Source organism: Stenotrophomonas sp. 57 (assembly GCF_030291075.1).
GTDB lineage: Bacteria > Pseudomonadota > Gammaproteobacteria > Xanthomonadales > Xanthomonadaceae > Stenotrophomonas.
This window is the reverse complement of the sequence record NZ_CP127407.1, coordinates 2811680-3037253: the sequence shown is the minus strand read 5'-3', so window position 1 is coordinate 3037253 and position 225574 is coordinate 2811680. Positions and strand designations below refer to the sequence as shown.

Sequence of the window (225574 nt, the reverse complement as noted above, 5' to 3'; positions counted from 1 at the left end):
GCTACGGCTTCCTGCGCTTCAACCTGCCGATCGTACCGGACGCGTCGCAGGAATGGGCCTGGCTGGTGATCGCGCTGTCGCTGATCGCGGTGATCTACGTCGGCTTGGTCGCTCTGGTGCAGGACGACATGAAGAAGCTGATCGCCTATTCGTCGATCGCGCACATGGGCTTCGTCACCCTGGGCACCTTCATCGCCCTGTGGCTGGTGCGCGAAGCCGGCAACGCCGATGCTGCCCGCCTGGGCCTGCAGGGCGCCATGGTGCAGATGATCTCGCACGGCTTCGTGTCCGGTGCGATGTTCTCCTGCGTCGGCGTGCTGTACGACCGCATGCACAGCCGCCGCATCGCCGATTACGGCGGCGTGGTCAACGTGATGCCGTGGTTCGCCACCTTCGCCATGCTGTTCTTCATGGCCAATGCCGGCCTGCCGGGCACCAGCGGTTTCGTCGGTGAGTTCATGGTCATCCTGTCGGCCTTCCAGCGTAATCCGTGGATCGCACTGGGCGCGGCCACCACCCTGATCATCGGTGCCGCCTACACCCTGTGGCTGTACAAGCGCATCTTCTTCGGCGAAGTGGCCAACAGCCACGTGGCCGAACTGAAGGACATCAACGGCCGCGAATGGCTGGTGCTGGGCGTGTTCGCCATCGGCGTGCTGGCGCTGGGCATCTACCCCAAGCCGCTGACCGACCTGATGGAGCCCTCGATCGCGAAGCTGGCGATGCAGATCGCATCCAGCAAGCTGCTGTAATTCCAGGATTTGATGATGACCACCTCGCCGCTGCTGCCATTGACCGCCGCTGACCTGCCACCGCTCGCTCCCGAGCTGGTGCTGATCGGCAGCGCCTTCGCCCTGATGATCCTCGACCTGTTCGTCAGCAACCGGAACAAGATCGTCACCCACCTGTTCTCGCTCGCTGCGCTGGCCGTGGTGCTGTTCATGCTGGCCACCGGCGTGGGCGGGCAGGGCGAGGTCTTCCATGGCATGTTCGTACGCGATACCGCCGCGGACGTGATGAAGACCGGGATCGTGCTGCTCAGCGGCCTGACCCTGGTCTATGGCTGGCGTTACCTGCGTGACCGCAACCTGTTCCAGGGCGAGATCCCGGTACTGATCCTGTTCGGCACCGCCGGCATGATGATCCTGGTATCGGCCGGCAGCCTGCTGATGGTCTACCTGGGCCTGGAACTGCTGGCGCTGTGCTCCTACGCCCTGGTCGCCAGCAACCGCGAGAACGGCCTGGCCTCGGAAGCGGCGATGAAGTACATCGTGCTGGGTTCGCTGGCCTCGGGCCTGCTGCTGTACGGCATGTCGCTGATCTACGGCGCCACCGGCAGCCTGCACCTGGACGTCATCCGTGACGCCATCCCGCACTCGGAAGAGCGCGTGCTGCTGATCACCGGTGCGGTGTTCATGATCGCCGGTGTTGCCTTCAAGCTGGGTGCCGCGCCGTTCCACATGTGGCTGCCGGACGTGTACCAGGGTGCCCCGGCACCGATCGCGCTGTTCATCAGCTCGGCGCCGAAGCTGGCCGCTTTCGGCATGGCCTACCGCCTGCTGGAGATGGGCGTCGGTCCGCTGTCGACCGAACTGCAGCTGCTGATCGCCGGCCTGGCCGCGGTCTCGCTGGTCGTCGGCAACCTGATGGCCATCGCGCAGAGCAACCTCAAGCGCATGCTGGCGTTCTCCACCGTCTCGCACATCGGCTTCCTGCTGATGGGCATCGCCGGTGGTGGCGCGCAGGGCTATGCCGCAGCGCTTTTCTACGCACTGGCCTACGCCATCATGTCCACCGCCGCCTTCGGCGCGATCATCGCGCTGTCGCGTGCCGGCTTTGAAGCCGAGAACATCGAGGACTTCAAGGGCCTCAATGCCCGCAACCCGTGGATGGCCGGCCTGGTGCTCTGCATCATGGCGTCGCTGGCCGGCATCCCGCCGTTCCTGGGCTTCTGGACCAAGCTGGCGGTGCTGGGCGCGGCCGTCAATGGCGGCCTGCTGTGGCTGGCCATCCTCGGCGTGCTGTGCGCCGTGGTCGGCTGCTTCTACTACCTGCGCGTCATCAAGGTCATGTACTTCGATGAGCCGGTGGGCGAGGCCATGCCGCGCAGCAACGACCGCGTGCTGGGCCTGGTGCTGGGCGTGAACGCGCTGGCGCTGCTGGCGCTGGGCCTGGCCTGGAACCCGATCATGGTCTGGTGCCAGCAGGCATTTGCGCATCTTGCATAAAAGTTGACACAAAGCTGCGTGATTCGTGTAATATGCGCAGCCTGAGTTGTCACTGCAGCGGTTCAGCCAGAACATCGTTGCGGTAGCCCTCCTCGAAAGAGCAGGGCAGCAGTTCAAACACTTCCGGTGCGGGGTGGAGCAGTCTGGCAGCTCGTCGGGCTCATAACCCGAAGGTCGCAGGTTCAAATCCTGCCCCCGCTACCAACATCGAACCGGCGCCAACCGGTCTGATGAATGAGGGAAAGCTTGCATGTTTTGAAGTTATCGCTCATAATTCCGCTTCTGATGCGGGGTGGAGCAGTCTGGCAGCTCGTCGGGCTCATAACCCGAAGGTCGCAGGTTCAAATCCTGCCCCCGCTACCAAGTAAAGAGATCGCCTTCGAAGTCCTGCTTCGAGGGCGTTTTTCTTTGGGTTATGCGTCGTTTCCGTCCGATCGGGGTCAGACCCCTTTCCTGCGGAAAGGGGTTTGACCGCCGGCCCCGCACCTTGCACCAGCGCGGTGCAGCCGCTATCATCAGCGACCTAGCAGTACCCCTGAAGGCGGCCTCCCGGCGGGAGTCCGGACCCGGAAGGAGGGCCGCAACCGGCAGGCACTGCAGGTTGCAACCGGAATCCAGTCACCGGAGTCTTTCCGGAAAAGGGGCCCAGCGGGCCCTTTGTCGTTTCCGGGGCGTCATGTTTTCACGCCGGCCAAGGCCGGCACCCAACCAAGAGATCAAGGCAGGCTGTGAGCGACAAGGCAACCGACATCGCGAATCTGCTCGCCCCGACCGTTGTGTCGCTGGGCCTGGAGCTGCTGGGCGTTGAGTATCTGCCGGCCCCCGGCGGTGCGACCCTGCGCCTTTACATCGACGTGCCGCTGGCTGAACAGCCCGAGCGCATCATCAATGTCGACGACTGCGAGCGGGTCAGCCGCGAAGTGTCGGCGCAGCTGGACGTCGAGGACCCGATCAGCGGCAACTACACGCTGGAAGTGTCCTCGCCGGGCGTGGATCGCCCGCTTTTCAACCTGGAGCAGTTCGCCCGCCACCAGGGTGAATCGGCCAAGGTCACGCTGAAGCTGCCGCAGGACAACCGTCGTCGCCTGCAGGGCCGTATCGAGGCGACCGACGAGGCCGCTGGCACCATCACCTTCATCGTCGACAAGACCGAAGTGGTGGTGTCGGCCGACAACATCGACAAGGCACGCATCATGCCCGACTGGGTGGCGCTGGGGCTGGCCCCGAGCAAGCCGACCGGTCCGGCACCGAAGCGTCCGAAGCCGAAGACGAATTCTTCTTCCAACGAGCCGGCGGCAAAGAAGCCGCGCGCGGAGTGAGCCAATGAGCAAGGAACTGTTGCTGGTAGTCGACGCGGTCGCCAACGAGAAGGGCGTGCCGCGTGAAGTGATCTTCGATGCCATCGAGGCCGCCCTGGCCTCGGCAGCGAAGAAGCGCTATCCCGACGAGGAAGTGCTGACCCGCGTGGTCATCGACCACAAGGATGGCAGCTACGAAACCTACCGCCGCTGGGAAGTGGTGGCCGATGACGTGGTCATGGAGTCGCCGGATCGCCAGATCCGCCTGATGGACGCCGTCGATGAAGCCGAAGGCGTGGACGTCGGCGACTACATCGAAGAGCAGATCGAGAACCCGGACTTCGGCCGCATCGCTGCCCAGGCCGCCAAGCAGGTCATCGTCCAGCGCGTGCGCGAAGCCGAGCGCCAGCAGGTCGTGGATGCGTGGAAGGATCGCGTGGGTGAGCTGATCACCGGCGTGGTCAAGCGCGCAGAGCGCGGCAACATCTACGTCGACCTCGGTGGCAACGCCGAAGGTTTCATTCCGAAAGACAAGGGCATTCCGCGCGACGTGCTGCGCGCCGGTGACCGCGTGCGCGGCTACCTGGCCGAAGTGCGTTCGGAACCGCGTGGCCCGCAGCTGTTCATCAGCCGCGCCGCCCCGGAATTCATGATCGAGCTGTTCAAGCTGGAAGTGCCGGAAGTCGGCCAGGGCCTGGTGGAAATCAAGGCCTGTGCCCGCGATCCGGGCGACCGCGCCAAGATCGCCGTGCTCGCCCACGACCAGCGCACCGATCCGATCGGCGCCTGCATCGGCATGCGCGGTTCGCGCGTGCAGGCCGTGTCCAACGAGCTCAATGGCGAGCGCGTGGACATCGTGCTGTGGAACGACAACCCGGCCAACTTCGTCATCAACGCGATGGCGCCGGCCGAAGTGCAGTCGATCATCGTCGATGAAGACAAGCACTCGATGGACCTGGCTGTCGCTGAAGATCGCCTGGCCCAGGCGATCGGCAAGGGCGGCCAGAACGTGCGCCTGGCCAGCCGCCTGACCGGTTGGCAGCTCAACGTGATGACCCAGGACCAGGTCACCGCCAAGTCGGAAGCCGAGCAGGCGTCGGCCCGCCAGCTGTTCATGGACAAGCTGGAAGTGGACGAAGAGATCGCCGGCATCCTGGTCAGCGAAGGCTTCGGCACCGTCGAGGAAATCGCTTATGTCCCGGTCGGCGAACTGCTGGCCGTGGAAGGTTTCGACGAAGACATCGTCGAAGAGCTGCGCGCTCGTGCCCGCGATGCGCTGCTCAATGAGGCCCTGGCAGTCGAAGAAGGCCTTGAAGACGGCCAGCCGGCGCAGGACCTGCTGTCCCTGAAGGGCATGGACGAAGCCACCGCGTATGCGCTGGCCGGCCACGGCGTGCGTACCAGCGAGGACCTGTCCGACCTGGCCGCCGACGAGGTCATGGACTTCGGCATCGAAGGACTGGATCAGGCGCGCGCCGCTGCGCTGATCCTGGCCGCCCGTGCCGAAGAGATCGCCCGACTGGAACGCGGCGAATGAGCCGGCAATGAACAGGGCCCTGAGCCGCTCAGGGCGTAGAATCCGCGCCACCTCCAGATGCGGGGGGGCGCCCACAAGATCATAGGATCCGAATGTCGCAGCAAACCACCATCCGCAAGCTTGCCGAACTGGTCAACACGCCGGTCGAAAAACTGCTGGAACAGCTGGCCGGTGCCGGCATGAAGTTCAGCGGCCCCGACCAGGTCGTGACCAGCTCCGAGAAGGTGAAGCTCCTGGGCTTCCTTCGTCGTTCGCACGGCAAGCCCGAGCAGGCCCCGGAAGAGACCGATCAGTCTGCAAAGAAGATCACGCTCAACCGCCGGAAGCAGCAGGAAGTGACGGTCAATTCCGGTCGCAGCAAGACGACCGTGAATGTCGAGGTGCGCCAGAAGCGCACCTACGTCAAGGATGGTGCGCGCGCCATGACGCCGGACGAAGAGCGCGCCGACATCCTGCGCAAGCTGGAAGAGTCGCGCGCCCGCAACCTCGCCGAACAGCAGGCCCTGGCCGAGAAGGATCGTCTGCGCGACGAAGCCATCGTCCGTGCCCGTGAGGAAGAGATTGCGGCCAAGGAGCGCGCAGAGGCCGAGAAGAAGGCTGCCGAGGAAGCTGCGGCCGCCGCAAAGGCTGCCGAGGCACTGGCTGCCACCAAGCCCAAGCGCGCCCCGATCGATGAAACCGCGCCGCGTCCGCCGCGCACGCCGGCCGCTGCTCCGGCTGCGCCGCGCAGTGCGCCGCCGCCGCGCAACGACGACCGCAACAACCGCAGCGCGCCGCGCAACGAGCGTGGCCCGGGCGACCGTTTCGCCGGCCAGATGCACCTGTCGGCTGCCGACCGCGCGCGTCGTGGCAACAGCAACAACAGCAACACCCGGGGTCGTCCGGGTGGCCGCAACCAGGCCGGTGGCCGTCGCGACATGTCGCGCGGCGGCAACAATGCCGGTCCGCACGCCTTCGAGCGCCCGACCGCACCGGTCGTGCGTGAAGTGGCGATCGGCGACACGATCACCGTGGCCGACCTGGCGCAGAAGCTCGCGCTGAAGGGCGGCGAGGTGGTCAAGGCGCTGTTCAAGATGGGCGTGATGGCCACCATCACCCAGTCCATTGACCATGACACCGCCGCGCTGGTGACCGAGGAACTCGGCCACAAGGCGATCCGTGCCAATGACAACGATGCCGAAGACGCACTGCTGGCCTCGACCGGTGAAAACCAGGGCGAAGCCACCCAGCGTCCGCCGGTGGTCACCATCATGGGCCACGTCGACCACGGCAAGACCTCGCTGCTGGATTACATCCGCCGTACCAAGGTCGCCACTGGCGAAGCCGGCGGCATTACCCAGCACATCGGTGCCTACCACGTGGATACGCCGAAGGGCGTGATCAGCTTCCTGGATACCCCGGGCCATGCTGCCTTCACCTCGATGCGTGCCCGCGGTGCCAAGCTGACCGACATCGTGGTGCTGGTCGTGGCCGCCGATGACGGCGTCATGCCGCAGACCAAGGAAGCGATCCAGCACGCCCGTTCGGCGGGTGTGCCGCTGATCGTGGCGATCAACAAGATCGACAAGTCCGACGCCGACCCGATGCGGGTCAAGAACGAACTGCTGTCCGAGCAGGTCGTGGCCGAAGACTTCGGTGGTGACACCCAGATGGTGGAGATCTCGGCCAAGACCGGCCTGGGCATCGACGACCTGCTGGACGCCATCTCGATCCAGGCCGAACTGCTGGAACTGAAGGCCGTCGACGAAGGCCGCGCCTCGGGCGTGGTGATCGAATCGTCGCTGGACAAGGGCCGCGGCCCGGTCGCGACCGTGCTGGTGCAGCAGGGTCGTCTGAAGAAGGGCGACTACCTGGTGTGCGGCATCCAGTACGGCCGCGTGCGTGCGCTGTTCGACGAAACCGGCAAGCAGCCGGAGTTCGCCGGCCCGTCCATCCCGGTGCAGGTCCTGGGCCTGTCCGGCGTGCCGGAAGCCGGTGACGACTTCGTGGTCGTCGAGGACGAGCGCCTGGCCAAGGACGTTGCCCAGCAGCGTGAGACCAAGCGCCGTGAATCGCGCCTGGTGGCCACTGCGGGCAGCCGCATGGAAGACATCATGGCGACCTTGGGCAAGGGCGAGGGCCAGCAGGTCCTCAACCTGGTCATCAAGGCCGACGTGCAGGGTTCGGTGCAGGCCCTGAGCCAGGCACTGGTCGCGCTGTCCAACGACGACATCCGCATCAACGTGATCCACTCCGGCGTGGGCGGCATCACCGAATCGGACGCCAACTCGGCGGCCGCTTCGAAGGCCACCGTCATCGGCTTCAACGTGCGTGCGGATGCTTCGGCCCGTCGCATCATCGAATCCAATGGTGTGGACCTGCGTTACTTCTCGATCATCTATGACGTGATCGACCAGGTGAAGCAGGTGGCCTCCGGTCTGCTGGGCGTGGAGATCCGCGAAGAGATCATCGGTATCGCCGAGGTCCGCGACGTCTTCCGCAGCTCCAAGCTGGGTGCGGTTGCCGGCTCGATGGTCATCGAGGGCGTGGTCAAGCGCAACAAGCCGATCCGCGTGCTGCGCGACAGCGTGGTGATCTTCGAGGGCGAGCTGGAATCGCTGCGCCGCTTCAAGGAAAACGTCGAGGAAGTCCGCAACGGTACCGAATGCGGTATCGCGGTGAAGGCCTACAACGACGTCAAGCCGGGTGACCAGATCGAGTGCTTCGAGCGTATCGAAGTGCCGCGCACCCTGTAATGCTGCAAGGGGCCGGTCCTCGCGGACCGGTCCGCCACCCTGGTGGGGCCCGACCTTGGTCGGGCCGCCTTCCCTGGTAGGGCCCGACCTTGGTCGGGTCACATTCAAATCAAGAGCCTGACCGCGTGCCCAAGACTTTCCATCGAACCGACCGTGTCTCCGCCCAGCTGCGCCGTGAACTCGGCACCCTGGTGCACAACGCCGTGCGCGAGCACGGGTTGCCCTCGGTGAGCGTGTCCGACGTGGAAATCACCCGCGACATGGCCCATGCCAAGGTATTCGTCACCGCGCTGATGCCGGAGCGTTCGGCTGAAGCCGTGGCCGGCCTGAAGGAGCTGGGCTACCGCCTGCGCATGGACCTGGCCCGCGCGATGAAGCTGCGCCACGTGCCGGAGCTGCATTTCCACTACGACGACTCGGTCGACCGTGGTGAGCACATCGACAACATCCTGCGCGACCTGCCCGATACGCTGGCCGCGGAGAAGCGTCGCGAGAGCGACGAAGAATAAGCCAGCGCCGGGCCCATGCCCGGCGTCTTTTCATTCCGGCAACGCGATGCCTGTGCCGGCCGCGCTGCGGCAGCCGGGCATGGCTCGGCTCTACAACATCCTGTCATGACCCGAATTCAGTTCCGCCGCCTGGATGGCATCCTGCTGCTCGACAAGTCGACCGGCATGAGCTCCAACGCCGCCCTGCAGGTGGCCCGCCGCCTGTTCCGCGCCGAGAAGGGTGGCCACACCGGCAGCCTCGACCCGCTGGCCACCGGCCTGCTGCCGCTGTGCTTCGGCGAGGCGACCAAGATCGCCGGCCTGCTGCTCGGCTCGGCCAAGGCCTACGACGCCGAGATCGTGCTCGGCCAGACCACCGATACCGATGACGCCGAAGGCCAGGTGCTGCTGCAGCGCCCGGTGCCGGTGATCAGTGCCCAAGCGCTGCAGGCCGCGCTGGCGCCGCTGACCGGCAGCATCCGCCAGCGTGCCCCGATCTATTCGGCGCTGAAGCAGGGGGGGGAACCGCTGTATGTGAAGGCCCGCCGTGGCGATGTCATCGAGGCCCCGGAACGCGAGGTCCAGGTGCATGCCATCGAGGTGCTGGAGCAGCAGCCGGAACGCCTGCGCCTGCGCGTGACCTGCGGCTCCGGCACCTACATCCGCAGCCTGGCCCGCGACCTGGGTGAGGCGCTGGGCTGTGGCGCGCACATCAGCGCGCTGCGCCGGCTCTGGGTGGAACCGTTCCGCGAACCGGCCATGGTCACCCTGGACCAGTTGCGCGCCATGGTCGAGGCGGGCGACGAGGCGGGCATGGACGCGCTGCTGCTGCCGCTGGCGGCCGGGCTGGCGGAATACCCGCGGGTCGACCTCGATGCCGAACAGGCCCACCGCTTCTGCGTCGGCCAGCGCCAGCGCGACCCGTCCTGGCCGCCTGGCCTGGTCGCCGTGTTCGGTCCGGACGATGCTGTCCAGGGGCTCGGGCAGGTCGATGACAGCGGGCTGCTGGCCCCGCAGCGCCGCTTCAACCTCTGAACGGGGCAGGGTGGTTCAGCCCCGGACCTTGTTCCGAGGCCCCCCGACCGTTACAATTTCGCGGCCGTTTTCCGGCAGCCTGCTCCGCGCAGGTTTCATCCTCGTAGTCCACGGCGAGCCTGGCGGTGCGCGAAGCGCGTTCCTGCCGGCCACGCATCACAGAGAAAAAAGAAATGTCGATCGACACCCAGAAGGTCATTGAAGACAACAAGCGCAGCTCGGCTGACACCGGCTCCCCGGAAGTCCAGGTGGCCCTGCTGACCGCCCGCATCGAGCTGCTGACCGGCCACTTCAAGACCCACAAGAAGGACCACCACAGCCGCCGCGGCCTGCTGCAGATGGTCAACCGCCGTCGCAGCCTGCTCGACTACCTGAAGAAGAAGGACGTCGAGCGTTACAAGGCCCTGATCGAAAAGCTTGGCCTGCGTCGCTAAGCAACGAATCCCCCGCGGCGCAGTGATGCGCCGCGGTTTTGTTTTGTAGTACCGCAATCCCCGATTCAGGCCGGAACGATCCGGTCACCCGCTGGCGGCAAGGGTCGCCGACGGTCCAAATTCGCAGACAGCATCCCCAAGGACACCCTCCGTGGCAAAAATCACCAAAACCTTCCAGTACGGCAAGCACACCGTCACGCTTGAGACCGGCGAAGTCGCCCGTCAGGCCAGCGGTGCCGTCATCGTCAAGATGGACGACACCGTACTGCTGGTCACCGCCGTCGCCGCCAAGAGCGCGCGCGAAGGCCAGGACTTCTTCCCGCTGACCGTCGATTATCAGGAAAAGTTCTACGCCGGCGGCCGTATTCCGGGTGGTTTCTTCAAGCGTGAAGGCCGTGCGACCGAGAAGGAAACCCTGATCTCGCGTCTGATCGACCGTCCGATCCGCCCGCTGTTCCCGGAAGACTACAAGAACGAAGTGCAGATCATCGCCACGGTCATGTCGCTGAACCCGGACGTGGACGGTGACATCCCGGCCCTGATCGGCGCCTCGGCTGCCCTGGCCCTGGCCGGCACCCCGTTCATGGGGCCGATCGGCGCTGCCAAGGTCGGTTACAAGAACGGCGAGTACATCCTGAACCCGACCGTCAGCGAACTGGCTGACTCGCAGCTGGAACTGGTCGTCGCCGGTACCTCCAACGCCGTGCTGATGGTCGAATCCGAAGCCGCGCTGCTGTCCGAAGAAGTGATGCTGGGCGCCGTGACCTTTGGTCACCGCGAAATGCAGAAGGTCATCAACGCGATCAACGAGCTGACCGTCGAAGCCGGTACCAAGCCGTCGGCCTGGGAAGCCCCGGCCAAGAACGACGCGCTGATCTCCGCCCTGAAGGAAGCCATCGGCCCGCGCCTGGGCGAAGCCTTCCAGGTGCGCGACAAGCTGCAGCGCCGCGACGCCATCTCGGCAATCAAGAAGGACGTGTTCGAAGCCCTGGCAGGCCGCGTGGCCGCCGAAGGCTGGAACCCGGCCGAGCTGTCGAAGGAATTCGGCGAGCTGGAATACCGCACCATGCGTGACTCGGTGCTGGACACCAAGGTGCGCATCGACGGTCGTGCGCTGGACACCGTCCGCCCGATCACCGTGAAGACCGGCGTGCTGCCGCGTACTCACGGCTCCTCGCTGTTCACCCGCGGCGAAACCCAGGCCATCGTGACCATCACCCTGGGCACCGCCCGCGACGGCCAGGTCATCGACGCCGTTGCCGGTGAGTACAAGGAAAACTTCCTGTTCCACTACAACTTCCCTCCGTTCTCGGTGGGTGAGTGCGGCCGCATGATGGGCCCGAAGCGCCGCGAAATCGGCCACGGTCGCCTGGCCAAGCGCGGCGTGCTGGCTGTCATGCCGTCGCTGGAGTCGTTCCCGTACACCATCCGCGTCGTCTCGGAAATCACCGAGTCGAACGGTTCCTCGTCGATGGCCTCGGTCTGCGGCTCGTCGCTGGCCCTGATGGACGCCGGCGTGCCGGTGAAGGCGCCGGTTGCCGGCATCGCCATGGGCCTGGTCAAGGAAGGCGAGCGCTTCGTCGTCCTGTCCGACATCCTGGGTGACGAAGATCACCTGGGCGACATGGACTTCAAGGTGGCCGGTACCGCTGAGGGCATCTCCGCCCTGCAGATGGACATCAAGATCGAAGGCATCACCGAAGAGATCATGAAGCAGGCCCTGCAGCAGGCCAAGGCTGGCCGTCTGCACATCCTGGGCGAAATGGCCCACGGCCTGACCGCTCCGCGTGAAGAGCTGTCGGACTACGCGCCGCGCCTGCTGACCATCAAGATCCACCCGGACAAGATCCGCGAAGTGATCGGCAAGGGTGGTTCGACCATCCAGGCCATCACCAAGGAAACCGGCACCCAGATCGACATCCAGGACGACGGCACCATCGTCATCGCGTCGGTCAACGCCATCGCTGCCCAGGCCGCCAAGGCCCGCATCGAGCAGATCACCTCGGACGTCGAGCCGGGCCGCATCTACGAAGGCAAGGTCGCCAAGATCATGGACTTCGGTGCGTTCGTCACGATCCTGCCGGGCAAGGACGGTCTGGTCCACGTGTCGCAGATCTCCAGCGATCGCGTCGAGAAGGTCGGCGACGTGCTGAAGGAAGGCGATGTGGTCAAGGTCAAGGTGCTGGAAGTCGACAAGCAGGGCCGTATCCGCCTGTCGATGAAGGCCGTGGAAGAAGGCGACGCCGTCAGCGCCGAGTAATCGACTGCGCTGGTTCCCGGCAGGTGTCAACCTTGGTTGACACACTTCTGGAGTCGCCAGAATGAAAAAGCGGGCTTCGGCCCGCTTTTTCTTTGCCTGTCTCCCAGCGCAGCGGCAACGCTATGCTTCGCCCATGGACACCCTGCGCCTGCTCGACCTGGATATCGATCGCCCGGCGCAACGCGTCAGTCGCAACGGCGAGGTCTTGCCCGTCAGCGGCCTCAGCTGGACCCTGCTCGACGTACTCCTGCAGCACGGCAACGCCGTCGTGCATTTCGACACCCTGGCCGCCCAGGTCTGGGCACCGGCGGTGGTCGGTGAGGATGCGGTCAGCCAGCGGGTGAAGCTGCTGCGGCAGGCCTTGGGCGATGACAGCCGGCGCCCGCGCTACATCCGTTCGGTACGTGGTCGTGGCTACCAGCTGTGTGCGTCGCCGTTGCCGGCCAGCGTGCCGCCTGCGCCATCCTCGCGCGCCCGCAGGCTCGGCTGGGGCGTTGCGGCTGTCGCGGCGCTGGGCGTGGCCGCCACGCTGCTGCTGTGGCCCCGTTCGACGCCACAGGGGGCAGGGCAGTCGCTGCTGCAGCGCGCCGAGTACTACGCGGGGATCGGCCAGGCCAGCAACAACCGCGTGGCCATCACCCTGTACCGGCAGGCGCTGCAGGCTGATCCCGAATCCACGCCGGCGCGGCGCGGACTGTCCCGTGCGCTGGCGGCGCAGGGCTGCCTGTTCAACGGCACGCCCGAGCAGCTGCGCGAGGCGCTGGCATTGGCCGAGCAGGAGCTCCAGCGCACACCCGGCGATGCCGCCGCGCACGCTCTGTGGGGGTATGCGCAGGACTGCCTGGGCGACATGCGCCAGGCGATCACCGGCTACAGCCGCGCGATCGAACTCGAGCCGGGCGACGAGCGTAGCCGCGCATCGCTGGCCTACCTGCAGCAGGAACGCGGCCAGCTCGCCACGGCGCTGCAGGCCAACCTGTCCCTGAAGGCGCCCGAGCGCATCCGCTTCCGTGACGTGCAGGTCGCGCGCGAGCTCGAACTGCTCGGCTTCACCCAGGCGGCCGCGGATCGGCACGCGCGCAATTTCCAGCTGTACCCCGACAACGTGTTCTCCAACATCGCCTGGCCGCGCAGCCTGTACCTGGCCGGCGCGCCACAGCGAGCCCGGCAGGCGCTGGATGAAGCGCTCGCGCGTGGCACGCCGCATCCGCAGCTGCTGCGCCTGCAGGGCGAACTGGCGTTGCTGGCCGGCGACGCTGCAGGCGCCGCCGACGCGTTCGAGCGTGGCCGCCAGCTGCGGCCGCAGCAATCGCTGGGCCAGACCCTGGCGGCGTTGCATGGCGCGCAGGCTGCGGACGCCACCTGGATCGACCAGCGCCTGCAGCAGCTCGCTACCAGCGCGGGAGCGGGCGACGGCTGGCCCGATGCGGCGCTGGAGCGGGCGCTGCTGCTGCAGGCCCAGGGGCATGCAGGCGACGCGGTGACGGCACTGCAGCAGGCGGTCGATGACGGCTTCCGCGACGTGGCGTGGCTGCGTGCTACGCCGCTGTTCGTCGGCCTGCGCAGCGCGCCCGGCTGGCCGGCCCTGCTGCAGCGCCTGGACGCCGACATTGCCCGGCAACGTGCGCAGGTGCTGGCCGCCAGCTGGCGACCCGACGACCTTGCCGCGCTCAGCGCAGCGCCGGCAGCAGAAACTCGGTGAGGATGCGCCGCGACTGCGGATGGGCGAAGTTGCGGTTGAACGCCTGGCTGGTGACCACCGCCACCACGCGCTGCTCGGGCAGCACGAACACGTAGTTGCCACCATTGCCGGACATCGCCCACACCGTGCGCGGTGAACCCTGCACGTCCAGCTTCAGGCCCCACCACTGGTAGCCGTAGTCACTGCCGTCGGAGGTGCTCGTCTGTGGTCGCACCATCGCCTCGATGTAATCCTTCGGTACCAGTTGGCGGCCCTGCCAGCGGCCGCCATCGAGCACCAGCTGGCCGAAGCGGGCGAGGTCCTGCGTGCGGTAGCGGGTGCCGCCGCCGCCCATGCCGATGCCCTCCGGCGAGCGGTTCCACTGGCTGCGGGTGATGCCCATCGGCCGCTCCAGGACGCGCGCGGCGTAGTCGGCCAGCGGTTGGCCGCTGGCTTTCTCCAGTACCGCGCCCAGAACGAACGGATTGGCGGTGCAGTAGGCAAACGCGCGCCCATGCGGGCTGCCCTCGGGCCGCTGCATCCACGGCGCGAAACCCTTCACCGGCAGGCCCAGGGTGAAGTCCAGCCACTTCTCGGACACGTACATGCGTTCCTCGTGGCCGGCCGAGAACGGGTTTTCGTCATCGCACTCCCAGAGGCTGCTCATGGTCAGCAGGTCCTGCACGGTAGTGGCACGCAGGCGCGGGTCGACTGCGTGCTGGGCAGTGAACGTCGGGAAGTAGTCATACACCCCGGCCTGCACGCCGGGCAGGGTGCCTTCGCCAATGGCTGCACCGACCAGCAGCGCGGTCACGCCTTTGCTGGCCGATCGCACGTCGTGCAGGGTCTGCGCGTCGGCACCGTTGAAGTAGCCCTCGTAGACGACCTTGCCATCGACCTGCAGCAGCACGCTGCGGATCTGTTTCAGTTCATCGCTGGCGATGGCCTGCTGCAGGGCCTGCAGACGGGTCTGGTCCGGTGGGGTGGCGCAGGCAGCGAAGGGCTGGCTGCAGACGGCGCAGAGCAGGGTGAGGGCAGGCAGGATCGAGCGCATCGTCGGACTCCATCAAAGGGAGCCCGATTGAGCCTGCGCTGCGTCTGAAGTGCTGGAAACCGGCCTGAAGAATTCTGAAGGCCCTGTGCCACAAGGCTCGCAGGTATCAACCCTGGTTGACGCGCTCTTCCTCTTCTTCCTCGCCCAGCCACCACACCTGGCCCGGCTCGGGGTCACTCAACGGATGCTCGCGCTGTTCGATGGCCTCCAGCACGCGTCCTGGGGCCGCCGCGGTCCACGTCGCCAGCAGCTTCTCCACCGCAGCCCGGCCCTGCGCGGCAATGCCCAGATCGCGCTCGCGCGCCCAGGTGCCTTGCTCAGTGACTTCTGCCTCGTCGCCATGCTGGTGCGGGGTGCCATAGCTGCAGCGGCGGCACAGCCGGCGCACGGTCGCGGTCCAGTCCTCGACCATGCCGATGCCGGGCAGGTCCATGGCCCCCAGGGCAGCGATCTCATCGGCAGAATCGCACTGCACGAACACGGTGAAGGTGGCCATGTCCGATCGCTGCAGGCGCTGCATTGCGTTGAACACCGGTACCTCGTGTTCGCCGTACGTACGTCGGCCGGTCGACGCACCGTCATGCAGCACGATGTCGCCGAAGCGGAAGCCGCTTTCGGGCAGCGGTACGTTGTCGATGCGTGCACGCACCGGATCAATGCGGCTCATGTACACCACCTCGGCATCGGACCACGGCGCCAGGCGCATGCAGGCCACGCCGAAGTTGCCCTCGATCGGGCCTTCGCCCTCGGGCAGGGTGATGCCACAGCGGGTCCACTGGCGCCGTGCTTCGGCCCAGTCCGCCATGCCGGTGGCCGCGATTCCGGCATTCCAGGCGGTGGCGACATCGAATTCCCCGCGCAGCTGCTCCGATCGCAGGTTGTCCTGCAGCGACGCCGGCCAGTCGCGCAGGTACTTGTGCGCCAGCCCGCGCATGTAGTGCAGGTAGGGCACTTCGGGAGCGATGGCGATCACTTCGCCGAACAGCGCCACCGCGCGCGGCAGGTCGCCTTCTTGGAACGCGTCGTAGGCGCGGGCTTCCAGCATCTGGTGTTCGTCGAGGGCGTCGTCGTCCAGCAGGTCGCCGTCGGTGGGAGTGTCGTGATCGGTGCTCATGTCCATGTGCAGTTGAAGATCCGCGGCCACCTTAGCCGAAGTAGGGGACTGGGTGCGCTGCGTCGGCGCGTGTCCTGCTGCAATGCGTGATGGCCGTGGCATGACGGCCTCGTTGTCGCCCTCTGGCCGATCGTTGCTGTCCACTGGACGACATGCGGCGACATCGATCCCACGGCCTCATCGGTTTGCTAACGTGGCGGCGCCTTCGAACCGGGAGTTTCCATGTTCCGCCAGACCGTGGCCGTCCTTGCCGTGCTGATTGCCGGCGCCCTGCCCATTGCCGCGCGCGCCGCGCCTGCACAGCCGCCGATCTTCGGTGCCTACTATCCCGGTGGATCGGCCGAGCGCTACCCGGTGTCGAGCATTCCGGCCGAGCGCCTCACCCACCTGTTCTACGCGTTCTCGACCATTGAGGACGGGCGCTGCACGATCGGTGCGGAAGCACCGAAGAACTTCGCCGCCCTGGCCGAGCTGAAGAAGGCACACCCGCACCTGCGCACGCTGATCTCGATCGGTGGTTGGGGCGCGGGTGGGTTCTCCGATGCGGCGCTGAGCGAGGCCAGCCGCAAGCGGTTGGTCGATTCGTGCATGGCGCTGTTCTTTGATCGTCACGCCGGCAGCTTTGATGGCGTGGATATCGACTGGGAGTTCCCGGTCAGTGGTGGCCCGAAGGAGCTGGCGCACCGCCCGCAGGACCACGCCAACCTGACCCGGCTCGCGCAGGCGTTCCGCGTGGCACTCGATGCGCGCGGTCGCAAGATGGGACAGCCGCTGCTGCTGACCGCCGCGCTGGCCGCCGGTCGCCTGCAGACCGATGGCCCCTACGATCCGGCGGCGAGCTACGACCTGCCGGCGCTGGCCAAGGTGTTCGATTTCATCAACCTGATGAGCTACGACATGGGCACCGGCTTCTCGGCGGTGTCGACCTTCAACGCGCCGCTGCATGAGGTGGCGGCCGACCCGCTGGCGCCGGAACTGCGGCGCTGGAACAACGTGGCCGGTGCCGTGCAGTTCTACCGCGACCACGGCGTACCGGCCGACAGGCTGGTGCTGGGCGTGCCGTTCTACGGGCGCGGCTTCAAGGTCACCGGCGATGCCCCGGATGGGTTGTACCAGCCCTACAGCGCACCGGCCGATGCGGGCGACTGGCGGGTGATCAAGGCGCGCTATCTCGACCAGCCGGGCTGGACCAGGCACTGGCAGCCGCAGGCGCAGAGCCCGTGGCTGTACAACGCCGAACAGAAGGTCTTCATCAGCTATGAAGACCCGCGCTCGATCGGGCTGCGTGCGCAGTTCGCCCGCGAACAGGGCCTGGCCGGCGTGTTCATGTGGGAGCTGACCGGCGACGACGAGCAGGCCAGCCTGCTCAACGCCATGCTGGGCCCCTGGCAGAAAGCGCGCATCGGCGATTGAGCTGCATCAGGCGATGCCCGGCGCAATGCCGCAACGCCATCGGCCCAACCCCGCACGGCATGTCCATGCCCGCAGCGTTACGCTGCGGGCATGATCCGTCTCGAACGCCTGGACCATCTGGTCCTTACCGTCGCCGACATCGACCGCAGCTGTGATTTCTACCAGCGCGTGCTCGGCATGCAGGTCGTGCGCTTCGGCGCGGGCCGCACCGCACTGCAGTTCGGCCAGCAGAAGATCAACCTGCATCCGGCCAGCGCCCCGCTGCAGCCGCATGCGTTACGACCCACGCCGGGCAGTGCCGACCTGTGCCTGGTGACGCATACCGCCACGGCCGATGTACTGGCGCACCTGCAGGCGCAGGCGGTCGCGGTGGAGGAGGGGCCGGTGGCCCGCACCGGCGCACTGGGGCCGATCGAATCGGTGTACTTCCGCGACCCGGATGGCAACCTGATCGAAGTCAGCCATTACCTGGACGAAGCGCACCTGCTCCGGTAGCGCCGGGCCATGCCCGGCCACGCTTCAGTTCGCCCAGACGCTGTTCGGATCGCCGTTGCGGGCACGACGCTGGCTGGCCACCGCCAAGCGGGCGAAGCCAAAGGCCATGGCCAGCGCGATGGCATCGACCCAGAACAGCGGCCAGTGGCCACGCGCAGCCGCACGCCACAGCCAGTCACCATTGAGTGCGCCGTGCAGGATCGGCACCAGCGCGGTACTGATTGCCGCCGCCCACAGCAGCTCGCGTGCGGCCTGTGCCGGGCGGCGCAGCGCGGCCCACAGCGCACAGGCCGCCCAGCTGCCGAAGCAGGCCCAGCGGATGCCGTGGTCGACCGCCGCCGGCGCCAGCCGTTCCAGCACCAGCGCGGTGAGGAACGCGACCGAGATCGCCACGCACAGGCCGATGCACACGCCGACCGTGGCCCGTGCCATGTTTACTCCGGCGCGCGGCTGCTGCGGCTGGCGACGCTTGCGCCGCGATTCGATCCACAGCAGGTTGCCCGAGTAGAACAGGAACGCACCGCCCAGGCCGAGCAGGAAGTACAGCCAGACCACCACGCCGTTGCCGAACTCGCCGAAGTGCAGCGCATAGGCGGCGCTGAGCGTGGCGTGGTTGGCGTCGCGCTGGCCCGGCAGCTGGGTGGCCAGTACCTGGCCGGTGGCGACATCCAGCGCCACGGCGCCGAGCGGGCCGAGGGTGCCGGTGGATTCGCCGGTGATCTCGATGGTGGCGTTGGTGTCGCCCGCGTTGGCCAGCTTCAGGTAGGCCGGCTCAAAGCTGGTCACGCCCTGTGCGCGTGCCACCTCCAGCGCCCGCGCATGCAGCACGCGCAGGCTGCCCGGCGGCGAGGGGATGCCGGTCGCTTCACGCACCGGAGCGGTGTCCATCGCTGTTGGCACGGCCTGCAGGGCCTTGCCGTCGAAAATCAGCGGATTGAGCAGGGCCATCTGCACGAACACCAGGCAGAGCAGGGCTCCGGTCACCGCGAACATCAGGTGGAAGGGCAGGCTCAGCACGCCGATCACGTTGTGCGCGTCCTGCCACAGCTGTTTCAGGTTGCGGCCCGGGCGCAGCGCGAACAGGTCGCCGAGCAGCTTCGGCAGATGGATCACCAGCCCGCTCAGCAGCGCCATGCCGTACAGCAGGCTGACGATGCCCATCACGTAGATGCCGGCCACGGGCAGGCCGAGGCTGTAGTGCAGCTCGTTGACCAGTTCCGCCAGCCCGGTCTGCGGCGGCGTGGGGCTGCCGGCGATCTGACCCGGCCAGGCGTAGCGCCAGCTACCGTCATCGGCCTGCCAGTACGCCAGGGGCTGAGGGTGGTCGGCGCCGGGGAAGGTCATGCCGACATGGCGGCGGGCTTCCGGATGCGTGGCCAGTACGTCCTCCAGCAGGTACTGCGCATCGTCCAGCCCTGCCGGCAGCGCAGTGGCTGCGCCCGGCGTCTGCCACAGCGGCAGATCGTGGTGGAACAGGGTCAACGCACCGGCGTAGAAGGCCACGAACAGGCCGAAGCCGGCCACCAGGCCGACCCAGGTGTGCAGGGTGGTGAACGTGCGCAGGGTCTGCGAGCTGAACTTCATGGGGCGGGTCTCATTGCACCGCGCCGATCAGGCGCAGCAGCCCAAGCACGGCGAAGCCGGCGGCGGCGCTGCCACCCAGCACCAGCCAGGCACGCAGCGCGCTGCGGAAACTGAACGCCCACAGGGCGGCCAGCATCCACAGCGGGATGAAAGCGATCAGGGTCGGCACCAGCGCCCGCTGCCAGGGGCCGGGCGGCAGCCATGCCAGCAGGCCGGTCGCGGCGGCGGCTAGGAAGAAACCGGCGACGATGCCAGCGAAGGCGCGCGGCCACATCAGGGCGACTCCGCGCCGGGACGGTGCCAGGCGGCCAGGGCCGGCAACAGCATCGCCGCCAGCATCCAGGTGCACAGCATCGCCACCAGGCCGGCAGCGAAGCCGAGTTCTGCCATCCACAGCCACAGCGCAGCGGCGGCCGCGACCAGGCCGATCTGGCGGCCCAGGCGACCGGCGCGGCGCAGGCGCGGCCAGCGGCAGTGCGGCGAGGCGGCATAGAAGGCCAGCGCCGAGAACATCGCCGCCAGCATGCCCAGGCTGCAGAAGCCGAGCGTGGAAAGGCCGACGGTGATCATTGCGGACGGCCGCCGCGGCAGCGGGCCGGCGAACGCGGGGCACGGGCGGGGCCGGCGGGAGCCGGTCGGAGCGGGTGGCGCATCACGAGGTCCTGGGGGAAAGCGGGCAGGCTGGCACGGGGCGGGCTGCGTGCACATGGTAATCATTGCGTTTTCACGCCGCCAGCGGCGGCCATTCAGCGGACCGTACGGTAGCTCTTGGGCTTTCCGGTGCGCTGGTTTAAGATCATCACACTCCCTGACTGGAACAAGGTGGCCCGCGCCCAGCGCCGGCCGAGCGTGCGACATGAGCACTACCACCGCCCACTGTTGACCTGCCCCCGAAGGCCCTGTGTTCCAGGCGCCCTCGTGGCGCTTTTTTATTGCCCGGGCGCCGCCCCGGGACCGCTTTCCAGCCCGCCCCGCGGGCCCCGCACGAAGCCACTGCGATGATCAACATTACCCTTCCCGACGGCAGCCGCCGCGAGTTTGAAAACCCCGTCAGCGTCATGGACGTTGCCCAGTCGATCGGCGCCGGCCTGGCCAAGGCCACCATCGCCGGTGCCGTGGATGGCGTGCTGGTCGATGCCAGCGACGTCATCGACCACGATGCCAGCCTGCGCATCATCACCGCCAAGGACGAGGAGGGCGTGGAGATCATCCGCCACTCCTGCGCCCACCTGGTCGGCCACGCCGTCAAGCAGCTGTACCCGGACGTGAAGATGGTGATCGGCCCGGTGATCGCCGAAGGCTTCTACTACGACATCTACTCCGAGCGCCCGTTCACCCCGGAGGACATGGCCGCGATCGAGAAGCGCATGGGTGAGCTGATCGCCCAGGACTACGACGTCATCAAGAAGATGACGCCGCGCGCCGAAGTGATCGAGATCTTCAAGTCCCGTGGCGAGGACTACAAGCTGCGCCTGATCGAGGACATGTCCGAGGACATCCAGGCGATGGGCATGTACTACCACCAGGAATACGTGGACATGTGCCGCGGCCCGCACGTGCCGAACACTCGCTTCCTGAAGGCCTTCAAGCTGACCCGCATCTCCGGCGCCTACTGGCGCGGCGACGCGCAGAACGAACAGCTGCAGCGCATCTACGGCACCGCCTGGGCCGACAAGAAGCAGCTCGAGGCGTACATCAAGCGCATCGAGGAAGCCGAGATGCGCGACCACCGCCGCATCGGCAAGCAGCAGGACCTGTTCCACCTGCAGGAAGAAGCGCCGGGCCTGGTGTTCTGGCACCCGAAGGGCTGGGCGCTGTGGCAGGTGGTCGAGCAGTACATGCGCAAGGTCTACCGCAACAGCGGCTACGGCGAGGTGCGTTGCCCGCAGATCCTGGACGTGAGCCTGTGGAAGAAGTCCGGCCACTGGGACAACTACCAGGACAACATGTTCTTCACCGAATCGGAGAAGCGCACGTACGCGGTCAAGCCGATGAACTGCCCGGGCCACATCCAGGTGTTCAACCAGGGCCTGCACAGCTACCGCGACCTGCCGATCCGCTACGGTGAGTTCGGTTCCTGCCACCGCAACGAGCCGTCCGGCGCGCTGCACGGCATCCTGCGCGTGCGTGGCTTCACCCAGGACGACGGCCACGTGTTCTGCACGGAGAACCAGATCGAGTCGGAAGTGACGGCCTTCCACCAGCAGGCGCTGGCGGTCTACCAGCACTTCGGCTTCGACGACATCCAGATCAAGATCGCGCTGCGCCCGGAATCGCGCCTGGGTGACGACGCCACCTGGGACAAGGCCGAGGGCGCGCTGCGCTCGGCACTGACCGCCTGTGGCGTTGAATGGCAGGAGCTGCCGGGCGAGGGTGCCTTCTATGGCCCGAAGATCGAGTACCACCTGAAGGACGCCATCGGCCGTACCTGGCAGTTGGGCACCATGCAGGTCGACTTCATGATGCCGGGCCGCCTGGGCGCCGAGTACGTGGACGAGAACAGCCAGAAGAAGCACCCGGTCATGCTGCACCGTGCCATCGTCGGCTCGATGGAGCGCTTCCTGGGCATCCTGATCGAGCACCATGCCGGCCAGTTCCCGGCCTGGCTGGCCCCGACCCAGGTGGTGGTGGCCAATATCACCGACGCTCAGGCTGAATACGTCGCGGGCGTGACCAAAACCCTTGCGGAGCAAGGCTTCCGCGTCAGCTCGGATTTGCGTAACGAGAAGATCGGCTATAAAATCCGCGAGCATACGTTGCAGCGCGTGCCCTACCTGCTGGTCATCGGTGACCGCGAGAAGGAAAATGGGGCTGTGGCGGTGCGTACGCGTTCTGGCGAAGACCTGGGCAGCATGAGCCTGCAGGCCTTCATCGAGCGGCTCCACGCCGAGGGCGCGTAAGCAAAGGTCCGGTCCGGGCGCACAGGCACCCGGACCGGTTCGATACCCTTGGGAGAACGTAATATCAGCACCCCTGACAACAAACAGAACCGCAAGAATCAGGAAATCCGTGTGCCGCGCGTCCGCGTGATCGGCAGTGACGGAGAAATGATCGGCGTGTTGTCGCGCGACGAAGCGCTGTCCATGGCCGAAGATGAAGGCCTGGACCTGGTCGAAATCCAGCCGCAGGCCGATCCGCCGGTCTGCAAGATCATGGACTTCGGCAAGTTCAAGTTCGAAGCGCAGAAGAAGGCCAGCGAGGCCAAGAAGAAGACCAAGCAGGTCGAGATCAAGGAAGTGAAGTTCCGTCCGGTCACGGACGAGGGCGACTACCAGATCAAGCTGCGCAAGATGCGCGGGTTCCTCGAGGATGGTGACAAGATCAAGGTCAACATCCGTTTCCGTGGCCGTGAAATGAGCCACCAGGAACTGGGCCGCGAAATGGCCAACCGGATCGAGACCGATCTGGGCGAGGACATCGTCATTGAATCCCGTCCGCGCCTGGAAGGGCGTCAGATGGTCATGATGATCGCGCCGAAGAAGAAGACCTGAGGCCTGACGGGCCGCCCTCCGGGGCGCCTGGCTGAACGGTTCAGGGTGAAGGGGCGCCATCGGCGCCCCTTTGCTTTTGCGGCATGCCGGTGAATCGCCCTGAAAGGGTTGCAGGGGCTGGTGGCAGGACGGTTTTGCCTGTATCATGCCCGGCTCGACCCACCCAGGACGGGTCGTACGCCGATCATGGCAGGACGGAAAGAGCGGCCCAGGCCGCCGCCAGATCAGTCAGAAACCAGGGTCATATCCCATCAAGGACATTGCAATGCCCAAGATCAAGACCAACCGGGCAGCGGCCAAGCGTTTCCGCAAGACCGCCTCGGGCAAGTACAAGTGCGGCCACGCCAACCGTAGCCACATCCTCACGAAGAAAGCGACCAAGCGTAAGCGTAATCTGCGTCAGACGGGCCATGTCCGTGCAGAAGACGCAGGCCGTCTGGACCGCATGCTCCCTTACCTCTGAGGAACTGAAAAATGGCACGAGTTAAGCGTGGCGTACAGGCGCGTCGCCGCCACAAGAAGATTCTGGATCTCGCCAAGGGCTATTACAACGCCCGTCGCAAGGTCTTCCGCGTCGCCAAGCAGGCGGTCATCAAGGCACAGCAGTACGCCTACATCGGCCGTAAGCAGAAGAAGCGCAACTTCCGTTCGCTGTGGATCACCCGTATCAATGCGGCTGCCCGCATCAACGGCCTGAGCTACAGCCGCTTCATGAACGGTCTGCTGAAGGCTGGCATCACCCTGGATCGCAAGGTCCTGGCTGACATCGCCGTGCACGACGCTGCCGGTTTTGCTGCGCTGGCCGAAAAGGCCAAGGGCGCGCTGGCGGCATAAGTCCTTCCCGATGCCGTAACCGTTCACTCGGAACGGTGTCAGGTCAAGGCAATGCATGGGGAAGGGCGCAAGTCCTTCCCCATTCTTTTTTGGGTCCCGGCGAGGCCACGACGGCAGCGCGGGGACGGCGGTGGCGACAGGGGTCGGCCCTTCGCGCATCGCGATGGCAGATCGACTGGAGTTCCGGCCCCCCATGAGCGACATCCAATCCCTCACCACCCAGGCGCTGGCCGATGTGGCCGCCGCACAGAGCCCCGACGTGCTGGAACAGCTGCGCGTGGCCCTGCTTGGCAAGAGTGGCAGCATCACATCGCAGCTCAAGCAGCTCGGCGCCCTGCCGGCCGACCAGCGCAAGGCCGCCGGTGAAGCGATCAACCAGGCCCGTGATGCGCTGACCCGCGCGTTGGGTGAGCGCAAGGCGCTGCTTGAAGACGCGGCACTGGATGCACGCCTGGCCGCCGAAGCCATCGACATCACCCTGCCGGGTCGCAATGGCGACCGTGCCGGCCTGCACCCGATCACCCGCACCCTGGAGCGCATCACCGGCATCTTCGGCCGGCTGGGCTACGAGCTGTCGGAAGGGCCGGAGATCGAGGACGACTGGCACAACTTCGAGGCGCTGAACTTCCCGCCGCACCACCCGGCGCGCGCCATGCACGACACCTTCTACTTCGGCGACGGCCGCCTGCTGCGCACGCATACCTCCGGTGTGCAGGTGCGCTACATGGGCGACCACGCGCCGCCGCTGCGCATGATCGCCGCCGGCAAGGTGTACCGCAGCGACAGCGACCAGACCCACTCGCCGATGTTCCACCAGGTCGAAGGCCTGCTGGTGGACGAGCATTCGACCTTCGCCGACCTGAAGGGCACGCTGGCCGAGTTCGTGCGCGCGTTCTTCGAGCGCGACTTCGAGATGCGTTTCCGTCCCAGCTACTTCCCGTTCGTTGAACCGGGTGCGGAAGTGGACATCGCCTGGCAGCAGCCCGATGGCAGCACCCGCTGGCTGGAAGTGCTCGGCTGCGGCATGGTCCATCCGAACGTGCTGCGCAACGTGGGTATCGATCCGGAGCGTTACACCGGCTTTGCCTTCGGCATGGGCGTGGAGCGTTTCGCGATGCTGCGCTACGGGGTCAACGACCTGCGCGCGTTCTTCGAGAACGACGTGCGCTTCCTGAAGCAGTTCGCGTAAGCCGCAACCGTGTAGAGCCGAGCCATGCTCGGCTGCTTTTCTGGATGGACGCCTCCTTGCGCATGCGCTGGGCGACCACAAAAACCGCAACGGGAGGTACACCTCCCACCAGGGTGACACCATGAAATTCTCCGAAAACTGGCTGCGCAGCCACGTCCCGACCTCCGCCTCGCGCGATGAGCTCAGCGCGGTGCTGACCGCCATCGGCCTGGAAGTGGAAGAAGTGACCGCGCTCGGCGACGGCCTCGATCACGTGGTCGTGGCGCGCATCGTCGAAGCGGTGCGCCATCCCGAAGCCGATCGCCTGCAGGTGTGCAAGGTCGATGCCGGGCAGGGCGAGCTGCTGCAGATCGTGTGCGGCGCACCGAACGCGCGTCCGGGCCTGGTCGCGCCGCTGGCGATGGTCGGCGCGCAGATCGGCGAGCTGAAGATCAAGCCGGCCAAGCTGCGCGGCGTCGAGTCCAACGGCATGCTGTGCTCGGCCAAGGAGCTGGGCCTGGACAATGATGCCTCCGGCCTGCTGGAGCTGCCGGACGATGCACCCGTCGGCCGATCCCTGGTCGAGTACCTGGGGCTGCCGGACGCCAGCATCGAGATCAAGCTGACCCCGAACCGCGCCGACTGCTTCAGCCTGCGCGGCATCGCCTACGACGTCGCAGCGGCCACCCGCAGCGAAGTGCTGGATTTCGCCGCCGATGCCATTGCGCCGGTCGGCAGCCGTGAACTGTCGATCCAGCTCGACGCCGGCGCCGAAGCGCCGCGTTACCTGGGGCGCGTCATCGAAGGCGTCAACGCCGCGGCCAAGACCCCGCTGTGGATGGCCGAGCGCCTGCGCCGCAGTGGCGTGCGCCCGGTCTCGCTGCTGGTCGACATCACCCAGTACGTGATGCTGGAGCTGGGCCAGCCGATGCATGCCTACGACCTCGCCACCCTGCAGGGCAGCATCGCCGTGCGCCGTTCGCGCGCGGGCGAGAGCCTGAAGCTGCTGGACGGCCGCGATGCTGTGCTGGACGACAGCTTCCTGGTGGTCACCGACGCCGATCGTGCGGTCGGCCTGGCCGGCCTGATGGGTGGTTTCGACACCCGCGTCACTGATGCCACCACCGCGGTGTTCCTGGAGGCCGCGCATTTCGCGCCGGCCGCGATCATGGGCCGTGGCCGCAAGCTGGGCCTGCACACCGATGCCGGTCATCGCTTCGAGCGCGGCGTCGATCCGGCGCTGCCGCGCACCGCCATCGAATACGCCACCCGCCTGGTGCTGGACCTGGCCGGCGGTACCCCGGCGCCGGTCACCGAGGCCGTGCGCGCCGACGACCTGCCGCAGCCGGCGACGATCGTGCTGCGCCGCGCGCGCATCAGTCGCGTACTCGGCATCACCATCGACGACGCCGAAGTCGAGCGCATCCTGCGCGCGCTGGGCATGAACGTGGCCGCCACTGCCGAGGGCTGGCAGGTCGCTGCGCCGAGCCGCCGTTTCGACATCGCCATCGAAGAAGACCTGATCGAAGAGCTGGCCCGTATCCACGGTTACGAGCAGATCCCGACCACGCTGCCGGGCGGTGCTTCGCGCGTTGCGATGCCAAGCGAGACCCAGCTGGACGCGCTGAGTGTGCGCCGCCAGCTGATCGCCCGCGACCAGCAGGAAACCGTCAACTTCGCCTTCGTCGACGACGCGCTGCTGACCCAGTGGCAGCTGCGCGATGGCCTGGTGCCGCTGGCCAACCCGCTATCGGCCGAACTGGCGGTGATGCGCCCGTCGCTGCTGCCGGGCCTGGTCGCCACCCTCGGCCGCAATGCCGCCCGCCAGCTCGGTCGCGTGCGCCTGTTCGAACTCGGCCGCGTGTTTGCCCAGCAGGCCGGAGATGGCCAGCCGGCGCCGCTGGAAACCCCGCGCGTGGCCGCTGCGGTCTGTGGTGATGCGCAGGCCGTGCAGTGGGGCCTGCCAACCCGCAAGGTCGATTTCCATGACCTGAAGGGCGACCTGGAATCGCTGGCCGCTGCCAGTGGCGCGCAGCTGGAGTTCCGCCCGTCGGCCCGCGCCTACGGCCACCCGGCGCGTTCGGCTGAAGTATTCCGCGATGGCGTGGCCATTGGCTGGATCGGCCAGGTCCACCCGCGCCTGGCCAGGGCGATGGACATCGAAGCCGATGTCTACGCCTTCGAACTGGACCTGGAGCCGCTGACCGCCCGCCGCCTGCCGCGTGCCGGCGAGTTGTCGCGCTTCCCGGCGGTGCGCCGCGACCTGGCCTTCCTGGTGCCTGAACAGGTGGCCTGGGCCGATCTGGCGGCCACCGTCCGCCAGGCCGCCGGCCCGCTGCTGCGCGACCTGAACCTGTTCGACCGCTACGTCGGCCAGGGCGTCGAGCCGGGATTCAAGAGTCTCGCTATGGGCTTGATTTTGCAGGACAAGTCGCGCACTCTGACGGACCGCGACGTGGATGCGGTGGTGGCCGAGGCGGTCACTGCCATCGAGCGTGAACATCACGCCCGGATCCGCGGCTGAGCGGGCAGCACTCGGGGGTAGCAGGCAATGGCATTGACCAAGGCGGAGATGGCGGAAAAGCTGTTCGACGAAGTCGGTCTGAACAAGCGGGAAGCCAAGGAATTCGTCGACGCGTTTTTCGATGTGCTGCGTGAAGCATTGGAACAGGGACGTCAGGTGAAGCTGTCGGGCTTCGGTAATTTCGATCTGCGGCGCAAGAACCAGCGCCCGGGTCGCAACCCCAAGACCGGCGAGGAAATTCCGATTTCCGCCCGTACGGTGGTCACCTTCCGTCCGGGCCAGAAGCTCAAGGAGAGGGTGGAAGCTTATGCTGGATCCGGGCAGTAACCGCGAACTACCGCCGATCCCGGCCAAGCGCTACTTCACCATCGGTGAAGTCAGCGAGCTGTGCGACGTCAAGCCGCACGTCCTGCGGTACTGGGAAACCGAGTTTCCCAGCCTTGAGCCGGCCAAGCGCCGAGGCAACCGTCGCTACTACCAGCGCCATGACGTGCTGATGGTGCGGCAGATCCGCAGCCTGCTGTACGAACAGGGCTACACCATCGGTGGTGCACGCCTGCGTCTGGATGGTCCGGATGCGCGCGAGGAATCCGCGTTGAGCAACCAGATCATCAAGCAGGTGCGCATGGAGCTGGAAGAAGTGCTGCAGTTGCTGCGCCGCTGATCCCATTTCCATCATAATCCGCTATACTTCACGGCCCGCCGCACTGGCGGGCACATCGCAGCATCAGTCGGGGCGTAGCGCAGCCTGGTAGCGCATCTGCCTGGGGGGCAGAGGGTCGTCGGTTCGAATCCGGCCGTCCCGACCACTGTGATGAATCAAGAGGCCTGCGCAGCAATGCGTGGGCTTTTTTGTGCGTTCTGCAGTTGCTGATCAGTCTTCCGCCACCCTCAGCATTTCGATGAAGGCTGCGCCGAAGAAGTGGTGATGGATGACCAGGTAGCCGGCGGCCTTGCCGTTCTGCTTGGCGACCTGCACGCCGCCGCGTGCCCGCCGGTCGCCAATCTGCATGATTCGCCGTGGATCAGAGGCTGCCACGCTGTCGAGCGATCAAGGCATCATCGTCCCGCGGAATGCCGTCGCGCAGGTGCGGGGAAGAGGGCGCCGGGGTCATCGCGGGCGCAGCTGCAGTATCAGGCCGCCGCCCGACACAAAGCAGGCGAGCAGGACGGCGATCGACAGCGGCAGGTGGAATTCATTGCGACCGAGCAGGGCAAAGGCCCGATGGATCAGCGCCGTGCCAATGCCGAGCGCGCCACAAACCAGCGCATAGCCGCGCGCCGTCGATGTGCCCAGCAGGGTCTGGCGATAGCCCCGGAGCACGAGGCCGACCGCGAACAGGTTGAACAGCAGGAAGCCCTGAATGCCACCGGGCACATGGAACATTGCCCATTCCTGCCAGAATGCAGCGTCGATCTGATGCAGGATCAACGCCAGCAGCGTCGCCAGATACCATCGTTCCATGTCGCACTCCCTGCCATGCAGGCCATAGTCTATCGGCTCTGCCGCGCACGCACGCCCACACGCTGCAGCCAGCGCGTGGCCGGCATTCAATACACGCGGAACTCGGCCCTGCAGCCGTCGCTGACCCAGACGCCGCGGCGGTCCCAGCCCCAGTTGCGGTCCTCGATGCAGGCCGTCACCGATTTCTGCTTGACCATGCGCACCTCATGTCGCACGCGGATGCGGCATTCCTTGTCCTTCTTTTCGTAGGATTCGCAGACCAGGCGTTCGCCCTCGTCGTCGCGATCCCGGCCACGACCACGGCCACGTCCCGGCCAGCGGCCGTCCTCGTCGGCGACGAACTCGGCACGGCAGCCATCGGTCACCCACAGCATGCGACGGCTCTGGCCCCAGTTCTGGTTCTCCACGCAGCGGGTGACCGACAACTGCCTGGCCAGGCGCATCGGACCCTCGATCGGGCATTGCTCGGTCTTGTTGAACTGCGATTCGCAGCGAAGTGCGGGGATGTGCGCTGCGTCGTAATCCTGGGCGGCCACGGTGGTGGCAGCAAGCAGCATGGCGAAGGAGATGCCGCCAATGGGCGGCAGCAGGCGATGGGTCATGGAGGCCTCGTTGAGGGAGCGGGCGGCAAGAATGACCCAGCCCGGGACCATTGGAACGCTTCGTTCCCGACGTGGCTCAGTGGGGATTTAGTAGTGCGCGCGGGTCCATGCAGAGGCTTACATCCCGTATCATCGCTGCACATCCGATCGCATCGGGTTACACCTCCTTACATGTCTTCCACGCCTGTCGGCGCGGTCCGTGGCGGCCGTCACTGGCGCGCGGCAGGCCTGTGGAGGACGATGCGCGGACCACGACGACCACAGGGGGTTGCGTTGATCAGCAGTATCGTCATTCATCGCTCGGCGGGCACAGGCGCCGCCGAGGTGCAGGTCCTGGACACCACGTTCAAGGGCAAGCATGTGTTTGTTGCCTGGGGGCTGCGCGGGCCGGAGTTGACCCGCAGCGCGGACCCGGCCGCCACGGTGGCTGCGCGCAAGGCGTTGCAGACCGTGGCCGGGCACAGCGAGGGGCCGCGCAGCCCGGAAGTATTCATTGCCAACCAGTCGGCGGTGGCGATCACCGTCTATCGCCTGCTGACCGAAGCACGCACGGGAGATGGCGTGTTCTTCCTGTGCGATTCGCAGGCCGTGGTCGACTGGCTGATCACCGCGCTGGAAATCCGCGGCGCAGACTGATTCCGCGTCGCGTCAGCCGAGTGCCGCATCCACCGCAGCCAGCGCATGCAGGGTGGTCGTGTCGAACAGCGGTACTGCGCTGTCTTCCGGCCGTACCAGCAGCATGATCTCGGTACAGCCCAGGATGATCGCTTCAGCACCGCGCTCGACCAGGCGCGCGATCACGCCGGCGTAGACCTGCCGCGCGCGCGCGCTGATTACGCCGGCAATCAGCTCCTGGTAGATGATGTCGTGCACGTTGCGGCGGTCATCGGCATCGGGCACCAGTACCTCCAGGCCGAAGCGTTCCTGCAGGCGGCCTCGATAGAAGTCTTGCTCCATGGTGAAGGCGGTACCGAGCAGGCCCACCTTGCGGGCACCTGCCTGCAGGATCGCGGTCGCGGTCGGATCGGCGATGTGCAGCAGCGGCGGTGCACAGGCCGTCTCGATACGATCGGTCAGTTTGTGCATGGTGTTGGTGCAGATCAGCAGCAGGTCGGCGCCACCTGCCTGCAGGCGCCGTGCGCCATCGACCATGTGATCGCCCAAGGTGTCCCAGTCGCCGTCGTGCTGCAGTTGCTTGATGCCGGCGAAATCCACCGACCACAGCAGCAGCTGCGCGGAGTGCGCGCCACCGAGGCGCCGCCGCACCTCCTCGTTGATGAGCCGGTAGTACTGCGCCGAACTTTCCCAACTCATGCCGCCGATCAGGCCAAGAGTCTTCATGCGCTGCTCCAGGGAAGAGGCGGCCATTGCAGCACAGATGGGCACGGGCGTGCGGTGCGTGCCATCTGCAACCTCCACATCCATGCCGTGCTGTATGTGCCGCGCGGCGTGCCTACGGCCTATGCTGGTGCGGTCTTCCGAGGTGGATGTCGATGGCCCTGCATACCTGGTGGTGGTTCCTGGCCACGGTCTTTGTCCTGTGCGGCACGCCGGGGCCGAACATGCTGCACATCCTGGGGCGCAGCGTCGGGCTGGGCTTCCGCGGCAGCGTTCCGGCGATGGCGGGATGCCTGCTGGCGATGCTGCTGGTGCTGGCCGCGTCCGCTGCGGGTCTGAGCGCGCTGCTGCATTCCTCGCCGATGCTGTTCGAAGTGCTGCGCTATCTGGGTGTGGCCTACCTGGCCTGGCTGGGCCTGAAGGCATGGCGCGACAGCTGCCGTCCCGCGCCACCGGTGACGGTGGATGCCGCACTGCCGATGGCGCCGGTGCTCGGGGCCTGGACGGTGTTCCGTGGCGGCCTGCTGGTCGGCCTGAGCAATCCCAAGCTGTTGCTGTTTGCCGCCGCGTTCCTGCCGCAGTTCGTCGATCCCGCGCGTGGCCAGGCGCTGCAGTACAGCGTGCTTGTCGCGACCTTTGCGGCCTGCGAACTGTTCTGGTACGTGATGTATGCGGCGGGCGGCCACGGCCTGCGTCGCTGGCTGGCCAAGCCGTTCGCGCGGCGCTGGTTCGAGCGCCTGGTGGGAAGCGTGTTCCTGGCCTTCGCGGTGGCGCTGCTGCGTTTCCGCCCGCGCTGATTCACGCCGTGCACGCGGCCTGTTCACGACTGCGGCATCGGCCGCAGCCTAAGTTGATCCTCCAGTTTGGAATCCCTGCGGGGAAAGGATCGACATGATCAAGTGGGCCATCATCTTCGCCATCATCGGCGTCATCGCAGGCGTGCTCGGCTTCGGTGGCATTGCCGGTGCCGCAGTCGGCATCGCCAAGTTCCTGTTCTGGGCCGGCATCATCATTGCCGTGGTGCTGTTCCTGCTCGGCATGACGGTAGCGAAGAAGGTCAGCTAGCGTTGATCGCGCAGCAGCGTGCTTAGTGGGCGCTGCTGCGCGAGAACAGGTTGATCACCAGCACGCCGGCGCAGATCAGGCCGATCCCGATCAGCGCTGGCCCATCCAGGCGCTGCTTGAACACCACCAGCCCGATCAACGAGATCAGCACGATGCCGACGCCGGACCAGATCGCATAGGCGATGCCGGTCGGCACAGACTTCATGGTCATCGACAGCAGGTAGAAGCACAGCCCGTAACCGACCAGGGCGCCCAGCGTCGGGGCCAGCCGGCTCATGCCGTCCGATGCCTTCAGCAGGGAGGTGGCGATCACTTCCAGCACGATGGCGGCAGCGAGATAGGCGTAGGGGTTCATCATCGACTCCGGTTCACTGCGGATCGCACAGCTTCAGCGCCTGCTCGGCCATGGCCACCGCATTGAGGCGCTCGACTTCGTCCAGCGGGCGCCCGTAGGCGGTGGCCCAGTAGCCATCGGCGGCGCAACGCGCGGCGTACAACCGCGGATCGCCGGCTTCGTCGGGGAATTCGGCCAGCATCGCGCGCTTCCAGTTGCGCCAGTGCGCAAGCAGGCCTGGTTCCATCAGGTTGCCCAGGGTCAGGCCGATGTCGTTCTCCTGTTCCTGCTGCAGCAGGTGTTCGAAGTTGGCCTGCACGTAGGCCCGGCTGAAACTGCCGTGTCCGGGCGGATTCTCCAGCAGCAGTGCGCGGACCCGCGCTTCGAACTCGCCGATCAGTGCGCCGATGGCCTCGTCGACCAGGGCCTGCTTGCTGCTGAAGTGATGGAACAGCGCGCCCTTGCTGACCCCGGCCACCTGCGCGACGTCCTGTACGGTCAACGCGGCCAGGCCGTGTTGGCCGATCACTTCGATGGTGGCCTGCAGCAGCGAGTGGCGCACGCGGTCGGGCGCCTTGCGGCGCGAGCGGGAGGGGGATTCGGACATGGCAGGAAGAAACCGACTGGACGGTACGATTGTAGCGCAGGCCTCGCGCTTCGCTGCCGCTGCCGCTGCCGCTGCCGGCACGAGGCCGGCAGCCTGGACTCAATCGCCGATACGGGCGAAACGCGGTTGCGGGCCGTGTTCGCCTGGAACCTGTTCGACGAACATGGGATACGGACGGACCCAGAGGCCGCCTTCGCCATAGAGGGCGCGATAGAGCACCATCGGCTGCAGGGTTTCACTGCTGCGCACGATGTCGATCACTTCGTACTCGCCCCCCTTGAAGTGGCGGTAGCGGCCGGGGGCGAGGGTGGGCAGCGGGCTCAACTCAGCCATGACGCGCGCCGATCACTTGCTGGCCGGGCTGACCGGCTTCGCGCAGTAGTTGTCGATGGCTTCGGCGGTGTTGGGCAGGCCCCGTGCCTTCGCCAGTTCCCACGGGCGTTCGCAGCGTTGACTGTGTTCGCACCACTGGTAGCCGGCCGAACCGATGCAGCCATGGGCATCGCGATCACCGCCGACGACCGGCGTGGCAGGCGAGGCGGCTGCGGCATCGGCGCGGGCGGCTGCCTGATCCTGGCTCGCGCAGGCGACCAGGACCAGCAGGGCTGGAATCAGAAAAAGCGCTTTCATCGGGCGGGCTCCGTGCCTAAAGCAACAGTGTCCGCCGTGCTCAATCCGGCATCAAGCACTCAATGCACGGCAGCGCGGATCAGTTCCTCGATCAGCACAAGGTAGCTGGCCACGAAATAGAACTTCAGCAGCGTACCGCGCTGCTGTGAGAAGAAGGTGCGCATGTGGAAGGGGCCCCTGTTGGTGACGATAGTGTGAAGCTCCGCTGACTCCGTGACAAGGATCACGAAAATAAATTCGTTAAACCGGCTCAGGGTTGTGAGGGCCTGGCAATCCGACCCAACGGCGCGGCATTTTCGTACAAGTCTGATAGGCCCCAGCGCAGGCGCTCGCTAGCCTGATGATGTACCGGCTGCAGGAGGGGGCCGCTGCCGGTACATCTTCCCGTCCTGCAGGAGCTTTCCATGGTCATCACTGTTCAATGCAATACACGGCACTGGTCCGTGCTGGATCCGCGCGCCGGTGAGGCCAGCAGCTATGCGCGGGGCGCCGATGCGTTCGATGCCGCCGCAGCACTTGCCCTGGAGCATCACCGTCGTACCGGCCAGCACAGCACGGTGCGGGTCGAGGCGCTGGGCAGCTCGGTGGATGCGCTGCACGTCGGCAGCTGAAGCCTCTCAGCGGCGCAGTCAGCCGCGGTTGAGTTGTTTGAATGGGGAAAAACCGTGGTGAGATGACCCCCTGTGCGCCGCGCCACGAATCCCGGATGCTTGCGCCATCGTATTCATCTGGAGATCTCGATGGGCAAGGCACTCACCTGGCGCACTGCGGCCTGCACCCTGCTGCCAATGCTGGCAGCCGCCGCCGGCGCTCAGGCACAGAGCTACGGTTACGGCTATGACGATGACCGCTATGGCGGCCGTGAAGGCAGCGGCATCGTACGCTGCGAATCGATCAAGAACCGCAGCACCGAGTGCCGCCTGGAGGGGAGGGCGCGGATGATCCGCCAGCTGTCCGGTTCGCCCTGCGTGGAAGGTGAGACCTGGGGCCAGTCCCGTTACGGCGTCTGGGTAACCCAGGGGTGCCGTGCCGAGTTCGTGGGTGAATACCGTCGTGGCGGCGGCTGGGGCAATGGTGGCGGCTGGGGCAACGGCAATGGCTGGGGCGGTGGTGAGGTGATCACCTGCCATTCCAATGGCCACCGCCAGGAATACTGCGACGCCCGCATCCGCCGTGGCGTGCGCCTGGTTCGCCAGGATTCACGCAGTGCCTGCATCGAGGGGCAGACGTGGGGCTGGGACCGTCGTGGCATCTGGGTCAGCGATGGCTGCCGTGCGCAGTTCCAGGTGAACTGAGCGCAGTCCTCGAAAATCAGAAAAATCTGATACAGCTCACATTTTGAACGCCGTATCTTCTGCGATCGGGGACACCACCGTGTGCTCCTGATCTGTTGCGACAGTTGGTGCCGTATCCGGCACGTGAATCCCGCCCACCGTCGATACGCCGTCTCAAGGAGTGAGCCGCATGTTGATCCGCCTGCAATGCGAACAGCGCCAATGGCGCGTGCTGCATCCGGACCGGCCGGAGCCGATCGATTTCCGCGACGGTGCCCGCGCCTTCGATTTCGCTGAAACGCTGGCGCGATTGCATTTTGTCGATACCGGGCAGCGCGCTGCCGTGCGCGTGGAGGCCAGTGGTGCCTTCGTGGAGGCGGTCAGCTACGGCTGAGGGCTGGGGCTCCCGGTCGGATCCTGTTTCCGGAGCCCACTATCCACGCGTGGCGTGGATCGACCCTTGTTCCGCAGTAGATCCACGCCATGCGTGGATCCTCGGGGTAGTGATCGGCCTCAGCTCGCGGCGCTCAGCGGTGGGGTGCCTGCGGCCAGCTGCGGCCAGCGCTTGAGCACCGCTGCACGGATGCCCGCGGCGTCGATGCCGGCTTCGGCCAGCAGGTCCTCGCGGCTGGCGTGGTGCTGGTAGCTGTCGGGCAGGCCCAGGTGCAGGATCGGGCGCAGCACGCCTTCGGCATTGAGCAGTTCACCAACACCGGAACCGGCGCCACCGGCCACCACGTTGTCTTCGATCGTCACCAGGCCTTCGTGCTGGGCGGCGATGGCCAGTACCAGTTCGCGATCCAGTGGCTTGATGAAACGCATGTTGACCACGCTCAGGCCCAGGTCGCGGCCGACCTGTTCGGCGGCACTGACGGTACTGCCGAAGGCGAGCAGGGCAACGCGGCTGCCCTGCAGGCGCAGCTCGCCCTTGCCGATCGGCAGGGTGGACAGGTCGCTGCCGGCGTCCACGCCGGTGCCACTGCCGCGCGGGTAGCGCACGGCGGCCGGGCCCGGATGCTGCAGGCCGGTGCTGAGCATCTGCCGGCACTCGGCCTCATTGGACGGCGCCATCACCACCATGTTCGGGACGCAGCGCAGGAAGCTCAGGTCGAGGTTACCGGCGTGGGTCGCACCGTCCGGGCCGACCACGCCGGCGCGGTCGATCGCAAACAGCACGTCCAGGTCCTGGATCGCCACGTCATGCACCAGCTGGTCGTACGCGCGCTGCAGGAAGGTGGAATAGATCGCCACCACCGGCTTGCCACCCTGGGTCGCCATGCCGGCGGCGAGGGTGACCGCGTGCTGTTCGGCAATCGCCACGTCGAAGTAGCGCTGCGGGTATTCCTTGCTGAAACGCACCAGGCCGGAGCCTTCGCGCATCGCCGGGGTGATGCCGTACAGGCGCGGCTCGGCGGCGGCGGCATCGCACAGCCAGTCGCTGAACACGTCGGTGTAGGTGGGCTTCTTGGCGCCGGCCTTGGCCACCAGGCCCTTGTCCGGGTCGAATGGGCCCACCGCGTGGTAACCGATCTGGTCGCCTTCGGCTGGCTCGTAGCCCTTGCCCTTGGTGGTCATCACGTGCAGCAGCTTCGGGCCCTTGGAGGCGCGCAGCGTCTTCAGGGTGCACAGCAGCGCCGGCATGTCGTGGCCGTCGATCGGGCCGGTGTAGTGGAAGCCCATTTCCTCGAACATCGTGGACGGCACGAACATGCCCTTCCAGTGCTCTTCCCAGCGCTTCACGAAGCGTGCCGGATTGTTCTTCTTGTCGCCGAGGATCTTTTTGCCGCCTTCGCGCAGCGCATTGAGCGTGCGGCTGCCGGTGGCGCGGCCGAGCATCTTGGTCAGGCCGCCGACCGCCTCGGAGATCGACATGTTGTTGTCGTTGAGGATCACCAGCAGGTTCGGTTCCGGGTCCATGCCGCCGGCGTGCATCAGCGCCTCGAAGGCCATGCCGGCGGTCATCGCGCCGTCACCGATCACCGCCACGATCTTGCGGTCGTCGCCTTCGGACTGGCGTGCGATGGCCATGCCCAGCGCAGCCGAGATCGAGGTGGAGGAGTGGCCGACGCCGAAGGTGTCGTACTCGCTTTCCTCGCGCTTCGGGAACGGCGCCACGCCGTCCTTCTGCTTGACGGTGTGGATCTCGTCGCGGCGACCGGTGAGGATCTTGTGCGGGTAGGTCTGGTGGCCGACATCCCAGACCAGCTGGTCATGCGGGGTCTGGTACAGGTAGTGCAGGGCCACGGTGAGTTCGATCACGCCCAGGCCGGCAGCGAAGTGGCCGCCGCTCTTGCCCACCGATTCGATGAGGTAGGCGCGCAGTTCGTCGGCGACCGCCCTCATTTCGGATTCGTCGAACGTGCGCAGGTCATCCGGTGTCTGGATGCGCGCGAGGCGGGGATAGCGGGCAGAGTCGATCATCATGTTCGCACTTGTTCTGAATGCCCATTTTCGCCCTCAAACGGGGGTGGGGCAAGCAAACGCCGCCGCCCGTGACAGGACGGTGAGGGTTGCATTTTCGGCGATTCAGGTGCTCAGTTTTGAACGCTTCGGCAATTGCGCCTTCAGGAAGGCCATCTGGTCGGCCAGGATGTTGCGGTTGGACAGGATCAGATGCTCGATCCAGCTGGGCCGGTAGGGCACCGCCAGCAGGGGCATTCCGGCCTGCTGCGGGGTGCGGTCGCTCTTGCGCGAGTTGCAGTGGAAGCAGGCGGTGACCACGTTTTCCCAGCAGTCCAGGCCACCCTTGGACAGCGGCATGACGTGGTCGCGGGTGAGCGTGGGACGGTTGAACTGCTGGCCGCAGTACATGCACATGTGGGCGTCGCGGGCGAACAGGGCCGGGTTGGTCAGGTTCGGCGTCGGGTCGATCGCGCGGGAGCGGGCGTGGCCGCGCGCGGCGATGATCGGGTGCAGGTCCATCCCGCTCTGCAGACCGCTGAAGCGGTTGGTGCCGCCGTGGATGTGCAGGCAGGGATCGCCGAGTGTCCAGGCGACGGCTTCGCGGGCGTAGAGGCACGCCGCATCCTGCCAGGTGATCCAGTCCAGTACGCGTCCGTGGGCATCCAGCGAGAGCAGCCGGACCGAACCGGGGCGATGCAGCGTCGTGGCGTTGGGCGATGCTTCGGCGCCCGGAGCAGAAAACGGAGCTCCGGCTTCGATCAGACCCAAGCGTGTAGTGTCTGTCTCCATCGGGAGAACAGCTTATACCTGAATGTTGACGATTTGTGTATCGCCAACGGGCGATACGCAAATCGTCAACATTCAGGTCCGCGCATTCCTCCTATCCCCCGCGCCTGTCTGTGCGCCCCCCCTTAACAAAGGGGGCTTTTCTCCAGATGGATTCCGGTGGTTCTCATCCCCGCGTGGCGTGGATCTACGGCAGATCGCGGGGGACTGTCAGAGGCGGGGCGGTGTGGGTTGGCAGGACCGTTGGCGCCATGCATGGCGCCATCGAGCCCCCAAGGATGGGTTTACGGCGTGTCCTGCCAACCCACACCGCCCCGCCATCCACCGGGAACCAGTTGTTGCTGTTGAGGTTGCCGGCCTGCGGCCGGCACTACCGCGGGTGTCGGGCGGCAGCCCGGCTCAGGCGCCGAAGCGCTCGTCGTCCATCGCCATCAGCGGGGCGGCGCCGGCCTGGATGGCGGCGGCGTGGCTGAGCGTGCGCGGCAGCACGCGGGCGAAGTAGAACCGCGCGGTCTCGCGCTTGCCCTGGGCGAAGGCGGCGCCGTGCGCGCTGGCATCGGCGGCGGCCACGCTGCGGGCCCACCAGTAGGCCAGCACCACGTAACCCGAATAGAACAGGTAGTCGTAGCTGGCCGCGCCCAGTTCGTCGGGGTTGGCGGCTGCGCGCTGCAGCACGTCCAGGGTCAGCTTGCCCCATTCGGCGGCCTTGGCGCGCAGCGGGCCGATGAACTCGGCCAGTGCCTCGTTGCCCTCGTGTTCCCTGGCGAAGGCTTCGATCTCGGCCAGCATCAGCTTCAGGCCGGCCCCCTGGCTGGAGGCGGTCTTGCGGCCGATCAGGTCCAGCGCCTGGATGCCGGTGGTGCCTTCATACAGGGTGGTGATGCGGGCATCGCGCGCCAGCTGTTCCATGCCGTGTTCGCGGATGTAGCCGTGGCCACCGAAGCACTGCAGGGCGTTGTAGGTGTTCTCGATGCCCCATTCGGTCTGGCAGGCCTTCGAGATGGGTGTGAGGAAACTCACCAGGGTGTCGGCGCGCTCGCGCTCGGCGGCGTCCTCGGCATGGTGGGCAACGTCGATCAGGGTGGCGGCGTGCAGGGCCAGCAGGCGGCTGCCTTCGACCAGCGACTTCACCGTCAGCAGCATGCGGCGCACGTCCGGGTGGACCAGGATCGGGTCAGCCGGCTTGTCAGGGAACCTGGCGCCGCTGAGGGCGCGCGACTGCAGGCGCTCACGGCTGTACTTCAGCGCGTTCTGGTAGGCGCGCTCGGACAGGCCGATACCCTGCAGGCCGACACCCAGGCGTGCGGTGTTCATCATGGTGAACATCGCCTGCAGGCCCTTGTGCGGCTGGCCGACCAGGTAGCCCTGTGCGCCATCGAAGTTCATCACGCAGGTGACCGAGCCCTTGATGCCCATCTTGTGCTCGATCGAGCCGCAGCGCAGTGCGTTGCGCTCGCCGACGTTGCCGTCGCGGTCGACCTTGAACTTGGGGGTGACGAACAGCGAGATGCCCTTGGCACCCGGGGGAGCGTCGGGCAGCTTGGCCAGCACCAGGTGCACGATGTTACCGGTCAGGTCATGCTCGCCGGCGGTGATGAAGATCTTGGTGCCGGTGATCGAATAGCTGCCATCGGCATTCGGTTCGGCCTTGGTCTTCAGCAGGCCCAGGTCGGTGCCGCAGTGCGGTTCGGTCAGGCACATGGTGCCGGTCCAGCGGCCCTCGATCAGCGGCTTGAGGAAGGCCTCGTGCTGCCAGGCTTCACCGTGCTGCTTCAGGGCTTCGATGGCGCCGTGCGAGAGCAGCGGGAAGTTGCCCCACGCCAGGTTGGCGGCGTTGATCATTTCGTTGAGCGGCACGCCCAGGGTGTGCGGCAGGCCCTGGCCGCCCAGTTCCGGCGAAGCGGTCAGGCCGGTCCAGCCGCCATCGACGAACTGGTCGTAGGCCTGCTTGAAGCCGGGCGGAGTGGTCACTTCACCGGTGGCCTGGTCGAGCACGCAGCCGATCTCGTCGCCGACGCTGTTGAGCGGGGCCAGCACGGTGGCGCTGAAGCGGCCGGCTTCTTCCAGCACGGCATCGACCACGTCGGCGGTGGCGTCGGTGAAGCCCAGGCGGGCGAACAGGGGCTCGACCTTGAGCACGTCGTGCAGGGCGAAACGGAGGTCGGAAAGCGGGGCGGTGTAGCTGCTCATCGGTGACGTCTCGATCAGGAAAAAGGGGCGCGGCAGGCGATGCTGCGGCGGTAGGGGAGACTCAGCGCAGCACGCCCGGCAGGCCCGGGGCCTGGTTGAGGGTGCTGCGGCTGCTGATATCGAAGCTGCGCTGCTTCTTTTCCTGCGGCGTGGCCGCAACCGATCCCTTCAGGCCATAGGCGAGGGTGCGGTTGCCGGCCAGCGCATCGGCCACCACCAGGCGTGCGGCCGAACTGGGTACCAGGTCGACGTTGATGACATCGGCCGAGGTGCCGCCGATGGAAATGCCCGGCTTGGCCTGCAGGGTGCCGGCTTCGCTGTCGCCGACGGTCAGCGCCAGCGAGACATCGTCGAAGGTCATCGGCATCGAGCTGAAGTTCTGCAGGCGCAGGGCCACGGTCCAGTTGCCGTCGGCGCGCACGGTCAGCTGCTGCAGGCTGGCCGCCGGTTCCGAAACACGCTTGACGATGCCGTTGCCACAGGCGGCAAGGGCGAAGGTGCTCAGGACGATCAAGGCGATACGGAAACGGGGGAGCATGGGCGCAGGTCCTCTGGAGGCGGTGCGTTGGAATAAGCATACTACGGCGTATGGTTGTTTGGATCGCCTGGGGCAACCCGTCGCAGAGGGTAGCGCGTGAAGATGGCGGCTGGGCGTGCGCGGTGCCGGACCGGGCGCGTGCTGCGCGCGGATCGCGTTGCGGTTCAATCGCCGGGGGTTTCGCGAAGCGGGGCCATCACGCGCAGCGGGCCCAGGTCGTAGCCCATGGCTTCGGCTTTTTCTTTCAACTGTTCGAACCGCGTGCGATCCATTTCCGGCAGGCGCGAGAGAATCCACAGGTATTTCCGGCCCGGTTCACCAACCAGCGCCCACTGGTAGTCCGGGTCCAGCGCCAGCACCCAGTAGTCGGCCCAGACCAGCGGCACCCAGCTCAGCCAGTCCGGAACGAAGCGCACCTGCAACTGGCCGGGATGGCCGGCCACCGGGCGGGCGACGCCTTCGGCCACCAGGCGTTCGCCATCATCGGCACGGCAGGCGTTGCTGACGGTGATGCGGCCATCACGGCGCAACGCGTAATTGGCGGTGATCTCGCCCACGCAGCGCTTCTGGAACGATACCGGCAGGTGTGCGATTTCATGCCACTGGCCGGCGTAGCGATCGATGTCCAGGCTGTCGACCGCGCGCACCGGCTCGGCGGCGATCGCCGGCGAGGTGACCAGCAGCAGGCAGGCGAGCAGGGTGGGGCGCAGATGCATCGGCAGGCTCCAGCAGGAATCTGCAGCGTAGGTGCCGCGGCGGGTGCCGGTGTAAATGTTTCGTCAACTGGCCGCAGGCAAAAAAAAGACCTGCATTTCTGCAGGTCTCTGAAGATGGTGGCCGAAGACGGAATCGAACCGCCGACACGGGGATTTTCAATCCCCTGCTCTACCAACTGAGCTACTCGGCCAAATTGTGCGGTAACCGTGATCAAACCCGGTTTCCGGAAAAAAAAGACCCGCATTTCTGCAGGCCTTCGAAAGTGGTGGCCGAAGACGGAATCGAACCGCCGACACGGGGATTTTCAATCCCCTGCTCTACCAACTGAGCTACTCGGCCACATGTTTCATAGCAGCGAGGTCGCTGCCAAGGAGGCGTATATTACGGAGGTCGGCAGTCTTCGGCAAGCGTTTTGCCAAGAATTCTTCACATTGCCGTCTGCGCGCTCGCAAGTGCTTGATCCTCCGTTGTGGGGCGGGGCGTGGCCAATCGATCATCGTGTGCGGTGGAAATCAGCAGCTCGCTGCAATCGCCAAAGCTGCAAGGGCAAGGAATGCGCCGGCCCCGCGCGGGTCCGGGCAATGGAACGCTGTTTTCGTGGCTGCCATCGGGGATCGCCGCGGCGTAGTGTCGGCAGTCCTTTCCTGATGCTGGCAACAGCAGAGACCTGGCCATGTCCGATTCCTCGACCACCTCCCGCATCGTGCTGGCGTCGCGTCCGCAGGGGGCGCCGAGTGCAGCGAACTTCCGCTTGGAACAGGCAGCGTTGCCGGCACTGGCCGATGGCGAGGTGCTGCTGCGCAACCGCTACCTGTCGCTGGACCCGTATATGCGTGGCCGCATGGACGAGGGCCCGTCGTACGCCGCGCCGGTGGCGGTGGGCGCGGTGATGGAAGGCCAGACCGTGGCCGAGGTGCTGCAGTCCAATGCCGAGGGCGTGGCTGCAGGTGAGCTGGTGCTGGCGCCGGGTGGCTGGCAGACCCACGCGGTGCTGCCGGCCAAGGCACTGGGGCGCCGGCTGGATCCGGCCGGGCTGCCGTTGAGTACGGCACTGGGGGTGTATGGCATGCCCGGCTTCACCGCCTATTCCAGCCTGCGTGAGATTGCCCGCCTGAAGCCTGGCGAGACGCTGGTGGTCGCCGCCGCGACCGGTCCGGTGGGTGCCACTGTCGCGCAGCTGGCGAAGCTGCAGGAGGCGCGTGTGGTCGCCATCGCTGGTGGCGAAGCCAAGCGTGCCTACCTGCAGACGCTGGGCGTGGACGTGGCGCTGGATCATCGTGCGGCCGGCTTTGCCGAACAGCTGCGCGCGGCGGTGCCTGCGGGTATCGACGTGTATTTCGAGAACGTGGGCGGCCACGTGCTGGATGCAGTGCTGCCGCTGCTCAACGACTTCGCCCGCATTCCGGTGTGCGGCACCATCGCCACCTACAACGAGCGCGGCGTTGAACAGCCCGGGCCGGACCGGCTGCCGGCACTGTTCAGCCAGATCCTGCGCCAGCGCCTGACCGTGCGCGGTTTCATCGTGCACGACTTCAACCATCTGTGGCCGGACTTCGAGCGCGAGATGCCGCAGTGGCTGCGCGAAGGCCGGATCCAGTACCGCGAGGATCTGGTGGAAGGCCTGGAGAACGCACCGGAGGCGTTCTTCGGGCTGCTGAAGGGGCACAACTTCGGCAAGCTGGTGGTGAAGCTGGATTGAGTGTCCGCCGGGCATGGCCCGGCGCTACCGCAGCGTGTGCCAATCCGGTTGCATCACCTGGCGGTGGCCTTTTCCCGGCGCAGCAGTTCGCGCTTGCGGGCCACGCCCCAGGCGTAGCCCGACAGGTCGCCGTCGCGACGTACGACGCGGTGGCAAGGGACGGCCACCGCCAGCGGATTGCTGGCGCAGGCGCGAGCCACCGCGCGGCTTGATCGCGGCGCGCCGATGCGCGCGGCGATGTCGGCATACGAGGCGGTCTGGCCACGTGGGATCTGCTGCAACGCCTGCCACACACGCTGCTGGAAGGCGGTGCCGCGGATATCCAGCGGCAGCGTGGCGCCCCGCGTCGGATCCTCGACCAGACCTACCACCTGTGCCACCAGTTGTTCATAACCGCTGTCGGCGCCGACCAGCTCGGCGTGGCGGAAACGTTGCTGCAGTGACTGCAGCAGCGTCTCCGGATCGTCACCGAGCAGGATCGCGACCACGCCGGTGGCACTGCTGGCCACCAGCACGCTGCCCAACGAACTTTCGGCGAGTGCGAAGTGGATCACCTCGCCACGGCCACCGGCGCGCCATTGCTTCGGGGTCATGCCCAGCAGCTTCGGTGCGTTTTCGTAGAAACGCCCGCTGGAGCCGAAGCCGGCATCGTGGAAGGCATCGGTGATGCGTTCCTGCTGTTGCAGCCCGGTGCGCAGGCGATCGGCACGCAGGGCCGCAGCGTACTGCTTCGGCGTCAGCCCGGTGGCCTCCTTGAACAGGCGGTGCAGGCGGCTCGGGCTGCAGCCGGCGATCATGGCCAGCTCCTGCAGCGAGGGTTCGTCGAGGCTGTCCTGCAGGTAGCGGCAGATGCGTTCGACGCGGGCGTCGAGGGCGGTGGTGGCGGTGCTGTCCATGGCCGGATTCTGGCACGCAGCGAAGGCAGGGAAACTCCGTTTCCTGCACTTGCCAGCGAGGCCTGGAAACGGAGTGTCGGTACGGCCGCGGCACTGCATGGTGACGGCCACTTCACCGCCCGGAACACACACATGCGCCTGAACGACAAGATCGCCCTCATCACCGGAGCCAGTGCCGGCATCGGTCGCGCCAGTGCGCTGCGCTTTGCCGCTGAAGGCGCAAAGCTGGTGCTCAACGCACGACGGCTGCAGCCGCTGCAGGAACTGGCCGGGCAGATCCGCGCTGCCGGGGGCGAGGTGGTGGTGCATGCCGCCGACGTCGCCGATCCCGACACGGCGCAGGCACTGGTGGATCTGGCCCGGCAGTCGTTCGGTGGCCTGGACATTGCCCTCAACAATGCCGGCATGCTCGGCCCCGGTGTGCCGGCAGCGGAGTTCCCCGTGGACGCCTGGCGCGAGGTGATGGCCACCAATCTGGATGCCGCCTTCCATGCCGCGCGCGCACAGTTGCCGGCACTGCTGGCGCGCGGTGGTGGTTCGCTGGTGTTCGTCGGCACGTTCGTCGGCCATACCGTGGGCTTCCCCGGCATGGCCGCCTATGCGTCGAGCAAGGCCGGGCTGATCGGCCTGAGCCAGGTGATCGCAGCGGAGTATGGCGCGCGCGGTGTGCGCAGCAACGTACTGCTGCCCGGTGGCACCGATACCGAGATGGGGCGGCGGGCCGCGCCGACCGGGGATGCGCGTGATTTCGTGCGTTCGCTTCACGCGCTGAAGCGGATGGCCGAGCCGGAGGAGATCGCCAACGCGGCGTTGTTCCTGGCCAGTGATGAGAGCAGTTTCGTTACCGGTACCGCGATGCGCGTGGAAGGCGGCGTGTCGATCACCCGTACCTGAGCAGGGTCATGAGCGTGGAACGTAGCGGATACCGCTGCTGGCCATGAACCCCTTCGGATCGAAACGGGCCCAGGCTTCGCCCCAGTCGAACCGGGCGTGGCCACCGGCCAGCTTGCGGCCCAGCGCCGCGCCCAGCGTGCGCTTCATGAACGCGACTTCGGCGTCGATCGCGGTCTGGGTCGGCCAGCCGTCCTGCAGTGTTGCGCCGGGCAGGTCGACGCCCATTGTCACCATGTCGAGCTGCTGCCCGTGGAAACACAGGCTGATGTCGGCGGGCGCGCCGCCCAGGCTGAGCCGGTGCAGGCTGAGCCAGCGATAGCCGGTTCCGACATCGCGCTCGTCCCGCACAAGTGTGGCAAAGGCGACACGCGCCTCGTCCCGTGACAGGGAGGGGCCGATCAGCGTAGGCAGGTTGCCGAGCTGGATGCTGCCGTCGGTCGCATTGAGGAGCATCGGCAAGGCGTGCGCTGCGTGCTGGGCAGGAAAGGGCATGGCGCATCGGTGGGCGTGGTGCCTGGGATTCTGGCTGCGCGGGGGCGGCGGCGGCAAGTCAGTGCCTGCACATGACCTTGGCACAGGACTGACCTGCGGCTTACCCGGCAACCTCTAGCCTGATCGGCAACGTGGGCCCGTCGCCGGCGTGGAAGAATTCGATGAACGAGCGAGACCAGGATCAGGACCCGAAGCAGGGCATCCAGGAAAGCCGCCAGGACAGGAAGCAGGACGATGTGGCCAGGCAGCGGCCGGGGCAGCGCGATCAACAGGTGCGCGATGCGCATTCGCGCAGTCCGCAGCGCAAGGACGGCGGCGAGGAGCCTGCCTGAGCCGCGGGCGCTGAAAAGAAAAAACCCGCAGATCACGGGGATCCACGGGTTCTTCTGAATAGTGGTGGAGCCAAGGAGGATCGAACTCCTGACCTCGTCATTGCGAACGACGCGCTCTCCCAGCTGAGCTATGGCCCCACGGCAGGCTTTCAGTGTAGCGCTGCCTGCCGGGCTTGCCAAGCGCCGGCCCGGGACGGCGCAGGCCCACACCTGCCGCCGCCCCAAACCGGTCAGCGCAGGGCCTGGCGCAGCAGCGTGCCCGCGCGCTGAACTGCCACGTCAGTGCGGGCACTGACCGCGTGCAGGTGGATGCAGGCATGGATCATCCCTGACAGCCGCTCCAGCGTGCAGTCGATACCTGCCGCCTGCAGGCGCCGCGCGTACTGTTCGGCCTCGTCACGCAGCGGATCATGCTCGCAGCTGAGCACGGAGGCTGGCGCCAGCCCATGTAGATCCGTTGCATGGGCCGGGGAGGCCAGTGCCGGCGGTGTGGCCGGATCACCGGGATAGGCCTGCCAGCAGCGCTGCATCAGTTCGGCACTGAGGTAGTAGCCACTGGCGTACTGTCGATAGGAATCGCTGCCCATCCCAGCATCCAGTGCCGGGTACAGCAGCAACTGGTGGCACGGTTGCTGCAGGCCGAGATCGCGCAGCAGAAGGCAGCACGCGGCGGCCAGATTGCCGCCGGCGCTGTCGCCGCCGATCGCCAATCGCTGCACGTCCAGGCCCAGCCGTTCGGCATTGGCCAGCAGCCACGACCAGGCGTCGGCAACGTCATGCAGTGGAACCGGGAACGGGTGTTCCGGCGCCAGCCGGTAGCCCACGGCGACAATCACGCAACCGCTGGCATTGGCCAGTGCCCGGCAGGGGCCGTCATAGACCGCCAGTGAACACTGGAACCATCCGCCGCCATGGGCGAACAACAAAGCCGGCGCCGGTCCATCGGGCAGCCCTTCCGGTGTGTAAAGGCGCACTTCCAGCAGATGACCGTCGCGTGCGATCACCGCATGTTCGATCACATGCGCAACCGGCTGCGGCGCGCCCTGCAGCTGTGGCAGCGCGCTCTCGCTGATCGCACGCAGCTCGCGCAGGTCGTCCGGCAGCGCATGGGCCGCGACGGCATCGGCGAACTGCTGCAGCGCGGGTTCAAGCTGCATGGCGCGCCTCCTGCAGGAACGGCAGCAGTTGCGCCAGGAACGCCTGCGGCGCTTCCTCCATGATGAAGTGACCGCATCCCGGCACGATGCTGCCGCGCACGTTGTCGGCGTGCGGTTTCAGGGTCAGCATCGGCGCATCTGCGGTGGCGTGCTCGGCGCCGATGGCCAACACCGGCATCGCCAGCCGGCGCTGCGCACGTTCCTTGTTCTGGCGGATCGTTTCCGGAATCGCGCGGTACCAGGCGAAGCCCGCGCGCAGCGCGCCGGGGCGGCTGTAGGCGGCGATGTAGGTGTCGGCGGCCACTGCATCGCGGCGATACGACCAGCGGTCGAACATGAATTCCAGGTAGGCGCGCTCGCGACCACTGATCAGTGCCTCGGGCAGGTCGGCCACCTGGTTGAACATGAAATGCCAGAGGAAGATGTTGTCGGCCGGTGCGGCGAAGATGCCCGGTTCCGGGGCCAGGCCGGGAATCACCGCTTCGGTGACGGCCAGTTGGCGCACCGCCTGCGGCTGGTCGCTGGCCAGCGCATAGGCGATCCACATGCCGATGTCATGGCCGACCACCTGGTAACGGTCGTGGCCCAGCGCCAGCATGGTCTGGTGCAGGACGGCGGCGGCGCTGCCGGTGTCGTAGCCGTGGGCAGGGCGGTCGGATTCGCCGATGCCCGGCGGATCCACGGCAATCGCTTTGAAACCGGCCTCGGCCAGGGCGTGGAGTACGTGGCGCCAGGCGTACCAGGTCTGTGGCCAACCGGGAATCAGCAGCACCGGTTCGCCGTGGCCGGCGGATACGCAATGCACGCGCTGGCCATCGATGCGCAGGTAGTGGTGGCGCAGGGTGTCGTCGCCGGCAGCGCCAGCGGGAAGGGACGTCGTCATGGGGGAGTGTTCCGTTGTGGCTCAGGCGATGCCGAGCATGTGCTGCATCTGTGCGGTGCTGATCGGTGCACCGGCGAAGTCGTCGAAGATCTTGTCGGTGACCGGAATGATGTGGTCGCGGATGAACGCGGCGCCTTCGCGCGCGCCGGTTTCCTGGTCCTTCAGGCAGCACTCCCACTCCAGCGTCGCCCAGCCCTGGTAGTCGTACTGGGCCAGCTTGGAGAAGATCGACTTGAAGTCGACTTGGCCATCTCCCAGCGAGCGGAAGCGGCCGGCGCGCTCGGTCCAGTCGGCATACCCGCCATAGATGCCCTGGCGGCCACTGGGGCGGAACTCGGCATCCTTGACGTGGAACATGCGGATCAGCGGGTGGTAGATGTCCAGATACTGCAGGTAATCCAGCTGCTGCAGCACGAAGTGGCTGGGATCGAACAGGATGCGGCAGCGCTCGTGCTGGCCGACGCGCTCGAAGAAACGTTCGAAGCTGGTGCCGTCATGCAGGTCTTCGCTGGGGTGGATCTCGTAGCAGAGGTTGATGCCGTTGTCCTCGCAGGTATCGAGGATCGGTCGCCAGCGTCGTGCCAGTTCGTCGAATGCGGCATCGATCAGACCCGGCGGGCGCTGCGGGAACGGGAACAGGTAGGGCCACGCGAACGAACCGGAGAAGGTGCCCATGTCCTGCAGGCCCAACCGTCGCGAGGCACGGGCGGCCAGGTGCAGCTGCTGCTGCGCCCACTCGCTGCGGGCCTGCGGATTGCCGCGCAGCGCCTCCGGCGCGAAGCCATCGCAGAGTTCATCGTAGGCCGGATGCACCGCCACCAGCTGGCCGAGGATGTGGGTGGTCAGTTCGCTGACCTGCAGGCCGTGCTCGGCCAGGGTGCCGCGGATGTCGTCGCAGTAGTCCTGGCTGTCGGCGGCGGTGGCCAGGTCGAACAGGCGCGCATCCCACGCAGGAATCTGCAGCGCCTTGAAGCCGTGGCCGGCGGCCCACGCGGCAATGCCGGCGAGGCTGTTGAACGGAGCCTGGTCGCCGGCGAACTGTGCCAGGTGCAGGCTGGGGCCCTTGAGGGTCTGCATGTGTTGCTCCAATTGTTTGTCGGTTGACAAAGAATAGGCGCGACCCTCGCGATGGTCAACACCCGCGTTACACTGCGCGCCTCACTGGAGCAGGCAGGCAGATGGCAGGGCGACCGCGCGAATTCGACAGGGACCAGGCATTGCGCAAGGCGATGCTGCTGTTCTGGCAGCACGGTTATGAAGGCACGTCGATGTCGGCACTGGTCGAAGCACTGGGCATTGCCTCTGCACGCATCTACGCCGCGTTCGGCAGCAAGGAGCAGTTGTTCCGCGAAGCCGTGGCGCTGTACGAAGAAGGCGAGGGTGGTTTCGCGCCGCGCGCGCTGGAGCAGGCGACGCTGCGTGAGGCGATCGGTTCGATGCTGCGCGAGGCGGTGCTGACTTACACCCGTCGCGGGCGCCCGCATGGTTGCCTGGTGGTGTCCTCGGCCAGCAGCGTGTCGCCCGATGGCGAGGGCGTGCAGGAGTGGCTGGCCAGTCATCGTCGCCAGCGCACGGCGGCGATCATCACGCGCCTGCAGCAGGCGCAGGCCGAGGGGGAGCTGGCCGACGACGCGGCGGTGCAGGCGCTGGGCGACCACTTCGCCACGGTGCTGCATGGCATCTCGGTGCAGGCGCGTGACGGCATCAGCCGCGAGCGCCTGCTGGCGATGGTCGATGTGGCGTTGACCCCGCTGCGCTGAGAGCCGGGGACAGATCCGTTTTCCTGAGGAAAACGGATCTGACCGCAGGTAATGCGCTGGGCCCGAGCAGTGTCCGGCGACTGTGCCGAAGCCGCCTGTTTCGCCGGCTTTGGGTGCTGCGCAACGAAATCGTAACAATTTGGGGGATAATGGCCGCTTGCGCAGTTTTCCTCCTTTTTGCCGCCCGGCTCGCGCAGGCCGCACGGACGCCTCCTCAGAGCATTGCATGCCCTCCCATACCGATTCCCGCCGCCTGTCGGGTCTGTCGTCTTCCCTCGTTTCCTTCCGCCGCCACCCGCTGGCACTGGCCTGTGCCGGCCTGGCCCTGGTCGGCAGCTTCGGTGCCGCCGCGCAGGACAGCGCGCCGACCCCGACCGGGCTGGACACGATCACCGTGACCGCTGAACACCGCGAGCAGAACCTGCAGGAAGTGCCGGTCTCGGTCGGCGTGGTGCAGGGCGAGCGCATGCGCGACTTCACCGCCGGTGGCGACGACACCCTGCTGGCGCTGTCCGGCCGCGTGCCGAGCCTGTATGCGGAAACCACCACCGGCCGCATCTTCCCGCGCTTCTACATCCGCGGCCTGGGCAACATCGACTTCTACCTGGGTGCGTCGCAGCCGGTGTCGATCATCCAGGACGACGTGGTGCTGGAGCACGTGGTGCTGAAGTCCAACCCGGTCTATGACGTGGACCAGGTGGAAGTGCTGCGCGGCCCGCAGGGCTCGCTGTTCGGCCGGAACACCACCGCTGGCATCGTCAAGTTCGACACCCTGAAGCCGACCCAGGACTACACCGGCCGCGTCAGCGCCAGCTACGCCACCTACAACAGCGTGTCCATCGACGGCGGCTTCGGTGGCCCGATCAACGACATCGCCTCGTTCCGCGTGTCGGCCCTGTACCAGCACCGCGACGACTACGTTGACAACACCTACCGCGGCCCGAGCGCCGACGGCACGGTCAGCCCGAAGAAGAACGCCATGGGCGGCTTCGATGACCGCAACGTGCGCGCCCAGCTGCTGCTGACCCCGAGCGACCAGTTCTCGATCCTGGCCTCGGCCCACGCCCGCGATTACGAAGGCACCTCGACCCTGTTCCTGCGCGGCGCGCTGACCAAGGGCTCGAACAAGACCGACGTGCCGCGTGACAAGGTCGCCTATGACGAAGCCGACAACAACCCGCAGGCGTACAAGACCTACGGCGGCTCGGTGAAGGCACGCTACGACTTCGGTGCGATCGACTTCACCTCGATCACCGCCTATGAGACCACCTCCGGTTACAGCCGTGGTGACACCGACGGTGGTGCCGCGGCGAACTTCCCGGTGAACGGTGTGCCGAATGGCTACGGCCAGTCGATGGGCCGCATCCGCGACCTGGACCAGTGGACCCAGGAATTCCGCCTGGCCAGCCATGACGACAGCGCCCTGCAGTGGCAGGCCGGTGCGTTCTACTTCAACGGCAGCGACACCACTGACTTCTACCAGCGCGCGTGGTTCCTGCAGGGCGCCGCCCGCAACCCGAACAACTGGGTGCGCCTGCGCAACAAGAACACGTCGTGGGCCGGTTTCGGCCAGTTGAGCTACGCCTTCACCGACAAGTTCACCGTCACTGCCGGCCTGCGCCAGACCAAGGATGAGAAGCACACCCGCCTGCTGAAGACTGCCGATACCGCCGCCGGCGTGGTCACCTACAAGGGCCGCACCGACGTCAAGATGTCCGACACCACCCCGAGCTGGGATCTGAGCGCCATGTATCAGATCACCCCGGACGTGAGCGTCTACGCGAAGGTCGCGCGCGGTTTCCGTGGCCCGACCATCCAGGGCCGTTCGGCGGTGTTCAATGCCGACTTCACCACCGCTGATTCCGAGACGATCCTGTCCTGGGAAGCGGGCGTGAAGAGCAGCCTGTGGGACAACCGCCTGCGCCTGAACGCTACCGCGTTCACCTACACCGTCAACGACATCCAGCTCAACGGCAACGATTCGGACGGCAACGGCGTGCTGTTCAACGCCGACAAGGCCAAGGCCTACGGCTTTGAAGCCGACATGGAACTGCGTCCGATCCCGAACCTGACCCTGAGCGCCGGCCTGAGCCTGCTGCACAGCGAGATCAAGGACAAGCGCGTGTACGCGCAGGTCTGCGGCCTCAACGGCCAGGTGGTGTGCACGGTGAATGACCCGACCATCAAGGTCGGTGCCAACACCTTCGCGCAGATCGACGGCAACCCGCTGCCGAACGCGCCGAAGTACAACGTGAACCTGGCCGCCCGCTACGACTTCCCGGTCAGCGACGCCGGCACGATGTTCGTCTCCACCGACTGGAACAAGCAGGGCTACACCAGCTTCGTGCTGTACAACAGCAAGGAGTTCAACTCCAAGGGTGACTTCGAAGGCGGCCTGAAGATCGGTTATTCGGGCAACTACGGTGCCTACGAAGTGGCGCTGTTCGCGCGCAACATCACCAACGAGAAGAACCTCAAGGGTGTGATCGAGAACTACATGGCCGCGGTCTACAACGAACCGCGTACCGTCGGCGTCTCGCTGAACATGAACTGGTAAGCCTTACCCCGTCGTGTAACGGAAACGGCGCTCATCGAGCGCCGTTTTTCGTTGCTGGCCAGGCATCATCCGTGCTCAAGGCGTGGCGCTGACGCCCTTGCCCAGCGCTGCATCTGACGGCGCATTGGGGCCGAGCACCTGCAGCTGCATCGCCTCCATCCGCTCCAGTACCTTGCGCTGCTTGCCGTTGAGGCCGCGCGAGGTGATTGCGATGTGCTTGCGTGCAGCGTCCAGCGGCGCGGGTTGGTAGTGCACCGTGAAGCGGCGCAGGGCGCATCCCGTCAGCTTGTCGACCGGTGCGCAGTCGTTCGCGTTGAAATCGATATCGCCGTCGGCGGCAACAATGAAGGGGCTGAGCAGGATCTGCCCTTCGCGGGCAGTGAAGGCTAGTGGCGCGTGGGCCTTGGCGATGACCGCCTGGATGCGCACGGCAGGGATGTCTTCAGGGACGATCCTGTCATCCCAGTAGCCTTCGGTCGGGCGCGAGGTTTCGTAGTTCTGGGTGCCCCATGCCACGCAGTTGCCGGAGGCCACATGCACCGAGATGCAGACCTGCTGGGAGTGCTGATCGGTCAGGACGCCGGGCGGTACCCAGACCTTCTTCCAGGAATAGAAACGGTAATCGACGTCGGCCAGGCGGGTGGCGCCGATGTCCTTCGATACTTCGTCCGTGGTCCCCAGCGGCTTCAGCTTGGCCACGCGGGTGTTCAGGCGGTAGTTCTCCGCACCGTTCAGCAGATAGGTGCCCGGCGGAATCAGATGCACCTCGAACACGTCCATCAACACCGTCCGCTGCGGGCCGGTTTCCAGTTCGTTGGTGTTGAACAGCTGCACATAGCCCTGGGAGGGAATGTCCTTGTGCTGGAAGGACACTCGCGTCGAGAACCCGGGTAGGTCGGTCGAGCGGTTGCCCAGATGAAAGCCGGGGACCGGAGAGCCGACGCCTGGCCCGCCGTTGTGCACGACATATGGGGCCGGCACCAGCACGGCAACCAGACCGTCGCGGGTGGCACCGTCAATGATGTCCACCAGCTTGGCTGTGTTCTCCTTTTCCTGTGCATAGGAAAGCGGTGCGGCCTGCCCGGAGCATGCCAGGCCCAACGTAGTTAGCAGCAGTGCGCAGGCGGTCGCGACCTTGAGGGTCTGTATCGACGTCTCCTTGTCAGTACCGCCAAACCGTAGCACGGCCCCTGCAGGCTTGAGGTGAACCGCGCCGGCGTGGTCCGGCGCCTTGTGCCATCAACGTGCGGGCAGCAGCGCCTGCAGCCGCGACTCCAGTTCCTGCTGGCGCCAGCCGGCCAGTGCGGCCGGCCACTGGCGACGTTCCAGATAGCTTTCCAGATGCTTGCGCGAAGCGAGGATGCCATCCGGCAGACCCAGCTCGCGGCTCCGTTCGGCCACTGCATCCTGCAGCTTCTTCAGGATCTGCTTGTTGCTGTCATTGGCTGGCAGTGCCAGCGGCGCGTCAGCTTCATCGGCCAGCGGTGTTTCCAGTGCCTGCCACACGGCGCCGGCCAGCTTGCGCGGTGCCTTCGGGCACTGCTCGAACAACTTGCCCAACGCATCGGCGTCGGCCGGTGGCGTGCGTGCGAGGGTGGCGGCCAGTTCGTTGTCCAGGATCCAGCTGCGTGGGCGGTCGCTGCTGCGTGCCTGCACGTCGCGCCAGCGCAGCAGGCGCAGCAGGCGGCGCTGCGCGGCGGCGTCGAGGAACTGCGCCGAGCGCATCGCCAGGTGCGGCCAGCGGTCCTCGTCGTTGGCGACGCTTGCCAGCAGTCGCTTGCCATCGTCGTGCAGCCACTGCTGGCGGCCCAGCGCCTGCAGCCTGGTATCGATGGCGTCATGCAATGCGAACAGGTGCTCGACATCGTCGGCGGCGTACTGCAGCTGCGACTCCGACAGTGGACGGCGCATCCAGTCCGAGCGGGTCTCGCCCTTGGCCAGCGCCACGCCGGTGATCTCTGCCACCAGTTTCTGGTAGCCCATGCCGCCGCCAATGCCGGCCAGCGCTGCCCCGATCTGGGTGTCGAACAGCGGCCGCGGAAGCACGCCGCAGGCCCACTTGAAGGCGACCAAGTCTTCGCTGGCGCTGTGCATCACCTTGGTGATCGATTCATCGGCCAGCCAGGGCGCCAGTGCCTCGGTCATGCCGGGAATCAGTGGGTCTATCAGCAGGATGTCCTGCCCGACGGCCATCTGCACCAGCGCCAGCTGCGGCCAGAAGGTGCGTTCACGGATGAATTCGGTGTCCAGGCCGATGCGGGTCGGGCGCTGCTGGAAGTACGCGTCCAGCTCGGCGGGGGTGGTGATCCAGGTTGCCACGGGTCGGGGGCCTACTACTCGGGTTTGCTCAGGCAGGGGAGAATAGCCTAACGTCGGTCCGCGTCCGTGCCGAAGGAGGCTCTGCTTGCGTTTTCCGTTGTCGCCCGTGCTGTGCACCGCCCTGGCCGTGGCTCTGGCCGGCTGCACGCCGTCGGTGCCCGCGCCGGCGGAACCGGCCGCCAGCGGGAAGGCTGCCGCCGCCGAGGAGGCCGATACCGGCACGGATGCCCGCCCGCAGGCCGGGCAGGGCAGCGTGACCATCGCCGGCGATGATGCTGCCGAGGACGTGCTGCAGTGGACGCCGCCGCGGGTGGACCGCCAGAACCGCAGCCTGGCCCAGTTGCGCCGTGCCGCAGAGCAGGCCTTCGTCGAAGGACGGCTCTATGAGGACGCCGACGCCGCCATTCCGCTGTGGTTGGCGGTGCAGGAAGAAGACCCGGATGACCGCCAGGCCCGGCTGGGCCTGCAGCGTGCCCGCCAGCGCCTGCAGCAGCAGGCGGATGCGCTGCTGGTGCGGCCACTCAAACAGCGCGAGGCCCTGGCCGAGGCCAGCCGCCAGGCATTGGTGCTGCTGACTCTGGCGCCGAAGGACGAGAAGGTGCGTGCGCTGCAGGCGCGGGTGGAGTTGGCGCAGCGTGTGGTGGCCTACAACCGCGCCGGCGAGGAGGACCTGCGCTCGGACCGGATCGGCGAGGATGGCGACGGCGCCATCGGCAATTTCCGGGAGGCGCTGGCGCTGGACGAAAGCAACAGCCGCGCACGGCAGGGCCTGGCCGCAGCCGAGAGCGGGTTGATCCGCCGTGCCGAGGATGCCGCGCGGGCCCGCGACTTCGCCGGCGCGGGGACCTGGCTGGCTGAAGCGAGCAAAGTGCGCGATTCGTCGCCGACGATTGCCGACGCGTTCGAGCGCATCGAGCAGATCCGCGCCGCCACGCTGCTGCAGTTGCGTGATGATGGCCTGCGCGATCTCGCTACGCCGCAGGGCCTGAAGCCGGCGCGCGAGAAGCTGGCCGAGGCGCTGCGCATCGCCCTGCCGGGTGACGCCGTGGTGGGGCAGTTGCGCGAGCGCATCGACCTGGCGACGCATTACGGCAGCTTCCGCCCCGGCCAGGTGTTCAGCGACGCCATGCGCGACGGCGGGCGCGGGCCGCAGATGGTGGTGGTACCGCACGGCGGCTTCCAGATGGGTGCCGGTGATGCCGAACCGGGATCGACGGATTCCGAGCGGCCTTCGCACTACGTACGTTTTGATCGTGGCTTTGCAATGGCGATCACCGAAGTCACGGTCAGCGATTTCGAACGCTACGTGAAAGCCTCCAATGCGCGCCCGCGTGCGACCCGGCGGGGCCATTCGGTGGTGTATGACGAGCGCAGCGGCAACTTCATCCGCCGCAGTGGCGTGGACTGGCGCTCGGACTACGACGGTGGCCGCGCGCTGGGCAACTCGCCGGTGATGCATGTCAGCGTGCGTGATGCCGAGAACTATGCGGCCTGGCTGTCCGAGCAGACCGGCCGCAGCTACCGGCTGCCCAGCGAAGCCGAGTTCGAGTACGCGCTGCGCGCCGGCAGCAGCGGCCGTTATCCGTGGGGCGATGCAGGCGTGCCGCCGCCAGGCAGCGGCAACTTCACCGGCAGCAAGGACGTCTCCCCCTCGGGCCGGCACTGGCACAACGCGTTTATCGGGTATGGCGATGGCTGGTGGGGGCCGGCGCCGGTGGCGAGCTTCCAGGCCAATGCGTTCGGCCTGCACGACATGGGCGGCAACCTGAGCGAATGGGTGGCCGACTGCTGGCACGCCAGCTACCGCCGCGCGCCGTCCGATGGTGCGGCCTGGTTCAACCCGGGGTGCCGGTCGCGCGTGATCCGCGGTGGCAACTGGGCCAATGCGCCTGAACAGACCCGTGCGGCCTGGCGGCAATCCCAAGATTCGGACACCACCAGTGCCCGCATCGGCTTCCGCCTGGTGCGCGGCATCTGAGGGACAGCCGGCTTCACCCGCTGCGGGCAGCCGCGCACTAAGATTGCGCCGTGCCCGCCGGCCGGCGGGGCCAGCAGGAAGTCCACCCGATGCGCAACGATCCCTTCTCCCGCTCGCCGCAAGGACCGCAGCGGCGCGGCCTGTTCGGCAACATCCGCTGGTGGGTGCTGCTGCTGGCCGCCGGCTATGCGGTGTTCTACTGGTTCTCCAACCGCACGGTCGATCCGTACACCGGCGAGAAAGTGATGATCGACAGCAGTCTGGACGCGCGGCAGGAAACCGCGCTGGGGCTGCAGGCCTACCAGCAGATCCTGTCGCAGGAGCGGCCGATGGATCCCAATGCACCGATCGCGCGTGATGTGCGTGACATCGCTGAGCGCCTGATCGCCAAGGTCGATGTGGTGGAGACCGCACTGGCGCAGGAGCATGGCGTGCAGCCGGCGCACTTCGCGCGGGATTTCCAGTGGGAAGTGAACGTGATTCCGTCCGACCAGGCCAATGCGTTCTGCCTGCCGGGCGGCAAGATGGCGGTCTACACCGGGCTGGTGCCGGTGGCGCGCACCCGCGATGCGATGGCGGTGGTGATGGGCCATGAGATCGCCCACGCGCTGCTGCGCCACGGCGCGCAGCGCATGGCGCAGCAGAAGCTGACCCAGATCGGGCAGATGGCCGGCGCCGCCAGCGGCATGGATGCGCAGCAGCAACAGATGATGATGTCGGCGATGGGCTATGGCTACCTGCTGCCGTATGCGCGCAGCCACGAGACGCAGGCCGACGAAGTGGGGCTGATGCTGGCCGCAGCGGCGTGCTTCGACCCGCGCGAGGCGGTGCCGTTGTGGCAGCGGATGGGGCAGGCCAGCGGCGGCCAGGCCCCGCCGGAGTTCGCCTCCACCCACCCCAACCCCGGCACCCGCATCCAGAATCTGCAGGCGCTGATGCCGAAGGCGCTCGAGTACCGGCAGAAGTTCTGCGAGCAGGCGAAGTAGGGGGTGTTCGGCAGGGCTTGCAGCCCTGCACCCGCTGTGAACCAAGGCAACAGCAATAGCCGAAGCAGAAGCGGGTTCCCTGTGGGATGGCGGGGTGGGGCCGGTTGCGGGGGACGCCGTAAATACGTCCATGTAGGCTCGGTCGCCGCATCCATGCGGCTCACGCCCCCGCAACCGGACCCACCCCGCCTTCGACAGATGTCCGCGATCTGCCGGGATGGCGCTTGGGGTCAGATCCGTTTTCCGCAGGAAAACGGATCTGACCCCGAATTGATTCGATATCTGGAAGAGAGTCATCCACGCATGGCGTGGATCTACCCGATCGCGGAAAACTGTCAGAGGTGGGGCGGTGTCGGAGTGCGGGGTGTCAGCCGCATGGATGCGGCTGCCAAGCCTACAAGGATGTACTTGCGGCGTCCCCGCACTCCGACACCGCCCCGCCATCCCACGGAATGCTCGCTTTTGACGTTGACGTTGACGTTGCCTTGGCTTGAAGCCTCTGCAGGTGCAGGGCGCAGCCCTGCCGAACAACCCTCTACTTGACCTGCACGTCGATCACGCCGTCGCCAACGCGCGCCTGCAGCGCATCGCCTGGCTGTACCTGATCGACCTTCCGCACCAGCGTGCCGTCGTCGCTGCGGGTGAGGATGCTGTAGCCACGAGCCACGGTGGCCAGCGGGCTGACCGCTTCCAGTGAACGCGCCAGCCCGCGCAGGCGCAGTGCATCGCGCTGCAGCAGGCGCTGCATTGCAGCCTGCGGTCGCCCACGCAGGGCGGCCAGGCGGCGCTGCATCGTGTCGAGCTGGCGCTGCGGATGGTGCCCGCGCAACACCGCCGCTGCATGACGCAGGCGCGCGGCACGGCGTTCCTGCTGCTGGTTGAACGCGGCATGCAGGCGCCGGCCCAGGTCGAGCTGGCGGCGGCGCAGCAGGTCCAGGCGCGCCTGCGGGCTCTGCGCGTTCAGGCGCAGCAGGGCGCGGTCGGCGCGCTGCATCGCCTGCTGCATCGTGTGCCGCTGCAGCTGCACCATGCGTGCCGCTGTACGGCGCAGGCGCAGCGCCAGTTCGCGCTGGTCCGGCACCAGCAGTTCGGCGGCCACCGACGGTGTCGGCGCGCGCAGGTCGGCGGCGAAGTCGCTCAGGCTGAAGTCGGTTTCGTGGCCAACGGCCGAGACCACCGGCGTGCTGCTGGCCGCAACCGCGCGCGCCAGCGCTTCATCATTGAACGCCCACAGGTCTTCCAGTGAGCCGCCACCACGGGTCAGCAGGATCACGTCGTAGCGGCCACTGGCATCGGCCGCCTGCAGCAGGCGGGTGATCTGCGCGGCAGCGGTGCTGCCCTGTACCAGGGTCGGCAGCAGATCCACTTCCAGCAGCGGGAAGCGGCGGGCCAGCACGCTCAGCACGTCGCGCACGGCGGCGCCGGTGGGCGAGGTGATCACCGCCAGGCGCTGCACATGTGCGGGCAGCGGTCGCTTGCGCGCCGGGTCGAACAGGCCTTCGGCCTCCAGGCGTGCCTTCAGCTCCTCGAATGCGCGGCGCAGTGCGCCTTCGCCGGCTTCCTCCATGTGGTCCAGCACCATCTGGTACTCGCCACGGGCGTCGTACAGCGTCACCTTGCCGCGCACCAGCACGCGCATGCCTTCGCGCGGCACGAACTTCAGGTACTGCGCCTTCATCCGGAACATCGCCGCCCGCAGCTGGGCGCGCGCGTCCTTCAGCGTGAAGTAGAGATGCCCGGAAGCGGGGCGCGCCACGCTGCCCAGCTCAGCCTCGACCCAGATCGCCGGGAAGCTGCCTTCCAGCAGGTCGCGGGCCAGGGTATTGAGCTGGCTGGGGGTGAGGATGTCGTTGTTGCGTGGCTGCATGGGAACGGCGTGCGGCAGGTGGAACGGGCGCTCAGGATCGCACGTCAGCGCGGTGCGTGCTGGCCCAGTGCCCACCGCACGTGTTCACGCACCAGTGACGAGGGATGGTCGGCGCGGGTGTGCAGTGCGGCCAGCGTTTCCGCTGTGGTCGGTGCATTGCCCAGTGCCACCGCGATGTTGCGCAGCCAGCGCTCATGGCCACTGCGACGGATCGGGCTGCCTTCGGTACGGCGCAGGAATTCGGCTTCATCCCAAGCGAACAGCTGGTCCAGCCGCGCGGTATCGAGGTTGTTGCGTGCGCGGAAATCCGCTTCGTCGGTGCGCTTGGCGAACTTGTTCCAGGGGCAGACCAGCTGGCAGTCGTCGCAGCCGTAGATGCGGTTGCCGATCAATGGCCGCATGTCTTCGGGAATGGCGCCGTCGTGCTCGATGGTCAGGTAGGAAATGCAGCGCCGTGCGTCCAGTCGCTGCGGGCCGGTAATGGCCTGGGTCGGGCAGACATCGATGCAGCGTGTGCAGGTGCCGCAATGTGCCGTGGCCGGCACATCGATCGGCAGCGGGAGATCGATGTAGATCTCGCCGATGAAGAACCACGAACCACCGTGGCGATCGATCAGGCAGGTGTGCTTGCCGATCCAGCCCAGCCCGGCGTTGCGCGCCAGTGCACGTTCCAGCACGGGGGCCGAATCGACGAACACGCGGTAACCCAGCGGCGCCACTTCATCGTTGATCTGCGTGGCCAGCTTCTGCAGGCGGTTGCGCATCAGCTTGTGGTAGTCGCGGCCCAGCGCGTAGCGGGCCACGTAGGCGCGGCCCGGATCGGCCAGGGTGGCCCAGGCTTCGGTGTCGTCCTTGTGGCTGTAGTCCATGCCTACCGAGATCACCCGTACCGTGCCGGGCAGCAGTTCGGCTGGGCGCGCGCGCAGGGTGCCGTGGCGCGCCATCCAGTCCATCGTGCCGTACAGGCCCTGGCCCAGCCAGTCGGCCAGGTGCGCCTCATCCTCGCCCAGCTCGATACCGGCGATGCCGCAGCGCTGGAAGCCATGCGCACGCGCCAGTTCGCGGATGCGCTGCACGGCCTGGGCCGGATCGACAAGGGTGGGGGCGGGGGACATGTGCACCAGTATAAAATCCCTGCATGGCCAACCTTGCCGATCTTTTCGATTCCGCTGCCGCGCGAGCGCTTGATGCGCAGGCCTCGGCACTGGCTGCCGATGGCGGCTGGGGCCTGATGGCGCAGGCCGGCCAGGCCGCCTGGCAGTGCCTGCTGCAGCACTGGCCGCAGGCGCGGCGGATCGGCGTGGTGGTCGGAGCGGGCAACAACGGCGGCGACGGCCTGGTGCTGGCACGTCACGCGCAGCAGGCCGGGCGCGAGGTGGCGGTGATCGCCTTGCCGGGCAAGCCACCGTCAACCGTGCTGGCACAGCGAGCAGCCTCGGGTTTCAAGTCCGAGGGCGGCACCATCACCTGTTTCGGCGGCGCGCTGCCCGAGGCCGACATCTGGGTCGATGCCCTGTTCGGGCTGGGCTTCGACCGCGCGCCCGAAGGCGCGGCGCAGGCGCTGATCGCCGCCCTCAACGCACAGGCAGCACCGGTGCTGGCACTGGACGTCCCCAGTGGCGTGGATGCCGACCACGGCGCGGTGCCGGGTGTGGCGGTGAACGCCGCGCTGACCCTGCAGTTCATCGTGCCGCATCGCGGCCTGTATACCGGTGATGCGCTGGATCATTGCGGCCTGAAGGCGCTGGCGCCGCTGCAGCTGCCTGCGGTTGCATGGCAGGGCGTGTCACCCACTGTGGAGCACTGGACGCAGGCGCGCCTGCCGGCGCTGCTGCCGCCGCGTCGTGCCAATACCCACAAGGGCGAATCCGGGCACGTGCTGTGCGTCGGCGGCAACCATGGCAGCGGCGGCGCCATCGCGATGGCGGCCGAAGCCGCATTGCGCGCAGGCGCCGGGCTGCTGAGCCTGGGCACCCGGCGCGATCACGTCGGCCCGTTGCTCGCTCGCCTGCCCGAAGCCATGACCCATGCGCTTGAAGATGGCGATGTTCTGCCGGCGCTGCTGGACAAGGCCAGGGTGGTGGCGATCGGCCCCGGCCTGGGCCAGGACGAATGGGCGCACGTATTGTTTGCGCGGGTGCTGGCCAGCGACAAACCGCTGGTGGTTGATGCCGATGCACTGAACCTGCTGGCGCAGGATCCGCGCGCGCTACCGGGCGCCATCCTGACGCCACATCCGGGTGAGGCGGCGCGCCTGCTCGGCTGCAGTACCGCTGACATCCAGGCCGATCGCTACCGCTGTGCGCAGGCGTTGGCCGAACGCTTCCACGCCGTGGTGGTGCTGAAGGGCGCAGGCAGCATCGTGACGGCGCCCGGGCAGGCGCCACGGCTGATCGCTGCAGGCAATGCCGGCATGGCCGTGGGGGGCATGGGCGACCTGCTCACCGGCATCATTGCCAGCCTGCGCGCGCAAGGGCTGGCTGCCTTCGACGCTGCCGCCGCTGGTGCATTGCTGCATGCGCTCGCTGGCGACGCTGCGGCCGCCGACGGCGCACGCGGCCTGCTTCCCACTGATCTGCTGGTGCCGCTGCGGCGACTGGCCAACCCGGAACACTCTTCATGACTGATTTCTTCCTTGCCGACAGCGACGCAACCGAACTGCTCGGGCAGTGGTTGGCGGCGACCCGACCGCCGCAGGCGCTGATCGAACTGCGCGGCGACCTCGGTGCCGGCAAGTCCACCACGGCCCGTGCACTGCTGCGCGCGCTGGGCGTGCAGGGTGCCATCCGCAGCCCGACCTATACGCTGGTCGAGCGCTATCCGCTGGCCAGCGGTGGCGAGGCCTGGCACCTGGACCTGTACCGCATCGGCCAGGCGGGCGAACTGGACTTCCTCGGCCTGGACGAGGGCAGTGCGGTACTGTGGCTGGTCGAATGGCCCGAGCGGGGCGCTGGCGCGTTGCCGCCGACCGACCTGGTGGTGGCGCTGGACATCGAAGGGCAGGGGCGTCGCGTGCGTCTCACTGCAGCCAGCGACGTCGGACATGAATGGTTGAAACAGCTCCCCCAAGGGGGCGACTTGCAGGCCATTTCTGTCGGCTGACGAGAACAAACACCGGCAGGTTACGGATTATTAAGGAAAAAGGTGTTGCATTCCGTTCAGCGCGGTGATTGAATCCTGAGCCATGCGCCCGGGGAACCGTCTCATCGCCATCTGTGCCGCCGTCGGACTGAGTCTGGCGAGCGCCAGTGCGTGTGCCGGTGAGGTCCGCCAGGTGCTGCTGAATACGGGCGCCACCGGCACCCGTGCCGAGATCTCGCTGGTCGGCAGTGGCGGCTACAAGACCCTGTCGCTGGCCGGACCGAACCGCCTGGTGGTCGATTTCCCCGACTCCAGCGCCATACGCAACCTGAAGATGCCGGCCGCGCAGGGCGTGGTCACGGCGGTGCGTACCGGCCAACCGGTGCCGGGCACCTTTCGAGTCGTTTTCGACCTCGCGGAATCGGTGGCGCCGTTCCGCCCGCAGATGCAGCGCGAGGGCAATGAATCCAAGCTGGTGATCGAATGGCCGGGCGATGGCCCGGCCGTGGCTGCCAGCCGTCCGGCAGCGACACCCGCGGTGCAGCCGCAGGCAGCGGCCAACACGCCGGCACCGACGCCGGCAGAAAGCGCTCAGTCGCGTTCCGATGCCGCGCGCGCGACCGCGCTGCTGACCGCGCAGGTGCGGCAGCAGGCCAGTGCCACTGCCGCCGCACCCGCCACGCCGACGCCGGCGCCGTCCACCGCGCCGGCCCAGGTTGCGGCGGCCGGTACCGTGGCCAGCAGCTCACCATCTTCCTCGCCGGCCGCGATCCTCGCCGGCCAGCGCACCGCTGCCGTGGTGACCACGCCACCGGCGACCGTGCCGGCACCGGCACCGACGCCGGTGGAACCGCCGCGCCCGGCCATGCCCAGCGATGCCTCGCGCATCCGCATGCAGGCCGGCATGCGTCATCTGGTGGTTGCCATCGATCCCGGCCACGGTGGTCAGGATCCCGGCGCGATCGGTCCGACCGGCAAGCGCGAAAAGGATGTCACCCTGGCGGTGGCGCGTGAGCTTGCCCGTCAGGTCAATGCCACGCCGGGCCTGAAGGCCTATCTGACCCGCGACAGCGACGTGTTCATCCCGCTGCCGATGCGTGCGCAGAAGGCACGTGCGAACAAGGCCGACATCTTCATTTCGATCCACGCCGATGCGGCCGAAAACCGTTCGGCCACCGGCTCGTCGGTCTATGTGCTGTCGACCAAGGGGGCTTCTTCGCAGCGTGCCCGTTGGCTGGCGGACAAGGAAAACGCGGCGGATCTGGTGGGGGGCGTACGCCTGCAGCAGACCGAGGGCACGCTCGCCAACGTGCTGCTGGACCTGGCCCAGAGCGGTTACATGAAGGCGTCCGAAGATGCCGCCGGCCACGTGCTGGGCGGCCTGAAGCGGATCGGCAACAACCACAAGCCGAACATCGAACGCGCCAACTTCGCCGTGCTGCGCACCTCGGACATGCCGGCGATGCTGGTGGAAACCGCGTTCATCTCCAATCCGGACGAAGAGCGCCGCCTGATCGATCCGGCCTACCAGCGCAAGATCGCCGGTGCCGTGCTCGATGGCGTGCACACCTTCTTCAGCCGGCAGCCACCGCCGGGCACGCTGTACGCGGCCCGCGCCCAGGCCGAAATCGACGCCGCCGGGACCATGGCGGGCGGTAGCAAGTAACCCGCTTCCTGTAGAGCGCGGGGTTTTCTGCGCCCGGCGGGGAGCTGTCGACTGACAGTCGACTCTACAACGGGCGGCTCCGCTATCATCGACCCATGAAGTCTGCTGCCCATCCTCTACCATGAGCGCGCCCGGCCCGCGTCCGATCCGGCCGTTGCCGGAAATCCTGATCAACCAGATCGCCGCCGGCGAAGTGGTCGAACGTCCAGCGTCGGTGGTCAAGGAGCTGGTCGAGAACGCGATCGATGCCGGTGCCAGCCGTGTTGATATCGATCTTGAAGAGGGTGGTGTCCGCCTGATCCGCATCCGCGACAACGGCAGTGGCATCGCGCCGGAACAGCTGCCACTGGCGGTATCGCGCCATGCCACCAGCAAGATTGCCGACCTCGACGACCTCGAATCGGTGGCCACGCTCGGTTTCCGTGGTGAAGCACTGCCCTCGATCGCCTCGGTCAGCCGTTTCACCCTGTCCTCGCGTCGCGCGCATGACGAACACGGATCGGCGCTGCAGATCGAAGGCGGCAAGATCGGCGAAGTGACACCGCGCGCGCATGCACCGGGCACCACGGTGGAAGTGCGCGAGCTGTTCTACAACGTACCGGCGCGACGCAAGTTCCTGCGTGCCGAACGCACCGAGCTGGGCCATATCGAAGAGTGGCTGCGGTCGCTGGCGCTGGCGCGACCGGATGTGGAGCTGCGCGTGTCGCACAACGGCAAGGCCTCGCGCCGCTACAAGCCGGGCGACCTGTATTCCGATGCGCGGTTGGCCGAAACGCTGGGCGAGGATTTCGCCAGCCAGGCCGTGCGCGTGGATCACAGTGGCGCCGGCCTGCGCCTGCACGGATGGATCGCGCAGCCGCATTACTCGCGGGCCAGTGCCGACCAGCAGTACCTCTACGTCAACGGCCGTTCGGTGCGCGATCGCAGTGTCGCCCACGCGGTGAAAATGGCCTACGGCGATGTGCTGTACCACGGCCGCCAGCCGGCCTATGTGCTGTTCCTCGAACTGGACCCGACCCGCGTCGACGTCAACGTACATCCGGCCAAGCATGAGGTGCGCTTCCGCGATTCGCGGCTGGTGCATGACTTCGTCTACCGCACGCTGAAGGATGCGCTGGCCGACACCCGTGCCGGCATGTCGGCGCAGGAGATCGGGGCCGGTCCGGTGCCTGCAGGGGACGCGGCTGCTGCGGCGATGGCATCGAGCGTAGGCGCGTCGGGTTTCGGGCTGGTGCGTGGGCCTGCGCCCGGAGCCGGGTCGGGCGGCGGTGGTGGCGGTTTCTCCGGATGGCGCCCGCAGCAGCCCCTTGGTCTGCAGGTGGCCGATGCTCCGGCGGCCTACGCCGCGCTGTATGCCACGCCGGCCGGTGCCGAGCGCGGGGCGGCGCTGCCGTCGATGCCCACCGAGAATGGCCTGCCGGTCACCCGTGCCGATGCCGGTGTGCCGCCGCTGGGCTATGCGATCGCGCAGCTGCATGGCATCTACATCCTGGCCGAGAACGCAGAAGGCCTGATCGTGGTCGACATGCATGCCGCGCACGAGCGCATCGGTTACGAGCGCCTGAAGAACGCGCACGACGGTATCGGCCTGCAGTCGCAGCCGTTGCTGGTGCCGATCACGCTGGCGGTGGGCGAGCGTGAGGCCGACACTGCCGAAAGCGAGGCCGAAACGCTGGCGGCGCTCGGCTTCGAAGTGACCCGCGCTGGCCCCGGATCCCTGCATGTGCGCAGCATTCCAGCGCTGTTGGCGCATGCCGAGCCGGAAGGACTGCTGCGCGATGTGCTGACCGACCTGCGCGAGCACGGCCAGAGCCGCCGCGTGGCCAGTGCGCGCGACGAACTGCTGTCGACCATGGCCTGCCATGGTGCGGTGCGCGCCAATCGGCGCCTGACCGTGCCGGAGATGAACGCGCTGCTGCGCGACATGGAAATCACCGAGCGGTCCGGGCAGTGCAACCACGGCCGACCGACCTGGGCCCGTTTTTCGCTGGCGGAGATCGACCGCTGGTTCCTGCGCGGACGTTGAGGGGAGCATCGATGCGTTATCGGGGAATGGGCGGCCTGCTGGCCGCTTTGGTGTTGGTTGCCTGCAGCCCGGCGACAGCGCCGGTGCCGAAGGTCACTGAAGATCCGGCCTACGCGGCCACGCAGCAGCAATGGCGCGTGGCGCGCTACCAGGACCTGACCCGGCCTGATGGTTGGACGGCCCTGGTTGGCCTGCACTGGCTGCAGAACAAATCGCATTTCGTCGGCAGCGGCGCCACCAATGGCATCCGCCTGGCGGTCGGCCCGGACAAGCTGGGCCTGCTGCGCCGCGAGGGCAGCCAATGGTGGTTCACCCCCGAAGCCGGCGTCGATGTCAGCCATGATGGCCAGCCGGTGCACGGCCGCATCCGCGTCGACACCGACAAGGATCCGCAGCCGACGCTGCTGGCCTTCGACGGTGGCAAGGGCCAGCTAAGCATCATCCGGCGCGGGCCGCGTGATGCGCTGCGGGTCAAGCATGCCGATGCGCCGGCGCGCCGTGATTTCGCCGGGCTGGAGTACTGGCCGGGTGGCCCGGACTGGCAGGTGCAGGCGCGCTTCATCCCGCATTCGGTGGGCAAGACCCTGCCCATTGTCGACATCACCGGCCTGACCACCGAAATGCCCAATGCGGGCGCGGTCGAATTCGAACGCGACGGCCGCACATGGCGGTTGGAAGCGATCGGAGCCACCGGGCAGCCGCTGTTCCTGATCTTTGCCGACCGCACCAGCGGCCGTGGCAGTTATCCGGCCGGTCGCTACCTGGATACCGATGCGCCTGCTGCCGACGGCACGGTACGCATCGATTTCAACCATGCCTACAACCCGCCGTGTGCATTCACCGCCTATGCCACGTGCCCGCTGGCGCCGCCGGAAAACCGGTTGGATCTACGCGTGGAAGCGGGCGAGAAGGCCTACCACCTGCCTGAAGGAGAAGGCTGATATGACGATCAGAACCCTGTTGCGTGCCGCCGTTCTGTTGGTGGCCTTTGCGCTGGCACCACTGGTTGCCGCTCGTACCGTGCAAGCCGACACCTCTGGCGCAGCAGCAAAGCCGCCAGTGCCGCTGCTGTGGAAGGTGACCGGCCCGGGTGACGCGCGCCTGTACCTGCTGGGGTCATTCCACCTGCTGAAGCCGCAGGACTACCCGCTGTCGCCCGACGTCGAACAGGCCTTCGCGGCCTCGCAGCGGGTCGTGTTCGAACTGTCACCGGAAGACATGCAATCGCCGCAGCTGGCCAGCCGCATGGTGCAGACAGCGGTCCGCACCGATGGCAGCGAGCTCAAGCGTGATCTCGATGCCGCTACCTGGCAGAAGCTGCAGGCGTTTGCATCCGAGAACAAGCTGCCGTTGGCGCAGATGCAGGGCATGAAGCCCTGGTTCGTCGGCCTGAGCATTTCGGTCGGGCAGATGCAGAAGATGGGCCTGGACCCGGCACTGGGCCTGGACCGTCACTTCATGGAGCGCGCACAGAAGACCGGCCGCAAGACTGCGGGGCTGGAAGACATCGACACCCAGATCGGCATGCTCGACGGCATGACCCCGCAGGAGCAGCGGCAGATGCTGTCCGAGGCGCTGGATCAGGCGGGCAAGGGCGATGAGCAGGCGCGCCAGCTGCACGATGCCTGGCGGCGCGGCGATGAGCGTCTGTTGTGGACGAAGATGGCCGCGGAAATGCGCCAGCAGTACCCGCAGCTGTACCAGCGCATCAACACCGGCCGCAACGATGCCTGGGTGCCGAAGCTGCTGCCGTACCTGCAGGCCGGGCAGGGTGGCACGCTGGTGGTGGTCGGTACGCTGCACCTGCTTGGCAACGATGGCGTGGTCGAGAAGCTGAAGGCCAAAGGCTACAAGGTTGAACGCGTGTGCACGGGGTGCAAGGCGAAGCGTTGAAGATGGTGGAGTCGACTGGCAGTCGACTCCACCGGACGCCGGGTGACCACGATTCCGGCATGCAAAACAAAACGGCGCGCCCAGGGGCGCGCCGTTCTCGTATCCGCCGGGGTGGCGGCTCAGCGACGGGTCTTGCCGCCGGTGCCGGTGCCCGTACCGGGTTCGTTGGGCTTGTTGCCGGTGCCGGTACCCGTGCCACCCGGGCGCGAGCCGCCGAAACCGGTGCCCATGTTGCGCTGGAATTCCTGCCACAGTTCCAGGTTGCGCTCGGTCAACTGGTTCATCATCGCCCATGGGGTCTGGCCCAGCAGGTTGCCCATCTGCTGGCGGAACTGCTGCTGCTGGTCGAGGAAGACCTGCATGCTGCGCTCCAGGTAGTTGCCCATGAAGCCCTGCAGCGAATCGCCGTAGAAGCGGATCAGCTGGCTCAGCAGCTGGGTGGACAGCATCGGTTCGCCGTCCTGTTCCTGGTCGGCGATGATCTGCAGCAGGACCGAACGGGTGAGGTCGTCGCCGCTCTTGGCGTCGCGGACTTCGAAGTCTTCACCGTCCAGGATCAGCTGGCGCACGTCCTCGATGGTGATGTAGCTGGAGATCTCGGTGTCGTAGAGACGGCGGTTCGGATACTTCTTGATGATGCGGGTCGCAGCCATTGAAGCGGTCACTCGTCACAGTAGATGCGCAGCATGGCGCAGTGCAGCAGCCGTTGCAACCGCCTCAGCCCCCGCCAGGCTTGGCTTTCACGGGGGATCATGTTGCGCAGCAAGGGTTTGCGTGCTGCGCAGCATGACCATCGGCAGGGTCGGCGAGCGTGCGCCGCTAAGGCCGCCAGCGCGGCTTACCAACCCATATGATGGCCGCCATTGATGTCCAGGTTGCTGCCGGTGATCCACGAGGCTTCCTCCGCCACCAGGAACGACACCCCGTAAGCGATTTCCTCCGGCTTGCCGAGGCGCCCGGTGGGAATGTCGGCGACGATCTTGGCGCGCACGTCTTCCGGCACCGCCATCACCATGTCGGTGGCCACGTAGCCGGGCGAAATGGTGTTGACGGTAATGCCGAAGCCGGCGTTCTCGCGGGCCAGCGAGATGGTGAAGCCGTGCATGCCGGCCTTGGCGGCCGCGTAGTTGGCCTGCCCGTACTGGCCCTTCAGGCCGTTGATCGAGCTGATCTGGATGACCCGGCCCCAACCCCGCCGGCGCATGCCTTCGATGACCGGGCGGGTGACGTTGAACACCGAATTGAGGTTGGTGTTGATCACATCGTGCCACTGGTCCACGCGCATGCGATGGAAGGTGGTGTCGCGGGTGATGCCGGCATTGTTGACCAGGATCTCGACCGGGCCCAGTTCGGCCTCGACTGCACGCACCAGTGCTTCGGCACTGCCCGGATCGGAGACATCGCCCGGGGAGATCGACACGCTGTAACCGCGTTCGGCCATCGCCTGCTGCCAGGCGCGGGCCTTGGCCTCATCGCGGTAATTGGTGGCGACCCGGTGGCCCTGGTCGGCCAGGCGTTGGCAGATGGCGGTACCGATGCCGCCGGTTCCGCCGGTGACCAGTGCGACGCGAGATGTCATGGAGTGCTGTCCGGGTATCAGGTGGGGGAAGGGGGATTCTGCAACATCGGCGCGGAAAGTGCGCCGGCTGGCAGCAGGATGTCGGTACGTGGCAGCCGCGCTGGGTCGAAGGCATTGCGGGCGGCCGCCAGCAGCGTATCCAGATCGTGCGCAGGTTCCAGCGCTTCAGGTGCCTGGCCGAGCAGCTGCCAGAGCTGGCGCAGCACGGGCAGCGGGTGCGAACTGTCCACTGGCAGCGCCGCCAGCGACTTGGACAGCTTGTGGCCCGGGGCATCGAGCAGCAGCGGCAGGTGCCAGTAGCGCGGCACTGCCAGCCCCAATGCCTGCTGCAGCAGGATCTGCCGTGCCGTGGAGTCGAGCAGGTCGGCACCGCGCACCACTTCGGTCACGCCCTGCGCGGCGTCATCGACCACGACTGCCAGCTGGTAGGCCCAGCAGCCATCGGCGCGGCGCAGTACGAAGTCGCCGACCTCGGCATGCACATCCTGCTGCTGAGGACCGCGCAGGCCATCGTCGAAAGCCACGACGCTGCCGGGCAGCACGCGGAAGCGGACCGCCGGGTCCGGTCGCGGCTGCCGGGCCACGCAGCGATGGTGGATGCCGCCGCTGGCGGCCAGGTCGCTGCGGCTGCAGTGGCAGACAAAGGCCTGGTCGCTGGCGAGCAGCACGTCCAGCGCGGCCTGGTAGGCGTCGCCGCGCGCGCTCTGCCAGACGATCAGGCCATCGTGGGCCAGGCCGAATGCCGCCAGCGCCTGCAGCTGTGCCTCGGCGGCACCGGGCACGGTGCGCGGTGGGTCGACGTCTTCGACCCGCAGCCGCCAGAGGCCTCCGTGATGGCGTGCAAGCAGCCAGCTGCCGAAGGCGGCGAGCAGGGATCCGGGGTGGAGCAGGCCGGTCGGCGAAGGCGCGAAGCGGCCGCAGGGAATAGGGGAGGTCATGCTGGCTGAATCGTCGGTCAGGTTGGCGCTTGAATTCAAGCTGACCACACCGCAAATTGACCGGTATCGACCCCTTCCGAGCCGGATTTTCCCATGTTTACCCGCATTGCCCTGTTCCTGGCGACCAACTTCGCGGTCCTGATCCTCGCCAGCATCGTGATGTCGTTGCTGGGGGTCAGTTCGAACCAGATGAGTGGCCTGCTGGTCATGGCCGCGATCTTTGGCTTTGGTGGCTCCCTGATCTCGCTGCTGCTGTCCAAGTGGATGGCCAAGCGCTCCACCGGTGCGGTGGTGATCACCGAGCCGCGCAACCAGACCGAACGCTGGTTGCTGGCCACCGTCGAGCGCCAGGCCAAGGCGGCCGGCATCGGCATGCCCGAAGTGGCTGTGTACGAGGGCCCGGAGATCAATGCCTTCGCCACCGGCGCCAACCGCAACAACGCGCTTGTCGCGGTGTCCACCGGCCTGCTGCACAACATGAGCGAGGACGAGGCCGAAGCGGTGCTGGGCCACGAGATCGCCCACGTCGCCAACGGTGACATGATTACCATGGCGCTGCTGCAGGGTGTGCTGAACACCTTCGTGATCGTGCTGGCGCGCGTGGTGGGCGGCATCATCGACAGCGCGCTGTCGGGCAACCGCGAAGGCGGCGGCCGTGGCTTCGCCTACTACATCATCGTGTTCGTGCTGGAGATGGTGTTCGGCCTGTTCGCCACCATGATCTCGATGTGGTTCTCGCGCCACCGCGAGTTCCGCGCCGATGCAGGCGGTGCCTCGCTGGCTGGCCGCCAGAAGATGATCGCCGCGCTGGAGCGCCTGCAGTTGAACCACGGCCAGAGCACACTGCCGACCCAGATCGCCGCGTTCGGTATTGCCGGTTCGACGGCGAAGAAGCTGTTCATGAGCCACCCGCCGCTGGAAGAGCGCATCGCCGCGCTGCGGGCTTCGACGGTGGCGTAAGCCTCCGTGCCTCCACGGTAGTGCAGGAACGCCTGGCCGCGCGCCGGGCGTTTTTGTTTGTGCGCGCACGCATTGGTGGCGCCAGGCGATGCCTAGGATCATTTCCGCGACCGCGGAGGGGTGTCACTTTCTTTGCGCGCAAAGAAAGTAACCAAAGAAACGCTCCGCCGGCCGCGAGCCGTCGCTACGCGCCGGTACCCTGCGCTTCTCGGTGAATCAGGGGAAGGCGCCGAACTCGCTGCGCTCAGACACCGGCGCCTCTTCGCCCCTGATTCCCCTGCGATGCTCGGCTCGCTCAAGGCGGACTGGAAGATCAAGATCAAGATCAACAGCATCCACACGTGGCGTGGATCTACTGGGTGCAGCTGTGGCATTTGACCTTGGGACCCGCCTTGAGCGAGCCGAGCACCGCAGGTCCGGCGAGGGCGAAGAGGTGCGGGTGTCTGAGCGCAGCGAGTTCCCGCACCGTCCCTCGACGGACCGAGGAGCGCAGGGTACGGCTCGCGCCCTGGCGGCGTGTTTCTTTGGTTACTTTCTTTGCACGAGCAAAGAAAGTGACAAGCACGATCACCGCGGATACGAAAACGGCACCTTCGCAGGTGCCGTCCCCATGAACCGCTTTACACGGAATCTCAGAACTTCGCGTCGAACTCCGCCGCGTAGCCGGTGTTCACCAGCACCTTCTGCAGCGACTCGGCCACCTTCAGGTTGCCGGCCACAATCTGATGGGTCTCCGGGCCGCGGTTGTCCATGCGGCCCAGGGTCGCGCCCTTGAAGTCGCAGACCTTGCCGCCCGCTTCGCGGACCAGCAGCAGGCCGGCGGCGATGTCCCACGCCTTCACGCCGGCTTCGAAGTATGCATCGGCACGGCCGCAGGCCACGTAGGCCAGGTCCAGCGCGGCCGAACCGGTGCGACGGATGTCCTCGCCGTGCACCAGCAGGGCGTCGACTGCCTTCAGCTGGGCGCTGGCGCGGCTGCGTTCGCGCGGGGCGAAACCGGTGTGGATCATCGTGCCATCCAGATCCTTGCGGTCGGCCACGCGGATGCGGCGGTCGTTCAGCACGGCGCCGGCGCCACGGCTGGCGGTGAACAGCTCATTGCGCAGCGGGTCGAAGATGACCGCATCGGTCGGCTCGCCGTTCTCGACCAGGGCGATCGACACGCAGTAGTGCGGCACGCCGCGCAGGTAGTTGCTGGTGCCGTCCAGGGGATCGATGACCCACATCTGGCGACGCTCGCCCTGCACACCACCTTCTTCACCGAAGATGCCGTAGTCCGGGTAGGCGCGCTTGAGTTCCTTGACGATGACCTTTTCCGCGTCCGCATCCACTTCGCTGGCGTAGTCCATCCGGCCCTTCTGCACCACGTTCAGTGCCTCGAGCTTGTTGATGTTGCGCAACAGGACGTTGCCGGCGAGGCGGGCGGCCTTGACCATGACGGTGACGGCGGGTTTCTGCATGGCGTGGGCTCCCGGAAAGGCAGAAGAGATGGACTGGCGGGGGAAAAGAGCGGGTCCGGCGCAGTGGCCGGCCGCACAGTTTACCATTGGTCATCGTCCAGCTCGACCTTTTCCCTGTTCATGTCCCAGTTTCCCGCCGCCACCCGCCTCCGATTCGTCCTGGTCGGTACCCAGCACCCCGGCAACATGGGGGCCGCCGCCCGTGCCCTGAAGACCATGGGCCTGGCCCGCCTGGTGCTGGTCGCCCCCGAAAGACCGCTGGACGAGGAGGCCTTCCGCCGCTCGGCCGGTGCCGAAGACGTGCTGGGGGACGCCCCGGTGGTGGCGACCCTGGCCGAGGCCGTGGCCGATTGCCGCCTGGTGCTGGGCTGCACCGCCCGTGCCCGCCGCGTCCAGCTGGAGGAGTACCTGCCGGCCGATGCCGCGGCCCGTGCAGTGGCCAAGGCCGGTGAGGGGGCCGAGGTGGCGCTGGTGTTCGGGCGCGAGCGCACCGGGCTGACCAACGAGGAACTGCAGCTCTGCCATGCGGCGGTGCATATCCCGTCAGACCCGGCGTTCAGCTCGCTCAACCTGGCGGCCGCCGTGCAGGTGCTGGCCTATGAAACGCGCATGCAGTTGCTGGGTGCGCAGCCGGCGGGCGAGGCCGAGCCGGGCTTCCGCGAGCAGGCGGCCAGTCATGAGCAGATGGAAAGCTTCTTCGCCCAGCTTGGCGACACCCTGGACGAGATCGATTTCCACAAGGGCCGCGCGCCGGAATCGGCGATGCGCAAGCTGCGCCGCCTGTTCCTGCGCAGCGAACCGAGCGAGCAGGAAGTGCGCCTGCTGCGCGGCATCCTCGCCGACACCCTGCGCATGGCGCGGCTGGCCCAGGCGGGCAACAAGGACAGCTGACGACGGTCTCATTTTTTCGGGTAGTCTGTCCGGATACCCAGGGGGAATGACATCTGTGTCGGGTCTGCGAAAGGCAATGCAGGGGGGACTGCTGAGCCTGGCCATGGTCCTGCTCGCCGGAACGGTGCGTGCAGCACCGGACCAAGTGCTGGTGCTGGGCCGGATCAGCGATGATCCCAAGGCCCATTACGAGCAGCTGCAGCCGTTGCTGGACTATGTAGTGGCGCGCATGCACGACGTTGGCATCAAGGAGGGGAGGATCCTGATGGCACGCGATCCGCAGCAGATGGCCAGCTATCTGCGGCGGGGGCGGGTCGACTGGGTCACGGAAACCTCCGGCACGGCGGTGGCGCTGGGCCAGCGCAGCGGCGCACGGCCATTGCTGCTGACCGAGCGCAACGGGGTGCGTGAGTACCAGACGGTGTTCTTCGTGCGGCGCGACAGCCCGATCCAGCGGATGCAGGAGCTGCGGGGCCACCGCCTGGCGCTGCAGAACACCGCCTCCACCAGTGCCTACCTGGTGCCGGTGATGACCCTGCTGGAACATGGCCTGTCGCCGCAGATCCTGGCCGGGGTCTGGGACGTGCCAGGACGCGACAGCGTGGGATATGTGTTCGCGCGCAGCGAGTTGAACATCGCCACGTACGTGCACAAGGGGATGGTGGATGTGGGGGCGGTGAGCAGCGTGGACTGGAACGACGAGCGGCGGGTGCCGGCCGCGTTCCGGCGTGATTTCCGCGAACTGCTGCGCACCGAGCCGTATCCACGAGCAGTGGAGGTGGTCCGCGCCGACCTCGATGCCCGGGTGCGTGATCGCCTGCAGGATGTCCTGCTGCAGGCGGCCAGCGACCCGCAGGCACAGGGCGCGTTGCATCGTTTTTTTGGCACTTCCGGTTTCCACCGTGTCGATGCGCATGCGCAGCAGCGGTTGGATGAATTGAAACAAGGATTGACGCGCGTGCGGATGGAAGTGGAATGAAGTGGCTCGGCTCGGGGATGCAGGCCCGGTTCCTGCTGGCGATGGGCGGAGCAATGCTCGTTGTGGTCGCGATCCTGGCAGTGCTGCTGGGGCGCCAGGCGGCGATGCAGAGCGAGGTGCGCACCCTCAGCGGTGGCGTCATCCATGAACTGTTCGATCGCAGCGTGCGCAGCCGCGGCGAGGCGATGGCGCGCGAGTTGTCCGATGCGCTGGCCAACCCGCTGTATTACCGCGACCTGGACCAGGTCGGCGTACTGGTGCGCAGTACGGCCCGACAGCCGGTGGTGCGCTATGTACTGGTGTTCGACGAGCGCGGCCGGCTGGTGCACGACGGTTCGGTCGAGGTCTCCGGATTCGGCCAGCCGATGGCCGATCCGCTGGCGCCCAGGGCGGCGGCGGCGCAGGCGTTGCTGGTACAGGAATCGCCGAAGGTGCTGGACAACACGATGCCGATCAGGGTCGGCAACCAGCGCATCGGCGGCGTCCGCGTGGGCATGGCGCTGGACGAGGTGCAACAACGCGAACAGGCGGCCAATGCGACCCTTGGCGAGCGCCTGCAGCTGGTCGGCAGCCGGCACCTGGGATGGTTGCTGCTGATGCTGGGCTTGCTGGTGGTGATCGGCGTGGTGGTGATCCTGTACGTGCAGCGCACGCTGGTCGCGCCGATCCGCGATCTCGCCGTGGCCGCGCGCCGCATCGAGGCGGGGGACTACCAGACCCCGCTGACCGAGAACACCCGTGACGACGAAGTGGGTGAGCTGGTGCGCGGCTTCGCCCGCATGCGCGATGCGATCGCCCGCCACGACCGTGAAGTGCGGCACATGGCCTACACCGATGCATTGACCGGGCTGACCAACCGGCTGGCCTTCCGCGAAGCGCTGGATCATCGGTTGATGGCCGCACGCGCCGCCAACCATCGATTGGGCCTGCTGTTCGCCGACATCGACGATTTCAAGCGGGTCAACGACACGCTCGGCCATGAAGCCGGCGATGAGGCGCTGCTGCAGTTCGCACAGCGCATCGGCCGCGCGGTCAAGGAAGCGGGCGGTGACGAGACCCTGCTGGCGCGCTTCGGCGGCGACGAATTCGTGATCCTGGTCGGCGACGGCGATGTGGCTGCCAACGCACGGCTACTGGCCGAAGTGCTGGTGCGCGAGCTGGGCAAGCCATTGGTGGTGCAGGGCAGGGAGCTGTTCCTGGGTACCTCGATCGGCGTGACCCTGTTCCCCGACGATGCCGCCGATGCGACCACGCTGCTGAAGAACGGCGACATCGCGATGTACCAGGCGAAGATGGCCGGCAAGAACTGCTACCGCTACTACAGCCGGGCGATGGACCATGCGGTCGAGCGCCGCGTGCACATGGAACAGGAGCTGCGCGGGGCCTGGGAGCGCGGCGAGCTGCGGCTGGCCTACCAGCCGATCTTCCGCATGCGCGACCGCCGCATGGTCGGCGTGGAAGTGCTGCTGCGCTGGCAGCATCCGACGCTGGGAACGATCCCGCCGTCGGTCTTCATCGAAGTGGCCGAGCAGAGCGGGCTGATCGAGATCATCGGCCCGAAGGTGCTGCGTGCGGCCTGCATGGAGGCCTCGCAGTGGCCGCGCGGCGCGGCCGGTGATGATCTGTTCGTGTCGGTCAATGTATCGCCGCGACAGCTGCGCGGCGGCGAGCTGCCGGCGCTGGTCGCGCAATGCCTGCATGAATCCGCGCTGCCAGCGTCGCGCCTGCACCTGGAGCTGACCGAGACCGCAGTGATAGGTGACGAAATGGTCGCCGCGCAGCTGCTGGACAAGCTGCACCGCACCGGCGTGAAAGTGTGGCTGGATGATTTCGGCACCGGTTTCTCCGGCCTCAGCCACCTCCGCCAGGTGCCCGTGGACGGGGTCAAGATCGACAAGAGTTTCGTGGCCGACATGCAGCGTGATCCCGACGATCTGGCGCTGACCACGGCGATCATCGCCATGGCCCACGCGCTGGGCATCACGGTGGTGGCCGAGGGCATCGAGCAGCAGGCGCAGTTCGAGCTGCTGGCGCAGCGTGGCTGCGATCTGGGGCAGGGCTACTGGCTGAGCCACCCGGTCACCGCTACTGAAGTGGTACGGATGATCGAGTCGGGGCTCTGACCCCGCCCCCGGATTACAGCGGCCGCTTGCTCGGGTCGCCCGGCAGTTCGCGCACCAGCTTGGGAACCAGGTAACCGGACAGGCGCGCGGTCAACCCGGCAACCAGGGCCTTGGCCTGGGCATCATCCACTTCGAAGTGGGCCACGCCTTCGACCCGGTCCAGCTGGTGCAGGTAGTAGGGCAGCACGCCGGCGGCGAAGCTGCGCTCGCTCAGGTCCTGCAGCGCCTGCACGCTGTCGTTGACCCCGCGCAGCAGCACCGCCTGGTTCAGCAGCTGGACGCCGGTGCCGCGCAGGCGCGCCATCGCCGCGTCCACGCTGGCATCGAATTCATTGGCATGGTTGGCGTGGACCACGATCGCCAGCGGCCACGGCAGGCTGCCCAGCCAGGCCAGTAGTTCCTCGTCCACGCGCTCCGGCAGCACGATCGGCAGACGGGTATGGATGCGCAGGCGGCGGATATGCGGGATCGCGCGCAGGGCGTCGGTCAGCTCGGCCAGCTTGTGCGTGGCCAGCGACAGCGGGTCACCGCCGGACAGGATCAACTCGTCGATGTCCGGGTCGGCGGCGATGGCGGCTACGGCCTCCTGCCAGCCGCCCTTGGCGGCGTTTTCCGCGCCATAGTCGAAGTGGCGGCGGAAGCAGTAGCGGCAGTTGATCGCGCAGCTGCCGGTGGCGACCAGCAGGGCGCGGCCGCGGTACTTCTGGATGACGCCGGTGGCCTTCTTGGCCGCGCCATCGCCCACCGCATCGAAGCTGAACCCGGGCGCAGGCCGCATTTCCTCGTCGATCGGCAGTACCTGCCGCAGCAGCGGATCGGCCGGATCACCCTTGCGCATGCGTGCCACGAAGCCCTCCGGCACGCGCAGCGCGAACTGGGCCACGGCCGCCTCCGAGACGCCCAGCGCGGCCGGGTCCAGCTGCAGCCGGACCAGCAGGGCCTGCGGGTCGCGCAGCGCCTGGCGCCAGAGCTGCTGCCAGCGCGCGGGCGCGCCTGGCGACTGGGGCCGGGGGAAGGCGGAAAGCTGCATGGAGAGGGGGCCTGCGGTTATCATGGGGGCAGAAAAACAGTCGCCCACCGGCATCCGGTGGGCTTTCCATTCTAACGGCTCGCCGCACCCGCGGCGTTTTTGCCACTCAGGAGTTTACGCATGGCCAGCTACGGCATGAACGACGTCAAGAACGGGATGAAGATCCTGGTCAACAACCAACCGGCCGTCATCATCGACACCGAATACGTCAAGCCGGGCAAGGGCCAGGCCTTCACCCGCGTGAAGTACCGCCTGATCAAGGACGGCCGCACCCAGGAAGTGACCATGAAGTCGACCGACTCGCTGGATGCAGCCGACGTCGTCGATACCGACATGAACTTCATGTACAGCGATGGCGAGTACTGGCACTTCATGGACCCGGAATCCTTCGAGCAGGTCCAGGCCACCAAGGCCGGCATGGGCGGCGCCGAGAAGTGGCTGAAGGGCGAAGAGTCCTGCGTGGTCACCCTGTGGAACGGTGAGCCGATCTTCGTGCAGCCGCCGAACTTCGTCGAACTGAAGATCACTGAAACCGATCCGGGCGTCCGTGGCGACACCTCGGGCGGCGGCGGCAAGCCGGCCACCCTGGAAACCGGCGCCGTGGTCCGCGTGCCGCTGTTCGTCAACCAGGACGAAGTGATCCGCGTCGATACCCGTTCGGGCGAATACTCCGCACGCGTCAAGTAAGGTTCCGGCCGCAGGCCGACCATACTGTAGAGCCGAGCCATGCTCGGCTTTCCGGGCATAACCCGGAACCCGTTGCCGGCGTCCATGACGCCGCAACGGACAGCCGCCGGGCACGGCCCGGCGCTACCGCCTCCCGTCAGGCGCCTCCCATCAGGCCGCCCCCCAGCCAGTGAGCCCGCATGAGCGATAGCCCGCACCTCCCCGAAGCCTGCGACCTGCTCATCGAAGCCGGTTACGTCGTTCCGATCGAGCCGCATGCGGTGGTGCTGGAAGACCATGCCGTGGCCGTGCGTGGCAGCGAGATCATCGCGATCCTGCCGCGTGCCGAGGCGCGTGCGCGCTTCCGTGCCGCACAGGTGGTCAGCCGCCCCGAGGCCGCGCTGATGCCGGGCCTGGTCAACGCGCACACGCACAACCCGATGACCCTGCTGCGCGGCGTCGCCGACGACCTGCCGCTGATGACCTGGCTGCAGCAGCACATCTGGCCGGTGGAAGCAGCGGTAATCGGCCCCGAATTCGTTGCCGACGGCACCACTCTGGCCATCGCCGAGATGCTGCGCGGCGGCACCACCTGCGCCAACGAGAACTACTTCTTCGGCGACGTGCAGGCCGCGGTCTACAAGAAGCACGGTTTCCGCGCGCTGGTTGGCGCGGTCATCATCGATTTTCCCACCGCCTGGGCCAAGACCGACGACGAGTATTTCGCCAAGGCCGGTGAACTGCACGACCAGTGGCGCACCGATCCGCTGATCGGCACCGCGTTCGCGCCGCACGCACCGTACACGGTCAACGATGCCAATTTCGAGCGGGTGCGGATGCTGTCCGACCAGCTCGACATGCAGGTGCACCTGCACACCCACGAGACCGCGCAGGAAATCAACGATTCGATCAAGCTGCACGGCCAGCGCCCGCTGGCGCGGCTGGATCGCCTCGGCCTGGTCAACGACCGCCTGATCGCGGTGCACATGACCCAGCTGACCGACGCGGAAATCCACCTGTGCGCCGAACGTGGCGTCAGCGTGGTGCACTGCCCGGAATCGAACCTGAAGCTGGCCTCCGGTTTCTGCCCGGCCTGCGCCCTGCAGCGCGCAGGCGTGAACCTGGCGATCGGCACCGACGGCTGCGCCAGCAACAACGACCTAGACATGTTCAGCGAGAACCGCACGGCGGCCATCCTGGCCAAGGCCGTGGCCGACGACGCCACCGCGCTGGATGCAGCCACCACGCTGCGTGCCTCCACGCTGGGCGGCGCCCGCGCGCTGGGCTTCGGTGACCGCATCGGTTCGATCGAGGTCGGCAAGCAGGCCGACCTGGTCTGCGTCGACCTGTCGGCGCTGGAAACCCAGCCGCTGCACAACGTGCTGTCGCAGCTGGTGTATGCCACCGGCCGCCAGCAGGTCAGCGATGTCTGGATTGCCGGCAAGCCGAAGCTGGTGCAGCGCGAGCTGGTCGGCATGGACCTGCCGGGCATCATCGCCAACGCGCGCCAGTGGCGCGAGCGTATCCGTCATATCCGCGCCTGAACCCTGGCGCTGCAAGGACTACCCCATGACTGCCCCCCACGCATCCTCCAATTTCGATCAGGCCGAGCTGGACAAGTTCGCCGCGCTGGCCAACCGCTGGTGGGACGCTGACGGCCCGCAGAAGCCGCTGCATGCGCTGAACCCGGTGCGGCTGAAGTACGTGGCCGACCGCGTGCCACTGCGCGGTGCCCGTGTGCTCGACATCGGCTGCGGTGGCGGCCTGCTGAGCGAGGCGCTGGCCCAGGCCGGTGCCGACGTCACCGCCATCGACCTGGCCCCGGAACTGGTCAAGGTCGCACGCCTGCACGCGCTGGAAAGCGGCGCCAAGGTCGATTATCGCGTCCAGGCCGCCGAGGACTTGGCCGCCGAGCAGCCGGGCAGTTTCGATGTGGTCACCTGCATGGAAATGCTCGAGCACGTGCCGGACCCGGGCGCGATCATCGAGGCCTGCAAGCGTCTGCTGAAGCCGGGTGGCCACCTGTTCCTGTCGACCATCAACCGCACCGCCGCCGCCTTCGCGGTAGCGATTGTCGGTGCCGAGTACGTGGCGCGATTGCTGCCCAAGGGCACCCATCACTACCAGGAATTCATCAAGCCGGCCGAGCTGGCGCGCTGGCTGCGCGAGGCCGACCTGCAGCTGGTGGATGTCAGCGGCATGGCCTACGAGCCGTGGCGCAACCACGCCCGCCTGAGCAGCCGCACCGACATCAACTACCTGGCCTACGCGGTCAAGCCGGCATGACCTCCGCCGGTTTCCCGCGTGCGGTGCTGTTCGACCTGGACGGCACGTTGCTGGACAGTGCGCCGGACTTCGTCGCCACCTGTGATGCGATGCTGGCCGAGCGTGGCCGTGCGCCGATCGATCCGGCGCTGCTGCGCCCGGTGGTGTCCAAGGGCTCGCGTGCGATGGTCTCGGCAGCCTTCCCCGAACTGGACACGGCGGCGCGTGATGCGCTGATTCCGGAGTTCCTGCAGCGCTACGAGGCGTTGATCGGGCAGCACGCGGTACTGTTCGATGGCGTTGCAGACATGCTTGCTGCACTGGATGCCGCCGGTACGGTGTGGGGAATCGTCACCAACAAGCCGGAGTACCTGGCGCGGCTGATCGTGCCGCAGTACGGCTGGCAGCAGCGCTGTGCGGTGCTGGTGGGCGGCGACAGCCTGGCCGAGCGCAAGCCGCATCCGCTGCCGCTGCTGCACGCTGCGCAGGCCATCGGCATTGCTGCCGAGGACTGCGTGTACGTGGGCGACGACGAGCGCGACATCATCGCCGCACGCGCTGCCGTCATGCCGTCGGTGGCGGCGCTGTGGGGTTACCGCCTGCACAGCGACGACCCCCTGGCCTGGCAGGCCGACGTGCTGGTCGAGAACGCCGGGCTTCTGCAACTGGCCAGCCTCTGGCCGACCCGGCCGGCAACCCCGGCCCAGCCGTAAGGAATGACGTAGTGAGCAGTACCGCGCTGGACAGTTTCCTCGACAAGTGGCGCAGCCGCTGGCCGGAATGGTCGGTGGCCGCCCCGTTCGTGGCCGAATCGCAACGCGAGCTTGCCGTGGCGTGGTTCGCGCTGCTGCAGGAATTCGACGACATGCTCAACACCAGTGGCGACCCGCTGCCGGCCGATGCCAAGCTGGCCTGGTGGGGCGAGGAGCTGCGCAGCTGGGCTTCGCACCGGTCGCGCCACCCGTTGGGTCGTTTGCTGGAGCCGGTGCGTGCGCCGTGGGCGCAGCTGGCCGAAGCCCTGCCGGATCTGGTCGAAGCGCGCACGGTCGCGCTGGATGCGGCCAGCGCCGAGCGCGCGCTGGCCAACTACGCCGACGCGGTCGCCGCGGTGGAAGCGGTGCTGTTCAACGACACGCCGCGCACCGGCGCCGGCCGTGCCGTGCAGCTGCAGACCCTGGCGCAGCGCCTGCAGGACGCCGGCGTGGCCGGTGTGCCGCGCAGCCTGCTGGATGAGGATTCCAGCACCGCCGCGCAGCGCTGGGCGCAGTACCTGCTGAAGGGATGGGGCAGCCGCGTACCCGGGCCGCGCCCGCGCCGCGTGTGGTCCAGCCTGGCGCGCGCCCGCGTGGCGGCGCAGGCCGCAGGCAAGCCGATCGAAGCCACCCCGGTGCGCACCCTGCTGCGCGTGTGGTGGGCTGCGCGCGGTTGATCCGGCGCTACCTCGCGCGGTTGTTGAATGCTGTCTGTAGAGCCGAGCCCATGCTCGGCTCATCTCTGCGCGACAGCCGAGCGTGGGCTCGGCTCTACAACAGCGGCTCACCACCGCGCCGGGCGATGGGCGTTACTTCCGCTCCAGCACCAGCAGCGGGTCGATACGGGTGTCGAACCAGTTCATGCCCCAGTGCAGGTGCGGGCCAGTGGCACGACCGGTGGCGCCGACCGCGGCGATCACCTGGCCCTGTTCCACACGGTCGCCCACCTTCACGTCGATGCGCGACAGGTGCAGGAAGTTGGAACTGACGCCGAAGCCGTGGTCGAGCAGCAGCGTGCCGCCGGTCAGGTACAGGTCCGGGCCGGCGAAGGTGACGACGCCGGCCGCTGGTGCCTTCACCGGGGTGCCGGTCGGCACCGCGATGTCCATGCCGGAATGGCCGGCACCGGGCTGGCCGTTGTACACGCGCGCATTGCCGAAGCGGCCGCTGATGCGACCCTGCACCGGCCAGATGAAGGTCTGGGTGAAGTCGGTGCGGTCGTCATCGCGCGCGCGCGCGGCGGTCACCTGCGCCTGTTCGCGCTTGATCCGCTCGGCGATCGCCGGCGGCGGATTGACCGTCTTCGGCGGCACGCCGTTGACCCGCTCGGTCGGCCAGTCACGCGGCGTCACCGCGATGGTCACGGTTTCGCTGCCACCGTCGGCGCGCTGCACCTGCACGCGCAACGGACCCTTCTCGTCGCGGCCGATGCCGAACACCACGCTGCCGTAGTTGCTCACCCGCAGCTGGCGGCCGGCGTACTGCACGCGGCTGCCAGCGGGCACCTTGCCGATCACCAGTGCGCCCTGCGACGCGCTGGCCGGAAACACCACGCGGCTGTCGATCAGGCTGCCGATGGCATCCTGCGCGCTTGCCGAAGGTGTGCAGAGCAGGGGCGCCGCCAGCAGCAGCGCTCCGGTCAGGAGAGCCGCGCGCATCAGCGGTCGTAGGTCATGCGCTGGCCGGCCGGCTCGCCGACCAGTTTGCTGCCGTCCCACACCAGCTGGCCGTTGACCCAGGTGGAGGCGATGCGCGAACGGAAGGTCGTGCCTTCAAACGGTGACCAGCCACACTTGGACAGCACGTCTTCGCGCTTGACCGTGAACGGCACGTCTTCGACCAGCACCAGGTCGGCGAAGTAGCCTTCGCGCAGGAAGCCGCGCTCTTCCACGTCGAACAGCTGTGCCGGTGCGTGCGCGAACTTCTGCACCACCTGCTCGCGGGTCAGCTTGCCTTCGTGCACGCGCTCCAGCGCGGCCACCAGTGCGTACTGCACCAGCGGCAGGCCCGACGGCGCCTGAGCGTAGGGCTTCTGCTTCTCTTCCCAGGTATGCGGCGCGTGGTCGGTGGCCAGCACGTCCAGCACGTCGTCGGCCAGCGCGGCGGTGATCGCCTCGCGGTCGGATACTTCCTTGATCGCCGGGTTGCACTTGATCAGGTTGCCCTTGGTCGCGTAATCCGGGCGCGCGAAGTGCAGGAAGTGAACGCAGGTCTCGGCGGTGATCTGCTTGCGGCTGCCGTCAGCGCGGATCAGGGGGCCCTTCTCGAACAGCGCCAGCTCATCGGCAGTGGAGATGTGCAGCACGTGCAGGCGGGTGCCGTGCTTGCGTGCCAGCGACATGGCCAGGCGAGTGGATTTGATGCAGGCTTCGCGCGAACGGATGTCCGGGTGCATGTCCGGCGTCAGGGCATCACCGTACTTTTCCTGGAAGGCCTTCAGGTTGGCATCGATCATCGGCGTGTCTTCGCAGTGCGTGATGATCGGGGTCGGGCATTCGCGGAAGATCGCGTCCAGCGTTTCCGGGTTGTCCACCAGCATGTTGCCGGTGGACGCACCCATGAACACCTTCACGCCCGGGGCCTTCTTCGGGTCCAGCGCACGGATCGCGTCCAGGTTGTCATTGCTGGCGCCGTGGTAGAAGCCGTAGTTGGCCCAGGCGCGGCCGCGCGCCAGTTCGTACTTGGCCTCAAGGATGGTCGAATCCAGCGTCGGCGGATTGGTGTTGGGCATGTCCATGAAGCTGGTCAGGCCACCGGCCACGGCCGCCGCCGATTCGCTGGCGATGTCGCCCTTGTGGGTCAGGCCCGGTTCGCGGAAATGTACCTGGTCGTCGATCATGCCGGGCAGCAGCCAGCGCCCGGCCGCGTCCACCACCTGCTCGCCGTCGCGCGGCGTCAGCCCGCTGCCGATCTGCGCGATGCGGCCGTTCTCGATGCGCAGGTCGCCGTCGAAGGTGCGGCCTTCGTTGACCATCCGGGCGTTGGTGATGAGGGTGGAGGACATGTCAGTGTTTTCCTGTGCAACGGCAAGAGGGGGCGTGGGTGGATTCGGGTACCGGGTCGAAGCCGCCGGGATGGAACGGATGGCAGCGGCCCAGCCGGCGCGCAGCCAGCCAGCTGCCACGCAGCGGACCGTGTCGGGAGATGGCATCCATCGCGTATTCAGAACAGCTCGGCACGAAACGGCAACGCGGCCCCAGCAGGGGGCTGATGAAGCGCTTGTAGAAGCGCAGCAGGGCAATGAGCAGGCGCGAGATCACCCAGTCATCTTATGCCAGTTGGCATGAAGGCCGCATTTGTGCAGGATGGGCCGTTGGTCGCATGTCGCCGATGGCCTGCGACCGGTACCAGCACTCTCGGGTGCTGGCCAGGTTCCGTGCCGCGCAAGGCGGTCCGTGTTCGTCGGACTGCCCCTTGGGCACCTTGACTCCAGGACTGAATGGAGCGGGATGCCGAGGTTGCTGCTGCGGGTCGGGTAGGCTATAAAGGCCCGCTTTCCCGGGCCCCGGGGAATCCAAGGAAGAGCGTTTCGTGGCTGCTAAAAAAACTGCAAAGAAGGCCGCAACGGCCGCCAAGAAAACCGCCAAGCCTGTTGTGAAGAAGTTGGCGGCAAAGCCCGTTGCCAGGAAACCGGCCAGCAAGCCGGCGACCAAGGCAGCGTCCTCGCAACCGGCGGCCAGGAAGGCCACCGCAAAGAAGGCGCCGGTCAAGGCAACCAAGCCGGTGGCGAAGAAGGCCGCTGCGCCCGCCAAGGCCAAGCCTGCCGCTGCCAGCAAGAAGGCGCCGGTGGTGAAGAAGGCCGCCAGCAAGGCCGCGCCGGTCAAGAAGGCTGCCGCCAAGCCGGTGGCGAAGAAGGCAGCGGCCAAGCCGGCGCCGAAGGCGGCGTTGACGAAGGCGGCGGCCAAGCCGGTCGCCAAGCCCGTAGCAAAGAAGGTCGCTACGGCTAAACCGGTCGCCACGCCTGCCGCTGTAAAGAAGGTTGCCAAGAATGTTGCCGCGCCGGCCGCGAAGTCGGCCCCGGCCCCAGTAGTGAAGTCCGCACCGAAGCCTGCTGCCAAGCCGGCTCCGGCCAAGCCTGTCCCGGCCAAGACCGTGGCAGTGGCGGCAGCCCAACCGGCCCCAAAGCCGGCCCCGGCCGCCGCTCCTGCCGCTTCGAAGGCCCCGCAATCCAAGAATCCCGTGCCCGTTTCGAAATCGCCTGCCAAAACCGCCGTGAAATCCGATTCCGCCCCGAAGACCGTGTCGCGCCCTGTCGGCAAGGTTGCCGTGGCCGTCGCCGCCCGCTCGGCGGCACCGGCCCCGCGCAGCAAGTACAAGGTGGTCGAGTACAAGACCGACGAGGCCACCGGCCGCCCGATCCTGCCGGCTGGCTACAAGCCGTCCTCGGAAGAGGAATACATGAGCTCGCTGCAGCAGGAGTACTTCCGCCAGCGCCTGCAGAACTGGCGTGCGGACCTGGTGGAGGAGTCCAAGCAGACCATCGAGAACCTGCGCGAGGAAGTGCGTGACATCGGCGATGAAGCCGAGCGTGCGACCCGCGAGACCGAGAACTCGCTGGAACTGCGTACCCGCGACCGCTACCGCAAGCTGATCGGCAAGATCGACAGCACCCTGAAGCGCCTGGAAGCGGGCGACTACGGCTACTGCGTCGACACCGGTGAAGAAATCGGCCTGGAGCGCCTCGAAGCGCGCCTGACCGCCGAGCGCACCATCGACGCCCAGGAGCGTTGGGAGCACTTGCAGAAGCAGCAGGGCGACTGATTCCTGCTCGTTGTATGGTCATGCGAAAAACCCGGCCTCGGCCGGGTTTTTTGTTGGGTTCGGGTTGGCTGCGAAGGGCAGCGCCTTCCGGGTATCGGACCCACCGCAGGCTCTCGACGCTTTCGTGCGCGCGCGGCCGCTGTAGAGCCGAGCCCATGCTCGGCTCGGTCCGAAGGCGGAGGGTAGGGAAAAGCAAGGGCAAGAACAGCCAAGCAGGGCTTGGCTCCGCCAGGAGCGGTCATGCGTGGGCTCGCGGCTGTGTTGGGTCCGCCTTGTAGCGAGCCGAGCACCGCAGGCGAATCAGGGGCGAAGAGGCGCCGCCGTTCGAGCGCAGCGAGTTCGGCACCATCCCCTGATTCACCGACGAGCACAGGGCACCGGCGCACAGCGCCGGCTCGCGGATGGCCGCGTGTTTCTTGAGTGACTTTCTTGATGGCGCACATCCATGTGCGCCACCCTGCGGGCCGGCTGCGCCGTTCCGCGCTGCTCCTGCAGCACGGTGCGCGCGCAAGGAAAGTGACACCCCGCCGCGGTCGCGGAAAGAGCCAGGCGGGCATGGCCCGGCGCTACCGGTACGTGGGCGCACGGAAATGCGCAGCCGAGCATGGGCTCGGCTCTACAGGTTCACTGCAGGTCGCGAAGATTCAGTTTCCGCAGCGTCGGGTTCTTCCACGCGGTGATCCCGGCCACGCTCAGCACCGCGAACCCACCCAGCACCACCGCCGGTACCAGTCCCAGCAGACGGGCCATGGTGCCGGCATAGAACGCGCCCAGCTCGTTGGACGAACTGATGAAGATGCCGTTGATCGACGATACCCGCCCGCGCATTTCCTCCGGCGTGGCCAGCTGCAGGATGGTCGAGCGGATCACCACCGACACGCCGTCGAACGCCCCGTAGAACAGCAGGATCAGCGCCGACAGCCAGAAGTGCTGCGACAGCCCGAAGCCGATCACGCACAGGCCGAACCCCGCCACCGCGAACAGCAGCACGCGGCCGGCATTGCGGTGCAGCGGGTGGCGCGCCAGCCACAGGCCCACGCACACCGAACCGAGCGCCGGCATCGCGCGCAGGATGCCCAGGCCTTCCGGGCCGTGGTGCAGGATTTCGTGCAGGAACGCCGGCAGCATCGCCACCACGCCGCCCAGCAGCACCGAGAACATGTCCAGTGCCATCGCCCCGACCATGATCCGGTTGCCGACCACGAAGCGCGCGCCTTCAGCGATGCTCTTGAAGATCGGGGCGGCCGGGCCGGTATGCACCGGTTCTTCCACCTTCAGCGTGGCCAGGCAGGCCATCGCCACCAGCGCGAAGCCCGTGGCCACCGCGTAGGACAGGCCCTTGCCGCCGAAGCCGACCAGCACGCCGCCCAGCGCCGGGCCGGCGACCATGCCGGCCTGGAACACCACGGCGCCGAGCCCGGCGCCACGTGCGAACTGGTCGCGCGCCAGCACGCGGGCGAACAGCGCGTTGTAGATGGGCGAGAGGAACGCACGGACCATGCCGGTCAGGGCGATGGCCGCATAGATCGGCCACACCCCTTCAAACGGCAGCCACCCGGTGGCAACGCCGGTCAGCACCAGCGCCGTGGCGATCAGCCCGGTACAGGCGACCATGCCCAGCCGGCGGCGCGGCAGGTGGTCGACCAGATAGCCGGCGAACGGCGCCACGCAGAAGAACGGCAGTACCTCGGCCAGGCCGACCAGGCCCAGCGAGAACGGATTGCGGGTGACTTCGTAGATGTGCCAGCCGACGGTGACCGCAACCACCTGGTAGGACAGCATCGCGAAGATGCGGTAGGCCAGCAGCTTGGCGAAACCGGGCCGGGACAGCAGGCCCAGCGCGGTGTCTTCGGCTGTGGCAGGCTCGCTCACGACGGATCGCGCTGCAGCTGGGCCTGCGCGGTCTCGCGGATGAAGGCCAGCATCGCCGCCACGCCGTTGCTGCGGGTGGGTGACAGATGGCGGGCCAGCCCGATGTCCTGGATGTAGCTGGGCTCGGTATCCAGGATTTCCTGTGCCGAGCGCCCGGAGTACACGCGCAGGGCCAGGAAGATCAGTCCGGAGACGATCGCCGAGTCGCTGATGGCGTGGAAGCGCAGCGACTGCGCGTTGCCTTCCGGCACGATCCAGACCATCGACTGGCAGCCCAGCAGGCGGTGCTCTTCGGTCTTCCATTCGTCCGGGAAGGCGGGCAGCTTGCGGCCGAGGTCGATCAGGTACTGGTAGCGCTCGGACCAGTCGCCGAAGAAGCCGAATTCCTCGGCGATGGCGGTCTGGGCCTCGGCGGCGGTGGGTTCAAGCGGGAACGGGGAGTCGGTCACAACAGTCTCTACGGTGGGGGCGTGGCCGGCGGACCGGCCACGGGGCAGGGCAGGTCAGCCGCGCTTGCGCGACCACCGAACGCCCTGCGGGGTGTCATCCAGCACGATGCCTTCGGCGGCCAGCTGGTCGCGGATGGCGTCGGCACGGGCGAAGTCGCGCGCCTTCTTGGCCGCTGCGCGTTCGTCGATCAGGCCCTGGATGCGCGCATCATCACCCTCATCGCCGGCGGCGGTACCGAACCACTGCGCCGGATCGGCCTGCAGCAGGCCCAGCGCCAGGCCTGCACCGAGCAGCTCGCCCTTCAGGCGCGCCTGTTCGGCCGGATCGGTGGCACGACGCGCCTCGGCGGCGATGCGGGCCACTTCGGCCAGCGCCTGCGGGGTGTTCAGGTCGTCATCCAGGGTCGCCTCGACGCTGGCCGGGATCACCGCGCTGGCTTCGATCGATGCCAGCTCGCGCAGCGTGCCGTACAGGCGGTCCAGGGTGCGCACCGACTGCTCGATCAGGCCGTCGGACCAGTCCAGCGGCTGCCGGTAATGGGCCGACAGCAGGGCCAGGCGCAGCGCCTCCGGCGGATGCTGGCGCACCAGGTCATGCACGCGCTCGATGTTGCCCAGCGACTTGCTCATCTTGGCGCCGCCGAAGTTGAGCATGCCGTTGTGCAGCCAGTAGCGGGCAAAGATCCTGCCGCCATGGGCGCATTCGCTCTGCGCGATCTCGTTCTCGTGGTGCGGGAACTGCAGGTCGACGCCGCCGGCATGGATGTCGATGGTCTCGCCCAGATGGGCGGCGGCCATCGCCGAGCATTCGATGTGCCAGCCCGGGCGCCCACGGCCCCACGGCGATTCCCAGCCGGGCAGGTCGTCGGTGGAGGGCTTCCACAGCACGAAATCGCCGGGATCGCGCTTGTAGGGGGCGACATCGACACGGGCGCCGGCCAGCATCTCTTCTGGGTCGCGGCGTGACAGCTTGCCGTAGCCGTCGAAACTGGCCACCGCGAACAGCACGTGGCCCTCGGCGGCATAGGCATGGCCGTTGGCGATCAGCTGCTCGATCATGGTGATGATCTGCGGCATGTGCGCGGTCACTTCCGGCTCGATGTCCGGCGGCACCACGCCCAGCGCGGCCATGTCTTCACGGTAGGCGGCGGCGAACTTGTCGGTGATGGTGCTGATCGGCACCCCCTGCTCGTGCGCGGCGGTGTTGATCTTGTCGTCCACGTCGGTGATGTTGCGGGCGTAGCGCAGTGCGCCGAAACGCCGCCGCAGCAGGTCGGCCAGCACCCCGAACACCACCGGGCCGCGGGCGTTGCCGATGTGCACGTAGTTGTAGACCGTGGGGCCGCACACATACAGGGTCGGACAGGCCGGATCGAGCGGGGTGAACGGTTCGAGCTGGCGAGTCAGGTTGTTGTGCAGGCGCAGGGTCATGGGGCTGTGGCTGGGGGACAAGCCTGTGATTTTAGAACGTGTCGGCCCCCTTTGGGGACGCCGATTGCCACCGGTGGACGCCGGCTCCACCCAAGGTGGGGTGGGCAGGAGCGGCGTGGACGGGTAATGTTCAGCCCCTTGCGCTCGTCACTGCCTACACTATTGCCGTGTCCTTGCTCCCGTCGCCACTGAAATCCACCGCGTTGCTGACCCTGGCCTGCCTGTCGGCGACGGCCGCCGTGGCCCAGGCGCAGGAGGCCGAGCCGCGCAACCGGGTGGTGATCGTCGAGAACGTGAAGTTCGACTATGCGCAGGTGCTGAACGTCGAGCCGGTGTTCCAGACCCTGCGCGCGACCCGCACCGAGGAGCATTGCGAGCCGATCTCGACCCGTACCCTGGCCCCGGTCAACGTGACCGGTGAAGAGCCGGCCGAGGACAAGGGCCGGATCAGCCGCTTCTGGGACTCGGTGCGCTCGATGTTCAAGCGCAGCGATGAAGAGGTCTCCGAGGAGACCGCCGCCGAGACGCCTGCCCCGGCACCGGCCAACAACGGTCCGATGCTGACCCGCGACTGCCGCATCGTGCCGGTGGGGCGTGAGTTCCGCCGGCCGATCGCCTATGACGTGGATTACGTCTACAAGGGCACCAAGTACCGCTCGCGGCTGCCGGAAGACCCCGGCAACCGGCTGAAGATCCGGGTCTCGATCACCCCCTGGGTGGGCCCCGAGCAGGGTGCCGCCGGCAATCCCTGATTCCGTGGCCCCGGCCCCTTGCGCCGGCCCCGGCCGCATGCAAAGATTGTCGGCCATGAAGCTCACCGACTTCCAGCACGACAGCAGCGCAGCCCGACAGGCGTCGGGCATGACCTCGCGTGCCCGTCGACCGGAACCCCACATTCTCGCTGGGTAACCGGAGCTTTTTGCTGTTCGTCCGAAAAAAACCCAGCCCGCCGGCTGGGTTTTTTCGTTTACGCGTTCTGAAAGCTGCAACTGCAATCTTTTCGTTCCACCTTTGCTTCCTGCTTTTCCCTTCCACCGCGCCGGACCCGGCGCTGCCACGCAAGGAAAGATGATGTCCCCCAAGCACTTCCTGAACACCCAGGACTGGAGCCGCAGCGAACTTGACGCGCTGCTGACCCAGGCCGCGCTGTTCAAGCGCAACAAGCTCGGCGACCAGCTCAAGGGCAAGTCGATCGCGCTGGTGTTCTTCAACCCGTCCATGCGCACCCGCACCAGCTTCGAACTGGGCGCGTTCCAGCTCGGCGCCCACGCCGTGGTGCTGCAGCCGGGCAAGGATGCGTGGCCGATCGAGTTCAACCTCGGCACGGTGATGGATGGCGATACCGAAGAGCACATCGCTGAAGTGGCCAAGGTGCTGGGCCGCTACTGCGACATCATCGCCGTGCGCGCGTTCCCCAAGTTCATCGACTGGGCCTACGACCGCCAGGACATCGTCCTCAACAGCTTCGCCAAGTACTCGCCGGTGCCGGTGATCAACATGGAGACCATCACCCACCCGTGCCAGGAACTGGCGCATGTGATGGCCCTGCAGGAGCACTTCGGCACCCAGGACCTGCGTGGCAAGAAGTACGTGCTGACCTGGACCTACCACCCCAAGCCGCTGAACACCGCCGTGGCCAACTCGGCGCTGACCATCGCCACCCGCATGGGCATGGACGTGACCCTGCTGTGCCCGACCGCCGACTACATCCTGGATGACCGTTACATGGGCTGGGCCGAGCAGAACGTGGCCGACAGCGGTGGTTCGCTGAAGATCAGCCATGACATCGACAGCGCCTACGCCGGCGCCGACGTGGTCTACGCCAAGAGCTGGGGCGCGCTGCCGTTCTTCGGCAACTGGGAGCCGGAAAAGCCGATCCGCGACCAGTTCAAGCACTTCATCGTCGACGAACGCAAGATGGCGCTGACCAACAACGGTGTGTTCAGCCATTGCCTGCCGCTGCGCCGCAATGTGAAGGCCACCGACGGCGTGATGGATTCGCCGCAGTGCATCGCCATCAACGAAGCCGAGAACCGCCTGCACGTGCAGAAGGCGATCATGGCCGCGGTTGCCGGGCGCTGATTTTTTTCCGATTCAATCATTTCCGCCGGGCACGGCCCGGCGCTACCAGGACATACCCTCCCCATGAGCAACAAAGACGTCGTTCTCGCCTTCTCCGGCGGCCTGGATACCAGCTTCTGCGTGCCGTACCTGCAGGAGCGTGGCTACAACGTGCACACCGTGTTCGCCGACACCGGCGGCGTGGATGATGAAGAGCGCGATTTCATCGAGAAGCGCGCCGCCGAACTGGGCGTCACCAGCCACGTCACCGTCAACGGTGGCCCGGCCATCTGGGAGGGCTTCGTCAAGCCGTTCGTGTGGGCCGGCGAAGGCTACCAGGGCCAGTACCCGCTGCTGGTGTCGGACCGTTACCTGATCGTCGATGCCGCGCTGAAGCGTGCCGCCGAACTGGGTACCAACATCATCGCCCACGGCTGCACCGGCATGGGCAACGACCAGGTCCGCTTCGACCTGGCCGTGAAGGCGCTGGGTGACTACCAGATCATCGCGCCGATCCGCGAGATCCAGAAGGAACACACCCAGACCCGCGCCTACGAGCAGAAGTACCTGGAAGAGCGCGGCTTCGGCGTGCGCGCCAAGCAGCAGGCCTACACCATCAACGAAAACCTGCTGGGCGTGACCATGTCCGGCGGCGAGATCGACCGCTGGGAAGCCCCGGGCGAGGGTGCGCGTGGCTGGTGCTCGCCGCGCAGCGAGTGGCCGGAACAGGCCCTGACCGTCACCCTGAAGTTCGTCGAAGGCGAGGCCGTTGAACTGAACGGCAAGGCGCTGCCGGGTGACCAGATCCTGGCGCAGCTCAACAAGCTGTTCGCCCCCTACGGCGTTGGCCGCGGCGTCTACACCGGCGACACCGTGATCGGCCTGAAGGGTCGCATCGTGTTCGAGGCCCCGGGCCTGGTCTCGCTGCTGGCCGCGCACCGCGCGCTGGAAGATGCGGTGCTGACCAAGCAGCAGAACCGCTTCAAGCCGGATGTGGCGCGCAAGTGGGTGGAGCTGGTGTACGAAGGCTTCTACCACGATCCGCTGAAGACCGACATCGAAGCGTTCCTGAAGTCCTCGCAGGCCAAGGTCAACGGCGAAGTGGTGCTGGAAACCCGTGGTGGCCGCGTCGACGCGGTGGCGGTGAAGTCGCCGCACCTGCTCAACACCAAGGGTGCCACCTACGCGCAGTCGGCCGACTGGGGCGTGGAAGAGGCCGAAGGGTTCATCAAGCTGTTCGGCATGAGCTCGACGCTCTTTGCTCAAGTCAACCGTGGTTGACTTGAGCACGAGCCCGCGCATTTCACCTTAACCCTGCGCCTTCGGCGCGCCCCCTTCAACAAGAAGGGGGCTCTCCACCAGACGTGCTCCGGTAGGCCGGGCCATGCCCGGCGGAATTCCACAGGATTGTTGATTCATGCTTGAACAGACGCTCGATCACCTGCAGGCGCTGGTGTCCTTCGACACCCGCAACCCGCCGCGTGCGATCACCACCGGTGGCATCTTCGATTACCTGCGCGCGAACCTGCCCGGCTTCAACGTCGAGGTGATCGATCACGGCGCCGGTGCAGTCAGCCTGTATGCCGTGCGCGGAACGCCGAAGTACCTGTTCAACGTGCACCTGGACACGGTGCCGGACTCGCCGCACTGGAGTGCCGACCCGCATGTGATGCGGCGCCTGGACGACCGTGTGGTCGGCCTCGGCGTGTGTGACATCAAGGGCGCGGCCGCTGCACTGGTGGCTGCGGCCAATGCCAGCGATGGTGATGCCGCGTTCCTGTTCTCCAGCGATGAGGAGGCCAACGATCCGCGCTGCATCGCCGCGTTCCTGGCCCGCGGCATTCCGTACGAAGCGGTGCTGGTGGCCGAGCCGACCATGAGCGAAGCGGTGCTGGCGCATCGTGGCATCAGCTCGGTACTGATGCAGTTCGCCGGCCGCGCCGGGCATGCCTCGGGCAAGCAGGATGCGGCTGCCAGCGCGTTGCACCAGGCGATGCGCTGGGGTAACCGCGCGCTGGACCATGTCGAAGCGCTGGCCTCGGCCCGTTTCGGTGGGCTGACCGGCCTGCGCTTCAACATCGGTCGCGTCGAAGGTGGCATCAAGGCCAACATGATCGCGCCGGCTGCCGAAGTGCGCTTTGGTTTCCGCCCGCTGCCGTCGATGGACATCGACGCGTTGCTGGCCACCTTCGCCGGTTTCGCCGAACCGGATGCCGCGCTGTTCACCGAGACCTTCCGCGGCCCCAGCCTGCCGGCCGGCGACATTGCCGAAGCCGAGCACCGCCGGCTGCTGGCGCGCGACGTGGCCGACGCGCTGGACCTGCCGATCGGCAACGCGGTGGACTTCTGGACCGAGGCCTCGCTGTTCTCCGCCGCCGGCTACACCACGCTGGTGTTCGGCCCGGGCGACATTGCCCAGGCCCACACCGCCGATGAGTTCGTGACGCTGGACCAGCTGCAGCGCTACACCGACGCCGTGCACCGCATCATCGCCGCCGGCGCCTGATTCTTTCCTATTCCGACGAAACCGAAATGTCTCCTGCCCTCCAGCCCCACCGCCAGACCCGCCAGACCATCGTGCGCCTGCTTTCCAGCATGGCCAGCGCGAAGGAGATCAGCCAGTACCTCAAGCGCTTCTCGCAGCTGGACGCCAAGCGCTTCGCCGTGGTCAAGGTTGGCGGCGCGGTGCTGCGCGACGACCTCGACGCGCTGACCTCCTCGCTGTCGTTCCTGCAGGAAGTCGGGCTGACCCCGATCGTGCTGCACGGTGCCGGCCCGCAGCTGGATGCCGAGCTGTCGGCAGCCGGCATCGAGAAGCAGACCGTCAACGGCCTGCGCGTGACCTCGCCGGAAGCGTTGGCGATCGTGCGCCGGGTGTTCCAGCAGTCCAACCTGCGCCTGGTCGAGGCGCTGCAGCAGAACGGTGCGCGCGCCACCTCGATCACCGGTGGCGTATTCGAGGCCGAGTACCTGGACGTAGATACCTACGGTCTGGTCGGCGAGGTGAAGAAGGTCAACCTGGCGCCCATCGAGACCAGCCTGCGTGCCGGCTCGATCCCGGTCATCACCAGCCTGGGTGAAACCGCCGGTGGCCAGATCCTCAACGTCAACGCCGACTTTGCCGCCAACGAGCTGGTGCAGGAACTGCAGCCGTACAAGATCATCTTCCTGACCGGGACCGGCGGCCTGCTGGACGAGGCGGGCAACGTGATCGATTCGATCAACCTGTCCACCGAGTATGACCACCTGATCGCGCAGCCTTGGATCCACGGCGGCATGAAGGTGAAGATCGAACAGATCAAGGACCTGCTCGATCGCCTGCCGCTGGAATCGTCGGTGTCGATCACCCGCCCGGCCGACCTGGCCAAGGAACTGTTCACCCACAAGGGCTCGGGCACGCTGGTGCGCAAGGGCGAGAAGGTGCTGCGCGCCACCGCCTGGAACGAACTGGACCTGCCGCGCCTGAAGGGCCTGATCGAATCCAGCTTCGGCCGCACCCTGGTGCCGGACTACTTCGAGAAGACCAAACTGCTGCGCGCCTATGTCAGCGAGAACTACCGCACCGCGGTGATCCTCACCGATGAGGCCGAAGGCGTGTACCTGGACAAGTTCGCCGTGCTCGACGACGCGCAGGGTGAAGGCCTCGGTCGCGCGGTCTGGAACGTGATGCTGGAGGAAACCCCGCAGCTGTTCTGGCGCTCGCGGCATGGCAACCCGATCAACCATTTCTACTACGCCGAATCCGATGGCTGCTACAAGCAGGATCAATGGAAGGTGTTCTGGTTCGGTGCCGATGGCATCGATCGCATCCGCACCTATGTCGACCACTGCGCCAAGCGCACACCAAGCCTGCAGGGCTGAGCGATGAGCAACCCCGACGCCTGGAATTCGGTACCCACCCTGCGCGGCCAGCACGTGATGCTGCAGCCGCTGCAGATGGAACACGTGCCCGGCCTGCGTGCTGCGCTGGACGGCAGCGGCCTGAACCAGCTCTGGTATACCCAGGTGCCGTCGCCGGAGCGGGCCGAGGCCTATGTGCAGGCCGCGCTGCAGGCGCAGGCCGAGGGCAAGGTGCTTCCGTTCGTGATCTGCGATGCCGCCGGTGAGATCATCGGCAGCACGCGCTTCTACGACATGGATGCGAGCGTGCCGAAACTCAGCCTCGGCTACACCTGGTACACGCCGCGCGTGCAGCGCACCGGGGCCAATACCGAAGCCAAGCTGTTGCTGCTGCAGCACGCCTTCGAAACGATGGGTTGCATCAGCGTGGTACTGGAAACCAGCTGGTTCAACGCCACTTCGCGCACCGCCATTGCCCGCCTCGGCGCGAAGCAGGATGGCGTGCTGCGCAACCATAAGCGGCACGCCGACGGCACGCCGCGCGACACCGTCATCTTCTCCATCATCGATGCGGAATGGCAGGGCGTGAAGCGCCACCTGCGATACCGCCTGGACAGCCACGCATGAACGATTCGACTTTCACCCTGGGCATTGTCGGTGCCCGCGGCCATACCGGCGCCGAGCTGATCAAGCTGGTGGCCGCCCATCCGCGACTGGAACTGGCCTTCGTGTCCTCGCGCGAACGCGCCGGGCAGCGCCTGTCCGATCACCATCCGGAATTCCAGGGGGAACTGCAGTACGAGAACCTCGACGCCGATGCAGTGGCTGCCAAGGGCGTGGATGCGGTGATCCTGGCCCTGCCCAATGGCCTGGCCGCGCCGTTCGTGGCCGCGCTTGAGGCAGCGAAGCCGGACACCGTCATCGTCGATCTCTCGGCAGATTACCGCTTCGACAACAGCTGGTACTACGGCCTGCCGGAGCTGACCCGTGGCCGCTACAACGGCCAGAAGCACATCAGCAACCCGGGCTGTTATGCCACCGCCATGCAGCTGGCGGTGCATCCGCTGCTGGACCTGCTGGCCGGTCCGCCGCAGTGCTTCGGTGTCTCCGGCTACTCCGGTGCCGGTACCACGCCGTCGGACAAGAACAACGTCGAACTGCTGGCCGACAACCTGATGCCCTATGCGCTGGCCAACCACGTGCACGAGCGCGAAGTCTCGGTGCAGCTGGGTGTGGCGGTCGAGTTCATGCCGCACGTCGCCCCGCATTTCCGTGGCATCACGCTGACCGCCAATCTGTGGCTGAACCGGGTGCAGACCCGCGAGCAGATCGTCGAGCGCTTCCAGCAGGCCTATGCCGGTGAACCGCTGATCGAGGTGGTGGATGAAGCGCCGTGGGTCAGCCGCATCGCCGGCCGCCATGGTGCGCAGGTCGGTGGCTTCACCCTGGCCCCGGGCGGCAAGCGCGTGGTCGTGGTGGCAACGCTGGACAACCTGCTGAAGGGCGCGGCCACCCAGGCCATGCAGAACCTCAACCTTGCGCTGGGCATCGACGAACTGACGTCGATCCCGCACTGAACCCGCCTTCCGGAGCCCCCATGGCAGACCTTCTTTGGCAGAAGCCCGGCGTCGCCGTCGACGCACAGATCCAGACCTTCCTCGCCGGCGACGACGTGATCCTCGATCGCGAGTTCTTCCTGCACGACATTGCCGCCAGCGCCGCGCATGCGCAGGGCCTGCAGCACATCGGCATCCTCAGTGCCGACGAGCTGGCTGGACTGCAGCGCGAACTGGAGGCGCTGGCGCAGGACTTCCGCGAAGGCCGTTTCGTGCTGGACACGCAGTACGAAGACGGTCACTCGGCCATCGAGGCACGCTTGACCGAACGCCTCGGTGATGCCGGCCGCAAGATCCACACCGGCCGCAGCCGCAACGACCAGATCCTTGTGGCCACGCGCCTGTGGCTGAAGGAGAAGCTGCAGCGCCTGGACCAGGTCAGTACCGACGTGGCCAAGGTCGCGCTGGACCGTGCACAGGCCGAGAAGGATCTGCCGATTCCCGGCTACACCCACATCCAGCGGGCCGTGGTGTCCTCGGCCGGCATGTGGTGGGCGGGCTGGGCCGAGGCCTTCATCGACAACGCCATCCGCGCCCGCGACACCCACGCGCTGGTCGACGCCAACCCGCTCGGCACCGCCGCCGGCTACGGCGTGAACCTGCCGTTGGACCGCGAGCACACCACGGCGGCGCTCGGTTTCGCGCGCATGCAGATCTCGCCGATCTACGCGCAGCTTTCGCGCGGCAAGTTCGAGCTGGCTGCGCTGGAAGCGCTCGGTGGCGCCACGCTGGACCTGCGCCGCATCGCCTGGGACCTGTCGCTGTTCACCAGCGCCGAGTTCGGCTTCGTCGCGCTGCCGGCGCAGTACACCACCGGCAGCTCGATCATGCCCAACAAGCGCAACCCGGACGTGATCGAGCTGATGCGCGCAACCCACGCCAGCGTCGCCGCCGCACGCACCGAGATCGAGCAGCTGCTGTCGCTGCCGTCGGGCTACCACCGGGACCTGCAGTCGTCCAAGGGCGCCATCTTCCACGGCTTCGGCCGCGGGCTGGCCGCGCTGGAACTGCTGCCGGCCTTGCTGGCCAACCTGGAATGGCGCGACGAGAAGCTGCGCGCAGCGATTGATTCGGGCATGTACGCCACCGATGTAGCCGTGGAGGCCGCGGTAGCCGGCGTGCCGTTCCGAGAGGCCTACAAGGCTGCTGCGGCCGGTGCCGACAGTGCAGGGCAGGGGCGCACGCCGGAAGGCAGCCTGGCCGCTCGCGTGTCGCCGGGCTCGGCGTCCGACCTGCGCCTGGATGAACTGCGTGCGCGCTGGCAGGCGCTGGCCTGATGGCGGCCACCGTCTATCTGGTGCTGGCGATGCGCCGGCCCGATTTCAACGCCGCCGCGGTGCAGCCGCACCGTGACTTCCTCGAGGCGTTGCAGGCACAGGGCAAGCTGCAGCTGACCGGCGGTTTCGCCGATGGCAGCGGTGGCGCCTACGTGCTGTGCAATGTCGAGAGCCTGGCGCAGGCGCAGGCCATCGTCGCCACCGATCCGCTGGTGACGATGCAGGCCTCCGACCTGACCGTGCACGAATGGAACACCCGCTGAGGCCCTGACCGATGACCCTGCATACCAGCCACGTCGCTTCGCCGTTCCCGGAACAGGCGCTGCCGCCGTGGCGGCGTGCGGTGCTGAAAGTCGGCAGCAGCCTGCTGGCGGCCGATGGCGGCGGCCTGTCACCACGCCATGCGCTGGGCCTGGCCCAGTTCGTCTCGGCCAATGTGCTGGCCGGGCGCGAGGTGGTGATCGTGTCATCCGGCGCGGTCGCTGCCGGGCGCGCGATCCTGCCGCGGGCCGATGAGCCGGGCGCGGCGATGGCGGCGCGGCAGGCGCTCGCGGCGCTGGGCCAGGCCCAGCTGATCGGGCTCTGGCAGCGCTTCTTCGAACGTCCGGTGGCGCAGGTGCTGCTCACCCACGACGACCTGCGCAACCGTCGCCGTTACCTCAACGCCCGCGCTACCCTCAATGAACTGCTGCGGCTGGGCGCGTTGCCGGTGGTCAACGAGAACGACACCGTGTCGGTGGACGAACTCAAGCTCGGTGACAACGACAACCTGGCTGCAACGGTAGCGGCACTGGTGGATGCCGATGCGCTGTTCATCGCCACCGACATTGATGGTCTGTACAGTGCCGACCCACGCACCGTGGCCGACGCAAGGCCGCTGCACGACGTTGCGGAATTGAATGATGAAGTGCTGGCGATGGCGGGCGGCGCGGGATCACGCGCCGGTACCGGTGGCATGCGCACCAAGCTGGAAGCGGCGGCCAAGGCGGGCCGCCTCGGAATCGAGACCTACCTGTTCAACGGACGCAGTGGGGAGGTGGTGCGCGCGCTGGCACAGGATCGCCTGTTCGGCACCCGCATCCACGCTGCGCGCAGCCGCGAGGCCGCACGTAAGCACTGGCTGCGGCACGCGCCGCTGGCGGAAGGGGCGATCATGATCGATTCTGGTGCGGCACAGGCGATGCGTGAAAAGGGCGCCTCGCTGCTGCCCGGTGGCATCACCGGCGCCGAGGGTGACTTCCGCCGCGGCGACATGGTCCAGGTGTGCTGGACCGCATCGCACGGCCGCGTCTGCGTGGCGCGTGGTGTCAGCCAGTACGCGGCCGACGACGTGCGCCGCATCGCTGGCCGCCATTCGCGCGACATCCAGGCCGTGCTCGGCTACAACTATGGCGGCAGCGTCGTCCATCGTGACGACCTGGTTCTGCCATGACCGCAATGAAGGACATCCCGATGAGTGACATCGAAGCGCAGGCCCGCGCCTGCCGTGACGCGGCCCAGGTGGTTGCGGGGCTCGACAGCGACGCCCGGCGCGCGCTGCTGCTGGGCATGGCCCAGGCGCTGGAAGTGAACGCAGGGTTGATCCTGGCCGGCAACGCGCGCGATCTGGCGGCCGCGCGCGACAAGGGCGTGGGTACTGCCATGCTCGATCGCCTGGCACTGGACCCGCCGCGCCTGTTCGCGATGGCCGAAGCGGTGCGCGAAGTGGCGGGGCTGCCCGATCCCGTTGGCCAGGTCACTCGCGATGACGTGCGCCCGAACGGGATCCGCGTGCAGAAGGTGCGCGTGCCGCTGGGCGTGATCGCGATGATCTACGAGGCGCGCCCGAACGTGACCGCTGAAGCCGCCGCGCTGTGCCTGAAGGCTGGTAATGGCGTGATTCTGCGTGGCGGTTCCGAAGCGATCCATTCCAACACCGCCATCGCCCAGGCGCTGGCGGACGCACTCAAGGCCAACGGCGTGCCACCGGCCGCCGTGACGGTGCTGACCGACCTGCGCCGCGAGGCGATGCTGGATCTGCTGCAGCTGCACGAGCTGATCGACCTGGCGATTCCGCGCGGCGGCGAAGGCCTGATCCGTTTCGTCGCCGAACACGCACGGGTGCCGGTGATCAAGCACTACAAGGGCGTCTGCCATCTGTTCGTGGATGCCAGTGCCGACCTCGGCAAGGCCATCGACCTGCTGGTGGACGGCAAGTGCAGCCGTCCGGCGGCCTGCAATTCACTGGAGACCCTGCTGGTACACCGTGATGTGGCGGACACGTTCCTGCCGCGCGTGGCGCAGGCGCTGGGCGAGCGCGGCGTGCAGCTGCGTGCCGACGCGGCTGCGCAGCCGCTGCTGCCGGGTAGCAACGCAGCCACCGATGCGGATTACGCCGCCGAGTTCCTGGATCTGGTGCTGGCCGTGCGGGTGGTCGACGATCTGGACGCCGCCATCGCCCATATCCGTACCTATACCTCGGACCACACCGAAGTGATCGCGACCGAAGACGCCGGCCACGCCGAGCGCTTCGTCAACGCGCTGCGCTCGGCGGTGGTGATGGTGAATGCCTCATCGCGCTTTTCCGATGGCGGCCAGCTGGGCCTGGGTAGCGAGATCGGCATTTCCACCACGCGCCTGCACGCCTATGGCCCGATGGGGTTGGAAGCGCTCACCGTCGAGCGTTTCGTGGTGCGTGGCGAAGGCCAGACGCGTGCATAAGTAGATCCACGCCATGCGTGGATGCTCTGCGCCGCAGGCCACGGTGCCGACCAAGGTCGGCACCCACCGCGCTGTCGGGCTACACCACCTCGCGGCGGATGCCCACCGGCCGCGCATGCTCGTCCATGTGCAGCGTGGCGGACTTGCAGCCCAGCAGCCGCTCGGCCAGCCCGGTGCTGGCGCCGAGATCGGCGGCCACTTCATTGAGGCTGGCCAGCGGGCGTGGCTGGCGCCGGTCGTGGCCACGGAACCGCGCACGGTTGTACTCGGCCCAGCCGATCAGCAGCACGCTTGCACACAGCAGCATCAGCGGCAGCGCGACCAGCACGTAAGGATCGAACTGGTTCTTGCGCTCGTACAGCTGCTGCCAGGCCAACTGCCCGCCGATCAGCCACGAGAGCAGGGTCACCAACGGCGCCCACAGGTAGAAGTAGAACCCCCAGAACGCCAGGGTGACGAAGCCCCAGGCGGTGCGCTGGAAGCGCGGTTGATGATGCGGCTTGCGGATCATCCGCGAGTCGAAGCGGTTGGACGGGTGGTGGGCGTTCATCGGATCCCCCGGTCAGGGCTGGTCCAGGTGGCGCGCTTGCTGCGACGGCGCAGCAGGGTCTTGGGAAGCGCCACCAGGGTGGTGGAAAGGCTGATCAGCCAGTACGCCATGGGGTACCAGATGACCCAGAAGTAGTTGCGTCCAATCTGTGTTTCGTAACGACGGTCGATGATCAGGCTGCTGGCGAACTGCAGCAGGCAGACCAGGGCCAGGATCACGCCATGCCATTGCGGCAGCAGGCTGGCGATGTGCAGCTGCGGGGGGAGTTCGACAAACTTGCCCAGCGCCCACAGCACCACGATGAACAGCATGCTGTAGGCCCAGATCACGCTCAGAACGTACTCCAGAAGCACGCCCCACATGCGCCGTTCTTGCCAGTGCAGCAGCGAGCGCGCGTGCCGCAGCATCACCTCAACGCCGCCCTGCGCCCAGCGCAGTCGTTGCCGCCACAGGCCCTTCAGCGTTTCCGGCATCAGGATGAAGCACAGTGCGTTGGGTTCGTAGCGGATGTCCCAGTGCGCGCGCTGCAGGCGCCAGCTGATGTCGATGTCTTCGGTCACCATGTCATCCGACCACCAGCCGACCTGGTGCAGCGCGGTGCGACGGAAGCCGGCGATCACCCCGGAGATCGTGAAGATGCGCCCGTAGACGCGCTGTGCGCGCTTGATCATGCCGATGATCGAAGAGAACTCGGCCACCTGCAGGCGCCCGAGCAGTGTTGAGCGGTTGCGGATGCGCGGGTTGCCGGTGACCGCGCCGACCCGGTTGCCGCTGACCAGATGCCAGACCATCCAGTGCAGAGCGTGCTCCTCCAGCATCGCATCGCCATCGATGCACACCAGGTATTCCGAACGCGCCGCCAGTGCGCCCATGCGCAGCGCATTGGCCTTGCCAAGGTTGCGGTCCAGGTGCAGCACGCGCAGCCGCGGATGCCTCGCCGCCAGCACGTCGAGCCGGGCACCGGTGTCGTCGCTGCTGCCATCATCGATGGCGATCACCTCGTAGTCGGCCGGATAGCGCTGCGCCAGCGCCGCCCCCAGGGTGTCGTCCAGGTTCTCGGACTCGTTGTGGCAGGGAATCAGCAGGCTCGCGAACGGTGGGTCGACCATCAGCGGAGGATCATTGCGCGGGCGTGAATGGCGTTCACGCCGGAAGTAGTAATACAGCCCGCCCGACATCCAGAAGAACGCCATCACCATCGGGTAGTAGAAGGCGAACTGGAACAGGACCTGCAGCAGCGGATGCATGTCCATGTCACTTCTCCGGGTACGGGAAGTTGCCGGCGGACATGGCCGCGCGGGCATCATGGGTGGAGGGCTGGTCGGCGATGAAATCATCCGGGTACCAGGCGAAGTGATGCACCCCCTGGGCCTGCAGCCGGCGGATCTGCGCGCGCAGGCGTTCGGCGGGAATCGGCTGGCCGGTGCGCCAATCCACGGTCTGCAGTTCGAACAGGGTGTGCTGCAGCTGGGGGTCATGCGCGCGCACCGCGGCCAGCAGCTGGTCCAGCCAGCGCTCGGGGTGCTTGCTGCCCTCCATCCACGGCATCGCCATCAGCGCGGTCTGGTCGTAGGCCTTGTTGAACAGGTCCAGCCGCTGTGCGAACCAGGCCTCGCTCTGCGGGCGCAGCACCGGCTCGGCATACAGGTTGCGTACCGTCGCCAGCTTCGGTCGCCAGCGCTGTGCGCTGTCGCGCAGGGCCAAAGTGAAGTCGATCAGCGCCTGGGTGCGTGCGCTGCCATCTCCGCCGGCCGCCAGCGCCGGCAGCTCGGTGTCGCGCAGGTAGCCATCATCATGGAAAAGCAGGCCTTCGAAGTAGGAATTGACTGCCAGGTCCTCGTAGATGTCGAGCATGATCTGGCGCGCTTCCGGCTTGGTGAAGTCTAGCCGGTACATGCCGTCAGGATCGCCGTTGTGGATCGCCAGCGCTTTGCGCTGTACCGGGTCGGGCAGCTCGAAACCCAGCACCGGCAGCCACGCATACACTTTCACGCCCGCGCGTGATTTCAGCTGCCAGGCGACACGGCTGAACAGGTCCGCGCGCATCGGCATGTGCCGGTTGGGGAAGTACAGTGCGTCGGCGGTGTTGTTGCCGTCCGGGTCGGCGAAGGCCTGCAGATAGACGTGGGTGGGTGAGATGCGCTTGGCCCGTTCGACAAGTGCATCGAGGTTGCGCGCCTGCTGTGCCGGGTCCGGGTCATACACATCATCCAGGTCGACCTGCAGCGCACGGATGCCATCGAGTGCAACATCGCGGCGCAGCTCGAAGGCCAGCCCCTCCACGGTCGGGTTGTCGCTCACCAGGAAACGCGCCAGCCCGTGCAGGTCGCTGGCCACCGGTGTGCTGCGGCCTTCCAGATCGAAGGACACCGGCATGCCCAGCTGCTCGGCGATGTCGTTGCTCAGCTGGTTGTACGCGGCGTAGGGCCAGACGATGGCGCGCGGGCGCACGCCCAGGTGCTGCTGGATGCGCTGCACGCTACGGCCGAGATCGGCGCGCAGGCGCTGCTCGTATTGCGCCTCGCTTTCGTAGCTGTGCGTGGCCGGGCTGTAGATGCGGGTGACCACCGCCGGCGTCGAGTTGCCCTGTGGATTGGCAAGCACGCCGTGGTGCAGATCGTCGGTATGGCTGGCCACTTCGATCAGGCCACTGTCGTGCATCTGCTTCAGCTGCGCCCAGGTAACGAAGTCGTCGTGGCCGAACGGCCGGTAGCCATAGTCGATGGTGCGACCCGGTGCCATGTCCACGTAATCGGTGATCACCGCCACCAGCGCCGGGTAGTGGTAGGCCTGCAGCAGCGGGAACGCTTTGTCGTAGACGCTGCGCAGGCCGTCGTCGAAGGTCAGCAGCACGGGCTTTGGCGGCAGCGTGGCGCGCCCCTGTGAGGCGTCGATCACCTGCGACAACGACACCGGGTGATAGCCGTGCGCACCCAGCCAGTCCAGGTGCGCGGCGAAGTTCTGCGTGCTCACCGCGTAGGTATCGGCGTCGCCCTTGGCCGCGACCTGGTCGCGGATGTCGTGGTAGCTGAGGATCAGCAGGCCGTTGTCAATGGCATCGAGATGCAGGGCCTGCTGGGCGAACGCCGGCGGCGCGGCAGATAGCAGCAGGAGCACGATCAGTCGCAGGATGCGGGCCATGTCACTCTCCCCAGCGCAGTGCGGCTTCGAAGCCGATATGACGCTCGCGGTGGCCGTCGTAGACCGGCCGCGACCAGCGCACGCCGTACTCGAACACGCGGCCCTGGCCCAGCTGCCATTCGTGCATGTAGGACACCGAAGGGACCAGCGCGCTGCCGAAGCCATCCTGCCAGTAGTCACCCAGTGAAACCGTCAGCCGGTGCCGGAAGTGGCGTTCGTAGTGCCGCCACAACTGCTGGTCGATGCGCAGCCCGATCTCGACCATGCGATCGCGTTTCGGGTTGAAGTACGGTGCGTCGTCGCGGCTGCCGCGGCTGGTGTAGGCACTGGCGAGGCCATCGACCAGCCAGCGCGGACGGGTCAGCAGGCGCTGTTCAACGCTGGTGCTGAACAGTTCGCGGTGGTTGCCGTCGTCGTAGCGGAAGCGGCTGGCGCCGAACATCCAGTGGGTCAGCTCGCTGCGCCGGTAGTCCACCTGCGCGCTCACGCTGTCAGCGGTGATGCCGGCCACGCGCGCCTGCATCGAGGCGTCCGGATCGTTGCGTACAGCCACCAGCCCGGCGTGCCAGTAATCGTTGAATTGCCAACCGACACCGAGACGAAGACCGGTATCGCCGATGTGATCGTTGGCGCGAAACACCGCTGCTTCTGCATCCAGTCGTCCGAAACGGTAGCGCACGCCGGCACCCAGCCACAGCGGATCGACGCGCTGGTCCTGGAAATCGACCGTGCGGCGGTCGGCGAAGGCGAACAGCCGCCAGCGGTCATCCAGCAACGGCGTTTCCACCTCAAGACCGTAATGGCGGTCGTTGTTGCCCAGTGGCGAGGTGCCACCGCCGCCCGAGCTGCGGCCGATATCCGTCCATGCCTTCACGTGCCAGCCGCGATGCGCGCGCCACGCCTGGTCCATGCGTTCGACTGCCGGTTGGGTGGGATAGCGCGCGACCAGATCGTCGTGCAGCGGCCGTGCCAGGTCGCCGCGCTGCAGGGCGACGTAGGCCTCCGCCATGCCCAGCCGCGGTTCGATGTCGCGCGGGTCCAGCGCGTGCGCCATCTGCTGCCGCTGCAGCGCCCTGCGCGGCCAGCCGCGCATCATGTACACGCTGCCCAGTGCGCTCTGCAGGCCGCCGTTGCCCGGTGCGATGTCGACCATCGATTCCAGGTCGTGCTGTGCGGTGCGCAGGTCGCCGCTGTAGGCGCGCACCATTGCCAGGTTCAGGTCGGCCTCGTAGCGCGACCAGTTCGCATACGGGGACTTGCCGTTGCTCCAGCGCCATGCGGCTTCCTTGTCGCGCCATGCCTGCAGCAGGTCGATGGCCTTTTCCTGCTGTTCGCTTTCCAGGTAGGCGTACGCCAGCTCCGAGTGCGAGGCATCGCGCGAGGGATCGCCGGCGACGGCTGCCTGCAGCACCGGAATCGCTTCCTCCGGGTGCAGCGTGCCCATCAACGAATCGCCTACTGCGGGCAGCACGTAGTCGGGCAGGGTGTGGCCTTCGGCCTGCAGTGCCCGGGCTTCCTCGCGCACCTGCGCGTGGCGCCCCAGGCGGTTGAGCAGGATCAGGCGGTCCATGCGGATGCGCAGCGGCGCCTGTGCCGGCGGTGTACCTTCGCTGCCGAGGTAGCGCTGCATGCGTGCCAGGGTCGATTCAGCCTCTTCCAGGCGGCTGTCCTCGCTGCTGCTGTAGGCCAGGCTCCACACCACCAGCTTGGCCAGGTAGTCGCCCTCCAGGCGTTGCTTCTGGGCAGCATCGAACAGCTGCGGACGCTGCTGGTACAGCGCCCATGCGCGCCAGGCATTGCCGATGTCGCCCAGGGTCAGCACGCGCAGCTTGAACAGCAGATCGTCGTTGGGCTGTTGCTGGCTGGCACGCTCGATGGCGCCCAGCGCATCCAGCCATCGGGCCTGGTCGCGGTAGCGGCCGATCTCGGCCAGGGCCGCCTCGCGATCGGGCGGGGCAGCGCCGCTGGCCCAGGCCAGGGCGGAGCAGGCAAGGCCGACGCAGAGCGCCAGCCGGCGGTGGACAACCATTGGGGACCCCCTTGGCTTCCTGACCAGACAACCGTGAAAAATGTGACGCACATCACATGCCAGCTTTGGGGTGGCCGTGTCCTGCGTCACTCCCTTCGTGCACTCCCGCCCAGCAAGGACGGGTACAACCCGGACAGCGACCTGCAATGTGTTGTCTGAAGCGAGAATCCCCCGCACACCGAGTGGTGGCCTGGGCGGCCAAACCGCCCCATGCCCAATGCCGGCACGCGGCAAGGATGGGCATTCGTGGGCACTATCCGCCCGGAATTGTCAGTCCGGCGTCAATTTTCCTGGAATGGCTGACGAGCGGCAGTCGGGGCCGGCGTGCGGCCCCTCAACGGCTTACCAGAGGTCTTCCAGCTTGCGTGGCTTGCAGGCCACCCACGAGGCGCACAGCATCAGGGTGGCGCAGCCGAACAGGAAGCTGAACGGGAGTGTCCAGCCGTTGCTGACCGTGTGCAGCCAGCCGACCAGGAACGGCCCGAGGCAGCTGAAGCTGTAGCCCACGCCCTGCATGAAGCCGGACAGTGCCGCCGAGCCGGTGGGGGTGCGGGTACGCAGGTTGATCAGGGTCAGCGCCAGCGGGAAGGTGGACGGACCGACGCCGAGCAGGCAGGCCCACAGCAGCGGAGCCTTCATCGGCGCCAGCAGCAGGCCGGTGAAGGCGATCACGAACGAGAAGAAGCCGATCAGCACCAGCGGGAACGGGTTCTGCATGCGAACCGCCATCGATGGGATGACCAGTGAAGGCAGCAGGCCCAGCGCCGAGAACACCGCGACCATCACGCCACCGAAGGCGGGCGTGCCACCGGCCTCGACCACGATGCGCGGCAGCCAGGTGAACATTGAATACGTCATCAGCGAGGTCATGCCGAACATCAGCGTCATGCTCCAGCCCAGCGACGTGCGCCAGACCTTGCCATGCGGCTGCGCGGTGGGGTCGCTGGCGTCGGCCTGCGGCTTCGGCGCGCGCTTGGCCAGCACCAGCCAGGGCAGTGCGGCGGCCAATGCCAGAAGCGCCCACATGCCCAGCGACACACGCCAGCCGGCAGCGTTGGCCATCGGCACCGCGAGCAGCGCCGGCAGCATCGTGCCCAGCTGCAGCACGCTGATGTAGAGCGTACTCATGGTGCCGACCTTGTTGGCGAAGTAACGCTTCACCAGCGGCGGCACCACCACGTTGCCGATGCCCATGCCGGCCAGCGCCAGCACCGAACCCAGCAGCAGCGTGCCGACGTTGCCGGCGCTGGAACGCAGCAGCAGGCCGGCCATCGCCATCACCATCGCCAGCAGGGTGGTGCGCTCCAGGCCGAGGCGCCGCGCCAGTGCCGGCGTGGCCACGCCGAACAGCGCGAACGAGGCGGTCGGCAGCATGCCCAGCACACCGGTCATGGTGGTGCCGAAACCGAACTGCTGGCCCAGTACGTCGAGCAGCGGCGTGATGGAGGTGACTGCCGTGCGCAGGTTGATCGCGGCAAGCAGGATCGCGGCGAAGGCGAGCAGGCGCCCGTGCAGCAGCGACGGCGAATCGGCAGTGGAGGAACTCATCGGTGGTCCTTGCAGGTGTCGCACGCCGGAGCAATGGCATGCAGCGCCGGCATCGGTCTACGCCGAAGCGGCAGGTGGGGGAGTGGCTGCGGGCAGGCCGGCAGCGCGGCCATTGTACGTGTGCGGTCCGGCAAGGTCCCGTCATGCGGGCGTGCCGGGCGCTGGATACAAAAAAACCCGGAGGACTGTCGTCTTCCAGGCTTCTTGGTGACCACCGAAGTGGTCGGGGAGACAGGATTCGAACCTGCGACCTCTACGTCCCGAACGTAGCGCTCTACCAGACTGAGCTACACCCCGAAGGGAGCCGCCTATTCTAGCGATTCACCCCGATGGCGGCAAGGGGTAAATGCTGTTTTCTTCACACTGCCGAAGCAGTGCCACTTCAGGGAACAAAAAAGCCTGGACGACTTCACCAGGCTTCAATGCGACCACGTGAGTGGTCGGGGAGACAGGATTCGAACCTGCGACCTCTACGTCCCGAACGTAGCGCTCTACCAGACTGAGCTACACCCCGAAGGAGCCGCCTAAGATACCGTGTGAAGGCCAAGGCGGCAAGGTTTTTTTACGGCTCAGCGGCGATTTTCCTTCTCGACGCGGTTCTGCTCGCGGGCTTCGAACCACATGCCGTTGAGGATGGCCACCGTCGAGGCGAGGCCGGCACCGAGAATCCAGGCGAAATACCACATGGTCGATCTCCTTTGTTCAAGGGATGTGCCGGCCGTGGGCCGGCACACCGTCAATCAGTAAGCGTTCGGGTTGTTGCCCATCTCTTCGGTGGTGGTCTTGCCCTTCAGTACGCGGTACACCCAGGTGGTGTAGGCGAGGATGATCGGCAGGAACACCGCCGTGGCCAGCAGCATGATCCACAGGGTCAGGTGGCTGGACGAAGCGTCCCACACGGTCAGGCTGGAGGTGGGCTGGCTCGAGGACGGCAGCAGGAACGGGAAGATGGCGAAACCGACGGTCAGGATGATGCCGGCGATGGCCGCACCGGAAGCGATGAAGGCCAGCCCGCCGCGACGGGCACGCAGCAGCACCGCACTGGCCAGCAGGCCGGCCAGGCCCAGCAGCGGTGCCAGGATCGTGGCTGGCATCGCGCTGTAGTTGCGCATCCAGCCACCGGCGGCGCCGAGTTCGGCGGTCTTCAGCAACGGATTGGTGGCGCCATCGGTAACCACCTGCGAGGTGATCTGGTAACCCGGCAGGCCGAAGGCCACCCAGGCACCGCCCACTGCGAACAGCACGAAGGCGATGATCGCGGCGATGCTGCCGAAACGGGCTGCACGTTCGGCCACCGGGCCCTCGGTCTTCAGGACCAGCATGGCGGCACCGTGGGCGACCAGCATCGACACGCTGAGCAGGCCGGCCAGCAGCGCGAAGGGCATCAGCAGGCCGAAGAACGAGCCGGTGTAGAAGATGCGCATGCTGTCATCGAAGTGGAACGGCACGCCCAGCACCACGTTGCCCACCGCCACGCCCATGATCAGCGCCGGAATGAAGCCACCGATGAACAGCGCCCAGTCCCAGGTGTTGCGCCAGCGTTCGCTGGGCATCTTGCTGCGGAACTTGAAACCGACCGGACGCAGGATCAGCGCGAACAGGATCACGAACATCGCCAGGTAGAACCCGGAGAAACTGACCGCATAGAGCGGCGGCCAGGCGGCGAAGATCGCGCCGCCGCCCAGGATCAGCCACACCTGGTTGCCTTCCCACACCGGGCCGATGGTGTTGATCACCAGCCGGCGCTCGGCGTCGTTGCGGGCGACGAAGGGCAGCAGGGTGCCCACACCCAGGTCGAAACCATCCATCACGGCGAAACCGATCAGCAGGATGCCGAGCAGCAGCCACCAGATCACGCGCAGCGTCGTGTAGTCCAGAAGAATGAAATCCATCTTGGTTCTCCTGCCTCAGGCCTGGCCGGCGGCCGGCGCCGAGGCATTGTGGGAAGCATGCGGCTGGGGCGACTGCAGCGACGGCAGCACCTCGTCCGGACCCTTGCGGATCGCCTTGAGCATCAGCTTGATCTCGACCACGATCAGCGCGGTGTAGATTGCGGTGAAGCCTGCCAGGGTCAGCACGATTTCATGCAGGGCCAAGCCCGATGCCGCGTAGAAGGTCGGCAGCACGCCATCGACCGCCCACGGCTGGCGACCATACTCGGCCACGAACCAGCCGCACTCGATCGCGATCCACGGTGCCGGCAGCGTCCACAGGGCCAGCGTGAGGAACCAGCGCTTGTCCTGGAAGTTGTTGCGGCAGGAGTAGTAGAAGGCCAGTGCGAAGAAGGCGATCAGGTAGAAGCCGAGGCCGGCCATCACGCGGAAGGTCCAGAACAGCGGCATCACGCGCGGCACGGTGTCCATCGCCGCCTGCGAGATCTCCTGCGGGGTGGCGTTGAGGATGTCATCGCGGTAGCGCTTGAGCAGCAGGCCGTGGCCCAGGTCCTGCCAGTGGCGGTCGAACATCTCGCGTGCTTCAACGTCGTTCTTGTTGGCGCGCAGGCGTTCCAATGCACCGTAGGCCAGCTGGCCGCCACGCACGCGGTGTTCGGCGCGCTCGACCAGTTCCAGGATGCCCGGAATCGGCTGGTTCAACGAGCGGGTGGCGATCAGGCCCATCAGGTAGGGGATCTTCACCGCGTAGTCGTTCTGGTGGGTTTCCTGGTTCGGAATGCCGAAGGCGGTGAAGTCGGCCGGCGCACGCTCGGTCTCCCACATCGCTTCGATCGCGGCCAGCTTCATTTTCTGGTGTTCGCTGGCGGCGTAGCCACTCTCGTCACCCAGCACGACCACCGACAGCGATGACAGCAGGCCGAACGCCGCGGCCACCGCGAACGAGCGACGGGCCAGGTCCTTGTGCTTGTTGCGCAGCAGGAACAGGGCGCTGATGGCCATCACGAACACCGCACCGGTCACATAGCCGGCGCTGACGGTGTGCACGAACTTGGCCTGCGCCACCGGGTTGAACACCACCGCCATGAAGTCGACCACTTCCATGCGCATGGTTTCCGGGTTGAACACCGCACCGGTCGGGTTCTGCATCCAGCCATTGGCCACCAGGATCCAGATTGCCGACAGGTTGGTGCCCAGTGCCATCAGCCAGGTCACCATCAGGTGCTTGACCTTGCTCAGGCGGTTCCAGCCGAAGAAGAACAGGCCGACGAAGGTGGCTTCCAGGAAGAAGGCCATCAGGCCTTCGATGGCCAGCGGCGCACCGAAGATGTCACCCACGTAGTGGCTGTAGTAGGACCAGTTCATGCCGAACTGGAATTCCATGACGATGCCGGTGGCGACGCCCATGGCGAAGTTGATGCCGAACAGGACGCCCCAGAACAGGGTCATCCTGCGCCAGATCTCCTTGCCGGTCATCACGTACACGCTCTCCATGATGGCCACCATGAAGGACAGGCCAAGGGTGAGTGGTACGAATAGGAAGTGGTACATCGCGGTCAGCGCGAATTGCAGCCGCGACAGTTCTACGACTGTCTGATCAATCATGGCCTGGCTACCTCGTTGGATAGTGCCGTTGCAGGTGGCGGGAAGGGTGGTCTACGACGTGAATGATGTGACCGACTACTTCAAACAGCCTTGATCCAGATCAATGTATGAACAGGTGCCCCGGTTGATCGTATGCCAACCTGATGAAGACTGCGACCGCTGGCCGCAGGGGCGGGCTATTGCCTGCGCCTACAATGCCGTGTATCCCCCGTTGCCCGTGAAGACCCTTGAGCGCTGCCGAAACGACCCCTGACGGCCTTTCCCAGGAAGCCGAGACGACCCGCCAACGCCGCGTACGCACGGCCTGGCTGGCTGATCTGGCGCGCGCCGCTCGGGGCCGCCAGCGCCTGGCGGCGTTGTGCATCAGCCTGTCCGGCGCGCTGATGATCGGCCAGGCCGCCGCCATCGCCTGGCTGGTGCAGCAGGTGCTCGTGCAGCGTGCGCCGCTGGCGTCGGGCCTTCCGGTGCTGGGGGCGCTGGCGCTGGTCCTGGTACTGCGCACGCTGCTGGGCAGCGCCACCCAGGCCGCTGCAGGCGATGTGGCCGATGCCGCGCGGCTGGCCCTGCGCGAGCGCGTGTTCGCCCGCCTGCTGGGCCACGGTCCGCTGTGGCTGCGGCAGCGCCGCACCGGTGAACTGGGCGAGCTGATGTTGCATCACGGGGATGCGATCGAGAGCTATTACAGCGGCTTCCTGCCGGTGCGCACCGAAGTGGTGGTGGTGCCGCTGCTGATCCTGGCCGCGGTGGCCTGGGTCGACTGGGTGGTGGCACTGATCCTGCTGTTCACCGCGCCGCTGGTGCCGTTCTTCATGATGCTGGTGGGCTGGGGTGCCGAAGCCGCCGGTCGCGCCCAGCTGGGTGAACTGGCGCGGATGAGCGGCCACTTCGCCGATCGCATCAAGGGCCTGGGCCTGCTGCGCCTGTATGGCCGCGGCGAGGCCGAGCTGGAAGGAATCGAGGCCGCCGCCGAAGGCGTGCGCGTGCGTACGCTGAAGGTGCTGCGGATCGCCTTCCTGTCGTCCACGGTGCTGGAATTCTTCGCCTCGGTCAGCGTGGCGATGGTCGCCCTGTACCTGGGCCTGAGCTACCTGGGCATGATGTCGCTGCACTCGACGGTGCCAACGTTGGGCGCGGGCCTGTTCTGCCTGCTGCTGGCGCCGGAGTTCTATGCCCCGCTGCGGCGCCTGGCGGCGCACTACCACGACCGTGCCAACGCACTGGCCGCTGCGGCCGAGGTGGAACGCCTGCTGCAGTCACTGCCCGATGAGCAGGGGCTGATCGAGAACGAGATCGCACCGCTGGCAGTGGAGCCGGCCGAAGCTGCATTGCCGCCGCTGGAGGCACAGGGCCTGGTTCTTCGCCCGTTGGGCGCGCCGCACGACGTGCTGCAGGATCTGGATGTGCTGCTGGAACCGGGCCAGCGGCTGGCTCTGGTCGGCCCCAGCGGCTCTGGCAAAAGCACGCTGCTGGAGGCGCTGGCTGGTTGGCTGCAACCCCGTTCCGGCAAACTGCAGCTGCGCCCCGGCGTGCAGGTGGCCTATGCCAGCCAGCGCCCCTATCTGTTCCACGGCAGCATCGCCGACAACCTGCGCCTGGCAGATCCCGGCGCCAGCGACGCGCGCCTGCGTGCGGTGGCCGAGGCCGCGCAGGTGCTGCAGTTCGCGCAGCGCCTGCCACAGGGCCTGGATACCGTGATCGGCGAACGTGGCTTCGGCCTTTCCGGCGGCGAAGCCCGTCGCATCGGCCTGGCCCGGTTGTTGCTGCGCGACCCGCAGGTGCTGTTGCTGGACGAACCTACCGCGTTTCTCGACGCTGATACCGAGGCGGCACTGCTGCGCAGCCTGGCCGCGTATGCACGTGGCCGCAGCGTGGTGGTTGCCACCCACAGCCTGGCGGTGATCGCCTGGGCCGATCGCTGCCTGCTGTTGCCGGAAGGTCGCCTGGTGGAACCGGCGCAGGCGGTGCGTGCATGAGCCGTTCGCCGGATTCGCTGCGCGCGGTGTTCCTGCGTCATCGGCCGCGCCTGCTGCTGACCATCCTGCTGTTGTGGACCACCATGCTGGCCGGCACTGCATTGCTGGGCCTGTCCGGTGGATTCCTCACCGCGGCCGCGGTGGCCGGTGCGGCCGGCCTCGGTCAGGGCTTCAACTTCTTCTCGCCCTCTGCGGGTATCCGCGGGTTGACCATGGCGCGCATCGTGTCGCGCTACTTCGAAAAGCTGGTGGGCCACGATGCGACCCTGCGCATCGCGCGCGAGCTGCGCGTGTGGTTCTTCCGCCGCGCGCTGCCATTGGCACCGGCACGGCTGGGAGCCACGCGCACCGGCGATCTGCTGGCGCGCCTGCTCGGTGACATCGGTGAAGTGGACGGCCTGCTGGTGCGAGCGATCGGGCCGCTGGTGGCATTGGGCGCGCTGTCGCTGGTGGCGGTGGCCTCGGCGGCGCTGATCCTGCCATCGGCAGCGGTGCTGCTGGCAGTGCTGGCGCTGCTGATCGCTTTCGGCGTGCCGTGGCTGGGCGTGCGCGGCCGCGACGATGAAGAAGCCGACCGTGCCGCGCATCGCGCCGCACTGCGCACCGCCGCCTTTGAAGGGTTGGAGGGCGCAGGCGACCTGGCCGCGCTGCATGCCGACGCGGCCTGGCAGCTGAAGGTGCGCGTGGCAGCCAAGCAGCTGGCGGCGCGTGATCGTCGTCGGCGCTGGCGCCTGATCGCGGCATCGACCCTGCATGGCCTGGTCGCTGGGCTGGGGCTGGTGGCGATGCTGGCGTTGGCGCTCCACGCGGCCGAACAGCAGCGCGTCGCGCCGGAAATGGCGGCGGGCCTGCTGTTCCTCACTGTTGCGCTGATCGAACTGTGGGCCGGGATGGGCTTGGCGTGGCAGTCACTGCAGTCCGGGCGTATCGCCGCCGATCGGTTGCAGGCCATCGTCGAGCAGCCGCCGACGGTGGAGGATCCCGCAGCGCCACAACCGGTCCCGCAGGCCGCGCGCGTACACTGGGATGACGTGCATTTCCAGTGGCCGGGCGCGGTGCGACCGGTGCTGTCCGGCCTGCAGCTGACGTTGGTCCCAGGGGAGCGCATCGCCATCCGCGGCGACAGCGGCAGTGGCAAGACCACGCTGTCCAGCCTGCTGCTGCGGCTGTGGGATCCGCAGCAGGGACGGCTGACCTACGGTGGCCGCGATCTGCGTGATTTCGCCCAGGCTGACTGGCACCGGCAACTGGCGTGGCTGCCGCAGAACGCGCCGGTGTTCGCCGGCACCGTGGCCGAGAACCTGCGCCTGGGTGATCCCGATGCCAGCGACGCCGCGTTGTGGGCGGTGCTGCGTCGGGTGCGCCTGGGCGAATGGGCCGAGCGCAATGGTGGCCTGCAGGCCTGGGTGGGCGAGAACGGCGCGACGATGTCGGCCGGGCAGGCACGGCGCCTGGCGCTGGCGCGGGCACTGCTGCGCAACGCGCCGATCCTGGTGCTGGATGAACCGACCGAAGGGTTGGATGTGGATACCGCACGTGCGCTGCTGCGGGATCTTTCCGGGCTGCTGGACGGACGCAGCCTGCTGATGATCACCCACGACGACCTGCCCGAGGGTGTGGTCGATGCGCAGTACCGGCTGCGTGACGGGGCGCTGGTCCGCGAACTTTGATCGATGCACATCCACGCGTGGCGTGGATCTACTGTAGAGCCGCGCCCGTGCTCGGCTGCCTCTGTACGGAGCCGAGCGCGGGCTCGGCTCTACAGGTTGGCTACCGCGAGAATTCGCGCAGCAGCACCGCGATCGAGGCCACGTTGGCCAGCACGCACAGCCAGAACACCCATTGGAATGCCGCCTTGCGGTGCTTGTGGCGGAACACGGCCTGGCCCAGCAGCGCGCCGGGCCAGCCGCCGGCGAACGCCAGCAGCTGCAGCGTGCGTTCGGGAATCCGCCACTGCTTTCGCTGCGCCGCGCGCTTGTCGTGGCCGTACAGCCCGAACGACACCGCGCTGGCCAGCAGGCACCAGCCGCCCAGCCACAGCGGCAGTACGCCGCTGATCATCAGTGCGATCAACGCGCCGAACGCGGCCAGCGCCAGGTTGCGCCGCCAGCCCACTTACAGCGCGTCGAGGAAGCCGCGCACGGCCGGGCCGAAACGCTCGAAATCGACCAGGAAGGCATCGTGGCCCTGTGGCGATTCCAGGCCGATGAAATTCGCATCGGCACCGCCGGCTCGCAGGCCATCGGCGACCTGTTGCTGCTGCTGCACCGGGAACAGGATGTCGGTGTTGGCGCCGATGGCCAGCGCCTTCTCGACCCGGATCTTCGCCAGCCCAGCCAGCACATCGCCGTCGGCGTACTCGGCCAGATCGAACCAGTCCATCGAGCGGCTCAGGTACAGATAGCAGTTTGGATCGAAGAAGCGCACGAAGCGCCGCGCGTGCCCCTCCAGATAGCTTTCCACCTGGAATTCCAGGCCGAACGGATCGTCATCGGTCTGGTCCGAATCCAGCCGCACGCGGCCGAAACGGCCATCCCATTCCAGTGCCGAGCGATAGGTGATCACGCCCAGCTTGCGCGCCATGCGCATGCCGGACTCGGGATACGCGTCGTCGTCGTAGTGGCCGCCGTTCCAGCGTGGATCGAGGCGGATCGCCTCACGCTGCAGCGAGCGGATCGCGATCGAGAACGGCAATGCCTGCGCGCTGCCGGAAATGTTGACGTGGCTGCGTGCGATGCCCGGATGCAGCATCAGCACGGCCAATGCGGTCATGCCGCCCATCGAATTGCCGATCACGCAGGCCAGCTGCTCGATGCCCAGGGCGCGTACAACTTCGATGGCGGCGCGTGCGCCGTCTTCCACCGACAGTTCCGGAAAGTCGAGGCGATAGGGCGCGCCGGTCGCCGGGTTCAACGAAGCCGGGCCGGTCGAGCCCTTGCAGCTGCCCAGCGAATTCACGCACACCACGAACCAGCGGCCGGTATCGATCGGCTTGCCGGGGCCGACCATCGCTTCCCACCAGCCCGCTGCCGGGTTGGCGTCGTTGGCCGCCGCGTGCGCATCCGGCGACAGACCGGTCACGATCAGGATCGCGTTGCCGGCGTCGGCGGCCAGCGTTCCCCAGGTTTCATAGGCCACGCGCGCGCCGTGCAGGGCGCCACCGCGCTTGAACGGGAACGGCGAGGGCAGGGCATGGAAGCGGGTGCCGGGCGGGATGAATTCAGTCATGCGGGCATTCTAGCGGGACCGGATGTGCAGCTGGCGACATGCTGGTTTGCATGGATGGCCGTATCCACGCATGGCGTGGATCTACTGTAGAGCCGAGCCCATGCCCGGCTGCCGAGCATGGGCTCGGCGGCTCTACAGGTCAGGGAAACCGCAGCTCCACCACGCCGTCATGCGGCAGGCTCACCCTCACCGGCACGCTCTGCAGGTCGCCCTCGCTGCGGTTGGCGCTGCCGGTACGCGAGATGCGTGCCAGCACTTCCACGTCGCGATGTGCCGACAGCGGTGCGGTCGGCATCGGACTGTCGTCGTCGCCCAGCCCGACCGTGGCCGGGAAGCCGGCCAGCGGCAGCTTGCGCGCGGCGACCGGCATCGGCGGGCCACCCACGGCGCGTGCCAGCACGAATACCTGGGTGCTGGCTGGCCACTCGGCGCCCTGCAATGCAGGCAGCTCCACACGGACCCGCAGCAACGCCGGTGCAGCGGCGGCCGGTGCGTCAGGTGCCTGGCCTGCGGCTTCACGGGCGATGGCGATCTGTGCCTGCAGTGCCTGCGCGGCGCCTGGCTCCAGTCGCGGCAGCAGGCTGCTCCAGACGTCGGCGGCTTCGGCATTCCGGCCTCGCTGGCGCAGGGCGATGCCGAGCAACCAGCTTGCGCGCTCTGCATCGGGTGCCAGCGTGCGCGCCTGCTGCAACCAGGCCGTTGCGGTGTCGTCGAATTGCTTGCCGGCGTCGGCCTGCGCACGTGCCTGTGCAGCTTCCACCAATACGCCCGGATCATCCGGTGCCAATGCTGCCGCGCGCGCGAACGCGTCCGCCGCAGCTGGGGCATTGCCCAGTTCTGCCTGCGAACGGCCCAGCAGGGTCCAGCCATCGGCCCGCTGCGGGTCGCGCTTCAACGCATCCTGCAGGGCCTGCACGCCATCGCGCAGGGTTGCCACCGACGGCGCAGGCTGCACCTGCGCAGCGCGTGGATCACCGACCAACAGGTAAAGACAGGCGCCGGCCACGCCGAGCGCAATCACGCCCACCGCGAAACCGCGGCGACCGTCGTGGCGCAACGGCCACAGCACCAGCACTGCCACCAGTGCAGCGACCAGACCAGCCAACGCCGGCAGCCAGTGGCTCACCATCCATCTCCTTCATCGGCCTTGCCGACCGGCGCAGTCCCGACCGTGCGTCCACGGCGGCGGACGATGCCGAACACCACCACCGCACCCGCACCCAGTACCAGAAGCGGCCCCGCCCACAGCAGCCAGGTGCCCGGCTGCAACGGTGGCTGGTAGAGCACGAACTCCCCGTAACGCGCGACCAGGAACTGCTTGATCTGTGCATCGTCGTGGCCCTGCTGCATCAGTTGCAGTACCTCGCGGCGCAGGTCCTGGGCGATCTGTGCATTGGAATCGGCCAGCGACTGGTTCTGGCACTGCACGCAGCGCAGCTGCGCGGCCAGGTCGTGCAAGCGTCGTTCCTCGGCGCCATCGCGGAACTGCAGCGGCTGCGGATCGTGCAGCGGCTGCTGGGCCAGCGCGGCCAGCGGGAGCACCAGGAGCAGCAGCGCCAGCAGCCAGCGCATGGGCTCAGGGAGCCGTATGCAGGGTGTTGCCGGCACTGCCCTGGGCCTTCTCGATCTTCTCCAGCGCCGGGATCAGCTTCTCATCGACCACGCGCTGGCTCATCGCGCCACTGTACTTCCAGCGCACGATGCCGCTGCCGTCGACCAGGAAGGTTTCCGGTGCGGCGGTCACGCCCCAGTCGATCGCGGTGCGGCCTTCGACGTCGCTGAGCACGACCATGAACGGATTGCCCAGCTGTTCCAGCCAGTGCAGCGCGTCGGTGGGGTCGTCCTTCCAGTTGTAGCCGATCACGCGCACGCGCTTGCTCTCGGCGAAACGGGTCAGCACCGGGTGTTCCTCGCGGCAGGCCGCGCACCAGCTGCCCCATACGTTCAGCAGGTAGGGCGCGCCGCGCAGGTCATCGCTGTGCACGATCATTTCCGGGTCGTGCAGCACCGGCAGCGCGAATGCCGGCGCCGGCTTGTCGATCAGCGCCGACGGCAGCACGTCGCGCTGCGGGTCACCCGATTTCATCACCCCGTAGATCATCAGCCCAAGCAGGCCGAAGAAGAACAGCACGCCGATCACGATGGCTACCGGCGGCAGCGGGCGGGAGGGGCGCGGGGCGGGGGACTCGGACATGGGAACTCCTACGGACGACGGAAACGGCGGTCGGCGGCGGTGATGAATCCGCCCAGGGCCATCAGCAGCGCGCCAAGCCAGATCCAGCGCACGAACGGCTTGATGTGCACCCGTACCGCCCATGCATTGTTGCCCAGCGGCTCGCCCAATGCCACGTAGACATCACCGTCGAAGCGTGCATCGATGCCGGCCTCGGTCATCACCTGGCCGCCACTGGCGTACTGGCGCTTCTCCGGATGCAGCAGGGCCTGTTCGCGGCCGTTGCGGAACACCCGCAGATGACCGCGGTCGGCGATGAAGTTGGGTCCTTCGCGATGGTCCACGCCTTCGAACCGGACTTCGTAGCGGCCAACCACCAGCTGCTGGCCCGGTGCCAGCGCCACTTCGCGCTGCACGTTCAGCGCCTCGACCAGCAGCGCGCCGGTCAGGAACACGGCGATGCCGGCGTGGGCGACGATCATGCCAAGCATCTCGGCGGTGAAGCGGCCATTGCCGCGCAGCCGCTGCCAGACGAAGCGCGCGGTGCCCAGCCCGACCCAGGCCGCCGCAGCGACGCCCAGGCCGGCCTTCCAGCCGTTCTGCGGCGCCTGCCACCAGGCCAGCGCGCCCAGCAGCACGGCCAGCCCCAGCCATGGCGCCAGCAGCGCGAAGGCGCGCGAGGGCTGGTCGCGCTGCCACTTCACCAGCGGACCGAACGGCAGCAGCAGGATCATCGGTGCCATCAGCAGCAGGAACAGGCTGCCGAAGTAGGGCGGCCCGACCGAGATCTTGCCCAGCGACAGCGCGTCGGCCAGCAATGGATACAGGGTGCCCAGCAGGACCATCGCGCAGGCGGTAGCCAGCAGCAGGTTGTTGGCCAGCAGCAGGGTCTCGCGCGAGGTGGCGGTGAAGCCACGGCGTGGGTCATCGGCGTCCACGCTCAACTGGCTGGCGCGCAGCGCGTACAGCAGCAGGCTGCCGCCGACCAGTACCGACAGGAACATCAGGATGAACAGGCCGCGCGACGGATCGGCCGCGAACGAATGCACGCTGGTCAGCACGCCCGAGCGCACCAGGAAGGTGCCCAGCAGCGACAGCGCGAAGGCGGCGATCGCCAGCAGCAGGGTCCAGCTGCCGAAGGTGCCGCGTTTTTCGGTGACGGCCTGCGAATGGATCAGCGCCGCGCCGACCAGCCACGGCATGAAACTGGCGTTCTCCACCGGGTCCCAGAACCACCAGCCACCCCAGCCCAGCTCGTAGTAGGCCCACCAGCTGCCCAACGCGATGCCGATGGTCAGGAAGCCCCAGGCAACGTTGGTCCAGGGCCGCGTCCAGCGCAGCCAGCGGGCGTCGACGCGGCCTTCCAGCAGCGCGGCCACCGCGAACGCGAACGGCACCGCAAAGCCCACGTAGCCGATGTACAGCATCGGCGGATGGATGATCAGCCCCGGATCCTGCAGCAGCGGATTGAGGTCGCGGCCTTCCAGCGGCGCCGGGTTCAGGCGCAGGAACGGGTTGGAGGTGAAGATCAGGAAGGCGAGGAAGCCGACGCTGACCACACCCATCACCGCCAGCACGCGTGCCTGCACATGGGCCGGCAGGTGCCGCGAGAACAGCGCCACCGCGCCGGTCCACAGCGCCAGCACCAGCGCCCACATCAGCAGCGAGCCCTCATGCGCGCCCCACACCGCCGAGTAGCGGTAGATCAGCGGCAGCAGCGAATTGGAGTTCTCGGCCACGTAGCGCACCGAGAAGTCCTGCTGCACGAACGCAGCGGTGAGCACCGCGAAGGCGCCGGCCAACAACAGCAGCTGTGCGAACGCAGCCGGCCGAGCCACCGCCATCCACGCCGGGTTGTTGCGATGCGCGCCGACCAGCGGCAGGCCCGCCTGCAGCAGCGACGCCAGCAATGCACACAACAGCAGGATCTGACCCAGTTCGGGCAGCACTCAGCGCACCTCGGGCGCCGTTACCGGCACGTCATGCTTGCGATGGGCGTCGCCCATCTTGTCGGCCACTTCCTTCGGCACGTACTTTTCATCGTGCTTGGCCAGCACTTCGTCGGCGACGAAGACACCGTCCTGGAGTCGGCCACTGGCGACCACGGCGGTGCCTTCTGCAAACATGTCCGGCAGGATCCGCGAGGTGGTCACCGGCAGCTGTGCATCGCCGTCGGTCACCTCGAAGCGCGCCTCCAGCGAGCCGACCGGGCGGTTGAAGGAGCCCTTCACCACCATGCCGCCCAGGCGGAAGCGCGACTGCGCATCAACGTCGCCACGCAGCACTTCGGCGGGCGTGTACAGGTAGGCGATGTTGCGCTCCAGCGCCATCGCCACCAGCGCGGTGGCCAGGCCGGAGGCGAGCAGGGCCAGCAGCACCCAGGCCAGGCGGCGACGCTGCACCGGGGTCATCGTTCCAGCTCCGTCGGCAGCGAGGCCGCTGCGTCCTGCCTGCCGGCGCGGGTCTGCTGGCGCTGCTGCTTGGCCAGTGCCAGTCGGCGCGCCACGCGCAGGCGCAGCCAGGACCCGATGGCATCGGCGCCCAGCACCAGCGCGAACACGGCGTAGGCGCCGATCACGTAAGGCAGATGGGTCATGGCTGGGCCTCCCCGGCCGGGCGTGCGGCATCAACGCGGCCCCCCACCCAGGCCTTGCCGGCCTCGCGGTCGAGGTTGTCGGCGCGGGCCTTGGCCAGCACCGAACCGGCGAACCAGAACTTGGTGCCGATCACCATCCACCACAGCGGCGCGATCATCGCGCTGCTGATCGCCGATTCGCCGAACACATTGATCGACTGGCGCTGATGCAGGCCACCCCACCAGTCCACCGAATAGCGGATCACCGGCAGCAGGCTGACGCCGACGATGGCCAGCAGTCCCGCCGCACGCGCGGCGCTGCGGCGGTCCTCGATGGCGTGGTACAGGCCGATCACGCCCAGGTACAGGAACAGCAGCACCAGTTCACTGGTCATGCGCGGGTCCCAGTCCCACCAGGTACCCCAGGTGCCCTTGCCCCAGATGCTGCCGGTCAGCAGGGTGATCAGGGTGAAGCCGGCGCCCATCGGCGCACAGGCCATGGCCAGGATCTCGCAGACCTTGATACGCCAGATCAGCGCGATGGCCGCATACAGCGCCATCAGCGCGAACACGAACAGGCTCATCCAGGCACTGGGCACGTGGATGTAGAGGATGCGGAAGCTGTCCAGCTGCTTGGCCTCCGGCGGCACTACCAGCAGGGCCTGCCACATGCCGACCAGCAGCACCGGTACCGCGGCGAAGTAGAACACCCGCGACCAGCGGGCAGCGAAACGATCGAACGTGGGCGGTGAACCGAGTTGGTGGAACCAGCGGACAATCGGATTCATGCGTGGCGGCTATCCAGCAGGGGTGGATTGGCTCTCAGCTCGGTCAACTCAGAGAAATGCGTATTGCAGCAGCAGTGGCCAACGGTGCCAGCACCAGCGCGACCAGCAGTCCGGCGCCCAGCATCAGCAGCGCACCGACCGGATCCTGTCCGCGTCCGGCTGCCGCCAGGCTGCCTGCGCCGAACACCAGCACCGGCACGTACAGCGGCAACGACAGCAACGCCACGAGAATACCAGAGCGCCGGATGCCTACGGTCAGTGCAGCGACCACACCACCGATCAGACTCAGCAACGGTGTTCCCAGCAGCAACGATGCCAGCAACATCGGCAGCTGGTCATGCGGCAGATGCAGCATTTCAGCCAGCAACGGGCTGACGATGATCAGCGGCAGGGCGGTGGTGGCCCAGTGCAGCAGCACGCGCACCAGCACCAGCCAGGCCAGTGGCACCGGCGCCAGTAGCCATTGCTCCAGCGAGCCATCCTCGGCGTCGGAACGGAACAGCGAATCCAGCGACAGCTGCCCGGCCAGCAGCACCGCCAACCACAGCACCGCGCCGCCGGTGGCGCTCAGCAGTTTCGGTTCGCGGCCTTGGGCCAGCGCGAACAGCACCACCACCAGCACTGCGAACAGCAGCGGCTGCAGCGCATCGCCGCGACGGCGCCAGAGGAGGCGCAGGTCGCGCTTGAGCAGCGCGCCCGCGGTCTGCCACAGGCCTGGTTCGGTGCCCGGCGCGATCATGCGGCACCGCCGAGGTCGAGCTGGCGGGTGCGCACGGGCGGCGCGGCATAGGCGCCGTGGGTGGTGACCAGCGCGGCGCCACCGGCACGCAGGTGTGCCGAGATCATCCGGTTGACCAGGGTGATGCCCTCCAGGTCGAGGTTGGCATAGGGTTCGTCGAGCAGCCACAGCGGTGCGGGCGACAGCCAGATGCGCGCCAGGGCCAGCCGGCGCTTCTGCCCGGCCGACAGATGGCGTACCAGGGTGTCCTCGTAGCCGGCCAGGCCGACGATGGCCAGTGCGTTGCCCGGCATCTGCCGTGCGCGGCGGCCGTGCAGGCCACACAGGAAATGCAGGTTCTCCAGCGTATCAAGGTCCGGCTTCAAGGCGGGCAGATGGCTGAGGTAGGCCACGTAGCGTGCACGCTCGGCATTGCTGGCCGGCTTGCCGTCGATGCGCACCTGGCCGGCACCGGGCCGGGCCAGGCCGGCCAGCACGCGCAGCAGGGTGGTCTTGCCGGCGCCATTGCCGCCCTGCACCAGCAGGGCTTCGCCGGCGTCCACATGGAAGTCCAGCGGGCCGAACACCGGCTCGTCATTGCGGGAGAAGCTGAGGCCGCTGGCGGCCAGCAATGCAGGGGTGTTCAAGGGGCAGGGGTCTTCATGCCTGAGTGCGGCGGCAATTGTAGCGGTGAATGCTGTTCCGGTAGCGCCGGGCCATGCGCGGTGGCCGCAAGGCATATGCAAAGAGCCGCCGGGCATGACCCGGCGCTACCGGCCGAACCCACAGTCGCAGCGTGGATTTCGTACACTTCTGGGCCTCGTTCCCCCAGACTCCAGGCCGATGCAACCCAACACCAAGCTGCCCAAGGTCGGTACCACGATCTTCACCGTGATGTCCCAGCTCGCCGCCGAACATGGCGCGGTCAACCTCGGCCAGGGGTTCCCTGATTTCTCCGCGCCGCAGCGCCTGATCGACGAGACCACCAACGCGATGGCCGCCGGCCTGAACCAGTATCCGCCGATGACCGGCGTGGCGCCGCTGCGCCAGGCCATCGCACAGAAGTCGCTGGACCTGTACGGCGCGACGATCGATCCTGACACCGAGATCACCGTCACCAGCGGCGCCACCGAAGCGATCTTCAACGCCATCCACGCCGTGGTGCGTGCCGGTGAGGAAGTGATCGTGCTCGACCCGGCCTACGACTGCTACGAACCGGCCATCGAGCTGGCTGGCGCCACGGCAGTGCATGTGCCGCTGGATCCGCAGACCTTCGCCGTCGACTGGGACCGCGTGCGTGCGGCGATCACCCCGCGCACCCGCATGCTGATGGTCAACACCCCGCACAACCCGTCCGGCGCGATGCTGGACGAAGCCGACATGCAGGCGCTGGCCGACCTGCTGCGTGGCACGCAGATCTACCTGATTTCCGATGAAGTGTACGAGCACATCATCTACGACGGCCGCCGCCACGAATCGGCGCTGCGCTACCCGGAGCTGCGCGAGCGCACCTTCGTCATCTCCAGCTTCGGCAAGACCTACCACTGCACTGGCTGGAAGATCGGCTACGCGGTGGCGCCGCCGCTGCTGACCGCCGAGTTCCGCAAGGTGCACCAGTACAATACCTTCACCAGCTTCGGCCCGGCCCAGTACGGCTTCGCCGCGATGATCCGCGACGAGCCGGAACACCATCTGGAGCTGGGCGCGTTCTACCAGGCCAAGCGCGACCGTTTCCGCGCGCAGCTGGCCGGCACCCGCCTGAAGCCGCTGCCGGTGCCGGGCGGCTACTTCCAGCTGGTCGACTACTCGGCCATCAGCGACCTGCCGGACCACGAGTTCGTGAAGTGGCTGACCATCGAGAAAGGCGTGACCGCCATCCCGCTGTCGCCGTTCTACGAGACCCCGCCGGCCGGCCAGCGCCTGGTGCGCCTGTGCTTTGCCAAGAACGAAGCGACCATGGACGCGGCGATCGAACGCCTGCGCCTTCTCTGAGCGGAGCGCTGACCATGCAGGACCTGCGTATTTCCCTGGTGCAAGGCGACACCCGCTGGCACGACCCGACCGGCAACCGCACCCACTACGGCGCGCTGCTGGCACCGCTGGCCGGCAGCACCGATCTGGTGATCCTGCCGGAGACCTTCACCAGTGGCTTCTCCAACGACGCCATCGCGCAGGCCGAAGGCATGGACGGCCCGACCGTGGCCTGGGTGCGCGAGCAGGCCCGGGCCATGAACGCGGCGGTGATCGGCAGCGTACAGCTGCGCGATGGTGACGACGTGTACAACCGCCTGCTGTTCGCCACGCCCGACGGCGGCCTGCAGTACTACGACAAGCGCCACCTGTTCCGCTACGGCGGCGAGCACGAGCGTTATGCCGCTGGCCGTGAGCGCCTGAGCGTGGAATGGAAAGGCTGGCGGATCAATCCGCAGGTCTGCTACGACCTGCGTTTCCCGGTGTTCTGCCGCAACCGCTACAACGTGGAGCGTCCGCAGCAGTTGGACTTCGACCTGCAGATCTTCGTCGCCAACTGGCCGTCGGCGCGTGCCTACGCGTGGAAGACCCTGTTGCGTGCACGGGCGATCGAGAACCTGTGCTTCGTGGCGGCGGTGAACCGCGTGGGCGTGGATGGCAATCAGCTGCACTACGCCGGCGACAGCGCGGTGCTGGATTTCCTCGGCCAGCCGCAGGTGGAGATCCGTGAACGCGAACAGGTGGTCACCACCACCATCTCGGCCGAGGCCCTGGCCGCGCACCGTGCGCGCTTCCCGGCGATGCTTGATGCCGATGCCTTCCACCTGGACGAGCAGGCCTGAAACAGAACGACGGCGGCTGAATGCTGGCCGCACACGAGCGCGCGCGTGCATCCAACCTGCACGCGCGCGCTGCTAGATTCGCCGCCATTGCGACCGAACGGGAACACCTGCCATGAACAAGCCCCTTGCCCTGCTGCTGGCTTTGGCCGCCGCGTCGCTGGCGCCGGCCGCGCACGCCGCCGGCAACCTTGATTGCGAGCTGCGCTACAACCTTTCCGGTTGGTCGTTGATCTACAAGACCGCCTCCGGCAGCGGCACGGTCACCTGCAGCAATGGCGCCAGCATGCCGGTGCGCATCCAGATGAAGGGCGGCGGCCTGACCGTGGGCAAGTCCAGGATCAGCAACGGGCGCGGCACCTTCACCGGCGCGATGAGCGTCGATCAGCTGCTGGGCACTTACGCGTCGGTTGGGGCACATGCCGGCGCAGTGAAGTCCAGCAATGCGCAGGTGATGACCAAGGGCGATATCTCACTGGCCCTTTCCGGAACGGGCAAGGGCTGGGACCTGGGCGTGGACGGTACTGCGTTCACCCTCAGCCGGCGCTAAACCAAAAAGGGGACGGAGGGGATCAAGTCGTTTGAGGCACCAACGACTTGATCCCCTCCGCCCCCTTTTTCTGGCCGCAGACGCAACCGGGGTCAGACCCCTTCAGTGTTGGTGCGCACGTTGAGCTTCCAGCGGATCGGCCCTTGCTCCAGGCTGTGCACGTGCTTGGGCTGAGGTGGGAAGGGATCATTCTTGTTGCAGGTGACCTCACGCTTGCAGCCCAGGCATCGATAGATGCCAGAAACCTGGACCTTGTCGGCGGGCCCATAGACGGTGTTCCACCATGTATTGCTGCCGTCGACCCGTTGCAATACGGAATTGGACGTGTGCCAAGCCATCGTGGTTCCTGTGTGTCATGGATGGAGTAAGCACGATAGGAAGTCGCTGGATTTCATGCGGCGACACATGGCACAAACAGCACGTTTTCAAAGAATTCCTAATGCACGCTTTTCATCCACGCGTGGCGTGGATCTACCCGCGGATCGATGCACCAGACAAAGAAAAACCCCGGCCTGCGCCGGGGTTTTTCATTTCATGCGTGCCAGCGATCAGCCGCCGCGCGGACCGCTGCGGCGCGGGCCGCCCGGACCGCGGTTGCCGCCGGGGCCACCCGGGCCACGGTTGCCACCCGGACCGCCGGGGCCGCGATTGCCGCCAGGGCCACGGTTGTTGCCACCGCCCGGACCGCGACCGCCCGGACGGGCGCCGTGTGCCGGCTTCGGGCTGCCATAGGGGTTGAAGCCCGGCGTGGCGTGGTCGGACGGGAAGCTCGGGGCGTTGCCCGGATGGCCGTACGGGTGCTTGTTGCCCTGGCCCTGCGAGCGGTTGCCGGCACCGGCCGGACGGCCCTGGCCGCCTGCACCGCCACGGCCTTCACCGCCGAAGCCGCCGCGACCCTGGCCGCCACCGGCGCCAGTGCCCGGGCCCTTCGGCTTGCCATACGGACGGCCCTGGCCGCCCGCACCCGGACCCCGGGCACCCGGCCCACGTGCGCCCGGACCGGCGTTGCGGTGGCCGCTCGGGCCGGTGCTCACGCCGTCCGGCACGTACCAGGTACGGAACGCGGCCGGGTTGCCTTCCGGCAGCGAGCGGTCGTTCTTCGGCGCGCGCTGCTTGAACGGCTTCTGCGACTGCTTGGCCGCCGCTTCACCGCTGACGGTCAGGCCGCCCTTGAAGCCACCACCCTTGCCGCCGCGACCACGGCCGCGGTCTTCGCGGACGTTGTCGAAACGGCGCAGCTCGCGACCTTCATCGGCCGTGTTGTGGCCATTGACGTAGGCATTGCCGCGGCCACCTTCGCGCACGCGCACGGTGGTCTTGGCGGCGCGGCGCTGGCCGATCACCGGCTGCAGGGTCAGCGCCGACGGCGCGCCTTCTTCCAGCTTCAGCTGCGCACGCAGGGCTTCCACCTGGGTGGTGCCCAGTTCCACCGAATGGCCACGGGCCAGTTCGCGCGGCAGGCTCACCTTGCCGTAGCGGGTGCGCTTCAGGCGGCTGACCTGGCAGCCCTGCGATTCCCACAGGCGGCGCACTTCGCGGTTGCGGCCTTCCTTCACCACGACGCGGAACCAGTCGTGCGAATCGGTACCGCCGATGCGTTCGATCTCGTCGAACTTGGCCGGGCCGTCTTCCAGCGCCACGCCGCGGGCGAGGCGGTCGACGATGGCGTCGGAGACCTTCTCCTCGCCTTCCGGGGCGCGCACGCGCACCACGTACTCGCGCTCGACCTCGAACGACGGGTGCATCATGGCGTTGGCCAGTTCACCGTCGGTGGTGGCCAGCAGCAGGCCGGTGGTGTTGATGTCCAGGCGGCCGATGGCGATCCAGCGCGCGCCCTTCAGCGGCGGCAGGGATTCGAACACGGTCGGGCGGCCTTCGGGGTCTTCGCGGGTGGTCACTTCGCCTTCCGGCTTGTTGTAGACCAGCACGCGCGACGGTTCGGCCAGGGCGGTGGCGACGAAGCCACGGCCATCCAGCTCGATCCTGTCGCCGCTCTTGACCGACATGCCGGTCTGCGCGACTTCACCGTTGACCTTGACCAGGCCTTCGGCGATGCGCTGTTCCAGCGCGCGGCGCGAACCCAGGCCGGCCTGGGCCAGCACCTTGTGCAGGCGCTCTTCCAGCTTGAACTGTTCGGAGGTGGCTTCGCGCTTGAGCGAGAGCTTGTTACGGGGGGTGTCACTCATCAGTTTTGCTCCGGCCGACGGTTTCGAGGTCGGCCTCTGGTTCGGAATCGGCTTGGTCAACAGCCACGGTCGTCGTCGCGACGGCGTTGTCTTCGCGTTCGTTCAGGGTCACCGCGCGCTCGCCCGGCGCGGAATCGGGGTGCCCATCATCAAGGGGCGAAGGTGCTTGCTCATCGGAAGCCGGCGCAGCAGCTGCGTCGGCGGAATCGGGGGTGTCGCTGCCGGCCAGGCCGGCGTCATCGTTCGCGGCAGCGCCATCGGCGCCCGCCGAAATGTCCGGGCCGTCGGCACTGGCGGCGGCCGGTGCGTCACGGTCCAGGGCCAGCTGCGGTTCCAGCTCGCCCAGGTCCTTCAGTTCCGAGAGCGGCGGCAGTTCGTCCAGGCGCTTCAGGCCGAAGTAGTCCAGGAAGCCCTTGGTGGTGCCGAACAGCGCCGGCTTGCCGGGCACGTCGCGGTGGCCGACCACGCGGATCCATTCGCGCTCTTCCAGTGCCTGGATGATGTTGCTGCTGACCGCCACGCCGCGCACCTGTTCGATCTCGCCGCGGGTGATCGGCTGCCGGTAGGCAATCAGCGCAAGGGTTTCCAGGGTGGCACGGGTATAGCGGGTCTTGCGTTCGGTCCACAGCCGGCTGATCCAGCCATGCACTTCGCCGGTGACCTGGTAGCGGAAGCCGGAGGCGACCTCGACCAGTTCCACGCCACGGCCTTCGCAGGCGTCGCGCAGGCGCTCAAGCGCACGTTCGATGCTGCCCGGCGGTGCCGGCTCCTCTTCAGGGAACAGGTCTTTCAGCTGGGCCAGGGTGAGCGGCTGGCTGGAGGCCAGCAGGGCACCCTCGACAATGCGGTTGATCAGCGTTTGGTCCATCGGCAGTCAGCGCTCACTCGTTCTCGTTGGCGGCGTCGTTGTCGTCGAACTCGCTGCTGAACTGCAGCGGGGCATTGGTGTTGCCGGCGGCCAGGGACTTCACGTAGATCGGCGCCAGCGGTTCTTCCTGGACGATGTCCAGCAGCTGTTCCTTGGCCAGTTCCAGCACCGCCAGGAACGTGACCAGCACGCCCAGCTTGCCTTCTTCTGCGGTGAACAGCCCTTCAAAACGGTAGAACTTGCCATCTTCAAGCCGGCCCAGCACTTCTCCCATGCGTTGCCGCACGCTCAGCGCCTCGCGCTTGATGGCGTGGCCGCTGAACAGCTCGGCGCGCTTGAGCACGTCGTGCAGCGCCAGCAGCATCTCCTTCAGGTCCACCGGCGGCGGCAGCTTCACCGTGGTGCGTTCGGGCATGAAGGCATGGGCCACGCTGGTGTCGCGGTCCTGGCGGGGCAGGGCGTCGATGTCCTCGGCCGCCTGCTTGAAACGTTCGTACTCCTGCAGCCGGCGCACCAGCTCGGCGCGTGGGTCGGCCTCATCGCCGTCCTCGCTGACCGGTCGCGGCAGCAGCATGCGCGACTTCACCTCGGCGAGGATCGCGGCCATCACCAGGTACTCGGCGGCCAGCTCGAAGCGCAGCTCGCGCATCACGGTGATGTATTCCACGTACTGCCGGGTGATCTCGGCCACGGGGATGTCCAGCACGTCCAGGTTCTGGCGGCGGATCAGGTACAGCAGCAGGTCCAGCGGGCCTTCGAAGGCATCCAGGATGACTTCCAGCGCGTCCGGCGGGATGTACAGGTCCTGCGGAATCTGCAGGACCGGTTGCCCATGCACCACGGCCAGCGGCATTTCCTGCTGCTGGGGTGCGGGCGGCCGGGTTGGCGGGTTCGCGTCGAGCGCGAGTTCGGAAGTCATCTAATGGACATCAGGATTGCAACGGACCAGTCGCGGCACCGGGTTCGCCGGGCCAACGCCACAGAGCCCCAGGGCACCAGACACGCCGGGATCGGCGCGATTCCACACAGGTAAAACAGCAGGACGCGCCGTAGGAAACGGCAGCGACGGAACTACGGGGAGGTCGTCTACGTGGCCCGGCCAGGTGGTCCGGTTCGAAGCAGCGGGACGGTCGTCGGGGGCTGCGTTGGCCGCAAAAACCGACGGGCTGCTGCATCAAGCCACGTGCAATGGAGTCTAGGGTAAGCCTTTGTCGCGCCAGTGTCCAGCCGGACCGGGGCGGGGGCCGCATTGGCTAGAATCTGCGCACCCGACAACGCAAGCGAGGAAATGCCGTGTGGTATGTGATTGAGGGCTATGACGGCCAGGATGTGCTGGCGCAGCGGCTGCAGGCGCGTCCGGAACACCTGGCGCGGCTGCACGCCCTGCGGGACGAGGGACGCCTGCTGCTGGCCGGCCCATGCCCGGCGGTGGACAGTGAGGACCCGGGCCCGGCCGGCTTCAGTGGTTCGGTGGTGATCGCGCAGTTCGAATCGCTCGTGCAGGCCCAGGCCTGGGCCGATGCTGATCCCTACGTGGCTGCGGGCGTCTACACCCAGGTGCAGGTGCGCCCGTTCCGCAAGGTTCTGCCGTGAATGCCGAGCGGCTCGTGCGCATGCGTGACGCGCTGCAGCAGGCGCTGGCCCCGAGCCTGCTCGAGATCGAGGACGACAGCCATCGTCACGCCGGCCATGCCGGTGCGCGCGACGGCCGCGGCCATTTCAACGTGCACGTGGTCAGTGAGCACTTCGCCGGACTGGGGCCGCTGGCCCGGCATCGCGCGGTCTACGCCGCGCTCGGCTCGATGATGGAAACCGATATCCACGCGTTGTCCATCCGCGCGCAGACCCCGTCAGAACAGGGTTGAGCCCTTGTCCCACACTGTCCTGGCGGGTCTCCAAGGGGCTCGCTGAGGACAGATTTCCATGTCCATTTCAGGACATTCGCCTAACGGACTGTTTACAAGCCCAGATGGAAACGCTTACATTCCGCGCCAATGCTGGTAGGTCCAAGCCGTGGAGGGCGGCTTCGTGAACAAGGCAGCTATCACAATCAAGGATGTCGCACGCGAAGCCCGGGTCTCCGTGGCCACGGTTTCCCGCGCGCTCAACGGGCATGAAAATGTCGCCGAACCGGTCCGCCAGCTTGTGCTGGAGGTGGCCGCACGGCTGCGTTACACCCCGCACGCCGCCGCCCGCAGCCTGAGCAGTCGCCGCACCAATACGGTGGGCGTGGTGCTGCCCGACCTGTATGGCGAATTCTTCTCCGAGCTGATGCGCGGCATCGACAACGTCGCCCGCAACCGCCGCCAGCACCTGCTGGTGTCCAGCTACCACGGTGACCAGGAACAGCAGGGCGCCGCCCTGCGCGCCATGCGCGGCCGCGTTGATGGCCTGCTGGTGCTCTCGCCCTATGCCGAGAGTCCCGGCTTCCTGACCGACAACCTGCCGCAGTCGCTGCCGACGGTGTTGATCAACACTTATCTGCCGGGGCAGGACCACCCGGTGCTGAGCATCGACGACCACGCCGGCGCGATGGCGATGACCCGCCACCTGCTCGATGCCGGTCACCGCCGTATCGCTTTCATTTCTGGCCCGGACCTCAACTTCGACGCGCGCGAGCGCCTGCGCGGCTTCCGTGACGCGCTGGCCGCATTCGGCCGTGACGCCGAAGGCATCGAGCTGCCCGGTGATTTCGACGAAGCTTCCGGCCATCGCGCCGGTCAGGAGTTGCTGGCAGCCGGAGCGCTGCCTGATGCCGTGTTCGCCGCCAACGACATGATGGCCCTGGGTTGCCTGTATGCCTTCACGCAGGCTGGGGTCCATGTGCCGACCGATGTCGCTCTGGCCGGTTTCGATGACATTCCACTGGCGCGTTTCGTCCACCCGTCGCTGACCACCATGCAGGTCAGCATCGCCGAGCTGGGCGATCGGGCCATGACGCGTTTGATGCAGTTGATGGACGGCACCTCCACGGATGGGACAGGGGACAAGCAGACCCTGGTTCCACGCTTGATAGTTCGCGATTCCACCACTCCGCCATCGGGCCGTTGAAGCCAGAGGCGTTCCTTCTTTTTTGATTGATCGCAGGGACCGCGCGAGCGGTCACCGCCACCCGGAGATTGAGTTGATGATGCATACCACCTTCCGCACGCCGGCGCGCCGGCTGCTGAGCACCGCACTGGTCAGCTGCCTGATGCTGGCCGCTGCTCCGAACGTCATGGCGCAGTCGGCCAACGCCAGCCTGCGCGGCCAGGTTACCGGCGCCCAGGCCGGCGCCGAAGTGACTGCCACCAACGTTGCCACCGGCACCGTCCGTCGCGGTACCGTGCGCGCCGACGGCAGCTACTCGCTGATGGGCCTGGACCCGGGCACCTACGACGTGGTCGCCAACGGCCAGACCCAGAAGGTCACCGTCACCGTGGCCTCGACCGCGACCCTGAACTTCGCCGGCGCAGCCAGCAGCACCCCGGGTTCGACCGCAGCGACCAACCTGGACACCGTCAACGTCGTCGCGCCGACCCTGCTGCAGGAGGTGCGCACCTCGGAAGTCGGCAAGACCGTCAGCCTGCAGCAGATCCAGACCACCCCGCAGGTGTCGCGCAACTTCCTGGAGTTCGCCGACGCGGTGCCGGGCCTGATCTTCACCCGCGACGCCAAGGGCAACACCTCCCTGCGGGGCGGCGCCACCAACTCCGACGGCACCAACGTCTACATCGACGGCGTGGGCCAGAAGAGCTACGTGAAGGGCGGCGGCGTGGCCGGCCAGTCCGGCAGCGCCGGCAATCCGTTCCCGCAGCTGGCCATTGGTGAATACAAGGTCATCAGCGGCAACTACAAGGCCGAGTACGGCCAGGTGTCCAGTGCTGCCGTCACCGCCGCGACCAAGTCCGGTACCAACGAGTTCAAGGGTGAAGCCTTCTACCGTTATACCAACGACAGCATGCGTGCGATGACCCCGGCCGAGCGCCAGCCGAACAAGGGCAAGGAGGAATCGGCCGAGAAAGAATACGGCTTCGCGCTGGGCGGCCCGATCATCCAGGACAAGGCCCACTTCTTCGTGACCTACGAAGCCAAGCGCTTCGACCTGCCGGTCACCATCGCGCCGGACGGCGCGGTCACCGGCGCTGCCGGCCTGCTGCCGCCGGCCGGCGCCGCCGGCCTCGGCCCGGCCAGCCAGCCGTTCCAGCAGGACCTGATCTTCGGCAAGATCGACTTCGAGCCGACCGACAACGATCGCATCGAGCTGACCTTCCAGGACCGCGACGAAACCCAGTCGCAGTTCAGTGGCCAGACCTCGCCGGAAGCCGGCCGTGAAGTGGTCAACACCGACCGTCGTTACGCCCTGCGCTGGAACCACAGCGGTGAGCGCTACTACAACGAGTTGATGGTCACCCACGAAGACTCGTTCAACAACCCGACTCCGCTGACGCTGGCCAACGGCATCACCTACACCGCACCGGACGGCCCCGAAGACCGCACCATCGTGAAGATCGGTGGCGCCTCGGCGCTGGATTCGCAGGTGAAGGGCCAGAAGGGCTGGTCGATCGAAGACAACCTGACCCTGGATGGCATCCAGTGGGCCGGTGACCACACCATCAAGATGGGCGTGAAGTACAAGGCGATCGATCTGTACGCCTCCGATGCGGCGCAGATCAACCCGACCTTCACCTACTCCCTGGGCGATCCGGACTTCCCGGACTCCATTCCGTACAAGGCGCAGTTCGTCAAGCCGGTGACCGGCGTGTCGGGCGTGTCCGGCGAAGTGCGTTCGAAGTCCAAGCAGTACGGCGTCTTCATCCAGGACGACTGGCAGGTCAACGATCACCTGCAGATCAACCTCGGCCTGCGCTGGGACTACGAAAAGACCCCGTCCTACCTGAACTTCGTGACCCCGCAGCAGGTGGTCGACGCCATCTATTCGCAGGACCCGCGCGCGCCCGCCGGCCAGACCTATGCCGATTCGCTGGCACTGGGTGGCCTGGACATCAGCGACTACATCAGCAACGGTCACAACCGCAAGGCGTTCAAGGACGCCTGGCAGCCGCGCCTGGGCTTCTCGTATGACATCAACGCCGACGAGCAGCACGTGATCCACGGTGGTGCCGGCCGTTCCTACGACCGCGACCTGTTCGACAACCTGCAGCTGGAAACCACCAAGCTGGCCCTGCCGCAGCCGACCATCTACTTCCGCAACCCGGCCACCGGCGCCTGCATCAACGGCCAGGCCGCCTGCTATGACTGGAACCCGAACCTGCTCAATGGCATCGGCAACCTGCAGGCACTGGTCGGCGCGACCAGCAATGCCGGGCTGGAAGTGGACCTGCTGAACAACAAGCTGAAGGCGCCGTATTCGGACCAGTTCAGCCTGGGCATGAGCAACCAGATCGGCGACTGGCTGACCGACGCTACCATTACCCGTACCCTGAGCTACGATGGCTTCGCCTTCACCCTGGGCAACCGCTATCCGACCGGCCAGTTCTTCGATGATCCGCGCCTGTGCGGTGGCACCTCCCCGGGCCTGAGCCAGGCCTGGAGCTGCAACGTGCCGGGCTTCGGCAGCCTGATCATCGGCCAGCAGGGCATCAAGACCCGTGCCACCCAGGTCCTGCTGTCGGCGCAGAAGCCGTTCACCAAGGAAAGCGGCTGGGGCACCTCGATCGCCTACACCTGGACGACCGCACGCCACAACCGCGACATCAACGAGAAGTACGCGTTTGACCGCGGCCTGATCGGTGACTACCCGACCATCCGTTCCAACGGCGCGCCGCGTCACCGTCTGGTGATGACCGGTTCGTACGCGGGCTTCTGGGGCATCACCTTCGGCGGCAAGATCACCCTGGCCACCCCGACTGCCGTCAACGACTGGTACCCGGTGATGCAGGCCAGCGGCTACACCCTGCCGACCCCGCAGGCGGCCGTGCCCAACGCCACCGGCAAGTTCCTGGTGGGTGGCAAGATCTTCGGCTACCGTTCGGTCGACCTGCAGGCGACGAAGACGTTCAAGCTGGCGGGCGATACCGAGCTGTACGCGCGTATCGACATCATCAACGTGTTCAACTTCGACAACTTCTCCACCTACAACTACGTCAAGACCAACGGCAAGCTGCAGGCCAGCTACAACGAGACCGGCGACATCATCGGTACGCCGCGTCAGGTCAAGGCCGAAGTGGGCTTCCGCTTCTAAGCCCGGATGTAGATGCACGACCCGATGCCGCCGGTCCGCCGGCGGCATCGGCTGAAGGGATGCATGGCAATGGCCGGCCTCGTGCCGGTCCATTGCCCACGCCGCTGCCGGACAGGGGGCAGCGGCGTGGGCAATGATCGCGGTGTCAGGCCACGATGTTCGTGGTTTTTTTGGAACGCACCTTGTAAACGATTTCAGATCATTGGACGTTATGCTTTCCCATCGATCAGACCACCGGAGGAACCGCGCCATGCAGGCACGCCATCTGTTGTCCGCCGCCGCGTTGAGCCTGGCCGTGGCCGCCTGCCAACCGGCCCAGCAGGAGCCTGCCAAGCCGCGCCCACCGGTGATCCTGATCGAGGCCGACGCGCCCCCGCGGCCGATGAAACCCGAGCTGCCGCCGCTGTTCGATGACATCGAGCGCCGTACGTTCCAGTTCTTCTGGGACACCACCAACGAAATCAACGGCCTGACCCCGGACCGCTATCCGTCGCGGCCGTTCGCCAGCATCGCCTCGGTCGGCTTCGCGCTGACCGCCTATCCGATCGGCATCGAGAACGGCTGGGTCAGCCGCAACCAGGCGATCGACCGTACCCTGACAACGCTGAAGTTCTTCCGCGATGTGCCGATGGGTCCGCAGCGCACCGGCAAGGCCGGCTACAAGGGCTTCTACTACCACTTCCTGGACATGCAGGAAGGCCGTCGCTACGACAGCTGGGTCGAGCTGTCGTCGGTGGATACCGCGTTGCTGATGATGGGCGTGCTGTTCGCGCAGTCGTACTACGACGGCGACGATCCGCGCGAGAAGGAGATCCGCCAGATCGCCGACACCCTGTACAAGAAGGTCGACTGGCCCTGGCTGCAGCAGCGTGCGCCGCTGATCTCGATGGGCTGGTTCCCGGAGAGCGGCTTCATCGACCACGACTGGATGGGCTACAACGAGGCGATGATGGTCTACATCCTCGCCCTGGGCTCACCCACGCACCCGGTCAGCCCGGACGCGTGGACGGTGTGGACGCGCACCTACGACAACGACTGGGGCGTCTACCAGGGCCAGGAATACCTGTCGTTCGGCCCGCTGTTCGGCCACCAGTACAGCCATGTCTGGATCGACTTCCGCGACATCCAGGACGCGTACATGCGCGAGCGTGGCAGCACCTATTTCCTCAACAGCCGCTCGGCCGCGCTGGCCCAGCGCGAGTACGCCATCGCCAACCCGATGCAGTGGAAGGACTATGGCGAGAACGTGTGGGGCCTGACCGCCAGTGATGGCCCGCAGAACACCACGCAGGAATACCGCGGCGAGCAGCGCCAGTTCCGCCACTATTCCTCGCGTGGCGCCGGCCTGCGCGAGAACTTCGATGACGGCACCATCGCCCCGACCGCGGCGATCGCCTCGGTGGTGTTCGCGCCGGAGCAGGTGATCCCGGCCACGCTGGAGATGCACAAGCGCTACGGCGACTACATCTATTCCAGCTATGGCTTCCTGGATTCGTTCAATCCCAGCTTCAACTACGACATCCCGATCAAGACCGGTCGCCTGGTGCCGGATCGTGGCTGGGTCGCCAGCGATTACATCGCCATCGACCAGGGGCCGATCCTGACCATGATCGCCAACTACCGCAACGACTTCGTGTGGGAGGTGATGAAGAAGAACCCCTACATCCGCAAGGGACTGGAGCGGGCAGGGTTCAGCGGTGGCTGGCTGGCGCCGGAAGGCTCATTCCAGCCGCTGGAACTGCAGAAGGACGAAAAGGCCGCGGCGGCACGCGCGGTGGGTATCGCCGAATCACGCGCGGCTGCCGCGCAGGAACAGAAAAACAATGCCAACCGCAACACAGGGCAGGGGAAGTAACCCGGTGCCGAACTGGATCGACCGCCTGCGCCGCTGGGCGCTGCCTGCTCTGGCCGCGTTGGCCGTGGCCGGCTGCGCCCGCACCGAGCCGGGTACCACCACCGTGCGCTTCTGGGCGATGGGGCGCGAAGCCGAGGTGGTCAGCGAGCTGATCCACGAGTTCGAGGCCGAGAACCCCGGCATCAAGGTGGATGTGCAGAACATCCCGTGGACGGCAGCGCACGAGAAGCTGCTGACCGCGTTCGCTGCCGATGGCCTGCCGGATGTCTGCCAGCTCGGAAACACCTGGGTGCCCGAGTTCGCCGAGCTCGATGCGCTGACGCCGCTGCAGCCGTTCGTCGAGCACTCGGCGGTGGTTGATGAAAGGGACTACTTCCAGGGCATCTGGGATACCAACGTGATCCACGGCGAGCTGGTGGGCGTGCCGTGGTACGTCGATACACGCCTGATCTACTACCGCAAGGACCTGCTGGCCAAGGCCGGCTACGACCACCCGCCGCGCACGTGGCAGGAGTGGGACGAGCAGATGGCGGCGATCAAGCGCATGCAGGGTCCGAACCGCTACGCGGTGCTGATGCCGATCAACGAGTTCGAGCAGCAGCTGTCGCTGGCATTGCAGCAGCCCGATCCGCTGCTGCGCGACGACGACACCCGCGGCAACTTCGCCAGCCCGGGCTTCCGCCGCACGCTGGCCTTCTACGCCAACATGTTCGAGCAGGGCTGGGCGCCGAAGATGTCCGAGACGCAGATCTCCAACGTCTGGGACGAGTTCTTCCGCGGCTTCAACGTGTTCTACATCTCCGGCCCCTGGAACATCCGCGAGTTCAAGAAGCTGCAGCCGAAGGAACTGGAAGGGCAGTGGGGTACCGCCGCGCTGCCGGGGCCGGACGGCCCCGGCGCCGGCATTGCCGGGGGTACCAGCCTGGTGATCTTCCGCAAATCGCAGCAGAAGGAAGCGTCGTGGAAGCTGATCGAGTTCCTGTCGCGGCCGCAGATCCAGGCGCGTTTCCATTCGATCATCGGCGACCTGCCGCCGCGCCGCAGCACCTGGAGCGCGCCGTCGCTGGCCAACGATCCGCTGGCTGCGGCGTTCCGTGACCAGCTGGAGCGGGTCAAGCCGACGCCGAAGGTGCTCGAATGGGAGCGCATCGTGCAGGAAATGCGCATCGTCACCGAGAAGGTGGTGCGCGGTGGCCTGCCGCAGGACAAGGCCGTGGAAGAGCTCGACCAGCGCGTGGACAAGGTGCTGGCTAAGCGCCGCTGGATGCATGAACAACAACGCCTGCAGCAGCGCGTGCCGTCGCCGCAATCAAGCAGCGCCGTCGCCGCCGGGAGCGCGCAATGAAACGTACTTCGCTTGCCGGCTGGATCTTCGCCGGTCCCTCGCTGATCGTGCTGGGCGTGTTCTTCGGCCTGCCGGTGGCCTCGGCGCTGGCGCTGAGCGTGACCGACTTCGATCTGTACGCGCTGGCCGACAGCAGCAACCTGCGCTTCGTCGGGCTGGGCAACTACATCGACCTTCTGCAGACGCCGATGTTCTGGAAGTCGCTGTGGAACACCACCTACTTCGTGCTGATCGGCGTGCCGTTGTCGATCGGCGTGTCGCTGGGCGCGGCGATGCTGCTGAATGCACCGGCCGCGCGCTTCAAGGCGCTGTTCCGCACTGCGCTGTTCGCGCCGGTGGTGACCACGCTGGTGGCAGTGGCAGTGATCTGGCGCTACCTGTTCCATACCAGCTATGGCCTGGTGAACTACGGGCTGGGGCACCTGGGCATCAGCCCGATCGACTGGCTGGGTGATCCCAACTGGGCGATGCCGACCATCATGCTGTTCGCGGTATGGAAGAACTTCGGCTACAACATGGTGATCTTCCTGGCTGGCCTGCAGGCGATCCCGCATGACCTGTACGAGGCCGCACGCATCGACGGTGCCTCGCGCTGGAAGCAGTTCCTGCACATCACGCTGCCGATGCTCGGTCCGGTGCTGCTGGTGGTCGGCGTGATCACCGTGTCCGGCTACTTCCAGCTGTTCGCCGAACCGTACGTGATGACCCGCGGCGACCCACTGCAGAGCACCGTCAGCGTGCTGTATTTCATGTTCGAGGAAGGCTTCAAGTGGTGGAACCTGGGACGCGCCTCGGCTGTGGCGTTCCTGCTGTTCCTGATCATCCTGGCGGTGACCACCGTGATGCTGCGTTTCGGCCGCAAGAGGCAGTTGGTATGAGTCGTGAAATCGGCCAGTCGCGCTGGTACCCGTGGATGATCAATGGTGCGTTGCTGGTGCTGGCCCTGGTCAGCCTGGCACCGCTGCTGTGGATGGTGTCGGTCTCATTCATGCCGCAGGGCGAGGCCAGCCACTTCCCGCCGCCGCTGCTGCCTTCCAGCGTCACCACGCACAACTACCATGAGCTGTTCGCGCGTACCGGCATGGGCGGCAATTTCGCCAACAGCCTGCTGGTCTCGCTGGGCATCACGGTCGGTTCGCTGCTGCTCAACACCATGGCCGGCTATGCCTTCGCCAAGTTGAACTTCGTCGGCCGCGAGCGCCTGTTCCAGGTGCTGATGGCCGCGCTGGTGATTCCGGCGCAGGTGGCGATGCTGCCGCTGTTCCTGCTGATGAAGCAGCTGGGACTGGTCAACAGCTTCGGTGGCGTGATCGTGCCGGCGCTGGCCAGCGTGTTCGGCATCTTCCTGGTGCGCCAGTACGCGCGTTCGATTCCGGACGAGCTGCTGGAAGCGGCTCGCATCGACGGGGCAGGGGAGCTGCGCATCTTCTTCCAGATCGTGCTGCCGATGCTCAAGCCGGTGCTGGTGACCCTTGCGATCTTCACCTTCATGGGCGCATGGAACGATTTCATGTGGCCGTTGATCGTGCTGACCGACCAGGAGCACTACACTCTGCCGGTGGCGCTGGCCACCCTCTCGCGCGAGCACATCATGGACGTGGAAATGATGATGGCTGGCGCAGTGGTCACCGTGGTCCCGGTGCTGGCGCTGTTCCTGGTGCTGCAGCGGTACTACATCCAAGGTCTGTTGTTGGGGAGCGTCAAGGGATGAAGCGAGCGATCGCCGTTGGACTGGGCCTGTTGTGGACCTCCCTGGCGATTGCCGCACCTCCGGCGCTGCCGGCACCGAAGGTCCTGGACGATTTCGACGATATCGCCGCCTGGACGCTGGTGCTGTCCGACCAGGTCAGCGGCTCGCTGCGGCCGGTCAGCGGCGTCGGCGGTGGCCGCGCGCTGTGCCTGGACTATGACTTCCACGATGTCTCCGGCTACGTCGGCATCCGCCGCGCGCTGAACATCGACTATCCGGTCAATTACCGCTTCGGTTTCCAGCTGCGCGGTGATTCGCCGGGCAACGACCTGCAGTTCAAGCTGATCGACGCCAGCGGCGACAACGTCTGGTGGGTCAACCGCCCCGGCTACACATTCTCCAAGGCGTGGACGCCGGTCGAGTACCGGCGTCGACAGATCGACAAGGCGTGGGGACCGTCTCCCGAAAAGGAGATGGCGCGCAGCGCCGCGGTTGAGTTCACGATCTACAGCAAGGTCGGCGGCCGTGGCACGGTGTGCTTCGACAAGCTGACCCTGCAGGGCCTGCCGCCGCAGGATGATTCGGCGCTGGTGCCGTCGGTGATCGCCGATACCGCCACCGCCCTGCAGGACCGCATGATCGACGGCAAGAGCGATACGTTCTGGATCAGCGGCGGGGTCAAGCAGCAGACCATCAGCCTGGACCTGCACAAGAGCCGCGAGATCGGCGGTGCGGTGATCGACTGGCTGCCGAACCTGGAAGCGCGTCGCTACACCGTCCGCACCTCCGAGGATGGCCGCGATTGGCGGACCGTGCGCGAAGTGACCAGTGGTGCCGGTGGTCGTGACTGGCTGGCGCTGCCGGACACCGATGCGCGCTACGTGCGCTTCGATCTGCAGGATGGCCCGAACTGGCGGTACGGCATCCGTGACATCGCACTGAAGCCCCTGGCCTTCGCCGCCACGCCCAATGCCTTCCTGTCCTCGGTCGCCGCCGACCTGCCGCGCGGCTCGCTGCCGCGCGCGTATGTGGGCGAACAGCCGTACTGGACCCTGCTCGGCCTCGATGGCGGCCAGGAACAGGCGCTGATCAGCGAGGACGGTGCGCTGGAGCCGGCCAAGGGCAGCTTCAGCATTGAGCCGTTCATCCGCCTCGATGGCGAGCTGCTGGACTGGTCCAAGGTGGCCATCACCCAGTCGCTGCAGGATCATTACCTGCCGATCGCGAATGTCGACTGGGTGCACGAGAAGGCCGGTCTGGCGGTGACAGGTTTCGTGCAGGGCACGCCGGAGCGTGCGCAGCTGATTGGCCGCTACCGGCTGAGCAATCCGGACAAGGTGGCGCACGAATACACCCTGGCACTGGCAATCCGCCCGTGGCAGGTCAATCCGCCTACGCAGTTCCTCAATACCGTGGGTGGCTTCAGCCGCATCGAAGCGCTGGATGTCGGCGAGCAGCTGGTTCGGGTCAACGGTGAGCCGCGAATCTACCCGCTGCAGGTGCCGGATGCGCGCTTTGCCAGCACGTTCGACGGCAAGCTCGATGCAATGCACCTGGCGGACGGCAAGTACCCGGCCACCACGGCGGTGAAGGACAGCACCGGCATGGCCTCGGGCGCGTTGATCTATACGTTCAAGCTCGAGCCCGGCCAGAGCCGCGAAGTGGCAGTGGTGCTGCCGCAGACCGGTGGCTGGGCGCCGAAGGCGCTGGACGTGACCAAGGCGCAGGCGCAGGTGGCCGAGCAGTGGCGGCAGAAGCTGGGCGTGGTCTCGCTGCAGGTGCCCGCCGCGGGCCAGGCGCTGGTCGATACCCTGCGTACGGCCGTAGCACACATGCTGATCTCGCGGGTTGGCCCGCGCCTGCAGCCGGGCACGCGTTCGTATGCCCGCAGCTGGATCCGCGATGGCGCGATGATCTCCGAAGGACTGCTGCGCATGGGCCGCAGCGACGCGGTGCGCGATTACATCAACTGGTATGCGCCGTACCAGTTCGAGAACGGCAAGGTGCCGTGCTGCGTCGATGCGCGCGGCAGTGATCCGGTGCCGGAGAACGACAGCCATGGCGAGCTGATCTACAGCATCGCCGAGTATGGGCGTTACACCGGCGACAGTACCTTCACCGAGCTGATGTGGCCGCACGTGCAGGGCGCTTACACCTACATGGAGCAGCTGCGCGCCAGCGAGCGCACCGAAGAGAACCGCGCGCGCAACCCGGCGTTCTACGGGATGATGCCGGCCTCGATCAGCCACGAAGGCTATTCGGCCAAGCCGATGCATTCGTACTGGGACAACTTCTGGGCGTTGCGCGGCTACAAGGACGCGGCGCTGCTGGCGACCCAGCTGGGCAAGGTCGAGGCGATGCAGATTGCCGAATCGCGTGACCAGTTCCGTGATGACCTGCAGGCCTCGTTGCTGTCGGCGATGCAGCAGCACACCATCGACTACCTGCCTGGCTCGGCAGAGCTGGGCGATTTCGATGCGACCTCGACCACCATCGCGCTGGCGCCGGGCGGCGAGCAGGGCCGGCTGCCGCAGCAGGCGCTGGAGGCGACCTTCGAGCGCTACTGGAAGGAATTCGTGGCCCGGCGCGACGGCAAGCGCGAATGGAAGGACTACACGCCCTACGAGTGGCGCAACGTGGCCGCGTTCGTGCGCCTGGGCTGGCGTGACCGCGCCTGGCAGGCCACCGAATTCTTCTTCAGGGACCGTGCGCCGCAGGCCTGGAACCAGTGGGCCGAAGTGGTCTCGCACACACCACGCAAGCCGTTCTTCGTCGGTGACCTGCCACATGCGTGGGTGGCCTCGGATTTCGTGCGTTCGGCGCTGGACATGTTCGCTTACAACCGCGATATGGACGATGCGCTGGTGCTGGCTGCTGGCGTGCCGACCGCGTGGCTGCAGGGCGAGGGCATCGCCGTTCAGGGCCTGCGTACTCCGCAGGGCCAGCTCAACTACCGCCTGCAGCGCAGCGACAAGCAACTGGTGCTGGACGTGCAGCCGGGCCTGCTGCCACCGGTCGGTGGCGTGGTGTTGCCGTGGCCGTACGCCGGTGATCCGGGCGAAGCGACCATCAATGGCGAAACGGCCGAATGGGTCAACAAGGAGCTGCACGTGCATCAGTTGCCGGCGCGGGTCGAGATCGATGTACCGAGCGCGGTGCGCCGCGCCGAGCGCAAGGGGCAGTAACGATGAAGCAGCAGGGGGCAAGGGTGCGCACGACCGTGCGTGCCCTGGGGCTGGCAATTGCATTGGCATTGCCGGGCGCGGTGACGGCGGCCGAGCCGGCCGCCGCGGCGGCGGCTGACGTCGCCACCGCGCCGGGCATGAGCATGGTCACCTTCAACCTGCATCACGACCGCGAGGACTGGCCAGCCCGCCGCCGCACCATCCTGGCCGAGCTCAAGCGCCTGCAGCCGGATGCGGTTGCCCTGCAGGAAGTGATCCAGCGCCGCAACGTGCGCAACCAGGCGCAATGGCTGGCCAGCCAGCTCGGCTACAAGTACGTGTTCGTGTCCACCGATCCGGTGGGGGCGCCGAAGCGCTATGGCAACGCCCTGTTGACCCGGCGACCGATCCTTGCCCATGGCGATCATCTGCTGCAGCCGTTGGACGACTACCGCACGGTTGCTCACCTGCGCATCGACGTCGACGGCACGCCGGTGAACGTCTACGCCACGCATCTCAACGAGCGCAGTGACGAGCGCGGGCAACGCATCCGCCGCAGCCAGGTCGAGGACCTGCTGCGCTACATCACCGAAACCTCGGCCGGTGCGCCGGTGGTGATCGCCGGCGACTTCAACGCGCTGGTGGATGCGGGCGACCTGAGCGAGCTGCGCAGCCACTACGGCGACAGCTACGGCAGCGTGCACGTGAACACCGACCTGGCCGGGGTGAGTACGCTGAACCGCCACTACTACCAGGCGCCTTCCCGCATCGACCACATCTTCTTCCAGCAGGACGAGATGGTCGCGCGCGAGGCGAAGATCCTGTTCGACCAGCCCGACGACAGCGGTCGCTGGGCTTCGGACCACTACGGCGTGTGGACCCGCCTGCAATTCGCGCCGAAACCCTGACGGGACACGCCTGGGTAGGTGCCAACCTTGGTTGGTACGGTTCGGCCCGAAGCACAAACAAAAACGGCGGGGATCACTGATCCCCGCCGTTTCCTTTTCTCACGTGATCAAGGAGCGATCAGTTCGCCGGCGGCGTGCGCTTGGCGGCCTCTTCGTCTTCTTCATCAGCCTTGGCTTCTGCAGCCTGGGCGGCAGCGTCGGCGTGGCCGTCGGCGACCGGGTCGATCAACGGCGTCACCACCGCGTCGGCGACCGGGGCCGCGGCTTCGACCGGCGCGGCTTCCACCACCACCGGCGCGACCGGCTGTTCGGCGACCACGACCGGCTCGACGACCGGCTTGGCTTCAACCAACGGAGCAGCCTCAACGATCTCCGGCTTGGCTTCTACCACCGGAGCGGCTTCGATAGCGGCCGGCTTGGCTTCAGCCACCGGTGCAGACTCGACTGCCGCCGGCTTCGCTTCGATCACCGGAGCGACTTCAGCCACCGGGGCTGCTTCCACCGCGACCGGCTTTGCTTCGACCGCCGGTGGGGCAACAGCGACCGGCTGCGCCGGGGTTGCTGCGTCGATGGCATCGAGCATGCTGGTCTGCACCGGCGAGGACACCGGCTCTGCCTTGGCTGCGGTTTCAACCGGCGCCGGCATTTCGGCGGTAATCGGTGCGGCAGCCTCGACCACGGCGCTGCTCACCACCGTCACCGGTGCGGCGACAGCAGCGGCGGCAGCACGGACCGGCTTCTCGGCTTCGACAGCGACCGGTTCGGCGTCGTCATCGAAATCGAATTCCGGCTGCGAACGGGTCGGCTGTGCGGCGGCGACCGGCGTGGCCGGGGCAGCACTGTCGACGTTCGGCTCGACGCCCTCGGCGTCATCACCCTCGTCACCCTCGTCCTGGTCATCGCCCAGGCCGTCACCACCGGCAGCGTTCTCGGCGCCACCGCGACGACGACGACGGCCGCCGCGACGGCCGCGACGGCGGCGGGTTGCACCTTCGCCAGCCTGCTCGCCATGGGCGTCGGCTGCAGTCTCTTCACCGGTCACCGCAACGGCATCGTTGCCGGTGTCGGCAGCGGTGTCGACCGGTGCCGTGGCATCCGCCGGAGCGGTGGTCACCGGTGCAACGGCTGCCACCGGCGCGGTGGCTTCCTGCGCCGTCACCACATTGGCGGCGACGGCAGTGGCGGCCACGGCTGCTGCCGCGGTCACACCTTCAACCGGGGCTTCGGCGACGTTGCGCTGCGGCTTCTCGGCCGGCTTGTCACCGTCCTGCTGCGGGCGCGGCTGCTTCGGCTGCTTCAGCTTCGGCTGCTGCTGGTTCTGGCCCTGCTGCTCGTTGCGCGGCTTGTTCTGCTGCTGCGGCTGCTGCTGGCCATCCTTCTGCTGCGGTTCCTTCTGCTTGCCCTGCTGCGGCTGCTGCTGGGCGTTGCCGTTGTTGCCGTTGCGGCCGTCCTTGTTGCGCTGCTCACCCCGGTCCTTGCGGTTGCCGCCATCCTTCTGCTGCTGCGCGTTGCCGTTGCCACCGTTGCCACGGTTTTCGTCGCGACGGTCCTTGCGGTCCTTGTTGCGATCCTTGTTGCGGTCCTTGCGGCCGCCGTCCTGCTGCTGGCGGGCGGCGGGAGCCGCAGGTGCCGGTGCCGGGGCCGGTTCGCCACCGAACACGCGCTTGAGCCAACCGATCACGCCACCGCTCGGGGCCGCTGCCACCGGCGCTGCGGCGACCGGGGCCGGCGCCGCCTTGGCCGGTTCTGCTTCCTCGCGCACCGGGGCCGGGGAGCTGTGCTTGACCTGGGTCACGGCCGGCGGCGGGATGTTCAGCTGGCCCTTGGTCAGGGCGTGCACCGGCAGCTTGCGCGGGGTGCCGCGCTGGTAGCTGGGCTTGCTGCTTTCTTCACCCAGCTCGTTCTCGCGCAGGCGGGTGACGGTGTAGTGCGGGGTGTGCAGCTGCTCGTCGGCGACGATCACGATCGGCGCTTCGTGGCGCTGTTCGATCTCGCGCAGGGCGCTGCGCTTCTCGTTCAGCAGGTAATTGGCGATCTCCACCGGGGCCTGGACCAGCACCTGCCCGGTGTTCTCCTTCATCGCATGCTCTTCGGCGACGCGGATGATCGACAGCGACAGCGACTCGACGCTGCGCATGCGGCCGTGGCCGTCACAACGCGGGCAGACGATCTGGCTGGACTCGCCCAGGCTCGGGCGCAGGCGCTGGCGGCTCATTTCCAGCAGGCCGAAGCGCGAGATGCGGCCGACCTGCACGCGCGCGCGGTCGTACTTCAACGCGTTGGCGAGGCGGTTCTCGACTTCGCGCTGGTGCTTGTTGGAGGCCATGTCGATGAAGTCGATCACCACCAGGCCGCCCAGGTCGCGCAGGCGCAGCTGGCGGGCCACTTCCTCAGCCGCTTCCAGGTTGGTCTGGAACGCGGTGTCCTCGATGTCGCTGCCCTTGGTGGCGCGCGAGGAGTTGACGTCCACAGCGGTCAGCGCTTCAGTCTGGTCGACCACGATCGAACCGCCCGACGGCAGGCGGACGTTGCGCTCGTAGGCGCCTTCGATCTGCGACTCGATCTGGAATCGGTTGAACAGCGGGATGTCGTCCTTGTAATGCTTGAGCTTGCGCAGGGTCTGCGGCATCACCTGCTGCATGAACTCGCGGGCGTGCTCGTACATTTCCTCGGTGTCCACCAGGATCTCGCCGATGTCGGCGCGCAGGTAGTCACGCAGGGCGCGCACGATCAGGCGCGATTCCTGGTAGATCAGGAACGGGGCCGGCTTGCTCAGCGCGGCCTCGGCGATGGCGCGCCAGACGTTGAGCAGGTAATCCAGATCCCACTGCAGCTCTTCCGCATCGCGGCCGACGCCGGCGGTACGGATGATCACGCCCATGTCGTCGGGGATGTTCAGCTTGTCCAGGGCCTCCTTCAGGGCGGCACGGTCTTCGCCTTCGATGCGACGGGACACGCCGCCTGCGCTGGGCGAGTTCGGCATCAGCACCATGTAGCGGCCGGCCAGCGAGATGAACGTGGTCAGGGCAGCGCCCTTGTTGCCACGCTCTTCCTTGTCGACCTGGACGACGATCTCCTGGCCTTCCTTCAGCAGCTCGCGGATGCCGGCCTTGTTGTGGTCGACGCCGGCCTGGAAGTAGTCGCGGGAGATTTCCTTCAGCGGCAGGAAGCCATGGCGGCCACCACCGTATTCGACGAAGGCCGCTTCCAGCGAGGGCTCGATGCGGAAGATCCGGCCCTTGTAGATGTTGGACTTCTTCTGTTCCTTGGACGGCTGTTCGATGTCGATGTCATACAACGACTGGCCATCCACGATGGCAACACGCAGCTCTTCAGCCTGCGTGGCGTTGATCAGCATTCGCTTCATTGTTGCGTTCCTCGCAAGCGGCTACCGCGCGGAACGCCATGGGGTTTCGCCTCTGGACACGGCTCGCCGCCCATTCGCGCAAGCGCGGGGAGGGCGGCTTGGGTTTCCAGCGCTACGACACCACGGCAGGCCGCGGGAGCGCTTCACTCTTATGGGTTTTGGGTGTTGCAGGGCCGCAGGCAGCTGTCAGCCAGGCTGGAGCGCCACGCGGGACATGTTCAGCACGGTTGCGTGTCAGGCATCCGGCGATGGCCGGGAAGGCCGGTGAGCCGCTAACATGGCCGCCCCGCGGGCGGTGGTCGCGCACTGTGCCGGATTCGTCGGAAGCTGGGCTTCTGGCCCTGAGTAACTTCCAACGAAATCAATCCCTTATCTCGCCCCCCGAGTGTAACAGAATAAACAGCCTGATGACCGCCCAAGACCCCACCAAAGCCGCTGGCGACAAGCCTTCCGTGCGCATGATCACCGTTCCCGCCGACCGCGCCGGCCAGCGCCTGGACAACTTCCTGCTCGGACAGCTGAAGGGCGCCCCGCGCAGCCTGGTCTACAAGCTGGTACGCAGCGGCCAGGTACGGGTGAATGGCGGCCGCGCCAAGGCCGAGCGCAAGCTGGAGGCCGGTGACGAGGTGCGCGTACCGCCTGTCCGTCTCAGCGAGGAGGGAGACAAGGCCGGTCCGCCGGAGGCGTTCATGCGCCGCCTGGAGCAGGCCATCGTCTTCGAGGATGCCCGCCTGCTGGCGCTGAACAAACCCTCCGGCGTGGCCAGCCACGGTGGCAGCGGCATCAGCTTCGGCGCCATCGAGACCCTGCGCGCGCTGCGCCCGGGACAGACCCTGGAGCTGGTCCACCGGTTGGATCGCGACACCTCGGGCCTGCTGATCGTGGCCAAGAAGCGCTCGGCGCTGAGCGAACTGCAGGCCCTGCTGCGTGAAGACCATGGTGCCGGCATCCGCAAGCGCTACCTGACCCTGCTGGCCGGGCGCATGCCCGACGGCGTGATGACGGTCGACGCGCCGCTGCATGTCGGCCTGCGCCAGGGCGGCGAGCGCCATGTGCAGGTCAACGCGATCGGCAAGGAATCGATCAGCCACTTCCGGGTGCTGGAGCGCCGCGGCGGGCATTCCTACTGCGAAGTGCGCATCGAGACCGGCCGCACCCACCAGATCCGTGTGCACGCCCAGCATCTGGGGCATCCGGTGGCAGGTGACGACAAGTACGGCGATCCGGCGGTCAACAAGCGGCTTCGTGAGCAGATCGGGCTGAAGCGCCTGTTCCTGCACGCGGCGTCGCTGGAATTCGCACTGGACGACGGCAAGAGCCCGTATGTGCTGAACGCGCCGCTGGCGGATGAGCTGGTCGAGGCGCTGGACCGGCTGAAGTAACCTCTGCGAGGGGCTGACCGGCCATCGGGCGGAGCCGCCTCGCGGCTCGCCTCCAAAGCGGGATTCCGGTTTTGGTCGGTCCGGATGGGTTGGCGGGGGACGCCGTGAACCCATCCTTGGGGGCTTGGCCGCGGCATCCATGCCGCGGACACCCCCGCCATCCCACCCGGACCACCCTTCGACAGATCGCGTTCGCGTCAGCCACGGAACATCAAAAGAAGAGCAGACTCGGGCCGCGTGGCGGCCCGGGTAGAGTCGAGCGACGCTCGACTCACGCGCACAGCGCGGGCTTCGCTTTTCATTCTTTCATTGCGCGGCTGGCACGCACGGAAAAATGAGGGGCACGGGCGGGGTCGGCTTGCAGGGGTGTCTGATCTGGCCCCCTGAAAACGGACGCCATGAAGCCGTTTCATGCGACAGCCGGGAGCTGCCGGGCGTAGTTGTTAGGCGAGCGATAGCCCAGCGCCGAGTGTAGCCGGGCTGGATTATAGAAGCCGTGGATGTAAGCAGCGATGGATTGGCTGGCTTGTTCCCTACTGGCGTAAGGCTCGGCAGCCTCTTCTGTCTTGAGCGTCGCAAAGAAGCTCTCGGCCACCGCGTTGTCCCAGCAATTGCCAGGCCGGCTCATGCTTTGGACCACGTCATGGGACTGCAGCAGCTGGCGAAACTGGTTCCCCCAGTACTGCCCACCACGATCTGAATGGAAGATCAGGCCGGGTCGTTGTGGATGCAGAGCCCAAGCATTGGCAAATGCTTTCACCACCAGCTCTTCAGTCAGGCGCTTGGAAACGCTGTAGCCCAGCACCTGCCGGGTCTGGACGCTGATGACCACGGCCAGATGCAGCCATCCCTGACGGGTGGGGACATACGTGATATCCCCGACCCACGCCGTCGGTCCGGTTCCGGGGGCAAATTGCCGATCCAGCAGGTTGGGGGCGAGCTGAGATGAGCCGCCGGAGGACTTGGGTCGAGATCGGCCTTTGGTCTTGCCCTGGATTCGCTCCTGGGCCATTAGCCGTGCCACGCGCTTGTGGCCGACCGGGTGATTCCTGGCTCGTAAGGCCTCGACCAGCCGACGTCGCCCATAACTGCGCTTGCTGGTCACATGAATGGCCCGAAGCTCGGTACGGAGGGCCGAATCGACATCGCACGTTTGGGCACACTGCCGGCGCAGGTAGTCATGGAATCCAGAGATAGAAACTCCAAGAACCCGACACAACAACCTAGTCGGGTAGTGAGTCCTTTGACTGGCGACGAAGGCGTACCTCACTTGGACTCTCTGGCAAAGAACGCCGCCGCTTTTTTTAGGATTTCCCGCTCCATCTTCAGATTGGCGTTCTCGGCCCGAAGGCGGCTGATCTCGCTTTCCAGATCGGTGGCCGGCCTGCGAGCCTCAGAGGTCAACGACCGGCCAGCACGGACCGCGTCAAGCCAATTTGCCAGCGTCTTGACCGACATCTCTAGCTGACGGGCCGCTGCGGCAGGCCCGAGCGACTCGGCCAACTCCACGGCTTGGTGCTTGAACTCATCGGTGTAGCTACGACGGGTGAGACGGGACATAAGGGACCTCCAAGTGCGATCAAAGTATCGCTTCTTGGCGTCCGCTGACGGGGGGCCAGATCAGTGAGCCGCATGGATGCGGCGGCCAAGCCTCCATGGATGGATTCACGGCGTCCCCTGCAAGCCGACCCCGCCCGTGACCGCTCAATACTGTGGAATGCGCCAGAAGCGAGGGGGCTCAGCCCGTTGGCCAGGAGCCCCTCACCACTTGAACAGCACAAGGCTGATCGCCAGTGTGCCCATGCCGGCCACCAGCCCGTACACGGTTTCGTGGCCCTTGGCATAACGCTTGGCCGCCGGCAGCAGCTCATCCAGCGCAAGAAACACCATCACGCCTGCAATCAGCCCGAACACCCAGCCGAACGTAGCGTGCGACAGCGATCCGGCCAACAGCCAGTAGCCCAGCAGGGCCCCCACCGGCTCAGCCAGACCGGACAGCAGGCTGGCGCCGAACGCATAGAACTTGTTCTGGGTGGCGAAGTACACCGGCACCGCGATTGCAATGCCCTCGGGAATGTTGTGGATGGCAATCGCAAACGCCAGTGGCATGCCGACCGAGGGGCTTTCCAGCGTGGCAAAGAAGGTTGCCAACCCTTCCGGGAAATTGTGCGCGGTGATCGCGACTGAGGTCAGCAGCGCAACCCGCTTCAGGTACTCGCGGCTGTTTTCGCGGAACGCGGGGTCCTGCTTGTCCAGGCTGTCGTGCGGATTGGGAATGAAGTGGTCGATCAGCACGATCACGATCACGCCGGCCAGGAACGCCAGCGTGCCGTAGGTGAAGCCGGTGCGCTCGCCATAGGCCAGCGCGAACGATGCGATGGACTTGTTGAGGATTTCCGACAGCGACACATAGACCATCGCGCCGCCCGCGAAGGCCAGGCCGAACGCCAGCAGGCGCGGGTTGGGGCGCCGTGAGAACAGCACCAGCAGGCTGCCGATGGCGGTGGCGAGGCCGGCCGCAAGGGTGACCGCCAGCGCGATCCAGATGTTTTCGGGGGGAATCTGCAGCATGTGCCGACGCGGTCCTGGTCAATAGACAACCGCCCCGGGCAAGGCCGGGGCGGCGAGGGTGAGGCGGGCGTCGGCTGGCCTCGTCGGGGCGCGGGCGATCAGCCGCCGCGGCGCAGGCGTTCTTCGATGGCGAAGCACTGGTCCGGCTTCGGCTGCGGCGGGTTGAAGCTGACCGGCACCTGGATGGTGGCCGGCACCGGCTGCCCGTTGCGGGTGGCCGCGTTGAACTGCCAGCCCTGCACGGCGGTCTTTGCCAGTTCATCCAGCTGCGGGTTGCCGGCGCCGGTCAACAGGGCCACGTCGCTCGGCTTGCCGTCGGTGCCAATGGTGACCTTGAAGGTGCTGGTGCCGCCAACACCCATGCACGCCAGCTCAAGCGGGTACTGCGGCGGCGGCGTCTTCACCGCGGCCACTTCGGTCGGCGGCGGCGGTGGCGGTGCGGGGGGCTCGGACGCGCCACAGCCGGCCAGGCCGGTCGCAGCAATCAGGGACAGGCTCAGCAAACGTACGTTCATGGCAGTTGCTCCGTCAGGGCCGAAGTCTTTGCAGCGCAGATGAAGTCGTTCTCGCTCAGGCCGCCCACGTCGTGCGTGGAAAAGCGCACGACGGCGCGGTCGTAGTGCACGCCCAGGTCCGGATGGTGGTCCTCATGGTGGGCAATCCAGGCCAGCGCGTTCACGAAGGCCATGGTGGCGTAGTAATCCTTGAAGCGGAAGGTGCGCGTCAGGGCCTGCCCGCCCTCGCTCAGCTCCCAGCCGGGAATCTGCGGCAGCAGTTCGGCCAGGCGGGCCTCGCCGAGCTTGTGGTCGCTGCCTTTGCGCGGCACGCAACGGGCTTGGGCCAGTGGAATCAGGTCGGCCATGGGAATCTCCACCTCGTGTTGACTGAACAATGCGCCGGACGGTGTATAAACCGAATGAGCGGCTGACGCTTACTTGGCTAGAATAGCCTGATGATCCAGATCTCCGACACTGCCCAGACCCATTTCCGCAAGCTGATCGAACGCGAGGGCGTGCCCGGCATGGGCGTGCGCCTCAGCGCGGTCGATCCCGGCACCCCGCGCGCCGACGCCCGGCTGGAGTTCGCCGAGCCGACCGACCTACTTGGCGACGAGTGGGCGGTGGACTGCGACGGCTTCACTCTCTACGTCGACGCGAGCAGCGTCGGCTGGCTCGACGGTGCCGAGATCGACATCGTCGCCGGCAGCGCCGGTACCCAGCAGCTGACCATCAAGGCGCCGCGCATCAAGGGCGAAGCACCCGGCGATGCCGCCTCGCTGGTCGAGCGCGTGCACTGGGTGGTGGAAAACGAAATCAATCCACAGCTGGCCTCGCATGGTGGCAAGGTGGCCGTGAAGGAAGTCTCGGCCGAAGGCGTGGTGCTGCTGCGTTTCGGTGGCGGCTGCCAGGGCTGCGGCATGGCCGACGTGACCCTCAAGCAGGGCATCGAAAAGACCCTGATGGGCCGCGTGCCGGGGGTGACCGCCGTGCGCGACGCGACCGACCACGACAGTGGCCACGCGCCGTATATCCCTCGCGGCAACGCCGCCTGATCGCTGACGCGTGCCTCTGACCCGGGCCGAGCAGTTCATCGACCTGCTGCTGGCCCGCCAGCAGCCCGGGGCCGTCCTTGAGAAAACCACGCGCCTGCCGTACGGGTGGGCGCTGTGGCTGCGCTCGCTCGGCCCATTGCCGCGGCCGCTGCATGCCAGCGAGTTGATCGCGGTGCTGCTGCCGCGTCCGCTGCCGGGGCCGCCGGGGCAGCTGCCCCGGTTGTCGCCGTGGCAGGCGCTGCGTCGTCTGTTCTGGCAGGACTGGGATGCTGCACCGCGCGACCAGCGCTGGATGCGCTGGATCTCGGCATTGGCCAGTGCGCTGTTGCATCTGCTGTTCTTCCTGCTGCTGCTATGGGTAGCAGTGATCCGCACCACGGCACCGCAAGAAGAAGGCGCCGAGGGCGAGCGCGTGCAGGTGGAATTTGTCGGTCGCGCGACCCGGGAGGGCGGCGGCGATCAGCCAGGCGCCGAAGCGGCGGCGGCTGCACCGCCGGGCCAGGTTGCGGCTGGCCAGGATGCAGGGGCCGCAACGGCGCCTGAGCCGCGCCCGGCGTCCGCGTCGGCAGCTGCGCCCGCACCTGCTCCGGCTGCAACGGCCAGCGTGCCACCGCCGCCCGCCGAATCCGAGCCGGCGCCGGTCGCGGCACCGCCACCGTCTCCGGTGCAGGCCACCGAAGTAGCCGAGGCCAGTACGGATTTCGTGGTGCCACCGGTCAGCGTGCCGCGCACGGAGGTGAGCATCGTGCCGCGCGACACCACGCCGACGGTGCGCGAGCGCAGCGTGCAGCCGGTGCAGGCGCCACCCACCCCGGCTCCGGTACGCACGCCCGAAGTCGCGGTGCGTGCGCCGTCGTTGCGTGACATCCAGGTACAGGAGCGCGAAGTCAGTACGGTCGATGCACCGGTGGTATCGCAACCGGTGCGCACGGCCGATGTGCAGGTCCGTGTGCCGCAGCGCGATGTGCAGGTGCGCGAGCGCGAAGTGCAGGCCGTGGTCGATCCGCAGGTACGGATGGCTGCTGTGGCCGGGCGCGAGCCGACCGTGCGTGCGCCGGCCGGCCGTGACGTGCAGGTGCGTGAGCGCGACGTTGCGTCGGCACCCGCGGCGGCGCCTTCAGCTTCCAGCGGCAGCGCGCCAGCGGCAATGGCGGCACCTGCGGCCGGCACTGCAAGCCAGGCCAGCAGCAGTACGCCACGGCCATCCGCCTCCAGCGCGACACCGGCCCAGGCCGGCGCGCGTCCGGCTCCCAACCCGGGCAACTGGGCCACGCCTGCCAAGGGCGACGACTGGGGCGCGTCGAGCCGCAACCACGACGGTGCCAGCAGCGGCGCAAGCCAGGCCAGTACCGCCGGCAAGGGCAATGGCCTGTTCAATGCCGATGGCAGCGTGCGCGTGCCGGGGCAGGAGGGTGACGGTCACGCCGAGCGTGGCGCCCCCGGTGGCGCCAATGATGGCTGGAGCAAGGAGCGCATCGCGCAGTCCGGCACCTGGTTGAAGCGGCCGCCGTACGATTACACGCCCACCTCGTTCGACAAGTACTGGGTGCCACAGGAATCGTTGTTGGCCGAATGGGTGCGCAAGGGCATCAAGTCGATGGAGATTCCGTTGCCGGGCACCAACACCCGCATCTCCTGTGTGATCTCCATCCTGCAGGCCGGGGGCGGCTGTGGCCTGAGCAACCCGAACATGCAGGACCAGCCGGCCGTGGCGCGGCCACCGCCGGACATTCCCTTCAAGAAAGAGCTGCAGGAAGACAACGGCAGCCGCTAGCGGCTGCCGTTGTCCACGCATGTTTCCTTATCCCCGCCCCGTTGGCGCGCCCCCTTGAACAACAAGGAGGCTTTTCGCTGGACCCACTGCGGGATGTGGGGGGCGTGCTGGCGTGCTTTGGTGGGTGCCGACCTTGGTTGGCACAGAAGCGCCGACCAGGGTCGGCCTCTACCAGGGCGTTGCCCTTACGCGCTCTGCGACAGGAACACCCAGAACGGCACATCGCGGCCCACCCAGTCGCGGCTGGCTTCATCCATCACGTCCAGCAGGGTGTCGAAGTCCTTCTGCGTGGCGGCACGCAGTGCATCCACGTCGGCCAGGAACAGCGCATAGCCGTTGGCCGGCAGCCATTGCAGGTCGCGCAGGTTGTCCGACAGCGCATCCCAGTTGCCGCCGAAGCCCGCCGGGAAATCCAGCTGAGCCGCCAGCCGCGCCAGCAGGGTACGCTTATCGGCCACGCCTTCCAGGTCGATGCGGATCACCTTCAGGCCAGCGTCGCGCATCGCGGCGGCCAGTGCGCCGATGTCCTCGCTGTCGATGGCGTAGACGCCAGCGTTGTTGATGTCGTGCAGGCCGAGGCCGAAATCGTCATGGCTCACTACTGCGCTCCCTGGGCCGGTACGGTGAAGCTGCGGAACGATTCATAGTGGTCGTCGGTGTAGTACCACGCCTCCGCCGGATCACCGCCGGTGACGATGCGGCGCGTGCCACGGGTGCGTGCGCCGGGGGTGTCCACGGTGTATTCGCGGTAGTAGCCGCGCGGACGCTGTGGCAGCTGTTGTTCGCGGTTGCCGAAGGTGCTGCCGTCCTGGCGGTGCGGGAATGGCCCGCCGCGCTGGATCAGGGCGATGGTCTGCCGGGCTTCAGCGGGCAGGAAGCTGGGCAAGCCGCCGTCATTGCCTGCAGCGGCAGCGGCCGGCGCACGCGCGGCCGGTGTGGCCTGCAGGTCCGGTGCGAACTGTGGCGCCGGAGGACGCTGCATGAAATGGTTGACGACCAGGCCGAGAACCAGCAGGGCGATGGCGGTGATCAGCAGCCGGGGGTTGCGCATGGGCGGAGGCAGGCGAGGGTGATGCACGCACTGTAGCGCCTGCGCGCTGCACGGTGCATGAGGAGTGCAGTGCGTCACCGGTGCGTAACAATTGCCGTCGTGCTCACTGGCAGGACGCAATTTCCTTTACATCCCCCTTGGTAATCTGGAGCTCTGTCCCCATCATTCACCGCGCAACGCCCGACACCGTCGGGTGCCCTCGCAATCAGGAGATGCATCATGGCCTATACCCTGCCCAAGCTGTCCTACGCCTACGACGCGCTGGAACCGCATATCGATGCGGCGACGATGGAAATCCATCACACCAAGCATCACCAGACCTACATCAACAACGTCAACGCAGCGCTGGAAGGCACCGAGTACGCTGACCTGCCGGTCGAAGAACTGGTGAAGAAGCTCAAGTCGCTGCCGGAGAACCTGCAGGGTCCGGTGCGCAACAATGGTGGCGGCCATGCCAACCACTCGCTGTTCTGGACCGTGATGGCGCCGAACGCGGGCGGCAACCCGGTGGGCGACGTGGCCAAGGCCATCGACAAGGACCTGGGCGGCTTCGACAAGTTCAAGGACGCCTTCACCAAGGCCGCGCTGACCCGTTTCGGCAGCGGCTGGGCGTGGCTGAGCGTGACCCCGGACAAGAAGGTCGTGGTCGAGAGCACCGGCAACCAGGACAGCCCGCTGATGGAAGGCAACACCCCCATCCTCGGCCTGGACGTGTGGGAACACGCCTATTACCTGAAGTACCAGAACCGCCGCCCGGAATACATCGGCGCCTTCTTCAACGTCATCGACTGGAACGAAGTCGAGCGTCGTTACCAGGAAGCGATCGCCTGATCTGCGTCACTGGATGAACTGAAAAGGCCGGGGGAGACTCCGGCCTTTTTTGTCTGCCAGGTTCGGGGAACGGGGCCGATTCTGGTGGGTGCCGACCCTGGCCGGCACCCATCGGGACCGAAGGCGGGGCTATTCGGCCGTGGCCGTATCACCCTGCAGGCGCAGGGTGGCCATCACGCCCAGGCGCAGGCCGGGCAGGTCGCCGTCGGCGGGCAGCAGGATCGGCTGCTGGCGGATGCCGCCGAAGTGCTTGACCTGGAACAGCACGTCCAGGCCGTGACCACTGGCGCCACCGCCGCTGGCGGCAGGCGGTTCCGGGCGACCGCCAGGATTGCGCCGGGCCGGCTGGAAGCCGGGGGTGCTGCGCACCAGTTCCACCGTGTTGGCGGAGAAATCACCGGCGATCAGGCTGGGCATGCCTTCGGCAGTGGCGCCGATCCAGGTCATCAGGTCGCTTGTCTGGTGCTGGCGTGCGATGGCTTCGTCCGGGTCCGGGCGCAGCCGCGCCACATAGATGTTGACCAGCGCCTCGCCCAGCTTCAGCCGCATCATGCCGGCCGCACTGAAGGTGCCGGGCGGGTGCAGCAGGGTGACTCCATCCTCGCTGACCGGGAGCCGGGTCAGCATCGCATTGCCGTGCCGCAGCGGCTGGCTGGGCGGGTCGGCAGTGACGAAGTCGCAGCTGTAGCGCAGCCGGCTGGCCAGCCAGCAGGCCGGATTGCGTCCCTGCTGCTGCAGCACCTGCTGCACCGAGATCACGTCCGGCTGCAGTTCGGTCAGCAGTTGCGCGACCTGCTCGCGGCGCTGCTTCCATTGCGCCTCATCGCGGCTGGGCAGCTCCAGCGCGGCCACGGTCAGCTGGCGAGGTTCGGTGCTGCGGGTCGCGCTGGCGGGTGCCTGCGGCCGGGCCTGCGCGTGCAACGCCAGCACCAGCACGAGGCTTCCGAGCAGGAGATGGGCGTGGGCGAGGGGGCGCATAACGATAAGTTTACGCTTTTGTCGTGGAGGTGCCGTGACTTCCGGCACGTCATGTCGTTGCCTGCCACGGATTGGCACCGTTGTCATGCAGCCCTGCAGCGTGCTTCGGAAGCCCGGGTTCCGGTAACCTTGCGCCTTTCGCTTTGCAGGATTGCCTTACAGGATGAGCCACGACGCAGTTGCCCCCATCGCCGGCCAGGGAAAGATGCCGCGCCAGATCCCGTACATCATCGGCAATGAGGCCTGCGAGCGGTTCAGTTTCTACGGAATGCGCAACATCCTGGTGCAGTTCCTGATCACCTCGCTGCTGCTGCAGGAAATCACTGCGGAAGGCCGTGCCGGTGAAGCCAAGGACATCATGCACAGCTTCATGATCGGCGTGTATTTCTTCCCGCTGCTCGGTGGCTGGCTGGCCGACAGGTTCTTCGGCAAGTACCACACCATCCTCTGGTTCAGCCTGGTCTACTGCGCCGGCCACCTGTGCCTGGCGCTGTTCGAAGACAGCCGGCAGGGTTTCTTCCTCGGCCTGGGCCTGATCGCGCTGGGCGCCGGTGGCATCAAGCCGCTGGTGGCCTCGTTCATGGGTGACCAGTTCGACCAGAGCAACAAGCACCTGGCCAAGATCGTCTTCGACGCGTTCTACTGGATCATCAACTTCGGCTCGCTGTTCGCCTCGCTGCTGATCCCGCTGGTGTTGAAGAACTGGGGCCCGCAGTGGGCGTTCGGCATCCCGGGCATCCTGATGTTCATCGCCACCTTCGTGTTCTGGCTGGGCCGCAAGCGCTATGTGCTGGTGCCGCTGCCGCCGAAGGATCCGCATTCGTTCGCCAACGTGGTGCGCACCGCGCTGACCGCGCGCGTGGCCGGCCAGGGCCGCCCGGGTCTGGTGATCGCCGCGCTCGGCCTGGTGCTGGCAGTGGCCTCGTTCGGCCTGGTCGGCTCGCTGGGCATCGTCATCTGCCTGTGCCTGGCGCTGGTATCGATCCTGGCCGGTATCGGCGGTGGCACCTGGCTGCAGCTGGATCGTGCCCGTGGCCAGCATCCGGCCGAAGCGGTCGAGGGCGTGCGCTCGGTGCTGCGCGTGCTGGTGATCTTCGCCCTGACCACGCCGTTCTTCTCGCTGTTCGACCAGAAGGCCTCGACCTGGGTGCTGCAGGGCCAGCAGATGCAGATGCCCAGCTGGTTCACCGCCTCGCAGATGCAGGCGCTGAACCCGCTGCTGGTGATGATCCTGATCCCGTTCAACAACCTGGTGCTGTACCCGGCCCTGCGCCGCTTCGGCTTGGAGCCGACCGCGCTTCGCCGCATGACCGCCGGTATCGCCTTCAGCGGCCTGGCCTGGATCGTGGTCGGCGGTATCCAGGTGGTGATGGACGGCGGCAACGCCATGTCGATCTTCTGGCAGATGCTGCCGTACGCGCTGCTGACCTTCGGCGAGGTGCTGGTCTCGGCCACTGGCCTGGAGTTCGCCTACAGCCAGGCGCCGCAGGCGATGAAGGGCGTGGTCATGAGCTTCTGGAACCTGACCACCACCATCGGCAACCTGTGGGTGCTGCTGTCCAACGCAGCCGTGCGCAATGACGTGGTGACCCACAAGATCGCCAGTACCGGCCTGAGCGAGGCGGCATTCCTGATGTTCTTCTTCGCTGGTTTCGCCTTCGTCGCGGCGTTGGCCTTCGGTTGGTACGCGAAACGCTATCGTATGGTCGACAACTACCGTAGCGCCTGAGCCTGACATGACCCCTGTCAACCTGCTGTTGATCGCCATCACCGCCATCCTGTCGTGGATGGCGTTCAACAACCGCAAGCTGGCCGACCGCCTGATCCTGTGGCCGCCGGCCATCGACCGTCACCGCCAGTACGACCGGCTGGTGACCTATGGCTTCATCCACGCCGACTGGTCGCACCTGATCTTCAACATGATCACCCTGTTCTTCTTCGGGGGATTCATCGAGAGCGTGATGGTGCAGCTGACCGGCAGCTACCTCACTTACCCGGCGTTCTACATCGGCGCGCTGCTGGTCTCGATCCTGCCCAGCTACCTGAAGAACCAGAAGAACCCGAACTACCTCAGCCTCGGTGCCTCCGGCGCGGTGTCGGCGGTGCTGTTCGCCTTCATCCTGATCAAGCCGTGGTCGATCATCCTGGTGTTCTTCATCCCGGCACCGGCGATTGTCTATGCCGCGTTCTACGTCGGCTACAGCATCTGGATGGACAAGCGCGGTGGTGACCGCATCAACCACAGCGCGCACCTGGCCGGTGCGGCGTTCGGCGTGATCTTCATGCTGGCCATGCAGCCGAGCATCTTCACCCACTTCCTGCGCGAACTGTCCAATCCGACCTTCCGCCTCGGCGGCGGTTGAGGGTGGCTGGGGCCGGATCCGCTGGATCCGGCCCCCGGGGGCAGGGCCCCTGCTGCTGGTCAGGCCGGGGCCTGCTGGCCGTAGGTATCCAGCAGGCGGGCGAACACTTCTTCGCCGATGCGCTGGAAATCCTGATCTTCGGTCTGCCCTTCCACCGCCAGTTGCAGCAGGCCCTCCAGCAGGGCGCGGTCGGTATCGGAATGGGTGTCGCTGGGGTGCATCGGTGCCTCCGCGGTGGTGCGCATGATCAACGGTCGCAAGGGTCGTGCCAGCCTGGCCGTACCCCTCCACAGGCGATAGCGGCCGCCGGCCCTCCAGCTTGAGGGTCGAAAACTGACGTGAACGGACTGGACTTGCCCCTGTTCAGGCTTCACGCGATCATGGCGCCCGGCTGCGCACCATCCACGCAGTCGCCGCAGGAGACAGTTCCATGGCTTCGGTCACGCCCCCCGGTCTGGCCTACGAGGTCGAACACGACCTGGCCAACCATCGCTTCACCGCCCGTGTGCGCGGACAGCTGGCGGTGCTGGATTACCAGATCAAACGCAGGCGCATGGTCATCACGCATACCGAGGTGCCCGAGCCGATCGCCGGCCGGGGCATCGCCGGTGAGCTGACCCGTGTGGCGCTGCGTTTTGCCCGTGAGCAGAAGTACAAGGTGGTGCCGGCGTGCTCCTACGCCGAGGCCTTCCTGCAGCGGCATGAGGAGTACCACGACCTGCTCGTTGGCTGAATGCCAGCGGGCCAAGCTTCAGCCATGGCAGGCGATGATGTACAAACATGAACAGGGGATCCCGATGAAGATTGGAAACAACCGGCCATTGCGCGGCAGCGTGCTGGCCGGCGTGGTGGGCGTGCTGTTGCTGGCCGGTTGCCAGCGTGAGAGCGAGCCGGCACCGGCGACCGATGCGGCCCCCGCCGCCGAGGCCACCGCTGCAGGCGAAACGCCGGCCACGGAGGCGCCGCTGGACCTGCGCGACGTGATCGAGAACAACGAGCGCGAAGTGGTGGGCATCAGCTACCCGGCCGGCATCGACCGCTACCCGGGCCTGGCACGCGCGCTGCAGGACTATGCCACCAGCGCCCGCAGCGACCTGCAGCAGGCACTGGACGGGCTGGGCAACGACAAGCCGACCATGCCCTACGAGCTGTCGCTGAGCTTCGAGAAGCTGCTGGAAACGCCGCAGCTGGTGGTGGTCAGTGCCGATGGCAGCCGCTACACCGGTGGCGCTCACGGTGAACCGCTGGTGGCGCGTTTCGTGTGGCTGCCGGCACAGCAGCAGATGCTCAGCGCCGACAAGCTGGTGGCCGATGCCAAGGGCTGGAAGGCGATCAGTGATTTCGTTGCCGACCAGCTGCGCGAACGCGTGGCCACCCGCCTGAGCGGCGAGGACATGGACCCGGCCCAGCTGCAGGAATCACTGCGCAATGCATCGCGCATGATCGCCGATGGCACCGGCCCGCAGGCCGACAACTTCAGCCAGTTCCAGCCGGTGACCGACGACAAGGGGCAGATCACGGCGCTGCGCTTTGTGTTCCCGCCCTACCAGGTGGGTCCATACTCGGACGGCACCCAGACCGCCGATGTTCCGGCCGCGGTGTTGTTGCCGCACGTGTCCAAGGACTACGTGGAGCTGTTCGCACGCGGTTGACCGCAGTCGAGGAGGTGGCGTGGACACAGGGTTGCAGGAGCGGGTCGCCGGCCTGCTGCAGGAAGCCGGGGTCCGCATCGGCGGTACCCAGCCACAGGACATCCAGGTGCATGACCCGCGCTTCTTCGCGCGGGTCATGGGCCATGGTTCGCTCGGACTGGGCGAGAGCTACATGGAAGGGTGGTGGGATGCCAACGTCCTGGATGAATTCCTCGTCCACCTGATGCAGGCGCACCTGGACGAACGGGTGCACGGTTGGCGCGAAGTGGCCGACGCGCTGAAGGCGCGCCTGTTCAACCTGCAGGCCGGGCAGGGCAGCTATGAAGTCGGCCGCCGCCATTACGACCTTGGCAATGACCTGTACCAGGCCATGCTCGGCCAGCGCCTGGTCTACAGCTGCGGTTATTGGCGCAACGCCGACGATCTTGATGCCGCACAGGACGCCAAGCTCGACCTGGTCTGCCGCAAGCTGGGCCTGCGCCCGGGGCAGCGTGTGCTGGATATCGGTTGTGGCTGGGGCGAGGCGCTGAAGTTTGCCGCTGAGCGCTATGGTGTCAGCGGCGTCGGCGTGACGATTTCGCAGGAGCAGGCAGAGTTCGCGCGCAACCTGTGTACCGGGCTGCCGATCGAGATCCGCCTGCAGGACTACCGGGAACTGGACGAACCGTTCGACGCGATCTTCTCGATCGGCATGTTCGAGCATGTCGGCGACAAGAACTACGCCAGCTTCTTCGAGGTGGCCAAGCGCTGCCTGTCGCCGCGTGGCCTGCTGCTGCTGCACACCATCGGCACCAACATCTCGCGTCATCGCACCGATCCATGGATCGCGCGTTACATTTTCCCCAATTCGATGTTGCCGTCGGCGGTGCAGATCACCAAGGCGTTCGAAGGCCGCTTCGTGCTGGAGGACTGGCACAACTTCGGCACCGACTACGACCTGACCCTGCAGGCCTGGCGGCGCAACGTGGAAGCGGCATGGCCACGGCTGGATGCGCGTTATGACGAGCACTTCCGGCGCATGTGGCGCTTCTACCTGGCTGGATCGATGGCGACCTTCCGTTGCCGGCATGCGCAGTTGTGGCAGCTGGTGCTGTCGCCGGAAGGCGTGCCGGGCGGGTACGTCGCGCCGCGTTGATCTGGAAGCGCATCCACGCCATGCGTGGATGGGGGCAGATCCCGTTGCGTAGAAATGGGCTCTGACCCCATCCAACAAAAAACCGCCCGGTCTCCCGGGCGGTTTTCGTTTCACGCTACCGTGCAGGCGATCAGTTGCCGGCGCCGGTCAGGCCACGCTTTTCCAGCAGCGGCTCGATCTGCGGCTCGTGGCCGGCGAAATCGCGGAACAGCTGCATCGCGTCGACGCTGCCGCCCTTGGACAGCAGCGTGGCACGGAAGTGGTCACCGTTCTTGCGGCTCAGGCCGCCGTTGTCCTTGAACCACTTCTGAGTGTTGGCGTCGAGCACTTCCGACCAGATGTAGGCGTAGTAGCCGGCCGAGTAGCCGCCCATGATGTGGCTGAAGTACGGGGTCTTGTAGCGCGGCGGAACCGGCGCGTAGTAGATGCCGTCCTTCTCCAGCGCGGCGCGCTCGAAGGCCATCACGTCCTTGGCCGCCGGCACCTGGTCGGCGCCGATCTGGTGCCAGCGCTGGTCAAGCATGGCTGCACCCAGGTACTCGGTGGTGGCGAAGCCCTGGTTGAACTTGGCAGCAGCCAGCACCTTGTCCAGCAGTGCCTGCGGCATCGCCGAACCATTCTGGTAGTGCTTGGCGTAGTTCTTCAGGATGACCGGGTTGTCCGACCACATCTCGTTGACCTGCGAGGGGAACTCGACGAAGTCACGCGGCACCGAGGTGCCCGAGAAGTACGGGTACTTCACGTTGGAGAACATGCCATGCAGGGCGTGGCCGAACTCGTGGAAGGTGGTGTTCACCTCATCCCAGGTCAGCAGGGTCGGCTGGCCGGCCGGCGGCTTCGGGATGTTCAGGTGGTTGGCGACCACCGGCTTGAAGCCGGTCAGCTTGGACTGCGAGACGTAGGAGTTCATCCACGCGCCACCGCGCTTGGAGGCACGTGCATACGGGTCGAAGATGAAGATCGCCAGCTGGCTGCCGTCGGCGTCGAACACGTCGTAGACGGTGACGTCATCGTGGTAGACCGGCAGGTCGGTGCGCTGCTTGAAGGTCAGGCCGAATTCCTGGCCCGCGGCGTAGAACACGCCGTTCTCGAGCACGTTCTTCATTTCGAAGTACGGCTTCAGCTGCGACTCGTCGAAGTTGTACTTGGCCTGGCGCACCTTCTCGCTGTAGAAGGCCCAGTCCCACGGTTCCAGCTTGAACGTCGGCTTGCCCGCGGCCTTCTGTTCCTGGTCGATCATCGCCTGCAGGTCGGCGGCTTCGCGCTTGGCGTTGGCCACGGCGGCCGGGGCCAGCTTGCCAAGCATCGCGTTGACTGCTTCGGGGGTCTTGGCGGTCTGGTTGGTCAGGTTGTAGGCGGCGAAGTTCGCAAAGCCCATCAGCTTGGCCTTGTCGGCGCGCAGCTGCATGATGCGCGAGACCAGCGCGGTGTTGTCGAACTCACCGCCGCGGCTGCCGCGGCTGACCGACGCCTCGTAGATCTTCTGGCGCAGGGCGCGGTTGGCCAGGTTGGTCAGTGGCGGCTGGCCGGTGGTGTTGAGCAGGGCGATCACGTACTTGCCGTCCTGGCCGCGGGCCTTGGCGGCTTCGGCGGCGGCGGCGATCTGCTCCTTGGACAGCCCGTCCAGCTCCTTGACGTCGTCGACGGTGATCGCCGAAGCGTTCACTTCCGACTGCACGTTCTGGCTGAACTTGGTGCCCAGGTTGGCCAGCTCGGCGTTCATTTCCTTCAGCTTGGCCTTGTCGGCGTCGGACAGCTTGGCGCCGGCGCGCACGTAGTTGTCGTAGTACTTCTCGACCAGGCGCACGCCTTCGGCGTCCAGGCCCAGCTGGCTGCGGGTGTCGTACAGCGCCTGGATGCGGGCGAACAGCTTGCCGTTCAGCGCGATCGCATCGCTGTGCGCGGCGAACTTGGCCGAGTAGTCGGCCTGCAGCTTCTTGCGGGTGTCGTTGGTATCGGCGCCCACCAGGCTGAAGAATACGGTGGTCGCGCGGTCGAGGATGTCACCGCTCTTCTCCAGGGCGATGATGGTGTTGTCGAAGGTCGGCTTGGCCTTGTTGTTGGCGATCGCCTCCACTTCCTTCAGCTGCTGCGCCATGCCGGCGTCGAAGGCCGGGGCGAAGTCGCTGTCCTTGATCTTGTCGAACTGCGGGAAGTGCAGCGGCAGCGGGCTTTCGGCGAAGAACGGATTGGCCTGCTGGGCATGGGTGCTGGCAGCCGGGGTGGCGGCGCCGACCGAGAAGGCGGGCAGGGCAAGGCCGAGGGACATGGCCACGGCAAGGGCAAGGCGAGTGGTCAAGGTAGGAACTCCGGTAAGGCAAACAAGGGCCCGAGGGTAACCCGGCCGGTCGTGGCCGCACTTGTGTCAAAAGGCATGCTGGCGGAGCCGGGCGCGGGTACCATGCATTCACCGCCCACGGCCCGCCATCATGACCAGCGCCTACGATTTCAGCTTCCGTGACCTCGACGGCCAGCCGCAGGCGCTGGCCCGTTATCAGGGCCACCCGTTGCTGCTGGTGAATGTCGCCAGCCGCTGTGGCTTCACCCCGCAGTACACAGGGCTGGAGCAGCTGTGGCAGGCGTATCGCGAGCGTGGCCTGGTGGTGATCGGCTTCCCGTGCAACCAGTTCGGCGCGCAGGAGCCCGGTGACGCCGCGCAGATCCGCCAGTTCTGTTCGCTGGACTACCCGGTCAGCTTCCCGCTGTCGGAGAAGATCGAGGTCAACGGTGAAGGCGCCGACCCGCTGTGGGCCTGGCTGTCACGCGAGAAGCGTGGCCTGCTCGGCAGTGCCCGCATCAAGTGGAATTTCAGCAAGTTCCTGGTCGACCGCCAGGGGCAGGTGGTGTCGCGTTATGCGCCCACCACCCGGCCCGAGCAGCTGCGCGGCGCGATCGAAGCGCTGTTGTAGAGCCGAGCCCACGCTCGGCTGCTTGTCCGGCCGACATTGAGGGCGCGCGGTGCGCGCGAGCCGAGGGTGGGCTCGGCTCTGCAGGCGCAACGGCTTATTTCTCGACGAACGCGCGCTCGAACACGTATTGGCCCGGCTGGCCGATCCGCGGCGAAACCTGGAAGCCCCGGGCGTCGAGCACGGTACGCAGGTCGGCGAGCATCTGCGGGCTGCCGCAGATCATCGCGCGGTCGTTTTCCGGGCTCAGTTCCGGCAGGCCGAGGGTGCGCTGCATCTGGCCACTTTCCATCAGCGAGGTCAGGCGGCCCTGGTTGGGGAACGGCTCGCGGGTGACGGCCGGGTAGTACAGCAGCTTGTCGCCGATCATGTCGCCGAGGAACTCGTGCTCGCGCAGTTCCTTCTCGAAGTAATCCCGGTAGGCCAGGTCCTTCTCGTAGCGCACGCCGTGGCAGAGGATCACCTTCTCGAAGCGCTCATACGTTTCCGGGTCCTTGATCACCGACAGCCACGGCGCCAGGCCGGTGCCGGTGCCCAGCAGGTACAGATTCCTGCCGGGGTGCAGGTCGCTGATCAGCAGGGTGCCGGTGGGCTTCTTGCCGACCAGCACCTTGTCGCCCGGCTTGATGTGCTGCAGCCGCGAGGTCAGCGGGCCGTCCTGCACCTTGATGCTGAAGAATTCCAGCTGCTCTTCCCAGTTGGCACTGGCGATGGAGTACGCACGCAGCAACGGGCGTGCCTCGGTTTCCAGGCCGATCATCACGAACTGGCCGTTCTCGAAGCGGAAGCCGCTGTCGCGGGTGGTGGTGAAACTGAAGTAGGCGTCGGTCCAGTGGCGGACCTCAAGCACCGTTTCGGCGCCAAAAGCGGAGGACATGGGCGTATCTATCGGAAGTCGTCGGGTGGATTCTATCTCAAATGAGACAGGTTCTCATTAGGCGGAACGAGAGGCGTTCTCAGCGGTAACCCGCCGCCTGCAGCTCGAACAGCTCGGCGTACCGCCCTCCCTGGGCCATCAGCTGTTCATGGGTGCCGCTGGCCTCGATGCGGCCATCGGCCAGCACCAGGATGCGATCGGCCATGCGTACCGAAGAGAAACGGTGGGAAATCAGCACTGCCGTACGATTATCCGCCAGCTCCCTGAACCGCTGGAACACTTCGAACTCACTGCGCGCATCCAGCGCTGCGGTTGGCTCATCCAGGATCATCACCTGCGCATTGCGCATCCATGCGCGGGCAATGGCGATCTTCTGCCACTGGCCACCGGACAGATCCACGCCCTGCTTGAAGCGGCGGCCGATCAGCTGGTCGTAGCCGCCGGGCAGGTCCTCGATCACGTCCTCGGCCATGCCGCGCCGCGCGGCGTCGGCGATGCGTGCCTGGTCATCCATCGCCTCGACCTGGCCGACGCCGATGTTCTCGCCGGCGCTCAGGTTGTAGCGCACGAAGTCCTGGAAGATCACCCCGAGGTTGGCGCGCAGATCGTCCAGGTCGTAGTCGCGCAGGTCGCGGCCATCGAGCAGGATGCGACCCTCGTCCGGCTCGTACAGCCGCGCCAGCAGCTTGACCAGGGTTGTCTTGCCCGCGCCGTTCTCGCCGACCAGCGCCAGCACTTCGCCGGCGTGCAGCTGGAAATCCAGATGGCGCACCGCCCACTGCTCGGCGTCGGGATAGCGGAAACCGACGTTCTCGAACACGAAGCCCTGGCGGATAGGCTGCGGCACGCGTACCGCGCCTTCGCGCGAATGGATCTCCGGCTCGATCTGGAAGAACGAGAACAGGTCGTCCAGGTACAGCGCCTGGCTGGCCACCTGCGAAAAGCCGATCAGCAGGCCTTCCAGCAACTGGCGCAGGCGCAGGAAGCTGCCGGCGAGGAAGGTCAGGTCGCCGATCGAGAAGTCGCCGCGCACCGTGCGCCAGGCGATGTAGGCGTAGGCGGTGTAGTACCCCAGCGTGCCCAGCGCGGCCAGCAGCGTGCCCCAGAACGCGCGGCGCCGGGCCAGTGCACGGTTGGCCTGGAACAGCGCCTCCGACAGGCGCCGGTAGCGCTCCACCAGGAAGCGGTGCAGGTTGTAGATCTTCACTTCCTTGGCCGTTTCCACGCTGGCGCCGAGTTGGCGCAGGTAGTCGAGCTGGCGGCGCTCGGGCGTCCACTGGAAGTTGAGGCTGTACCCGGCCGCGTTGAAGTGCGATTCGCCGATGAAGGCCGGCACCAGTGCCAGCGCCAGCAGCAGGATCAGCCACGGCGCGTACACCAGCAGGCCAACGGCGAGGCTGGCCACGGTGATCGCATCCTGCACCTGGCCGAACAGCTGGCTCATCAGGTTCATCCGGCCCATGGTCTGGCGCCGCGCGCGGTCCAGCTTGTCCTGCAGGTCCGGGTCCTCGAAGTCCTCCAGGTCCAGCGTTGCGGCGTGCTCCATCAGCCGGATGCTGGTGACGTTGGCGAACAGTTCCGAGAGCAGCGCATCGGCATAGCTGACCAGCCGGCCGAGCAGGTCCGAGGCGATGGCCAGGCCGAATTCCAGCGCCAGCAGGCCCAGCAGCGGGTTGAGCAGGCCGCTGGACAGCGCTTCGCCCAGCGGCGGGAAGCCGGCATCGTGCTGGCTCAGGAGCAGGGCGCTGTCGATGATCAGCTTGCCGACGTAGAGCATCGCCACCGGCAGCAGGGCGCGGATCAGGCGCAGGCCAAGGCTGGCCAGGGTGAGCGCGGGGCTTGTCTTCCAGACCATGCGCAGGAACGGCGGCAGGTTGCGCATCGCCCTGAAGCGCTGGCGCAGGCTGGGTTTCTTCGCGGCGGCGGCGCCAGCGGTGGGGGGAGCAGGCATGCGCGTATTGTGCGCGCCTGCGACGTGCAGAGGGGGTCAGCGCAGCCGTGTGGCAGCACCGGGGTCAGAGCCCTTTGCCACGCAAAGGGATCCGACCCCCGCCGCCACCCCGGGCGGCAGCCCGGCCGGGCCCTCGCGTTACGGCAGCGGCGGCAGCAGCCCAGCGCCCAAGCGGTTCCAGGCATTGATCACGGCAATACCCATGCTCAGGTCGCTGATGCCCTTCTCGTCGAAGTGCGGTGCCAGCGCGTCGAACGCTGCCTGCGACGGTGCGCCCTCGGTCAGCCGGGTCAGCGCCTCGGCCCAGCCCAGCGCGGCACGTTCGCGCGCATCGAAGAAACGGCTTTCGTGCCAGGCGGGCAGGGTGTCGAGCTTGCGCGGCTCGATGCCGCCCTTGCGCAGCGCGGTGCCGTGCATGTCCATGCAGTAGCCGCAGCCGTTGAGCTGGGATACGCGCAGGAACAGCAGTTCCATCAGCGTCGGGTCGATCGAGCTGTCATGCACCGCCTTGCTGGTGGCCAGCAGGCCCTTGAAGGCTTCGGCAGCCAGGCGGGTGTAGGGGACGCGGGGAGAGGCGTGGTCGGACATGTTCGGCTCCACGGCGGCCACCATGGCCGCCTTTCACTACCAGGACGCCGCGCCGCCATCGTGCGTGACAACCGACGGCAGTTTTTCCGGATTCAGCACGCTGTATACGTTGGCGATGCGGCCATCGACCACGTCGATGGTGGTGACCGAGTGCAGCCGATCGCCATGGAAGCGCAGGATCGCCGGCTCGCCGTTGACGTAGCCCAGCTGCGCCGGATGCACCGCGCCACGGCGTGCGATGGCCCAGAACAGGCGGCCGATGCGCTCGGCGCCCAGCAGCGGGCGTACCGCTGCGGTGACCACGCCGCCGCCGTCGGAGACCAGCAGCGCATTGGTGTGCAGCAGGGCCTGGATCGCCTCGCTGTCGCCAACCTGGGACGCCTCCATGAAACGCGCCAGCAGCTGCCGGTGCTGGCTGGCATCGGCGTTGAAGCGCGGCCGCCCGGCTTGCAGGCGTTGTTTTGCGCGATGCACCAGCTGCCGGCAGTTGGCTTCGCTGTGGCCGATCAGCTCGGCGATCTCGCGATAGTCGTGGTCGAAGGCTTCCTTCAGCAGGAACGCGGCGCGCTCTTCAGGGCCGAGCTGCTCGAGCAGTGTCAGGAAGGCGACCGAGACGTCGTCGGCCAGCGCATGCAGCTGGGCCGGGCCGGGCGCCGGATCGGGCTCCAGGGTGACCGCCAGCGGCTCGGCCAGCCACGGGCCGACGTAATGCGCGCGCTCGCGCTTGGCCGCGCGCAGCCGGTCCAGGCCAAGCCGGGTGGTGGTGGTGACCAGCCAGGCTTCGGGGTCGCGGACGGCCGCCGGGTCGGCGCCGGACCAGCGCAGCCAGGCATCCTGGACCACGTCTTCGGCGTCGGCGCGGCTGCCGAGCAGGCGGTAGGCCAGGGCCATCAGGCGCGGTCGATGGGTCTGGAAAGCGGTTTCGATGTTCATGTTGACCAGGACGCCGGGCAGGAATGAACCGTGACAGAGGGGTGGGGTCGGATTCCTTTCCGCGCTGGAAAGGGATCTGACCCCGGCGAATCTACGCGCAGTCGGTGGAGGGGGGTAAAATGGGCGGATTACCCCCGCCAGCCTCGAGCAAGCGAGCAAGCCGTGACATCGATCAAGCAGGAAGACCTCATCCAGTCCATCGCCGACGCGCTGCAGTACATCTCGTACTACCACCCGGTCGACTACATCAAGAACCTCGCCGCCGCCTACGAGCGCGAGGAGTCGCCGGCCGCGAAGGAAGCGATGGCCCAGATCCTGATCAATTCGCGGATGTGCGCCGAAGGCCACCGTCCGATCTGCCAGGACACCGGCATCGTCACCGTGTTCCTGGAGATCGGCATGGACGTGCGCTGGGATGACGCCACCATGGGCGTGGAAGACATGGCCAACGAAGGCGTGCGCCGCGCCTACATGCACCCGGACAACAAGCTGCGCGCCTCGGTGCTGGCCGATCCGGCCGGCAAGCGCGTCAACACCAAGGACAACACCCCGGGCGTGGTCAACGTCAAGGTGGTGCCGGGCAACACCGTCGACGTGATCGTCGCCGCCAAGGGCGGTGGTTCGGAAGCGAAGACCAAGTTCGCGATGCTCAACCCGTCCGACTCCATCGTCGACTGGGTGCTGAAGACCGTGCCGACCATGGGCGCCGGCTGGTGCCCGCCGGGCATGCTGGGCATCGGCATCGGTGGCACCGCCGAAAAGGCGATGCTGCTGGCCAAGGAAGCGCTGATGGAACCGATCGACATCACCGAGCTGCAGGCCCGTGGCGCGTCCAACCGCATTGAAGAACTGCGCCTGGAGCTGTACGAGAAGGTCAACGCGCTGGGCATTGGTGCGCAAGGCCTGGGTGGCCTGACCACCGTGCTCGACATCAAGATCAAGGATTACCCGACCCACGCGGCCAACCTGCCGGTGGCGATGATTCCGAACTGCGCGGCCACCCGCCATGCGCACTTCACCCTGGATGGCAGCGGCCCGGTGATGCTGGACCCGCCGTCGCTGGAAGACTGGCCGAAGCTGACCTATGACGCGTCCAAGGGCACCCGGGTGGACCTGGACACGATCACTCCGGAGGACGTGGCCAGCTGGAAGCCGGGCCAGACCCTGCTGCTCAACGGCAAGCTGCTGACCGGCCGTGACGCCGCGCACAAGCGCATGGTCGACATGCTCAACAAGGGCGAGGAACTGCCGGTCGACCTGAAGGGGCGTTTCATCTACTACGTGGGCCCGGTTGATCCAGTGCGCGATGAAGTGGTGGGCCCGGCCGGCCCGACCACGGCGACCCGCATGGACAAGTTCACCGAGCAGGTGCTGGCGCAGACCGGCCTGCTGGGCATGGTCGGCAAGGCCGAGCGCGGCCCGGCCGCAATCGAGGCGATCAAGAAGCACAAGTCGGCCTACCTGATGGCCGTCGGTGGTTCGGCCTACCTGGTGTCCAAGGCGATCAAGGCGGCCAAGGTCGTTGGCTTCGCCGACCTGGGCATGGAAGCGATCTACGAGTTCACCGTGCAGGACATGCCGGTGACCGTGGCGGTCGATTCCACCGGTGAATCGGTACACAAGACCGGCCCGCGCGAATGGCAGGCCCGCATCGGCAAGATTCCGGTGGTGGTGGAGTAAGCCTTCCGTCCAGGGTTCAGACAACGGCGCCTGGGTGGCGCCGTTGTTGTCTGCAGCCTGCCGCGCGCGGCCTGCTCTGCTAACGTACGGGTTGGCGTACTGGAAAGGAGTCCATCGTGCTGCAGGGGGCGCGTGTTTTCGTGTTGCTGGTCGCTACGCTGGCGTGCAGCGGCTGCGGACCACGTTATTTCGTCGAGCCACCCACCCACGAAGCGGGGAAGATCTGCGCGTCGGTCTGCCAGAGCCGGAAGGCGACGTGCGACTTCCACAACCGTGCCCGTGCCGAGTCGGACCAGCGGAGCTGCGAAAGCGAGAAGAGCCGCATCATCAGCCGTTGCAGTGGTATCGCCGACGACAAGCAGCGGCACAACTGCGAAGGGGGCAACGGTGCCGACGACTACTGCGGCTCCCCGGCGCTTCCTTCATGCAGTGCCCCGTACACCCAGTGCCTGCTCTCCTGCGGCGGTACCGTCAATGAAGTCCGTACCGATACCGGTATTCCCGTGTACTGATCGTGGGCACGCGTCGTTGCCAGCACGCGCAACCGTAGTCTGCTAGTGTCGGCACCTCCCTGCACTGGATGTGCCCATGCGCCTGCATCGATCTGTCGCGGCTGCGTTCCTGCTGGTCCTGGCCGGCTGCAGCTCAACGTCATCCTATGAAGGTGCGGATTTCTCCGCCTCCTCGCAGTGCCGCATGCAGTGCCAGGCCGACTATCGCAGCTGCATGGCGCGGGGCAGTGTCGGCAGCAACGACTTCAGCTGCGAACAACAGGTGGTGCCGGCGCCGGACAGGCGCTGCAAGGACGTCGCCAACCCCGAACTGCGCCGTGCCTGCGAACTGAAGGCGCACGACTGCACGATGCGCGCGCCGATGATGTCCTGTGGCGAACGCCGGGATTCCTGCATGAGCAGCTGCGGCTGAGCAACGATCGCGTGCGTGGGCGCATAATCGACTGATCCACCTGTACAGGATCTTCCGCATGAGCACCACGCTGTATGGTTCGACCAGCACCGCCGCCCTGGTGGTGCATTGGCTGTTGATCGAGCTGGGCATCGAGCACGAACTGGTGCTGCTGGATTTCGACACGCGCGAGCACAAGTCGGCGCAGTACCTGGCGCTCAATCCGGCCGGTGTGGTGCCGACACTGCTGATCGATGGCCTGGTACTGACTGAAGCGGCGGCCATCGCGCTGTATCTGGCCGATCGCCATCCGGATGCCGGCCTGCTGCCCGCGGTGGGCACACCGCAGCGCGCCGATGCCTATCGCTGGATGTTCTGGTGCGCCAATACGCTGCAGCCGGCCTACCGCGCCTGGTTCTATCCGAACGAGGTGGCGGGCGAGGCAAACGCCGAGGCCAGCCGCGAGATGGCACGTCAGCGCCTTGAAGCGGCCTGGCAGCATGTCGCCACGCACCTGCAGTCACATGGTCCATACCTGCTGGGCGCCACGCCCTGCGTGGTCGACTACATGCTGGTGATGTTGATGCGCTGGTCGCGCAACATGCCCAAACCCAGCGACACCTGGCCGGTACTCAAGGCGCACGCCGCGTCGATGAAGGCGCGCCCGGCGTTCGCTGAGGTGTACCGCCGCGAAGGTATCACCGACTGGCTGTAGGCCAGCCGGGGAGGAGGGCTAGGACCCCGTTTGGGTAGAGTCGACTGTCAGTCGACTATCGCACGCAGTGCGGGTGTTCCGCCGGACGAATCTGAAGGATTGGCGGAGAGTCGACCAACAGTCGACTCTACCAACAGGTTTCGCTGCCCCGCGGCAAAGGCGGGGCGGGTTACAGGATCTCCAGCACCGTTTCCGGTGGACGGCACAGGCGCGTGCCCTTCTCGGTGCGCACCACGGGGCGGTTGATCAGCCGCGGGTGCTTGGCCATCGCCGCAAGCAGCGTGGCGTCGTCCGCATCTTCCAGGCCCAGTTCGGTGAACTGCGCTTCCTTGCTGCGCACCAGCGCCTGCGCGTCCAGGCCGGATTCGGCCAGCACCTGGCGCAGCGTGGCCACGTCGGGTGGGTCGCCCAGGTAGTCGATCACCGCCGGCTCGAAGCCCGCATCACGTATCAGTTTCAATGCGCCGCGCGAGTTGCTGCAGGCCGGGTTGTGCCAGATCGTCACGTGCATCAGAACCATTCCAGCAGGGACACGCCCACGCCCACGTAGGTGGCCTTGTGGTTGTAGTCGATCAGGCTCTCGCCATAGCCATCGAAAATCTGCACATGGCCGCGCAGCAGGTTGCTGATGGGGAAGCCGTAATCCAGCTGCAGGGCGCCGTGCGAGCGGCTGCCGGTGCGCAGCGAGTGGCGCGCCATCAGCGAGACCTCGTGGCCGTTGCGGTTCCAGGTCAGGGTCGCGTCACCGCGGCCCATGTAATCCTCGATGTCCGGGTTGTTGTCGTCGCTGCGGGTCTCGGGAATGCGGTACCACGGCCGCAGCACCAGCGCCCAGTTCTCACGGTCCAGGCCGATGTTGAGCATCACCCGGTTCCAGCTGCGCGACAGCGGGTCGGCGCGGCCGTTGGACTGGTGGTTCAAGGCGATGCCGGTCATGCGCCCGCGCCAGCCACCGATCGAGTAGCCATTGCGGAACACCATCATCACTTCCGGCTCGTAGTTGGTTTCGCGGAACGGGCGCGAATCCTCGCCGTTGTAGGCCTGCCAGCGCGAGCTCTGGGTGTAGCCGGCCCAGATGTCGCCGTTGTCGCCGAACAGGTTCTCGGCGATCTTGGTCTTGAAGCTGATCTGGAACTTCAGTTCGGCACTGTCCAGCACCTGCGGCGTGGTGACCGTGTTGGCCGGGTTCGGCGAGTGCGGCATGGTGTTGCGGTCGCTGGTCCAGAACGCCGGCAGCAGATACACCGGCTTGTACGCGCGCAGCTGGAACGGGCCGAGCTTGGAGTCTTCGGCCAGCTCCCAGCGGCTGTCCAGCAGCGAGCCACGGCCGGCATTGGCCAGGGCGCTGTCAGGGGTGGCTGGACGGAACAGGTCGCTGACCCGCTCGCGCAGTTTCTCTTCGCCCTGGCTTACGCGTGCGGTCTGGCGTTCTTCGCGACGGGCCTGCGCGGCCGCCTCGGCCGCAGCGTCGGCCTCGGCGGTGGCCTGCGGGGTACGGCCGAACTGGCGGTCATAACAGGCCAGGCGGGCAGCATCGGTGGTAATGGCCGCGCACGCGGCCGGCGAGGCGTCGGCACTGGGCGCGAACTCCTGCGCGGCCAGCGGCGCGCTGGCCAGGGCCAGCGCCAGCGGCGCGAGACGGGGAAGCAGCGGAGACAGGGTCATTGCAGCAGGCCCTTAAGTGAATACGGGAATCGCACAGTGTGGCGGCTGTACCGGATCACGGCCAGCCCCCACGGTTTATGCACGGCCACCGCGTGCGCGTGGCGTGAAGGACAGGCAGGTCACAGGAACCAAGCGAAGGCGAACAGCCCCAGCATCGCGATCACCACTGCCAGCTTCAGCGCCAGACCCAGCAGGATGCCGAGCCAGGTGGCCAGGCCAACCCGGGTGGAGCGCCCCAGTTCGCGGGTGTGCCAATACTCGCCCAGCAGGGCGCCGATCAACGGGCCGGCGAACAGGCCGATCGGCATGAAGAACAGGCCGACGATGCTGCCGACGAAGGTTCCCCAAAGCGCCTTGCGGCTGGCACCGACCCGTTGCGCCCCCACCACGGTGGCCAGCACGTCCAGCAGCAACGAGAGCAGGGTCAGAACACCCAATGCGACCAGGGTCGGCCAGCCGACATGGGCGAAGCCATCGGCCCAGGCTGCCAGCAGCAATCCGATGAACACCAGCGGGATGCCGGGCAGGGCCGGCAGGATGATTCCGGCGATGCCGACAAGGACAAAAATGACCGCTAGCAGATATAAGATGAATGAGAGTCCCATGCTGTACCGTATGGTGGCCGTTTTGGGGTTGACAGTGAAGGATTTTGCCAGTTGCTTTTTCGTTTTGGGCGGGTTAAGTTGCAGTCGCTGAGCTTGGCAAGGTCACCGTGGATCGTGGCCTGATGAAGCAAGATCTTCCCGATCCGCTGCATCGATGCACCTCGCTTCCCCCTTGCTTGTCAGCCGCCCACCAGGCGTTTCCTACAACAAGAGAGAGTCACCAGGGAGTTAGTGAGATGTCTGATCGCGAGACCGGTACCGTCAAGTGGTTCAACGATGCAAAGGGCTTCGGCTTCATCAGCCGTGAAAACGGCGAAGACGTGTTCGTGCACTTCCGTGCCATCCAGACCCAGGGCTTCAAGAGCCTGAAGGAAGGCCAGAAGGTCACCTTCACCGTCGTGCAGGGCCAGAAGGGCCTGCAGGCCGACGCCGTGCAGCCGACCTGATCGCGCTGCAAGCCGTCACATGAAAAAGGCCCGCGCAAGCGGGCCTTTTTCTTTGCCGTCGGCCCGTGCAGGTCAGCGCAGGATGACCTTGCCGTTGACTACGCGGACATAGGTGTTTTCGCGGATGCCGCCGAGGTCGCGCTGGTTGACCACGATGGTGCGGCCATCATCCATGCGCACGCTGATGTCGTAGGTATCACTGGTGACGTTCTTCTGGATCTGGTTGCCGGCCAGCGCGCCACCGACCGCGCCTGCGGCTGCAGCGATGTTCTTGTTGCCACGGCTGCCGCCGGTGTGATCGGAGATCTCATGGCCAGCCACGGCACCGACGATGCCGCCGAGGATGGCGCCGGTCGCGCTGGGCGCGGTGCGGCCCGACGGCACGGTGTTGATGCGGGTGACGATGCCACAGTCGGCGCAACGGCCCTGGTTGTAACCGCCGTTGTTGCCGTAGCCGCCATTGTTGTAGCCGTTGTTGTAACCACCACCACCGTAGCCGGGCGAGGTGGCACAGCCTGCCAGGGCGAGAGTAGCGATGGCGCTGGCGGCAATGAGCTGGATCTTCATGGGGCGTCTCCTGGCCGTGAAGGCGGGTGCGTTGGGTGGTACTGCGTCATGCAGCAGGGTGGACGAATCCTCTCCTTTCGAACGTGAACAACGCGCCAACCGTGCGTGGCTTGCCCGGCTGCAGGATGAATGCGCGTCAGCGGAAGTCCTGGTGGCAGGCACGACAGTCGGCCTGCACGGTTTCCGCTACCTTGGCCAGAGCGGTGCAGTCACTGGGCGGCGCAGCCAGCGCGGCGTTGAGGCTGCCGCGCAGCTGGCTGGCGTGCTGCTGGAACCGGCCGTTGTCCTTCAGCCCGGGAAAGGCCAGGTCGAGGTCGTTGGACAGCAGGCGCAGGGCCTGCAGCCGCGGCACGCTGTCGGCCAGGCTGCAGCGGTTCTGTTGCTGGGCCTGCTGCAGCAGCTGCGATTGCCGCTGCATCACCTGCATCAGGCTGTCCGGGAACGGGTCGCGGCGGGCCTGCAGGGCGCGACCGAGCATGACCGTGGCAACCAGGCCGATCAGCAGGCCCAGGCACAGTACGAACAGGTAGCGTTGGGCAGTGGACGGACGGCGGGGCGGGCTGGCGTTCATGGCGGGCTCTCCGGGCGTGCAACGGTGGGTTCGATGCCGGCGCGCTGTAGGCGCTGGCGCCTGCACGTTAAAATAGGCGGATGAACGAACAGGTCAAACAACGCTTCGCCGGCATCGAACGGCTGTATGGCGTAGGCGCGCTCGAGCGCCTGCAGGGCAGCCGCGTGGCGGTGGTAGGCATGGGCGGGGTTGGCTCGTGGGTGGTGGAAGCACTGGCGCGCTCGGCGGTCGGCCACCTGACCCTGATCGATGCCGATGACATCTGCGTGTCCAACACCAATCGCCAGCTGCCGGCGATGGAAGGCAACTACGGCCGCAACAAGGCCGAGGCGATGGCCGAGCGCTGCCGCGCGATCAACCCGGACATCGGGGTCGATGCCGTGCAGGCGTTCCTGACCATGTCCAACATGGCCGAGCTGCTGGACCGTGGATTCGACCTGGTGATCGATGCCTGCGACAGCTTCCGGGTCAAGGTCGAGACGATCGCGTGGTGCCGTCGCCGCAAGCTGCCGCTGCTGACCGTGGGGGCTGCCGGTGGTCGCACCGATCCGACCCTGGTGCGTATCCGCGATGTCTCGCGCACCGAGCACGACGCCATGCTGGCGCTGATCCGCAAGAAGCTGCGCAGCGAATTCAATTTCCCGAAGAACGCCAAGCGCTATTTTGGCGTACCGGCGGTGTACTCGCTGGAAAACGTGAAGTATCCGCAGGCCGATGGCAGCGTCTGCGGCCTCCGTCCGAACCTGGGTGCGGATGCGGCACTGAAACTGGACTGCGGCGCTGGCCTCGGTGCGGCAACCCACATCACCGGCGCGTTCGCGTTCGCTGCGGTGGGCAAGGCGCTGGAAATGCTGCTGGAGCCGAAGAAGGTGAAGGCCGGGGTGGTTGAGGCCAGCGAGGCTTGATGGATCGTGCCGACCGAGGTCGGCACCTACCGGATGTCGTGCCGGCCAGCGGCCGCCACGACGCTCAGATGGCCGGAAGGCCGAACAATCGGCGCGCGTTCTCCGTCGTGGCGTGTGCAACGGATTCAACCTCCATTCCACGCAGTGCGGCCACGTGGCGGGCGATGACCGCCAGCCGGGCCGGTTCGTTGCGCTGGCCGCGGATGCCGGCATCGGGCTGATCCGGTGCATCGGTTTCCAGCAGCAGTTGTTCCAGCGGCATCCCACGCACCAGCCGCTGCAGCCGTTGCGCGCGTTCGTAGGTCAGTGGACCACCGAGGCCGAGCAGGAAGCCCAGCCGGTGCAGTTGCGCGGCCTGCTCCGGGCTGCCGGAAAAGCTGTGCACCACGCCGCGCAGGCCGCCGATGCGACGGATCGCGGCGATCACTGCGTCCACCGCGCGTCGCGCATGCACGATCACCGGCAGCTCGAACTCGCGGGCCAGCTCCAGCTGGGCGATGAAGTACGCCTGCTGCGCCTCTGCATCCAGACCTTCCACGAAAAAATCCAGTCCGCATTCGCCGATCGCACACGGTCGTTCGCGCTCGATCCATTCGCGCAGCAGCGGCAGATGATCGGGCCGGTGCGCGGCCAGGAACATCGGATGCAGGCCGTAGGCCGGGTACAGCCCCGGTGCCGGTCGGCACACCTCGCGCAGCTTCGGCCAGCTGGCGGCAGTGACGGCCGGTACCACCTGCGCGCGCACGCCCGCGGCGCCTGCCCGTTCGATCACCGCCGTGCGGTCGGCATCGAATTCACTGGCATCCAGGTGGCAGTGGCTGTCGACCAGCGGGCTCAACGCTGTTCCAGCGGCGGCGGGGCTGGGACGCTATTGCGGCTCTTCCAGTTGGCCAGCAGCAGGGTGCCGAAGCCCAGCACCAGTTCGTCGACGAACGGGATCGGGTCGGGGATGAACAGCGTCAGCACGAACAGGCCGGCGGTGAGCTTGAACAGGGTGGGGTAGCGCAGCCGGCGGGCCCATTGCAGTAACGGCAGCAGCATCGGGTTGGCCATGGCGTGGATCCTCCTGGGGAATATGCAAACGCTACCACGGGCCCAGCATTTCCCCATGCTGAATGGGTTACAGGAATGAGCAGGAAATGTGGAGATTCCGTTCAGGCAGTGCATGCTGCAATCTGGCCCAAGAACGTTGCGGATGGTCCGCAAGGAGCAGGTCATGAAAAGCACAACTACAACTGTCCTGGTCGCAGCGGGCGCGCTGCTGGTCGGTGGCATCGCCACCGCCGCCTTCATGAAGAGCGGCAACACGTCGCCCGACTCCATCAGCGCCGGAACCCCCAATGCTGAATCACGCCTGGTCGGAGGCAATGCCGCAGATGATGGCGCACAGGGTGACAGGCTCGAACCGTCTGCGCCGCGCGGCCTGGAATACGCCGACGTGCTGAAGGTCGACCCGATTACCGAGAAGCAGAAGGCCTACGCCACCGTGATCGGCACCGATGCCGTGCGCGAGACCTCCACCACCCAGACCCCGCACGAGGTCTGCCAGGACGTGACCGTGCAGGAGCGGCTGCCGGAGCGTGACGGCAACGTCGGCGGCACCGTGGTCGGCGCGGTGGTCGGCGGCCTGCTCGGCAACCAGGTCGGCGGTGGCAACGGCAGGAAGGCCGCGACTGCGGCCGGTGCGGTGGCCGGTGGCTTCATCGGCAACCAGATCGACAAGCGCCATGTGGGTGGCCGCGTGGTCAACCGTACCGAGCGCCAGTGCCACACCGAGACGGCGACGTCCGAGTCGAGCCGTGTTACCGGCTACAACGTGACCTACCGCAACGAGGACGGCACCACCGGCACCATGCGCATGGCCAGCAAGCCCGGCAACCGCATCGCCATGGGCACCAATGACGTGGTGAAGGGCTACAACGTGACCTATCGCTACGACGGCGCCGAGAAGACCGTGCGCATGGACAACAAGCCGGCCAGCGATCGCCTGCCGGTGGTCGATGGCCAGCTGGTCACGCAGACCGCTGCTGCCGGCGCCACTGCGGCCACGCGCCAGTAATCCAGAACACCCTGCTGTACCTGGCGGGCCGGCTCATGCCGGCCCGTTTCGTTGTGGGTACGGGTATTCATCCGTGTGGAGGCGGAATCCACCATCATGGTGGCCCCTTCGACATGGAGTCGGCATGAGCATCTTCGACCTGCGCCTCGAAACCGAGCGCCTGATCCTGCGTCCGCTGCGTCGCGAAGACTACGAACCCTACCTGGCGTTCTGCGCCGACGAGGAAACGATGCGCACCCTGGGTGGCGTGCAACCGGCGTCGGTGGCATGGCGTGGTTTCTGCAGCCTGGCTGGCGCCTGGCAGCTGTTCGGCTTCTCGATGTTCAGCGTGATCGAGAAGTCCAGCGGAGACTGGATCGGGCGGATGGGCCCCTGGCAACCGCAGGACTGGCCGGGTACCGAGGTCGGCTGGGGCATCCGTCATGCCAGCTGGGGCCGGGGCTATGCACCGGAAGCGGCGGTTGCCGCCATCGACTGGGCGTTCGACGCGCTGGGGTGGGACGAGGTCATCCACACCATCGCCGAGAACAACGACAACTCGCGGGCGGTCGCGCGCAAGCTCGGCAGTACGCTGCTGCGCATGGGTGAATTGCCACCGCCGTACAACGACAAGCCGATGCAGATCTGGGGCCAGTCGCGCGAACAGTGGCGGCAGCGCCGTTGACGGTTGCGGAGCCGAGCCCATGCTCGGCCGCATCTGGCGCACAGCCGCCGAGCGTGGGCTCGGCTCTACAGATTGTCCGCATGCTGCACCCGCGCTTGGCATTCACCGGCGCGCTTGCCAGACTGCGTCCAGCCGGCCGCCGGCCGGATTCGATGGAGAAGGCAATGGTGGAAGCGCGCGTCCCGCTGACGGTGCATGGCATGTCGGTTTCGGGCAATTGCCACAAGGTCAGACTGCTGCTGGAACAGCTTGGCAGCCGCTACCGCTGGGTGGAGGTCGACAGCGCCCACGGCCAGACCCACACCGCCGAGTTCCTGGCACTGAATCCCAATGCCAAGGTACCGCTGATCGTCCGCGACGATGGCCGCGTGCTGACCGAATCCAACGCGATCCTGTTCTGGTTGGCCGAAGGCACGCCGTACCTGCCCAACGATGGCTGGGAGCGGGCGCAGGCATTGAGCTGGATGTTCTTCGAGCAGTACACGCATGAACCCTGTGTGGCAGTGGCGCGCTTCATCCGCGGCTGGACCGCGCTCGATTCGCCGCGCCGCGCCGAACTGCCGCGCCTGCACGAGCGTGCCGCCACGGCACTGGCAGTGATGGAGCAGCACCTGCGCCAGGCACAGTGGTTTACTGGCGGCGAGTACGGCATCGCCGATATCGCGCTGTTCGCCTATACCGATGTGGCGGGCGAGGGCGGCATCAGCCTGGAGCCGTTCCCGGAAGTTCGCGCCTGGCTGCAGCGCGTGCGCGAGCAGCCGCGCTTCCTGCCGATGCCGGCAGTGACGACCGAGGTGCGCGCGCGTTTCGAAGCCGTGTGATCCGAACAGGGTAATGCCGGGGCAGGCCCGGCCGAACGCAACAACGACACGGAGGGTGTTCGATGTTCGCTGAGGTTCCCGATCCGATCCCCGCACGCATGCGCGTGCTCAACCGCGCCGATGTGTGCGATGTCAATTTCCTCGAGGCGGTGCGCGGTTGGCGCGGTACGCCACGCCCGCGACCCGCAGCGGATGCACCGATCCTGCCGGGCAGTACGCTCACCGCGGCGGCGTTCGGCGAACTGTTCGACTCGCAGTTGGCCAGCCGCCAGCTGGACCTGATGGCACGCGTACTGCGCTTGCAGAACAAGGTCTTCTACACCATCGGTTCCTCCGGCCATGAAGGCAACGCGCTGCTGGCGCGGGCCTGCCGTCATACCGATCCGGCCTTCCTGCACTATCGTTCCGGCGCCTTCATGGCCGAGCGTTCGCGGCAGGTGCCGGGCATCGACCCGCTGCGCGATGCCGCGCTCTCGTTCGCCGCCAGTGCCGAGGATCCGGCCAGTGGTGGCCGCCACAAGGTGTGGGGCAGCAAGCCGTTGTGGGTGCTGCCTCAGACCTCGACGATTGCATCGCACCTGCCCAAGGCGCTGGGCACCGCGCTGGCCATCGAAAGTGGCAAGCGATTGGGGCAGGTGCTGCCGGTTCCGGCCGACAGCATCGTGCTGTGTTCCTTCGGTGATGCCTCGGCCAACCATGCGACTGCGCAGACCGCGTTCAATACCGCGATGTGGTCGGCCTACCAGAAACTGCCGGCGCCGATCCTGTTCGTCTGCGAGGACAACGGCCTGGGCATTTCCGTGAAGACGCCTGATGGCTGGATTGCCGAGCGCTTCAGCCGGCAACCGGGGCTGGACTACTTCTTTGCCGATGGACTGGACCTGGCCATCGGCCACGCGCAGGTACAGGCCGCGGTGGAGCACTGCCGACGCACTCGGCGGCCGACCTTCCTGCATCTGCGCACCACGCGCCTGATGGGCCATGCCGGCACCGACTTCGAAGTGGAGTGGCGCGCGCTGCCGGAGCTGTGTGCAGCCGAAGCCCAGGACCCGCTGCTGCGTTCGGCGCAGATCGCGCTGGAATCGGGCTGGATGGATGCAGCCGCCATCGAGGTCGCGTACGAGACGATGCGCGCGCGCTGCATGGCCGCCGCCGCCGACGCCGAAGGCAGTGCGAAGCTGCAGTCGCTGCAGGAGGTGATGGCGCCGCTCGCACCATACACGCCCGCAGCGGTGCAGGCCGAAGCGCAGCGCGAGGTCGCTGCCGAAGCGCGCGAGTCACTCTATGGCAGTGCCGAGGCATTGCCCGAACGACAGGCGCCGCGGCATCTCGCGATCCAGATCAACCATGGCCTGCAGGAACTGCTGGCCAAGTATCCGCAGAGCCTGTTGTTCGGCGAGGACGTTGCGCAGAAGGGGGGTGTCTACACCGTCACCAAGGATCTGCTGCGCCGCTTCGGGCCGCGCCGGGTGTTCAACACGCTGCTGGACGAGACCATGATCCTGGGCATGGCGCAGGGCCTGGCCAACATGGGCATGCTGCCGATGCCGGAAATCCAGTACCTGGCCTACCTGCACAACGCCATCGACCAGCTGCGTGGCGAGGCCTGTTCGCTGCAGTTCTTCTCCAACGACCAGTACCGCAACCCGATGCTGGTGCGGGTGGCCGGGCTGGGCTACCAGAAGGGTTTCGGCGGCCATTTCCACAACGACAACTCGATCACCGCGCTGCGCGATATCCCCGGGCTGGTGGTCGGCTGCCCATCGCGCGGCGACGATGCCGTGATGATGCTGCGCACGCTCGCGGCGCTGGCGCGGGTGGATGGGCGCGTGGCCGTGTTCCTGGAGCCGATCGCGCTGTACATGAGCAAGGACCTGCACGAACCCGGCGATGGCCAATGGCTGTTCGACTACCCGGCCCAGGGCCAGGCGCTGGTGCCAGGCGAGGGCCGTGTGTACGCGCCGGAGGCTGGCGACCTGGTGGTCTACACCTACGGCAATGGCGTGCCGATGGCGCTGCGTGCGGCGCGGGCCATCGAGCGGCAGCTGGGCTGGCAGGTGCGGGTGATCGACCTGCGCTGGCTGGTGCCGCTGGACGCCGGCTTCATCGCCGGCCAGGCGGCCAGCGCACGGCGGGTGCTGGTGCTGGACGAGGGGCGACACAGTGGCGGGGTCGGCGAGGGCGTGGTCACCGCACTGGTCGAGGCCGGTTTCGGCCACCTGCCGCTGCGCCGGGTCTGCGGTGCCGATACCTATACCCCGCTGGCGGGGGCAGCAATGTTCGGGCTTCCAAGCGACAATGCGGTGATTGGCGCCGCCCTTGAACTGGCGCAGGAACCCTGATGCATGTGTGGATTGGCGGGAATGTTGTTGCCGGCGCCGGTGGCGTCGGCCGAGGTGCTGCAGGCGCAGGTCCTGGCCATGGGCGAGGCGCTGCACCACCGCGGGCCGGATGATGGTGGCTGCTGGGTCGACGCCGCGGCCGGCATCGCGCTGGCCCATCGCCGCCTGAGCATCCTCGACCTGTCGCCGCTGGGGCACCAGCCGATGGCCTCGGCCGATGGCCGTTACGTGATGGCCTACAACGGCGAGGTCTACAACTTCGCTGCCCTGCGTGCCGAACTGGAGCCGCTGGGGCATGCCTTCCGTGGCCATTCGGATACCGAGGTGCTGCTGGCAGCGATCCTGCAGTGGGGTATGGAAGACACCCTGCAGCGCTGCAACGGCATGTTCGCCATCGCCCTGTGGGACCGCCAGCAGCAGTGCCTGTGGCTGGCCCGCGACCGCGTCGGCAAGAAGCCGCTTTACTACGGCTGGGCCGGTGACACGCTGGTGTTCGGCTCGGAACTGAAGGCGCTGTGGCAGCATCCGGCCTTCGACAACGACATCGACCGCGACGCGCTGACCCTGCTGCTGCGGCTGGACTACATCCCGGCACCGCACAGCATCCACCAGCGCTGCTACAAGCTGATGCCAGGCCGCGTACTGCGCCTGGACGCCGAAGCCGTAGCGGCGGGTGCGGCCGCGCACCGTCCGGAGCAGGCGCAGCGCCCGTTCTGGGATGCGCGTGCGCGCATGCAGGCCGCGCTGGCGGCCCCGTTCCAGGGCCGCATCGAGGAGGCCGAGGAACAGCTGGACACGCTGCTGCGCGATGCGGTGGCGCTGCGCATGGTGGCCGACGTGCCGGTGGGCGTGTTCCTGTCCGGCGGTACCGATTCGTCACTGGTGGCCGCGCTGATGCAGGCGCAGAGTGGGCAGCCGGTGCACAGCTTCAGCATCGGCTTCACCGGTTCCGGCCACGACGAGGCGCCGCTGGCCAGGGAACTGGCCACGCATCTGGGTTGCGACCACACCGAGCTGTATGTCAGCGGCGCTGACGCGCTGGCGGTGGTACCGCAGCTGCCGGCGATGTTCGACGAACCCTTCGCCGATGCCTCGCAGGTGCCGACCGCGCTGGTTGCGCGCCTGGCGCGGCAGGGTGTGACCGTGGCCTTGTCCGGTGATGGCGGTGACGAGCTGTTCTTCGGCTATACCCGCTACGTGCGCGCGCTGCGCAACTGGCAGATGCTGGGCCGCGTGCCCGGCCCGCTGCGACGCTGGATGGGGGCGCGCTCGCAGCAGCAGGGCGAGGCCTCGCGGACCGGTGGCCTGGCTGCGCTGCTGGCCGAGTCGGGCGCGCGTGGCATCGGCGACGTGTACCGCAACCGCATCTCGCGCTGGCGCGATCCGGCGGCGGCCGTACCGGGCGCGCAGGCGGCCGGCAGCTTCTACGACCTGGCCGACCCGTTGCACGGTGCCGGCACGCCGGCGGATGCAATGATGCTGGCCGATTACGTGACCTACCTGCCGGATGACCTGCTGTGCAAGGTCGACCGCACCTCGATGGCGGTCAGCCTGGAGGCACGCGCGCCGCTGCTGGACTGGCGCGTGGCCGAGTTCGCCTGGTCGCTGCCGCTGGGCTTCAAGCGCAGCGAAACCACCAGCAAGGTGCTGCTCAAGCGCGTTCTTGGCCGCTACGTGCCGCAGTCGATGGTGCACCGGCCCAAGCGGGGTTTCGGTGCGCCGGTCAGCGACTGGCTGAAGGGCGACCTGCGGCCGTGGGCCGAAGACCTGCTGCAGCCGGCACGCCTGGAGCGCGAAGGCGTGTTGTCGGCGGCGGCGGTGCAGCCGCTGTGGCAGCAGTTCCTGGGGGGCCAGCGCAAGTGGCATACCCACCTGTGGAACGTGCTGATGTTCCAGGCCTGGCAGGCGCATTGGCGGCAGGTGCGGGCCGGCGTGACCGGCGGCTGATCTTCACCGGACGGCACGGGCCCGGCGTCTACGCTGGGCCTCCCGCACCGTGAGGAGTATGACCCGATGTCCGTCCCCACCATCGCCGTGTTCGTCGGTAGCCTGCGCAAGGATTCCTGCAACCGCAAGCTGGCCCATGCGCTGGAGAAGATCGCAGGTGACCGCGCCCGCTTCCAGTACGTGCAGATCGGCGATCTTCCGCTCTACGACCAGGATTTCGATGGCCAGTACCCGTCGCAGGGCACCCGGCTGAAGGATCAGGTGCGTGCCGCCGACGCCGTGCTGTTCGTGACCCCCGAATACAACCGGTCGGTGCCGGGCGTGCTGAAGAACGCCATCGACATCGGCTCGCGCCCCTACGGTGACAGCGCGTTTGCCGGCAAGCCGGCGGCGGTGATCGGCGCCTCCATCGGCCAGATCGGTACCGCCGTGGCCCAGCAGCACCTGCGCAACAGCCTGGCCTTCCTGGACATGCACGTGCTCGGTCAGCCCGAAGCGTTCATCCACTTCAAGGACGGCCTGATCGATGCCGACGGCACGATCCACAACGAGGGCACGCAGAAATTCCTGCAGGGCTACGTGGACCGGTTCCTGGCACTGATCGCGGTGCACGTGAAGGGCGATTGAGATAGGTGGGGTCGGATCCCGGGAGTGGCTGCGACGGGCTCTGACCCCACGTGCCGCTGAGCGCGTCTGCACAAGCTCCGACCCTGGCCGCCTGATCTGCGATAATGACCCGCTCGGGCGTCGCAACGGCGCCCGTCGCAGGCACTGCGACGCCCCCCGCGCCAGAATGGCCAGGCACCGGCGGATATCCCCCGTTTCTCCACGGCTTATCCACAGGCTTGTCCATGGCTGCCGGGGTCGGCGCATGCCTACACTCGTCCGGCCCACTTTTGCAGGAAACACCGCAGCATGTCCGCTCGTTCCGGCTTCCGTTCCAACCGCAGAGAGCGCGGTGATGGCTTCGATCGCGATCGCGACGAATCGCGTATCGACCAGTTGCGGGTGCCGCCGCATTCGGTGGAGGCCGAGCAGGCGGTGCTGGGTGGCCTGATGCTGGCGCCGGAGGCCTACGACCGGGTCAACGACCAGCTGACCGAAGGTGATTTCTACCGCCGCGACCACCAGATGATCTACCGCGCGATCCGCGAGCTGTCCGAGCGCGAGCGGCCGTTCGACGCGGTGACCCTGGGCGAGTGGTTCGAATCGCAGGGCAAGCTGGAGCTGGTGGGCGATGGCGCGTACCTGATCGAGCTGGCCAGCACCACGCCGTCGGCGGCCAACATCGTGGCCTATGCCGAGATCGTGCGTGACAAGGCGGTGTTGCGGCAGCTGATCCAGGTCGGCACCGACATCGTCAACGACGGCTTCCAGCCGGAGGGCCGTGACAGCAGCGAGCTGCTGGCCTCGGCGGAAAAGAGCGTGTTCGCCATCGCCGAGCAGGGGGCACGCGGACGTACCGACTTCGTGGCCATGCCTGGCGCGCTGAAGGATGCCTTCGAAGAGCTGCGCAACCGCTTCGAGAACGGCGGCAACATCACCGGCCTGCCGACCGGCTACAACGACTTCGATGCGATGACCGCCGGCCTGCAGCCGACCGACCTGATCATCCTTGCCGCGCGCCCGGCGATGGGCAAGACCACGTTCGCACTGAACATCGCCGAGTACGCAGCGATCAAGTCGAAGAAGGGCGTGGCAGTGTTCTCGATGGAAATGTCGGCCTCGCAGCTGGCGATGCGCCTGATCTCCTCCAACGGCCGTATCAACGCGCAGCGCCTGCGTACCGGCCAGCTGGAAGACGAGGACTGGAGCCGCGTCACCAGCGCGATCAAGATGCTGAAGGAAACCAAGATCTTCATCGACGATACGCCGGGCGTGTCGCCGGAAGTGCTGCGTTCCAAGTGCCGTCGCCTCAAGCGCGAACACGACCTGGGCCTGGTGGTGATCGACTACCTGCAGCTGATGAGCGTGCCGGGCAACAGCGAAAACCGCGCAACCGAAATTTCGGAGATCTCGCGTTCGCTGAAGGGCCTGGCCAAGGAACTGCACGTGCCGGTGATCGCGCTGTCGCAGCTCAACCGCTCGCTGGAAACGCGTACCGACAAGCGCCCGGTGATGGCCGACCTTCGCGAATCGGGCGCAATCGAGCAGGATGCGGACATGATCGTCTTCATCTACCGCGACGATTACTACAACAAGGAAAATTCGCCGGACAAGGGCCTGGCCGAGATCATCATCGGCAAGCACCGTGGTGGCCCGACGGGTTCGTGCAAGCTGAAGTTCTTTGGCGAATACACCCGCTTCGACAACCTGGCCCACGACTCGGTCGGTTCGTTCGAGTAACGGTCGTGCCGGCCGCTGGCCGGCCTCTCTGGGGCCGGCAGACCATTTGAAACGCCAAATGTCCGCACGTGGCGTGTAAATGACATGTAACGCGACGCTTCTACGATTCCGCCGCTGCTGCCCTTCGACGCCGCCCTTCGGCGTCCAGCGTGCCCAAGGAATCCGCCCCCATGTCGTCCCACGCTCCGCTCCGCCGCACTCTGCTGGCCTTGCTGGTCTGTGCTTCGCTCCCTTCGCTGGCCGCTGCTGAAACCGCCCCCGGCACTGACGCCCAGTCGGCCACCACGCTCGATTCGATCTCGGTGATCGGTCGCGGCGAAGCCCGGCAGGTGCAGCGCGTGACCGCCGAGGACATGAAGGTGCTGCCGCCCGGCGCCAACCCGCTGAAGCTGCTGGCGACCAAGCCGGGCGTGCATTTCGAATCGGCCGATGCCACCGGCGCGTACGAATGGTCCACCACCATCAGCCTGCGTGGCTTCAACCAGAACCGCCTGGGCTACACGCTCGATGGCATTCCGCTGGGCAACATGGCCTACGGCAACAGCAATGGGCTGCACATCAGCCGCGCGGTGATCAGCGAGAACCTGGGCGGTGCCGAAGTCTCCACCGGCATCGGTGCGCTGGGTACGCCGTCCACCAGCAACCTCGGCGGCGTGTTCCAGTTCTATTCGATCGATCCGTCCACCGAGTATGGCGTGGTGCTGGCACAGAGCGTCGGCAGCGACAGTGCGCGCCGCAGCTATGCGCGCCTCGAGACCGGTGAACACCAGGGCTTCGCTGCCTACCTGTCCGGCGTGTACTCCGAAGGCGACAAGTGGAAGGGCAAGGGCTCGCAGGAGCTGAAGCAGTTCAACGGCAAGGCCACCTACAATTTCGGCGCGGACAGCAGGATCACCGCGCTGTTCAACGCCTCGCGCCGCGTCGAGGCCGACTACCAGGACCTGTCGCTGGAGATGATCGATCGCCTCGGCTGGGACTGGGACAACTACGCGCCGGACTGGGATCGCGCGGTGGCCGCCGCACGCGGCACGTTCAGCGGCGGCGTGAACAGCCCGTGGGACGCGTACTACTCCGGTCACGGCCTGCGCAATGACGACCTGTCCAGCATTGCTGGCGATTTCGGCCTGAACGAGTCGATGCGCCTGAAAGTCAACGTCTACAACCACAGCAACCGTGGCCAGGGCCACTGGTTCAGCCCGTCCAATCCATCCAACCCGGGCACCAGCCGCGAGATCCCGATCTCGATCCGCACCACCGAGTATGCGATCGACCGTACGGGCGTGACCTCGGCGTTCACCTGGAACGTCGGTGGCCACGAACTGGAAGCGGGGCTGTGGTACGAAGACAACGGACACAGTGTGCAGCGCAACTTCTACTACATCGACGGCCCGATCACCGACGATTTCTTCCTGCGCAATCCCGACCAGCGCGTGTGGCACCAGCGCTACACCACCATTACCCGGCAGTTCTATGTGCAGGACCGCTTCCGCCTGTTCGATGACCGCCTGACCATCGACATCGGTGCAAAGTCGCCCAACACCCGCACCCGCGTGCGCACGCCGCTGGGCAGCTATGCCAACAACAGCAGCCTGACCTCGAAGAAGGGTTTCCTCCCGCAGGCTGGCTTCAACTTCAAGCTCAACGAAGGCAACGAGATCTTCGGTTCGTTCGCCAAGAACATCGCGGCCTATGCACTGGGCGTGGGCAGCCCGTTCAACGTGCCGCAGGCCGCATTCGATGCCAGCGCCAAGACGCTGAAGCCGGAACAGTCGCGCACCCTCGAGCTGGGCTGGCGCGGCTACGGCCAGGGCTATGAAGCCTCAGTGGCGGTGTACGACGTGAAGTTCGACAACCGCCTGCTGGCCATCGCGCAGTGCGTGGGCATCCTCGGTTGCCCGGCGCTGTTCTCCAACGTCGGTTCGGTGACCAGCCGCGGTGCGGAGGCGACCCTGCAGCTGAAGCCGATGCAGGATCTGACCTGGTCCAACGCGCTGTCCTGGAATGACAGCACCTACGACAACGACTACGTGAACAACGGCGTGGTGCCGACCCGCGGCAAGACGACCGTCGACACCCCGGAGTGGATGTTCGCCAGCACCCTGGCGTGGACCCCGGGCCCGTGGGACCTGCGACTGGCCGCCAACCATGTCGGCAAGCGTTACGTGACCTATACCAACGACGTGTCGGTGCCGAGCTACTGGCTGGTCAACGCCTCGGTGGCCTATGACTTCGGCACGCTCGGCCCGGCGCAGAACCTGACCGTGGCGCTGAACCTGACCAACCTGACCGACAAGCGCTACCTGTCCTCGATCAACACCAACGGCACCTATGCCGCCGACCCGACCCGCAGCCTGGCGACCATGCAGGTCGGCGCGCCGCGGCAGGTGATGGCGACCGCGACCGTGCACTTCTGATGCGCGGGCCTGTCGATCCGGAAAGCCGTCGTCGCCTGCTGCGCATGGCGTGGCAGGGCACGGGAGCGGCGATCGCACTGGCGGCGATGCCGGGGCTGGCCACGGCCGGCCCACGCCCGCGGCTGGGACGTGATCCGTTCACCCTGGGCGTCGCCGCGGGCGATCCGGATCCGCAGGGGGCCGTATTGTGGACGCGGCTGGCGCCGGACCCGCTCAATGGCGGTGGCATGCCGTCGCGGGCGGTGCCGGTGCGCTGGTTCGTGGCCGAAGACCCCGGCATGCGCCGGCTGGTGCAGCGTGGCGTTGCCGCGGCGGTGCCCGAGTTGGCGCATTCGGTACATGTGGAAGTCAACGGCCTGCGCCCCGGCCGTGACTACTACTATCGCTTCGCCTGCGATGGCGATGAGGAAAGCGCGGTCGGCCATTTCCGCACCGCGCCGCTGCTGGACACGCAACTGCAGCAGGTGCGGCTGGCGCTGTGTACCTGTCAGGCGTGGAACAGCGGCTACTACCCGGTGCTGCGTGACATCGCGCAGAGTGATGTCGACCTGGTGCTGCATGCCGGAGACTACCTCTACGAATACAGTCCGCTGCAGAACGCGCGTGGCAGCACGCTGGATGCCGAGCGCTTCAGTGGCGAGACCGTCAGCCTGGAGCGCTATCGCGACCAGTATGCGCTGTACAAGCTCGATCCCGATCTGCAGGCCGCGCACGCCGCACACGCGTTCGCGGTGATCTGGGATGACCACGAAGTGCAGAACGATTACGCGGGCATCCACCCGGAGAAGCCCGGTGTCTCGACGGAGGACTTCATCGTTCGCCGCGCCGCGGCCTACCGCGCGTTCTACGAACACCTGCCGATGCGCAGCACGCCTGCGGGCAATGGTGGGCTGCGCGTGCATCGGCGCCTGCGCTATGGCGATCTGGCACAGCTGACCCTGCTGGACTGCCGCCAGTTCCGCCCGGCCAATCCCTGCGGTGTGGGCGAGTCGCCGCGCTGCGAGGCGGCCCTGGACCCACGCATGAGCATGCTGGGCGCGGGCCAGGAAGCGTGGTTCGCGCAGTCGATGGCGGCCGCACGCGGCTTGCGCTGGAACGTGGTGGTGCAGCAGCTGCTGATGGCGCAGCTGCGGCTGGACGGCGGCACGCCGCGTGAGCGCTTCTGGAACGACGCCTGGGACGGTTATCCCGCCGCACGCAAGCGGCTGCTGCAGGCACTGCAGGCGGGCGGGCAGGGCAATGCGATCGTGCTCGGTGGTGACTGGCATTCCACCTTCGTCAACGACCTGAAGCTGGACTTCGATGCCGCCGGTGCCCCGGTCGTGGCCACCGAATTCATCGCGCCGGCAATCAGCAGTGGCGGCGACGATGCACCCTATGGCCCGTACTACGGCCCGTCGATTCCACAGAATCCGCATATCCGCTACTTCGACGGCGACCGTCGTGGTTGGTGGAAGCTGCAGCTGAACCGGCAGACCGTGGATACCGAACTGCGCTTCGCCGACAGCGTGCTGCGCGCCGATGCGCCGGTGCGTACCGCAGCGCGCTTCCAGGTGTCCCACGGCCGCCCGGGCGCAGTGCAGCTCCTGTAGAGCCGAGCCCACGCTCGGCTGCTTCTGGAAAGCCGAGCGTAGGCTCGGCTCTACAACGGCGGTGGACCGGTTTCATCGCCCCCAGCCGGGTTTCGTCGCAAACCGTTTGCGGCCGCCGGGGCAGGGCGCCAAGGTGTCCGCAGGCGGCAGGGTGCCGCCGCAAGGAGACCGTGATGAAGACCCTGTTCGCGCTCGGTGTGTGGTGCCTGCTGTTCGTGCTGTGCTGGCCGCTGGCGATCCTCGCCCTGATCGCCTGGCCGTTCGTCTGGCTGCTGAGCCTGCCGTTCCGCTTGGTCGGCATCACCTTTTCGGCGCTGTTCGCCTTCCTGCGCGCGCTGTTCATGCTGCCGGCGCGGTTGCTGGGTGGCCGGGCGGTGGCCGCATGAGGGCTGTGCTGCTGATGGGTCTGGTCCTGTTGCCAGGCCCGGTGCTGGCAACACCGCCCGGGCCACCGTCGGCGTGGCTGGAGCGCCAGCAGGCAGCCGGTGCCGATGAAGCGAATGCTGCGGGGGCGAAGGCTTCGACGGCACCCGAGGCCAAGGAGCGCTGCCGGGTCACGAAGCAATGGAAGGTCGGCGAGACGGTGGTGCAGCACAGGGTCTGCGACGATCCGCCGAAGAGGCCGGCTGGAAAGGTGTAGCGCCGAGCCCATGCTCGGCGGGCTTTGGCAGGGCAGCCGAGCGTGGGCTCGGCGCTACACCGCGCAGCCAACAAAAAACCCCGCCGAGGCGGGGTTTTCTGTTTGCAGGGGGAGGGCCGGCCAGCGGTCGGCACCCGCCCGGATGCAGGTCAGTTCGCCTTGTGGATGGCGCGCTTGCTGACCGCCATCGCCGCGTCGTGGATTACTTCCGACAGCGACGGGTGGGCGTGGCAGATGCGGGCCAGGTCATCGGCCGAGCCGCTGAACTCCATGGTCAGCACGCCTTCGTGCACCAGCTCGGAGACGTTGGCGCCGACCAGGTGCATGCCGAGGATGCGATCGGTTTCGGCATGGGCCAGGATCTTCACGAAGCCTGCCGGCTCGATCATCGCCACCGCACGGCCGTTGGCGGCGAACGGGAAGCTGCCGGCCTTGTACGGAATGCCTTCGGCCTTCAGCTGCGCTTCGGTCTTGCCGACCCACGCCAGTTCCGGCTCGGTGTAGATGACCCACGGGATGGTGTCGAAGTTGACGTGGCCCGGCAGGCCGGCGATCAGCTCAGCCACCGCGATGCCTTCCTCGAAGCCCTTGTGCGCCAGCATCGGGCCGCGCACGCAGTCGCCGACCGCCCAGACGCCGTTGACGCCGGTGTGGCAGTGCGCGTCGACTTCGATCTGGCCGCGCTCGTTGATCTTGACACCGGTGCCTTCAGCCAGCAGGCCCTTGGTGGCGGCGCGACGGCCGACGGCCACCAGCAGCTTGTCCACGGTCAGGGTCTTCTCGCCTTCGCTGTCGGTGTAGGTGACAACGACTTCCTTCTTCTTGCCCTTGCCGGTGATCTCGGTCTTGGAGACCTTGGCACCGAGGCGGATGTCCAGGCCCTGCTTCTTGAATTCCTTGGCAGCGGTCTTGGCCACTTCGGCGTCGGCCACGGCCAGGAACTCCGGCAGTGCTTCCAGGATGGTGACTTCAGCGCCCAGGCGCTTCCACACGCTGCCCAGTTCCAGGCCGATCACGCCGGCGCCGATCACGGCCAGGCGGTTCGGCACTTCGGTGAAGTCCAGGCCGCCGACGTTGTCGACGATGGTCTCGCCGTCGAACTTGGCGAATGGCAGTTCGATCGAATCCGAACCGGCCGCGATGATGACGTTGGTGCCCTTCAGCTCGACGATGGAACCGTCATGCTGGGTGACCTTGACCACGTTGCCCGGCTGCAGCTCGCCGAAGCCGTAATACGCGGCGACCTTGTTGGCCTTGAACAGCATGCCGATGCCGCCGGTGAACTGCTTGACGATCTTGTCCTTGCGGCCAATCATCGCCTCGACGTCGATCTTGGCATCCTTGAAGCTGATGCCGTGGTCGCCAAAGATGTGGCCCATGTTCCAGAACTGGCGCGAGGAATCCAGCAGCGCCTTGGACGGGATGCAGCCCACGCGCAGGCAGGTGCCGCCGAGGGCCGGCTTGCCGTCCTTGCCCAGCGCTGCGTCGATGCAGGCGGTCTTCAGGCCCAGCTGGGCCGCGCGGATGGCAGCGTGGTAACCGGCCGGGCCGGCACCGATGACGACGACGTCGAATTGTTCAGCCATTGAATTATTCCTTGATGCATTACCAGAACCCCTCCGCGCAGGCGCGGAGGGGCGGGAGGTGTCTTACAGGCCGAACAGCATGCGGCCCGGGTTTTCCAGCTGGTTCTTGATGTCCACCAGGAACTGCACCGAATCCTTGCCGTCGATGATGCGGTGGTCATAGGACAGCGCCAGGTACATCATCGGCGCGATCACGACCTGGCCGTTCTGGGCGATCGGACGCTCCTTGATGGCGTGCATGCCCAGGATGGCGCTCTGCGGCGGGTTGATGATCGGGGTCGACAGCAGCGAACCGAAGGTGCCGCCGTTGGTCACGGTGAAGGTGCCGCCCTGCAGTTCGTCCAGGCCCAGCTTGCCGTCACGTGCCTTCTTGGCGTAGTCGGCGATGGTCTTTTCGATGTCGGCGAACGACATGCGCTCGACGTTGCGCAGGACCGGCGTGACCAGGCCCTTCTCGGTCGACACGGCGATCGAGATGTCCGAGTAGCCGTGGTAGATGATGTCGTCGCCGTCGATCGAGGCGTTGACCAGCGGGAAGCGCTGCAGCGCGTTGGCGGCGGCCTTCACGAAGAAGCTCATGAAGCCCAGCTTGATGCCGTGGGCCTTGACGAACTCGTCCTGCAGTTCCTTGCGCGCAGCCGAGACCTTGGACAGGTCGACTTCGTTGAAGGTGGTCAGCATGGCGGTGGAGTTCTTCGACTCCATCAGGCGCTCGGCGATGCGCTTGCGGATGCGGGTCATCGGCACGCGTTCTTCCGGACGTGCACCACCGGCCTTGCCGGCGCCGCCGTTGCGGGCGAAGTTGACGATGTCTTCCTTGGTGACCGCGCCGCGACGGCCGGTGCCGTCGACGTCGGCCGGGTTCACGCCTTCGGTGATGGCGGCGAAACGGGCACCCGGCGGCAGGGCATCGGCGGCCGACTTGGCAGCCGGGGCCGGGGCGGCAGCGGCGGCCGGAGCAGCAGCGGCCGGGGCAGCAGCGGCAGCCGGAGCGGCTTCAGCAGCCGGAGCCGGGGCAGCAGCCACGGCGCCTTCTTCGATGATCGCCACGACCTGGCTGGAGGTCACGGTCGAACCTTCGGCGAACTTGATTTCCTTCAGCACGCCGTCGACCGGCGACGGCACTTCCAGGACGACCTTGTCGGTTTCCAGGTCAAGCAGGTTTTCGTCGCGCTTGACGGCGTCCCCCACCTTCTTGTGCCAGGTGGCGATGGTGCCGTCGGCGACGGATTCGGGCAGTACCGGGGCTTTGACTTCGGTGGCCATTGCGGGAGCTTCCTGGTTTGTCTTCTAAATAGGGGGAGGATTATTCAGCGAACGTGTCGTTGAACGGGTTGACCAGTGCGTCGGCGACCAGCTGCTGCTGTTCGCGGACGTGGTCAGCCATGTGACCGGCAGCCGGCGAAGCCGAGCGTGCGCGACCGGCGTAGTGCAGGTTCTGGCCATCGGCCAGGCAGAACTGCAGGTGGTGGCGGATCTGGTACCACGCACCTTGGTTCTGCGGTTCTTCCTGCGTCCACACCACGTCGGTGGCCTTGCCGTACTTCTTCAGTTCGGCAGCCAGCAGCGCACGCGGGAACGGATACAGCTGCTCCACGCGGATGATCGCCACGTCGTCCTGGCCACGCTTGGTCTGGTCTTCCAGCAGGTCGTAGTAGACCTTGCCCGAGCACAGCACCACCCGCTTGACCTTCTTGGCGTCCGCGTTGGCGTCGCCGATCAGGTGCTGGAACTCGCCGTTGGCCAGTTCGTCGAGGGTCGACACGGCCAGCTTGTGGCGCAGCAGCGACTTGGGCGACATCACCACCAGCGGCTTGCGGGTGGTCAGGTGCTGCTGGCGGCGCAGCATGTGGAAGGCCTGTGCCGGAGTCGACGGCACCACAACCAGCATGTTCTCCAGCGCGCACAGCTGCAGGAAGCGCTCCAGGCGCGCCGAGCTGTGTTCCGGGCCTTGCCCTTCATAGCCATGCGGCAGCAGCAGGGTCAGGCCGGAGATGCGGCCCCACTTGGCTTCACCGGCGGCGATGAACTGGTCGATGACGACCTGGGCGCCGTTGGCGAAGTCGCCGAACTGGCCTTCCCAGATGCAGAGCGTGTTCGGATCGGTGGTGGAGAAGCCGTACTCGTAGGCCATCACCGCTTCTTCGCTCAACAGCGAATCGATGACGGTGGCCTTCTCCGGCGAATCCACCAGCTGCCGCAGCGGCATGTAGTAGTTGTCGGTCTTCTGGTCGTGCAGGATCGCATGGCGATGGGTGAACGTACCGCGGCCGACGTCCTGGCCGACCAGGCGCAGTGCCTTGCCTTCGTCGAGCAGGGTGGCGTAGGCCAGGTTCTCGGCAAAGCCCCAGTCGCCCGGGATCTCGCCGGCGGCCATCCTGCGGCGGTCGTCGTAGACCTTGGCCACGCGCGAGTGCAGCTGCACGTCTTCGGGGATGGTGTTGATCAGCTTGGCCAGCTCGACCAGCTTGTTCTTCTCAACCTTGGTCGAGATCGGATCGGACAGCTTGCCTTCCAGCAGCTTCGGCCAATCGACGAACAGCGGGCTGGTCGGCGGGGTCTTCTCGACCTTGGCCAGTTCGGTGGTCACTTCACCGGCATCCAGCTTCTCGCGGTAGGCATCGACCATCGCCTTGCCGGCGCCGGCGGCGATCACGCCCGCCTTCTCCAGCTGCTCGGCGTACATCTCGCGGGTGGTCGGGTGCTTGCGGATCACCTGGTACATCAGCGGCTGGGTGATCGCCGGTTCGTCGGCCTCGTTGTGGCCCCAACGGCGGTAGCACATCAGGTCGATGACCACGTCCTTGGCGAACTTCTGGCGGAACTCGAAGGCCAGCTGCGCGGCGAACACCACCGCTTCCGGATCATCGCCGTTCACGTGCAGCACCGGGGCGGCGATCATCTTCGCCACGTCGGTGGCATAGCGCGTGGAGCGCGTATCCAGCGGGTTGGAGGTGGTGAAGCCAACCTGGTTGTTGACCACGATGTGCACGGTGCCGCCGACGGCGAAGCCGCGGGCCTGCGACATCTGGAACAGCTCCATGACCACGCCCTGGCCGGAGAAGGCCGCGTCGCCGTGGATCAGGATCGGCATGACCTGCTTGCGCGCGGTGTCCTTGCGGCGCTCCTGGCGCGAACGCACGGAACCCGCCACGACCGGGTCGGCGATTTCCAGGTGCGACGGGTTGAAGGCCAGCGCCAGGTGCACCGGGCCGCCTTCGGTGGCGACGTCGGCAGAGAAGCCCATGTGGTACTTCACGTCGCCGGCAGAAGCGTGCTCGTCGTGCTCGAACTTGCCTTCGAATTCGTCGAACAGCTTGCGCGGGTTCTTGCCCAGGGTGTTGACCAGCACGTTCAGGCGGCCGCGATGGGCCATGCCGATCACCACGTCCTTGACGCCATCCTTGCCGGCGCTGCGGATGATGGTGTCCATCATCGGGATCAGCGAGTCGCCGCCTTCCAGCGAGAAGCGCTTCTGGCCGACGTACTTGGTGTGCAGGTAGCGCTCCAGGCCTTCAGCCGCAGTCAGGCGTTCCAAGGTGCGGCGCTGGGTGTCAGCGTCCAGCTGGTAGTTGCCACCGGCCGCTTCCAGCTTCTTGTAGATCCACTGGCGCTGCTCGACCTCGGAGATGTGCATGAACTCCGCACCGATCGAGCCGGTGTAGGTCGCCTTCAGGCGTGCGAGCAGGTCGCGCAGCTTCATGCGCGGCTGGCCGCCGACGCCGCCGGTGCTGAACTCGCTGTTGAGATCGGCATCGGACAGGCTGTGGAACGGCAGCCCCAGGTCCGGGGTGTTGACCGGCGCGGCCAGGCCCAGCGGGTCCAAGCGGGCGTCCAGGTGGCCGCGCGAGCGGTAGGCGGTGATCAGACGACCGACATTGCGCTCACGCTCGTCGCCCGCACCGTTGCCGGTGCCGGCCTTCAGCGCTTCCTTGGCCGCGTCCGCAATGTGGGAGATGACGGCCGAGTGCGGAATGTCGCCTGCTTCGCGGCCCTTGAAGCCGTCGAAGTAGGTCTTCCATTTGGTATCGACACTGTCCGGGGAGACCAGGTACTGCTCGTACAGGTCCTCGACATAGGAGGCGTTGCCGCCGGCGAGTTGCGAAGATTGCGCAAACTGCTTCAGTTGATTGTCCACGATGGAGGGTGTTGATTCGCTTTGTGGGGTATGGCTTCAGAAGGACCCGGCAGGAAGATGAATAGCCCTGCGCGGGCGCGTTCAAACAGCCAAATTGTACCCCCATCCGGACACGAAGGGGCACCACCACGGGCATCCCGGGTCCCCCGGTGCCGCTTCCAGACAGGTTGAGTGGCGGTGCCCGCTCAGATACCGAGCGCGCGCAGTTCGCTGCAATCGCGCGAACGGTCCCAGACGCGCTGCAATTGCTGCTCGAACGGCTGCGAACGTGCAGGCAGCGCGATGCCGGCCTCGCCGTCAAGGCGATGACCGATCAGACGAAAGTAGAAGTCGCCTGCATCATTGAGCAGGCAGGCCGAGGCCAGCGCACGGTCGACCGGGTCGCTGACCTCGCGGAACTGGATCACACTGGGCAGGCGCTGGGCCAAGGCCAGCAGCGGCGCGCCCGCAGAGGCGATCGCCGCTGCATCGTGCACGATCACCCGCAGCTGCTTGTCGTGGCGGGCGGTGACGAAGCGGCGCAGGGCGGCCTGTACCGGCGCCGCGTCCAGCAGGCCCGGGTCCAGCTGGCGGCTGTGCAGCCACAGCTGGCGGCGGGCGCGGTGGACGATGGCCGTGGTGATGGCCACCGCCTCGGCGCGGCTGTCGATGGCGCTGGCCGCGCCCAGCCGGCGGCGCATCTGCTGGTGGCCGATGCCGGCCTCCTCGAACGCCTCGCCCTCGGGCAGGAAGCCCTGGCGTGCGTAGAAATCACGCGCCGGCAGCTGCGCGTGCAGGTGCAGCTCGGCCAGGCCGAGCCGGCGCCCGGCCTCGACCAGCGCCTCCAGCAGGGCTTCACCGACGCCGCGGCTGCGATGGCTGGCCAGCACCGCCATGCGGCCGATACGGCCATCCGGGGCCAGCCGACCGGTGCCGACCGGCTGGCCGTCGGCGTCCAGGGCCAGCACGTGGGCACAGACCGGGTCCAGCGCATCACGCTCCAGTTCGGCGGCGATGCCCTGTTCCTGCACGAACACCCGCTGGCGTACCTCATGGATGGCGATGTGGGCGTCTGCGTGGCTGACCTGCTGGACCCGGATCATGGCAAGGCTTAGGGGCGACCGTAGTCGCTGTCGTCTTCGTCGTGGTCTTCGAAGTTGACGATGACCTCGATTCCGTCGTCGTGCACGGTCACGGTGTGGACATCGTCGGACACCGCATCGGCGTCGATCGCGTCGACACGGTCACGGCCTTCGACCACTTCGCCGAGCACCACGGCGTCTTCGCCGTCGTCCTCGTCTTCAGCGTCATACACCTCGTTCGGATCGATCAACTGGAACACGCCACCGACCAGCAGCTGCTGGACCACCGCGCGGCCCTTGTCGGAGAGGCCGCGGTAGGCGGCGGCGTCGAGCTGCTCGGCACCGGCCAGGCGCTGTGCGTCCTTCACCGGCAACGCGAAGTCCTGGCCGCTGACATACAGGCTGGCACCACGCTTGGCCCGGCGCCACGCGAGGCGCGCCCACGGGTGGCGCTGCAGCAGCAGGCCCGAGGCCAGCGCTTCGACCACCTCTTCCTGTGCCGGCGCGGCCTGATGCGCCATCACTTCACCGGCAGCGCGGTAGGTGGTGATGAAGCGGCCGAACCAGTCGCCCAGCTTGTCCGGGTCGTTCATGCGGATGGCATTGAGCGCGGTGATCACCCGCGCCATCGCCACCGTGTCGATTTCGTTCGGGTCGGCCGGCACCTTCAGGTCGGCGTCCTGGTAGCGGATGTTCTCGTCGGCATCGGCGATCAGGGTGTCCAGGTAGTCGCTGATCAGCTCGGCCGAGGCCGGCGCGCGCATGCCGAACGAGAAGGTCAGGCACGGATCTTCGGCGACACCGTGGTGGGGCACGTTCGGCGGCAGGTACAGCATGTCGCCCGGCGCCAGCACCCAGTCATGGGTCGGCTTGAACACTTTCAGCAGCTTCAGTTCCACGTCCGGGCGGAAGCCCAGCGGCGGCTGCTTGCCCTTGATCGATTCGCTGGCATCGATCTGCCAGCGGCGGTGGCCATGGGCCTGCAGCAGGAACACGTCGTACTGGTCGACATGGGCGCCGACCGAGCCACCGGTGGCGGCGAAGCTGATCATCACGTCATCCATGCGCCAGCGCGGCAGGAAGCTGAAGTGTTCGATCAGTGCGCGCACGTCCTTGTCCCACTTGTCCACGTCCTGCACCAGCAGGGTCCAGTCGCGGTCGGGCAGGGCGGGGAAGATGTCTTCCTGGAACGGGCCGCTGCGCACGCGCCAGCTGTCCTGGGCCTTGTCGTGTTCGATCAGGCGCGCCAGCACGCCTTCCTCGCAGGCCAGGCCTGCAAGGTCTTCCGGCTGCACAGGGGTGTGGAAATCGGGGAAGGCGTTGCGGATCAGCAGCGGGCGTTTCTGCCAGAAGTCGCGCAGGAAGGTGGCCGGCGCCATGCCCAGCGGCTGGCCGGGGCGGGCGGTGACTTCAATGAGCGGAGCGGAGGACTTGCGGGCGGCCATGGGGGAATCCTTGCAGCGGAAAGCGGGAAGGGCGGCGCGGCGGGCCGCCAAGGGGGCCATTGTCCGACGTTCGTTGGGATTGCGCACGTGCGGTGGTTTGTCGCGGGGTGTCCGGCCAACGGCGGAGCCGCTCGTGGCGGGGGCTGGGTGGGTCGCTGAAAGCAAAAGCCGGGTTTGGCCGGGCGGGTGGGCTGCGCGGGGGACGCTGCAAGTACGTCCCTGTAAGCTTGGCCGCCGCATCCATGCGGCGGACACCCCGCGCAGCCCACCCGCCCGGCCCCTGACAGTTTCCTGCGCGGCCCGCCACGGAATGGAAGAAGAAAATCAAAGGCAACAGCGGGTCGCGCGCTGCGCTTGCTCACGCCCTTGTAGAGGCGAGCCCACGCTCGGCTTGCTGTTGCCCACGCGAAACGCAGCCGAGCATGGGCTCGGCTCTACAAAACCCCCACAAACAAGGAGGGACGCGGCGAAGCCGCGTCTCTCTTTCAAATTCCGTCCCGACAACCCAACGCTCTTCGATCCGTCACCGGAATCTGTCAGAGGTGGGGCGGGTTGGGTTCGCGGGGGTGTCAGCCGCATGGATGCGGCTGCCAAGCCTCCACGGACGGATTCACGGCGTCCCCCGCGAACCCAGCCTGCCCCGCCCAGCTAGCAGCAATCCTGAGCCGCTCTTGACGTTGATGTTGCTGTTGCCGTTTCCTGCCGCAGGCAGCGCCCGCGGCCGCCGCCGCAACGGAAACCCCTTAGATCTTCTTCGCCAGCGACTCGGCCAGGCCGGTGTAGCTGCCCGGGGTCATCTCCAGCAGGCGCTGCTTCGCATCCGCCGGCAGCTCCAGCCCCTGCACGAACGCACGCATCGACTCGGCGGTGATGCCCTGGCCACGTGTCAGCGCCTTCAGCTGCTCGTACGGATTCGGCAGGCCATGGCGGCGCATCACCGTCTGCACGGCTTCTGCCAGCACTTCCCATGCCGCGTCCAGATCCGCGTCCAGCCGCTGCGGGTTCACTTCCAGCTTGCCCAGGCCCTTGGCCAGCGAGTCCAGCGCCACCTGGCTGTGGCCGAACGCGGTGCCCAGTGCACGCAGCACGGTGGAATCGGTCAGGTCACGCTGCCAGCGGCTGATCGGCAGCTTCGCGCTGAAGTGCTCGAACAGTGCGTTGGCGATGCCGAAATTGCCTTCGGCATTCTCGAAGTCGATCGGGTTGACCTTGTGCGGCATCGTCGACGAGCCGACTTCGCCTTCCTTCAGGCGCTGCTTGAAGTAGCCCAGCGAGATGTAGCCCCAGATGTCGCGGGCCAGGTCGATCAGGATGATGTTGGCGCGGCGCGCGGCATCGCCGATCTCGGCCACGTTGTCGTGCGGCTCGATCTGCGTGGTGTACGGGTTGAACACCAGGCCCAGCCCGGTCACGAAGCGCTCGGCGAAGGCCGGCCAGTCAACGTCCGGGTAGCTGGCCACGTGCGCGTTGTAGTTGCCCACCGCACCGTTGATCTTGCCGGTCAGTTCCACCGCGGCGATCTGCCGGCGCTGGCGCTCGAGGCGGGCGACCACGTTGGCCAGCTCCTTGCCCAGGGTGGTCGGCGAAGCGGTCTGTCCGTGGGTGCGCGACAGCATCGGCTGGCCGGCCTGGGCATGGGCCAGGGTGCGCAGGGTGGTGGCAATGCCATCCAGGGTCGGCAGCAGCACCTCACGTCGCGCCTGTTCCAGCATCAGGCCGTAGCTGAGGTTGTTGATGTCTTCGCTGGTGCAGGCGAAATGCACGAATTCCAGCGCCGGTGCCAGCTCGGCGTCGTCCTTCAGCTGTTCCTTGATGAAGTACTCCACCGCCTTGACGTCATGGTTGGTGGTGCGCTCGATTTCCTTCACGCGTGCGGCCTGGGCCGGGCTGAAGTTGGCGGCCAGGGCGCGCAGGCGGGCGATGGCGGCGTCGGAGAACGGCGCCAGCTCGACGATCCCCGGTTCGGCGGCCAGGGCCAGCAGCCATTCCACCTCGACCACGATGCGGGCCTTGATCAGGCCGTATTCGGAGAAGATCGGGCGCAGGGCGTCGACCTTGCCGGCGTAGCGGCCATCGAGCGGGGACAGGGCGAGCAGGGCGGAATCGGACATGTCGGCAGGGCGGGGACGAGCGGCGGGGGCCATATTCTACGACGTGCCGGGCAGGCGTGCCCTGGAGAGCCGGGCCCACGCTCGGCTGCTCCGGGTAATCCAGCGCCCACGGGCCAGCCGAGCGCAGGCTCGGCTCTACAACACGGCCCTGCGGACAGAACGATCTGGCCCGCACTCGTCATCCCATGCTGCAGGCAAGGGAGTATCGTTGGCGCAGCCGCCAGCCCGGGAAGCGACACCCTGCCAGCCGCCGCTTCCCTTTCCCCAACTGAAGTAGTGCGGAGTCGATGCAATGAGCAAAGCTGCAAGCAAGGGTGGAACCGCGGGGTTCCGGATCGAACACGACAGCATGGGCGAGCTGCAGGTGCCTGCCGATGCCCTGTGGGGCGCGCAGACCCAGCGTGCCGTGCAGAATTTCCCGGTCTCGGGCCAGCGCATGCCGCGCGGTTTCATCCGTGCGCTGGGCCTGGTCAAGGGCGCCGCTGCCGGCGTCAATGCCGAACTGGGCCACCTGCCCAAGACCGTGGCCAAGGCCATCCAGACCGCCGCCGCCGAAGTGGCTGCCGGTGACTGGGACGCGCATTTCCCGATCGACGTCTACCAGACCGGCTCGGGTACGTCGTCGAACATGAATGCCAACGAGGTCATCGCTACCCTGGCCAACCGTGCCGGCAAGGCGGGCAAGACCGTGGTGCACCCGAACGACCACGTCAACCAGGGGCAGAGCTCCAATGACGTGATCCCGACCGCGCTGCGCGTGTCGGCGGTGCTGGCCACGCACGAACAGCTGCTGCCGGCGCTGGTGCACCTGCGCAAGACCCTGGACAAGAAGGGCCGCAGCCTGCGCAAGGTGGTCAAGACCGGTCGCACCCACCTGATGGATGCGATGCCGCTGACCTTCGAACAGGAATTCGGTGCGTGGTCGGCGCAGCTCGCGTCGGCGCAGGAACGCATCGAGGACAGCCTCAAGCGCGTGCGCCGGCTGCCGCTGGGGGGCACCGCGATCGGCACCGGCATCAACGCCGACCCGCGTTTCGGTGCGCAGGTGGCCAAGGCGCTGAAGCAACAGACCTCGATCAAGTTCGACAGCGCCGAGAACAAGTTCGAAGGGCTGGCGGCGCAGGATGATGCGGTGGAACTGTCCGGTCAGCTCAACGCGCTGGCGGTGGCGCTGATCAAGATCGCCAATGATCTGCGCTGGATGAACGCCGGTCCGCTGGCCGGGCTGGGCGAGATTGAACTGCCGGCGCTGCAGCCGGGCAGCTCGATCATGCCGGGCAAGGTCAACCCGGTGATTCCGGAAGCCACCGTGATGGCCTGCGCGCAGGTGATCGGCCACCACACGGCGATCACCGTGGCCGGGCAGACCGGCAACTTCCAGCTCAACGTCACCCTGCCGTTGATCGCGGTGAACCTGCTCGATGGCATTGGCCTGCTGGCCAACGTGTCCACCCTGCTGGCCGACAGTGCCATCGCCGGCCTGAAGGTGCGCGAGGACCGCGTGGCCGAGGCGCTGGCGCGCAACCCGATCCTGGTGACCGCGCTGAACCCGATCATCGGCTATGAAAAGGCCGCGGCCATCGCCAAGCGCGCCTACAAGGAACAGCGCCCGGTGCTGGATGTGGCGCTGGAAGACAGCGGCCTGGACGAGATCGAGCTGCGACGCCTGCTGGATCCGACCGCACTGACTGCCGGTGGCATCCAGGCTGGCGGTGGTGGCGCCGGCGGTTGATCTGCTGGTTGTAGTGCCGAGCGCATGCTCGGCTCAGGTTCCGGGCAGTAGCCGAGCATGGGCTCGGCTCTACAAAAGGAAACGCCGCCCTTGGGCGGCGTTTCTGCTTCAGCGACGGTCGGCGACGATGTTGCCGAAGGTGTCGGTGTAATCCTTGAATTCGGGGATGCGCTGGATCAGGTCCGCCGGGATAACCTCCATGCCTTCCGGCGGCTGGATCTTCACCGGCTGCATGTTCGGGTCGGCCGGCGCAGCCACCAGCGTGTTCTGGCGAAGTACCTGCAGCTTGCCGAACATCGTCTGCAGCATCTGCTTCTGTCCGTCGTCCAGCGGAATCTGGATCTCGTCCACCTTCATCGTGCCATCGCCGAGGATGATGATGTTCGGTGCCGGCGGGCGGCGCACGGTCACCATGCCTTCGCTGACGGAAATCTTGGGCTTGCCGCGCTCGGCGCGGTGGTTGCGGTAATCCTTGTCGCAGCCGACCAGGCCCAGGCAGAGCAGGGCGGCCAGCAGCAGGAACAACTTCTTCATGGCGTTCGGTTCAGGGGCATCCGGGGCCCCCATTGTAAGCCTGCCGCCGCGGCCGGACCGGCAACGGAAGGCCGCTGCCGGTCGGGTGCGTCGATTTGTCTCAGTTGGAGAACGTGACCGAGTTGTCCTTGCCGCAGTCGTCCACGTCGCTCTGGTCCATGGTCGCGTAGGGCTTGAACGCCGGCAGCTCGCGCGCCAGTGCCTGCTGGCTGGCCAGCATCGCCGGCAGGCGATCACAGATGCGCTTGGCCTGTGCCTCGATCTTGGCGGCTTCGGCGTTGATGCGCTTTTCCACGCCTTCGCTATCGCCGCTGAAGATGCCCTTCAGCGCTTCACCGGCCGCGTTGGCGCCGAGCTTGGCACCGGCCACGCCGACATCCATGCCCGCCATCGCAACGGCGACCACGTGACCGCGGTACTCCTGCAGGTGGCGGCGCTGGGTGTCGTTGGCGGCGACCTCCTTGCCGGCGATCAGCAGGCGGCCGTCCGGCGTGATCTCCGCACGCGGCTGGTTGCCGCCCGAGATCTTGATGTTGCCCTGGGCGATCTCCTTGCGGGCATCGTCCATGGCTTCCTTGACGGACTGGCCGACGCCGCTGGTGGCTTCGGCAACGCTCTTGCCGACGCTCTTGTCGGGCGCGGAGGAGGTGCCGCCGCAGGCGATCAGCGGCAGGCACAGCAGGGTGGCGGGCAGCAGGCGCAACAGATTCATGATGTTCCCCTGGACGTGTCTGGAAGAGGATTACTTGCTGCGCGGCAGGGTGACCCGGCCGCTGACGTTGCGGTGTTCGACATCGCCGCTGCCGCTGTGGTCGACGGTCAGGCTGCCGCGTACGCCGTCCACCTGGATGTCGCCCGAGCCGTGGCTGCGTACATGCACGTTGCCGCCGATGTCGGCCAGGTCGACGCCGCCGGAGCCGACCACGCCGACTTCGACGCTGCCCTGCACGCGCTTGAACTCGATGTCGCCCGAACCGACCGTGTCCAGCCGCGCGTTGCCACGCACATCGGTGATCTTCAGGTCACCCGAACCGACCGTCCCGGTAACGGCGTCGCCGCCGATGTTGCGGACATTGACGTCACCCGAGCCCAGCGACAGCAGGTTCAGTGAACTGCCGCCGTCGATGTTCAGGTCGCCCGAGCCCACTGCGGCGTGGATGCTGCCGCGCGTGCCGCGGGCAACGGCGTCACCCGAGCCGACATCCACGCTCAGCGACTGTGCGTTCTCCACGCTGGCATCGCCCGAGCCGACCTTGAGCTGCAGCGGCAGGTTGTCCGGCACGCTGCCACGGATGTCCAGCCAGGCATAGCTGTTGCCCAGGCTGATGCCGCTGTGTCGACCGTCCCGACGCAGGCTGACGACCAGCTTGTCGCCTTCCCTTCGCTGATCCAGTACCAGCTGGTCCAGCCATTCCTGGCTGGAGGCGCAGGCGCGGCCATCGAGCTGGCCGCCACCCTTGCTGGCGACGACTTTCAGGTCGTGCTGGTTCACCTCGATCACCACCGCCCTGGCACCAGCCGCATCCAGCTTCAACGTGCGCGCAGCAGTGAACTTGCAGTTCGGGGCATCGGCAGCGAGTGCCGACAGCGGCAACAGCAACAACGCGGAACAGGCGAGCAGGGAACGCATGGGACGTGCCTCCGGGTGGATGGAATCAGATCTCGCCGGCGCGCTTGCGCAGGCGGATGGCGAGGAAGATGAACACTGCACCGATGGCCGCACCGATCCACAGTTCCGGCATCGCCAGCGACTTCAGCTGCGAGGCGGGCGACATCAGGCTGACCACCGAATCCAGGTCGCGGCGCGATCCTTCACCGGCGCCGAGGCGGTACAGCAGGTCCATGCCGGGCACGCCGCCCAGCAGCAGGCGGCCGACGATGTTCTGCCAGAACCAGCCGGTGGTCAGGCCGAACAGCGGCATGACCTTGGTGGTGCTGACGATGACGCCGGCAAACAGCGGCAGCATCACCGCCCACAGGAACGGCTTGCTCCTGGCCCAGGCTGAGCACAGCAGCAGCCAGCCTGCAGTGGGCAGGGCCCACAGCGCGTAGACCGGAATCCAGCTCAGGTGCCCGGCGGCCAGGGTCAACGGGCTGGCCGGGCCCCAGATCAGCGCCATCGGGCTGCCACCGTGCATCAGTGCGACGATGCTGATGATCAGCATGAAGCCGAACATGGTGATGATGCCGGCGACCACCGCGATCAGCGGTGCCACGATCAGCGCGCTGATCACCTTGGACAACACGGTCTGGGTGTCCGACAGCGGCAACGACTTCCAGAACAGGATGCTGCGGTCGCGGCGGTCGTCGTACAGGGCGCCCAAGCAGTAGAAGAACACCACGAAGGCCAGCACCAGGAACGGCCAAGCCGAGCTGAGCACCAGGGTCAGGTCGAGCCCGTTGCCCAGGTCGGCCAGGTCCTTGCCGTTGATGTTGCGTGTCAGCAGCGCCAGGTCCAGGCCGTTGACGTTCACGCTTTCGCCATCGACATGCAGTGCGCCGTTGCGCGCCGCGCGGTTCAGCGCGAACAGGCCGAAGGCAATGCCGACGGTGCTCATCACCAGCGAGATCAGGCCGGCGATCAGCGGGGCATACAGGAAGCCGCCTCGGTTTTCCCAGTACTCGCGCTTGAGCAGCCAGCGCAGGGTACCGAGGGGGCTGACGGGGTGGTTGACGGCATTCATGCGTAGGTCCCCTTCATGACGGCGACGAACAGGTCGGCCAGGCCCGGGCTGCGGGTCTCGCCAAGGGTGGAAAGCTGGGTGCGCGGTACGCCGTCGAACAGCATCACGGTCTTGCCGAACGCCAGGCTGCGCTCGTCGATCGGCTTCAGGGCGCGTGCGGTCTCCAGCTGGTCGGCGTTGACCAGCAGTTCGGTGTAGCGCTGGCCGACCTCGTCCATTTCCGCATCAAGCACGATGCGGCCATCACGGATGAACATGACGTCGCTGAGGATGTGCTCGATCTCTTCCACCTGGTGGGTGGTGACGATGATGGTCTTCTGCTCGTCGAAGTAGTCTTCCAGCAGGCGCTGGTAGAACTCCTTGCGGTACAGGATGTCCAGGCCCAGGGTGGGCTCGTCCAGCACCAGGATGCGGGCATCGATGGCCATCACCAGCGCCAGGTGCAGCTGCACGATCATGCCCTTGGACAGTTCGCGCACGCGCTGCTTCGGTTGCAGCTTGGTGTTGGCCAGGAAACGCTCGCAGCGGGCGCGGTCGAAACGCGGGTGCACGCCTGCGACGAAGTCGATCGCCTCGCGCACCTTGAGCCAGCGCGGCAGCACGGCAACGTCGGCGATGAAGCAGATGTCATTCATCAGTTCGTCGCGGTGCAGCCGTGGGTCGCGGCCCAGCACGCTCAGCTCACCTTCCACCGAGGTCAGGCCGAGCAGAGCCTTCAATGCCGTGGTCTTGCCGGCACCGTTGGGGCCGATCAGGCCGACGATGCGCCCGCTCGGAATGCTGAAGCTGGCATTGTCGAGCGCGACCGTGGTCTTGTAGGCCTTGCGCAGGCCGCGGGCGGTGATGACGGGTTCGCTTGCGGTGCTATTCATCAGAGGTTCCCCTGGGGCAGCAATTCGTCGAGGCTCAGGCCCAGGCGCTGGATGCGCTCCAGCACGGCCGGCCATTCTTCATTGAGGAAGCGCTCGCGCTCGCTGCTGCGCAGCTGCGTGGCGGCCTGCTCGGTCATGAACATGCCCAGCCCGCGGCGCTTCTCGACCAGGCCTTCGTCGGCCAGTTCCTGGTAAGCGCGCGACACGGTGATGGGGTTGAGCTGGTAATCGGCGGCCACCTGGCGCACCGAAGGCAGGGCATCGCCCGGCTTGAGGATTCCGTCGAGCATCATGGCGATCACGCGCTCCTTCAACTGACGGTAGATGGGAGCGCCGTCGCTCCACTGGATGTCGCTCATATTCAGCTCCGTGGGGTCAGCGGCTGGGCGAACGAGAAATACGGCATGGACAGGGAGCTGTGCAGCCGACGCGGGGGAGGGGAGGAGGGAGCGGCGTTCCCTGCCGGTGAAGCGGTGGCGTCCTGCCCACTGTCGGGGGAGGCGGGGGAGGTGGGTGCGGCCAGCCAGGCCAGCACGATCAGGGTCGAGACAGCAGCGGCCGCGGGTGCGGTGAAGTTGCGACGGATCCGGACGTTCATGGCTTCCCCCTGTCTCAGGTGACTGGTGTTGTATGCAACTATAACACCGGCACGCCCATGTGCAACCCCTGGCCCTCCCCAACTGATGGCAGGGGTGGTCAGATCAATGGCATATTCGCTCAAGATATTGATCTTAAAGGTAAATTGAATTGTCGCATGAAGCGTTCCAGGCCGGCCTTCCATTCAGCGATGTCCATACCATGTCATTACCTGGCCAGCGAAGAACGGCGGACCGCGTACTCGCCACGCCGCGCAAAGCCGGGGTCGCCTGCTGCCATCAGGGCGGCCGGAGCCCGGTGCTATAGTTCGGCCGATTCCCGGCCGCTGCTGGCCGGGCCTTGTGAATGGCTACCGCGGACCGCTCCTGATGCCCCTGCCGACCGTTTCGCCGCGCCGCCTGCGCGGCCTGTCCCTGCTGGCCCTGATGGTGGCCGGTGTTGCCGGTTCTGCCAGCGCCCTGGCCGCCGACCTGCTCGACCTGGACTACCGGCCGCTGGCCAGCAAGCAGCAGGTCAACCTGCAGCAGCGCTACCACGGCCAGGTGCTGCTGGTGGTCAACACCGCCAGCAAGTGCGGCTACACTCCGCAGTACGAAGGCCTGGAGGCGCTGCAGAAGCGCTACGCAGCCCGTGGTTTCGCGGTGCTCGGTTTCCCCTCCAATGATTTCAAGGGGCAGGAGCCGGGTGACGAGAAGCAGATCCAGGACTTCTGCACGCTGACCTATGGCGTCAAGTTCCCGATGTTCGAGAAGGTGCATGTGGTCGGCGCCGAGGCGACGCCGCTGTACCAGCGCCTCGCTGCTGCCACCGGCGTGGCGCCGGGCTGGAACTTCCACAAATACCTGCTGGGGCGCGATGGCAAGGTCATCGCCCAGTTCGCCAGCAAGGTGACGCCGGAGGATCCGCAGCTCACTGCGGCCATCGAGAAGGCGCTGGCCGCCACAGCGCGTTGATATCCGGTGCGCATGCCTCGACATCGACGGCATGCGTGCGACAATGTCTCTTTTCGCGCCGACGTCGGCGCCCAGACACTTCCAGGAATGCAGCGAATGAAGATGGGAATGCGCGGCGCCGCGGCGTCGGTTCTGATTCTGGCGATGGGCACTTCGGGTGTCGCTCTGTCGCAACAACCGGCTGCCCCCGCAGCCGCCAAGGAGACCGCAACCTTGAATTCCCCCAAGCAGAAGCTCGGCTACGCCATCGGCCTGGACGTGGCCAAGTCGTTCACCCCGATCGCCGATGAGATCGACGTGGCTGCCCTGCGCACCGCCGTGGAGCGTTCCTTCGAAGGCCTGCAGCCGCAGATCACCCAGGAGCAGGCGAAGGCCACCGACGCGGCGCTGCGCCAGGTCGTGATGGCCCGCAGCGGCCAGCAGGTGCCGGGCGTGGCGCCGGGTTCGCAGCCGCCGAAGGTCGACCGCGTCAAGGTGTCGCAGATGATCGGTTCCTACTCGGTCGGTCCGTCGCTGGCGCAGCTGAAGGACGATATCGACGTCGCTTCGCTGTTTGACGCGATCAGCACCGGTCTGACCAAGGGGCAGCCGAAGATGACGGAAGCTGACGCGACCGCCACCATCCAGGCCTTCATGGGCAGCAAGCAGGCTGAAATGCAGGCCAAGGCCGCCGCCGCTGCGCAGACCAACCGCGAAGAAGGCAATGCCTTCCTGGCCAAGAACAAGACCCAGCCGGGCGTGGTGACCACCGCCTCGGGCCTGCAGTACCAGGTCATCCGCCCGGGCAGTGGCGAGCGTCCGCTGCCGAGCAGCAAGGTGCGCGTGAACTATGAAGGCAAGCTGCTCAACGGCACCGTGTTCGACAGCTCCTATGGTCGTCAGCCGGCCGAGTTCGGTCTGGACCAGGTGATCAAGGGCTGGACCGAAGGCGTGGCGCTGATGCCGGTCGGTTCGAAGTACCGCTTCTGGATCCCGGGCAACCTGGCCTACGGCGAGAACGGCACCCCGGGTGGCCCGATCGGTCCGAACGCGACGCTGACGTTTGACGTGGAACTGCTGGGCGTTCTGCCGTAAGTCATCCAGGAGCGAATACGGACATGCGCGTTGCGATTTTTGGTACCGGTTATGTAGGGCTGGTGACCGGTACCTGCCTGGCTGATGTCGGTCATCAGGTGGTCTGCGTCGATATCGACCAGGCCAAGGTGGATGGCCTCAACCAGGGCATCATCCCGATCTATGAGCCCGGCCTGGAGCCGATGGTGAAGGCCAACCACGCCGCTTCGCGGCTGGCGTTCACCACCGATGCCGCGGCTGCCATCGCGCATGGCCAGGTGGTGTTCATCGCCGTGGGCACGCCGCCGGACGAGGACGGCAGCGCCGACCTGCAGTACGTGCTGGCCGTGGCCCGCACCATCGGCCGGCACATGAGCGTGCCGACCGTGGTGGTCAACAAGTCGACGGTGCCGGTCGGCACCGCCGACAAGGTGCGTGCCGCCATCGCCGAAGAGCTGGCCGCGCGTGGCGCGGACATCGCCTTCGACGTGGTGTCCAACCCGGAATTCCTCAAGGAAGGCGACGCGGTCGCCGACTGCATGCGCCCGGACCGCATCATCATCGGTGCGACCAGCGAAGAGTCGGTGGCGGTGATGCGCCGCCTGTATGCGCCGTTCAACCGCAACCACGACCGCGTGGTGGAAATGGACGTGCGTTCGGCCGAACTGACCAAGTACGCCGCGAACGCGATGCTGGCGACCAAGATCTCGTTCATGAACGAAATTGCCAACATCGCCGAACGCGTGGGCGCCGACGTCGAGCAGGTCCGCCAGGGCATCGGCTCGGATCCCCGTATCGGCTGGCACTTCATCTACCCGGGTGCCGGTTACGGCGGCTCGTGCTTCCCCAAGGATGTGCAGGCCCTGGCCCGCACGGCGCAGCAGTACGGCCTTGAACCGAAGCTGCTGAACGCGGTGGAAGCGGTCAACGATGCGCAGAAGGGCCACTTGTTCGCGCTCATCCAGCGTCATTACGACAAGGGCGAGGACGAAGGCGTGCGCGGCAAGACCTTTGCCGTGTGGGGCCTTGCATTCAAGCCGAATACCGACGACATGCGTGAAGCCTCCAGCCGTCGCCTGCTGGCGCAGCTGTGGGAGGGCGGTGCCAAGGTGCGTGCCTACGACCCGGAAGCCATGCACGAATCGCAGCGCATCTTCGGCGAGCGCGATGATCTGGTGTTCTGCAACAGCGCCGACGAAGCGCTGCAGGGCGCCGATGCGCTGGTGGTGGTCACCGAGTGGAAGCAGTTCCGCAGCCCCGATTTCCAGAAGCTGCGCGAGCAGCTGAAGGATGCCGCGGTATTCGACGGGCGCAACCTGTACGAGCCGGCTGAAGTGGAAGCAGCGGGCCTGGCCTACTACGGCATCGGCCGGGGGCGTTCGTTGCATGTCTGACCTGCTGCCGACCGAGCGCGAGCAGGCGCTGGAAGCGCGCCTGGTCGAACTGGAAATGCGCGTGTCCTTCCAGGAACAGGCGCTTGCCGAACTGAGCGATGCGCTGGCCGATGCCCGCATGCAGGGCATGCGCAACGCCGACGTGTTGCGCGTGCTGCTGGAAGACCTGGGCAAGGTCCGCAACGCGCTGAATTCTTCCGATCCGGCGAGCGAACCGCCGCCGCCGCACTACTGATCCGAATCCTATGAGCGATACCCTCCGCGACCAGCTGATGGGCCTGGGCTTCAAGCCCGCGCCCAAGCCCGAGCGCAAGAATGATGGTCCCCGCCGTGATGGCCGCCCGCAGGGCAAGGGTGGTAACGGCAATGGAAAGCCGCAGGGCGCAGGCCGGGGCGAGCACAAGCCCGGCGAGCGTCGCGGGCATGGCCACGGTGGCCCGGGCAAGTCCGCCCAGTCGCGTGGCCCGGGCCAGCAGGGCCCGCGCAAGCCGCGCAGCGCTGAAGAGATGGACCTGGCCAAGGCCTACGCCATCCGCGCGCAGAAGGAAAAGGAAGAGCGCATCGAGACCGAGCGCCTGAAGCAGGAAGAGGCGCGTGTGCGCCGCGAGGCCAAGGCCAAGCTGGAAGAACTGCTGAAGGACAAGAGCCTGAACTCGGAAGCGGCCGATATCGCCCGCCACTTCCCGTATGGCGGCAAGATCAAGCGCATCTATGTGACCGCCGAACAGCTGACCGCGCTCAATGCCGGCGAGCTTGGGGTGGTCCAGCTCAATGGCCGCTACCTGCTGGTGACCGCCGAGGTGCTGGCGCAGTCCGAGGCGGTGTTCGCCGCGTCGGTGGCGCTGAAGGTCGACCCGAATGCGCCGGCCGAGGAAGATCCGTACGCCGATCCGCAGTACCAGGTACCGGACGACCTGGTCTGGTAATGGACTGAGTTGCCTGCCACGCCCGCCGACGTGGCGGTTGGGGGGAGGGGCAGGATGACGGCTGATGCAGGGCGCGGTTACGTACCGCACATCGATGGACTGCGCGCGGTCGCCGTATTGGCGGTGATCGTGTTCCACCTGGATCCGGCCTGGCTGCCGGGTGGCTTCACCGGCGTGGACGTGTTCTTCGTCATTTCCGGTTTCGTGGTGAGTGCTTCGGTGCACCGCCTGCCGCCACTGTCGCTGGAGGCATCGATGCTGCGCTTCTACGCTCGCCGCATCCGCCGTATCGCTCCGGCCCTGGTGGCCTGCCTGCTGGCCACCGCAGTGGCCAGCGTGCTGTTCATCCCCGAATCGTGGTTGAGCGAGGCCAGTGACAAGACCGGGCTGATGGCCTTCTTCGGCTTCAGCAACTGGGTGTTGGCCGCGGTAGGCAACGACTACTTCGCGCCCAAGGCCGAGTTCAATCCCTATACCCACACCTGGTCGCTGGGTGTGGAAGAGCAGTTCTACCTGCTGTTTCCGCTGCTGTTCCTGGCCTGGGCACGGGGCGCGCGTGGGCGCTGGCTCAGCGTGGGCCTGTTCGCGCTGGTCAGCGTCGCATCCCTGCTGCATGCGGCGGTACTGGGTCTGCGCGAGGCCCCGCCTTCCTGGGCGTTCTACGCAACGACCACGCGGTTGTGGCAGCTGGGCGCAGGTGTGCTGCTGTTCCAGTTGTTGCACGTGCGGGCATCGCTCGATCCACTGACCCAGCGCTCGCTGGCCCGCAGCAGGTGGGTGTTCTCGCTGCTGGCCGCGCTGTCGTTGGCCCTGCTGGGCTGGGCGCTGTGGACGGCGCGCGCCGGGCATTCACCTTGGCCAGACGGCCTGCTGCCGACCTTCGCGACGGCGGGCCTGCTGTGGGCGCTGCACCACCATCCGCAGGCCGGGATCGGCCGCGTGCTGGCCAGCGCGCCCATGCGCCGCATCGGCCTGCTGTCCTACTCGCTGTACCTCTGGCATTGGCCGGTGTTCGTACTGATGCGCTGGACCGTGGGCCTGGATACGCCGCTGCAGATGCTTCTTGCGATGCTGTTGGTTGGCGTGTTGTCCTGGCTGTCGTGGCGCTGGGTGGAACAGCCTTTCCGTGGCCCGTTGGTGCCGCGGGCGACTTCGCAGCGCTGGGTGGTCAGTGGTGCCGCCGTGCTTGTGCTGTCCGGCGGCCTGCAGATGCTGCTGTACTCTCAGGCATCGCTGCTGTCGCTGAGTACCGTCAGCCGGCATTCAACGGACTGGTATGCCAGCGGCAAGAGCATCGCCCGCGACTACCCTGGCTGCGCGCTGCAGACCGACAAGCATCGCTTTGAAGGCGGCAGTGCCCGCACGTATGCGCGCGGACGCTGTGATCTTCCGGTCTCCGCCGGTGCACCCGCCCACGTTTTCGTGGCCGGCGATTCGCATGCCATGGCCTACATCGAGCTGCTGCAGCGGCTGGCGCTGGACACCGGCGCGCACGTGTCGTTGTACGGCCGCGGTGGCTGCCCGCAGGTCAGTCTGCAGAAATGGCGAGGGGCAGGCGCCGGCTGCGAGGCATTCGATGCCGCTGTGTTCGCCGATATCAGCCAGCGGGCGCAGCCAGGCGACGTAGTTGTGCTGGTGTCACTGCGGGTACCGCGCCTGTCCGACCAGTTCGTACTGTTCGATGCCGCGACGCAGCTCGCCGGCGAACGGACACCGGAAGCCGTGGCCGGCCGCGATGCGGAGGTGGCCGAGGCGATCGCGCAGTGGAAGCCATTGACTGAGCGCGGCGTGCGCATCGTGATGGAAGCGCCCAAGCCGGTGCTGCCAGCACCGCCTTACCGGTGTTCGGACACCTTCAACGCCCGCAATGAAGTCTGCCGCAATGGGTTGGTCAGCACCCGCGCGGACATGGATGCGCTGCGCGCACCGATGCTGGGCAGCCTGCAGCAGGTGGTCGACGGCCTGCCTGGCGCAGTGATGTGGGATCCGCTGCCGGTGTTGTGCGATGCCACCCTGTGCCCGGCACAGCGCGATGGCCGGCCGCTGTACTTCGATGGCGATCACCTTAGTGGCTATGGCAACCGCGTGCTGCTGCCGTCGCTGTTGCAGGTACTGCGGAAGCACTGAAGCGGGGCGGAGCGCTCAACCCGTGCGTGCGCCGCTGCGGCTCGCACGGATCAGCGGCAGGCTGAGCGCGAAGAAGCACAGCAGCGCCCCGATCAGCGCGAAGCCGCTGCCGGCCAGAAACGCGGTGCGACCCTCGTCGATCTTCCACAACTGGCCGGCGATGAGCGCGCCCAGCACGCCACCGACGCCGGACGAGAAGCCGTACAGCAGGCCCTGGCCATGGCCGTTGAGACGACCCGGGAAGTAGGTCGCCAGCATCTGCATCGCGGCAGCGAAGAACGCGGCAAAGCCGAGTGCATGCGCGGTCTGCGCCACCAGCATCACCGGCAGGTTTTCCGGGAACAGGGCGGTGACTGCCCAGCGCAGGCAGGAACTGACCAGCGCGATCAACAGCATCCAGCTGGCGTCATAGCGACGGAAGAAGCGCCCAATGGTGAAGAACACGCCGACCTCGAACACCACGCCGATGGTCCAGAGCAGGCCGAGCGTGGACGTGCGGTAGCCGTGGTGGTCCATGTAGACCGAGAAGAACGTGTAGTACGGCCCGAACGACAGCTGCTCCATGAAAGCAGCGAGGAAGAACGCCAGCACCGGCGGTCGGCGCACGATCTGCCAGAAGCCGCTGGCGTCGCCCCCTGCCTTGCCGATGTCGCGAGCGTAGTGGTTGCTGAAGGCCGAGGCGACCAGCAGCGCGAACAGTGGCAGCATCATCCACGGCAGCAGGCCGGCGCGGCTGCGGGTGCCATCGCCTTCGATCAGCCAGCCGAACAGGGTGACGATGGCGATGAAGCCCAGCGAGCCCCAGACCCGGATCAGCCCATAGCGATGGCTGTCATTGCCGAGGTGGGTAAGGGTGATCGACTCGAACTGCGGCATCACTGCGTTGTAGAAGAAGCAGAACACGATCATCGCCGGGTACATCCACGGCTGCGGCAGCGGGAGCAGGAACGCGGCGAAGCTGACCAGGGTCAGCACGCAGCCGATGCGCAACAGGCGGATCGGCCGTGGCGAAGTGGCCGCCAGCGAGGTCCAGGCGCTGGGTGCAACCACGCGCGTGGCATACCACAGGCCCATCATCACGCTGATCGCGGTCACGCTCATCCCGCGCGCGGTGAGGAACAGGCTCCAGTACGGAGTGAACGCCCCGAGCGCCGCGTAGTAGAACAGATAGAAACTTGAGAGGCGGGCAACGGGAACGGTCATCGTGGAATGATGAGGCAAAAAGGGAGCGGAGGGGATCAGGTCGTTTGTTCATGAGCGACTTGATCCCCTCCGCCCTTTTGTGTCATTCGGGGTCGTAGTCGAGGTTGGAGGCCAGCCAGCGCTCGGCCTGGGCGCGGTCCACGCCCTTGCGCCGCGCATAGTCGGTGACCTGCTCGCGGCTGAGGCGGCCGACCACGAAATACTGGCTCTGCGGGTGGCTGAAGTAGTAACCCGACACCGCGGCGGTCGGCAGCATCGCGAAGCTCTCGGTCAATTCCATGCCAGCGTTCTTCTCAGCGTGCAGCAGGTCGAACAGGCGGCGCTTCTCGCTGTGCTCGGGGCAGGCCGGGTAGCCCGGTGCCGGACGGATGCCGCGGTACTGCTCGTCGATCAGGGCCTCGTTGTCCAGCGTCTCGGCGCGGTCGTAGCCCCAGAATCGGGTGCGCACGCGCTGGTGCAGGCGCTCGGCCAGCGCCTCGGCGAAGCGGTCGGCCAGGGCCTTCAGCAGGATCGCGTTGTAGTCGTCATGCTCGGCTTCGAAGCGTGCGACGTGGGCGTCGATGCCGATGCCGGCGGTGACCGCGAACGCGCCGATCCAATCCTGTTTTCCGCTGTCGGCCGGTGCAATGAAATCGGCCAGGCAGAAGTCCGGGCGCTCGGCCGGCTTGTCCACCTGCTGGCGCAGGAAGTGCAGGGTGGTTTCGCCCTGCGGGTGCTGCACGCGCACATCGTCGCCGATGCTGTTGGCCGGCCACAGGCCGAACACCGCCTTGGCGGTCAGCCACTTCTCGCCGACGATGCGGTCGAGCATCGCGCGGGCGTCCTTGTACAGATCGCTGGCCTGGGCGCCGACGATCTCGTCGGTGAGGATGGCCGGGAACTTGCCGGCCAACTCCCAGGCCTGGAAGAACGGCGTCCAGTCGATGTACTCGACCAGTTCGGCCAGCGGGTAGTCGTCGAATACGTGCAGGCCGGGCTGGTTCGGTGCTGGCGGCGTGTAGCTGTCCCAGCCGCCCTGGAACTTCTGCCCACGCGCGTGCTCCAGCGAGACCAGGCGCTTGGCATCACCACGGTTGCGGTGCCGCGCACGGATCTCGGCATAATCGGCCTCGTTGGCGGCAACGAAGGCTTCGCGCAGGTCGCGCGAGATCAGCGACTGCGCCACGCCGACCGCGCGCGAGGCGTCCTTCACCCAGACCGTCGGCGCGTGGTAATGCGGGTCGATCTTCAGCGCGGTATGCGCGCGCGAGGTGGTGGCGCCACCGATCAGCAGAGGCAGGTCGAAGCCCTGGCGTTGCATCTCGCGGGCCACGTGGCTCATCTCCTCCAGCGACGGGGTGATCAGCCCGGACAGACCGATCAGGTCGGCGTTGTGTTCGCGGGCGGCATCAAGGATCTTCTGTGCCGGCACCATCACGCCAAGGTCGACTACTTCAAAGTTGTTGCAGGCCAGGACCACGCCGACGATGTTCTTGCCGATGTCATGCACATCGCCCTTCACCGTGGCCATGATGATCTTGCCGTTGCTCTTGGCGGTGTCGCCACTGCGCGCCTTTTCCGCTTCGATGTAGGGCAGCAGGTAGGCCACCGCCTTCTTCATCACGCGCGCGGACTTCACCACCTGCGGCAGGAACATCTTGCCGGCGCCGAACAGGTCGCCGACCACGTTCATGCCGTCCATCAGCGGGCCTTCGATCACGTCCAGCGGGCGGCTGGAGGCCTGGCGCGCCAGTTCGGTGTCCTCTTCCACATACGCGTCCAGGCCGTGCACCAGCGCGTGCGCCAGGCGCTGCGCGACCGGCTTCTCGCGCCAGGCCAGGTCCTCGGTCTTCGCTGCGCCCTTCCTGCCCTTGTAGCGCTCGGCGATCTCCAGCAGACGCTCGGTGGCGTCGCTGCGGCGGTTGAGGATCACATCCTCCACGCGCTCGCGCAGCTCCGGCTCCAGCTCGTCGTAGATCGGCATGGCGCCGGCGTTGACGATGCCCATGTCCATGCCGGCGGCGATGGCGTGGTACAGGAACACCGAGTGGATGGCCTGGCGTACTGTTTCGTTGCCACGGAACGAGAACGACACGTTGGAGACGCCGCCAGACACATGGCAGTGCGGCAGCGTCTGCTTGATGATGCGGGTGGCTTCGATGAAGTCCACCGCATAGTTGTCGTGCTCTTCGATGCCGGTGGCGACGGCGAAGATGTTCGGGTCGAAGATGATGTCCTGCGGCGGGAAGCCGATCTCGTCGACCAGGATGCGGTAGGCGCGGGTGCAGATCTCGACCTTGCGCGCGCAGGTATCGGCCTGGCCGGCTTCGTCGAAGGCCATCACCACCGCGGCGGCGCCGTAGCGCAGCACCTTGCGCGCGTGCTCGCGGAACAGCGCCTCGCCTTCCTTCAGCGAGATCGAGTTGACCACGCTCTTGCCCTGCAGGCATTTCAGGCCGGCCTCGATCACGCTCCACTTCGAGGAGTCGACCATCACCGGGATGCGCGCGATGTCCGGCTCGGACATGATCAGGTTGAGGTAGCGGGTCATCGCTGCCTCCGAATCGATCAGGCCCTCGTCCATGTTGACGTCGAGGATCTGTGCGCCGCTGGCCACCTGCTGGCGGGCCACGTCCACGGCTTCTTCGTAGCGGCCCTCCTTGATGAGTTTGCGGAACTGGGCGCTGCCGGTGACGTTGGTGCGTTCGCCGACGTTGACGAACAGCAGGTCCGGGGTGATGACCAGCGGTTCCAGGCCGGACAGGCGGGTGAAAGGCGTGCTGCTCATGCGGCGTGCTGCTCCTGTGCGCCGGGCAGGGCGCGCGGTGCGAGCCCGGCTACGGCCTGGGCGATCGCGCGGATATGGTCGGGGGTGGAGCCGCAGCAGCCACCGACCAGGTTCAGCAGGCCGTCCTCGGCGAACCCCCGCAGGGTGGTGGCCATGTCCTCGGGGGATTCGTCGTACTCACCGAAGGCATTGGGCAGGCCCGCATTGGGGTGCGCACTGACATAGCAGTCCGACACCTGCGACAAGGTTTCCACGTGCGGGCGCATCGCATCGGCACCCAGCGCACAGTTCAGCCCGATCGACAGAGGGCGCGCATGGGCCAGCGAGGCATGGAACGCTTCTGCCGTCTGCCCCGACAATGTGCGTCCCGACGCGTCGGTGATGGTGCCGGAGATCATCACCGGCAGGCGCGCGCCACGTGCATCGAACGCCTCCTCCAGCGCATAGAGCGCGGCTTTGGCATTGAGCGTGTCGAAGATGGTCTCGACCATGATCGTGTCGGCACCGCCGTCAATCAGGCCGTCGATCGCTTCGCGGTAGGTGTCGCGCAGTTCATCGAAGCTTGTGTTGCGGAAGCCCGGGTCGTTGACATCGGGACTGATCGAGGCCGTGCGGCTGGTCGGGCCAAGCACGCCGATGACAAAGCGCGGTTTGCCCGGGGTGCGTGCAGCGGCGGCATCGCAGCAGGCGCGAGCTACCGCAGCGCCCGCCTTGTTCAGCTCATAGACCAGGTGTTCGAGGTGGTAGTCGGCCTGGCTGACCGAGGTGGCGTTGAAGGTGTTGGTTTCGACCAGATCCGCACCGGCTTCGAGATAGGCGGTGTGGATGTCGGCGATGACCTGCGGCCGGGTCAACAGCAGCAGATCGTTGTTGCCTTTGAGATCGTGACCTTCAGGTGTGCCTTGGTCACAGCCCGGGCCGTGTACGTGGTCGTAGCCGCCGGCGAAGCGCTCGCCGCGGTAGTCGTCTTCCTGCAGGCCATGGCGCTGGATCATCGTGCCCATCGCACCGTCGATGATCAGGATCCGCTCGCGCAGGGCATCGAGCAGGGCGTTGGCACGATCAGGATGCAACCAGGGCAGCGTGGACATGGCGGTCTCGGGCTCAGGGTTTGTTGGCGATCAGCGAAATCACTTCGAAGTGCGGCGGGCGCTTTTCGCGGGTGACCGTCTCCAGGCTTGAGACCTGCAGGCCGGCCTTGTCGACGAACCTGCGCAGCTCCTTGTCGCTGAAGCCGAGATTGACGTGGCCGTAGGCTTCCACCGCCGCCTTGTGTTCATGCCGGGCCAGGCTGCACAGCAGCAGGCGGCCCCCCGGGCGCAGCACGCGTGCGGCTTCGGTGACCGCCTGTGCCGGTTTGCTGGCGTAGGTGAGTGCGTGCATCAGCACCACCAGGTCGAAGCTGCTGTCCTTGAAGGGGAGTGCATGCATGTCGCCCTCGCGCACTTCCACGTTGGGCAGGCGGCGCAGGCGCTCGCTGGCGGCGGCAACCACGCGCGCGCTGGTATCGATGCAGATGTAGCGCTTGGCATGCGGGGCCACCAGTTCGGCCAGCACGCCGTCGCCGGAGGCGATGTCCAGCACGTCGCCGGTTTCCAGCAGCGGCAGCGCGGTACGCGCCAGCGCCTCCCAGGTCCGTCCGGGAGAGTAGTGGCGTTCCATGTCGCCGGCCACGCTGTCGGCCCAGTTCTGGTCGGAGGCGCGGTGGGCCAGTACGGCGGCGACGCGTTCAGCGTCCTGGCGCAGCAGCGGGTCATCGCTTCCGTTGCTCAAGGCATGCCACAATGCACGCTGCGCCGGGTCCAGCTGGGCTTCGTCGAAGCGGTAATAGGCCGACACGCCTGCACGGCGGTCGCGGACCAGGCCGGCTTCCTTCAGGCGCGCCAGGTGGGTGGACACGCGCGGCTGTGCCAGCCGGGTGATCGCCGACAGTTCGGCCACGGTCAGTTCTTCCTGCTCCAGCAGCGCCAACAGGCGCACGCGGGTCGCGTCGGCGAACACCTTCAGGCGGGTCGACCAGTCTTCAAGATCCATAAATATCTACCTATCGCGATATAGAGATATGTTCGCTGACAAGGCCTGCAGCGGTCAAGTCGCTGGCGTACGGATGCCGCCTGGCCCCGGTACAATCGGGGCACCTGGGCACGCCGTGCGCGGCCCATAACATCATGTACCCGGGAGGGTGTTGTGGATTTCAGCTTTACCGAAGAGCAGTTGATGCTGCAGGACGTGGCGCGGCGGATCGCGCAGGAGAAGATCGCCCCGAGTGCGGAGCATCATGACCGTACCGGCGAGTTCCCGCTGGACAACATCCGCCTGCTCGGCGAGAACGGCCTGATGGGCATCGAAGTGCCGACCGAATACGGCGGCGCGGGCATGGACCCGATCGCGTACGTGCTGGCGATGGTGGAGGTCGCCGCCGCCGACGCAGCCCATTCGACCATCATGTCGGTGAACAACTCGCTGTTCTGCAACGGCATCCTCACCCACGGTACCGAAGCGCAGAAGCAGACCTACGTGCGTGCGATCGCCGAAGGCGAGGCCATCGGTGCATTCGCGCTGACCGAACCGCAGTCGGGTTCGGATGCGACCGCCATGCGCTGCCGCGCGGTGAAGCAGGCCGACGGTACCTTCGTGATCAACGGCAAGAAGAGCTGGATCACCTCCGGCCCGGTGGCCAAGTACATCGTGCTGTTCGCGATGAGCGAGCCGGACAAGGGCGCGCGCGGCATCACCGCCTTCATCATCGACACCGACAAGGCGGGTTTCGGCCGCGGCAAGACCGAGCCGAAGCTGGGCATCCGTGCCTCGGCCACCTGCGAAATCGAGTTCAACGACTACGTGGCGCAGGCTGAGGACGTGCTGGGCCAGGAAGGCGAGGGCTTCAAGATCGCCATGAGCGTGCTGGACGCGGGCCGCATCGGCATCGCATCGCAGGCCATCGGCATCGCCCGTGCTGCCTATGAAGCGACCCTGGAATACGTGAAGGAGCGCAAGGCGTTCGGCGCGGCCATCGGTACCTTCCAGATGACCCAGGCCAAGATCGCCGACATGAAGTGCAAGCTGGATGCAGCGCTGCTGCTTACCCTGCGCGCGGCATGGGTGAAGGGCCAGGGCAAGCGTTTCAGCACCGAAGCGGCGGTGGCCAAGCTGACCGCTTCGGAAGCCGCAATGTGGATCACCCACCAGGCGGTGCAGATCCATGGCGGCATGGGCTATTCGAAGGAAATGCCGCTGGAGCGCTACTTCCGTGATGCCAAGATCACCGAGATCTATGAAGGCACTTCGGAAATCCAGCGCCTGGTGATCGCCCGCAACGAGACCGGTCTGCGTTGATTGGCAAGGGCCGCGCCGCTGCAATGGCGGCGCGGCAGTGCTGGGGCGCGCATACGTGGCGGCACGGCGCTGACCAGGCCAGGCCAGGAATGCGTTAGCGGGGCACCTGGCAATGAAGTTGTCGGCCATCCCATCTGCAGATGGGACCCGTCGGGGCCGATCCGGGATTGATCTCAATCCTGACACCATACAGATGTGCGGTATCCACCCAGCTCTGATAGTCCCCGTCGTTGCTGAAATGATACGAGCCCGAATAGCCTTGGCCCGTATCGCTGTTTGACGCGGCGCCGTCCGGTATCCGGTTTCCTGCCGCGTCGACGCTCTCACCCGCAACATACTTTGCCCTGTCGACCGAGTCTGGAGTGATCACCAGCCTGGTCTGCGAGCCATCGCGCCAGGTAATCACATAAGTCACGGTGTCCACGCCAAACAGTTTGCTCACCCAGCTCAGCACAACAGAAGAGATCGTCGTAGCCAGGGAGTTCCATGCGGGCTGCGACGTGTTGGCGCCACTGAAGGCGCGTCCTATGCCGAGTTCCAGTTGCGTGCGGTAGGTGGCCGATTGCACCACATCGTAGGCGTTGAGCCCTTTCAGTTCGGTAGGGAAGGTGATGCCATTGGCCATCTGTGGGTTATCAGGATGGACCGGAACAACAGTCCCACGGCCGAATGACTGTGGCACAAACTGCGTTCCGGACCCGATGCCGGCCTGTGGGAGGGCGAGGATGCGATTGAACATCGCGGTCACTTCGGCCGGGACCGCTACGGGGACTGCGCGGTGTCTCCGCAGTTCGCGGTCGTACTCTACTTCAAAGCCATTGAGCCGCTTTTGCTCCAGGTCGACCACCACGGTCAATCCCGTTCCTGACTGGAGTGCTGCCAAGCGAGGACTGGCGCAGTTGTTGCACGGTACTATGCCGCCGGCCTGTGCGGTTGCGTGCGGGCCGAGGCCGAGTGACAGGAACATGCAGGCGGCGAGTAGACGTGCATTCGAAAGATGCGACATGAGCATTCCTCGATCAAT

At 66.9% G+C, this 225574-nt stretch carries 210 protein-coding genes, 8 tRNA genes and 1 pseudogene (1 of these 219 only partly in view); 113 read left to right on the top strand and 106 right to left on the bottom strand.

What is annotated here, in order from left to right; translation table 11 throughout:
* The 12 genes from QP512_RS14125 to QP512_RS14070 form a co-directional block, all read left to right on the top strand.
* Window positions 1-752, top strand: partial view of an NADH-quinone oxidoreductase subunit M gene (locus QP512_RS14125; protein WP_019660580.1) — the final stretch only. Its footprint begins 757 nt before the window's first position; only the last 752 of its 1509 coding nucleotides appear in the window; its start codon lies beyond the left edge, outside the window; its stop codon occupies window positions 750-752.
* Window positions 753-767: 15 nt separating this feature from the next.
* Entirely contained in the window at window positions 768-2228 is a 1461-nt protein-coding gene (gene nuoN, locus QP512_RS14120) for an NADH-quinone oxidoreductase subunit NuoN (RefSeq protein ID WP_286069224.1), read from the top strand.
* A 127-nt stretch (window positions 2229-2355) separates the two neighbouring features.
* Window positions 2356-2432: transfer RNA gene (locus QP512_RS14115), tRNA-Met, on the top strand.
* 82 nt (window positions 2433-2514) lie between these two features.
* Window positions 2515-2591 (top strand) — tRNA-Met (locus QP512_RS14110).
* A gap of 365 nt (window positions 2592-2956) precedes the next feature.
* Window positions 2957-3547: a ribosome maturation factor RimP gene (gene rimP / locus QP512_RS14105; protein WP_286069223.1), complete on the top strand. Its 591-nt coding sequence runs from the start codon at window positions 2957-2959 to the stop codon at window positions 3545-3547.
* Between the two features lie 4 nt (window positions 3548-3551).
* A complete protein-coding gene (gene nusA / locus QP512_RS14100) occupies window positions 3552-5063 on the top strand; it encodes a transcription termination factor NusA (protein WP_006458580.1) in 1512 nt (503 codons plus the stop codon).
* Between the two features lie 92 nt (window positions 5064-5155).
* The gene (gene infB / locus QP512_RS14095; RefSeq protein WP_286069221.1) at window positions 5156-7798 is read left to right on the top strand and encodes a translation initiation factor IF-2; all 2643 of its coding nucleotides are present in this window, start codon (window positions 5156-5158) and stop codon (window positions 7796-7798) included.
* A gap of 125 nt (window positions 7799-7923) precedes the next feature.
* Entirely contained in the window at window positions 7924-8307 is a 384-nt protein-coding gene (gene rbfA, locus QP512_RS14090) for a 30S ribosome-binding factor RbfA (RefSeq protein WP_005410447.1), read from the top strand.
* 105 nt (window positions 8308-8412) lie between these two features.
* Window positions 8413-9321: a tRNA pseudouridine(55) synthase TruB gene (truB, locus tag QP512_RS14085; RefSeq protein WP_286069219.1), complete on the top strand. Its 909-nt coding sequence runs from the start codon at window positions 8413-8415 to the stop codon at window positions 9319-9321.
* Window positions 9322-9494: 173 nt separating this feature from the next.
* Entirely contained in the window at window positions 9495-9755 is a 261-nt protein-coding gene (gene rpsO / locus QP512_RS14080; RefSeq protein ID WP_005410445.1) for a 30S ribosomal protein S15, read from the top strand.
* Window positions 9756-9906: 151 nt separating this feature from the next.
* A complete protein-coding gene (pnp, locus tag QP512_RS14075; RefSeq protein ID WP_286069218.1) occupies window positions 9907-12015 on the top strand; it encodes a polyribonucleotide nucleotidyltransferase in 2109 nt (702 codons plus the stop codon).
* 133 nt (window positions 12016-12148) lie between these two features.
* Window positions 12149-13717, top strand: a complete 1569-nt coding sequence (locus tag QP512_RS14070) for a winged helix-turn-helix transcriptional regulator (RefSeq protein ID WP_286069217.1) — start codon at window positions 12149-12151, stop codon at window positions 13715-13717.
* On the opposite strand, the gene QP512_RS14065 is transcribed toward QP512_RS14070, so the two are convergent.
* Window positions 13686-14750 (bottom strand): serine hydrolase, encoded by a 1065-nt coding sequence (locus QP512_RS14065; RefSeq protein ID WP_286069216.1) that lies wholly within the window; start codon window positions 14748-14750, stop codon window positions 13686-13688. The genes QP512_RS14070 and QP512_RS14065 overlap by 32 nt on opposite strands.
* Window positions 14751-14856: 106 nt before the next feature.
* Window positions 14857-15864 carry a hypothetical protein gene (locus QP512_RS14060; RefSeq protein WP_286069215.1) on the bottom strand — a complete coding sequence of 336 codons (1008 nt, stop codon included), beginning with the start codon at window positions 15862-15864 and terminating at the stop codon, window positions 14857-14859.
* 222 nt (window positions 15865-16086) lie between these two features.
* Here QP512_RS14060 and QP512_RS14055 point away from each other — a divergent pair, with 222 nt between their 5' ends.
* Both QP512_RS14055 and QP512_RS14050 read left to right on the top strand, forming a co-directional pair.
* Window positions 16087-17277 (top strand): glycoside hydrolase family 18 protein, encoded by a 1191-nt coding sequence (locus tag QP512_RS14055; RefSeq protein ID WP_286069213.1) that lies wholly within the window; start codon window positions 16087-16089, stop codon window positions 17275-17277.
* Window positions 17278-17370: 93 nt separating this feature from the next.
* Entirely contained in the window at window positions 17371-17772 is a 402-nt protein-coding gene (locus tag QP512_RS14050; RefSeq protein WP_343229509.1) for a VOC family protein, read from the top strand.
* 24 nt (window positions 17773-17796) lie between these two features.
* On the opposite strand, the gene QP512_RS14045 is transcribed toward QP512_RS14050, so the two are convergent.
* Genes QP512_RS14045 through QP512_RS14035 form a run of 3 tightly spaced genes read right to left on the bottom strand, consistent with a single transcriptional unit; the run spans window position 17797 to window position 19926 of the window.
* Window positions 17797-19356 carry a PepSY-associated TM helix domain-containing protein gene (locus tag QP512_RS14045; RefSeq protein ID WP_286069210.1) on the bottom strand — a complete coding sequence of 520 codons (1560 nt, stop codon included), beginning with the start codon at window positions 19354-19356 and terminating at the stop codon, window positions 17797-17799.
* A 10-nt stretch (window positions 19357-19366) separates the two neighbouring features.
* Window positions 19367-19630 (bottom strand): hypothetical protein, encoded by a 264-nt coding sequence (locus QP512_RS14040; protein WP_054172222.1) that lies wholly within the window; start codon window positions 19628-19630, stop codon window positions 19367-19369.
* Complete coding sequence (locus tag QP512_RS14035) at window positions 19630-19926, bottom strand: hypothetical protein (RefSeq protein WP_110712976.1); 297 nt, start codon at window positions 19924-19926, stop codon at window positions 19630-19632. Before QP512_RS14035 ends, QP512_RS14040 begins: the two co-directional genes overlap by 1 nt.
* Window positions 19927-20354: 428 nt before the next feature.
* Between QP512_RS14035 and thrS the strand changes: the two genes are divergently transcribed.
* The 9 genes from thrS to QP512_RS13990 all read left to right on the top strand — a co-directional run bounded on the left by thrS (window position 20355) and on the right by QP512_RS13990 (window position 28182).
* Window positions 20355-22256: a threonine--tRNA ligase gene (gene thrS, locus QP512_RS14030; RefSeq protein ID WP_286069209.1), complete on the top strand. Its 1902-nt coding sequence runs from the start codon at window positions 20355-20357 to the stop codon at window positions 22254-22256.
* A gap of 63 nt (window positions 22257-22319) precedes the next feature.
* The gene (gene infC / locus QP512_RS14025) at window positions 22320-22847 is read left to right on the top strand and encodes a translation initiation factor IF-3 (RefSeq protein WP_074725076.1); all 528 of its coding nucleotides are present in this window, start codon (window positions 22320-22322) and stop codon (window positions 22845-22847) included.
* A gap of 265 nt (window positions 22848-23112) precedes the next feature.
* Window positions 23113-23310 (top strand): 50S ribosomal protein L35, encoded by a 198-nt coding sequence (gene rpmI, locus QP512_RS14020; protein WP_005410436.1) that lies wholly within the window; start codon window positions 23113-23115, stop codon window positions 23308-23310.
* An 11-nt stretch (window positions 23311-23321) separates the two neighbouring features.
* Window positions 23322-23681 (top strand): 50S ribosomal protein L20, encoded by a 360-nt coding sequence (rplT, locus tag QP512_RS14015; RefSeq protein ID WP_005410435.1) that lies wholly within the window; start codon window positions 23322-23324, stop codon window positions 23679-23681.
* A gap of 193 nt (window positions 23682-23874) precedes the next feature.
* Window positions 23875-24870 (top strand): phenylalanine--tRNA ligase subunit alpha, encoded by a 996-nt coding sequence (pheS, locus tag QP512_RS14010; protein WP_286069208.1) that lies wholly within the window; start codon window positions 23875-23877, stop codon window positions 24868-24870.
* A 121-nt stretch (window positions 24871-24991) separates the two neighbouring features.
* Window positions 24992-27373, top strand: coding sequence for a phenylalanine--tRNA ligase subunit beta (gene pheT / locus QP512_RS14005; protein ID WP_286069207.1), 2382 nt, complete (start codon window positions 24992-24994; stop codon window positions 27371-27373).
* 27 nt (window positions 27374-27400) lie between these two features.
* Entirely contained in the window at window positions 27401-27700 is a 300-nt protein-coding gene (locus QP512_RS14000) for an integration host factor subunit alpha (RefSeq protein WP_005410432.1), read from the top strand.
* Entirely contained in the window at window positions 27681-28037 is a 357-nt protein-coding gene (locus tag QP512_RS13995) for a MerR family transcriptional regulator (protein WP_005410431.1), read from the top strand. Before QP512_RS14000 ends, QP512_RS13995 begins: the two co-directional genes overlap by 20 nt.
* A gap of 68 nt (window positions 28038-28105) precedes the next feature.
* Window positions 28106-28182 (top strand) — tRNA-Pro (locus tag QP512_RS13990).
* 74 nt (window positions 28183-28256) lie between these two features.
* Here the strand turns inward: QP512_RS13990 and QP512_RS13985 are convergent.
* The 3 genes and pseudogenes from QP512_RS13985 to QP512_RS13975 all read right to left on the bottom strand — a co-directional run.
* Window positions 28257-28488, bottom strand: a pseudogene (locus tag QP512_RS13985) (GNAT family N-acetyltransferase); the annotation flags it as partial.
* Window positions 28485-28838: a DUF6713 family protein gene (locus QP512_RS13980; protein ID WP_286069206.1), complete on the bottom strand. Its 354-nt coding sequence runs from the start codon at window positions 28836-28838 to the stop codon at window positions 28485-28487. The gene QP512_RS13980 and the pseudogene QP512_RS13985, both read right to left, overlap by 4 nt.
* A gap of 86 nt (window positions 28839-28924) precedes the next feature.
* Window positions 28925-29440 (bottom strand): DUF3011 domain-containing protein, encoded by a 516-nt coding sequence (locus QP512_RS13975; protein ID WP_286069204.1) that lies wholly within the window; start codon window positions 29438-29440, stop codon window positions 28925-28927.
* A 240-nt stretch (window positions 29441-29680) separates the two neighbouring features.
* On the opposite strand from QP512_RS13975, the gene QP512_RS13970 reads away from it, so the two are divergent.
* Complete coding sequence (locus tag QP512_RS13970; RefSeq protein ID WP_343229508.1) at window positions 29681-30076, top strand: hypothetical protein; 396 nt, start codon at window positions 29681-29683, stop codon at window positions 30074-30076.
* 12 nt (window positions 30077-30088) lie between these two features.
* Here QP512_RS13970 and QP512_RS13965 read toward each other — a convergent pair whose 3' ends face one another.
* Entirely contained in the window at window positions 30089-30781 is a 693-nt protein-coding gene (locus tag QP512_RS13965) for an aspartate/glutamate racemase family protein (protein WP_286069201.1), read from the bottom strand.
* 152 nt (window positions 30782-30933) lie between these two features.
* Between QP512_RS13965 and QP512_RS13960 the strand changes: the two genes are divergently transcribed.
* Window positions 30934-31575: a LysE family translocator gene (locus tag QP512_RS13960; protein ID WP_286069199.1), complete on the top strand. Its 642-nt coding sequence runs from the start codon at window positions 30934-30936 to the stop codon at window positions 31573-31575.
* 94 nt (window positions 31576-31669) lie between these two features.
* Window positions 31670-31843 carry a DUF1328 domain-containing protein gene (locus tag QP512_RS13955; RefSeq protein ID WP_006380555.1) on the top strand — a complete coding sequence of 58 codons (174 nt, stop codon included), beginning with the start codon at window positions 31670-31672 and terminating at the stop codon, window positions 31841-31843.
* A 22-nt stretch (window positions 31844-31865) separates the two neighbouring features.
* Here QP512_RS13955 and QP512_RS13950 read toward each other — a convergent pair whose 3' ends face one another.
* The 4 genes from QP512_RS13950 to QP512_RS13935 all read right to left on the bottom strand — a co-directional run bounded on the left by QP512_RS13950 (window position 31866) and on the right by QP512_RS13935 (window position 33414).
* Window positions 31866-32198, bottom strand: coding sequence for an SMR family transporter (locus tag QP512_RS13950; protein ID WP_286069197.1), 333 nt, complete (start codon window positions 32196-32198; stop codon window positions 31866-31868).
* A gap of 13 nt (window positions 32199-32211) precedes the next feature.
* Window positions 32212-32784 carry a TetR/AcrR family transcriptional regulator gene (locus tag QP512_RS13945; RefSeq protein WP_286069195.1) on the bottom strand — a complete coding sequence of 191 codons (573 nt, stop codon included), beginning with the start codon at window positions 32782-32784 and terminating at the stop codon, window positions 32212-32214.
* 99 nt (window positions 32785-32883) lie between these two features.
* Window positions 32884-33117: a DUF1653 domain-containing protein gene (locus QP512_RS13940; RefSeq protein WP_286069194.1), complete on the bottom strand. Its 234-nt coding sequence runs from the start codon at window positions 33115-33117 to the stop codon at window positions 32884-32886.
* A gap of 12 nt (window positions 33118-33129) precedes the next feature.
* Entirely contained in the window at window positions 33130-33414 is a 285-nt protein-coding gene (locus QP512_RS13935) for a hypothetical protein (protein ID WP_286069193.1), read from the bottom strand.
* A gap of 404 nt (window positions 33415-33818) precedes the next feature.
* Here QP512_RS13935 and QP512_RS13930 point away from each other — a divergent pair, with 404 nt between their 5' ends.
* From QP512_RS13930 to QP512_RS13920, 3 genes are all read left to right on the top strand, one after another.
* Complete coding sequence (locus QP512_RS13930; protein WP_286069192.1) at window positions 33819-34025, top strand: hypothetical protein; 207 nt, start codon at window positions 33819-33821, stop codon at window positions 34023-34025.
* A gap of 129 nt (window positions 34026-34154) precedes the next feature.
* Entirely contained in the window at window positions 34155-34709 is a 555-nt protein-coding gene (locus tag QP512_RS13925) for a DUF3011 domain-containing protein (RefSeq protein ID WP_286072052.1), read from the top strand.
* 169 nt (window positions 34710-34878) lie between these two features.
* Entirely contained in the window at window positions 34879-35082 is a 204-nt protein-coding gene (locus QP512_RS13920; protein ID WP_005410416.1) for a hypothetical protein, read from the top strand.
* 119 nt (window positions 35083-35201) lie between these two features.
* On the opposite strand, the gene dxs is transcribed toward QP512_RS13920, so the two are convergent.
* The 7 genes from dxs to QP512_RS13885 form a co-directional block, all read right to left on the bottom strand.
* A complete protein-coding gene (gene dxs, locus QP512_RS13915) occupies window positions 35202-37109 on the bottom strand; it encodes a 1-deoxy-D-xylulose-5-phosphate synthase (protein WP_286069190.1) in 1908 nt (635 codons plus the stop codon).
* Between the two features lie 105 nt (window positions 37110-37214).
* Window positions 37215-37880 (bottom strand): HNH endonuclease, encoded by a 666-nt coding sequence (locus QP512_RS13910; protein WP_286069188.1) that lies wholly within the window; start codon window positions 37878-37880, stop codon window positions 37215-37217.
* 396 nt (window positions 37881-38276) lie between these two features.
* Window positions 38277-40067 carry an acyl-CoA dehydrogenase C-terminal domain-containing protein gene (locus QP512_RS13905; RefSeq protein WP_286069187.1) on the bottom strand — a complete coding sequence of 597 codons (1791 nt, stop codon included), beginning with the start codon at window positions 40065-40067 and terminating at the stop codon, window positions 38277-38279.
* Between the two features lie 61 nt (window positions 40068-40128).
* Window positions 40129-40605 carry an LEA type 2 family protein gene (locus QP512_RS13900; protein ID WP_286069186.1) on the bottom strand — a complete coding sequence of 159 codons (477 nt, stop codon included), beginning with the start codon at window positions 40603-40605 and terminating at the stop codon, window positions 40129-40131.
* A 164-nt stretch (window positions 40606-40769) separates the two neighbouring features.
* Window positions 40770-41321 carry a lipocalin family protein gene (locus QP512_RS13895; protein WP_286069185.1) on the bottom strand — a complete coding sequence of 184 codons (552 nt, stop codon included), beginning with the start codon at window positions 41319-41321 and terminating at the stop codon, window positions 40770-40772.
* 115 nt (window positions 41322-41436) lie between these two features.
* Window positions 41437-41512 (bottom strand) — tRNA-Phe (locus QP512_RS13890).
* Between the two features lie 73 nt (window positions 41513-41585).
* Window positions 41586-41661: transfer RNA gene (locus tag QP512_RS13885), tRNA-Phe, on the bottom strand.
* 334 nt (window positions 41662-41995) lie between these two features.
* Between QP512_RS13885 and QP512_RS13880 the strand changes: the two genes are divergently transcribed.
* Complete coding sequence (locus QP512_RS13880) at window positions 41996-43021, top strand: NADP-dependent oxidoreductase (RefSeq protein WP_286069184.1); 1026 nt, start codon at window positions 41996-41998, stop codon at window positions 43019-43021.
* 53 nt (window positions 43022-43074) lie between these two features.
* Here QP512_RS13880 and QP512_RS13875 read toward each other — a convergent pair whose 3' ends face one another.
* Window positions 43075-43917: a methylated-DNA--[protein]-cysteine S-methyltransferase gene (locus QP512_RS13875; protein ID WP_286069183.1), complete on the bottom strand. Its 843-nt coding sequence runs from the start codon at window positions 43915-43917 to the stop codon at window positions 43075-43077.
* Window positions 43918-44049: 132 nt separating this feature from the next.
* On the opposite strand from QP512_RS13875, the gene QP512_RS13870 reads away from it, so the two are divergent.
* The gene (locus QP512_RS13870) at window positions 44050-44811 is read left to right on the top strand and encodes an SDR family oxidoreductase (protein WP_286069182.1); all 762 of its coding nucleotides are present in this window, start codon (window positions 44050-44052) and stop codon (window positions 44809-44811) included.
* Window positions 44812-44817: 6 nt separating this feature from the next.
* On the opposite strand, the gene QP512_RS13865 is transcribed toward QP512_RS13870, so the two are convergent.
* Complete coding sequence (locus QP512_RS13865; RefSeq protein WP_286069180.1) at window positions 44818-45303, bottom strand: hypothetical protein; 486 nt, start codon at window positions 45301-45303, stop codon at window positions 44818-44820.
* A gap of 161 nt (window positions 45304-45464) precedes the next feature.
* On the opposite strand from QP512_RS13865, the gene QP512_RS13860 reads away from it, so the two are divergent.
* Window positions 45465-45635 (top strand): hypothetical protein, encoded by a 171-nt coding sequence (locus QP512_RS13860; protein WP_286069179.1) that lies wholly within the window; start codon window positions 45465-45467, stop codon window positions 45633-45635.
* Window positions 45636-45697: 62 nt separating this feature from the next.
* On the opposite strand, the gene QP512_RS13855 is transcribed toward QP512_RS13860, so the two are convergent.
* The 4 genes from QP512_RS13855 to QP512_RS13840 form a co-directional block, all read right to left on the bottom strand.
* Window positions 45698-45773 (bottom strand) — tRNA-Ala (locus tag QP512_RS13855).
* 92 nt (window positions 45774-45865) lie between these two features.
* A complete protein-coding gene (locus tag QP512_RS13850) occupies window positions 45866-46792 on the bottom strand; it encodes an alpha/beta hydrolase (RefSeq protein WP_286069178.1) in 927 nt (308 codons plus the stop codon).
* Window positions 46782-47675, bottom strand: a complete 894-nt coding sequence (locus QP512_RS13845; RefSeq protein WP_286069177.1) for an alpha/beta hydrolase — start codon at window positions 47673-47675, stop codon at window positions 46782-46784. The genes QP512_RS13850 and QP512_RS13845 overlap by 11 nt, the downstream gene beginning before the upstream one ends.
* Window positions 47676-47696: 21 nt before the next feature.
* Window positions 47697-48752 carry a sugar phosphate isomerase/epimerase family protein gene (locus QP512_RS13840; protein ID WP_286069176.1) on the bottom strand — a complete coding sequence of 352 codons (1056 nt, stop codon included), beginning with the start codon at window positions 48750-48752 and terminating at the stop codon, window positions 47697-47699.
* A gap of 101 nt (window positions 48753-48853) precedes the next feature.
* Here QP512_RS13840 and QP512_RS13835 point away from each other — a divergent pair, with 101 nt between their 5' ends.
* Together QP512_RS13835 and QP512_RS13830 are read left to right on the top strand one after the other, a co-directional pair.
* On the top strand, window positions 48854-49435 hold the full coding sequence (locus tag QP512_RS13835) for a TetR/AcrR family transcriptional regulator (protein ID WP_286069175.1): 582 nt from the start codon (window positions 48854-48856) through the stop codon (window positions 49433-49435).
* Between the two features lie 226 nt (window positions 49436-49661).
* A complete protein-coding gene (locus QP512_RS13830) occupies window positions 49662-51992 on the top strand; it encodes a TonB-dependent receptor (protein ID WP_286069174.1) in 2331 nt (776 codons plus the stop codon).
* A 75-nt stretch (window positions 51993-52067) separates the two neighbouring features.
* On the opposite strand, the gene QP512_RS13825 is transcribed toward QP512_RS13830, so the two are convergent.
* Window positions 52068-53177: a hypothetical protein gene (locus QP512_RS13825; RefSeq protein ID WP_286069173.1), complete on the bottom strand. Its 1110-nt coding sequence runs from the start codon at window positions 53175-53177 to the stop codon at window positions 52068-52070.
* Window positions 53178-53231: 54 nt separating this feature from the next.
* Window positions 53232-54311: a ribonuclease D gene (rnd, locus tag QP512_RS13820; protein WP_286069172.1), complete on the bottom strand. Its 1080-nt coding sequence runs from the start codon at window positions 54309-54311 to the stop codon at window positions 53232-53234.
* Window positions 54312-54396: 85 nt separating this feature from the next.
* Here rnd and QP512_RS13815 point away from each other — a divergent pair, with 85 nt between their 5' ends.
* Both QP512_RS13815 and QP512_RS13810 read left to right on the top strand, forming a co-directional pair.
* Window positions 54397-56289: a formylglycine-generating enzyme family protein gene (locus QP512_RS13815; RefSeq protein WP_286069171.1), complete on the top strand. Its 1893-nt coding sequence runs from the start codon at window positions 54397-54399 to the stop codon at window positions 56287-56289.
* A gap of 89 nt (window positions 56290-56378) precedes the next feature.
* A complete protein-coding gene (locus QP512_RS13810; protein ID WP_286069170.1) occupies window positions 56379-57275 on the top strand; it encodes a M48 family metallopeptidase in 897 nt (298 codons plus the stop codon).
* Window positions 57276-57810: 535 nt separating this feature from the next.
* Here QP512_RS13810 and xseA read toward each other — a convergent pair.
* Window positions 57811-59142 carry an exodeoxyribonuclease VII large subunit gene (gene xseA / locus QP512_RS13805; protein WP_286069169.1) on the bottom strand — a complete coding sequence of 444 codons (1332 nt, stop codon included), beginning with the start codon at window positions 59140-59142 and terminating at the stop codon, window positions 57811-57813.
* Between the two features lie 44 nt (window positions 59143-59186).
* The gene (gene queG / locus QP512_RS13800; RefSeq protein ID WP_286069168.1) at window positions 59187-60257 is read right to left on the bottom strand and encodes a tRNA epoxyqueuosine(34) reductase QueG; all 1071 of its coding nucleotides are present in this window, start codon (window positions 60255-60257) and stop codon (window positions 59187-59189) included.
* A gap of 23 nt (window positions 60258-60280) precedes the next feature.
* On the opposite strand from queG, the gene QP512_RS13795 reads away from it, so the two are divergent.
* From QP512_RS13795 to QP512_RS13770, 6 genes are all read left to right on the top strand, one after another.
* Complete coding sequence (locus tag QP512_RS13795) at window positions 60281-61765, top strand: NAD(P)H-hydrate dehydratase (protein ID WP_286069166.1); 1485 nt, start codon at window positions 60281-60283, stop codon at window positions 61763-61765.
* Window positions 61762-62244: a tRNA (adenosine(37)-N6)-threonylcarbamoyltransferase complex ATPase subunit type 1 TsaE gene (tsaE, locus tag QP512_RS13790; protein ID WP_286069165.1), complete on the top strand. Its 483-nt coding sequence runs from the start codon at window positions 61762-61764 to the stop codon at window positions 62242-62244. Before QP512_RS13795 ends, tsaE begins: the two co-directional genes overlap by 4 nt.
* Before the next feature lie 82 nt (window positions 62245-62326).
* On the top strand, window positions 62327-63889 hold the full coding sequence (locus QP512_RS13785; RefSeq protein WP_286069163.1) for an N-acetylmuramoyl-L-alanine amidase: 1563 nt from the start codon (window positions 62327-62329) through the stop codon (window positions 63887-63889).
* A gap of 121 nt (window positions 63890-64010) precedes the next feature.
* Entirely contained in the window at window positions 64011-65915 is a 1905-nt protein-coding gene (gene mutL, locus QP512_RS13780; protein WP_286069162.1) for a DNA mismatch repair endonuclease MutL, read from the top strand.
* An 11-nt stretch (window positions 65916-65926) separates the two neighbouring features.
* Window positions 65927-66856: a DUF1684 domain-containing protein gene (locus QP512_RS13775; RefSeq protein ID WP_286069160.1), complete on the top strand. Its 930-nt coding sequence runs from the start codon at window positions 65927-65929 to the stop codon at window positions 66854-66856.
* A 1-nt stretch (window position 66857) separates the two neighbouring features.
* Window positions 66858-67808, top strand: coding sequence for a TraB/GumN family protein (locus tag QP512_RS13770; RefSeq protein ID WP_286069158.1), 951 nt, complete (start codon window positions 66858-66860; stop codon window positions 67806-67808).
* A 119-nt stretch (window positions 67809-67927) separates the two neighbouring features.
* Here QP512_RS13770 and phaR read toward each other — a convergent pair whose 3' ends face one another.
* From phaR to gluQRS, 3 genes are all read right to left on the bottom strand, one after another.
* On the bottom strand, window positions 67928-68461 hold the full coding sequence (gene phaR / locus QP512_RS13765; RefSeq protein ID WP_286069157.1) for a polyhydroxyalkanoate synthesis repressor PhaR: 534 nt from the start codon (window positions 68459-68461) through the stop codon (window positions 67928-67930).
* A gap of 185 nt (window positions 68462-68646) precedes the next feature.
* The gene (phbB, locus tag QP512_RS13760) at window positions 68647-69387 is read right to left on the bottom strand and encodes an acetoacetyl-CoA reductase (protein WP_286069156.1); all 741 of its coding nucleotides are present in this window, start codon (window positions 69385-69387) and stop codon (window positions 68647-68649) included.
* 17 nt (window positions 69388-69404) lie between these two features.
* On the bottom strand, window positions 69405-70325 hold the full coding sequence (gene gluQRS / locus QP512_RS13755) for a tRNA glutamyl-Q(34) synthetase GluQRS (protein WP_286069155.1): 921 nt from the start codon (window positions 70323-70325) through the stop codon (window positions 69405-69407).
* A gap of 93 nt (window positions 70326-70418) precedes the next feature.
* On the opposite strand from gluQRS, the gene htpX reads away from it, so the two are divergent.
* Complete coding sequence (htpX, locus tag QP512_RS13750) at window positions 70419-71285, top strand: protease HtpX (RefSeq protein ID WP_286069154.1); 867 nt, start codon at window positions 70419-70421, stop codon at window positions 71283-71285.
* A gap of 632 nt (window positions 71286-71917) precedes the next feature.
* On the opposite strand, the gene QP512_RS13745 is transcribed toward htpX, so the two are convergent.
* Window positions 71918-72745 carry an inositol monophosphatase family protein gene (locus QP512_RS13745; protein WP_049440396.1) on the bottom strand — a complete coding sequence of 276 codons (828 nt, stop codon included), beginning with the start codon at window positions 72743-72745 and terminating at the stop codon, window positions 71918-71920.
* Window positions 72746-72865: 120 nt separating this feature from the next.
* Here QP512_RS13745 and QP512_RS13740 point away from each other — a divergent pair, with 120 nt between their 5' ends.
* From QP512_RS13740 to QP512_RS13730, 3 genes are read left to right on the top strand one after another with little or no spacing between them, the layout of a single operon-like run.
* Window positions 72866-73636, top strand: a complete 771-nt coding sequence (locus QP512_RS13740) for an RNA methyltransferase (RefSeq protein WP_286069151.1) — start codon at window positions 72866-72868, stop codon at window positions 73634-73636.
* Between the two features lie 46 nt (window positions 73637-73682).
* Entirely contained in the window at window positions 73683-74615 is a 933-nt protein-coding gene (locus tag QP512_RS13735) for a phosphate/phosphite/phosphonate ABC transporter substrate-binding protein (RefSeq protein ID WP_286069150.1), read from the top strand.
* Window positions 74612-76738, top strand: a complete 2127-nt coding sequence (locus tag QP512_RS13730) for an EAL domain-containing protein (RefSeq protein WP_286069149.1) — start codon at window positions 74612-74614, stop codon at window positions 76736-76738. The genes QP512_RS13735 and QP512_RS13730 overlap by 4 nt, the downstream gene beginning before the upstream one ends.
* Before the next feature lie 13 nt (window positions 76739-76751).
* Here QP512_RS13730 and epmB read toward each other — a convergent pair whose 3' ends face one another.
* A complete protein-coding gene (epmB, locus tag QP512_RS13725) occupies window positions 76752-77792 on the bottom strand; it encodes an EF-P beta-lysylation protein EpmB (RefSeq protein WP_286069147.1) in 1041 nt (346 codons plus the stop codon).
* Between the two features lie 96 nt (window positions 77793-77888).
* Here epmB and efp point away from each other — a divergent pair, with 96 nt between their 5' ends.
* The 5 genes from efp (at window position 77889) to QP512_RS13700 (ending at window position 82128) form a co-directional block, all read left to right on the top strand.
* On the top strand, window positions 77889-78455 hold the full coding sequence (gene efp / locus QP512_RS13720; RefSeq protein WP_005410381.1) for an elongation factor P: 567 nt from the start codon (window positions 77889-77891) through the stop codon (window positions 78453-78455).
* A 179-nt stretch (window positions 78456-78634) separates the two neighbouring features.
* Entirely contained in the window at window positions 78635-79978 is a 1344-nt protein-coding gene (locus QP512_RS13715; RefSeq protein ID WP_248853738.1) for a TRZ/ATZ family hydrolase, read from the top strand.
* Between the two features lie 25 nt (window positions 79979-80003).
* Complete coding sequence (ubiG, locus tag QP512_RS13710; RefSeq protein ID WP_188249615.1) at window positions 80004-80720, top strand: bifunctional 2-polyprenyl-6-hydroxyphenol methylase/3-demethylubiquinol 3-O-methyltransferase UbiG; 717 nt, start codon at window positions 80004-80006, stop codon at window positions 80718-80720.
* Window positions 80717-81412, top strand: coding sequence for a phosphoglycolate phosphatase (locus QP512_RS13705; RefSeq protein ID WP_286069145.1), 696 nt, complete (start codon window positions 80717-80719; stop codon window positions 81410-81412). Before ubiG ends, QP512_RS13705 begins: the two co-directional genes overlap by 4 nt.
* Before the next feature lie 11 nt (window positions 81413-81423).
* Complete coding sequence (locus QP512_RS13700) at window positions 81424-82128, top strand: squalene/phytoene synthase family protein (protein ID WP_286069144.1); 705 nt, start codon at window positions 81424-81426, stop codon at window positions 82126-82128.
* Window positions 82129-82260: 132 nt separating this feature from the next.
* Here QP512_RS13700 and QP512_RS13695 read toward each other — a convergent pair whose 3' ends face one another.
* The 3 genes from QP512_RS13695 to yidD are packed head-to-tail and all read right to left on the bottom strand — an operon-like array spanning window position 82261 to window position 84711.
* The gene (locus tag QP512_RS13695) at window positions 82261-83109 is read right to left on the bottom strand and encodes a M23 family metallopeptidase (RefSeq protein ID WP_286069143.1); all 849 of its coding nucleotides are present in this window, start codon (window positions 83107-83109) and stop codon (window positions 82261-82263) included.
* Window positions 83109-84455 carry a dihydroorotase gene (locus tag QP512_RS13690; protein ID WP_286069142.1) on the bottom strand — a complete coding sequence of 449 codons (1347 nt, stop codon included), beginning with the start codon at window positions 84453-84455 and terminating at the stop codon, window positions 83109-83111. Before QP512_RS13690 ends, QP512_RS13695 begins: the two co-directional genes overlap by 1 nt.
* A 1-nt stretch (window position 84456) precedes the next feature.
* Window positions 84457-84711, bottom strand: a complete 255-nt coding sequence (gene yidD / locus QP512_RS13685) for a membrane protein insertion efficiency factor YidD (protein WP_005417723.1) — start codon at window positions 84709-84711, stop codon at window positions 84457-84459.
* A 271-nt stretch (window positions 84712-84982) separates the two neighbouring features.
* On the opposite strand from yidD, the gene dksA reads away from it, so the two are divergent.
* Complete coding sequence (gene dksA, locus QP512_RS13680) at window positions 84983-86212, top strand: RNA polymerase-binding protein DksA (protein WP_286069141.1); 1230 nt, start codon at window positions 84983-84985, stop codon at window positions 86210-86212.
* A gap of 624 nt (window positions 86213-86836) precedes the next feature.
* On the opposite strand, the gene QP512_RS13675 is transcribed toward dksA, so the two are convergent.
* From QP512_RS13675 to cysS, 3 genes are read right to left on the bottom strand one after another with little or no spacing between them, the layout of a single operon-like run.
* Entirely contained in the window at window positions 86837-88084 is a 1248-nt protein-coding gene (locus tag QP512_RS13675; protein ID WP_286069140.1) for an MFS transporter, read from the bottom strand.
* The gene (locus QP512_RS13670; RefSeq protein ID WP_005410372.1) at window positions 88081-88533 is read right to left on the bottom strand and encodes a SufE family protein; all 453 of its coding nucleotides are present in this window, start codon (window positions 88531-88533) and stop codon (window positions 88081-88083) included. The genes QP512_RS13675 and QP512_RS13670 overlap by 4 nt, the downstream gene beginning before the upstream one ends.
* 54 nt (window positions 88534-88587) lie before the next feature.
* Window positions 88588-89964 (bottom strand): cysteine--tRNA ligase, encoded by a 1377-nt coding sequence (cysS, locus tag QP512_RS13665; protein ID WP_286069139.1) that lies wholly within the window; start codon window positions 89962-89964, stop codon window positions 88588-88590.
* Window positions 89965-90152: 188 nt separating this feature from the next.
* On the opposite strand from cysS, the gene QP512_RS13660 reads away from it, so the two are divergent.
* The 11 genes from QP512_RS13660 to QP512_RS13610 all read left to right on the top strand — a co-directional run bounded on the left by QP512_RS13660 (window position 90153) and on the right by QP512_RS13610 (window position 101458).
* Window positions 90153-90716, top strand: coding sequence for a hypothetical protein (locus QP512_RS13660; protein ID WP_286072051.1), 564 nt, complete (start codon window positions 90153-90155; stop codon window positions 90714-90716).
* Window positions 90717-91035: 319 nt separating this feature from the next.
* A complete protein-coding gene (locus QP512_RS13655; RefSeq protein ID WP_286069138.1) occupies window positions 91036-92046 on the top strand; it encodes an N-acetylornithine carbamoyltransferase in 1011 nt (336 codons plus the stop codon).
* 63 nt (window positions 92047-92109) lie between these two features.
* On the top strand, window positions 92110-93306 hold the full coding sequence (locus QP512_RS13650) for an argininosuccinate synthase (RefSeq protein ID WP_164275604.1): 1197 nt from the start codon (window positions 92110-92112) through the stop codon (window positions 93304-93306).
* A 136-nt stretch (window positions 93307-93442) separates the two neighbouring features.
* Window positions 93443-94531, top strand: coding sequence for an acetylornithine deacetylase (locus QP512_RS13645; RefSeq protein ID WP_286069137.1), 1089 nt, complete (start codon window positions 93443-93445; stop codon window positions 94529-94531).
* Window positions 94532-94557: 26 nt separating this feature from the next.
* Window positions 94558-95886 carry an acetylglutamate kinase gene (locus QP512_RS13640; RefSeq protein ID WP_286069136.1) on the top strand — a complete coding sequence of 443 codons (1329 nt, stop codon included), beginning with the start codon at window positions 94558-94560 and terminating at the stop codon, window positions 95884-95886.
* Window positions 95887-95889: 3 nt separating this feature from the next.
* A complete protein-coding gene (locus QP512_RS13635; RefSeq protein ID WP_286069135.1) occupies window positions 95890-96492 on the top strand; it encodes a GNAT family protein in 603 nt (200 codons plus the stop codon).
* Window positions 96489-97442, top strand: coding sequence for an N-acetyl-gamma-glutamyl-phosphate reductase (argC, locus tag QP512_RS13630; RefSeq protein WP_286069134.1), 954 nt, complete (start codon window positions 96489-96491; stop codon window positions 97440-97442). Before QP512_RS13635 ends, argC begins: the two co-directional genes overlap by 4 nt.
* A gap of 20 nt (window positions 97443-97462) precedes the next feature.
* The gene (gene argH, locus QP512_RS13625) at window positions 97463-98758 is read left to right on the top strand and encodes an argininosuccinate lyase (protein ID WP_286069133.1); all 1296 of its coding nucleotides are present in this window, start codon (window positions 97463-97465) and stop codon (window positions 98756-98758) included.
* Window positions 98758-99021, top strand: coding sequence for a YciI family protein (locus tag QP512_RS13620; protein ID WP_049429612.1), 264 nt, complete (start codon window positions 98758-98760; stop codon window positions 99019-99021). Before argH ends, QP512_RS13620 begins: the two co-directional genes overlap by 1 nt.
* Before the next feature lie 11 nt (window positions 99022-99032).
* Entirely contained in the window at window positions 99033-100190 is a 1158-nt protein-coding gene (gene proB / locus QP512_RS13615) for a glutamate 5-kinase (protein ID WP_286069132.1), read from the top strand.
* Window positions 100187-101458, top strand: coding sequence for a glutamate-5-semialdehyde dehydrogenase (locus QP512_RS13610; RefSeq protein ID WP_286069131.1), 1272 nt, complete (start codon window positions 100187-100189; stop codon window positions 101456-101458). Before proB ends, QP512_RS13610 begins: the two co-directional genes overlap by 4 nt.
* Before the next feature lie 79 nt (window positions 101459-101537).
* On the opposite strand, the gene pgaD is transcribed toward QP512_RS13610, so the two are convergent.
* The 10 genes from pgaD to QP512_RS13560 all read right to left on the bottom strand — a co-directional run bounded on the left by pgaD (window position 101538) and on the right by QP512_RS13560 (window position 112223).
* Window positions 101538-102008: a poly-beta-1,6-N-acetyl-D-glucosamine biosynthesis protein PgaD gene (gene pgaD / locus QP512_RS13605; protein ID WP_286069129.1), complete on the bottom strand. Its 471-nt coding sequence runs from the start codon at window positions 102006-102008 to the stop codon at window positions 101538-101540.
* Window positions 102005-103261 (bottom strand): poly-beta-1,6-N-acetyl-D-glucosamine synthase, encoded by a 1257-nt coding sequence (gene pgaC, locus QP512_RS13600; protein ID WP_286069128.1) that lies wholly within the window; start codon window positions 103259-103261, stop codon window positions 102005-102007. The genes pgaD and pgaC overlap by 4 nt, the downstream gene beginning before the upstream one ends.
* Window position 103262: 1 nt before the next feature.
* Entirely contained in the window at window positions 103263-105149 is a 1887-nt protein-coding gene (gene pgaB, locus QP512_RS13595) for a poly-beta-1,6-N-acetyl-D-glucosamine N-deacetylase PgaB (RefSeq protein WP_286069127.1), read from the bottom strand.
* 1 nt (window position 105150) lies between these two features.
* A complete protein-coding gene (gene pgaA, locus QP512_RS13590) occupies window positions 105151-107178 on the bottom strand; it encodes a poly-beta-1,6 N-acetyl-D-glucosamine export porin PgaA (protein ID WP_286069126.1) in 2028 nt (675 codons plus the stop codon).
* A 342-nt stretch (window positions 107179-107520) separates the two neighbouring features.
* Window positions 107521-108726: an MFS transporter gene (locus tag QP512_RS13585; RefSeq protein WP_286069125.1), complete on the bottom strand. Its 1206-nt coding sequence runs from the start codon at window positions 108724-108726 to the stop codon at window positions 107521-107523.
* Window positions 108727-108946: 220 nt separating this feature from the next.
* Window positions 108947-109023, bottom strand: a tRNA-Pro gene (locus QP512_RS13580).
* 140 nt (window positions 109024-109163) lie between these two features.
* A tRNA-Pro gene (locus tag QP512_RS13575) sits at window positions 109164-109240 on the bottom strand.
* 55 nt (window positions 109241-109295) lie between these two features.
* Window positions 109296-109412: a cytochrome bd-I oxidase subunit CydX gene (cydX, locus tag QP512_RS13570; protein WP_286069123.1), complete on the bottom strand. Its 117-nt coding sequence runs from the start codon at window positions 109410-109412 to the stop codon at window positions 109296-109298.
* Window positions 109413-109466: 54 nt separating this feature from the next.
* Window positions 109467-110618: a cytochrome d ubiquinol oxidase subunit II gene (cydB, locus tag QP512_RS13565; protein WP_286069121.1), complete on the bottom strand. Its 1152-nt coding sequence runs from the start codon at window positions 110616-110618 to the stop codon at window positions 109467-109469.
* Between the two features lie 15 nt (window positions 110619-110633).
* Window positions 110634-112223, bottom strand: a complete 1590-nt coding sequence (locus QP512_RS13560) for a cytochrome ubiquinol oxidase subunit I (RefSeq protein ID WP_125427250.1) — start codon at window positions 112221-112223, stop codon at window positions 110634-110636.
* A 227-nt stretch (window positions 112224-112450) separates the two neighbouring features.
* Between QP512_RS13560 and cydD the strand changes: the two genes are divergently transcribed.
* Both cydD and cydC read left to right on the top strand, forming a co-directional pair.
* Window positions 112451-114196 (top strand): thiol reductant ABC exporter subunit CydD, encoded by a 1746-nt coding sequence (gene cydD / locus QP512_RS13555; RefSeq protein ID WP_286069118.1) that lies wholly within the window; start codon window positions 112451-112453, stop codon window positions 114194-114196.
* The gene (gene cydC, locus QP512_RS13550) at window positions 114193-115866 is read left to right on the top strand and encodes a thiol reductant ABC exporter subunit CydC (protein WP_286069117.1); all 1674 of its coding nucleotides are present in this window, start codon (window positions 114193-114195) and stop codon (window positions 115864-115866) included. The genes cydD and cydC overlap by 4 nt, the downstream gene beginning before the upstream one ends.
* A 100-nt stretch (window positions 115867-115966) precedes the next feature.
* Here the strand turns inward: cydC and QP512_RS13545 are convergent, their stop codons facing one another.
* The 11 genes from QP512_RS13545 to ccmA form a co-directional block, all read right to left on the bottom strand.
* Window positions 115967-116311 (bottom strand): DUF1294 domain-containing protein, encoded by a 345-nt coding sequence (locus QP512_RS13545; RefSeq protein WP_286069116.1) that lies wholly within the window; start codon window positions 116309-116311, stop codon window positions 115967-115969.
* Complete coding sequence (locus QP512_RS13540; RefSeq protein WP_286069115.1) at window positions 116312-117424, bottom strand: homoserine O-acetyltransferase; 1113 nt, start codon at window positions 117422-117424, stop codon at window positions 116312-116314. It abuts the gene before it with no gap.
* Between the two features lie 139 nt (window positions 117425-117563).
* The gene (locus QP512_RS13535; protein ID WP_286069113.1) at window positions 117564-118553 is read right to left on the bottom strand and encodes a tetratricopeptide repeat protein; all 990 of its coding nucleotides are present in this window, start codon (window positions 118551-118553) and stop codon (window positions 117564-117566) included.
* On the bottom strand, window positions 118547-118996 hold the full coding sequence (locus QP512_RS13530; RefSeq protein ID WP_286069112.1) for a cytochrome c-type biogenesis protein: 450 nt from the start codon (window positions 118994-118996) through the stop codon (window positions 118547-118549). Before QP512_RS13530 ends, QP512_RS13535 begins: the two co-directional genes overlap by 7 nt.
* 4 nt (window positions 118997-119000) lie before the next feature.
* On the bottom strand, window positions 119001-119618 hold the full coding sequence (locus QP512_RS13525) for a DsbE family thiol:disulfide interchange protein (RefSeq protein WP_286069111.1): 618 nt from the start codon (window positions 119616-119618) through the stop codon (window positions 119001-119003).
* A gap of 8 nt (window positions 119619-119626) precedes the next feature.
* Window positions 119627-121546: a heme lyase CcmF/NrfE family subunit gene (locus tag QP512_RS13520; protein WP_286069110.1), complete on the bottom strand. Its 1920-nt coding sequence runs from the start codon at window positions 121544-121546 to the stop codon at window positions 119627-119629.
* On the bottom strand, window positions 121547-122008 hold the full coding sequence (ccmE, locus tag QP512_RS13515) for a cytochrome c maturation protein CcmE (RefSeq protein ID WP_053450293.1): 462 nt from the start codon (window positions 122006-122008) through the stop codon (window positions 121547-121549).
* Complete coding sequence (gene ccmD / locus QP512_RS13510) at window positions 122005-122193, bottom strand: heme exporter protein CcmD (RefSeq protein ID WP_286069109.1); 189 nt, start codon at window positions 122191-122193, stop codon at window positions 122005-122007. The genes ccmE and ccmD overlap by 4 nt, the downstream gene beginning before the upstream one ends.
* Window positions 122190-122960, bottom strand: coding sequence for a heme ABC transporter permease CcmC (gene ccmC / locus QP512_RS13505; RefSeq protein ID WP_286069108.1), 771 nt, complete (start codon window positions 122958-122960; stop codon window positions 122190-122192). Before ccmC ends, ccmD begins: the two co-directional genes overlap by 4 nt.
* A gap of 43 nt (window positions 122961-123003) precedes the next feature.
* Window positions 123004-123699 (bottom strand): heme exporter protein CcmB, encoded by a 696-nt coding sequence (gene ccmB, locus QP512_RS13500; protein WP_286069107.1) that lies wholly within the window; start codon window positions 123697-123699, stop codon window positions 123004-123006.
* Window positions 123696-124325 carry a heme ABC exporter ATP-binding protein CcmA gene (gene ccmA, locus QP512_RS13495; RefSeq protein ID WP_005413987.1) on the bottom strand — a complete coding sequence of 210 codons (630 nt, stop codon included), beginning with the start codon at window positions 124323-124325 and terminating at the stop codon, window positions 123696-123698. The genes ccmB and ccmA overlap by 4 nt, the downstream gene beginning before the upstream one ends.
* A gap of 196 nt (window positions 124326-124521) precedes the next feature.
* Here ccmA and QP512_RS13490 point away from each other — a divergent pair, with 196 nt between their 5' ends.
* The 3 genes from QP512_RS13490 to QP512_RS13480 all read left to right on the top strand — a co-directional run bounded on the left by QP512_RS13490 (window position 124522) and on the right by QP512_RS13480 (window position 127038).
* Window positions 124522-125670, top strand: coding sequence for a pyridoxal phosphate-dependent aminotransferase (locus tag QP512_RS13490; protein WP_286069106.1), 1149 nt, complete (start codon window positions 124522-124524; stop codon window positions 125668-125670).
* A 14-nt stretch (window positions 125671-125684) separates the two neighbouring features.
* The gene (locus QP512_RS13485) at window positions 125685-126491 is read left to right on the top strand and encodes an amidohydrolase (RefSeq protein ID WP_286069105.1); all 807 of its coding nucleotides are present in this window, start codon (window positions 125685-125687) and stop codon (window positions 126489-126491) included.
* A 112-nt stretch (window positions 126492-126603) separates the two neighbouring features.
* Window positions 126604-127038 carry a hypothetical protein gene (locus tag QP512_RS13480; protein ID WP_286069104.1) on the top strand — a complete coding sequence of 145 codons (435 nt, stop codon included), beginning with the start codon at window positions 126604-126606 and terminating at the stop codon, window positions 127036-127038.
* 92 nt (window positions 127039-127130) lie between these two features.
* Here the strand turns inward: QP512_RS13480 and QP512_RS13475 are convergent, their stop codons facing one another.
* From QP512_RS13475 to QP512_RS13460, 4 genes are all read right to left on the bottom strand, one after another.
* A complete protein-coding gene (locus QP512_RS13475) occupies window positions 127131-127376 on the bottom strand; it encodes a protein L (RefSeq protein ID WP_286069103.1) in 246 nt (81 codons plus the stop codon).
* 210 nt (window positions 127377-127586) lie between these two features.
* Window positions 127587-129224, bottom strand: a complete 1638-nt coding sequence (locus QP512_RS13470) for a pseudouridine synthase (protein ID WP_286069102.1) — start codon at window positions 129222-129224, stop codon at window positions 127587-127589.
* The gene (gene scpB, locus QP512_RS13465; protein WP_286069101.1) at window positions 129217-130092 is read right to left on the bottom strand and encodes an SMC-Scp complex subunit ScpB; all 876 of its coding nucleotides are present in this window, start codon (window positions 130090-130092) and stop codon (window positions 129217-129219) included. The genes QP512_RS13470 and scpB overlap by 8 nt, the downstream gene beginning before the upstream one ends.
* 13 nt (window positions 130093-130105) lie before the next feature.
* On the bottom strand, window positions 130106-131011 hold the full coding sequence (locus QP512_RS13460) for a ScpA family protein (protein WP_286069100.1): 906 nt from the start codon (window positions 131009-131011) through the stop codon (window positions 130106-130108).
* A 374-nt stretch (window positions 131012-131385) separates the two neighbouring features.
* On the opposite strand from QP512_RS13460, the gene QP512_RS13455 reads away from it, so the two are divergent.
* The 10 genes from QP512_RS13455 (at window position 131386) to QP512_RS13410 (ending at window position 145238) form a co-directional block, all read left to right on the top strand.
* A complete protein-coding gene (locus QP512_RS13455) occupies window positions 131386-131685 on the top strand; it encodes a YciI family protein (RefSeq protein ID WP_286069099.1) in 300 nt (99 codons plus the stop codon).
* Window positions 131686-131705: 20 nt separating this feature from the next.
* On the top strand, window positions 131706-131957 hold the full coding sequence (locus tag QP512_RS13450; RefSeq protein ID WP_286072050.1) for a BolA family protein: 252 nt from the start codon (window positions 131706-131708) through the stop codon (window positions 131955-131957).
* 148 nt (window positions 131958-132105) lie between these two features.
* Window positions 132106-133143, top strand: coding sequence for a LacI family DNA-binding transcriptional regulator (locus QP512_RS13445; RefSeq protein ID WP_286069098.1), 1038 nt, complete (start codon window positions 132106-132108; stop codon window positions 133141-133143).
* 76 nt (window positions 133144-133219) lie between these two features.
* On the top strand, window positions 133220-136276 hold the full coding sequence (locus tag QP512_RS13440) for a TonB-dependent receptor (RefSeq protein ID WP_286069097.1): 3057 nt from the start codon (window positions 133220-133222) through the stop codon (window positions 136274-136276).
* A gap of 250 nt (window positions 136277-136526) precedes the next feature.
* Window positions 136527-138131: a glucoamylase family protein gene (locus QP512_RS13435; RefSeq protein ID WP_286069096.1), complete on the top strand. Its 1605-nt coding sequence runs from the start codon at window positions 136527-136529 to the stop codon at window positions 138129-138131.
* A gap of 4 nt (window positions 138132-138135) precedes the next feature.
* Window positions 138136-139476, top strand: coding sequence for a sugar ABC transporter substrate-binding protein (locus QP512_RS13430; protein WP_286072049.1), 1341 nt, complete (start codon window positions 138136-138138; stop codon window positions 139474-139476).
* Entirely contained in the window at window positions 139473-140354 is an 882-nt protein-coding gene (locus tag QP512_RS13425) for a sugar ABC transporter permease (protein WP_005410323.1), read from the top strand. Before QP512_RS13430 ends, QP512_RS13425 begins: the two co-directional genes overlap by 4 nt.
* On the top strand, window positions 140351-141187 hold the full coding sequence (locus QP512_RS13420) for a carbohydrate ABC transporter permease (protein ID WP_049430599.1): 837 nt from the start codon (window positions 140351-140353) through the stop codon (window positions 141185-141187). Before QP512_RS13425 ends, QP512_RS13420 begins: the two co-directional genes overlap by 4 nt.
* Window positions 141184-144351 carry a discoidin domain-containing protein gene (locus tag QP512_RS13415; RefSeq protein WP_286069095.1) on the top strand — a complete coding sequence of 1056 codons (3168 nt, stop codon included), beginning with the start codon at window positions 141184-141186 and terminating at the stop codon, window positions 144349-144351. The genes QP512_RS13420 and QP512_RS13415 overlap by 4 nt, the downstream gene beginning before the upstream one ends.
* Window positions 144352-144353: 2 nt before the next feature.
* On the top strand, window positions 144354-145238 hold the full coding sequence (locus QP512_RS13410) for an endonuclease/exonuclease/phosphatase family protein (RefSeq protein ID WP_286069094.1): 885 nt from the start codon (window positions 144354-144356) through the stop codon (window positions 145236-145238).
* A gap of 118 nt (window positions 145239-145356) precedes the next feature.
* Here QP512_RS13410 and QP512_RS13405 read toward each other — a convergent pair whose 3' ends face one another.
* Window positions 145357-148605: an Rne/Rng family ribonuclease gene (locus tag QP512_RS13405; protein WP_286069093.1), complete on the bottom strand. Its 3249-nt coding sequence runs from the start codon at window positions 148603-148605 to the stop codon at window positions 145357-145359.
* A 407-nt stretch (window positions 148606-149012) separates the two neighbouring features.
* Between QP512_RS13405 and QP512_RS13400 the strand changes: the two genes are divergently transcribed.
* A complete protein-coding gene (locus QP512_RS13400) occupies window positions 149013-149987 on the top strand; it encodes an RluA family pseudouridine synthase (RefSeq protein WP_286069092.1) in 975 nt (324 codons plus the stop codon).
* 409 nt (window positions 149988-150396) lie between these two features.
* Here the strand turns inward: QP512_RS13400 and QP512_RS13395 are convergent, their stop codons facing one another.
* The 5 genes from QP512_RS13395 to QP512_RS13375 all read right to left on the bottom strand — a co-directional run bounded on the left by QP512_RS13395 (window position 150397) and on the right by QP512_RS13375 (window position 153420).
* The gene (locus QP512_RS13395) at window positions 150397-151257 is read right to left on the bottom strand and encodes an IS3 family transposase (RefSeq protein WP_286069091.1); all 861 of its coding nucleotides are present in this window, start codon (window positions 151255-151257) and stop codon (window positions 150397-150399) included.
* Complete coding sequence (locus QP512_RS13390; RefSeq protein WP_286069090.1) at window positions 151254-151547, bottom strand: transposase; 294 nt, start codon at window positions 151545-151547, stop codon at window positions 151254-151256. The genes QP512_RS13395 and QP512_RS13390 overlap by 4 nt, the downstream gene beginning before the upstream one ends.
* Before the next feature lie 201 nt (window positions 151548-151748).
* Entirely contained in the window at window positions 151749-152558 is an 810-nt protein-coding gene (zupT, locus tag QP512_RS13385; protein WP_286069089.1) for a zinc transporter ZupT, read from the bottom strand.
* 98 nt (window positions 152559-152656) lie between these two features.
* On the bottom strand, window positions 152657-153073 hold the full coding sequence (locus QP512_RS13380) for an energy transducer TonB (RefSeq protein ID WP_286069088.1): 417 nt from the start codon (window positions 153071-153073) through the stop codon (window positions 152657-152659).
* A complete protein-coding gene (locus QP512_RS13375) occupies window positions 153070-153420 on the bottom strand; it encodes a 4a-hydroxytetrahydrobiopterin dehydratase (protein ID WP_049429106.1) in 351 nt (116 codons plus the stop codon). Before QP512_RS13375 ends, QP512_RS13380 begins: the two co-directional genes overlap by 4 nt.
* A gap of 90 nt (window positions 153421-153510) precedes the next feature.
* Here QP512_RS13375 and QP512_RS13370 point away from each other — a divergent pair, with 90 nt between their 5' ends.
* A complete protein-coding gene (locus QP512_RS13370) occupies window positions 153511-154110 on the top strand; it encodes an NfuA family Fe-S biogenesis protein (protein ID WP_286069085.1) in 600 nt (199 codons plus the stop codon).
* Window positions 154111-154120: 10 nt separating this feature from the next.
* Entirely contained in the window at window positions 154121-155884 is a 1764-nt protein-coding gene (locus tag QP512_RS13365; RefSeq protein WP_286069083.1) for a hypothetical protein, read from the top strand.
* A gap of 185 nt (window positions 155885-156069) precedes the next feature.
* Here QP512_RS13365 and QP512_RS13360 read toward each other — a convergent pair whose 3' ends face one another.
* Together QP512_RS13360 and QP512_RS13355 are read right to left on the bottom strand one after the other, a co-directional pair.
* A complete protein-coding gene (locus QP512_RS13360; protein ID WP_286069082.1) occupies window positions 156070-156483 on the bottom strand; it encodes a barstar family protein in 414 nt (137 codons plus the stop codon).
* On the bottom strand, window positions 156483-156935 hold the full coding sequence (locus QP512_RS13355; RefSeq protein ID WP_286069081.1) for a ribonuclease domain-containing protein: 453 nt from the start codon (window positions 156933-156935) through the stop codon (window positions 156483-156485). Before QP512_RS13355 ends, QP512_RS13360 begins: the two co-directional genes overlap by 1 nt.
* Window positions 156936-157154: 219 nt before the next feature.
* Here QP512_RS13355 and QP512_RS13350 point away from each other — a divergent pair, with 219 nt between their 5' ends.
* Window positions 157155-157766 carry a superoxide dismutase gene (locus tag QP512_RS13350; RefSeq protein ID WP_005410310.1) on the top strand — a complete coding sequence of 204 codons (612 nt, stop codon included), beginning with the start codon at window positions 157155-157157 and terminating at the stop codon, window positions 157764-157766.
* Between the two features lie 129 nt (window positions 157767-157895).
* Here QP512_RS13350 and QP512_RS13345 read toward each other — a convergent pair whose 3' ends face one another.
* Complete coding sequence (locus QP512_RS13345) at window positions 157896-158744, bottom strand: endonuclease/exonuclease/phosphatase family protein (protein WP_286069079.1); 849 nt, start codon at window positions 158742-158744, stop codon at window positions 157896-157898.
* A gap of 163 nt (window positions 158745-158907) precedes the next feature.
* Here QP512_RS13345 and QP512_RS13340 point away from each other — a divergent pair, with 163 nt between their 5' ends.
* Together QP512_RS13340 and QP512_RS13335 are read left to right on the top strand one after the other, a co-directional pair.
* A complete protein-coding gene (locus QP512_RS13340) occupies window positions 158908-160473 on the top strand; it encodes an oligopeptide:H+ symporter (RefSeq protein WP_286069077.1) in 1566 nt (521 codons plus the stop codon).
* 7 nt (window positions 160474-160480) lie between these two features.
* On the top strand, window positions 160481-161107 hold the full coding sequence (locus tag QP512_RS13335) for a rhomboid family intramembrane serine protease (RefSeq protein WP_010486760.1): 627 nt from the start codon (window positions 160481-160483) through the stop codon (window positions 161105-161107).
* Window positions 161108-161166: 59 nt separating this feature from the next.
* On the opposite strand, the gene QP512_RS13330 is transcribed toward QP512_RS13335, so the two are convergent.
* Entirely contained in the window at window positions 161167-161352 is a 186-nt protein-coding gene (locus QP512_RS13330; protein WP_286072079.1) for a hypothetical protein, read from the bottom strand.
* Between the two features lie 185 nt (window positions 161353-161537).
* Between QP512_RS13330 and QP512_RS13325 the strand changes: the two genes are divergently transcribed.
* Genes QP512_RS13325 through cfa form a run of 3 tightly spaced genes read left to right on the top strand, consistent with a single transcriptional unit; the run spans window position 161538 to window position 163894 of the window.
* Entirely contained in the window at window positions 161538-161840 is a 303-nt protein-coding gene (locus QP512_RS13325) for a GNAT family N-acetyltransferase (RefSeq protein ID WP_006455911.1), read from the top strand.
* A gap of 37 nt (window positions 161841-161877) precedes the next feature.
* Window positions 161878-162759: a DUF3298 and DUF4163 domain-containing protein gene (locus QP512_RS13320; RefSeq protein WP_286069075.1), complete on the top strand. Its 882-nt coding sequence runs from the start codon at window positions 161878-161880 to the stop codon at window positions 162757-162759.
* Between the two features lie 19 nt (window positions 162760-162778).
* Window positions 162779-163894, top strand: coding sequence for a cyclopropane fatty acyl phospholipid synthase (gene cfa, locus QP512_RS13315; RefSeq protein ID WP_286069073.1), 1116 nt, complete (start codon window positions 162779-162781; stop codon window positions 163892-163894).
* A gap of 130 nt (window positions 163895-164024) precedes the next feature.
* Here cfa and QP512_RS13310 read toward each other — a convergent pair whose 3' ends face one another.
* Window positions 164025-166193: a M3 family metallopeptidase gene (locus tag QP512_RS13310; protein ID WP_286069072.1), complete on the bottom strand. Its 2169-nt coding sequence runs from the start codon at window positions 166191-166193 to the stop codon at window positions 164025-164027.
* A 130-nt stretch (window positions 166194-166323) separates the two neighbouring features.
* On the opposite strand from QP512_RS13310, the gene QP512_RS13305 reads away from it, so the two are divergent.
* Entirely contained in the window at window positions 166324-166803 is a 480-nt protein-coding gene (locus QP512_RS13305) for a glutathione peroxidase (RefSeq protein WP_286069070.1), read from the top strand.
* A gap of 94 nt (window positions 166804-166897) precedes the next feature.
* On the opposite strand, the gene QP512_RS13300 is transcribed toward QP512_RS13305, so the two are convergent.
* The 4 genes from QP512_RS13300 to QP512_RS13285 form a co-directional block, all read right to left on the bottom strand.
* Window positions 166898-167677: a ferredoxin--NADP reductase gene (locus QP512_RS13300; protein ID WP_286069069.1), complete on the bottom strand. Its 780-nt coding sequence runs from the start codon at window positions 167675-167677 to the stop codon at window positions 166898-166900.
* A gap of 79 nt (window positions 167678-167756) precedes the next feature.
* Window positions 167757-169628: an ABC transporter ATP-binding protein gene (locus tag QP512_RS13295; RefSeq protein ID WP_286069068.1), complete on the bottom strand. Its 1872-nt coding sequence runs from the start codon at window positions 169626-169628 to the stop codon at window positions 167757-167759.
* 138 nt (window positions 169629-169766) lie between these two features.
* Window positions 169767-170216 (bottom strand): carboxymuconolactone decarboxylase family protein, encoded by a 450-nt coding sequence (locus QP512_RS13290; RefSeq protein ID WP_079225289.1) that lies wholly within the window; start codon window positions 170214-170216, stop codon window positions 169767-169769.
* Window positions 170217-170252: 36 nt separating this feature from the next.
* Window positions 170253-171149 (bottom strand): RNA polymerase sigma-70 factor, encoded by an 897-nt coding sequence (locus tag QP512_RS13285; protein WP_286069066.1) that lies wholly within the window; start codon window positions 171147-171149, stop codon window positions 170253-170255.
* Between the two features lie 162 nt (window positions 171150-171311).
* Here QP512_RS13285 and QP512_RS13280 point away from each other — a divergent pair, with 162 nt between their 5' ends.
* From QP512_RS13280 to QP512_RS13265, 4 genes are all read left to right on the top strand, one after another.
* On the top strand, window positions 171312-172829 hold the full coding sequence (locus QP512_RS13280; protein ID WP_286069065.1) for a fumarate hydratase: 1518 nt from the start codon (window positions 171312-171314) through the stop codon (window positions 172827-172829).
* A gap of 116 nt (window positions 172830-172945) precedes the next feature.
* Window positions 172946-173341, top strand: coding sequence for a hypothetical protein (locus QP512_RS13275; RefSeq protein WP_286069063.1), 396 nt, complete (start codon window positions 172946-172948; stop codon window positions 173339-173341).
* Between the two features lie 76 nt (window positions 173342-173417).
* Window positions 173418-173753, top strand: a complete 336-nt coding sequence (locus QP512_RS13270) for a hypothetical protein (RefSeq protein WP_286069062.1) — start codon at window positions 173418-173420, stop codon at window positions 173751-173753.
* Between the two features lie 58 nt (window positions 173754-173811).
* The gene (locus QP512_RS13265) at window positions 173812-174447 is read left to right on the top strand and encodes a glutathione S-transferase family protein (RefSeq protein WP_286069061.1); all 636 of its coding nucleotides are present in this window, start codon (window positions 173812-173814) and stop codon (window positions 174445-174447) included.
* Between the two features lie 169 nt (window positions 174448-174616).
* Here the strand turns inward: QP512_RS13265 and arsC are convergent, their stop codons facing one another.
* The 3 genes from arsC to QP512_RS13250 all read right to left on the bottom strand — a co-directional run bounded on the left by arsC (window position 174617) and on the right by QP512_RS13250 (window position 176717).
* Complete coding sequence (arsC, locus tag QP512_RS13260; RefSeq protein WP_286069059.1) at window positions 174617-174958, bottom strand: arsenate reductase (glutaredoxin); 342 nt, start codon at window positions 174956-174958, stop codon at window positions 174617-174619.
* Window positions 174958-176112 carry a phospholipase A gene (locus tag QP512_RS13255; protein WP_286069058.1) on the bottom strand — a complete coding sequence of 385 codons (1155 nt, stop codon included), beginning with the start codon at window positions 176110-176112 and terminating at the stop codon, window positions 174958-174960. The genes arsC and QP512_RS13255 overlap by 1 nt, the downstream gene beginning before the upstream one ends.
* Window positions 176113-176231: 119 nt before the next feature.
* Complete coding sequence (locus QP512_RS13250; RefSeq protein WP_286069057.1) at window positions 176232-176717, bottom strand: DUF456 domain-containing protein; 486 nt, start codon at window positions 176715-176717, stop codon at window positions 176232-176234.
* 236 nt (window positions 176718-176953) lie between these two features.
* On the opposite strand from QP512_RS13250, the gene QP512_RS13245 reads away from it, so the two are divergent.
* A complete protein-coding gene (locus QP512_RS13245) occupies window positions 176954-177163 on the top strand; it encodes a cold-shock protein (RefSeq protein ID WP_005410290.1) in 210 nt (69 codons plus the stop codon).
* Window positions 177164-177235: 72 nt separating this feature from the next.
* Here QP512_RS13245 and QP512_RS13240 read toward each other — a convergent pair whose 3' ends face one another.
* On the bottom strand, window positions 177236-177730 hold the full coding sequence (locus QP512_RS13240) for a glycine zipper 2TM domain-containing protein (RefSeq protein ID WP_005410289.1): 495 nt from the start codon (window positions 177728-177730) through the stop codon (window positions 177236-177238).
* 136 nt (window positions 177731-177866) lie between these two features.
* Window positions 177867-178301, bottom strand: coding sequence for a hypothetical protein (locus QP512_RS13235; RefSeq protein WP_286069056.1), 435 nt, complete (start codon window positions 178299-178301; stop codon window positions 177867-177869).
* A gap of 80 nt (window positions 178302-178381) precedes the next feature.
* Here QP512_RS13235 and QP512_RS13230 point away from each other — a divergent pair, with 80 nt between their 5' ends.
* Window positions 178382-179206 carry a tRNA threonylcarbamoyladenosine dehydratase gene (locus QP512_RS13230; protein WP_286069055.1) on the top strand — a complete coding sequence of 275 codons (825 nt, stop codon included), beginning with the start codon at window positions 178382-178384 and terminating at the stop codon, window positions 179204-179206.
* A gap of 64 nt (window positions 179207-179270) precedes the next feature.
* On the opposite strand, the gene QP512_RS13225 is transcribed toward QP512_RS13230, so the two are convergent.
* Together QP512_RS13225 and QP512_RS13220 are read right to left on the bottom strand one after the other, a co-directional pair.
* A complete protein-coding gene (locus QP512_RS13225) occupies window positions 179271-180044 on the bottom strand; it encodes a TatD family hydrolase (protein WP_286069053.1) in 774 nt (257 codons plus the stop codon).
* Window positions 180041-180259 (bottom strand): DUF6116 family protein, encoded by a 219-nt coding sequence (locus QP512_RS13220; protein ID WP_286069052.1) that lies wholly within the window; start codon window positions 180257-180259, stop codon window positions 180041-180043. Before QP512_RS13220 ends, QP512_RS13225 begins: the two co-directional genes overlap by 4 nt.
* 163 nt (window positions 180260-180422) lie before the next feature.
* On the opposite strand from QP512_RS13220, the gene QP512_RS13215 reads away from it, so the two are divergent.
* The 11 genes from QP512_RS13215 (at window position 180423) to QP512_RS13165 (ending at window position 194031) form a co-directional block, all read left to right on the top strand.
* Entirely contained in the window at window positions 180423-181265 is an 843-nt protein-coding gene (locus tag QP512_RS13215; protein ID WP_286069050.1) for a glycine zipper 2TM domain-containing protein, read from the top strand.
* Between the two features lie 124 nt (window positions 181266-181389).
* Complete coding sequence (locus QP512_RS13210) at window positions 181390-181929, top strand: GNAT family N-acetyltransferase (RefSeq protein WP_286069049.1); 540 nt, start codon at window positions 181390-181392, stop codon at window positions 181927-181929.
* Window positions 181930-182093: 164 nt separating this feature from the next.
* Window positions 182094-182750, top strand: coding sequence for a glutathione S-transferase family protein (locus QP512_RS13205; protein WP_286072048.1), 657 nt, complete (start codon window positions 182094-182096; stop codon window positions 182748-182750).
* Window positions 182751-182812: 62 nt separating this feature from the next.
* Window positions 182813-185092: a transketolase C-terminal domain-containing protein gene (locus QP512_RS13200; protein WP_286069047.1), complete on the top strand. Its 2280-nt coding sequence runs from the start codon at window positions 182813-182815 to the stop codon at window positions 185090-185092.
* A 3-nt stretch (window positions 185093-185095) separates the two neighbouring features.
* Complete coding sequence (gene asnB, locus QP512_RS13195; protein ID WP_286069046.1) at window positions 185096-187039, top strand: asparagine synthase (glutamine-hydrolyzing); 1944 nt, start codon at window positions 185096-185098, stop codon at window positions 187037-187039.
* A 66-nt stretch (window positions 187040-187105) separates the two neighbouring features.
* On the top strand, window positions 187106-187666 hold the full coding sequence (locus QP512_RS13190; protein ID WP_286069045.1) for an NAD(P)H-dependent oxidoreductase: 561 nt from the start codon (window positions 187106-187108) through the stop codon (window positions 187664-187666).
* Between the two features lie 288 nt (window positions 187667-187954).
* Complete coding sequence (locus QP512_RS13185; protein ID WP_005410278.1) at window positions 187955-189385, top strand: replicative DNA helicase; 1431 nt, start codon at window positions 187955-187957, stop codon at window positions 189383-189385.
* Between the two features lie 170 nt (window positions 189386-189555).
* Window positions 189556-191799 (top strand): TonB-dependent receptor, encoded by a 2244-nt coding sequence (locus QP512_RS13180; protein WP_286069044.1) that lies wholly within the window; start codon window positions 189556-189558, stop codon window positions 191797-191799.
* Window positions 191799-193391: an alkaline phosphatase D family protein gene (locus QP512_RS13175; RefSeq protein WP_286069042.1), complete on the top strand. Its 1593-nt coding sequence runs from the start codon at window positions 191799-191801 to the stop codon at window positions 193389-193391. Before QP512_RS13180 ends, QP512_RS13175 begins: the two co-directional genes overlap by 1 nt.
* Before the next feature lie 173 nt (window positions 193392-193564).
* A complete protein-coding gene (locus tag QP512_RS13170) occupies window positions 193565-193777 on the top strand; it encodes a hypothetical protein (RefSeq protein WP_010486834.1) in 213 nt (70 codons plus the stop codon).
* Complete coding sequence (locus tag QP512_RS13165; protein ID WP_286069040.1) at window positions 193774-194031, top strand: hypothetical protein; 258 nt, start codon at window positions 193774-193776, stop codon at window positions 194029-194031. The genes QP512_RS13170 and QP512_RS13165 overlap by 4 nt, the downstream gene beginning before the upstream one ends.
* A gap of 149 nt (window positions 194032-194180) precedes the next feature.
* Here QP512_RS13165 and lpdA read toward each other — a convergent pair whose 3' ends face one another.
* The 6 genes from lpdA to purB form a co-directional block, all read right to left on the bottom strand.
* On the bottom strand, window positions 194181-195617 hold the full coding sequence (gene lpdA / locus QP512_RS13160; RefSeq protein WP_010486837.1) for a dihydrolipoyl dehydrogenase: 1437 nt from the start codon (window positions 195615-195617) through the stop codon (window positions 194181-194183).
* Window positions 195618-195680: 63 nt separating this feature from the next.
* Window positions 195681-196883, bottom strand: coding sequence for a dihydrolipoyllysine-residue succinyltransferase (gene sucB / locus QP512_RS13155; protein ID WP_286069038.1), 1203 nt, complete (start codon window positions 196881-196883; stop codon window positions 195681-195683).
* Window positions 196884-196923: 40 nt separating this feature from the next.
* The gene (locus QP512_RS13150; protein WP_286069037.1) at window positions 196924-199755 is read right to left on the bottom strand and encodes a 2-oxoglutarate dehydrogenase E1 component; all 2832 of its coding nucleotides are present in this window, start codon (window positions 199753-199755) and stop codon (window positions 196924-196926) included.
* Window positions 199756-199940: 185 nt separating this feature from the next.
* Window positions 199941-200837 (bottom strand): GNAT family N-acetyltransferase, encoded by an 897-nt coding sequence (locus tag QP512_RS13145; RefSeq protein ID WP_286069036.1) that lies wholly within the window; start codon window positions 200835-200837, stop codon window positions 199941-199943.
* 8 nt (window positions 200838-200845) lie between these two features.
* Window positions 200846-202261 carry a cupin domain-containing protein gene (locus QP512_RS13140; RefSeq protein ID WP_286069035.1) on the bottom strand — a complete coding sequence of 472 codons (1416 nt, stop codon included), beginning with the start codon at window positions 202259-202261 and terminating at the stop codon, window positions 200846-200848.
* 743 nt (window positions 202262-203004) lie between these two features.
* Complete coding sequence (gene purB / locus QP512_RS13135; RefSeq protein WP_286069033.1) at window positions 203005-204372, bottom strand: adenylosuccinate lyase; 1368 nt, start codon at window positions 204370-204372, stop codon at window positions 203005-203007.
* 292 nt (window positions 204373-204664) lie between these two features.
* On the opposite strand from purB, the gene QP512_RS13130 reads away from it, so the two are divergent.
* On the top strand, window positions 204665-206104 hold the full coding sequence (locus tag QP512_RS13130; RefSeq protein WP_286069032.1) for a class II fumarate hydratase: 1440 nt from the start codon (window positions 204665-204667) through the stop codon (window positions 206102-206104).
* Window positions 206105-206212: 108 nt separating this feature from the next.
* Here QP512_RS13130 and QP512_RS13125 read toward each other — a convergent pair whose 3' ends face one another.
* The 7 genes from QP512_RS13125 to QP512_RS13095 form a co-directional block, all read right to left on the bottom strand.
* The gene (locus QP512_RS13125; RefSeq protein WP_033833950.1) at window positions 206213-206638 is read right to left on the bottom strand and encodes a hypothetical protein; all 426 of its coding nucleotides are present in this window, start codon (window positions 206636-206638) and stop codon (window positions 206213-206215) included.
* Between the two features lie 100 nt (window positions 206639-206738).
* Complete coding sequence (locus tag QP512_RS13120) at window positions 206739-207350, bottom strand: hypothetical protein (protein WP_286069031.1); 612 nt, start codon at window positions 207348-207350, stop codon at window positions 206739-206741.
* A 30-nt stretch (window positions 207351-207380) separates the two neighbouring features.
* Window positions 207381-208268 carry a DUF4097 family beta strand repeat-containing protein gene (locus QP512_RS13115; RefSeq protein ID WP_286069029.1) on the bottom strand — a complete coding sequence of 296 codons (888 nt, stop codon included), beginning with the start codon at window positions 208266-208268 and terminating at the stop codon, window positions 207381-207383.
* A 25-nt stretch (window positions 208269-208293) separates the two neighbouring features.
* Complete coding sequence (locus QP512_RS13110) at window positions 208294-209322, bottom strand: ABC-2 transporter permease (protein WP_286069028.1); 1029 nt, start codon at window positions 209320-209322, stop codon at window positions 208294-208296.
* A complete protein-coding gene (locus QP512_RS13105; protein WP_286069027.1) occupies window positions 209319-210194 on the bottom strand; it encodes an ABC transporter ATP-binding protein in 876 nt (291 codons plus the stop codon). The genes QP512_RS13110 and QP512_RS13105 overlap by 4 nt, the downstream gene beginning before the upstream one ends.
* Window positions 210194-210553 carry a GntR family transcriptional regulator gene (locus QP512_RS13100; protein WP_286069025.1) on the bottom strand — a complete coding sequence of 120 codons (360 nt, stop codon included), beginning with the start codon at window positions 210551-210553 and terminating at the stop codon, window positions 210194-210196. Before QP512_RS13100 ends, QP512_RS13105 begins: the two co-directional genes overlap by 1 nt.
* A gap of 2 nt (window positions 210554-210555) precedes the next feature.
* A complete protein-coding gene (locus QP512_RS13095) occupies window positions 210556-210792 on the bottom strand; it encodes a hypothetical protein (RefSeq protein ID WP_286069023.1) in 237 nt (78 codons plus the stop codon).
* A 367-nt stretch (window positions 210793-211159) separates the two neighbouring features.
* On the opposite strand from QP512_RS13095, the gene QP512_RS13090 reads away from it, so the two are divergent.
* The 6 genes from QP512_RS13090 to QP512_RS13065 all read left to right on the top strand — a co-directional run bounded on the left by QP512_RS13090 (window position 211160) and on the right by QP512_RS13065 (window position 217244).
* Window positions 211160-211744: a glutathione peroxidase gene (locus tag QP512_RS13090; protein WP_286069021.1), complete on the top strand. Its 585-nt coding sequence runs from the start codon at window positions 211160-211162 to the stop codon at window positions 211742-211744.
* A gap of 96 nt (window positions 211745-211840) precedes the next feature.
* A complete protein-coding gene (locus QP512_RS13085) occupies window positions 211841-212818 on the top strand; it encodes an FKBP-type peptidyl-prolyl cis-trans isomerase (RefSeq protein WP_286069020.1) in 978 nt (325 codons plus the stop codon).
* A 23-nt stretch (window positions 212819-212841) separates the two neighbouring features.
* Window positions 212842-214191 (top strand): UDP-glucose/GDP-mannose dehydrogenase family protein, encoded by a 1350-nt coding sequence (locus QP512_RS13080; protein ID WP_286069019.1) that lies wholly within the window; start codon window positions 212842-212844, stop codon window positions 214189-214191.
* On the top strand, window positions 214184-214426 hold the full coding sequence (locus tag QP512_RS13075; RefSeq protein ID WP_005410256.1) for a SlyX family protein: 243 nt from the start codon (window positions 214184-214186) through the stop codon (window positions 214424-214426). The genes QP512_RS13080 and QP512_RS13075 overlap by 8 nt, the downstream gene beginning before the upstream one ends.
* Window positions 214427-214436: 10 nt before the next feature.
* Complete coding sequence (locus QP512_RS13070) at window positions 214437-215117, top strand: DUF2058 family protein (RefSeq protein ID WP_286069018.1); 681 nt, start codon at window positions 214437-214439, stop codon at window positions 215115-215117.
* A 54-nt stretch (window positions 215118-215171) separates the two neighbouring features.
* Window positions 215172-217244, top strand: coding sequence for an acyltransferase family protein (locus QP512_RS13065; RefSeq protein WP_286069016.1), 2073 nt, complete (start codon window positions 215172-215174; stop codon window positions 217242-217244).
* A gap of 15 nt (window positions 217245-217259) precedes the next feature.
* Here the strand turns inward: QP512_RS13065 and QP512_RS13060 are convergent, their stop codons facing one another.
* The 4 genes from QP512_RS13060 to QP512_RS13045 all read right to left on the bottom strand — a co-directional run bounded on the left by QP512_RS13060 (window position 217260) and on the right by QP512_RS13045 (window position 223248).
* The gene (locus QP512_RS13060; protein ID WP_286069014.1) at window positions 217260-218447 is read right to left on the bottom strand and encodes an MFS transporter; all 1188 of its coding nucleotides are present in this window, start codon (window positions 218445-218447) and stop codon (window positions 217260-217262) included.
* Between the two features lie 82 nt (window positions 218448-218529).
* A complete protein-coding gene (gene metH / locus QP512_RS13055) occupies window positions 218530-221214 on the bottom strand; it encodes a methionine synthase (protein WP_286069012.1) in 2685 nt (894 codons plus the stop codon).
* A complete protein-coding gene (locus tag QP512_RS13050; RefSeq protein WP_286069010.1) occupies window positions 221211-222305 on the bottom strand; it encodes a homocysteine S-methyltransferase family protein in 1095 nt (364 codons plus the stop codon). The genes metH and QP512_RS13050 overlap by 4 nt, the downstream gene beginning before the upstream one ends.
* Before the next feature lie 13 nt (window positions 222306-222318).
* Window positions 222319-223248, bottom strand: coding sequence for a metalloregulator ArsR/SmtB family transcription factor (locus tag QP512_RS13045; RefSeq protein ID WP_049465810.1), 930 nt, complete (start codon window positions 223246-223248; stop codon window positions 222319-222321).
* Window positions 223249-223401: 153 nt separating this feature from the next.
* On the opposite strand from QP512_RS13045, the gene QP512_RS13040 reads away from it, so the two are divergent.
* The gene (locus tag QP512_RS13040) at window positions 223402-224550 is read left to right on the top strand and encodes an acyl-CoA dehydrogenase family protein (protein ID WP_010480433.1); all 1149 of its coding nucleotides are present in this window, start codon (window positions 223402-223404) and stop codon (window positions 224548-224550) included.
* Between the two features lie 94 nt (window positions 224551-224644).
* Here QP512_RS13040 and QP512_RS13035 read toward each other — a convergent pair whose 3' ends face one another.
* The gene (locus QP512_RS13035) at window positions 224645-225556 is read right to left on the bottom strand and encodes a hypothetical protein (RefSeq protein WP_286069008.1); all 912 of its coding nucleotides are present in this window, start codon (window positions 225554-225556) and stop codon (window positions 224645-224647) included.
* Window positions 225557-225574: the final 18 nt, after the last annotated feature.

Excerpts from the sequence above, each read along its gene's own strand:
- QP512_RS13325 (WP_006455911.1), top strand. The coding sequence starts at position 161,538 with ATGGCTTCGGTCACGCCCCCCGGTCTGGCCTACGAGGTCGAACACGAC.
- QP512_RS13120 (WP_286069031.1), bottom strand. The coding sequence starts at position 207,350 with ATGAATCTGTTGCGCCTGCTGCCCGCCACCCTGCTGTGCCTGCCGCTG.
- QP512_RS13645 (WP_286069137.1), top strand. The coding sequence starts at position 93,443 with ATGCTTGAACAGACGCTCGATCACCTGCAGGCGCTGGTGTCCTTCGAC.
- cysS (WP_286069139.1), bottom strand. The coding sequence starts at position 89,964 with ATGACCCTGCGCCTGCACAACAACCTGACTCGCCAGCTCGAACCGTTC.
- lpdA (WP_010486837.1), bottom strand. The coding sequence starts at position 195,617 with ATGGCTGAACAATTCGACGTCGTCGTCATCGGTGCCGGCCCGGCCGGT.
- QP512_RS13140 (WP_286069035.1), bottom strand. The coding sequence starts at position 202,261 with ATGGCCGCCCGCAAGTCCTCCGCTCCGCTCATTGAAGTCACCGCCCGC.
- QP512_RS13880 (WP_286069184.1), top strand. The coding sequence starts at position 41,996 with ATGTCCGATTCCTCGACCACCTCCCGCATCGTGCTGGCGTCGCGTCCG.
- QP512_RS13470 (WP_286069102.1), bottom strand. The coding sequence starts at position 129,224 with ATGAGTGACACCCCCCGTAACAAGCTCTCGCTCAAGCGCGAAGCCACC.
- QP512_RS13635 (WP_286069135.1), top strand. The coding sequence starts at position 95,890 with ATGAGCAACCCCGACGCCTGGAATTCGGTACCCACCCTGCGCGGCCAG.
- QP512_RS14055 (WP_286069213.1), top strand. The coding sequence starts at position 16,087 with ATGTTCCGCCAGACCGTGGCCGTCCTTGCCGTGCTGATTGCCGGCGCC.
- QP512_RS13405 (WP_286069093.1), bottom strand. The coding sequence starts at position 148,605 with ATGAAGCGAATGCTGATCAACGCCACGCAGGCTGAAGAGCTGCGTGTT.
- QP512_RS13400 (WP_286069092.1), top strand. The coding sequence starts at position 149,013 with ATGACCGCCCAAGACCCCACCAAAGCCGCTGGCGACAAGCCTTCCGTG.
- QP512_RS13255 (WP_286069058.1), bottom strand. The coding sequence starts at position 176,112 with ATGACCCTGTCTCCGCTGCTTCCCCGTCTCGCGCCGCTGGCGCTGGCC.
- QP512_RS13240 (WP_005410289.1), bottom strand. The coding sequence starts at position 177,730 with ATGAAGATCCAGCTCATTGCCGCCAGCGCCATCGCTACTCTCGCCCTG.
- pgaD (WP_286069129.1), bottom strand. The coding sequence starts at position 102,008 with ATGAACGCCCACCACCCGTCCAACCGCTTCGACTCGCGGATGATCCGC.
- QP512_RS13955 (WP_006380555.1), top strand. The coding sequence starts at position 31,670 with ATGATCAAGTGGGCCATCATCTTCGCCATCATCGGCGTCATCGCAGGC.
- nuoN (WP_286069224.1), top strand. The coding sequence starts at position 768 with ATGACCACCTCGCCGCTGCTGCCATTGACCGCCGCTGACCTGCCACCG.
- pgaA (WP_286069126.1), bottom strand. The coding sequence starts at position 107,178 with ATGGTTGTCCACCGCCGGCTGGCGCTCTGCGTCGGCCTTGCCTGCTCC.
- QP512_RS13525 (WP_286069111.1), bottom strand. The coding sequence starts at position 119,618 with ATGTCCGAGTCCCCCGCCCCGCGCCCCTCCCGCCCGCTGCCGCCGGTA.
- ccmE (WP_053450293.1), bottom strand. The coding sequence starts at position 122,008 with ATGACCCCGGTGCAGCGTCGCCGCCTGGCCTGGGTGCTGCTGGCCCTG.
- QP512_RS13170 (WP_010486834.1), top strand. The coding sequence starts at position 193,565 with ATGAAGACCCTGTTCGCGCTCGGTGTGTGGTGCCTGCTGTTCGTGCTG.
- QP512_RS13290 (WP_079225289.1), bottom strand. The coding sequence starts at position 170,216 with ATGTCCGACCACGCCTCTCCCCGCGTCCCCTACACCCGCCTGGCTGCC.
- QP512_RS13220 (WP_286069052.1), bottom strand. The coding sequence starts at position 180,259 with ATGGCCAACCCGATGCTGCTGCCGTTACTGCAATGGGCCCGCCGGCTG.
- QP512_RS13300 (WP_286069069.1), bottom strand. The coding sequence starts at position 167,677 with ATGTCCTCCGCTTTTGGCGCCGAAACGGTGCTTGAGGTCCGCCACTGG.
- QP512_RS13035 (WP_286069008.1), bottom strand. The coding sequence starts at position 225,556 with ATGTCGCATCTTTCGAATGCACGTCTACTCGCCGCCTGCATGTTCCTG.
- QP512_RS13845 (WP_286069177.1), bottom strand. The coding sequence starts at position 47,675 with ATGACGACGTCCCTTCCCGCTGGCGCTGCCGGCGACGACACCCTGCGC.
- QP512_RS13230 (WP_286069055.1), top strand. The coding sequence starts at position 178,382 with ATGAACGAACAGGTCAAACAACGCTTCGCCGGCATCGAACGGCTGTAT.
- rpsO (WP_005410445.1), top strand. The coding sequence starts at position 9,495 with ATGTCGATCGACACCCAGAAGGTCATTGAAGACAACAAGCGCAGCTCG.
- rplT (WP_005410435.1), top strand. The coding sequence starts at position 23,322 with ATGGCACGAGTTAAGCGTGGCGTACAGGCGCGTCGCCGCCACAAGAAG.
- QP512_RS13335 (WP_010486760.1), top strand. The coding sequence starts at position 160,481 with ATGACCCCTGTCAACCTGCTGTTGATCGCCATCACCGCCATCCTGTCG.
- QP512_RS13305 (WP_286069070.1), top strand. The coding sequence starts at position 166,324 with ATGACCAGCGCCTACGATTTCAGCTTCCGTGACCTCGACGGCCAGCCG.
- QP512_RS13905 (WP_286069187.1), bottom strand. The coding sequence starts at position 40,067 with ATGAGCAGCTACACCGCCCCGCTTTCCGACCTCCGTTTCGCCCTGCAC.
- ubiG (WP_188249615.1), top strand. The coding sequence starts at position 80,004 with ATGACTGCCCCCCACGCATCCTCCAATTTCGATCAGGCCGAGCTGGAC.
- QP512_RS13295 (WP_286069068.1), bottom strand. The coding sequence starts at position 169,628 with ATGCCTGCTCCCCCCACCGCTGGCGCCGCCGCCGCGAAGAAACCCAGC.
- scpB (WP_286069101.1), bottom strand. The coding sequence starts at position 130,092 with ATGGACCAAACGCTGATCAACCGCATTGTCGAGGGTGCCCTGCTGGCC.
- QP512_RS13370 (WP_286069085.1), top strand. The coding sequence starts at position 153,511 with ATGATCCAGATCTCCGACACTGCCCAGACCCATTTCCGCAAGCTGATC.
- QP512_RS13180 (WP_286069044.1), top strand. The coding sequence starts at position 189,556 with ATGTCGTCCCACGCTCCGCTCCGCCGCACTCTGCTGGCCTTGCTGGTC.
- QP512_RS13330 (WP_286072079.1), bottom strand. The coding sequence starts at position 161,352 with ATGCGCACCACCGCGGAGGCACCGATGCACCCCAGCGACACCCATTCC.
- QP512_RS13320 (WP_286069075.1), top strand. The coding sequence starts at position 161,878 with ATGTACAAACATGAACAGGGGATCCCGATGAAGATTGGAAACAACCGG.
- QP512_RS13245 (WP_005410290.1), top strand. The coding sequence starts at position 176,954 with ATGTCTGATCGCGAGACCGGTACCGTCAAGTGGTTCAACGATGCAAAG.
- zupT (WP_286069089.1), bottom strand. The coding sequence starts at position 152,558 with ATGCTGCAGATTCCCCCCGAAAACATCTGGATCGCGCTGGCGGTCACC.
- QP512_RS13810 (WP_286069170.1), top strand. The coding sequence starts at position 56,379 with ATGCGCAACGATCCCTTCTCCCGCTCGCCGCAAGGACCGCAGCGGCGC.
- QP512_RS13950 (WP_286069197.1), bottom strand. The coding sequence starts at position 32,198 with ATGAACCCCTACGCCTATCTCGCTGCCGCCATCGTGCTGGAAGTGATC.
- QP512_RS13355 (WP_286069081.1), bottom strand. The coding sequence starts at position 156,935 with ATGCGCAACCCCCGGCTGCTGATCACCGCCATCGCCCTGCTGGTTCTC.
- QP512_RS13210 (WP_286069049.1), top strand. The coding sequence starts at position 181,390 with ATGAGCATCTTCGACCTGCGCCTCGAAACCGAGCGCCTGATCCTGCGT.
- QP512_RS13655 (WP_286069138.1), top strand. The coding sequence starts at position 91,036 with ATGTCCCCCAAGCACTTCCTGAACACCCAGGACTGGAGCCGCAGCGAA.
- QP512_RS13870 (WP_286069182.1), top strand. The coding sequence starts at position 44,050 with ATGCGCCTGAACGACAAGATCGCCCTCATCACCGGAGCCAGTGCCGGC.
- efp (WP_005410381.1), top strand. The coding sequence starts at position 77,889 with ATGGCCAGCTACGGCATGAACGACGTCAAGAACGGGATGAAGATCCTG.
- cydC (WP_286069117.1), top strand. The coding sequence starts at position 114,193 with ATGAGCCGTTCGCCGGATTCGCTGCGCGCGGTGTTCCTGCGTCATCGG.
- QP512_RS13435 (WP_286069096.1), top strand. The coding sequence starts at position 136,527 with ATGCAGGCACGCCATCTGTTGTCCGCCGCCGCGTTGAGCCTGGCCGTG.
- QP512_RS13980 (WP_286069206.1), bottom strand. The coding sequence starts at position 28,838 with ATGGAACGATGGTATCTGGCGACGCTGCTGGCGTTGATCCTGCATCAG.
- QP512_RS13080 (WP_286069019.1), top strand. The coding sequence starts at position 212,842 with ATGCGCGTTGCGATTTTTGGTACCGGTTATGTAGGGCTGGTGACCGGT.
- ccmC (WP_286069108.1), bottom strand. The coding sequence starts at position 122,960 with ATGAATCCGATTGTCCGCTGGTTCCACCAACTCGGTTCACCGCCCACG.
- metH (WP_286069012.1), bottom strand. The coding sequence starts at position 221,214 with ATGAGCAGCACGCCTTTCACCCGCCTGTCCGGCCTGGAACCGCTGGTC.
- QP512_RS13925 (WP_286072052.1), top strand. The coding sequence starts at position 34,155 with ATGGGCAAGGCACTCACCTGGCGCACTGCGGCCTGCACCCTGCTGCCA.
- QP512_RS13910 (WP_286069188.1), bottom strand. The coding sequence starts at position 37,880 with ATGGAGACAGACACTACACGCTTGGGTCTGATCGAAGCCGGAGCTCCG.
- QP512_RS13620 (WP_049429612.1), top strand. The coding sequence starts at position 98,758 with ATGGCGGCCACCGTCTATCTGGTGCTGGCGATGCGCCGGCCCGATTTC.
- QP512_RS13795 (WP_286069166.1), top strand. The coding sequence starts at position 60,281 with ATGGCCAACCTTGCCGATCTTTTCGATTCCGCTGCCGCGCGAGCGCTT.
- QP512_RS14060 (WP_286069215.1), bottom strand. The coding sequence starts at position 15,864 with ATGAGCACCGATCACGACACTCCCACCGACGGCGACCTGCTGGACGAC.
- pheS (WP_286069208.1), top strand. The coding sequence starts at position 23,875 with ATGAGCGACATCCAATCCCTCACCACCCAGGCGCTGGCCGATGTGGCC.
- QP512_RS13460 (WP_286069100.1), bottom strand. The coding sequence starts at position 131,011 with ATGACTTCCGAACTCGCGCTCGACGCGAACCCGCCAACCCGGCCGCCC.
- arsC (WP_286069059.1), bottom strand. The coding sequence starts at position 174,958 with ATGCACGTGACGATCTGGCACAACCCGGCCTGCAGCAACTCGCGCGGC.
- pgaC (WP_286069128.1), bottom strand. The coding sequence starts at position 103,261 with ATGGACATGCATCCGCTGCTGCAGGTCCTGTTCCAGTTCGCCTTCTAC.
- rpmI (WP_005410436.1), top strand. The coding sequence starts at position 23,113 with ATGCCCAAGATCAAGACCAACCGGGCAGCGGCCAAGCGTTTCCGCAAG.
- QP512_RS13390 (WP_286069090.1), bottom strand. The coding sequence starts at position 151,547 with ATGTCCCGTCTCACCCGTCGTAGCTACACCGATGAGTTCAAGCACCAA.
- QP512_RS13190 (WP_286069045.1), top strand. The coding sequence starts at position 187,106 with ATGTCCGTCCCCACCATCGCCGTGTTCGTCGGTAGCCTGCGCAAGGAT.
- QP512_RS13145 (WP_286069036.1), bottom strand. The coding sequence starts at position 200,837 with ATGATCCGGGTCCAGCAGGTCAGCCACGCAGACGCCCACATCGCCATC.
- QP512_RS13420 (WP_049430599.1), top strand. The coding sequence starts at position 140,351 with ATGAGTCGTGAAATCGGCCAGTCGCGCTGGTACCCGTGGATGATCAAT.
- ccmB (WP_286069107.1), bottom strand. The coding sequence starts at position 123,699 with ATGATCGCGCCGGGCACCGAACCAGGCCTGTGGCAGACCGCGGGCGCG.
- QP512_RS13930 (WP_286069192.1), top strand. The coding sequence starts at position 33,819 with ATGGTCATCACTGTTCAATGCAATACACGGCACTGGTCCGTGCTGGAT.
- QP512_RS14065 (WP_286069216.1), bottom strand. The coding sequence starts at position 14,750 with ATGCGCTCGATCCTGCCTGCCCTCACCCTGCTCTGCGCCGTCTGCAGC.
- QP512_RS14040 (WP_054172222.1), bottom strand. The coding sequence starts at position 19,630 with ATGTGGCCGCGCGCCTTCGCTGGCATCGTCGCCGGTTTCTTCCTAGCC.
- QP512_RS13965 (WP_286069201.1), bottom strand. The coding sequence starts at position 30,781 with ATGAAGACTCTTGGCCTGATCGGCGGCATGAGTTGGGAAAGTTCGGCG.
- QP512_RS13840 (WP_286069176.1), bottom strand. The coding sequence starts at position 48,752 with ATGCAGACCCTCAAGGGCCCCAGCCTGCACCTGGCACAGTTCGCCGGC.
- infB (WP_286069221.1), top strand. The coding sequence starts at position 5,156 with ATGTCGCAGCAAACCACCATCCGCAAGCTTGCCGAACTGGTCAACACG.
- QP512_RS13070 (WP_286069018.1), top strand. The coding sequence starts at position 214,437 with ATGAGCGATACCCTCCGCGACCAGCTGATGGGCCTGGGCTTCAAGCCC.
- xseA (WP_286069169.1), bottom strand. The coding sequence starts at position 59,142 with ATGCAGCCACGCAACAACGACATCCTCACCCCCAGCCAGCTCAATACC.
- QP512_RS13900 (WP_286069186.1), bottom strand. The coding sequence starts at position 40,605 with ATGCTCCCCCGTTTCCGTATCGCCTTGATCGTCCTGAGCACCTTCGCC.
- sucB (WP_286069038.1), bottom strand. The coding sequence starts at position 196,883 with ATGGCCACCGAAGTCAAAGCCCCGGTACTGCCCGAATCCGTCGCCGAC.
- QP512_RS13235 (WP_286069056.1), bottom strand. The coding sequence starts at position 178,301 with ATGAACGCCAGCCCGCCCCGCCGTCCGTCCACTGCCCAACGCTACCTG.
- QP512_RS13770 (WP_286069158.1), top strand. The coding sequence starts at position 66,858 with ATGACGATCAGAACCCTGTTGCGTGCCGCCGTTCTGTTGGTGGCCTTT.
- cydX (WP_286069123.1), bottom strand. The coding sequence starts at position 109,412 with ATGTGGTATTTCGCCTGGATTCTCGGTGCCGGCCTCGCCTCGACGGTG.
- proB (WP_286069132.1), top strand. The coding sequence starts at position 99,033 with ATGACCCTGCATACCAGCCACGTCGCTTCGCCGTTCCCGGAACAGGCG.
- QP512_RS13375 (WP_049429106.1), bottom strand. The coding sequence starts at position 153,420 with ATGGCCGACCTGATTCCACTGGCCCAAGCCCGTTGCGTGCCGCGCAAA.
- QP512_RS13450 (WP_286072050.1), top strand. The coding sequence starts at position 131,706 with ATGCGTGACGCGCTGCAGCAGGCGCTGGCCCCGAGCCTGCTCGAGATC.
- QP512_RS13060 (WP_286069014.1), bottom strand. The coding sequence starts at position 218,447 with ATGACCGTTCCCGTTGCCCGCCTCTCAAGTTTCTATCTGTTCTACTAC.
- QP512_RS13090 (WP_286069021.1), top strand. The coding sequence starts at position 211,160 with ATGCCCCTGCCGACCGTTTCGCCGCGCCGCCTGCGCGGCCTGTCCCTG.
- QP512_RS13110 (WP_286069028.1), bottom strand. The coding sequence starts at position 209,322 with ATGAATGCCGTCAACCACCCCGTCAGCCCCCTCGGTACCCTGCGCTGG.
- QP512_RS13640 (WP_286069136.1), top strand. The coding sequence starts at position 94,558 with ATGTCTCCTGCCCTCCAGCCCCACCGCCAGACCCGCCAGACCATCGTG.
- QP512_RS13175 (WP_286069042.1), top strand. The coding sequence starts at position 191,799 with ATGCGCGGGCCTGTCGATCCGGAAAGCCGTCGTCGCCTGCTGCGCATG.
- QP512_RS13535 (WP_286069113.1), bottom strand. The coding sequence starts at position 118,553 with ATGGTGAGCCACTGGCTGCCGGCGTTGGCTGGTCTGGTCGCTGCACTG.
- QP512_RS13650 (WP_164275604.1), top strand. The coding sequence starts at position 92,110 with ATGAGCAACAAAGACGTCGTTCTCGCCTTCTCCGGCGGCCTGGATACC.
- QP512_RS14000 (WP_005410432.1), top strand. The coding sequence starts at position 27,401 with ATGGCATTGACCAAGGCGGAGATGGCGGAAAAGCTGTTCGACGAAGTC.
- thrS (WP_286069209.1), top strand. The coding sequence starts at position 20,355 with ATGATCAACATTACCCTTCCCGACGGCAGCCGCCGCGAGTTTGAAAAC.
- QP512_RS13130 (WP_286069032.1), top strand. The coding sequence starts at position 204,665 with ATGAGCAAAGCTGCAAGCAAGGGTGGAACCGCGGGGTTCCGGATCGAA.
- QP512_RS13995 (WP_005410431.1), top strand. The coding sequence starts at position 27,681 with ATGCTGGATCCGGGCAGTAACCGCGAACTACCGCCGATCCCGGCCAAG.
- QP512_RS13690 (WP_286069142.1), bottom strand. The coding sequence starts at position 84,455 with ATGTCCTCCACCCTCATCACCAACGCCCGGATGGTCAACGAAGGCCGC.
- cydB (WP_286069121.1), bottom strand. The coding sequence starts at position 110,618 with ATGGATTTCATTCTTCTGGACTACACGACGCTGCGCGTGATCTGGTGG.
- QP512_RS13975 (WP_286069204.1), bottom strand. The coding sequence starts at position 29,440 with ATGACCCATCGCCTGCTGCCGCCCATTGGCGGCATCTCCTTCGCCATG.
- QP512_RS14045 (WP_286069210.1), bottom strand. The coding sequence starts at position 19,356 with ATGAAGTTCAGCTCGCAGACCCTGCGCACGTTCACCACCCTGCACACC.
- QP512_RS13270 (WP_286069062.1), top strand. The coding sequence starts at position 173,418 with ATGCGCCTGCATCGATCTGTCGCGGCTGCGTTCCTGCTGGTCCTGGCC.
- mutL (WP_286069162.1), top strand. The coding sequence starts at position 64,011 with ATGAGCGCGCCCGGCCCGCGTCCGATCCGGCCGTTGCCGGAAATCCTG.
- QP512_RS13380 (WP_286069088.1), bottom strand. The coding sequence starts at position 153,073 with ATGAACGTACGTTTGCTGAGCCTGTCCCTGATTGCTGCGACCGGCCTG.
- argH (WP_286069133.1), top strand. The coding sequence starts at position 97,463 with ATGGCAGACCTTCTTTGGCAGAAGCCCGGCGTCGCCGTCGACGCACAG.
- pgaB (WP_286069127.1), bottom strand. The coding sequence starts at position 105,149 with ATGGCCCGCATCCTGCGACTGATCGTGCTCCTGCTGCTATCTGCCGCG.
- QP512_RS13865 (WP_286069180.1), bottom strand. The coding sequence starts at position 45,303 with ATGCCCTTTCCTGCCCAGCACGCAGCGCACGCCTTGCCGATGCTCCTC.
- QP512_RS13785 (WP_286069163.1), top strand. The coding sequence starts at position 62,327 with ATGCGCCCGGGGAACCGTCTCATCGCCATCTGTGCCGCCGTCGGACTG.
- QP512_RS13775 (WP_286069160.1), top strand. The coding sequence starts at position 65,927 with ATGCGTTATCGGGGAATGGGCGGCCTGCTGGCCGCTTTGGTGTTGGTT.
- QP512_RS13940 (WP_286069194.1), bottom strand. The coding sequence starts at position 33,117 with ATGGCTGAGTTGAGCCCGCTGCCCACCCTCGCCCCCGGCCGCTACCGC.
- htpX (WP_286069154.1), top strand. The coding sequence starts at position 70,419 with ATGTTTACCCGCATTGCCCTGTTCCTGGCGACCAACTTCGCGGTCCTG.
- epmB (WP_286069147.1), bottom strand. The coding sequence starts at position 77,792 with ATGATAACCGCAGGCCCCCTCTCCATGCAGCTTTCCGCCTTCCCCCGG.
- QP512_RS13960 (WP_286069199.1), top strand. The coding sequence starts at position 30,934 with ATGGCCCTGCATACCTGGTGGTGGTTCCTGGCCACGGTCTTTGTCCTG.
- QP512_RS13205 (WP_286072048.1), top strand. The coding sequence starts at position 182,094 with ATGGTGGAAGCGCGCGTCCCGCTGACGGTGCATGGCATGTCGGTTTCG.
- QP512_RS14070 (WP_286069217.1), top strand. The coding sequence starts at position 12,149 with ATGGACACCCTGCGCCTGCTCGACCTGGATATCGATCGCCCGGCGCAA.
- QP512_RS13540 (WP_286069115.1), bottom strand. The coding sequence starts at position 117,424 with ATGACTGAATTCATCCCGCCCGGCACCCGCTTCCATGCCCTGCCCTCG.
- QP512_RS13265 (WP_286069061.1), top strand. The coding sequence starts at position 173,812 with ATGAGCACCACGCTGTATGGTTCGACCAGCACCGCCGCCCTGGTGGTG.
- QP512_RS13285 (WP_286069066.1), bottom strand. The coding sequence starts at position 171,149 with ATGAACATCGAAACCGCTTTCCAGACCCATCGACCGCGCCTGATGGCC.
- QP512_RS13560 (WP_125427250.1), bottom strand. The coding sequence starts at position 112,223 with ATGATTGATCAGACAGTCGTAGAACTGTCGCGGCTGCAATTCGCGCTG.
- QP512_RS13415 (WP_286069095.1), top strand. The coding sequence starts at position 141,184 with ATGAAGCGAGCGATCGCCGTTGGACTGGGCCTGTTGTGGACCTCCCTG.
- QP512_RS13340 (WP_286069077.1), top strand. The coding sequence starts at position 158,908 with ATGAGCCACGACGCAGTTGCCCCCATCGCCGGCCAGGGAAAGATGCCG.
- argC (WP_286069134.1), top strand. The coding sequence starts at position 96,489 with ATGAACGATTCGACTTTCACCCTGGGCATTGTCGGTGCCCGCGGCCAT.
- QP512_RS13480 (WP_286069104.1), top strand. The coding sequence starts at position 126,604 with ATGAACAAGCCCCTTGCCCTGCTGCTGGCTTTGGCCGCCGCGTCGCTG.
- QP512_RS13095 (WP_286069023.1), bottom strand. The coding sequence starts at position 210,792 with ATGAACGTCCGGATCCGTCGCAACTTCACCGCACCCGCGGCCGCTGCT.
- QP512_RS13745 (WP_049440396.1), bottom strand. The coding sequence starts at position 72,745 with ATGCAGAAACCCGCCGTCACCGTCATGGTCAAGGCCGCCCGCCTCGCC.
- QP512_RS13715 (WP_248853738.1), top strand. The coding sequence starts at position 78,635 with ATGAGCGATAGCCCGCACCTCCCCGAAGCCTGCGACCTGCTCATCGAA.
- QP512_RS13345 (WP_286069079.1), bottom strand. The coding sequence starts at position 158,744 with ATGCGCCCCCTCGCCCACGCCCATCTCCTGCTCGGAAGCCTCGTGCTG.
- QP512_RS13490 (WP_286069106.1), top strand. The coding sequence starts at position 124,522 with ATGCAACCCAACACCAAGCTGCCCAAGGTCGGTACCACGATCTTCACC.
- truB (WP_286069219.1), top strand. The coding sequence starts at position 8,413 with ATGACCCGAATTCAGTTCCGCCGCCTGGATGGCATCCTGCTGCTCGAC.
- QP512_RS13105 (WP_286069027.1), bottom strand. The coding sequence starts at position 210,194 with ATGAATAGCACCGCAAGCGAACCCGTCATCACCGCCCGCGGCCTGCGC.
- QP512_RS13705 (WP_286069145.1), top strand. The coding sequence starts at position 80,717 with ATGACCTCCGCCGGTTTCCCGCGTGCGGTGCTGTTCGACCTGGACGGC.
- QP512_RS13050 (WP_286069010.1), bottom strand. The coding sequence starts at position 222,305 with ATGTCCACGCTGCCCTGGTTGCATCCTGATCGTGCCAACGCCCTGCTC.
- QP512_RS13250 (WP_286069057.1), bottom strand. The coding sequence starts at position 176,717 with ATGGGACTCTCATTCATCTTATATCTGCTAGCGGTCATTTTTGTCCTT.
- QP512_RS13475 (WP_286069103.1), bottom strand. The coding sequence starts at position 127,376 with ATGGCTTGGCACACGTCCAATTCCGTATTGCAACGGGTCGACGGCAGC.
- QP512_RS13945 (WP_286069195.1), bottom strand. The coding sequence starts at position 32,784 with ATGTCCGAATCCCCCTCCCGCTCGCGCCGCAAGGCGCCCGACCGCGTG.
- QP512_RS13410 (WP_286069094.1), top strand. The coding sequence starts at position 144,354 with ATGAAGCAGCAGGGGGCAAGGGTGCGCACGACCGTGCGTGCCCTGGGG.
- purB (WP_286069033.1), bottom strand. The coding sequence starts at position 204,372 with ATGTCCGATTCCGCCCTGCTCGCCCTGTCCCCGCTCGATGGCCGCTAC.
- QP512_RS13440 (WP_286069097.1), top strand. The coding sequence starts at position 133,220 with ATGATGCATACCACCTTCCGCACGCCGGCGCGCCGGCTGCTGAGCACC.
- QP512_RS13970 (WP_343229508.1), top strand. The coding sequence starts at position 29,681 with ATGCGCGGACCACGACGACCACAGGGGGTTGCGTTGATCAGCAGTATC.
- QP512_RS13200 (WP_286069047.1), top strand. The coding sequence starts at position 182,813 with ATGTTCGCTGAGGTTCCCGATCCGATCCCCGCACGCATGCGCGTGCTC.
- QP512_RS13425 (WP_005410323.1), top strand. The coding sequence starts at position 139,473 with ATGAAACGTACTTCGCTTGCCGGCTGGATCTTCGCCGGTCCCTCGCTG.
- QP512_RS13350 (WP_005410310.1), top strand. The coding sequence starts at position 157,155 with ATGGCCTATACCCTGCCCAAGCTGTCCTACGCCTACGACGCGCTGGAA.
- QP512_RS13875 (WP_286069183.1), bottom strand. The coding sequence starts at position 43,917 with ATGGACAGCACCGCCACCACCGCCCTCGACGCCCGCGTCGAACGCATC.
- QP512_RS13045 (WP_049465810.1), bottom strand. The coding sequence starts at position 223,248 with ATGGATCTTGAAGACTGGTCGACCCGCCTGAAGGTGTTCGCCGACGCG.
- asnB (WP_286069046.1), top strand. The coding sequence starts at position 185,096 with ATGTGTGGATTGGCGGGAATGTTGTTGCCGGCGCCGGTGGCGTCGGCC.
- QP512_RS13850 (WP_286069178.1), bottom strand. The coding sequence starts at position 46,792 with ATGCAGCTTGAACCCGCGCTGCAGCAGTTCGCCGATGCCGTCGCGGCC.
- tsaE (WP_286069165.1), top strand. The coding sequence starts at position 61,762 with ATGACTGATTTCTTCCTTGCCGACAGCGACGCAACCGAACTGCTCGGG.
- QP512_RS13730 (WP_286069149.1), top strand. The coding sequence starts at position 74,612 with ATGAAGTGGCTCGGCTCGGGGATGCAGGCCCGGTTCCTGCTGGCGATG.
- QP512_RS13100 (WP_286069025.1), bottom strand. The coding sequence starts at position 210,553 with ATGAGCGACATCCAGTGGAGCGACGGCGCTCCCATCTACCGTCAGTTG.
- QP512_RS13485 (WP_286069105.1), top strand. The coding sequence starts at position 125,685 with ATGCAGGACCTGCGTATTTCCCTGGTGCAAGGCGACACCCGCTGGCAC.
- QP512_RS13935 (WP_286069193.1), bottom strand. The coding sequence starts at position 33,414 with ATGAAAGCGCTTTTTCTGATTCCAGCCCTGCTGGTCCTGGTCGCCTGC.
- QP512_RS13065 (WP_286069016.1), top strand. The coding sequence starts at position 215,172 with ATGACGGCTGATGCAGGGCGCGGTTACGTACCGCACATCGATGGACTG.
- QP512_RS13920 (WP_005410416.1), top strand. The coding sequence starts at position 34,879 with ATGTTGATCCGCCTGCAATGCGAACAGCGCCAATGGCGCGTGCTGCAT.
- QP512_RS13695 (WP_286069143.1), bottom strand. The coding sequence starts at position 83,109 with ATGCGCGCGGCTCTCCTGACCGGAGCGCTGCTGCTGGCGGCGCCCCTG.
- QP512_RS13860 (WP_286069179.1), top strand. The coding sequence starts at position 45,465 with ATGAACGAGCGAGACCAGGATCAGGACCCGAAGCAGGGCATCCAGGAA.
- QP512_RS13530 (WP_286069112.1), bottom strand. The coding sequence starts at position 118,996 with ATGCGCTGGCTGCTGGCGCTGCTGCTCCTGGTGCTCCCGCTGGCCGCG.
- QP512_RS13125 (WP_033833950.1), bottom strand. The coding sequence starts at position 206,638 with ATGAAGAAGTTGTTCCTGCTGCTGGCCGCCCTGCTCTGCCTGGGCCTG.
- gluQRS (WP_286069155.1), bottom strand. The coding sequence starts at position 70,325 with ATGACCTCCCCTATTCCCTGCGGCCGCTTCGCGCCTTCGCCGACCGGC.
- QP512_RS13735 (WP_286069150.1), top strand. The coding sequence starts at position 73,683 with ATGACATCTGTGTCGGGTCTGCGAAAGGCAATGCAGGGGGGACTGCTG.
- QP512_RS13215 (WP_286069050.1), top strand. The coding sequence starts at position 180,423 with ATGAAAAGCACAACTACAACTGTCCTGGTCGCAGCGGGCGCGCTGCTG.
- QP512_RS13610 (WP_286069131.1), top strand. The coding sequence starts at position 100,187 with ATGACCGCAATGAAGGACATCCCGATGAGTGACATCGAAGCGCAGGCC.
- QP512_RS13075 (WP_005410256.1), top strand. The coding sequence starts at position 214,184 with ATGTCTGACCTGCTGCCGACCGAGCGCGAGCAGGCGCTGGAAGCGCGC.
- ccmD (WP_286069109.1), bottom strand. The coding sequence starts at position 122,193 with ATGACCCATCTGCCTTACGTGATCGGCGCCTACGCCGTGTTCGCGCTG.
- dxs (WP_286069190.1), bottom strand. The coding sequence starts at position 37,109 with ATGATCGACTCTGCCCGCTATCCCCGCCTCGCGCGCATCCAGACACCG.
- pheT (WP_286069207.1), top strand. The coding sequence starts at position 24,992 with ATGAAATTCTCCGAAAACTGGCTGCGCAGCCACGTCCCGACCTCCGCC.
- phbB (WP_286069156.1), bottom strand. The coding sequence starts at position 69,387 with ATGACATCTCGCGTCGCACTGGTCACCGGCGGAACCGGCGGCATCGGT.
- QP512_RS13165 (WP_286069040.1), top strand. The coding sequence starts at position 193,774 with ATGAGGGCTGTGCTGCTGATGGGTCTGGTCCTGTTGCCAGGCCCGGTG.
- QP512_RS13585 (WP_286069125.1), bottom strand. The coding sequence starts at position 108,726 with ATGAGTTCCTCCACTGCCGATTCGCCGTCGCTGCTGCACGGGCGCCTG.
- queG (WP_286069168.1), bottom strand. The coding sequence starts at position 60,257 with ATGTCCCCCGCCCCCACCCTTGTCGATCCGGCCCAGGCCGTGCAGCGC.
- nusA (WP_006458580.1), top strand. The coding sequence starts at position 3,552 with ATGAGCAAGGAACTGTTGCTGGTAGTCGACGCGGTCGCCAACGAGAAG.
- QP512_RS13895 (WP_286069185.1), bottom strand. The coding sequence starts at position 41,321 with ATGCATCTGCGCCCCACCCTGCTCGCCTGCCTGCTGCTGGTCACCTCG.
- QP512_RS13835 (WP_286069175.1), top strand. The coding sequence starts at position 48,854 with ATGGCAGGGCGACCGCGCGAATTCGACAGGGACCAGGCATTGCGCAAG.
- phaR (WP_286069157.1), bottom strand. The coding sequence starts at position 68,461 with ATGGCTGCGACCCGCATCATCAAGAAGTATCCGAACCGCCGTCTCTAC.
- QP512_RS14035 (WP_110712976.1), bottom strand. The coding sequence starts at position 19,926 with ATGATCACCGTCGGCCTTTCCACGCTCGGCTTCTGCAGCCTGGGCATG.
- QP512_RS13185 (WP_005410278.1), top strand. The coding sequence starts at position 187,955 with ATGTCCGCTCGTTCCGGCTTCCGTTCCAACCGCAGAGAGCGCGGTGAT.
- QP512_RS13115 (WP_286069029.1), bottom strand. The coding sequence starts at position 208,268 with ATGCGTTCCCTGCTCGCCTGTTCCGCGTTGTTGCTGTTGCCGCTGTCG.
- QP512_RS13085 (WP_286069020.1), top strand. The coding sequence starts at position 211,841 with ATGAAGATGGGAATGCGCGGCGCCGCGGCGTCGGTTCTGATTCTGGCG.
- QP512_RS13740 (WP_286069151.1), top strand. The coding sequence starts at position 72,866 with ATGTCCCAGTTTCCCGCCGCCACCCGCCTCCGATTCGTCCTGGTCGGT.
- QP512_RS13830 (WP_286069174.1), top strand. The coding sequence starts at position 49,662 with ATGCCCTCCCATACCGATTCCCGCCGCCTGTCGGGTCTGTCGTCTTCC.